This is a genomic window from Terrabacter sp. R4-6, from assembly GCF_057529065.1.
This window is the reverse complement of the sequence record NZ_CP197224.1, coordinates 2,883,623-3,111,459: the sequence shown is the minus strand read 5'-3', so window position 1 is coordinate 3,111,459 and position 227,837 is coordinate 2,883,623. Positions and strand designations below refer to the sequence as shown.

General features: G+C 70.7%; 207 protein-coding genes, 8 tRNA genes, 1 other RNA gene, 1 pseudogene and 1 riboswitch (2 of these 218 running past the window's edge). Of the genes and pseudogenes, 99 read left to right on the top strand and 118 right to left on the bottom strand.

All coding sequences use genetic code 11. From position 1 onward, the window contains the following. Nucleotides 1-948, bottom strand: partial view of an ABC transporter ATP-binding protein gene (locus tag ACSSS0_RS14565; RefSeq protein WP_487228552.1) — the 5' portion only. The gene continues 783 nt to the left of window position 1, outside the view; 948 of the gene's 1,731 nt are visible here — the first part of the coding sequence; the start codon lies at nucleotides 946-948; its stop codon lies off the left edge, out of view. 85 nt (nucleotides 949-1,033) lie between these two features. Next, the gene (locus ACSSS0_RS14560; RefSeq protein ID WP_435987225.1) at nucleotides 1,034-1,732 is read right to left on the bottom strand and encodes a TetR/AcrR family transcriptional regulator; all 699 of its coding nucleotides are present in this window, start codon (nucleotides 1,730-1,732) and stop codon (nucleotides 1,034-1,036) included. A gap of 218 nt (nucleotides 1,733-1,950) precedes the next feature. On the opposite strand from ACSSS0_RS14560, the gene ACSSS0_RS14555 reads away from it, so the two are divergent. Next, complete coding sequence (locus ACSSS0_RS14555; RefSeq protein ID WP_487228551.1) at nucleotides 1,951-3,516, top strand: OFA family MFS transporter; 1,566 nt, start codon at nucleotides 1,951-1,953, stop codon at nucleotides 3,514-3,516. A gap of 49 nt (nucleotides 3,517-3,565) precedes the next feature. Here the strand turns inward: ACSSS0_RS14555 and ACSSS0_RS14550 are convergent, their stop codons facing one another. Together ACSSS0_RS14550 and ACSSS0_RS14545 are read right to left on the bottom strand one after the other, a co-directional pair. Further along, nucleotides 3,566-5,152 carry a DUF7059 domain-containing protein gene (locus ACSSS0_RS14550; RefSeq protein WP_487231213.1) on the bottom strand — a complete coding sequence of 529 codons (1,587 nt, stop codon included), beginning with the start codon at nucleotides 5,150-5,152 and terminating at the stop codon, nucleotides 3,566-3,568. After that, nucleotides 5,149-5,520 (bottom strand): anti-sigma factor antagonist, encoded by a 372-nt coding sequence (locus ACSSS0_RS14545; protein WP_487231212.1) that lies wholly within the window; start codon nucleotides 5,518-5,520, stop codon nucleotides 5,149-5,151. The genes ACSSS0_RS14550 and ACSSS0_RS14545 overlap by 4 nt, the downstream gene beginning before the upstream one ends. Before the next feature lie 176 nt (nucleotides 5,521-5,696). On the opposite strand from ACSSS0_RS14545, the gene ACSSS0_RS14540 reads away from it, so the two are divergent. From ACSSS0_RS14540 to ACSSS0_RS14510, 7 genes are all read left to right on the top strand, one after another. Next, on the top strand, nucleotides 5,697-8,024 hold the full coding sequence (locus ACSSS0_RS14540; protein WP_487228550.1) for a DEAD/DEAH box helicase: 2,328 nt from the start codon (nucleotides 5,697-5,699) through the stop codon (nucleotides 8,022-8,024). 296 nt (nucleotides 8,025-8,320) lie between these two features. Beyond that, the gene (locus tag ACSSS0_RS14535; RefSeq protein ID WP_487228549.1) at nucleotides 8,321-8,506 is read left to right on the top strand and encodes a hypothetical protein; all 186 of its coding nucleotides are present in this window, start codon (nucleotides 8,321-8,323) and stop codon (nucleotides 8,504-8,506) included. A 228-nt stretch (nucleotides 8,507-8,734) separates the two neighbouring features. Then, nucleotides 8,735-9,772 (top strand): sulfate ABC transporter substrate-binding protein, encoded by a 1,038-nt coding sequence (locus tag ACSSS0_RS14530; protein ID WP_487228548.1) that lies wholly within the window; start codon nucleotides 8,735-8,737, stop codon nucleotides 9,770-9,772. Further along, complete coding sequence (gene cysT / locus ACSSS0_RS14525) at nucleotides 9,769-10,740, top strand: sulfate ABC transporter permease subunit CysT (protein WP_487228547.1); 972 nt, start codon at nucleotides 9,769-9,771, stop codon at nucleotides 10,738-10,740. The genes ACSSS0_RS14530 and cysT overlap by 4 nt, the downstream gene beginning before the upstream one ends. Next, the gene (gene cysW / locus ACSSS0_RS14520) at nucleotides 10,737-11,543 is read left to right on the top strand and encodes a sulfate ABC transporter permease subunit CysW (protein ID WP_487228546.1); all 807 of its coding nucleotides are present in this window, start codon (nucleotides 10,737-10,739) and stop codon (nucleotides 11,541-11,543) included. Before cysT ends, cysW begins: the two co-directional genes overlap by 4 nt. Next, nucleotides 11,540-12,550, top strand: coding sequence for a sulfate/molybdate ABC transporter ATP-binding protein (locus ACSSS0_RS14515; protein WP_487228545.1), 1,011 nt, complete (start codon nucleotides 11,540-11,542; stop codon nucleotides 12,548-12,550). The genes cysW and ACSSS0_RS14515 overlap by 4 nt, the downstream gene beginning before the upstream one ends. Nucleotides 12,551-12,949: 399 nt before the next feature. After that, entirely contained in the window at nucleotides 12,950-13,414 is a 465-nt protein-coding gene (locus ACSSS0_RS14510; protein WP_487228544.1) for an RrF2 family transcriptional regulator, read from the top strand. A gap of 10 nt (nucleotides 13,415-13,424) precedes the next feature. Here the strand turns inward: ACSSS0_RS14510 and ACSSS0_RS14505 are convergent, their stop codons facing one another. The 8 genes from ACSSS0_RS14505 to ACSSS0_RS14470 form a co-directional block, all read right to left on the bottom strand. Then, entirely contained in the window at nucleotides 13,425-13,919 is a 495-nt protein-coding gene (locus ACSSS0_RS14505) for an Rv3654c family TadE-like protein (RefSeq protein ID WP_487228543.1), read from the bottom strand. Next, a complete protein-coding gene (locus ACSSS0_RS14500; RefSeq protein WP_435987235.1) occupies nucleotides 13,916-14,239 on the bottom strand; it encodes a TadE family type IV pilus minor pilin in 324 nt (107 codons plus the stop codon). Before ACSSS0_RS14500 ends, ACSSS0_RS14505 begins: the two co-directional genes overlap by 4 nt. A gap of 41 nt (nucleotides 14,240-14,280) precedes the next feature. Then, the gene (locus ACSSS0_RS14495) at nucleotides 14,281-14,484 is read right to left on the bottom strand and encodes a DUF4244 domain-containing protein (RefSeq protein WP_435987236.1); all 204 of its coding nucleotides are present in this window, start codon (nucleotides 14,482-14,484) and stop codon (nucleotides 14,281-14,283) included. 74 nt (nucleotides 14,485-14,558) lie between these two features. Continuing rightward, nucleotides 14,559-15,230 carry a type II secretion system F family protein gene (locus ACSSS0_RS14490; protein WP_487228542.1) on the bottom strand — a complete coding sequence of 224 codons (672 nt, stop codon included), beginning with the start codon at nucleotides 15,228-15,230 and terminating at the stop codon, nucleotides 14,559-14,561. Further along, nucleotides 15,227-15,982, bottom strand: coding sequence for a type II secretion system F family protein (locus tag ACSSS0_RS14485; RefSeq protein ID WP_487228541.1), 756 nt, complete (start codon nucleotides 15,980-15,982; stop codon nucleotides 15,227-15,229). The genes ACSSS0_RS14490 and ACSSS0_RS14485 overlap by 4 nt, the downstream gene beginning before the upstream one ends. Before the next feature lie 275 nt (nucleotides 15,983-16,257). Beyond that, entirely contained in the window at nucleotides 16,258-17,592 is a 1,335-nt protein-coding gene (locus tag ACSSS0_RS14480; protein ID WP_487228540.1) for a TadA family conjugal transfer-associated ATPase, read from the bottom strand. Nucleotides 17,593-17,611: 19 nt separating this feature from the next. Beyond that, complete coding sequence (locus tag ACSSS0_RS14475) at nucleotides 17,612-18,400, bottom strand: CpaE-like family protein (RefSeq protein WP_487228539.1); 789 nt, start codon at nucleotides 18,398-18,400, stop codon at nucleotides 17,612-17,614. A 690-nt stretch (nucleotides 18,401-19,090) separates the two neighbouring features. Further along, on the bottom strand, nucleotides 19,091-19,990 hold the full coding sequence (locus ACSSS0_RS14470; RefSeq protein WP_487228538.1) for a Fic family protein: 900 nt from the start codon (nucleotides 19,988-19,990) through the stop codon (nucleotides 19,091-19,093). Between the two features lie 53 nt (nucleotides 19,991-20,043). Between ACSSS0_RS14470 and ACSSS0_RS14465 the strand changes: the two genes are divergently transcribed. Both ACSSS0_RS14465 and trpS read left to right on the top strand, forming a co-directional pair. Continuing rightward, nucleotides 20,044-20,973: a hypothetical protein gene (locus ACSSS0_RS14465; protein WP_487228537.1), complete on the top strand. Its 930-nt coding sequence runs from the start codon at nucleotides 20,044-20,046 to the stop codon at nucleotides 20,971-20,973. 159 nt (nucleotides 20,974-21,132) lie between these two features. After that, the gene (gene trpS / locus ACSSS0_RS14460) at nucleotides 21,133-22,320 is read left to right on the top strand and encodes a tryptophan--tRNA ligase (RefSeq protein ID WP_487228536.1); all 1,188 of its coding nucleotides are present in this window, start codon (nucleotides 21,133-21,135) and stop codon (nucleotides 22,318-22,320) included. A gap of 85 nt (nucleotides 22,321-22,405) precedes the next feature. Here trpS and ACSSS0_RS14455 read toward each other — a convergent pair whose 3' ends face one another. Both ACSSS0_RS14455 and ACSSS0_RS14450 read right to left on the bottom strand, forming a co-directional pair. Then, nucleotides 22,406-23,272, bottom strand: a complete 867-nt coding sequence (locus ACSSS0_RS14455; protein ID WP_487228535.1) for a lysophospholipid acyltransferase family protein — start codon at nucleotides 23,270-23,272, stop codon at nucleotides 22,406-22,408. A 190-nt stretch (nucleotides 23,273-23,462) separates the two neighbouring features. Next, nucleotides 23,463-25,127 carry an alkaline phosphatase D family protein gene (locus tag ACSSS0_RS14450; RefSeq protein WP_487228534.1) on the bottom strand — a complete coding sequence of 555 codons (1,665 nt, stop codon included), beginning with the start codon at nucleotides 25,125-25,127 and terminating at the stop codon, nucleotides 23,463-23,465. A gap of 280 nt (nucleotides 25,128-25,407) precedes the next feature. Here ACSSS0_RS14450 and acs point away from each other — a divergent pair, with 280 nt between their 5' ends. Continuing rightward, entirely contained in the window at nucleotides 25,408-27,402 is a 1,995-nt protein-coding gene (gene acs / locus ACSSS0_RS14445; RefSeq protein ID WP_487228533.1) for an acetate--CoA ligase, read from the top strand. A 127-nt stretch (nucleotides 27,403-27,529) separates the two neighbouring features. Here the strand turns inward: acs and ACSSS0_RS14440 are convergent, their stop codons facing one another. Next, a complete protein-coding gene (locus ACSSS0_RS14440) occupies nucleotides 27,530-27,820 on the bottom strand; it encodes a hypothetical protein (protein WP_487228532.1) in 291 nt (96 codons plus the stop codon). Between the two features lie 152 nt (nucleotides 27,821-27,972). Further along, nucleotides 27,973-29,508 (bottom strand): HNH endonuclease signature motif containing protein, encoded by a 1,536-nt coding sequence (locus ACSSS0_RS14435; protein WP_487228531.1) that lies wholly within the window; start codon nucleotides 29,506-29,508, stop codon nucleotides 27,973-27,975. Between the two features lie 61 nt (nucleotides 29,509-29,569). Here ACSSS0_RS14435 and ACSSS0_RS14430 point away from each other — a divergent pair, with 61 nt between their 5' ends. Both ACSSS0_RS14430 and ACSSS0_RS14425 read left to right on the top strand, forming a co-directional pair. Next, a complete protein-coding gene (locus ACSSS0_RS14430; RefSeq protein WP_487228530.1) occupies nucleotides 29,570-29,917 on the top strand; it encodes a hypothetical protein in 348 nt (115 codons plus the stop codon). A 111-nt stretch (nucleotides 29,918-30,028) separates the two neighbouring features. Further along, complete coding sequence (locus ACSSS0_RS14425) at nucleotides 30,029-30,574, top strand: NADPH-dependent FMN reductase (RefSeq protein WP_487228529.1); 546 nt, start codon at nucleotides 30,029-30,031, stop codon at nucleotides 30,572-30,574. Between the two features lie 85 nt (nucleotides 30,575-30,659). Here the strand turns inward: ACSSS0_RS14425 and ACSSS0_RS14420 are convergent, their stop codons facing one another. Further along, nucleotides 30,660-31,415, bottom strand: a complete 756-nt coding sequence (locus ACSSS0_RS14420; protein WP_487228528.1) for a caspase family protein — start codon at nucleotides 31,413-31,415, stop codon at nucleotides 30,660-30,662. Between the two features lie 3 nt (nucleotides 31,416-31,418). Continuing rightward, complete coding sequence (locus tag ACSSS0_RS14415) at nucleotides 31,419-32,165, bottom strand: hypothetical protein (RefSeq protein ID WP_487228527.1); 747 nt, start codon at nucleotides 32,163-32,165, stop codon at nucleotides 31,419-31,421. Nucleotides 32,166-32,494: 329 nt separating this feature from the next. On the opposite strand from ACSSS0_RS14415, the gene ACSSS0_RS14410 reads away from it, so the two are divergent. The 4 genes from ACSSS0_RS14410 (at nucleotide 32,495) to ACSSS0_RS14395 (ending at nucleotide 37,956) form a co-directional block, all read left to right on the top strand. Continuing rightward, the gene (locus ACSSS0_RS14410) at nucleotides 32,495-34,219 is read left to right on the top strand and encodes a DEAD/DEAH box helicase (protein ID WP_487231211.1); all 1,725 of its coding nucleotides are present in this window, start codon (nucleotides 32,495-32,497) and stop codon (nucleotides 34,217-34,219) included. 311 nt (nucleotides 34,220-34,530) lie between these two features. Continuing rightward, nucleotides 34,531-35,310, top strand: coding sequence for a LuxR C-terminal-related transcriptional regulator (locus tag ACSSS0_RS14405; RefSeq protein WP_487228526.1), 780 nt, complete (start codon nucleotides 34,531-34,533; stop codon nucleotides 35,308-35,310). A 169-nt stretch (nucleotides 35,311-35,479) separates the two neighbouring features. After that, nucleotides 35,480-36,562, top strand: a complete 1,083-nt coding sequence (locus ACSSS0_RS14400; protein WP_487228525.1) for an acyltransferase family protein — start codon at nucleotides 35,480-35,482, stop codon at nucleotides 36,560-36,562. Nucleotides 36,563-36,615: 53 nt separating this feature from the next. After that, nucleotides 36,616-37,956 carry a hypothetical protein gene (locus ACSSS0_RS14395; protein WP_487228524.1) on the top strand — a complete coding sequence of 447 codons (1,341 nt, stop codon included), beginning with the start codon at nucleotides 36,616-36,618 and terminating at the stop codon, nucleotides 37,954-37,956. A 12-nt stretch (nucleotides 37,957-37,968) separates the two neighbouring features. On the opposite strand, the gene ACSSS0_RS14390 is transcribed toward ACSSS0_RS14395, so the two are convergent. The 9 genes from ACSSS0_RS14390 to ACSSS0_RS14350 form a co-directional block, all read right to left on the bottom strand. Further along, complete coding sequence (locus ACSSS0_RS14390; RefSeq protein ID WP_487228523.1) at nucleotides 37,969-39,399, bottom strand: hypothetical protein; 1,431 nt, start codon at nucleotides 39,397-39,399, stop codon at nucleotides 37,969-37,971. Nucleotides 39,400-39,407: 8 nt separating this feature from the next. Next, nucleotides 39,408-40,325: a type II secretion system F family protein gene (locus tag ACSSS0_RS14385; RefSeq protein ID WP_487228522.1), complete on the bottom strand. Its 918-nt coding sequence runs from the start codon at nucleotides 40,323-40,325 to the stop codon at nucleotides 39,408-39,410. A 1-nt stretch (nucleotide 40,326) separates the two neighbouring features. After that, nucleotides 40,327-42,318 carry a type II secretion system F family protein gene (locus ACSSS0_RS14380; RefSeq protein ID WP_487228521.1) on the bottom strand — a complete coding sequence of 664 codons (1,992 nt, stop codon included), beginning with the start codon at nucleotides 42,316-42,318 and terminating at the stop codon, nucleotides 40,327-40,329. After that, nucleotides 42,315-43,712, bottom strand: a complete 1,398-nt coding sequence (locus tag ACSSS0_RS14375; RefSeq protein WP_487228520.1) for a TadA family conjugal transfer-associated ATPase — start codon at nucleotides 43,710-43,712, stop codon at nucleotides 42,315-42,317. The genes ACSSS0_RS14380 and ACSSS0_RS14375 overlap by 4 nt, the downstream gene beginning before the upstream one ends. Then, a complete protein-coding gene (locus ACSSS0_RS14370; RefSeq protein ID WP_487228519.1) occupies nucleotides 43,709-44,881 on the bottom strand; it encodes a CpaE/TadZ family protein in 1,173 nt (390 codons plus the stop codon). Before ACSSS0_RS14370 ends, ACSSS0_RS14375 begins: the two co-directional genes overlap by 4 nt. Then, entirely contained in the window at nucleotides 44,878-45,675 is a 798-nt protein-coding gene (cpaB, locus tag ACSSS0_RS14365; protein ID WP_487228518.1) for a Flp pilus assembly protein CpaB, read from the bottom strand. The genes ACSSS0_RS14370 and cpaB overlap by 4 nt, the downstream gene beginning before the upstream one ends. Before the next feature lie 45 nt (nucleotides 45,676-45,720). Beyond that, entirely contained in the window at nucleotides 45,721-46,986 is a 1,266-nt protein-coding gene (locus tag ACSSS0_RS14360; RefSeq protein WP_487228517.1) for a pilus assembly protein TadG-related protein, read from the bottom strand. Between the two features lie 5 nt (nucleotides 46,987-46,991). Further along, nucleotides 46,992-47,390, bottom strand: a complete 399-nt coding sequence (locus ACSSS0_RS14355) for a TadE/TadG family type IV pilus assembly protein (RefSeq protein WP_487228516.1) — start codon at nucleotides 47,388-47,390, stop codon at nucleotides 46,992-46,994. Nucleotides 47,391-47,553: 163 nt separating this feature from the next. Continuing rightward, a complete protein-coding gene (locus ACSSS0_RS14350) occupies nucleotides 47,554-47,724 on the bottom strand; it encodes a Flp family type IVb pilin (RefSeq protein ID WP_487228515.1) in 171 nt (56 codons plus the stop codon). 248 nt (nucleotides 47,725-47,972) lie between these two features. On the opposite strand from ACSSS0_RS14350, the gene ACSSS0_RS14345 reads away from it, so the two are divergent. Next, on the top strand, nucleotides 47,973-49,346 hold the full coding sequence (locus tag ACSSS0_RS14345; protein ID WP_487228514.1) for a hypothetical protein: 1,374 nt from the start codon (nucleotides 47,973-47,975) through the stop codon (nucleotides 49,344-49,346). Here ACSSS0_RS14345 and ACSSS0_RS14340 read toward each other — a convergent pair. Further along, nucleotides 49,306-50,430, bottom strand: coding sequence for an acyltransferase family protein (locus ACSSS0_RS14340; protein ID WP_487228513.1), 1,125 nt, complete (start codon nucleotides 50,428-50,430; stop codon nucleotides 49,306-49,308). The two genes, ACSSS0_RS14345 and ACSSS0_RS14340, sit on opposite strands and share 41 nt — an antisense overlap. A 291-nt stretch (nucleotides 50,431-50,721) precedes the next feature. Here ACSSS0_RS14340 and ACSSS0_RS14335 point away from each other — a divergent pair. After that, nucleotides 50,722-51,698, top strand: a pseudogene (locus ACSSS0_RS14335) (IS481 family transposase). 10 nt (nucleotides 51,699-51,708) lie between these two features. Here the strand turns inward: ACSSS0_RS14335 and ACSSS0_RS14330 are convergent. Further along, nucleotides 51,709-52,992, bottom strand: coding sequence for a hypothetical protein (locus tag ACSSS0_RS14330; protein WP_487228512.1), 1,284 nt, complete (start codon nucleotides 52,990-52,992; stop codon nucleotides 51,709-51,711). A 229-nt stretch (nucleotides 52,993-53,221) separates the two neighbouring features. Here ACSSS0_RS14330 and ACSSS0_RS14325 point away from each other — a divergent pair, with 229 nt between their 5' ends. Next, nucleotides 53,222-53,980 carry a glycosyltransferase family 2 protein gene (locus ACSSS0_RS14325; RefSeq protein ID WP_487228511.1) on the top strand — a complete coding sequence of 253 codons (759 nt, stop codon included), beginning with the start codon at nucleotides 53,222-53,224 and terminating at the stop codon, nucleotides 53,978-53,980. Continuing rightward, nucleotides 53,977-54,357, top strand: coding sequence for a DUF2304 domain-containing protein (locus ACSSS0_RS14320; protein WP_487228510.1), 381 nt, complete (start codon nucleotides 53,977-53,979; stop codon nucleotides 54,355-54,357). Before ACSSS0_RS14325 ends, ACSSS0_RS14320 begins: the two co-directional genes overlap by 4 nt. A gap of 44 nt (nucleotides 54,358-54,401) precedes the next feature. Here the strand turns inward: ACSSS0_RS14320 and ACSSS0_RS14315 are convergent, their stop codons facing one another. Genes ACSSS0_RS14315 through gmd form a run of 3 tightly spaced genes read right to left on the bottom strand, consistent with a single transcriptional unit; the run spans nucleotide 54,402 to nucleotide 57,161 of the window. Beyond that, nucleotides 54,402-55,364 (bottom strand): GDP-L-fucose synthase family protein, encoded by a 963-nt coding sequence (locus ACSSS0_RS14315; RefSeq protein ID WP_487228509.1) that lies wholly within the window; start codon nucleotides 55,362-55,364, stop codon nucleotides 54,402-54,404. Further along, complete coding sequence (locus tag ACSSS0_RS14310) at nucleotides 55,361-56,149, bottom strand: glycosyltransferase (RefSeq protein WP_487228508.1); 789 nt, start codon at nucleotides 56,147-56,149, stop codon at nucleotides 55,361-55,363. The genes ACSSS0_RS14315 and ACSSS0_RS14310 overlap by 4 nt, the downstream gene beginning before the upstream one ends. Continuing rightward, a complete protein-coding gene (gmd, locus tag ACSSS0_RS14305; protein WP_487228507.1) occupies nucleotides 56,142-57,161 on the bottom strand; it encodes a GDP-mannose 4,6-dehydratase in 1,020 nt (339 codons plus the stop codon). The genes ACSSS0_RS14310 and gmd overlap by 8 nt, the downstream gene beginning before the upstream one ends. Before the next feature lie 259 nt (nucleotides 57,162-57,420). Here gmd and ACSSS0_RS14300 point away from each other — a divergent pair, with 259 nt between their 5' ends. The 4 genes from ACSSS0_RS14300 to ACSSS0_RS14285 all read left to right on the top strand — a co-directional run bounded on the left by ACSSS0_RS14300 (nucleotide 57,421) and on the right by ACSSS0_RS14285 (nucleotide 61,590). Beyond that, nucleotides 57,421-58,422: a glycosyltransferase family 2 protein gene (locus ACSSS0_RS14300; RefSeq protein ID WP_487228506.1), complete on the top strand. Its 1,002-nt coding sequence runs from the start codon at nucleotides 57,421-57,423 to the stop codon at nucleotides 58,420-58,422. Next, nucleotides 58,419-59,723, top strand: coding sequence for a class I SAM-dependent methyltransferase (locus ACSSS0_RS14295; protein WP_487228505.1), 1,305 nt, complete (start codon nucleotides 58,419-58,421; stop codon nucleotides 59,721-59,723). Before ACSSS0_RS14300 ends, ACSSS0_RS14295 begins: the two co-directional genes overlap by 4 nt. Before the next feature lie 86 nt (nucleotides 59,724-59,809). Continuing rightward, a complete protein-coding gene (locus tag ACSSS0_RS14290; protein WP_487228504.1) occupies nucleotides 59,810-60,577 on the top strand; it encodes a class I SAM-dependent methyltransferase in 768 nt (255 codons plus the stop codon). Next, on the top strand, nucleotides 60,574-61,590 hold the full coding sequence (locus ACSSS0_RS14285) for a GDP-mannose 4,6-dehydratase (protein ID WP_487228503.1): 1,017 nt from the start codon (nucleotides 60,574-60,576) through the stop codon (nucleotides 61,588-61,590). The genes ACSSS0_RS14290 and ACSSS0_RS14285 overlap by 4 nt, the downstream gene beginning before the upstream one ends. A 1,373-nt stretch (nucleotides 61,591-62,963) precedes the next feature. Here the strand turns inward: ACSSS0_RS14285 and ACSSS0_RS14280 are convergent. Then, nucleotides 62,964-63,206 carry a hypothetical protein gene (locus ACSSS0_RS14280; protein WP_487228502.1) on the bottom strand — a complete coding sequence of 81 codons (243 nt, stop codon included), beginning with the start codon at nucleotides 63,204-63,206 and terminating at the stop codon, nucleotides 62,964-62,966. A gap of 326 nt (nucleotides 63,207-63,532) precedes the next feature. Between ACSSS0_RS14280 and nhaA the strand changes: the two genes are divergently transcribed. Next, nucleotides 63,533-64,888 (top strand): Na+/H+ antiporter NhaA, encoded by a 1,356-nt coding sequence (nhaA, locus tag ACSSS0_RS14275; protein ID WP_487228501.1) that lies wholly within the window; start codon nucleotides 63,533-63,535, stop codon nucleotides 64,886-64,888. Nucleotides 64,889-65,054: 166 nt separating this feature from the next. Further along, nucleotides 65,055-66,266: a hypothetical protein gene (locus ACSSS0_RS14270; RefSeq protein WP_487228500.1), complete on the top strand. Its 1,212-nt coding sequence runs from the start codon at nucleotides 65,055-65,057 to the stop codon at nucleotides 66,264-66,266. On the opposite strand, the gene ACSSS0_RS14265 is transcribed toward ACSSS0_RS14270, so the two are convergent. Beyond that, complete coding sequence (locus tag ACSSS0_RS14265) at nucleotides 66,189-67,097, bottom strand: glycosyltransferase family 87 protein (RefSeq protein ID WP_487228499.1); 909 nt, start codon at nucleotides 67,095-67,097, stop codon at nucleotides 66,189-66,191. The genes ACSSS0_RS14270 and ACSSS0_RS14265 overlap by 78 nt on opposite strands. A gap of 198 nt (nucleotides 67,098-67,295) precedes the next feature. Between ACSSS0_RS14265 and ACSSS0_RS14260 the strand changes: the two genes are divergently transcribed. The 5 genes from ACSSS0_RS14260 (at nucleotide 67,296) to ACSSS0_RS14240 (ending at nucleotide 75,215) form a co-directional block, all read left to right on the top strand. Then, entirely contained in the window at nucleotides 67,296-67,841 is a 546-nt protein-coding gene (locus ACSSS0_RS14260) for a phage holin family protein (RefSeq protein ID WP_487228498.1), read from the top strand. Between the two features lie 22 nt (nucleotides 67,842-67,863). Further along, the gene (locus ACSSS0_RS14255) at nucleotides 67,864-68,775 is read left to right on the top strand and encodes an alpha/beta fold hydrolase (RefSeq protein WP_487228497.1); all 912 of its coding nucleotides are present in this window, start codon (nucleotides 67,864-67,866) and stop codon (nucleotides 68,773-68,775) included. A 1-nt stretch (nucleotide 68,776) separates the two neighbouring features. Further along, entirely contained in the window at nucleotides 68,777-69,604 is an 828-nt protein-coding gene (locus ACSSS0_RS14250; protein ID WP_487228496.1) for a serine hydrolase, read from the top strand. A 139-nt stretch (nucleotides 69,605-69,743) separates the two neighbouring features. Then, nucleotides 69,744-70,922 carry a glycosyltransferase 87 family protein gene (locus tag ACSSS0_RS14245; protein WP_487231210.1) on the top strand — a complete coding sequence of 393 codons (1,179 nt, stop codon included), beginning with the start codon at nucleotides 69,744-69,746 and terminating at the stop codon, nucleotides 70,920-70,922. A gap of 225 nt (nucleotides 70,923-71,147) precedes the next feature. After that, a complete protein-coding gene (locus ACSSS0_RS14240) occupies nucleotides 71,148-75,215 on the top strand; it encodes an HYR domain-containing protein (protein WP_487228495.1) in 4,068 nt (1,355 codons plus the stop codon). 108 nt (nucleotides 75,216-75,323) lie between these two features. Here the strand turns inward: ACSSS0_RS14240 and ACSSS0_RS14235 are convergent, their stop codons facing one another. Both ACSSS0_RS14235 and ACSSS0_RS14230 read right to left on the bottom strand, forming a co-directional pair. Continuing rightward, nucleotides 75,324-76,508, bottom strand: coding sequence for a sensor histidine kinase (locus tag ACSSS0_RS14235; RefSeq protein ID WP_487228494.1), 1,185 nt, complete (start codon nucleotides 76,506-76,508; stop codon nucleotides 75,324-75,326). Between the two features lie 62 nt (nucleotides 76,509-76,570). Beyond that, the gene (locus ACSSS0_RS14230; protein WP_487228493.1) at nucleotides 76,571-77,242 is read right to left on the bottom strand and encodes a response regulator transcription factor; all 672 of its coding nucleotides are present in this window, start codon (nucleotides 77,240-77,242) and stop codon (nucleotides 76,571-76,573) included. Between the two features lie 61 nt (nucleotides 77,243-77,303). Between ACSSS0_RS14230 and ACSSS0_RS14225 the strand changes: the two genes are divergently transcribed. From ACSSS0_RS14225 to ACSSS0_RS14215, 3 genes are all read left to right on the top strand, one after another. Then, nucleotides 77,304-78,764: a ferredoxin reductase family protein gene (locus ACSSS0_RS14225; protein WP_487228492.1), complete on the top strand. Its 1,461-nt coding sequence runs from the start codon at nucleotides 77,304-77,306 to the stop codon at nucleotides 78,762-78,764. Further along, nucleotides 78,761-79,312 (top strand): FMN-binding protein, encoded by a 552-nt coding sequence (locus tag ACSSS0_RS14220; protein WP_487228491.1) that lies wholly within the window; start codon nucleotides 78,761-78,763, stop codon nucleotides 79,310-79,312. The genes ACSSS0_RS14225 and ACSSS0_RS14220 overlap by 4 nt, the downstream gene beginning before the upstream one ends. A gap of 269 nt (nucleotides 79,313-79,581) precedes the next feature. Beyond that, entirely contained in the window at nucleotides 79,582-83,193 is a 3,612-nt protein-coding gene (locus tag ACSSS0_RS14215; protein ID WP_487228490.1) for a S8 family serine peptidase, read from the top strand. 89 nt (nucleotides 83,194-83,282) lie between these two features. Here ACSSS0_RS14215 and ACSSS0_RS14210 read toward each other — a convergent pair whose 3' ends face one another. Further along, the gene (locus ACSSS0_RS14210) at nucleotides 83,283-83,954 is read right to left on the bottom strand and encodes a response regulator (protein WP_487228489.1); all 672 of its coding nucleotides are present in this window, start codon (nucleotides 83,952-83,954) and stop codon (nucleotides 83,283-83,285) included. Beyond that, entirely contained in the window at nucleotides 83,951-85,735 is a 1,785-nt protein-coding gene (locus ACSSS0_RS14205) for a sensor histidine kinase (protein ID WP_487228488.1), read from the bottom strand. The genes ACSSS0_RS14210 and ACSSS0_RS14205 overlap by 4 nt, the downstream gene beginning before the upstream one ends. An 83-nt stretch (nucleotides 85,736-85,818) precedes the next feature. Between ACSSS0_RS14205 and ACSSS0_RS14200 the strand changes: the two genes are divergently transcribed. Genes ACSSS0_RS14200 through ACSSS0_RS14185 form a run of 4 tightly spaced genes read left to right on the top strand, consistent with a single transcriptional unit; the run spans nucleotide 85,819 to nucleotide 89,373 of the window. Beyond that, the gene (locus tag ACSSS0_RS14200) at nucleotides 85,819-86,844 is read left to right on the top strand and encodes a Bug family tripartite tricarboxylate transporter substrate binding protein (RefSeq protein ID WP_487228487.1); all 1,026 of its coding nucleotides are present in this window, start codon (nucleotides 85,819-85,821) and stop codon (nucleotides 86,842-86,844) included. 2 nt (nucleotides 86,845-86,846) lie between these two features. Next, a complete protein-coding gene (locus ACSSS0_RS14195) occupies nucleotides 86,847-87,434 on the top strand; it encodes a tripartite tricarboxylate transporter TctB family protein (protein WP_487228486.1) in 588 nt (195 codons plus the stop codon). Then, the gene (locus tag ACSSS0_RS14190; RefSeq protein ID WP_487228485.1) at nucleotides 87,434-88,984 is read left to right on the top strand and encodes a tripartite tricarboxylate transporter permease; all 1,551 of its coding nucleotides are present in this window, start codon (nucleotides 87,434-87,436) and stop codon (nucleotides 88,982-88,984) included. The genes ACSSS0_RS14195 and ACSSS0_RS14190 overlap by 1 nt, the downstream gene beginning before the upstream one ends. After that, complete coding sequence (locus ACSSS0_RS14185) at nucleotides 88,981-89,373, top strand: universal stress protein (RefSeq protein ID WP_487228484.1); 393 nt, start codon at nucleotides 88,981-88,983, stop codon at nucleotides 89,371-89,373. The genes ACSSS0_RS14190 and ACSSS0_RS14185 overlap by 4 nt, the downstream gene beginning before the upstream one ends. 106 nt (nucleotides 89,374-89,479) lie before the next feature. On the opposite strand, the gene ACSSS0_RS14180 is transcribed toward ACSSS0_RS14185, so the two are convergent. The 4 genes from ACSSS0_RS14180 to nth form a co-directional block, all read right to left on the bottom strand. Next, nucleotides 89,480-90,265, bottom strand: coding sequence for a GNAT family N-acetyltransferase (locus ACSSS0_RS14180; RefSeq protein ID WP_487228483.1), 786 nt, complete (start codon nucleotides 90,263-90,265; stop codon nucleotides 89,480-89,482). A gap of 190 nt (nucleotides 90,266-90,455) precedes the next feature. After that, on the bottom strand, nucleotides 90,456-91,658 hold the full coding sequence (locus ACSSS0_RS14175; RefSeq protein WP_487228482.1) for a MarP family serine protease: 1,203 nt from the start codon (nucleotides 91,656-91,658) through the stop codon (nucleotides 90,456-90,458). Further along, a complete protein-coding gene (locus tag ACSSS0_RS14170) occupies nucleotides 91,655-92,398 on the bottom strand; it encodes an NUDIX hydrolase (RefSeq protein ID WP_435987303.1) in 744 nt (247 codons plus the stop codon). The genes ACSSS0_RS14175 and ACSSS0_RS14170 overlap by 4 nt, the downstream gene beginning before the upstream one ends. Further along, nucleotides 92,395-93,054 carry an endonuclease III gene (gene nth, locus ACSSS0_RS14165; protein ID WP_487231209.1) on the bottom strand — a complete coding sequence of 220 codons (660 nt, stop codon included), beginning with the start codon at nucleotides 93,052-93,054 and terminating at the stop codon, nucleotides 92,395-92,397. The genes ACSSS0_RS14170 and nth overlap by 4 nt, the downstream gene beginning before the upstream one ends. A gap of 234 nt (nucleotides 93,055-93,288) precedes the next feature. Here nth and gntA point away from each other — a divergent pair, with 234 nt between their 5' ends. From gntA to ACSSS0_RS14150, 3 genes are all read left to right on the top strand, one after another. Further along, nucleotides 93,289-94,158: a guanitoxin biosynthesis heme-dependent pre-guanitoxin N-hydroxylase GntA gene (gene gntA, locus ACSSS0_RS14160; RefSeq protein ID WP_487228481.1), complete on the top strand. Its 870-nt coding sequence runs from the start codon at nucleotides 93,289-93,291 to the stop codon at nucleotides 94,156-94,158. Next, nucleotides 94,155-94,838 carry a DUF1989 domain-containing protein gene (locus ACSSS0_RS14155; RefSeq protein ID WP_487228480.1) on the top strand — a complete coding sequence of 228 codons (684 nt, stop codon included), beginning with the start codon at nucleotides 94,155-94,157 and terminating at the stop codon, nucleotides 94,836-94,838. The genes gntA and ACSSS0_RS14155 overlap by 4 nt, the downstream gene beginning before the upstream one ends. Before the next feature lie 64 nt (nucleotides 94,839-94,902). Then, complete coding sequence (locus ACSSS0_RS14150) at nucleotides 94,903-95,580, top strand: Crp/Fnr family transcriptional regulator (protein ID WP_020145792.1); 678 nt, start codon at nucleotides 94,903-94,905, stop codon at nucleotides 95,578-95,580. Between the two features lie 98 nt (nucleotides 95,581-95,678). Here ACSSS0_RS14150 and ACSSS0_RS14145 read toward each other — a convergent pair whose 3' ends face one another. The 5 genes from ACSSS0_RS14145 to sp36 are packed head-to-tail and all read right to left on the bottom strand — an operon-like array spanning nucleotide 95,679 to nucleotide 98,725. Next, a complete protein-coding gene (locus ACSSS0_RS14145; protein ID WP_487228479.1) occupies nucleotides 95,679-96,341 on the bottom strand; it encodes a nucleoside/nucleotide kinase family protein in 663 nt (220 codons plus the stop codon). 20 nt (nucleotides 96,342-96,361) lie between these two features. After that, nucleotides 96,362-97,159 (bottom strand): MBL fold metallo-hydrolase, encoded by a 798-nt coding sequence (locus ACSSS0_RS14140; protein ID WP_487228478.1) that lies wholly within the window; start codon nucleotides 97,157-97,159, stop codon nucleotides 96,362-96,364. Between the two features lie 40 nt (nucleotides 97,160-97,199). Further along, the gene (locus ACSSS0_RS14135; protein WP_487228477.1) at nucleotides 97,200-98,072 is read right to left on the bottom strand and encodes an NUDIX hydrolase; all 873 of its coding nucleotides are present in this window, start codon (nucleotides 98,070-98,072) and stop codon (nucleotides 97,200-97,202) included. Nucleotides 98,073-98,090: 18 nt separating this feature from the next. After that, entirely contained in the window at nucleotides 98,091-98,555 is a 465-nt protein-coding gene (locus ACSSS0_RS14130; RefSeq protein ID WP_020145788.1) for a RidA family protein, read from the bottom strand. Between the two features lie 14 nt (nucleotides 98,556-98,569). Then, a complete protein-coding gene (sp36, locus tag ACSSS0_RS14125) occupies nucleotides 98,570-98,725 on the bottom strand; it encodes a Sp36 family protein (protein ID WP_142179199.1) in 156 nt (51 codons plus the stop codon). Between the two features lie 73 nt (nucleotides 98,726-98,798). Between sp36 and ACSSS0_RS14120 the strand changes: the two genes are divergently transcribed. The 3 genes from ACSSS0_RS14120 (at nucleotide 98,799) to bagB (ending at nucleotide 101,924) form a co-directional block, all read left to right on the top strand. Continuing rightward, a complete protein-coding gene (locus ACSSS0_RS14120) occupies nucleotides 98,799-99,569 on the top strand; it encodes an alpha/beta hydrolase family protein (RefSeq protein WP_487228476.1) in 771 nt (256 codons plus the stop codon). Between the two features lie 118 nt (nucleotides 99,570-99,687). Next, entirely contained in the window at nucleotides 99,688-100,752 is a 1,065-nt protein-coding gene (gene bagA, locus ACSSS0_RS14115; RefSeq protein ID WP_487228475.1) for an ATPase BagA, read from the top strand. Beyond that, complete coding sequence (bagB, locus tag ACSSS0_RS14110; protein WP_435987311.1) at nucleotides 100,749-101,924, top strand: ArsA family ATPase; 1,176 nt, start codon at nucleotides 100,749-100,751, stop codon at nucleotides 101,922-101,924. The genes bagA and bagB overlap by 4 nt, the downstream gene beginning before the upstream one ends. 71 nt (nucleotides 101,925-101,995) lie before the next feature. Here bagB and ACSSS0_RS14105 read toward each other — a convergent pair whose 3' ends face one another. Further along, a complete protein-coding gene (locus ACSSS0_RS14105; protein ID WP_056761538.1) occupies nucleotides 101,996-102,301 on the bottom strand; it encodes a WhiB family transcriptional regulator in 306 nt (101 codons plus the stop codon). 285 nt (nucleotides 102,302-102,586) lie between these two features. Between ACSSS0_RS14105 and ACSSS0_RS14100 the strand changes: the two genes are divergently transcribed. Next, entirely contained in the window at nucleotides 102,587-105,037 is a 2,451-nt protein-coding gene (locus ACSSS0_RS14100; RefSeq protein WP_487228474.1) for a transglycosylase domain-containing protein, read from the top strand. A gap of 80 nt (nucleotides 105,038-105,117) precedes the next feature. On the opposite strand, the gene ACSSS0_RS14095 is transcribed toward ACSSS0_RS14100, so the two are convergent. Then, nucleotides 105,118-105,573 (bottom strand): GatB/YqeY domain-containing protein, encoded by a 456-nt coding sequence (locus ACSSS0_RS14095; protein ID WP_487228473.1) that lies wholly within the window; start codon nucleotides 105,571-105,573, stop codon nucleotides 105,118-105,120. Nucleotides 105,574-105,653: 80 nt separating this feature from the next. On the opposite strand from ACSSS0_RS14095, the gene ACSSS0_RS14090 reads away from it, so the two are divergent. Continuing rightward, on the top strand, nucleotides 105,654-106,592 hold the full coding sequence (locus ACSSS0_RS14090; protein WP_487228472.1) for a metallophosphoesterase: 939 nt from the start codon (nucleotides 105,654-105,656) through the stop codon (nucleotides 106,590-106,592). Between the two features lie 113 nt (nucleotides 106,593-106,705). Beyond that, nucleotides 106,706-106,782 (top strand) — tRNA-Pro (locus ACSSS0_RS14085). Nucleotides 106,783-106,880: 98 nt separating this feature from the next. Here ACSSS0_RS14085 and ACSSS0_RS14080 read toward each other — a convergent pair. From ACSSS0_RS14080 to ACSSS0_RS14050, 7 genes are all read right to left on the bottom strand, one after another. Beyond that, nucleotides 106,881-107,231, bottom strand: coding sequence for a nuclear transport factor 2 family protein (locus ACSSS0_RS14080; RefSeq protein ID WP_487228471.1), 351 nt, complete (start codon nucleotides 107,229-107,231; stop codon nucleotides 106,881-106,883). Continuing rightward, nucleotides 107,228-108,109 (bottom strand): RNA polymerase sigma-70 factor, encoded by an 882-nt coding sequence (locus tag ACSSS0_RS14075; protein ID WP_435987316.1) that lies wholly within the window; start codon nucleotides 108,107-108,109, stop codon nucleotides 107,228-107,230. The genes ACSSS0_RS14080 and ACSSS0_RS14075 overlap by 4 nt, the downstream gene beginning before the upstream one ends. Before the next feature lie 50 nt (nucleotides 108,110-108,159). Further along, nucleotides 108,160-108,405, bottom strand: coding sequence for a hypothetical protein (locus ACSSS0_RS14070; RefSeq protein WP_487228470.1), 246 nt, complete (start codon nucleotides 108,403-108,405; stop codon nucleotides 108,160-108,162). Next, the gene (locus ACSSS0_RS14065; protein ID WP_487228469.1) at nucleotides 108,402-109,142 is read right to left on the bottom strand and encodes an SDR family oxidoreductase; all 741 of its coding nucleotides are present in this window, start codon (nucleotides 109,140-109,142) and stop codon (nucleotides 108,402-108,404) included. The genes ACSSS0_RS14070 and ACSSS0_RS14065 overlap by 4 nt, the downstream gene beginning before the upstream one ends. Nucleotides 109,143-109,256: 114 nt before the next feature. Further along, complete coding sequence (locus ACSSS0_RS14060; RefSeq protein ID WP_487228468.1) at nucleotides 109,257-109,433, bottom strand: mycothiol transferase; 177 nt, start codon at nucleotides 109,431-109,433, stop codon at nucleotides 109,257-109,259. After that, a complete protein-coding gene (locus tag ACSSS0_RS14055; RefSeq protein ID WP_487231231.1) occupies nucleotides 109,387-109,638 on the bottom strand; it encodes a hypothetical protein in 252 nt (83 codons plus the stop codon). The genes ACSSS0_RS14060 and ACSSS0_RS14055 overlap by 47 nt, the downstream gene beginning before the upstream one ends. Nucleotides 109,639-109,727: 89 nt before the next feature. Further along, a complete protein-coding gene (locus ACSSS0_RS14050) occupies nucleotides 109,728-110,243 on the bottom strand; it encodes a DinB family protein (RefSeq protein WP_435987320.1) in 516 nt (171 codons plus the stop codon). 146 nt (nucleotides 110,244-110,389) lie between these two features. Here ACSSS0_RS14050 and ACSSS0_RS14045 point away from each other — a divergent pair, with 146 nt between their 5' ends. Then, nucleotides 110,390-111,097 carry a hypothetical protein gene (locus tag ACSSS0_RS14045; protein WP_487228467.1) on the top strand — a complete coding sequence of 236 codons (708 nt, stop codon included), beginning with the start codon at nucleotides 110,390-110,392 and terminating at the stop codon, nucleotides 111,095-111,097. Between the two features lie 76 nt (nucleotides 111,098-111,173). Here ACSSS0_RS14045 and ACSSS0_RS14040 read toward each other — a convergent pair whose 3' ends face one another. Then, nucleotides 111,174-112,298, bottom strand: coding sequence for a glutamate--cysteine ligase (locus ACSSS0_RS14040; protein WP_487228466.1), 1,125 nt, complete (start codon nucleotides 112,296-112,298; stop codon nucleotides 111,174-111,176). Nucleotides 112,299-112,597: 299 nt separating this feature from the next. On the opposite strand from ACSSS0_RS14040, the gene ACSSS0_RS14035 reads away from it, so the two are divergent. Together ACSSS0_RS14035 and ACSSS0_RS14030 are read left to right on the top strand one after the other, a co-directional pair. Then, the gene (locus tag ACSSS0_RS14035) at nucleotides 112,598-114,007 is read left to right on the top strand and encodes an MDR family MFS transporter (protein WP_487231208.1); all 1,410 of its coding nucleotides are present in this window, start codon (nucleotides 112,598-112,600) and stop codon (nucleotides 114,005-114,007) included. A gap of 101 nt (nucleotides 114,008-114,108) precedes the next feature. Beyond that, nucleotides 114,109-114,597, top strand: a complete 489-nt coding sequence (locus ACSSS0_RS14030) for a pyridoxamine 5'-phosphate oxidase family protein (RefSeq protein ID WP_487228465.1) — start codon at nucleotides 114,109-114,111, stop codon at nucleotides 114,595-114,597. Between the two features lie 78 nt (nucleotides 114,598-114,675). On the opposite strand, the gene ACSSS0_RS14025 is transcribed toward ACSSS0_RS14030, so the two are convergent. Together ACSSS0_RS14025 and ACSSS0_RS14020 are read right to left on the bottom strand one after the other, a co-directional pair. Further along, nucleotides 114,676-115,689 carry a DNA topoisomerase IB gene (locus tag ACSSS0_RS14025; RefSeq protein WP_435987324.1) on the bottom strand — a complete coding sequence of 338 codons (1,014 nt, stop codon included), beginning with the start codon at nucleotides 115,687-115,689 and terminating at the stop codon, nucleotides 114,676-114,678. A gap of 146 nt (nucleotides 115,690-115,835) precedes the next feature. Next, nucleotides 115,836-116,048, bottom strand: coding sequence for a hypothetical protein (locus tag ACSSS0_RS14020; RefSeq protein WP_435987325.1), 213 nt, complete (start codon nucleotides 116,046-116,048; stop codon nucleotides 115,836-115,838). 157 nt (nucleotides 116,049-116,205) lie between these two features. Between ACSSS0_RS14020 and ACSSS0_RS14015 the strand changes: the two genes are divergently transcribed. Then, complete coding sequence (locus ACSSS0_RS14015; RefSeq protein ID WP_487228464.1) at nucleotides 116,206-117,537, top strand: FAD-dependent oxidoreductase; 1,332 nt, start codon at nucleotides 116,206-116,208, stop codon at nucleotides 117,535-117,537. Nucleotides 117,538-117,539: 2 nt separating this feature from the next. Here ACSSS0_RS14015 and ACSSS0_RS14010 read toward each other — a convergent pair whose 3' ends face one another. The 4 genes from ACSSS0_RS14010 to recR form a co-directional block, all read right to left on the bottom strand. Continuing rightward, a complete protein-coding gene (locus ACSSS0_RS14010) occupies nucleotides 117,540-118,643 on the bottom strand; it encodes a WD40/YVTN/BNR-like repeat-containing protein (protein ID WP_487228463.1) in 1,104 nt (367 codons plus the stop codon). A gap of 39 nt (nucleotides 118,644-118,682) precedes the next feature. Continuing rightward, nucleotides 118,683-119,954 carry an aspartate kinase gene (locus ACSSS0_RS14005; protein ID WP_435987327.1) on the bottom strand — a complete coding sequence of 424 codons (1,272 nt, stop codon included), beginning with the start codon at nucleotides 119,952-119,954 and terminating at the stop codon, nucleotides 118,683-118,685. A gap of 130 nt (nucleotides 119,955-120,084) precedes the next feature. Beyond that, nucleotides 120,085-120,672, bottom strand: coding sequence for a DUF5063 domain-containing protein (locus ACSSS0_RS14000; RefSeq protein WP_487228462.1), 588 nt, complete (start codon nucleotides 120,670-120,672; stop codon nucleotides 120,085-120,087). Between the two features lie 380 nt (nucleotides 120,673-121,052). Then, the gene (gene recR / locus ACSSS0_RS13995; RefSeq protein ID WP_020145767.1) at nucleotides 121,053-121,652 is read right to left on the bottom strand and encodes a recombination mediator RecR; all 600 of its coding nucleotides are present in this window, start codon (nucleotides 121,650-121,652) and stop codon (nucleotides 121,053-121,055) included. Nucleotides 121,653-121,777: 125 nt separating this feature from the next. Between recR and ACSSS0_RS13990 the strand changes: the two genes are divergently transcribed. After that, complete coding sequence (locus tag ACSSS0_RS13990; protein WP_487228461.1) at nucleotides 121,778-122,983, top strand: aminotransferase class I/II-fold pyridoxal phosphate-dependent enzyme; 1,206 nt, start codon at nucleotides 121,778-121,780, stop codon at nucleotides 122,981-122,983. 23 nt (nucleotides 122,984-123,006) lie between these two features. Here the strand turns inward: ACSSS0_RS13990 and nicT are convergent, their stop codons facing one another. The 4 genes from nicT to ACSSS0_RS13970 form a co-directional block, all read right to left on the bottom strand. Continuing rightward, entirely contained in the window at nucleotides 123,007-124,125 is a 1,119-nt protein-coding gene (gene nicT / locus ACSSS0_RS13985) for a Nickel transporter NicT (RefSeq protein WP_487228460.1), read from the bottom strand. A gap of 91 nt (nucleotides 124,126-124,216) precedes the next feature. Then, a complete protein-coding gene (locus ACSSS0_RS13980; RefSeq protein ID WP_435987331.1) occupies nucleotides 124,217-124,891 on the bottom strand; it encodes a lysophospholipid acyltransferase family protein in 675 nt (224 codons plus the stop codon). A gap of 115 nt (nucleotides 124,892-125,006) precedes the next feature. Further along, complete coding sequence (locus tag ACSSS0_RS13975) at nucleotides 125,007-128,345, bottom strand: S8 family serine peptidase (protein ID WP_487228459.1); 3,339 nt, start codon at nucleotides 128,343-128,345, stop codon at nucleotides 125,007-125,009. A 180-nt stretch (nucleotides 128,346-128,525) separates the two neighbouring features. Next, nucleotides 128,526-129,284, bottom strand: coding sequence for a class I SAM-dependent methyltransferase (locus tag ACSSS0_RS13970; protein WP_487228458.1), 759 nt, complete (start codon nucleotides 129,282-129,284; stop codon nucleotides 128,526-128,528). Between the two features lie 110 nt (nucleotides 129,285-129,394). On the opposite strand from ACSSS0_RS13970, the gene ACSSS0_RS13965 reads away from it, so the two are divergent. Then, complete coding sequence (locus ACSSS0_RS13965) at nucleotides 129,395-129,520, top strand: hypothetical protein (protein WP_487228457.1); 126 nt, start codon at nucleotides 129,395-129,397, stop codon at nucleotides 129,518-129,520. A 288-nt stretch (nucleotides 129,521-129,808) separates the two neighbouring features. Here ACSSS0_RS13965 and ACSSS0_RS13960 read toward each other — a convergent pair whose 3' ends face one another. Continuing rightward, nucleotides 129,809-132,436 (bottom strand): DNA polymerase III subunit gamma and tau, encoded by a 2,628-nt coding sequence (locus ACSSS0_RS13960; protein WP_487228456.1) that lies wholly within the window; start codon nucleotides 132,434-132,436, stop codon nucleotides 129,809-129,811. Nucleotides 132,437-132,635: 199 nt separating this feature from the next. Between ACSSS0_RS13960 and egtB the strand changes: the two genes are divergently transcribed. The 6 genes from egtB (at nucleotide 132,636) to ACSSS0_RS13930 (ending at nucleotide 139,073) form a co-directional block, all read left to right on the top strand. Then, nucleotides 132,636-133,925, top strand: a complete 1,290-nt coding sequence (gene egtB / locus ACSSS0_RS13955) for an ergothioneine biosynthesis protein EgtB (RefSeq protein ID WP_487228455.1) — start codon at nucleotides 132,636-132,638, stop codon at nucleotides 133,923-133,925. Next, nucleotides 133,922-134,902 carry an L-histidine N(alpha)-methyltransferase gene (gene egtD, locus ACSSS0_RS13950; RefSeq protein ID WP_487228454.1) on the top strand — a complete coding sequence of 327 codons (981 nt, stop codon included), beginning with the start codon at nucleotides 133,922-133,924 and terminating at the stop codon, nucleotides 134,900-134,902. The genes egtB and egtD overlap by 4 nt, the downstream gene beginning before the upstream one ends. Before the next feature lie 103 nt (nucleotides 134,903-135,005). Then, on the top strand, nucleotides 135,006-135,467 hold the full coding sequence (locus ACSSS0_RS13945) for a DUF3817 domain-containing protein (RefSeq protein WP_487228453.1): 462 nt from the start codon (nucleotides 135,006-135,008) through the stop codon (nucleotides 135,465-135,467). Between the two features lie 134 nt (nucleotides 135,468-135,601). Next, nucleotides 135,602-136,258, top strand: coding sequence for an ABC transporter ATP-binding protein (locus tag ACSSS0_RS13940; protein ID WP_487228452.1), 657 nt, complete (start codon nucleotides 135,602-135,604; stop codon nucleotides 136,256-136,258). 12 nt (nucleotides 136,259-136,270) lie between these two features. Next, nucleotides 136,271-137,797 carry a hypothetical protein gene (locus tag ACSSS0_RS13935; RefSeq protein WP_487228451.1) on the top strand — a complete coding sequence of 509 codons (1,527 nt, stop codon included), beginning with the start codon at nucleotides 136,271-136,273 and terminating at the stop codon, nucleotides 137,795-137,797. Between the two features lie 49 nt (nucleotides 137,798-137,846). Further along, nucleotides 137,847-139,073, top strand: coding sequence for a GNAT family N-acetyltransferase (locus ACSSS0_RS13930; protein WP_487228450.1), 1,227 nt, complete (start codon nucleotides 137,847-137,849; stop codon nucleotides 139,071-139,073). 394 nt (nucleotides 139,074-139,467) lie between these two features. On the opposite strand, the gene ACSSS0_RS13925 is transcribed toward ACSSS0_RS13930, so the two are convergent. Continuing rightward, a complete protein-coding gene (locus ACSSS0_RS13925; RefSeq protein WP_487228449.1) occupies nucleotides 139,468-140,712 on the bottom strand; it encodes an MFS transporter in 1,245 nt (414 codons plus the stop codon). Nucleotides 140,713-140,903: 191 nt separating this feature from the next. On the opposite strand from ACSSS0_RS13925, the gene ACSSS0_RS13920 reads away from it, so the two are divergent. Beyond that, entirely contained in the window at nucleotides 140,904-141,977 is a 1,074-nt protein-coding gene (locus tag ACSSS0_RS13920) for a substrate-binding domain-containing protein (protein WP_487228448.1), read from the top strand. A gap of 29 nt (nucleotides 141,978-142,006) precedes the next feature. Here the strand turns inward: ACSSS0_RS13920 and ffs are convergent. Together ffs and ACSSS0_RS13910 are read right to left on the bottom strand one after the other, a co-directional pair. After that, an RNA gene (ffs, locus tag ACSSS0_RS13915) (signal recognition particle sRNA small type) lies at nucleotides 142,007-142,103 on the bottom strand. A gap of 24 nt (nucleotides 142,104-142,127) precedes the next feature. Beyond that, the gene (locus ACSSS0_RS13910; protein WP_487228447.1) at nucleotides 142,128-143,450 is read right to left on the bottom strand and encodes an MFS transporter; all 1,323 of its coding nucleotides are present in this window, start codon (nucleotides 143,448-143,450) and stop codon (nucleotides 142,128-142,130) included. 111 nt (nucleotides 143,451-143,561) lie between these two features. Here ACSSS0_RS13910 and ACSSS0_RS13905 point away from each other — a divergent pair, with 111 nt between their 5' ends. Then, entirely contained in the window at nucleotides 143,562-144,035 is a 474-nt protein-coding gene (locus ACSSS0_RS13905; protein WP_487228446.1) for a hypothetical protein, read from the top strand. A gap of 288 nt (nucleotides 144,036-144,323) precedes the next feature. On the opposite strand, the gene ACSSS0_RS13900 is transcribed toward ACSSS0_RS13905, so the two are convergent. Continuing rightward, nucleotides 144,324-144,411, bottom strand: a tRNA-Ser gene (locus ACSSS0_RS13900). 176 nt (nucleotides 144,412-144,587) lie between these two features. Here ACSSS0_RS13900 and ACSSS0_RS13895 point away from each other — a divergent pair. Next, nucleotides 144,588-145,439, top strand: a complete 852-nt coding sequence (locus tag ACSSS0_RS13895; RefSeq protein WP_487228445.1) for an MBL fold metallo-hydrolase — start codon at nucleotides 144,588-144,590, stop codon at nucleotides 145,437-145,439. Nucleotides 145,440-145,475: 36 nt separating this feature from the next. Here the strand turns inward: ACSSS0_RS13895 and ACSSS0_RS13890 are convergent, their stop codons facing one another. Further along, entirely contained in the window at nucleotides 145,476-146,507 is a 1,032-nt protein-coding gene (locus tag ACSSS0_RS13890; protein ID WP_487228444.1) for a hypothetical protein, read from the bottom strand. A gap of 111 nt (nucleotides 146,508-146,618) precedes the next feature. Here ACSSS0_RS13890 and argF point away from each other — a divergent pair, with 111 nt between their 5' ends. Both argF and ACSSS0_RS13880 read left to right on the top strand, forming a co-directional pair. Beyond that, entirely contained in the window at nucleotides 146,619-147,626 is a 1,008-nt protein-coding gene (argF, locus tag ACSSS0_RS13885; RefSeq protein WP_487228443.1) for an ornithine carbamoyltransferase, read from the top strand. Nucleotides 147,627-147,720: 94 nt separating this feature from the next. Then, nucleotides 147,721-148,752 carry a metallophosphoesterase gene (locus ACSSS0_RS13880; RefSeq protein ID WP_487228442.1) on the top strand — a complete coding sequence of 344 codons (1,032 nt, stop codon included), beginning with the start codon at nucleotides 147,721-147,723 and terminating at the stop codon, nucleotides 148,750-148,752. Nucleotides 148,753-148,827: 75 nt separating this feature from the next. Here the strand turns inward: ACSSS0_RS13880 and ACSSS0_RS13875 are convergent, their stop codons facing one another. Together ACSSS0_RS13875 and ACSSS0_RS13870 are read right to left on the bottom strand one after the other, a co-directional pair. Next, a complete protein-coding gene (locus tag ACSSS0_RS13875; RefSeq protein WP_435987350.1) occupies nucleotides 148,828-149,364 on the bottom strand; it encodes a LytR C-terminal domain-containing protein in 537 nt (178 codons plus the stop codon). Nucleotides 149,365-149,409: 45 nt separating this feature from the next. Further along, nucleotides 149,410-149,706, bottom strand: coding sequence for a type II toxin-antitoxin system VapB family antitoxin (locus tag ACSSS0_RS13870; protein WP_020145941.1), 297 nt, complete (start codon nucleotides 149,704-149,706; stop codon nucleotides 149,410-149,412). 51 nt (nucleotides 149,707-149,757) lie between these two features. Here ACSSS0_RS13870 and ACSSS0_RS13865 point away from each other — a divergent pair, with 51 nt between their 5' ends. Further along, nucleotides 149,758-151,338, top strand: a complete 1,581-nt coding sequence (locus ACSSS0_RS13865; protein WP_487228441.1) for a helicase HerA-like domain-containing protein — start codon at nucleotides 149,758-149,760, stop codon at nucleotides 151,336-151,338. Nucleotides 151,339-151,399: 61 nt separating this feature from the next. Here the strand turns inward: ACSSS0_RS13865 and ACSSS0_RS13860 are convergent, their stop codons facing one another. Then, nucleotides 151,400-152,236, bottom strand: coding sequence for a helix-turn-helix transcriptional regulator (locus tag ACSSS0_RS13860; protein ID WP_487228440.1), 837 nt, complete (start codon nucleotides 152,234-152,236; stop codon nucleotides 151,400-151,402). A gap of 154 nt (nucleotides 152,237-152,390) precedes the next feature. Further along, nucleotides 152,391-153,263: a peptidase inhibitor family I36 protein gene (locus ACSSS0_RS13855; protein WP_487228439.1), complete on the bottom strand. Its 873-nt coding sequence runs from the start codon at nucleotides 153,261-153,263 to the stop codon at nucleotides 152,391-152,393. 208 nt (nucleotides 153,264-153,471) lie between these two features. On the opposite strand from ACSSS0_RS13855, the gene ACSSS0_RS13850 reads away from it, so the two are divergent. After that, nucleotides 153,472-154,788, top strand: coding sequence for a peptidase inhibitor family I36 protein (locus ACSSS0_RS13850; protein ID WP_487228438.1), 1,317 nt, complete (start codon nucleotides 153,472-153,474; stop codon nucleotides 154,786-154,788). A gap of 82 nt (nucleotides 154,789-154,870) precedes the next feature. After that, nucleotides 154,871-155,434 (top strand): hypothetical protein, encoded by a 564-nt coding sequence (locus ACSSS0_RS13845; protein WP_487228437.1) that lies wholly within the window; start codon nucleotides 154,871-154,873, stop codon nucleotides 155,432-155,434. Between the two features lie 140 nt (nucleotides 155,435-155,574). Here ACSSS0_RS13845 and ACSSS0_RS13840 read toward each other — a convergent pair whose 3' ends face one another. The 3 genes from ACSSS0_RS13840 to ACSSS0_RS13830 form a co-directional block, all read right to left on the bottom strand. Beyond that, entirely contained in the window at nucleotides 155,575-158,349 is a 2,775-nt protein-coding gene (locus tag ACSSS0_RS13840; RefSeq protein ID WP_487228436.1) for an AfsR/SARP family transcriptional regulator, read from the bottom strand. A gap of 273 nt (nucleotides 158,350-158,622) precedes the next feature. After that, a tRNA-Ser gene (locus tag ACSSS0_RS13835) sits at nucleotides 158,623-158,712 on the bottom strand. A gap of 174 nt (nucleotides 158,713-158,886) precedes the next feature. Beyond that, the gene (locus tag ACSSS0_RS13830) at nucleotides 158,887-159,345 is read right to left on the bottom strand and encodes a hypothetical protein (RefSeq protein WP_487228435.1); all 459 of its coding nucleotides are present in this window, start codon (nucleotides 159,343-159,345) and stop codon (nucleotides 158,887-158,889) included. A 245-nt stretch (nucleotides 159,346-159,590) separates the two neighbouring features. Between ACSSS0_RS13830 and ACSSS0_RS13825 the strand changes: the two genes are divergently transcribed. Beyond that, nucleotides 159,591-160,229 (top strand): hypothetical protein, encoded by a 639-nt coding sequence (locus ACSSS0_RS13825; RefSeq protein WP_487228434.1) that lies wholly within the window; start codon nucleotides 159,591-159,593, stop codon nucleotides 160,227-160,229. A 42-nt stretch (nucleotides 160,230-160,271) separates the two neighbouring features. Here the strand turns inward: ACSSS0_RS13825 and ACSSS0_RS13820 are convergent, their stop codons facing one another. Further along, a complete protein-coding gene (locus ACSSS0_RS13820) occupies nucleotides 160,272-160,778 on the bottom strand; it encodes a nucleoside deaminase (protein WP_487228433.1) in 507 nt (168 codons plus the stop codon). 17 nt (nucleotides 160,779-160,795) lie between these two features. On the opposite strand from ACSSS0_RS13820, the gene upp reads away from it, so the two are divergent. Continuing rightward, on the top strand, nucleotides 160,796-161,434 hold the full coding sequence (gene upp / locus ACSSS0_RS13815; RefSeq protein WP_487228432.1) for a uracil phosphoribosyltransferase: 639 nt from the start codon (nucleotides 160,796-160,798) through the stop codon (nucleotides 161,432-161,434). Nucleotides 161,435-161,465: 31 nt separating this feature from the next. Here upp and ACSSS0_RS13810 read toward each other — a convergent pair whose 3' ends face one another. Next, on the bottom strand, nucleotides 161,466-162,455 hold the full coding sequence (locus ACSSS0_RS13810; protein WP_487228431.1) for a small ribosomal subunit Rsm22 family protein: 990 nt from the start codon (nucleotides 162,453-162,455) through the stop codon (nucleotides 161,466-161,468). A gap of 150 nt (nucleotides 162,456-162,605) precedes the next feature. On the opposite strand from ACSSS0_RS13810, the gene ACSSS0_RS13805 reads away from it, so the two are divergent. From ACSSS0_RS13805 to ACSSS0_RS13790, 4 genes are all read left to right on the top strand, one after another. Next, nucleotides 162,606-162,776: a hypothetical protein gene (locus tag ACSSS0_RS13805; protein ID WP_435987360.1), complete on the top strand. Its 171-nt coding sequence runs from the start codon at nucleotides 162,606-162,608 to the stop codon at nucleotides 162,774-162,776. Between the two features lie 18 nt (nucleotides 162,777-162,794). Then, nucleotides 162,795-163,595, top strand: a complete 801-nt coding sequence (locus ACSSS0_RS13800; RefSeq protein WP_487228430.1) for a PH domain-containing protein — start codon at nucleotides 162,795-162,797, stop codon at nucleotides 163,593-163,595. Between the two features lie 177 nt (nucleotides 163,596-163,772). After that, entirely contained in the window at nucleotides 163,773-165,269 is a 1,497-nt protein-coding gene (locus tag ACSSS0_RS13795; protein ID WP_487228429.1) for an APC family permease, read from the top strand. Nucleotides 165,270-165,431: 162 nt separating this feature from the next. Further along, nucleotides 165,432-166,358, top strand: coding sequence for a type IV toxin-antitoxin system AbiEi family antitoxin domain-containing protein (locus ACSSS0_RS13790; protein WP_487228428.1), 927 nt, complete (start codon nucleotides 165,432-165,434; stop codon nucleotides 166,356-166,358). Nucleotides 166,359-166,490: 132 nt separating this feature from the next. Here ACSSS0_RS13790 and pntB read toward each other — a convergent pair whose 3' ends face one another. The 3 genes from pntB to ACSSS0_RS13775 all read right to left on the bottom strand — a co-directional run bounded on the left by pntB (nucleotide 166,491) and on the right by ACSSS0_RS13775 (nucleotide 170,544). Continuing rightward, nucleotides 166,491-167,879, bottom strand: a complete 1,389-nt coding sequence (gene pntB / locus ACSSS0_RS13785; RefSeq protein WP_487228427.1) for a Re/Si-specific NAD(P)(+) transhydrogenase subunit beta — start codon at nucleotides 167,877-167,879, stop codon at nucleotides 166,491-166,493. 6 nt (nucleotides 167,880-167,885) lie between these two features. Continuing rightward, entirely contained in the window at nucleotides 167,886-169,451 is a 1,566-nt protein-coding gene (locus ACSSS0_RS13780; RefSeq protein ID WP_487228426.1) for a Re/Si-specific NAD(P)(+) transhydrogenase subunit alpha, read from the bottom strand. A gap of 184 nt (nucleotides 169,452-169,635) precedes the next feature. Then, nucleotides 169,636-170,544, bottom strand: coding sequence for a helix-turn-helix domain-containing protein (locus tag ACSSS0_RS13775; protein WP_435987366.1), 909 nt, complete (start codon nucleotides 170,542-170,544; stop codon nucleotides 169,636-169,638). Nucleotides 170,545-170,892: 348 nt separating this feature from the next. On the opposite strand from ACSSS0_RS13775, the gene ACSSS0_RS13770 reads away from it, so the two are divergent. From ACSSS0_RS13770 to xylB, 6 genes are all read left to right on the top strand, one after another. Next, nucleotides 170,893-172,257, top strand: coding sequence for an ABC transporter substrate-binding protein (locus ACSSS0_RS13770; protein WP_487228425.1), 1,365 nt, complete (start codon nucleotides 170,893-170,895; stop codon nucleotides 172,255-172,257). A 100-nt stretch (nucleotides 172,258-172,357) separates the two neighbouring features. Beyond that, on the top strand, nucleotides 172,358-173,305 hold the full coding sequence (locus tag ACSSS0_RS13765) for a carbohydrate ABC transporter permease (RefSeq protein WP_435987368.1): 948 nt from the start codon (nucleotides 172,358-172,360) through the stop codon (nucleotides 173,303-173,305). Continuing rightward, nucleotides 173,302-174,144 (top strand): carbohydrate ABC transporter permease, encoded by an 843-nt coding sequence (locus ACSSS0_RS13760; RefSeq protein ID WP_435987369.1) that lies wholly within the window; start codon nucleotides 173,302-173,304, stop codon nucleotides 174,142-174,144. Before ACSSS0_RS13765 ends, ACSSS0_RS13760 begins: the two co-directional genes overlap by 4 nt. Beyond that, nucleotides 174,141-174,947, top strand: coding sequence for an SDR family oxidoreductase (locus ACSSS0_RS13755; protein WP_487228424.1), 807 nt, complete (start codon nucleotides 174,141-174,143; stop codon nucleotides 174,945-174,947). Before ACSSS0_RS13760 ends, ACSSS0_RS13755 begins: the two co-directional genes overlap by 4 nt. A 133-nt stretch (nucleotides 174,948-175,080) precedes the next feature. Next, nucleotides 175,081-176,607 (top strand): mannitol dehydrogenase family protein, encoded by a 1,527-nt coding sequence (locus tag ACSSS0_RS13750; RefSeq protein ID WP_487228423.1) that lies wholly within the window; start codon nucleotides 175,081-175,083, stop codon nucleotides 176,605-176,607. After that, nucleotides 176,580-178,025 carry a xylulokinase gene (xylB, locus tag ACSSS0_RS13745; protein WP_487228422.1) on the top strand — a complete coding sequence of 482 codons (1,446 nt, stop codon included), beginning with the start codon at nucleotides 176,580-176,582 and terminating at the stop codon, nucleotides 178,023-178,025. The genes ACSSS0_RS13750 and xylB overlap by 28 nt, the downstream gene beginning before the upstream one ends. Nucleotides 178,026-178,148: 123 nt before the next feature. On the opposite strand, the gene ACSSS0_RS13740 is transcribed toward xylB, so the two are convergent. From ACSSS0_RS13740 to ACSSS0_RS13705, 8 genes are all read right to left on the bottom strand, one after another. After that, nucleotides 178,149-178,532 carry an SHOCT domain-containing protein gene (locus ACSSS0_RS13740; RefSeq protein WP_487228421.1) on the bottom strand — a complete coding sequence of 128 codons (384 nt, stop codon included), beginning with the start codon at nucleotides 178,530-178,532 and terminating at the stop codon, nucleotides 178,149-178,151. Nucleotides 178,533-178,643: 111 nt separating this feature from the next. After that, nucleotides 178,644-179,354, bottom strand: a complete 711-nt coding sequence (locus tag ACSSS0_RS13735; protein WP_435987374.1) for a flavodoxin family protein — start codon at nucleotides 179,352-179,354, stop codon at nucleotides 178,644-178,646. A 117-nt stretch (nucleotides 179,355-179,471) separates the two neighbouring features. Then, nucleotides 179,472-180,332, bottom strand: a complete 861-nt coding sequence (locus ACSSS0_RS13730) for a DUF4328 domain-containing protein (RefSeq protein ID WP_487228420.1) — start codon at nucleotides 180,330-180,332, stop codon at nucleotides 179,472-179,474. A 150-nt stretch (nucleotides 180,333-180,482) separates the two neighbouring features. Then, nucleotides 180,483-182,243 (bottom strand): arginine--tRNA ligase, encoded by a 1,761-nt coding sequence (gene argS, locus ACSSS0_RS13725; RefSeq protein ID WP_435987376.1) that lies wholly within the window; start codon nucleotides 182,241-182,243, stop codon nucleotides 180,483-180,485. Nucleotides 182,244-182,434: 191 nt separating this feature from the next. Beyond that, nucleotides 182,435-184,474, bottom strand: coding sequence for a sunset domain-containing protein (locus ACSSS0_RS13720; protein ID WP_487228419.1), 2,040 nt, complete (start codon nucleotides 184,472-184,474; stop codon nucleotides 182,435-182,437). Between the two features lie 269 nt (nucleotides 184,475-184,743). Next, nucleotides 184,744-186,387, bottom strand: coding sequence for an AMP-binding protein (locus ACSSS0_RS13715; RefSeq protein ID WP_487228418.1), 1,644 nt, complete (start codon nucleotides 186,385-186,387; stop codon nucleotides 184,744-184,746). A gap of 112 nt (nucleotides 186,388-186,499) precedes the next feature. Beyond that, entirely contained in the window at nucleotides 186,500-187,183 is a 684-nt protein-coding gene (locus ACSSS0_RS13710) for a maleylpyruvate isomerase family mycothiol-dependent enzyme (RefSeq protein WP_487228417.1), read from the bottom strand. Nucleotides 187,184-187,268: 85 nt separating this feature from the next. Continuing rightward, nucleotides 187,269-187,898, bottom strand: coding sequence for a mycothiol-dependent nitroreductase Rv2466c family protein (locus ACSSS0_RS13705; RefSeq protein WP_487228416.1), 630 nt, complete (start codon nucleotides 187,896-187,898; stop codon nucleotides 187,269-187,271). 79 nt (nucleotides 187,899-187,977) lie between these two features. Between ACSSS0_RS13705 and ACSSS0_RS13700 the strand changes: the two genes are divergently transcribed. Together ACSSS0_RS13700 and ACSSS0_RS13695 are read left to right on the top strand one after the other, a co-directional pair. Beyond that, nucleotides 187,978-188,430, top strand: coding sequence for a MarR family winged helix-turn-helix transcriptional regulator (locus ACSSS0_RS13700; RefSeq protein ID WP_487228415.1), 453 nt, complete (start codon nucleotides 187,978-187,980; stop codon nucleotides 188,428-188,430). Nucleotides 188,431-188,572: 142 nt separating this feature from the next. Further along, nucleotides 188,573-188,716, top strand: coding sequence for a hypothetical protein (locus tag ACSSS0_RS13695; RefSeq protein ID WP_487228414.1), 144 nt, complete (start codon nucleotides 188,573-188,575; stop codon nucleotides 188,714-188,716). On the opposite strand, the gene ACSSS0_RS13690 is transcribed toward ACSSS0_RS13695, so the two are convergent. Continuing rightward, the gene (locus ACSSS0_RS13690) at nucleotides 188,692-188,868 is read right to left on the bottom strand and encodes a hypothetical protein (RefSeq protein ID WP_487228413.1); all 177 of its coding nucleotides are present in this window, start codon (nucleotides 188,866-188,868) and stop codon (nucleotides 188,692-188,694) included. The two genes, ACSSS0_RS13695 and ACSSS0_RS13690, sit on opposite strands and share 25 nt — an antisense overlap. A gap of 121 nt (nucleotides 188,869-188,989) precedes the next feature. Between ACSSS0_RS13690 and ACSSS0_RS13685 the strand changes: the two genes are divergently transcribed. After that, a complete protein-coding gene (locus tag ACSSS0_RS13685) occupies nucleotides 188,990-189,430 on the top strand; it encodes a hypothetical protein (RefSeq protein ID WP_487228412.1) in 441 nt (146 codons plus the stop codon). Nucleotide 189,431: 1 nt separating this feature from the next. Here the strand turns inward: ACSSS0_RS13685 and ACSSS0_RS13680 are convergent, their stop codons facing one another. After that, the gene (locus tag ACSSS0_RS13680) at nucleotides 189,432-190,304 is read right to left on the bottom strand and encodes an alpha/beta fold hydrolase (RefSeq protein ID WP_487228411.1); all 873 of its coding nucleotides are present in this window, start codon (nucleotides 190,302-190,304) and stop codon (nucleotides 189,432-189,434) included. 1 nt (nucleotide 190,305) lies between these two features. Continuing rightward, entirely contained in the window at nucleotides 190,306-192,024 is a 1,719-nt protein-coding gene (locus ACSSS0_RS13675) for an MFS transporter (protein ID WP_487228410.1), read from the bottom strand. Between the two features lie 210 nt (nucleotides 192,025-192,234). On the opposite strand from ACSSS0_RS13675, the gene ACSSS0_RS13670 reads away from it, so the two are divergent. Then, on the top strand, nucleotides 192,235-193,494 hold the full coding sequence (locus tag ACSSS0_RS13670; protein WP_487228409.1) for a threonine/serine exporter family protein: 1,260 nt from the start codon (nucleotides 192,235-192,237) through the stop codon (nucleotides 193,492-193,494). Between the two features lie 125 nt (nucleotides 193,495-193,619). Here ACSSS0_RS13670 and ACSSS0_RS13665 read toward each other — a convergent pair. Next, nucleotides 193,620-193,692, bottom strand: a tRNA-Arg gene (locus ACSSS0_RS13665). Between the two features lie 453 nt (nucleotides 193,693-194,145). Between ACSSS0_RS13665 and ACSSS0_RS13660 the strand changes: the two genes are divergently transcribed. After that, nucleotides 194,146-195,990 (top strand): phosphoenolpyruvate carboxykinase (GTP), encoded by a 1,845-nt coding sequence (locus ACSSS0_RS13660; protein ID WP_487228408.1) that lies wholly within the window; start codon nucleotides 194,146-194,148, stop codon nucleotides 195,988-195,990. A 203-nt stretch (nucleotides 195,991-196,193) separates the two neighbouring features. After that, complete coding sequence (locus ACSSS0_RS13655; RefSeq protein WP_487228407.1) at nucleotides 196,194-196,724, top strand: DUF6328 family protein; 531 nt, start codon at nucleotides 196,194-196,196, stop codon at nucleotides 196,722-196,724. 168 nt (nucleotides 196,725-196,892) lie between these two features. Here the strand turns inward: ACSSS0_RS13655 and ACSSS0_RS13650 are convergent. Continuing rightward, a tRNA-Ser gene (locus ACSSS0_RS13650) sits at nucleotides 196,893-196,982 on the bottom strand. A gap of 191 nt (nucleotides 196,983-197,173) precedes the next feature. Here ACSSS0_RS13650 and ACSSS0_RS13645 point away from each other — a divergent pair. Beyond that, nucleotides 197,174-198,703 carry an LCP family protein gene (locus ACSSS0_RS13645; RefSeq protein WP_487228406.1) on the top strand — a complete coding sequence of 510 codons (1,530 nt, stop codon included), beginning with the start codon at nucleotides 197,174-197,176 and terminating at the stop codon, nucleotides 198,701-198,703. Nucleotides 198,704-198,804: 101 nt separating this feature from the next. Here ACSSS0_RS13645 and ACSSS0_RS13640 read toward each other — a convergent pair whose 3' ends face one another. The 5 genes from ACSSS0_RS13640 to cysK form a co-directional block, all read right to left on the bottom strand. Continuing rightward, nucleotides 198,805-199,008: a cold-shock protein gene (locus tag ACSSS0_RS13640; protein WP_013491183.1), complete on the bottom strand. Its 204-nt coding sequence runs from the start codon at nucleotides 199,006-199,008 to the stop codon at nucleotides 198,805-198,807. A gap of 229 nt (nucleotides 199,009-199,237) precedes the next feature. After that, on the bottom strand, nucleotides 199,238-200,086 hold the full coding sequence (folP, locus tag ACSSS0_RS13635) for a dihydropteroate synthase (protein WP_487228405.1): 849 nt from the start codon (nucleotides 200,084-200,086) through the stop codon (nucleotides 199,238-199,240). Between the two features lie 645 nt (nucleotides 200,087-200,731). Beyond that, nucleotides 200,732-200,819, bottom strand: a tRNA-Ser gene (locus ACSSS0_RS13630). Nucleotides 200,820-200,987: 168 nt separating this feature from the next. Then, the gene (gene cysE / locus ACSSS0_RS13625) at nucleotides 200,988-201,737 is read right to left on the bottom strand and encodes a serine O-acetyltransferase (protein WP_487228404.1); all 750 of its coding nucleotides are present in this window, start codon (nucleotides 201,735-201,737) and stop codon (nucleotides 200,988-200,990) included. A 68-nt stretch (nucleotides 201,738-201,805) separates the two neighbouring features. After that, the gene (cysK, locus tag ACSSS0_RS13620) at nucleotides 201,806-202,735 is read right to left on the bottom strand and encodes a cysteine synthase A (RefSeq protein ID WP_487228403.1); all 930 of its coding nucleotides are present in this window, start codon (nucleotides 202,733-202,735) and stop codon (nucleotides 201,806-201,808) included. 277 nt (nucleotides 202,736-203,012) lie between these two features. Here cysK and ACSSS0_RS13615 point away from each other — a divergent pair, with 277 nt between their 5' ends. The 5 genes from ACSSS0_RS13615 to ACSSS0_RS13595 all read left to right on the top strand — a co-directional run bounded on the left by ACSSS0_RS13615 (nucleotide 203,013) and on the right by ACSSS0_RS13595 (nucleotide 208,498). After that, entirely contained in the window at nucleotides 203,013-205,349 is a 2,337-nt protein-coding gene (locus ACSSS0_RS13615; protein ID WP_435987393.1) for a (Fe-S)-binding protein, read from the top strand. Nucleotides 205,350-205,520: 171 nt separating this feature from the next. Beyond that, nucleotides 205,521-206,249: a hypothetical protein gene (locus ACSSS0_RS13610; RefSeq protein WP_487228402.1), complete on the top strand. Its 729-nt coding sequence runs from the start codon at nucleotides 205,521-205,523 to the stop codon at nucleotides 206,247-206,249. Nucleotides 206,250-206,258: 9 nt separating this feature from the next. Continuing rightward, complete coding sequence (locus ACSSS0_RS13605) at nucleotides 206,259-207,062, top strand: hypothetical protein (RefSeq protein ID WP_435987395.1); 804 nt, start codon at nucleotides 206,259-206,261, stop codon at nucleotides 207,060-207,062. 13 nt (nucleotides 207,063-207,075) lie between these two features. Beyond that, complete coding sequence (locus tag ACSSS0_RS13600) at nucleotides 207,076-207,768, top strand: cupredoxin domain-containing protein (RefSeq protein ID WP_487228401.1); 693 nt, start codon at nucleotides 207,076-207,078, stop codon at nucleotides 207,766-207,768. 4 nt (nucleotides 207,769-207,772) lie between these two features. Beyond that, on the top strand, nucleotides 207,773-208,498 hold the full coding sequence (locus tag ACSSS0_RS13595) for a transporter substrate-binding domain-containing protein (RefSeq protein WP_487228400.1): 726 nt from the start codon (nucleotides 207,773-207,775) through the stop codon (nucleotides 208,496-208,498). 125 nt (nucleotides 208,499-208,623) lie between these two features. Here ACSSS0_RS13595 and ACSSS0_RS13590 read toward each other — a convergent pair whose 3' ends face one another. The 3 genes from ACSSS0_RS13590 to ACSSS0_RS13580 all read right to left on the bottom strand — a co-directional run bounded on the left by ACSSS0_RS13590 (nucleotide 208,624) and on the right by ACSSS0_RS13580 (nucleotide 212,099). Then, nucleotides 208,624-209,073: a DUF779 domain-containing protein gene (locus ACSSS0_RS13590; RefSeq protein WP_487228399.1), complete on the bottom strand. Its 450-nt coding sequence runs from the start codon at nucleotides 209,071-209,073 to the stop codon at nucleotides 208,624-208,626. Nucleotides 209,074-209,087: 14 nt separating this feature from the next. Then, the gene (gene exaC, locus ACSSS0_RS13585) at nucleotides 209,088-210,611 is read right to left on the bottom strand and encodes an acetaldehyde dehydrogenase ExaC (RefSeq protein WP_435987399.1); all 1,524 of its coding nucleotides are present in this window, start codon (nucleotides 210,609-210,611) and stop codon (nucleotides 209,088-209,090) included. A gap of 252 nt (nucleotides 210,612-210,863) precedes the next feature. Beyond that, entirely contained in the window at nucleotides 210,864-212,099 is a 1,236-nt protein-coding gene (locus tag ACSSS0_RS13580) for a GAF domain-containing protein (RefSeq protein WP_435987400.1), read from the bottom strand. Between the two features lie 165 nt (nucleotides 212,100-212,264). On the opposite strand from ACSSS0_RS13580, the gene ACSSS0_RS13575 reads away from it, so the two are divergent. Next, nucleotides 212,265-212,990, top strand: coding sequence for a hypothetical protein (locus ACSSS0_RS13575; protein WP_435987401.1), 726 nt, complete (start codon nucleotides 212,265-212,267; stop codon nucleotides 212,988-212,990). Between the two features lie 25 nt (nucleotides 212,991-213,015). After that, nucleotides 213,016-213,987 (top strand): prolyl aminopeptidase, encoded by a 972-nt coding sequence (gene pip / locus ACSSS0_RS13570; protein ID WP_487228398.1) that lies wholly within the window; start codon nucleotides 213,016-213,018, stop codon nucleotides 213,985-213,987. A gap of 143 nt (nucleotides 213,988-214,130) precedes the next feature. Here pip and rpmG read toward each other — a convergent pair whose 3' ends face one another. From rpmG to dcd, 7 genes are all read right to left on the bottom strand, one after another. Then, a complete protein-coding gene (gene rpmG / locus ACSSS0_RS13565) occupies nucleotides 214,131-214,298 on the bottom strand; it encodes a 50S ribosomal protein L33 (protein WP_435987403.1) in 168 nt (55 codons plus the stop codon). A gap of 215 nt (nucleotides 214,299-214,513) precedes the next feature. Next, nucleotides 214,514-215,437, bottom strand: coding sequence for an ABC transporter substrate-binding protein (locus ACSSS0_RS13560; protein ID WP_435987404.1), 924 nt, complete (start codon nucleotides 215,435-215,437; stop codon nucleotides 214,514-214,516). Then, nucleotides 215,434-216,291: an ABC transporter permease gene (locus ACSSS0_RS13555; protein ID WP_487228397.1), complete on the bottom strand. Its 858-nt coding sequence runs from the start codon at nucleotides 216,289-216,291 to the stop codon at nucleotides 215,434-215,436. The genes ACSSS0_RS13560 and ACSSS0_RS13555 overlap by 4 nt, the downstream gene beginning before the upstream one ends. Beyond that, a complete protein-coding gene (locus tag ACSSS0_RS13550; RefSeq protein ID WP_435987406.1) occupies nucleotides 216,288-216,929 on the bottom strand; it encodes an ABC transporter permease in 642 nt (213 codons plus the stop codon). Before ACSSS0_RS13550 ends, ACSSS0_RS13555 begins: the two co-directional genes overlap by 4 nt. After that, on the bottom strand, nucleotides 216,926-218,077 hold the full coding sequence (locus ACSSS0_RS13545) for an ABC transporter ATP-binding protein (RefSeq protein ID WP_487228396.1): 1,152 nt from the start codon (nucleotides 218,075-218,077) through the stop codon (nucleotides 216,926-216,928). Before ACSSS0_RS13545 ends, ACSSS0_RS13550 begins: the two co-directional genes overlap by 4 nt. A gap of 51 nt (nucleotides 218,078-218,128) precedes the next feature. After that, nucleotides 218,129-218,878 (bottom strand): serine aminopeptidase domain-containing protein, encoded by a 750-nt coding sequence (locus ACSSS0_RS13540; protein WP_487228395.1) that lies wholly within the window; start codon nucleotides 218,876-218,878, stop codon nucleotides 218,129-218,131. Continuing rightward, nucleotides 218,875-219,453 carry a dCTP deaminase gene (dcd, locus tag ACSSS0_RS13535; RefSeq protein ID WP_435987409.1) on the bottom strand — a complete coding sequence of 193 codons (579 nt, stop codon included), beginning with the start codon at nucleotides 219,451-219,453 and terminating at the stop codon, nucleotides 218,875-218,877. The genes ACSSS0_RS13540 and dcd overlap by 4 nt, the downstream gene beginning before the upstream one ends. Before the next feature lie 170 nt (nucleotides 219,454-219,623). Between dcd and ACSSS0_RS13530 the strand changes: the two genes are divergently transcribed. Then, nucleotides 219,624-221,165, top strand: a complete 1,542-nt coding sequence (locus ACSSS0_RS13530; RefSeq protein ID WP_487228394.1) for an AAA family ATPase — start codon at nucleotides 219,624-219,626, stop codon at nucleotides 221,163-221,165. 82 nt (nucleotides 221,166-221,247) lie between these two features. Here ACSSS0_RS13530 and ACSSS0_RS13525 read toward each other — a convergent pair whose 3' ends face one another. Beyond that, a complete protein-coding gene (locus ACSSS0_RS13525) occupies nucleotides 221,248-222,117 on the bottom strand; it encodes an SMP-30/gluconolactonase/LRE family protein (RefSeq protein WP_487228393.1) in 870 nt (289 codons plus the stop codon). Continuing rightward, on the bottom strand, nucleotides 222,117-222,548 hold the full coding sequence (locus ACSSS0_RS13520; RefSeq protein ID WP_487228392.1) for a hypothetical protein: 432 nt from the start codon (nucleotides 222,546-222,548) through the stop codon (nucleotides 222,117-222,119). Before ACSSS0_RS13520 ends, ACSSS0_RS13525 begins: the two co-directional genes overlap by 1 nt. Nucleotides 222,549-222,657: 109 nt before the next feature. On the opposite strand from ACSSS0_RS13520, the gene ACSSS0_RS13515 reads away from it, so the two are divergent. Next, nucleotides 222,658-222,731, top strand: a tRNA-Gly gene (locus ACSSS0_RS13515). Nucleotides 222,732-222,813: 82 nt separating this feature from the next. Here the strand turns inward: ACSSS0_RS13515 and ACSSS0_RS13510 are convergent. Beyond that, nucleotides 222,814-223,257: a C40 family peptidase gene (locus ACSSS0_RS13510; protein WP_487228391.1), complete on the bottom strand. Its 444-nt coding sequence runs from the start codon at nucleotides 223,255-223,257 to the stop codon at nucleotides 222,814-222,816. A gap of 109 nt (nucleotides 223,258-223,366) precedes the next feature. Then, a riboswitch (cyclic di-AMP (ydaO/yuaA leader) is annotated at nucleotides 223,367-223,509 on the bottom strand. A gap of 418 nt (nucleotides 223,510-223,927) precedes the next feature. Between ACSSS0_RS13510 and ACSSS0_RS13505 the strand changes: the two genes are divergently transcribed. Together ACSSS0_RS13505 and ACSSS0_RS13500 are read left to right on the top strand one after the other, a co-directional pair. Continuing rightward, complete coding sequence (locus tag ACSSS0_RS13505; protein ID WP_487228390.1) at nucleotides 223,928-224,422, top strand: FBP domain-containing protein; 495 nt, start codon at nucleotides 223,928-223,930, stop codon at nucleotides 224,420-224,422. Between the two features lie 101 nt (nucleotides 224,423-224,523). Beyond that, nucleotides 224,524-224,597, top strand: a tRNA-Gly gene (locus ACSSS0_RS13500). Nucleotides 224,598-224,716: 119 nt separating this feature from the next. Here ACSSS0_RS13500 and ACSSS0_RS13495 read toward each other — a convergent pair. Then, nucleotides 224,717-224,932, bottom strand: coding sequence for a hypothetical protein (locus tag ACSSS0_RS13495; RefSeq protein WP_487228389.1), 216 nt, complete (start codon nucleotides 224,930-224,932; stop codon nucleotides 224,717-224,719). A 296-nt stretch (nucleotides 224,933-225,228) separates the two neighbouring features. Here ACSSS0_RS13495 and ACSSS0_RS13490 point away from each other — a divergent pair, with 296 nt between their 5' ends. Further along, nucleotides 225,229-227,091 (top strand): acyl-CoA dehydrogenase, encoded by a 1,863-nt coding sequence (locus ACSSS0_RS13490; protein ID WP_487228388.1) that lies wholly within the window; start codon nucleotides 225,229-225,231, stop codon nucleotides 227,089-227,091. 122 nt (nucleotides 227,092-227,213) lie between these two features. Here the strand turns inward: ACSSS0_RS13490 and ACSSS0_RS13485 are convergent, their stop codons facing one another. Further along, nucleotides 227,214-227,837, bottom strand: partial view of an ABATE domain-containing protein gene (locus tag ACSSS0_RS13485; protein WP_487228387.1) — the 3' portion only. The gene runs 3 nt beyond the window's last position; the window shows 624 of its 627 coding nt (coding positions 4-627); the start codon falls outside the window, past its right edge; its stop codon occupies nucleotides 227,214-227,216.

Below are 227,837 nucleotides of genomic sequence, written 5' to 3'. Positions count from 1 at the left end.
CGACTCGGTGTCGAGGACCTCCTGGATGCGGCCGGCCGAGACCGAGGCGCGCGGGATCATCGTGGCCATGAAGGTCGCCATCATGACGGCCATGAGGATCTGGACGAGGTAGGAGAGGAACGCCGTCAGCTCGCCGATCTGCATGTCGCCGGAGGCGATGCGGTGCCCGCCGAACCACATGACGGCCACGGTCGAGAGGTTGAAGATGACCATGACGATCGGGAAGACGAGGGCCATGAGTCGACCGACCTGCAACCCGGCGTTGGTCAGCCGGCCGTTGGCCTCGGCGAAGCGGGCCTCCTCGTGCTCCTCGCGGACGAAGGCGCGGACGACCCGGATGCCGGTGATCTGCTCGCGCATGACGCGGTTGACGCCGTCGAGCGAGGTCTGCATGCGGCCGAACCACGGCACCATCCGCGAGATGACGAGGCCGACGACGAGACCGAGCAGCGGCACGGCGACGGCGACGAGCCACGACAGGCCGACGTCCTCGCGCAGGGCCATGATGATGCCGCCGACCATCATGATCGGGGTCGTCACGAGCAGGGCGAAGCCCATGAAGACGACCATCTGCACCTGGGTGACGTCGTTGGTGCTGCGCGAGATGAGCGTCGGAGCTCCGAAGCGCGTCACCTCCTGCGCCGAGAAGTCGACGACCGTGCCGAAGACGTTGCCCCGGACGTCGCGACCCATGCCCATGGCGACGCGGGCCGCGAGGAAGGTGGCCGCGACGGACGCGGCGATCTGCACGAGGCTGACGGCGAGCATGATGCCGCCGTGGCTGATGATGAAGGCGGTGTCACCCTTGGCCACGCCCTGGTCGATGATCTCGCCGTTGAGGCTCGGCAGGTAGAGCGAGGCCATGGTGCTGACGAGCTGGGCCAGGCAGATGAGCACGATCTGGCCCGAGTAGGGACGCAGGTGACTGCGGAGCAGTCGGATCAGCATGTCGGTGCCTTTCGGTGCACGGGCGACGGTGGGGTGTCGCTGAGGAACGCTAGGGACTCACGTGGGGTGAGGGTCAACTGGTCTGTCACGGTCGCGGCTCCCCGTGCGGTGCGAGCATCCGCGGGTCTCCGCCGAGCTGCGCGTGGAGCTCGGCGATCGACAGGCCGCTCTCGGTGGGGGCGGACCGTCGCACGAGGCCGAAGAGGACGGTGTCGACGATCTCCTCGGGGGTCAGCACCTTCCCGTCGGCGATGCCGGGGTGGCTGCCCGAGAAGGTGAGCAGCCGGATCCGGTGGATGAGGTCGGGGCCGGGCACGACGAGGCAGTCCTCGTCGTGGACGAGCATCTGGTGGATCGTGTCGAGGAGCGGCTGGTGCGCGGCCACGTGCTCCTCCTCGTCGGCGTGTCCGCGCAGGTGCCGGCCGGCGTCGTAGCAGGCCTGGTGCGGCCCGCGGTTGGGCGGCTCGGTCAGGCCGAGGGCCCCCATGAGGCCGAAGACCTCGGTGAAGCGGTGCTGCATGATGCGCGTGAAGTCGACGAGCCGGTCGCGGAGGGACCCCTCCGGGTCGATGGCCGAGATGCGGCGCCGGACGGGGGCCGGGCAGAACGCCGCCTGCACGGCCTCCTTCTCGAGGACCTCCTTGGTCGGGAAGACCCGGAAGATCGTGCCCTCGGCCACGCCGGCCTCCTGCGCGATCTCGCTCGTCGTGGGCTTGCGCCCCTCGCGGTGGGCGAGACGGACGAAGACCTCGATGAGGGCGTCCCGGCGGTCATCGGGGCTCATCGGGGCCGCCCGTTGACCGGTTCGCTGACCTTCCACACGTGTCGACACGCTGACCATCATGAATGAGTGAGCGCTCACTCACAAGTGGTTTCGGGGCACCAGTGACACATTTCACCGCAAACCCGGGTATGCAGCCCTCCGGACCCCTCGACCGCGGCGGCTCGCGCCGCGCGCGGTCCCACGCCCACCTGTCCCTCTCCAGCCGATCCGAGGTCCGCATGACTGCAACGACGCAGCGCACCGCCACGACCACCAGCACCCCGGGATTCCTCGACCGTCGCCGCACGGTCGCCCCCCTCGGCTTCAACCGGTGGCTCATCCCACCGGCCGCCCTCGCCGTGCACCTGTGCATCGGTCAGGTCTACGCGACGAGCGTCTACAAGACCTCCCTCGTCGCGCACTTCGACACCTCCCAGACGGCGATCGGCATCATCTTCTCGATCGCCATCGTCATGCTCGGGCTCTCGGCCGCGGTCTTCGGCACGTGGGTCGACCGCAACGGCCCGCGCAAGGCGATGTTCGTCGCGACCGTCTGCTGGGGCACCGGGTTCCTCGTCGGCGCGGCCGGCATCGCCACGAGCCAGCTGTGGCTGCTCTATCTCGGCTACGGCGTCATCGGCGGCATCGGTCTCGGCATCGGCTACATCTCGCCCGTCTCGACGCTCATCAAGTGGTTCCCGGACCGCCCGGGCCTCGCCACCGGGCTCGCCATCATGGGCTTCGGCGGTGGCGCGATGGTCGCGAGCCCGCTCTCGCGCCAGCTGCTCGCCCGCTTCGACCCGGGCTACACGCCGTCGGACTCGACGTCGACGGCCGACGGGCACGCGCTGACGCTCCTCTTCGTCACGCTCGGGATCGTCTACGCCCTCGTCATGCTCATCGGCGTCTTCAACATCCGCGTCCCGCACCCCGAGTGGAAGCCCGAGGGCTGGACGCCGCCCGCCGACGCGAGCGACACCTCCGCGCTCGTCACGACGAAGTCGGTCTCGGCCGCGAGCTCGATCCGCACGCCGCAGTTCTGGCTGCTCTGGGTCGTCCTCTTCTGCAACGTCACCGCGGGCATCGGCATCCTGGAGCAGGCCAGCCCGATGATCCAGGACTTCTTCCGCGAGAACGGCTCGTCGGCCGTGACCGTTGCTGCCGCAGGCGGATTCGTCGGCCTGCTGTCGCTCTTCAACATGGCCGGGCGCTTCGTCTGGAGCTCGACGAGCGACGTCATCGGCCGCAAGCCGATGTACATGGTCTACCTCGGCGTCGGCATCCTCGCCTACATCGGTCTCGCGCTCGCCGGCCACGTCGCCATCGCGCTCTTCGTCCTCATCGCCGCCGTGCTCATCTCGTTCTACGGCGGCGGTTTCGCGACCGCGCCCGCCTACCTGCGCGACCTCTTCGGCACCTTCCAGGTCGGCGCCATCCACGGCCGACTGCTCACCGCCTGGTCGGCCGCCGGAGTCGCGGGGCCGCTCATCATCAACGGCTTCCTCGACGCCCAGGGCAAGCCGGGCACGCTGACGGCCGACGCCTACACGCCCGCGCTGCTGACCATGGTCGGCGTGCTCGCCGTCGGCTTCGTCGCCAACCTCCTCGTGCGCCCGGTCGCCGACCGCTTCCACGAGTCCGACGACGTCGTCGAGGCGGCCAAGCCGGCTCCGGTCGAGGAGGGCGAGGGCTCCTCGCGCCTGCCGGGGACCGCGCGCGTCGTCGCCCTGTGGGCGGTCATCGTCGTCATCCTCGCCTACGGCGTCTTCCAGACGGTCACGACGGCAGCCAAGCTCTTCGCCTGACCGGCACCACCCTCAAGCGCGAGATCGCTTGCGGCGGCGGCCTGCTCGTTCAGACGAGCAGGCCGTCTGCCACGAGGTCGCGCACCTGCGGGAGCACCTCGGCCCGCACGTCGGCGGGGTCGAGACCGAGCACCGTCGCGATGGCGTCGAGCGCGGCCCTCGCCGTCAGCTCGCCGTCGGCCACGCCGAGGTATGCCGCGAGCAGCGTCCCGGCGCGGACGACGCGTCCCAGCCCGCCGCCCTGCCGGACGAGGATGACGCTCGGGTCCTCGGCACCCGGGACGCCGTGCCGCTCCTCCGTCACGTCGGGCGCGCACGACCACGCGACGTCGAGCACGTCGCCGTCGGAGTGCTCGGCCAGCCACGTGCGGGCCCGCAGTCCCGCGTCGACCGCCGGTCCCATCGGCGCCGCGACGGGACCGTGCGCCTCGTCGAGGGAGCGCCACGGCGCGCGGTCGGTCGCCGGCCGCTGCAGCGTGACGACCCCGAACCCGACCTGCTCGACACCCCGCGAGGCGAAGTCGCGCAGCCACGCGGCATACATCAGCGAGTGGGCCTCACTGCCGGGCTGGGCGCCGCCGTCGCGCGCCCACAGCTCGGCGTACTCGGCGGGGTCCTGCGACTCGCGCTGGATGACCCAGGCGTCGAGGGCGACCCCGTCGCGGGCCTGCTCGTCGAGCCACTCGCCCCAGACCTCGCGCCACGTGCGTCCGGCCGGGACCTCCCAGTTGCCGAGGAACTGGGCGATGCCGCCAGGCTCGAGCACGCTGCCGACCTGGCGAACGAGCGAGCGGACGAGGGTGTCGCCGGCTCGGCCGCCGTCGCGGTACTCGTAGAGCGGCACCCCCTCGTCGCGGGGCGTGATGACGAAGGGTGGGTTGCTGACGACGAGCGAGAACTGTTGCCCCGCAACAGGATCGAGCAGGTCACCTGCCAGCAGCTTGACCTCCGGGACGGCGCCCACACCCTCGGAGGCCGCGAGCGCGACGTTGAAGGCGGCATACGCCAGCGCGCGCTCGGAGATGTCGGTCGCGACGATGGAGCCGACGTGGCCGGTCAGGTGCAGGGCCTGCACGCCGCAGCCGGTGCCGAGGTCGAGCGCGCGGTGCACGGGCCGGCGGACCGTCCACGAGGCGAGGGTCGTCGAGGCGCCGCCGATGCCGAGCACGTGGTCGGGCCGCAGTGGGCCGCCGACGGCGAGCTCCGACAGGTCGGAGGCGACCCACCAGTCGTGGGCGTCGTCGCCGTAGGGACGAAGGTCGCACGTCGCGAGGACGTCGCGGTCCGGCGGCGCCCCGCGGTCGGCGGCGAAACCGGCACGGCCTCCTTCGAGGCGCACGAGGCCGAGGCGTACGGCCCCGTCGACCCCGAGCGAGGGCAGGGCGGCGGCCAGGGCCGATGCACGCACTCGCCGGCCGAGGGTGAAGAGGCGCACGAGGACGCCGCACGCGTCGTCCACCGACGTGACCGACGACTCCGTCGCGAGGAGCGCCGGCAGCGGCTGCTCACGGTGCAGTGCGGCGGACGCCACCGGCCCGAGACGCTCGGCGACGCCGTCGACGGTGAAACCGGCCGCCGTGAGGTCCGCACGCAGCAGCGCGACGAGGGACCGGTCGACGACAGGGGTGTCGTTCAGGACTGCTCGCCCGGCGTGCTCGCCCCGGCCGCGCTCGAGGCGAGCGCCGCGTCGAGGGTCGGGTGGATCTCGAAGACCTTGTCGAGGCCCGTGATGGAGAAGACCTTGAGGACGCGGTCGTCGGTGCCGACGAGGAGCATCGACCCGCCGCGCGTGCGGGTCAGCTTGAGACGGCCGACGAGCACCCCGAGCCCGGTCGAGTCGAGGAAGGTCACGTCCGTGAGGTCGACGACGAGCTTGGTGCGGCCGCTCTGGATCTGCTCGTCGAGCTTCTCGCGCACGAGCGGCGCGGTGTAGACGTCGATCTCGCCGCCGAGGTGGACCACGGTCTGCTCGCCATGGTCGGCTCGGGTGATCGAGAGATCCACCTGTGCCCCTTCCTTGTGCCGACACGTACAAAGATTCTGGTCGCGGGTCCCGCCGGACCGGTCCTGACGTCGTGCTGACCGTTCCCCGCCCGGCTCGTTCCCCGCGCGTGACTGACTGCGCAGTAACATGCCCCGCTCGTCGGTTACCGTACCCCGACGGCATACGGTTGCTCCACATGAACGGGGAGTCAGCGCCCGCGGGACCCGTGCCGGAGGACCTCCTGCGCACGCTCGTCGGCGACCATCCCGAGCGGCTCGTGCACGTGCACGAGGTGCCCGCTCGCCGCGCCGTGCTCGGCGCGTGGCCGGAATGGGTCGACCCGACGCTCCTCGGCGCCCTGCTCGCCTCCGGCATCGAGGCCCCGTGGTCGCACCAGGTCGAGGTGGCACAGGCCGCTCACGCCGGCCGGCACGTCGTCGTCAGCACCGGGACGGCCTCCGGAAAGAGCCTCGGCTACCACCTGCCGATGCTCAGCGACATCATCACCGGAACCGGGGCGCCGAACGGACGCGGCGCCACCGCGCTCTACCTCTCCCCCACCAAGGCGCTCGCCGCCGACCAGCTGAGCCGCATCGACCGGCTCGCCCTGGCCGCGGTCCGTCCCGCGACGTACGACGGCGACACACCCACCGACGAGCGGCGCTGGATCCGCGACCACGCCAACCTCGTGCTGACCAACCCCGACCTGCTCCACCACTCCCTGCTGCCGGGCCATGAGCGGTGGAGCTCGTTCCTGCGGGCACTGCGCTACGTCGTCGTCGACGAGTGCCACGTCTACAAGGGCGTCTTCGGCGCCCACATGGCCGCGGTGCTGCGGCGGTTGCGGCGGGTCGCCGCGCGCTACCGCTCCGAGCCGACCTTCGTCTTCGCCTCTGCCACCGTGGCCGACCCGGAGGAGCACGCCTCACGCCTCCTCGGTATGCCGGTGACCCCGGTGACGCAGGACGGCTCGCCCCGCGCGTCGATGACCTTCGCCCTCTGGGAGCCACCGCTCCTCGTCGACGAGACCGGGCAGCCGTCGCGGGTCAGCACCATCACCGAGACGGGCGAGCTGCTCGCCGGGTGCGTGCGCGAGCACGTGCAGACGGTGGCCTTCGCCCGGTCGCGGGCCGGTGTCGAGGTCGTGGCGCGGATCGCGAAGGAACGGGTGCCCGTCACGGACGAGCACCGGGTCGCCGCCTACCGCGGCGGCTACCTCCCGGAGGAACGTCGGGAGCTCGAGCGGTCACTGCGTGCGAAGGAGCTGCTCGGGCTCGCGGCCACCAACGCCCTCGAGCTCGGCGTCGACGTCAGCGGCCTCGACGCCGTGCTGCTCGCGGGATGGCCGGGCACGCTGTCGTCGCTGTGGCAGCAGGCCGGCCGGGCCGGGCGTTCCGGAGAGCGGTCGCTCGCCGTGCTCGTCGCCGCCGACGACCCGCTCGACACGTTCGTCGTGCACCACCCGGAGGCCATCTTCGGCCGCGGCATCGAGGCGACCGTCGTCGACCCCGACAACCCGCACGTGCTCGCGCCCCACCTGGCCGCGGCGGCCGCCGAGCTGCCGGTGACCGAGGCCGACATCGAGATCTTCGGGCCGCAGACGCGCGTGCTGCTCGACGCGCTCGTCGCCCGCGGGATCCTCAAGAAGCGGCCCCGCGGCTGGTTCTGGGGGCGCGAGGACCGGCCCGCCGACCACCTGTCGCTGCGCGGCGCCGGTGAGCCCGTGCGCATCATCGAGACCCGCACCGGACGGGTCGTCGGCACCGTCGACGACTCGAGCGCGCACTCGCAGGTGCACACCGGCGCGGTGCACCTCCACCAGGGCCAGACGTGGGTCGTCACCGAGCTCGACCTCGACGACCACGCAGCCTTCGCGGTGCGCGGTGACCCCGGGTGGACGACGCAGGCGCAGTCGGTCAGCGACTTCCAGATCGTCCACGAGACGGAGCACGAGGAGTGGGGACCGCTCCGCTGCTCGTTCGGCCACGTCACGGTGCGCCACCAGGTCACCTCGTTCCTGCGCCGCCTGCCCGGCGGCGAGGTGCTCGGCGAGCACCCTCTCGACCTGCCACCGCGCTCGCTGGCGACGAAGGCCGTGTGGTGGGCGATGCCCGTCGAGGAGCTCGCGGCCGCCGGGGTGGACGAGGACGGCATACCCGGGGCGGCCCACGCGGCCGAGCACGCGGCCATCGGCATGCTCCCCCTCTTCGCCACGGCCGACCGGTGGGACATCGGCGGCGTCTCGACGGCGCTCCACCCGGACACGGGGCTGCCGACGATCCTCATCTACGACGGGCACCCCGGTGGCGCCGGCTTCGCCGAGCGCGGCTACCGACGGATCCGCCCGTGGCTCAACGCAACCCGCGACGCCATCGACTCGTGCGAGTGCCCGGAGGGCTGTCCGTCGTGCATCCAGTCGCCCAAGTGCGGCAACGGCAACGAGCCTCTCGACAAGCGCGGCGCCGTGGCCCTGCTCGACCTCGTCCTGCGCCACGCCGATCCCGGACCGAGGAGCATCACGTGAACCGACCAAGCCGCCGACCGCGCCCGTCGGGGCACTCGGGTCCGCCGCGCCCGCCGCGTCCGTCCGCGCCGCCCGGCCCGTCCGTGCCGTCGCAGCCTCCCCCGCCCACCGGACCACCGGAGCCGCCGACGCCGCGGGACCCGGCCACATCCGCGGGGTCGGCGGGATCGGCGGGCTCGTCGGAGAGGCCTCCCGACTCCGCCTCACGCCCGTGGCGCGGGATCACGGGCGGGACGGCCGGTGCGCCTGCGCCCTCCGTCATCGCGCGCGGGACGCTCCGCCGGGTCGAGGTGGAGATGCGGCCCCTCGTCCTCGACGCCGACGACGGGACGACGTGGGAGCTGCTGCTCCCGCCCGGCTGGGTGCTCGACGCCGAGCCCGGCGCGCGGGTGACCGTGAGCGGGGACGCCCCGACCGACGTGGCCACGGCGTCGATGCTCGGCCCCGTGCTGCGCGTGCGGTCGCTGTCGCGCGGCGACTGAGCACCCGCAGTCCGCGGTCCCGCCCTTCCGGCGGCCCACCCCCCTGGCCCTCGGGGCCCGACCACACTCTGAGACATAATGCCGAGTTATTTGACCGGTAACGCATCGCTATTCGAAACTCCCATGCAACGGATAGGAAAGCAGCCACCCGCCGACTGCCGACCGACCCGGCGCGCCGCAGCCCGCAGCGCGACCTCCGTCCGGACCGCACCCCCTCAGGAGCCCGACATGCGCCGCCCCTCGATCGCCCTCGCCGCCATCGCCGTCACCGCGACCCTCGGTCTGACCGCGTGCGCCGGTGGCGGGGCCAGCGACACCGCCGCAGCCCCGGGCACCGTCGCCGCGGACGACGCCGCGACGAGCACCATCAACCTCTACGCGTACGCCGTGCCCAAGGTCGGCTTCGACGTCGTCATCCCCGCCTTCCAGAAGACGAAGGCCGGCCAGGGCGTGCAGTTCCAGCAGAGCTACGGTGCCTCGGGAGACCAGAGCCGCAAGGTCGCCGCCGGCGCCGAGGCCGACTTCGTCAACTTCTCGGTGGAGCCCGACATCACCCGTCTCGTCGACGCCGGCCTCGTCGACTCGAACTGGAATGCCAACGAGCACAAGGGGATTCCGTTCGGCTCCGTGGTGACGATCGTCGTGCGCAAGGGCAACCCCAAGGGCATCAAGGACTGGGACGACCTGCTCAAGCCCGGGATCGAGGTCGTCACGCCCAACCCGTTCTCGTCGGGCTCGGCCAAGTGGAACCTCCTGGCCCCCTACGCCGCCAAGAGCAACGGCGGCGCCGACAAGGCCGCCGGCCTCGCCTACGTCTCGGCCCTCGTCAAGGACCACGTCAAGGTCCAGCCGAAGTCGGGCCGCGAGGCCACCGAGACCTTCCTGCAGGGCAGCGGCGACGTGCTCCTCAGCTACGAGAACGAGGCCCTCTTCGTCGAGAAGAACGGCGACCCCGTCGAGCACGTGACGCCGCCCACGACGTTCAAGATCGAGAACCCCGCCGCCGTGCTCAAGGGCAGCAGGAACCTCGCCACGGCCACGGCGTTCAACGACTACCTCTACACGCCGGCGGCGCAGAAGCTGCTCGCCCAAGCCGGGTTCCGCCCCGTCGACACGACCGTCGCCCAGGAGTACGCCTCGACGTTCCCGGCACCCGCGAAGCTCTGGACCATCGCCGACCTCGGTGGCTGGAAGACGGTCGACAGCACGCTCTTCAAGAAGGACGTCGGTGACATCGCCAAGATCTACGACCAGGCGACGCAGTGACGTCTGACACCGACCAGCAGCGCAGGGGCCCGCATCCGGAGACGGAGGCGGCGCCCCTGCCGCCACGTCCGGACGCGCCCGCACCGGACGGCATACGCCCTCGGGGCGGCGGCGCCGCACCCCCAGTCGCGCCGCCCGGTGGCGGCCCGCGACGCACGCACCACGGCAAGGGCCTGCGCGGGCTCCGCCGGCCGCTCGGCATCGGCATCGTCACGCTGTGGCTCAGCGTCATCGTCCTGCTGCCGCTCGCGGCCCTGACGGTCGCGGCCTTCGACGAGGGCCTGGCCGGGTTCTGGGAGGCCGTGACCGCGCCCGCCGCGCTCGCGTCCCTCTGGGTGACCGTGCTCGTCTCGGCCGTCGTGGCCCTCGTCAACGCCGTGCTCGGGACGCTCGTCGCGTGGGTGCTCGTGCGCGACGAGTTCCGCGGCAAGCGGTTCGTCAACGCCTTCATCGACCTGCCGTTCGCGCTGCCGACGATCGTCGCGAGCATCGTGCTGCTCTCGCTCTACGGGCCCAACAGCCCCATCGGGGTCGAGCTCAACGCGACGCGCTGGGGGCTCGTCGTCGCGCTCCTCTTCGTCACCCTGCCGTTCGTCGTGCGGTCGGTGCAGCCCGTGCTCATCGAGGCCGACCGCGAGGTCGAGGAGGCCGCGGCCTCGCTCGGCGCCACGACCTGGACGACCTTCCGCCGCATCGTGCTGCCGACCCTGGGGCCGGCGATCCTCAGCGGGACCGGGCTCGCCTTCGCGCGCGCCATCGGCGAGTACGGCTCGGTCGTGCTCATCGGCGGCAACATCCCCCGCGAGACCCAGGTGGCCTCGCAGTACATCCAGCAGCAGATCGAGATCGACCGCCCGCTCAACGCAGCAGCAGTCTCGGTCGCGCTGCTCGCCATCGCGTTCGTCACGCTGCTGCTGCTGCGCGTCGTGTCGAGCCGCAGCCAGCGACGCGAGGAGCGTGACGCATGAGGGTCTCCCGGCGCACCCGCCTGTCGCTGCGCGTCATCGCGCTCGGCTACCTCTTCGTCCTGCTCGCCGTGCCGATCGGCGTCATCCTCTGGCGCACGTTCGAGCCGGGGCTGTCGGTGTTCATCGCCTCGATCTCGACGCCCGCCGCGAAGTCGGCCTTCAACCTGTCGCTGCTCATCGTGGCCATCACGGTGCCGGTCAACGTCGTCTTCGGGGTCGCGACCGCGCTCGCCCTCGTGCGCGGTCGCTTCCGCGGACGTGGGCTGCTCCAGGCCGTCGTCGACCTGCCGTTCGCCGTGTCGCCGATCGTCGTCGGCGTCTCCCTCATCATGCTGTGGGGCGTCAACGGGTGGTTCGGTGCGCTCGACCGGTCCGGCTTCCAGGTGATCTTCGGGATCCCGGGCATGGTGCTCGCGACGATCTTCGTGACCTTGCCCTTCGTCGTGCGCGAGGTCGAGCCGGTGCTCCACGAGATCGGCCAGGAGCAGGAGCAGGCCGCCTCGACGCTCGGGGCCAACGGGTGGCAGACGTTCTGGCGCATCACGCTCCCGGCCATCCGCTGGGGCCTGACCTACGGCGTCGTGCTGACCGTCGCACGGGCCCTCGGCGAGTTCGGCGCCGTGATCATGGTGAGCTCCGGCTTCCCCGGCGTCTCCCAGACGCTGACGCTCCTCGTGCACTCCCGCTACATCGACGACCACAACACCTACGGCGCGTATGCCGCCGCCACCCTCCTCATGGGCATCGCGCTGCTCGTGCTGCTGCTCATGACCGTGCTCGACCGCAAGAGGAGCGAACGATGATCACCGTGACCAACGCCCGGAAGGACTACGGGTCGTTCACCGCCCTCGACGACGTGAGCCTCGACATCCCGAGTGGCTCGCTGACCGCCCTGCTCGGGCCGAGCGGTTCGGGCAAGTCCACGCTGCTGCGCGCGATCGCCGGCCTGGAGGAGCTCGACTCGGGCACCGTGACGATCGAGGGCCGCGACGTCACGGACGAGCCGCCGCAGCGACGCGGCATCGGCTTCGTCTTCCAGCACTACGCCGCCTTCAAGCACATGACGGTCCGCGACAACGTCGCCTTCGGCCTGACGATCCGCAAGCGGCCCAAGGCCGAGACGGCCAAGAAGGTCGACGAGCTGCTCGAGATCGTCGGGCTCGACGGCTTCCAGCACCGCTACCCCGCGCAGCTCTCCGGTGGGCAGCGCCAGCGGATGGCGCTCGCCCGGGCCCTCGCCGTCGACCCGCAGGTGCTGCTGCTCGACGAGCCGTTCGGGGCCCTCGACGCCAAGGTGCGCACCGACCTGCGCCAGTGGCTGCGTCGGCTGCACGACGAGGTACACGTGACGACGGTGCTCGTGACGCACGACCAGGAGGAGGCGCTCGACGTCGCCGACCGCATCGCCGTGCTCAACAAGGGACGCATCGAGCAGGTCGGCGACCCCGTCACGCTCTACGAGCGCCCCGCCAACGACTTCGTCATGGGCTTCCTCGGGTCGGTCGCGCACCTCGGTGGGCAGCTCGTGCGACCGCACGACATCGCCCTCGAGCGCGACCGCGCGACGGCACTCGCCCTCGACGCCAAGGTCGCCGACTCCCCCGGTGTCATCGACGCCGTCGTCGAGCGCGTCGTGCCCCTCGGCTTCGAGGTGCGGGTCGACCTGCGCGCTGACTCCGGAGAGCGGTTCGCCGCGCAGATCACGCGGCGTGACGCGGCGCAGCTGCAGCTGCGCGAGGGCGAGACGATCCACGCACGTGCCGTCGGTCGGTCGAGCATCGTCGAGCACGACCCCGCGCTCGCGATCTGACGCGCAGCGTCCAGCTGCGAAGGCCAAGGTGGGACAGGTCTCGCCCCGACACGGACGACGGCATAACGTATGCCGTGAAGCCCCTCTCGTCGCCGCGCGACGCGGGCGGGCAGCTCGGGTCACCGAGTGAACTGAGGCGGCGAGGGGACGACACCTCGCCGCCTCAGTCACACCCCCACCCACACCACCCCCTCGAGTGGTCACTCCGGAACAGGGGATCTCCGCGCAGAAACGACCACTCGACCACCCCACCCCCTCGAGTGGCCACTCCGGTACAGGGGATCTCCGCGCAGAAACGACCACTCGAGGGGTCTGGACCGTCGAGTGGTCGCCTCGGTACGGCCTGGTCAGGAGCGCTGATAGGCGCATGGGTCACCGCGGGTGCGGCAGACTGCACGGGTGGACATCTCGGCACGAGTCGACTACGCGGTCCGCGCGATGCTCATCCTCGCCGAGTCGGACGCGGAGGGCTCGGGCCCGATCAGCATCGACAGCCTCTCGACCCGGCAGGAACTGCCGCGCAAGTTCCTCGAGGCGATCTTCGCCGACCTGCGCCGCAGCAACCTCGTGCTGAGCCGTCGCGGCGCCCGCGGCGGCTACGTGCTGGGGCGGCCGCGCACCGAGATCAGCGTCGGCGACATCTTCCGCGCCGTGGACGGTCCGCTCGCCGAGGTGCGCGGGCTGCGACCGCACGAGACGGAGTACCACGGCGTCGCCACCCACCTGCCGAGCCTGTGGGTGGCCGTCCGCGCCAGCCTGCGCGAGGTGCTCGACGACACCTCCCTCGAGGACCTCCGCACCGGCGACCTGCCCGACCGGGTGCGACAGCTGCTCACCGCCCCGGACGCCTGGCAGAACCGCTGACGTCCGGTCGTCAGCGCTGGGGACCGGCACGGGAGCGAGCCGTCGCAGGGTCGGGCCACAGCCGGGCACGGACCGCCACGCGCAGCTCGACGTCTGCTCCCCTCGACGAACACGACTGTGTCGCAGCGCCGTTCGCGCGAACGACCCGTTGCGCCACAGCGCAGGCCTGAGCTGGGCTCGCGCCGTCCTGCATCGCCGAAGCGGCGGCCAGGGAGCCGAGGTCGGCGGCGACGCGCGCGCGGTGGCTGGCCACGACCACGGACGCCACCACGAGGCCGCCCATCGTGAGGACCAGCACGACGGCCACGACCGACAGGGCCAGGATGCTCGCCGCGCCCCGCTCGCCCGCCGGCCTCGTCGGCCGCGGTTGACACTCTCGATGTCGCGGTCGGCGCCGTGGTGCTGGCGGCCGGTGCAGCTGTGGGCGTGTGTAGCGCCGTGGCTGTCGGTGACGTTGCCGCCGTCGGTGTGACGGGGAGGCCGGTCGGAGGGCAGGGGTGGTCACGACGGCGACTCGACGGGAGTGACGGCGGAGGCGCTGAGCTCCCAGCCGGGCAGCACGCCCCAGCCACCCGTTCGGGCCGAGACGACGACCCGGACTCCCCCACCGACTCCGAAGACCTGCACACGAGCGCCCGCCGGGGCCGACTCGGCCGCGAGGGCAGTGACGCGGGCCGCGTCGTCACCACGGGCCGCGGCCCGGGCGGCGACACGAGCCGCGTCGACGCACCGGATCTGGTCGACGGCGGCGTTGACCGCGACGAGGCAGAAGCCGAGGACGAGCACGACCGACGGGATGGCGACGGCGAGCTCCGCCGTCACCATCCCGCGCTCCCGACCCGGAGCGGGCCGAGCGCGTCGCGACCTCACCCCGCGATCCCCAACGCGCTCTGGACGATGCCAGCCAGGGCGCCGCGCACGGCGTCGGACTTGACGACGCCGAGCAGCACGAGGGCGAACGTGCAGGCCGCCATGATGCCGACGGCGTACTCCGCGGTCGTCATCCCCCGGTCGCGAGGTCCGGATGTCCTGCGGTGACGCGTGAGTCGTCGGATGAGCTGATGGGTCATGGGTTCTCCTCTCCTCGCCCGGACCGGATGCCCGGGACGCTGTGCCCTCGTGACCGAGGGATGATCGGTGGCCCTCAGGCGGCGAGCAGGTCACCTGCGAGGGCGATGACGAGCGGTGCCACGGTGGTCATACAGAAGGCCGGAAGCAGCACGAGACCGAGTGGCGCGACGAGGCGGACGCCGACCTTGGCCGCCGAGACCTCGAGCCGCTCGAGCTCGGCCGCGTGCAGGTCGTCCGAGGCGGCAAGCAGCATCGCGCCGGGCGGCACTCCCGCCTGCTGCGCGATGGCGACCGCGCGCGCGGCCGGTGCCCACGTGGGTCCCACCGAGGCCCAGGCGTCGGCCTCCGTGGCTCCCCACCTCAGGGCGGCTGCCACCTGTCGCAGGTCCGAGGACGGACGTCCGGTCAACCCGGTGGCCACCGCCTCGAGCACGTCCCACGTCGGCAGGCCCGACCGGTAGGCCAGGGCCAGCAGGGCGAGGGCCGAGGACACCTCGGCCTCGGTCGCACGCCGCCCGTCGTCAGCGGCGTCGCCGCCGTGAGGAGGGCGAGGCGAGTCGCCGTCCGAGCCTGCGTCACGGGTCCAGCCGACGGCCTGGTGGGCGACTGTGTCATCCGTGGCGCCACCGGACCTGGCGCCGGGACCGCCGGACAGGACGAGGACGGCAGAGGAGGACAGTCCGGCCGCCACCAGACCCAGAAGCGGCGCGTCCCGGAACGCGTCGGCGATGGCGTCGGGTGTCACGGTCGCACCGCCCCCCGGACCATCCGGGAGCACCAGACCCTCCCGGCCCAGACGAGGAGGAGTCCGACGACGACGGAGGCCGTCGCGATCGGCGACCCGAGGTAGAGCGTCGCCGGGTCGATGCCGCAGGCCAGCCCGAAGAGCGGACCCGTCAGTGGGAGGAGGGTCAGGACGGTGACGGTGGCGCGTGGACCTGCCACTGCGACGGCGACCCTGCCCCGGCGGGCTCGGGCGTCGAGGAGCCCACGCACCGCACGCTCGACCGCGGAGGCGAGTGGAGCGCCGGTGGTCTCGGACAGGCGCCAGGCAGCAGCGACGAGCGCCAGCTCCGGCGAGGCGCTGCGCGCGGCCCACTCGCCCCAGACCGGCGAGGTCGGCTCGGCCCGGTCGCTCGCGTCGAGCAGGCCGCCGACGAGCCGGTCGATGTCGGCCCCGGTGGAGGCACGGCCCGCGCCGCCCGCGGTCCCTCCGGACGTCCACGGACGCCGAGGTGACGAGGTCGCGGCCGAGCGCCGGCTCGCGCGCACGCCAGCCCGTCGGTCCTGTCCGGCTCGGCCCTGTCGGGCCAGACGGACCCGCTCCGCACCGAGCGTCGAGGTGGCCGCGAGCTCGATGGCCCGGCTCGGCGTCAGGCCGGCGCCGAGCGCCGGACCGATGCCGCGCAGCAGGTCGAGGACGTCGTCGACGAGCGCACCCGGCCGTCGGCGCAGTCGCCACCTCCGGTAGAGGTCGACCGGGTCCTGCTGCCACACGCTCGGTCCAGCGCCGTCGCCACCCGTCGCGAACCCGTCACCGGCCAGGCCGCGACCGGCGCGCGGTCCGCCGGGGATCCCACCACTGAGCCCACCATCGATCCCGCCCCCTGGACCACCGGCAGCCCCACCCCTCAGTCCTGCACCGGGCTCGCGCCCGGCCCCGTCACCGCGCCATAGGTCGACCACGATCGTCCTGCGGGACACCCGGCGCGGCCACACGAGCACGGCCAGACCCAGCAGCACCGCCGCGAGCGCCCCCACCGCGCCGGCGTTCACGACGCCTCCTCGATCGGAGTCGGCGCCGGGGTCAAGGCCGAGGCCGAGGCCGAGGTCGGCGGCAGGACAGGAGCTGGGGATCGCATCGGGGTCGCCGTCGGGGCCGGGCTGTGGGTCGCGATCGGGGTCGAGGCCGTGGCCGTGGCCGTGGCCGTGGCCGTGGAGACGAGCTCCGCCTCCAGCCCGAGCCGACCCGCGAGCGCCGGCCACGCCGGCCCGGGTCGGGGCTCGTGACCGGGGCCGTCCCATTCGAGCGCGGGCACGATGCAGGGGTCGCCGTCGCGCCGGAAGAGCGCCGCGACCGAGGCGACCCGCCGCCCTCTCCGGTCACGGGTCACGTGGACGACGACGTCGATGGCCGCCGCCAGCTGGGCCCGGACGGCGTCAGGGGACAGGCCTGCCAAGGCCCCCAGCGCCTCGAACCGGGCCACGACGTCGGCAGGAGCGTTGGCATGGACCGTGCCGCACCCGCCCTCGTGGCCGGTGTTGAGGGCGGCCAGCAGCTCCCTGACCTCGGCCCCACGGACCTCGCCGACGACGATCCGGTCGGGGCGCATGCGCAGCGCCTGCCGCACGAGCGTCGTCAGGGTCACCTCACCGGCGCCCTCGACGTTGGCCGGGCGGGCCTCGAGCCGGACGAGGTGCGGGTGGTCGACCGTCAGCTCGCGCACGTCCTCGACGACGAGCAGCCGCTCGACCGGGTCGCTGCAGCCGAGCAGCGCCGCGAGCAGGGTGGTCTTGCCCGCGCCCGTGCCACCCGAGACGACGAACGCGAGCCGCCGCGCGACGAGCGCTCGCAGCACCGGCTCCCACTCCGGGGGCAGCATCGCGCGCCCCCGAAGCTCGGCCAGTGACACCGGCTCGCCGGGCGGCACCCGGATCGTGATGTGCGGGCCGCCGTCGACGAGCGGCGGCAGCATCGCGTGGAGGCGGGCCCCGGACGGCAGCTGCCCGTCGACCCAGGGGCTCGCCTCGTCGAGACGGCGGCCCGCGATGCCGGCGAGGCGGACGGCGAGGCTGCGCGCGTCGTCGGCGTCGAGCCGCTCGCCCACCCACTCCATGCCGTGGCCGCGGTCGACCCAGATGCGCCCGTCGCCGTTGACGGCGATGTCGGTGACGCCCGGCTCCGCGAGCCACGGGTCGAGCGGGCCGGCGCCGAGCACCCGAGAGGCCAGCGCCGAACGGGTCTCCGCGACGCGCTGGGCCCCGAGGGCGCCACGCTCCTGGGTCGCCACCTCGGCGACCGCGGCGCCGTCGGGACCGATGCCGTCGCGGACCCGCTGCCACACCGCCGGGGTGAGCGAACCGCCGGGCCGTGGCTGCGCGCTCATGCCGCGACCGTCTGGACGCTCATGCCGCGACCGCCTGGTCGGTGAGCCTCAGCAGCAGCTCGTCGGCGGCGCGCACGACCTCGCCACGCCCCCGCGCGCCCGGCGGCAGCCCTTCCGCGACCTCGGCGACGAGGCGCCGGTCGTCACCGACGGTCGCCACGAGCGGCACGTCGAGCCCGTCCATGACGAGGTCCTCGAGGTCGGGCTCGATGCGGCCGCCCCGCAGCACCACCCACGGCTCGATCGGCAGCAACGGCTGGGCCTCCCATGCCCGCTCGGCGTCACGCAGACGGTGCAGCAGTCCCCGCACGCCCGACACGACCGCGGAGGTGGCCGCCAGCTGCGGCACCTGCGTGCCGCACACGACGACGATCGCGTCGACGAGCAGTGCCACCCCGGCGAGCACGGAGGGGTCGCGCGGCAGGTCGAGGACCGTCAGGTCGTGCGCGTCGGCCAGCCCGGCCACGACGTCGGGGACGCTCTGGGCCCAGCCGTCATCCGGCGCGTCGGTCGGCCACACCCATCCCGAGCCGCCGCTTCCCGAGAGCACGGGCACCCCGCACGAGACCGGGAGCTCGTCGGCCAGCCCGAGCCCGTCCACGACGCCGGCCACCTCGGACAGCTCCGGCCATCTCCATCCCGGCTCCTGCTCGAGCCCGAAGACGACGTCGAGGCACCCCGACACGCGGTCGAGGTCGACGGCCACGACCGACCGTCCGGCTGCGGCGGCGCGGACGGCGACGGCGGCCGCGAGGGTCGAGGACCCGACCCCACCCGAGGCCGGCACGAAGGCGATGACGTTTCCCATGCGCCCACCGTCATGCACGCGGAGGAGCCCGCCCAGCGGCATACGCGAGCCGGTGGATGGCCGGCCCCGCACCCGAGGGGGTGTGGACAACCGGGCCGCACGCCGCCCACCGAGCGCAAGGCCCGGAAAATAGTGGTGGCCTTCGTCCGGGGGAAGACGAAGGCCACCTCACGAGACTGGCACCGGGGGGGAGGGGCCAGATCGCGTCGGTGCTCGACCCTTGAGGGGAGCACCACCAACAATGCTGGACGCTAGACCTTCGGATTGCAAACCGAGAAGTCACGACACGCGGTGATTTCTCGGGATTTGTCACGACACGACAGAAACGTTCAGTTCCAAGGGCGCCGACAGATCTTCCCACACAAGGCGGAGGCCCCCCGACCAACGGTCGGAGGGCCTCCAGAGAAGCTCCGGGCTACCAGGCGTGCATTCTCGTTAGTGTCGCCCCGGTTGTGCGCCCGGGGGTGGACTGTTCCAAGGGAACTGCTCTCGCGTGGGTACTCGGACTCTTCTCGAGACATCTGTTCTGCGTGGATCCGGATCTACGCCTCTCGGCGATGTGGTTCCTGACTCCGTTCTACTCCACGACGTCGGCGTGGCGACACCCCCCACCTCCTCACGACGACAAGAAACTGTCCACCCCGGTGGACATCCCGCACGAATCGTCGCGAACGGGCGTCCGGCCGAGGCTCAGGTGAGCCGTCCGGCCCGGACCGCGTCGCTGATCCGCTCCCCCTCCGCGGCGCCCCGGACCATCGCCTCCCCCGCCTGGGCGAGCCAGAGACCGACGCCTGCGGCGCCACCCTGGGCGTATGCCGTGAGCGCACCGAGGTAGGCCGGCCCACCGTTCGCGACGTGGCCGGCTTCGGGGACGGCGACCCCGGTCGGGTCGAGCCCGAGGGCCTGGACGAGCGCGCGCTCCATGGCGCGGGCGACGAGACCGTTGCCGTGGACGAAGGGGCGGATCGCGGCGATCTCGGCGTGGACGAGCGCGGCGACCACGGAGGCCGGGACGCGGTTGCTGCCGGCCGCGGCGACGATGACGTCGGAGAGGGAGGCGAGGCGCGCGGCGACGACGGCCGGCGCCGGGGCCGGACCGAGGTCGACGAGCTCGGTGCACCCCTCGTCGCCGATGCGAGGACGGCCGAGCGCGTCCCCGCTGACGACGGGCGAGGCCGCTGCGACGTGGAGCCGGGCCAGCGCCTGGAGCGGTGCGGTGCGCACGAGCGCGACGACGCGCTCGCTCTCGGCAGTGGCCGAGACGGCGCCCTTGAGGGTGCGCAGCCCGGGGTCGAGGTCGTCGGGCCAGTCGCGGGCGCCGCTCATCAGCTCGCGCACGACGTCGACGGGGAGCTCGGCACCGTCGAGGGCCGCGCTCGCCTGGGCACCCCGCACCCGGGACTCGGCCGAGGCCTCGGGGATGCGCCGGCGCAGGGCCTCGTGGAAGCGGAGCCTCGTGCAGGCCTCCCGGGCGGCGTCGGCGCGGGCGCGCACGTCGGGCAGGTCGGTCAGCGCGGCGAGCTGGTCGAGCAGCACGGACTGCTGTGACGACGGGCTCGGGTTCGGGCGGCTCGGGGTCGGGTCTGGCACGCCTGTCAGCCTAGGTCTGCCGATGGGTCGTCCCCGCCTGTCACGATGAGACGGTGGCCACTTCCACCGTCGTCGACTGGCTGCTCGCCGGGGACGTCGCCGTGGGCTACCTCACGACGCGCGACCTGCTCGGGCGCGACGACCCCGGCCTCCAGGCGCGCATCGCCACGGAGGGGGTCGGCGCTGCGCTGCTCGCGGCACGGGGTCCCGACGGGCACTGGGGCCGCGGCTTCTACCAGCCGAAGTGGACGTCGAGCCACTACACGCTGCTCCAGCTCAGCCAGATCGGTCTCTCCCCGCTCGAGCCGGCAGCACGGGAGACGGTGGGGCTCATCCTCGACGGCTGCAAGGCCGACGACGGCGGCGTCAGCCCATCCCCGCGCGCCAAGCCCAGTGATGCCTGCATCAACGGCATGGCGCTGGGCTACGCGAGCTGGTTCGGCGCCGCCGAGGAGCAGCTGCGCAGCGTCGTCGACCTCTTGCTCCGGGAGGTCGTGGCGGACGGCGGCTTCAACTGCCGGCACAACCGGCCCGGCGCCAGCGTCACGCACTCGTCGGTCCACACCACCGTGTGCGTCATCGAGGGCGTCACCGGCTACCTCCGCTCGGGTGCCCGGTGCCGCGCCGACGAGCTGGAGCGGGCCCGCTCGTCGGCCGCCGAGTTCCTCCTGCGCCACCGGCTCCTGCGGAGCGAACGCACCGGCGAAATCATCCGTGCCGAGTTCGCCGGGCTGCACTACCCGTCCCGCTGGCACTACGACATCCTGCGCGGTCTGGATTCCCTTGCAGCGGCGGGCATCCCGCGCGACGAGCGCATGGACGAGGCGCTCTCGATCCTCCGCGGTCGCCGTCGCGCCGACGGCCGCTGGACCCCCAACCGCGCCTACCCCGGCCTCACCCACGTGCCCAACGAACGGGTGGGTGTGCCGAGTCCGTGGGTCACCCTGATCGCCGAACGCGTGCTCCTCGCGTATCCTCACTGACATGAGTTCGACCGTCGCACCGACCCGCGCGTGGTGGCTGCCCAGCTGAGGCGGCCCGTCGAACCAACCCGAGATCCGGAGCCGCCCACGGGCGGCTCCTCGCACGTCCAGGACGTGCGGCGAGGTCTCTCCCGTGGGCACCCACGACCAGGAGAGACCATGACCAGCAGCACGACCAGCAGCACGACCAGCAGCACGACCACGAGCACGACCCACCGCGCCGCACCGTTCGCCCCCGCCGACACACGCGACGCCGACGAGAGCGCGACGTATGCCGTGGCGCTCGAGCGCAGCGCCGTCCTCGACGCGCTCATCGACCAGCACGCCACCGGCGACCCCGACGACAGCATCCAGGATGCCGCTCGTCTCCGGATGCTCACCGGCGACCGTCCCACAGGACCGCTCCACATCGGCCACTACCTCGCGAGCCTACGCAACCGGGTCCGGCTGCAGGACAAGGGAGTCGAGACCTTCGTCGTCATCGCCGACTACCAGGTGATCACCGACCGCGACTCGGTCGGCGAGGTGGGCGCCAACGTCCAGGGACTCGTGCTCGACTACCTCGCCGCCGGCCTCGACCCGGCTCGGACGACGATCTTCACCCACAGCGCGGTGCCGGCGCTCAACCAGCTCATGCTGCCGTTCCTGTCCCTCGTCACCGACGCAGAGCTGCGCCGCAACCCGACGGTCAAGGACGAGCTCGCGCTGTCCGACGGCCGGCCGCTGTCGGGTCTGCTGCTCACCTACCCGGTGCACCAGGCGGCCGACATCCTCTTCTGCCACAGCCGGATCGTGCCGGTCGGCCGCGACCAGCTGCCGCACCTCGAGCAGACACGCGCCATCGCGCGCCGTTTCAACCAGAGGTATGCCGCGGGGCACAGTGTGTTCGCCGAGCCCGAGGCCCTGCTCAGCGAGGTCCCCCTGCTCCTCGGCACGGACGGTACGAAGATGAGCAAGAGCAAGGGCAACGTCATCAACCTGCGCGACACCGCCGACGAGACGGCCGCCCGGGTCCGGGCCGCGCGGACCGACTCGGAGCGGCGGATCACCTTCGACCCCAAGGGGCGTCCCACCGTGGCGAACCTCCTGACCATCGCCGGGCTGTTCCTCGACGAGTCACCCGAGGTGGTGGCCGAGCGCGTCGGCGACGGCGGCGCCCAGGCCCTCAAGCGCGTCGTCACCGACGCGGTCAACGAGTCCCTCGCGGAGCACCGGGCGCGGCGGGCCGACCTCGCCCGCGACCCGGCATACCTCACCTCGGTGCTCCACGAGGGGAACGCACGCGCCAACGAGGTGGCCGAGCGGACCCTCGCGACCGTGCGGGCGGTGATGGGGATGAGCTACTGAGGGCCGCGGAAACGTCATCGCCTCGCCGGCGCGCCCGGCAGGGCGATGAGCCCAACGAGCACGACGCCGCCGAGGATCGGGCGGCTTATGAGGCAGTCTCACGCATCGCCGGCGACGGCTCCTGAGTCGGACCCGGCGCCACCCGACCGCGTCGAGGGCGACGTGGGCGGGCTGCCCTGTGGGAGCGCTGGATCCGCGCCTCGGCCGCGCGGTCCGCCCGGCGCATGCCCTCCTCGTCGAGGCGCAAGCCCTCCTCGGGACCGGGCGCGCTGCCCCCGCGCGAGGCGGGCAGCCACCAGCGGTCGGCGGCGTCGCGCGGCTGGTCGGGATACGCGTCCATCGCCTTGGTGAGCACGGCCTGCAGGCGGTCCCGCAGCTGCTCGGAGACGGCATACGGATCGGCGTCGGGGGCGGGAGTCAGCGGCTCGCCGACGACGATCGTGACGGCCGTGCCGCGGCGGAGGCTGAACCGTCCACCCACCGTGAGGATCCGCTGGCTGCCCCAGACGGCCACCGGGACGAGCGGCACCTGGCACCACGTCGCGACCGCGGCCGCGCCGGGACGAAAGGGCCTCAGCTCCCACGAGTGCGAGATCGTCGCCTCGGGGAAGAGCCCGACGACCTCACCGGCGCGGGCCTTGGCGACGGCATGGCGCAGCGCGACCTCCCCGTGCGCGCGGTCGACGGCCACGTGGCCCATCGCCCGCATCGCCCCGCCGACGACCGGCGGCGTGAAGACGCCCTGCTTGGCGAGGAACCGGACGAATCGGCCCTGCCGGCGTCCCACGAGCCCGACGAAGAGGAAGTCGAGGAAGCCGACGTGGTTGCCGGCGAGGACCGCGCCACCCTCGCGGGGCAGGTGCTCGGCGCCGCGCACGTCGATGCGCAGGCCGAGCCCCGAGAAGACGGCGAGCGCCGCACGGATGACGAGGCGATAGGTCCGGTCGGTCACAGCACATCTTCGTCACGGACGCCCAGGTCGGATGGACCCGACACCCCGCCGCCCGTCGAGCGGCCCGCCGCTCCGTGCCCGACCGCACGGTCAGGCCGGTGTGACTGCCGGGCCACTCGACGGCTGGATGGCTCCGACGGATGTGACGGCGGGGCCACTCGACGGCTGGATGGCTCCGGTGGGGTGGCGCTCAGGCGCTGCCGTGGGTCTCCTCGCGGATCGTGTCGGCGACGATCTGCTCGTCGCTCGGGGTCGACCGCCGCAGCGTCGTCGTGGGCAGCGGGTTGTCAGCGGTCTGTCGCAGGCCGCGCACGCCGTCGTCGATGACGAACTCGGCACGCGTGAACGCCTCGGCGCCGGGCGTCGTCACGACCGGCACACAGCGGAAGCGCGCCGTCAGCTCGGACGGGGTGATCGTCGTCGAGACGTAACCGCGCAGGTTGGTCCAGAAGCGCAGGTTGGGGTTCCACGCCGCCCACGGGTGCTGGCCGGTCGGGCTGTCGTAGCCGTTGCCGCCCGAGGTGATCGAGCTCGTGATGAGCTCGGAGCCGACGACCTCGCCGGGCTGGTCCCAGTCGAGGTAGAGGTCCGAGGCCCAGTGGGCGTGCACGTCGCCGGTCAGCACGACGGGGTTGCGCACCCCGGCGTCGACCCAGCCCTGGGTGACGCGTCGGCGGGACGCGCGGTAGCCGTCCCACGCGTCCATCGACACCGTCGTCCTCGCCGTCGCGTCGTTGTCGCGCCGGCCGAAGAAGACCTGCTGGCCGAGCAGGTCCCACCGTGCCTCAGACTGCCGGAAGCCGTCGAGCAGCCACTGCTCCTGCTCCATCCCGGGCAGCGAGCGCGTCGGGTCGTCCGCCGCGGGGCAGTCCTTGTAGCCGTCGCCGCAGGCCTGGTCGGAGCGGTACTGGCGCGTGTCGAGCATGTGGAAGTTGGCGAGCCGGCCCCAGCGGACGCGGCGGTAGAGGTCGAGGTTCGGACCGTCGGGCACCGAGGAGCGACGCAGCGGCATGTTCTCGTAGTAGGCGCGGTAGGCGGCGGCCCGCCGCTGGAGGAAGGTCGGCGTCTCCGCGACCTTCTCGGGGATGTCACCGGCGTAGTTGTTGTCGACCTCGTGGTCGTCCCAGACGGCGAGCCACGGCGCGGCGGCGTGCGCGGCCTGCAGTTCGGGGTCGCTCTTGTACTGCGCGTAGCGCTGCCGGTAGCCGGCGAGCGTCGTCGTCTCCGGACCGGCGTGGTTGCGGCCGATGCCGTTGCCGCCGCCCTCGTACTGGTAGTCCCCGAGGTGGAGGATGACGTCGGGCCGCTCCTCCGCGAGGCGGCCGTACGCCGTGAACCAGCCGGCAGGCAGGTTCGAGCACGACACGAACGCCATGGCGAGCGCCGACGGCGTCTCCCACGGGTTGGGTGCCGTGACCGCGCGACCCGCCTCTGAGAGGTGGCGGCCCAGGCGGAAGCGGTAGAAGTACTCGCGGCCCGGACGCAGGCCGTGCACCTCGACATGCACGGAGTGCGCCCAACCGGGCCGTGCCGCAACCGATCCCGCCTTGACGACGTCGGCGAAACGGTCGTCCGACGCGACCTGCCAGTTCAGCTGGTAGGTGGCGGACGGCATACCACCGAGCCCGTCGGCGGCGAGCGGGTCGAGGGCGAGGCGCGTCCAGAGGACGAAGCCGTCGGGCTCGGGGTCGCCGCTGGCGACGCCGAGGGTGAAGGGATTGGCAGCCGGGACGACGGCGGCCGCGCTGGGTCGGCTGTCGAGGACGACGCCGGCCCCCGCGAGGGCGACGGTCCCGGTGGCGAGGCCACCGCGGAGCAGGGTTCGGCGAGAGGGCAGCTGGTGAGTCGTGTCCATGTCGTCCACATTCGTCACTCTGCGGGCGGCGCGGCCCACCGCCGGGAGAACCTCAGGTGAAGCGTTGGGGCGAGATGGCGTATGCCGTCCGCTCGCGTCGGGTGCGCGCGTGGCCCGACCGCTCGTCCTCGGAGCGGGACCGCTCGGCGGGCTACTCGTCGGTAGCGGTGAGACCCGCCTCACTCGGCCCTTGAAGCGCGAACTAGCCTGCGTTTGAGTTGTGCATCAACCACGTCGCCCCGCCGACACGTGCGCGGGCGGCGCGACCGCACCATCGTCGATGCGAAAGGGTGACACCGTGAGCGAAGAGCCGCTCGAGAACCTCGTCCATGAGGGACTGACCTTCCCACCGCCGCCCGAGTTCGCCGCGCAGGCGAACGGCACGGCCGACCTCTACGACCAGGCGGACGCCGACCACGAGGGCTTCTGGGCCGAGCAGGCCCGCACCTACCTCACGTGGAGCACCCCGTTCACGCAGTCGCTCGACTGGAGCAACCCGCCCTTCGCGAAGTGGTTCGCCGACGGCGAGCTCAACGCGTGCGTCAACGCCGTCGACCGCCACGTCGAGGCCGGGCGCGGCGACAAGGTCGCCATCCACTTCGTCGGTGAGCCCGAGGGCGACACCCGCGACATCACCTACGCCGACCTCCACGCCGAGGTGCAGCGTGCGGCCAACGCCCTCGCCGACCTCGGCGTCGGCAAGGGCGACACCGTCGCGATCTACCTGCCGATGATCCCCGAGGCCGCCGTGGCGATGCTCGCCTGCGCCCGTCTCGGCGCCCCGCACTCGGTCGTCTTCGGCGGCTTCTCGGCCGAGGCGCTGCACTCGCGCATCGACGACGCGAAGGCCAAGGTCGTCATCACGTCCGACGGTGGCTACCGTCGCGGTGCCCCGTCGGCCCTCAAGCCGGCCGTAGACGCGGCCCTCGACCACGACGACACGTCGGTCGAGCACGTGCTCGTCGTCAAGCGCACCGGCCAGGACACCGCGTGGAACGACCGCGACGTCTGGTGGCACGAGGCGCTCGAGAAGGCCGACCCGACGCACGAGGCGCAGCCGTTCGAGGCCGAGCACCCGCTCTTCATCCTCTACACCTCAGGCACGACCGGGAAGCCGAAGGGCATCTTCCACACGACCGGCGGCTACCTGACGCAGGCGGCCTACACCAACGCCGTCGTCCACGACGTGCACCGTGACACCGACGTCTACTGGTGCACCGCTGACATCGGCTGGGTCACCGGGCACTCCTACATCGTCTACGGGCCGCTCACGAACGGTGTCACGCAGGTGATGTACGAGGGCACGCCCGACACCCCGCACCAGGGCCGCTGGTGGGAGATCATCCAGGACTACAAGGTCACGATCCTCTACACCGCCCCGACCGCCGTACGCACCTTCATGAAGTGGGGCGCCGACATCCCGGCGAAGTTCGACATGAGCTCGCTGCGCCTGCTCGGGTCGGTCGGCGAGCCGATCAACCCGGAGGCGTGGCTCTGGTACCACAAGCACATCGGCGGCGGCCGCGCCCCGATCGTCGACACGTGGTGGCAGACCGAGACCGGCGCCATCATGATCAGCCCGCTGCCCGGCGTCACGACGCTCGAGCCCGGCTCGGCGCAGAAGCCGATCCCCGGCATCAGCGCCGAGATCCTCGACGACGAGGGCAAGCCGTTCACGACGCCCGAGCAGGTGGGCTACCTCGTGCTGACGAAGCCGTGGCCGTCGATGCTGCGCGGCATCTGGGGCGACCCGGAGCGCTACAAGGAGACGTACTGGTCGCGGTTCGGCGAGAAGTACTACTTCGCCGGCGACGGCGCGAAGTACGACGCCGACGGCAACATCTGGCTGCTCGGCCGCGTCGACGACGTCATGAACGTCTCGGGCCACCGCCTGTCGACGGCCGAGATCGAGTCGGCGCTCGTGTCGCACCCGAAGGTCGCCGAGGCCGCGGTCGTCGGCGCCAACGACGAGACGACGGGCCAGGCCGTGTGCGCGTTCGTCATCCTCCGCCAGGAGTTCGTCGAGGAGGCCGACGAGCCCGGTGAGGGCAAGGACCTCGTCCAGGAGCTGCGCAACCACGTGGCCAAGGAGATCGGCCCGATCGCGAAGCCGCGCTCGATCATGATCGTCAGCGAGCTGCCCAAGACCCGCTCCGGCAAGATCATGCGCCGTCTGCTGCGCGACGTGGCCGAGGGCCGCGAGGTCGGCGACGTGACGACCCTCGCCGACAGCTCGGTCATGGAACTCATCAAGACCGGCATGACGAAGGACTGACCCCACCCGGGCCGTCCTGCCGGCCCCGAGCACGTATGCCGCCCGCCTCGCCACCCGGCGAGGCGGGCGGTGTGCGTGGACCCTTGCGTCGCGACTCGACGGTGGCCGCCTGCGACGACGCACGACGTCACGGCTGGTCATAGGTCCAGTGGACGCACCGGCCCTCGGTGTTGCAGTCTCCACCGTCATCCGGCAGGGACGAGATGACTGCGGTGAGAACGACGGCGAAGACCGCACACGCGATGAGGAGCCAGCGCCCGCGGCGACGTGCGCGCGGGGTCGGTGGGGGCCCGTACAGACGACGGGCGCGCTCCGCGGGCGACTCGCCGGGCTCGAAGACGTCTTCGGGGTGCTTCACCCGGTACCAGGACGCGACCACGACAACGAGGACGATGATGACGGCGATGGCTACGGACACGACTACCTCTCTTGTCTGGTGCGCTGCTGAGGGCTGTCCTGTCAGAAAGGCAGAGCACCAGCGCTGATACATGGCACTCCCAACGCAGAGCCCGCCGGCCCGTAGGCACGCCACGGTCCCCGCGCTCCGTGGCGGGGTGTGGGGCGGGGCAGCTAGAGGTGCCAGGTGACGCCGGTGGGGCTGACGGTGGCCGTGAGTCCGCGCCGGTGGACGAGGGTGTGGTGGCGACCGCAGAGCAGAGCCCCGTTGCACACATCGGTGGGTCCGCCGTGGAGCCAGTGGGTGACGTGGTGGGCCTCGCACCACATCGGCGGGACGGTGCAGCCGGGATAGCTGCAGCCGCCGTCACGGACGGCCAGGGCCCGACGCTGCGCGGGGCTGAACAGTCGTCGCGTGTAGCCGAGGTCGAGCACCTCGGACGGGCCTCCCAGGACCATGGGAACGATCCCGGCCTCGCAGGCGAGCCTCCGCACCGCGCCGGGCGAGAGGGCGGCGTCGGTGTCGAGCAGACCGACGCCCCTCAGGTCATCCATGAGCGCGTCGAGGGACATCGTGACGACCAGCGTCGTCCGCGGGGACCGGGTCACGCCCTCGGGAGAAGCGACGCCGCGGCCGATGATCTCGAGCAGCGCATCGGCCCGACGTGCCGCCGGGGTGCGCGGGTCGACGTCGGCCGTGCCTGCGCAGTCGCGGCGCCCCTGCCCTCGCGCAGGATGGGCGTCGAGATCCGGGTACAGGCCGAGCGCAGGATGGGCGGCGCGGTCGGGGTACAGCCCGAGCGCGGGATGGGCGTCGAGGTCCGGGTTCAGTCCGAGCGTCGGATGGGGGGCGAGGTGCGTGCTGGAGACGAGCTCTGGCCGAGGTCTGGACAGCCGGTCGATGGCGGCCTCGACGATCGCGGCACCTTCGGGGTCCAGGCGCAGCTCGAAGACGGTGAACCCGGCACACGAGCGGACCTTGCGGAACGCGCGCCCGAGCCGGAGCCCTTCCTCCTCGGCCTCGAGCTCGGCCGGTGGCTTCAGCGTGGCGCGGGCGTGGGCGATGAGCCGGCCCAGCTCGCGCCCGGTGAGCGCGTCGCCGGCCTCGACCATCGAGTCGAGGATGCCGGCGAGGTGGTCGGGGTCGGCGATCCGGGCGACGTCGTCGTGGAAGCGGACGATGGCTGCCGCGTGCGCGACGGGGATCTCGGCGGCCGCGACCCGCTCGGCGAGGCGGGCCCAGCGGGGCTCGTTCATCGCCGCACCGACGCGGGTCACCGCCGCCGCGCCCTGCCCGTCGAGCACCCCGCCGCCCACGCCGGCACCGGCCTGTGCGCGCAGCCAGTCGGCGCGGCTCAGCCCGTCGTCGGACCCGAGGCCCCGGGAGTCGGCCTCACGAGCCAGAACGGCCGTCAGGGTCTGGCTCAGCTCGCGCACGGCCTGGGCGTGGCCGACGGCCTCACCGACCTGCGACTCGGGCAGCGACCACGTCGGGAAGTCCAGGGTCAACGCCCGCAAGGTCTCCGCCATCGACGACAGCACGCCGACCAGGCCCAGCTCCTCGACCGACCCGGCAGCGTCATCGAGCCGTCCGGCCTCCTCGGAGCCCTCAGCAGCACCCGAGCCGACGGCCCACAGGCGGGCGCGAGCCGCAGCGCCGTGCTGCGCCGGCGCCGGCGGGCGGGGCCCGTGGGTGGCTGCTGTGCTCATGTCCTCACTGTAGAGTCGACCACTGACAATGCATGACATCGTCACCACGCAAGGAGCCACCATGCCCAGCCCGACCACGGGAACCGACCGCGCCAAGGTCCTCTCGGTCCGCCTCACCGCCGAGGAGCTCGAGGCCCTCATCGCGCGGGCCACGGAGATCGGCGTCGGCCCCTCCACCCTGGCGCGCACGTACGTGCGCCACGGCCTCTCCCGCAGCCCGGCAGGCGCCGGCGCCACGACGGCGCCAGCCGCCGCCCCGGCTGCATCGGGCTCATCGGCCGCGCCGAGCTCACTGGGTGCAGGGGGCTCGGCACTCGAGACCCGCCTCTCAGCCATGCTCGCCGAGCACTCCAAGGCCGACCTCGAGTCCCGCGTCGCCGCGCTCGAGAAGTGGGTGGCGGAGCACTGAGCCGACGGCTCCACGAAGCGGACGGCATACGCCATCTGGGTGTGACCCCAGCCACACGACCAGCACGGGCCCTCCCGGAATGCCCAGCCGGCTGTGATAGTTGGTTGAAACGTGAAGCAACTTCGAATCGTCGTGTCCTCCACCCGTCCCGGCCGCATCGGCCCGAAGGTCGCCGAGTGGGTCGCCTCGCAGGCGCCCGCGAGCGAGTGGGAGGTCGGGCTGCTCGACCTGTCGTCGCTGCCCTTCTTCGACGAGGAGGACATGCCGCGCAACGGCAACTACGCCAAGCCGCACACGAAGGACTGGGCCTCCAAGGTCTTCGAGTCCGATGCCATCGTGGTCGTGACGCCGCAGTACAACCGCAGCTTCCCGGCCCCGATCAAGAACGCCATCGACTACCTCTTCGCCGAGTGGGACGCCAAGCCCATCGCGCTCGTCGGCTACGGCTGGAGCGGCGCGAGCGACGCCACCGCCGACCTCGCGAAGGTCCTCGCCCACGTCAAGGCCGACGTCGTCGGCTCGACCGGTCTCGTCTTCACCCAGGACGTCTCCCCCGCCGGTGAGCTCGACGTCACCGACGAGCGCCGCGCCGAGCTCGGCGCCCTCCTCGACGCGCTGGCCGCCAAGGTCGACGAGCCCGTCGGCGCCACCGCCTGAGCGCCGCAGACTGTCGACGAGAATCCAGCCCGTCAGACGCCGACAGTTGCTACAGCGCCTCGGGTGGGGCAACCACGAGTGCGGCTCACCAATCGAGGGCTGCGAACGCGGGTGAGTCGAGCAACATGGAATCCGTCGCGCTGTGGCGCAGCAGGGGCATAGGGACCTTGAGGTTGCCGACAGAGAGGTCGCGCGCGGCGCCCTCGACCGCGTTCCAGAGTGAGCGGTACGTATCACCCGGACGCTCGGACAGCCGGCGCAACAGCTGCACGGTCATCCACGCCATGGCGTTGCCGAACCCCTCCGACTCGTTGGTCAGCTGGAGTGCCTCCTCGTCGTCCGGAGCGGCCGCCAGGTCGATCCGCCAGCTCCCGTGCCGTGGCTCCGGCCGACGGATCGGCACTGGTGGCAGCTCGGCTCCCAGGCCGCGAACGACCGACGCGCTGAAGCAGCAGTCCACGCACGTGACCCACTTGGTGTCCGGATGGGTGAATGGCCAGTAGTCGCTGTGCCACCAGTCGTCTCGAAGCAGTCCATCGCTGAGCACGAGGCACTGGTCCCAGCCGGTCTCCCAGTCGTCACCATCATCGTCGGGCAGGCGGTAGCCGTGACCGCTGAAGTAGAGGATGGCCAGGTCGCCGGGGCGCGTCACCTCGCGCAGCTTGACTGCCTCCTCGGCGAAGTCGGCGAGGTAGAGGCCGTGGGGGTGCGCGCTGACGTCGACTCCGTTGCTGCGCAGCCGTCGCGCTACCTCGCAGGCGTCGCCTGAGACGGTGCTGAGGGCCGGCAGCCGCTTGACCGACGTCTCCGGGACGCCGACGACGAGCGCGCGGGCCGCCATGACTCAGGTCGTCGTAGTGGTGGCAGACGGCGTCGCAGGGTCCGCGCCCGTGGTGGAGCTCGTCATCCAGGCGACGCTCAGCAGGATGGCCACGCCGGAGAGCAGCACGAGGGTCGCGCCGCGCAGTTTGCCGAGGGCCGTGACAACGGTCCCGATGTCGGGCAGCCCCTTCTTCTTGGGCGCATCATCGCCTCCCGCAGCCTTCTCCTTGAACCGCCCCCGCCACTCGACCATGACCATCCAGACCCCTATCAGGGTGACGGTGACGCCGACCAGCGCGACCGGCCCGATGACAGCGGCACCGACGACCCCCCGCCCGTCGAGCTTGGCGTATGCCGTGGCGTCCAGTCCAAGCGCCGCCTTGGTAACCGAGGTGTAGAGGACGAAGGCGACGAGTAGTCCGATCGTCACGGCTGCAGCCACAAGGGCGAACTCGAGGTGCCAGACCGCAGGCGGTTCGGCCGCTGGGTCTCCGTCGCCGGACGGCTGCTCTGCAGTCGGCGCCTTGCTGATCGTCAGCTCGTCGGTTGCGGTGCTCTGGTCCTGGAAGGTCGCCGTGACTCGGACGTGCTGCCCTTCGAGCGCGGCGGGGTCGACCTCGAAGGTCGTGCTCGTCGCGTTCGGGACGAGGCTCCACGTGTGACCGTCGGGCGACGTGGACCACGTCACCGACATCGGTTCCGACGACGTGGCCTGGATGTCCTTCTTGCCTCGGAACGGGCCCCTGAAGTCGATCTTGACTGTCCCCATCCACCGATGGTGGCACCAGGACGTCATCGAGGTGGTCGGTTTGGGACAGCTCGCCCGGGTTCGGCACGCCGGGCGGCCGATCCTGGCGCTCGGGGGCGGTGGCAGCAGGTCCGAGGAGCGCTCGTCCGCGTCAAGCGTCATCGCGGCCATTTCACGCTCCTCGATCACCTGACCTGTGCGCGCAATCGCAGACCCACTACCGTCAAGGGGTGAGCGAGCCGAGCGTCGAGTCCCCCGTCAACGAGTCCCCTGAGGACGGGCCGCAGGTCGCGGACGCCACTCCTGGGCCCGAGCGCGTCTCGTTCGCCGACCTCGGCCTCGACGACAAGGTGCTCAAGGCGTTGCGCGACGTCGGCTACGAGTACCCGTCTCCGATCCAGGAGGCGACGATCCCGGCCCTGCTCGACGGCCGCCACGTCGTCGGGCTCGCCCAGACCGGCACGGGCAAGACGGCGGCGTTCGCGCTGCCGATCCTCAGCCGGCTCGACCTCAAGCAGAAGAAGCCGCAGGCGCTGATCCTCGCGCCGACGCGTGAGCTCGCCCTGCAGGTCTGCGAGGCCTTCGAGCGGTATGCCGCCCACCTCCGGGGCGTGCACGTGCTGCCCGTCTACGGCGGGCAGGCCTACGGCGTCCAGCTGAGCGCGCTGCGCCGCGGCGTCCACATCGTCGTCGGCACCCCGGGCCGCATCATGGACCACCTCGAGAAGGGCACGCTGGACCTCAGCGAGCTGCGCTTCCTCGTGCTCGACGAGGCGGACGAGATGCTCAAGATGGGCTTCGCCGACGACGTCGAGACGATCCTGGCCGACACCCCGAACGACAAGCACGTCGCGCTCTTCTCCGCGACGATGCCGGCGCAGATCCGACGCATCTCGAAGAAGTACCTCCAGGACCCGGTCGAGATCACCGTCAAGACGACGACCTCGACCGCGCCGAACATCACGCAGCGCTACCTCACGGTGAGCTACCCGCAGAAGGTCGACGCGCTGACCCGCATCCTCGAGGTCGAGAACTTCGAGGGGATGATCGTCTTCGTCCGCACCAAGAACGAGACCGAGACGCTCGCGGAGAAGCTCCGGGCCCGAGGCTTCTCAGCCATGGCGATTAACGGCGACATCGCGCAGAACCAGCGCGAGCGCACCGTCGACCAGCTGAAGTCGGGCAAGCTCGACATCCTCGTCGCCACCGACGTCGCCGCCCGCGGGCTCGACGTCGAGCGCATCAGCCACGTCGTCAACTACGACATCCCGACCGACACCGAGTCCTACGTCCACCGCATCGGCCGCACCGGTCGTGCCGGTCGCAGCGGCGACGCGATCTCGTTCGTCACGCCGCGTGAGCGCCACCTGCTCAAGGCCATCGAGAAGGCGACCCGCCAGTCGCTCACGCCGATGACCATGCCCAGCGTCGACGACATCAACGCGACGCGTCTGACCCGCTTCGACGACGCCATCACCGAGGCACTGGCGACCGACAAGGTCGACTTCTTCCGCGACGTCATCGCGCACTACGTCGGCGAGCACAACGTGCCCGAGGCCGACGTCGCGGCTGCCCTGGCCGTCGTGCTCCAGGGCGACGAGCCGATGCTCCTCGACCCCGAGCCGGTCCGTCCCGCACGGACGTTCGACGACCGCGGGTCACGCGACCGTCGTGACGACCGCGGCGACCGCGGAGGCCGACCGGTTCGCGGCGACCGCGGCGACCGCGGCGACCGCGGCGACCGCGGGGACCGGGCCGACCGAGGTCCGCGCCGCGGCACGTCCGGCCCGATGGCGACGTACCGGATCGCCGTCGGACGCCGCCACAAGGTCGAGCCGCGACAGATCGTCGGCGCCCTCGCCAACGAGGGCGGCCTCGGCCGGCAGGACTTCGGGCACATCGACATCCGCGCCGACCACTCCCTCGTCGAGCTGCCGGCCACCCTGCCGCCCGGCACGTGGGACAAGCTGCGCTCGACGCGCATCTCGGGTCAGCTCATCGAGCTGAGCGAGTCGCAGGAGCGGGGCAGCCGGCCGACCCAGTCCAAGCCCTACCGCAAGGGCCCGCGCGACTGACCCGGCTCGTCCTCGAGGCACTCCCGACGGCGCACGGTGTGCTCCCCCCTGTCGGTCAGCACACCCTGCCGTTCCGTCGGCTCCTGGCCGGCGCGCCACGTCCTCCCTGACGACGGCGAACCTCCACGAACTCGTCCAACCCCCACTCCTGTCGTGCCATTCTGAAGGCCGACGTGTTCGCGCGTCGAGTGTCGTTTCGGACACCTTGACCGCGGCCTCGGTCGGCTCTTCGCAGGGCTTCGGGAGAAGGCTGTCACGGGACCGTCCCCGTTGGAGGAGGAGACGTGTCGCAGAGTCGTGAGGTGGCAGCCATGAGCGCGGCGCGAGACCTCGCGGTCGCCGCCGCGCGAGGCGAGCCTCTGGGGCCGTTGCTGCCCAGCGTCGTCGAGGTCCTTCGGGCCGACACGGGCGTGGGGCTCACACGTCTCCGTCGGACCGCGCAGGGTGTCGACGTGACGGTGCAGGTCGCCGGTTCGGCCCCGATCACCGCCGAGATGGGCCGCCTCGCGGCGGAGGTCGCCGACCAGCACCCGGCGATCCCCCTGCTGTCGACCTCCGGCGCGGTCCGGGTGAGCGACCTCGTGCCGATCAGGGACTTCTGGCACACGGAGGTCTACGCGCGGATGCACGGGCACGTCGGCGGGCGGTATCCCGTGGCGGTCATGCTGCACAGCTCCCCGACCGACGTCGTGTTCCTCGGGGCCCACCGGGCCGCCGTCGACTTCAGGACGGAGGACCTGCAGCTGCTGGAGGCGATCCAGCGCCCGCTAGGGACGGCACTGGCCTTCCGGGCCGCGCTCGACGAGACGACGGCGACGCTGCGCGGTGAGCGGCCGTCGCTGACCTCCGGTCCGGTCGATCCGGTCCTGGAGCCCGTTTCGGCCCTGTGCGCCGCGTACCGTCCCACCCGACGTGAGGGCGAGGTGCTGGCCCTCGCCGCCGCCGGGTGGACCAACCTGCGCATCGCGCGCAGGCTCGGCATCACCGAGCGCACGGTGCGCAAGCACCTCAGCTCCGTCTACGAGCAGTCGGGGCGCCGCGGCCGCGCCGCTGCCGCCGCGTGGTGGGTCGCCATGCAGGACCTCGACTGAGCGATGGCGTATGCCGTCCGCTCCCGGCCTGCGCGGCGTCGCCTCAACGTCACTTCAGGTACGAAGAATCCTGCTGGCCGTACTTCCATTCAAACGTCCAGTCTCAATGTCCAGAGGCGATGTGCCGGAAACCGGGGACGAGCCCGACTTCAGTGCCCAGAATGGGCGCATGATCCCCGCCGACCGTGACGTAGCCCTTGACGGGCTCCGGGGTGCGGCTGCGGTCATGGTGGTGTACTTCCACTTCGTCTCGACAACAGGAGCGCTCGGTTCGCCGGGTGCCGGCCAACTAGGCGTCGTCGTCTTTTTTGTTCTCTCGGGCTTCCTCATCACTCGCATTCTTTGGAGTCGGCCACAGCAGAGCTTACGATTTGCGTGGACGGACTTCGTGGCTAGGCGCGCAAAGCGCCTCTACCCACCTCTGCTCGTAGCGATCGCGATCTGCAGCCCCCTCATGGCGATCACGGATGCTGCCAGCGCGAGACAGCATCTGGCCGCTGCAGGCATCGTGGCCACCCAGCTGGCCTCCCCCATGCAAGCGGCGAATGCAATGCCCGTTGAGTCCTGGGGTCACGCTTGGAGCCTCAGCATCGAGTGGTGCTTCTATCTGATGTGGCCCGTGGTGATTTGGATGATGCGGAACAAGGGCCTCTCGAGCAGGCAGGCGAAGAGTGCCGCCGCACTAACCGCTTTGGCTCTGTTTCTCGGCTCCCTTGCCCTGTCGCCTCGCTCCTTCTATTTCCTACCACCTGCCAACATCGCCGTGATGCTCGTTGGCGCGTCCCTTGCCCTGCATGAGGCCACGCCTTCTCCGAGTTGGGCCGGCGGGCGGCTGGCAGATGTGGCGGTCGTTGGCCTCCTCGTGGTTGTGTTCATGCCCAGCAACATGACTGGCCTGTGGGCTTACCGGGCTACTCACTTTCCGTTTGCCGTACTTGTGGCCGCTCTGCTGATCACCACTCGCCATGCCACTGACTCGTGGTCACAGCGTGTGCTGCGTTCGCGGGTGCTGACATCGATAGGACGATCCAGCTACAGCCTCTATCTGTGGCACCTCCCACTTTTGGCAATCATCTGGTTCGCGCTACCAACGTCAGGGACCGGAACACGAGTCATGCTGTCGGCCTGCCTCCTGCCACTGCCCGTTTGGCTGTCCTATCGATACATCGAGAGGCCGCAGGCCGGCGTTCGCGGTCGGCTTTTGGGCCCGGCACTCACCGCACACATCGATGGAAGCCGCGCCGCGTCATGATGCAAGACAGCCTTGCCGCGACCCGAGGCATGCAAACGTCACAGGGCTCCAGCGTGGACGACACCACACGACGACTCGTCCTCTTCACGCGCATGTGGGCAATGGCTCACCTCATTCACTTGGCCGCAGCTACCCAGGGCCGGTTGGACACCCCTTGGAACGCGGGGGCGTTCGCGTTCGCCATTGCCGTGATCCTCAGGCCCACAAACGGACGGCTACTGGCGGGCCTTGCGCTCGCCCAGCTGGCCGACATGGTCGTGGAAATGCCCGTGAGCCCAGACCACTGGATGCTCATCTCGTTCGTGAACCTCGCGGTCCTTGGCGCGATGGTCTCGCGAAGGTCGTTCAGCGTCACGGCCATCTCCGACGCGCTGCCCGCTGCCCGCGTCATCGTATTGATCGCCTACAGTGCTGCGGCTTTGGCCAAGTACAACTACAACTTCATCAACGCGGAGACGAGCTGCGCGTCGGCGATCGCGGAGCAGTCCTCCTATGGACTATCGCGACAGTTCCCCTTACCAGGCCTTTGGTTTGCTGTATCCCTCGCCATCGAGACATCGATTCCGATCCTTCTCATCTGGCGGCGGACTCGGCCTTACGGCGTGAGGCTTGGCCTTGCCTTCCACTTCATGCTCAGCATCAGCCCAGCCTTTGCAGTTGTGGATTTCACGGCGACGCTCTATGCACTGTTCATGCTCTTTCTGGCCACGGAGGACCAAGATCGAATCCGTCTTCGGATCCGGTCCATGTCGGCGCGATCGGACCTAGCCAAACGCGCATCCAGCCACCCAAGAGTCGCGGCGTGCACCGCATTTCTGGTCTTCGGCCTCTCCGGCTACGCCAACGCTCGCGTGAGCACCGCGATCATCTTTGTTGCCAGCCAGATCTACCTGGCCTCCGTCCTCGTCGCCGCCCTACCCACGCGCCCGGCACGTGAGGAACGACAGTCCCTGGGTCCGGTTCGTGCCCTCTTGGTGCCTTTCGTGATCATCGCCATGCTGTGGGCAGCCAATCCGTATCTCGGGCTGCGCACAGCAGGGGTGTTCACCATGTTCTCGGGGCTGCGCACAGAAGGTACCGCCCCTAACCATCTGTTTCTGCCCGTGGTGCATCTGACGTCCTGGCAACACGACTTCGTCACCATCGAATCCTCGAACGACCCGAAGATGGCAGACGCGGGAGCTGGCCGTGCGGGGATCCCGCTCCTTGCCTTGAGGCGGGAGGCGCAGTCGAAGCCTGACCTTGTTGTCACCGGCACCATGAACGGGCAGCGGTACACGTTTGGTCCCGGGCGAGAGCAGGCGCACCTCGAGCCACTGGGGGCATTCGAGGACAAGTTCGCGATGCTGCGGCCCGTAGCGGTTGGATCAGCGAGGTACTGCAACAACACCTGATGGGGCAGGTCCTCAACGCGTGGACCTCAGCAACAGGTAGTCCCCCGCCTGCTCGACCATCTCCCAGTCGTCGCTGGCGCGCATCGCCGGGACGACGGCCGCGTCGGCCGGGAGGACGGCATACGTGCAGCCGACCTCGTCGGCGTAGTTCTGCCAACCCGATTCGGCGGCGACGAAGCCGAGGTAGGCCCTGATGCGCTCCACGGTGTAGAGCTCCACGCGTGTGTCCATCGTGGGGCGCAGGCCAGGGTGCTGGAGCATGAGCCAGCCGCCGTCAGCCTGGTCGTTGCACACGACCGTGCCGGCCGGGACCTGGGCGAGCGCGGCGTCGAGGCTGTTGGGCCCGATGCCCGGAGAAGCCGCGGCAACCGGCGCGAGCACTGCCGCCAGTGCGAGGCTCACGACGCCCGCCACCAGCACCGCCAGCCGCTCGCGGCGTGGCGGACCGGAGACCGTCTGCCGGGTCACGCGCTGGATCGCGGCGGCGGCCATAGGCGCCAGCACGACCGCGGCCAGACCCGTGGTTCGGGACCACGTGACGGCAAAGACCAGCGCCAGGACAGTGAGGAGCGCGACCGTCCACTCCCCGCCCCCGCGCACGACCTGGTCGGCGACCACCACGGCGACGAGGAGCAGCGCGGCAATGAGGCCCGGGTCCGTCAGGCCTGGCGGCTGCCACTCGCTGATCATCCCCGTCACACCACTCACCTGGAGGGGCGACGTGAAGAGACGCGGCCCGACCGGAGTCAGGGCGGCGACGGCCACCGAGAGCGCCGGCACCGCGGCGAGCCGTGCCGCCTCACGCACGGATACGCGTCCCTCGAGGAGCATCCCGACCACGACGAGGCCACCGACGACGGGACCGACGAACCACATGCCGTGACTGCAGGCCCAGAGCCACGTGAGCGGCACGAGCCACCAGCGGGCACGGCGGTCCTCGCGGGTCAGGAGCCAGGTGCTCGTGGTGACCGCGGCAAGCGCGAACGTCACGAGCTGCGGTCTGGGCGAGAGGCTGCCGCTGAGGGCGACGAAGGTCATCGCGAGCATCAGCGCCGCCACGAGGGCTGACGCCCGACGTCGGCACGCGGCGTACACCGCGACCCCGACGAGCAACGAGGCGAGGCAGAGCAACCACGCCACACCGGGGAGTCCGTATGCCGCGTGCGCCCAGTGCATGAGCACCTCGGGCAGCCACTGGTTGAGGATCCACACTTGCTCGGTCGCTGCCCCAAGGGGGTCGTCGAGCACGAACTGCCCTGTCTGCACGAGGTGCTCGCCAGTCACGACGTGCCAGTACCCGTCAGGGTCCGTGAGCGGACCGAGAGGCTTGAGGGCGAAGAGGGCCAGGACCAGCGCAGGCAGCAGCCAGCCCAGCCGCGTCGCCGGCGAGCTCGACCCGAGGTCTTGCACAGCGCGGGCCTTGGAGTCCGTGACGACGGCCACGGCGCGGATCAGCCGCCGAAGGCCTGCATCATGCGGATGCCGCCGGGGCCGATGATGACGATGAAGAGAGCCGGCAGGATGCAGAACATCAGCGGGAAGAGGATCTTGATGGTGACCTTCTGGGCCTTCTCCTCCGCCTTCTGTCGACGGACGAGGCGCATGTTGACGGTCTGCTCGCGCAGCACGCCGGCGATCGGCAGGCCGAGGCGGTCCGCCTGCACCAGGGCGGTGATGAAGTTTCTGACCTCAGGCAGCGTGACCCGCTCGCCCATCGAGCTGAAGGCCTCGCCACGTGACTTGCCGATCTGGATCTCAGAGAGCACGCGGGCAAACTCTCCCGAGATCGGTCCTTCGACGTTGCGGGCGACCTGGAGGAGAGCTGAGTCGAAACCCTGGCCGGCCTCGACGCAGACGCTCAGCATGTCGAGCGCGTCGGCGAGGCTCTTGCTCGTCTGCTCCTGTCGTCTCAAGGCGACGTTCTTCATGAGTAGGTCGGGCAGAAAGAAGAGTGCTGCTCCGAGACCGAACGCAAAGAGGAGGCTGTTGGGCAGCTGGAACTTGCCGTAGAAGGCACCGAGCACGATGCCGAGCAGCAGACCCACGCCCTTGAGCCCGAGGATGCGCTCGACCGTCCAGCCGGCAGGGTTGCCGGCCTGGTCGAGAAGCTTCGTGTAGCGGTCATCGGCTCCACCCGGTGAGAGGGCTCGCGCGAGACCCTTGGTGCGCTCGAGGATCGGCGCGATGAGGCGGTCCTTGGCTGCGAGATCCGTGGTGACGACGGTACGACGATCGACGGAGTTCTCGATAAGCATCAAGGACTTGGCCACGCCACGAGGTTCGCCACTGCTGAAGCCGGCGCTGAGCACCGCGATGAGGAGGCCAACGGCGAATAGGCCGGCAGCGACGTAGACGGGGTTCAGGTTCACGTCACACCTCGATCTTGACGACTTGTCGCATCCACACGATGCCGATCCCCAACGCGACCAAGCCGCCCACGCTCATGAAGAGTCCGGCCGTGGTTGTCCAGAGCAGGCTGACGTACTCATAGTTGACCTTGGTCATGTACACGAAGATGAAGATGGGGAGGGCCACGAGGATGTAGGCGGAGAGGCGACCTTCGGCCGAGAGCGTTGCCACCTGCCGGTGGAGCGACTCACGCTCACGTAGCGTCCCTGCGGTCGTACGAAGGGTGTCAGCTAGGTTGCCACCGACCTCCCGTTGGATGCGGATGGCCATGACGGTCCAGTGCATGGACTTGCTCTCCATGCGCACGGCCACCCGCTCGAGCGCATCCGAGATGTCGGTGCCGATCCGCGTCTCGGCGAGCGCGCGACTGAACTCCTTACCGGCGGGCTCGGCGGCATCCCGAGCCACCGCGTCGAGGGCTTGCGGGAGACCAAAACCACTGCGGAGGCTCGTCGAGATGAGGAGCAGGATCTGGGGCAGCTGGGCCTCGAACTTGCGGGCTCGTCGGGAGGCGGCGAAGCGCAACCCTGCCGGCATCAGGATCAGGCCCAGGGCGGCGCCGAAGATAACCCCGACCACCTTGGACTGGCCCACAAGCACCAGACCTACAGCGATACCCACGATGACAGCTATTACGCGGAGCACGAGCCATTCCCCCGCCCGGAACGGCAGGTCGGCTCGCTCGATCAGGGCCATGGTCTTGCTCGTCGACTTGCGGTCCTTCATGACCCGGTCGCCCATGTCGAGCAGCTGCGCCGTGATGGTGCTCTGCGCGACTTTCATCTCCTGGCGCGAGAGCGCGACCGCATCTCCGACGACATAGGAGTCGATCGAGGCGACCCGACGCTCGCGCTTGGTCTGGAGCGTCGGCATCAGCGACGTCGACAGGACGACGAAGAGGGCGAGCGCGAGTAGCCCGCCCGCGATGTAGGGGGTGCGGTCCGTGAAGGCGACGGGACCGAGGCCGACACCCGCCGCCTGGGGTGATGCGGCAACTACGGGAGCCGGCGACGGTGAGGGGGAAGGTGCAGGCGTCAGCGTGGGCGCTCCGAAGGAGGCCTGTCGGCTGAACCCAAACGCGGTGCCGCCCGCGACGCCCGCGAGGTCGTAACGGTGGTTCCCCGAGAGTGGCTTGGGGATCGCGACCGAGAACTGCACCTGGCGGTTGAGCGCCTGTGCTGACGCCGCGAAAGCTGCGCTGACCCCCGCAGTGTTGTCGGCCCCCACGACGGTGCCGTCGTTGGTCTCGGCGAAGGCCTTGAGCGCCCCGGTCGCATCCGGGTCGTTCGTCTTGAAGCGCACGACGTCGACGCGGATGCCCCCGGCCTTGAGCTTCCCGACAGCGTTCTTGAGGGCGAGTGCTTTGTTGTCGGCAACGGTGTCCGCGCCGTCGCTCAGGAGCACGATGCTGCGGTCACCGGGGCCGCTGAGCACGGCAGCGGCACTTTGCATGGCGGCATACAGGCTCGTGTCGCCGCGCGCGTCCAGACCGTTGATGACGCGCTGCGCTGCCGCGCGGTCGACCGTCGGGGCGAGGTCGACTCCGGCGGTGTTCGCGAAGGAGGCGACGCCGACCTTGACGTCAGCCGGCACGGTCTTGAGGTAGGTGGCCGACGCCTTGCGGACGGTCGACATGCCCTGCGCCCCCATCGAGCCGCTCGTGTCGATGACGAGCATGGCCTTGCGGTCGAGCTTTGCGGCCTGTTTGACCGTGGACGGGAATTCCTCACCGTCAATCTTCACCTTGAGCGACGCCGGGTCGACCTGCACGTCGACGACGCTGCGGAGGGTGATCACTCCAGTGAGGTTCGATGTCGAACCGGTGGTGGTCCCCCTAACGCTGCTGAGGCCCACCGACACGTCGGCCGCGCGAGCAACTCCAGCGGGCAGGACCACGCAGCCAATCGCGAGAGCCGTCAGTCCGGTGACCAGGCGACGGGTCAGGCCGCTCACAGCACCGACCTGGCGAAGAGCGAGACGGGCAGCTCGATGCCCACGTCAGCGAGGTCCGCCGTGAACTTCGGGCGGATTCCGGTCGGCTTGAGGCCGCCGAGGAAGCGGCCGTTCTCGTCGCGGCCGGCGCCGTAGTTGAAGGTGAAGATGTCTTGGAGCGTGATGACGTCGGACTCCATGCCGACGACCTCAGAGATAGCGACGATGCGGCGGGTGCCGTCCTTGAGGCGCGACTGCTGCACGATGAGGTCGACGGCGCCGGCCACCTGCTCGCGGATGGCGCGGACCGGCAGGTCGACGCCCGCCATCAGCACCATGGTCTCGAGACGAGCAAGGCTGTCGCGCGGGGTGTTGGCGTGCACCGTGGTGATCGACCCGTCGTGACCGGTGTTCATCGCCTGGAGCATGTCGAGCGCCGCACCGTCACGGATCTCGCCGACGATGATGCGGTCGGGACGCATACGCAGGGTGTTCTTGACGAGCTCACGGATGGAGACCAGACCGCGGCCTTCGATGTTGGCCGGACGGGCCTCGAGGCGAAGCACGTGCTGCTGCTGGAGCTGGAGCTCGGCGGCGTCCTCGATGGTGACGATGCGCTCGTCATGAGGCAGGAAGGAGCTGATGACGTTGAGCGTCGTCGTCTTGCCCGAGCCGGTGCCGCCGCTGATGATGATGTTGCGGCGGCCCTTGACGCAGGCGCTGAGGAAGTCGCGGACGTTCTCGGTCATCGTGCCGAACGAGATGAGGTCGCGGTCGGTGAACGGGTCCGCAGAGAACTTTCGGATCGTCAGCATCGAGCCGTCGAGGGCGATCGGCGGCACGACGGCGTTGACACGGGAGCCGTCGGGCAGGCGAGCGTCCACCATGGGGCTCGACTCGTCGACGCGACGACCGACGCGACCCACGATCTTGTCGATCGTCCGGCGCAGGTGCGTCTCGTCGGAGAAGCGCGCGTCGACGGGGTAGATCTTGCCCGCGCGCTCGATGTAGATGTCCTCGGCGCCGTTGACCATGATCTCGGAGACCTCTGCGTCGCGCAGGTAGGGCTCGAGCGGACCATGACCGAGGATGTCGTCGGAGACGTCCTGGGCGATGCGCGTGCGGTCGGAGTGCGAGAGCGGGGTCTGCTCGGAGTCGATGACCTCCTGCAGCGTGGTCCGCACCTGCGAGGCGAGCTCGCTCTCGCTGAGGTTGGGGTCATAGAGACGCGGGCCCAGCGACGCGACGAGGGCCTGATGCACGCGCTCCTTGACGCCCGCGAAGGGGTCGACGCCGCGGCGGCGCACGGGAGCAGAGCCGTTCGTGATGCGGACCTGGCCATTGTTGGGCGGCGCGGGCTCGTTGATCTGGCTGGATTGGCGGGCCCGTTCGAGTCGGTCAGCGAGGTTGCTCATCGCTTGCCTCCGAAGAGTCCGAAGCTGCGCTTGGCGCCGTTCTGCAGATCCTCGCCGAAGCGGCGACGAATCTCGTGGTCCGCGAGGTCGCGGATCGCCAGCGACACCGGGTTGCGCGGGTCGTCGAGGACGAGCGCGACGCCACGGTTGACCGATGCCGGCACCGTAAGGCTGTTGGGCACGTTGGCGGAGATCGGCGCCTTGAGGGCCGCCTCGACGTCGTCGGGCTTGAGCCCAACCTTGGCGTCGGAGCGGTTGAGCACGATGGTCCGGGCCTCCCTCGAGGCGCCGAGCGTATCGAGCGTGTTGATCGCGATCCGGAGGTTCTTGACGGCCGGGATGTCGAGCGTGGCGATGAGGATGGTCAGGTCGCTGACATCGAAGGCCGCGAGCACGTGCTCGGTAAACGACGGCGGCGTGTCGACGATGACGTAGTCGTACTGTCCACGGGCGACCCGGAGCAGCTCGATGACGACGTGAGACGGGACGCGGTCGGCGTCGGCGGGGTCGGCGGGCGCCGCGATGACGTCGAGACCGCTCTCCTCGTGACGGGTGACGACGGACTGCACACCCTGGTCGTCGAGGTGGCCGCTCATGGCGACGACGTCTCGCACGGATCCGTGCGGCTGGAGCTGGAGGCTGATGGCCACATCGCCGAACATGAGATCGAGGTCCACCAGCAGGGTCTTTGCCCCCACCGACGATAGGTAGACGGCGAGGTTGGTCGACATCGTCGTCTTGCCGACACCACCCTTGGCGCTGAAGACGGTGATGATCTTGCCGTCACGACCGCCGACAGTCGTGCCATGACCGCTGAGCTGCTGGGTCAGTGCTACCGACCGGCGGACAGCGTCGGCGAGCGCCGTCTGGTCGTCGGCCTGGACGACCTCGCGGACGCCGCTGCGCAGGGCCTGCGCGAGAGCCGTCACGTCGAGTCGGTGACGAAGCAGGATGACGCCCAGCTCCGGGCGGTCGATGCGCTCGCGCTCGGCGAGCTCGCACGCCGAGTCGAGGTCGATGTCGGGGCCGATGACGACGAGCGACTGGTTGCGGTCCTCCTCGAGGGCGCGGCTGACGCGTGGCGCCGAGTTGAGGTGGACTGCGTCACCACCCAGGGCGAAGCGATACGTGTCGACCGAGGCCGGGTCGTAGTCCCACAGGATCGTCATTGGCCGGTCACCGCATCTCGCAGGATGAGGTCATTCACCTCGAGTGACGGGTCAAGCTTGACGTCGGAACCACGAAGTCCGGCGTACAGCGTCCTGTTGTTGATGCCGTGGATGAGGACCGTAGCGTCAGACGGTTTCACCGCAACGGTGACCAGAAATCCGCCGCTGGCGCCTTGGGCCGTCGGCGACTCCCCTTCGGCCGGAGCCTGAGCCGCTGCCCCCGCCAAGGGCGCGTCGCCCATCGCGATCACCGTCACGTCTCCCAAAAGCAAGCTGGTGCCGTGGACATCATTTTCATTGATGAGCTTCGCCTCTGGCGTGTCCCGGAGATCCTTGATTTGGTAAGACTGAAAGATTGCGATGTGCGACCCGGGCGTCACGAACTTGCCCACTCTGGCGGGATCGGACAATGAAACTGAGACGGCAAGCATTCCGCTCGGGACCTCGATGGCCTTTGTCCCCGCAGGAACGGTGCCGAATCGAGCTGCCAAGAGATACTCCCCTGCTGCGATGTCAGAGGTGGCAAGCAAGGAGTTGTTGTCGGCATTGATCTCCTGCAGCGCACCCACCGGTACGGCCTTCGAGCTGACCGACGTCTGAAGGATGAGCCCGGTCCGCTGCGCGTCTTTCAGCGTCGTGCCTGCCGGGACTGGCTTGGCTGCAACCCAAACCGGCGCTGGTGACGCGGCAGCAACAGCCCGAGCGTCGGCATTGCGCGCATAGATGATAACTAGGGCGCCGCCGCCGATCGCAAGGACAAGGGCCAACACGATGGCAAGGATTCGACGATTCATGCGGGGGTCCCCCTAGAGAAAGTGTTCGTCTTACGGCCAAATGGCTCAGCCAGCTGGCTTAACGATGGTGATGCCGTAGTTGGGGTCAGTCGTAGATCCCCATGTGAAATCGCCCTCTGGAATGAGGCCGCGCGTGAACCACCCGAACAGACACCGCTGACTACCGCTGCATAGATATCTACCCGCCGGGGGACGGATGCTCTCCATCTTTGAATCGGCATTATTTCCAAAGAACCAACCCGAAAGATAGAAAGCGGCAAATCCGGAAATGTGGTAGTAGGTGTTGGAGCCGTTAGATTTATTGCAGAAGTCTGTAGGCGTGGAGGGAATCGGATTCGTAGGCGTCAGCGCTCGACAGTCGAATACCGGAATATAGATGACCTTTCCACGCAAGTTGGTAAGCGCCGCCTGATCGCATTCCTGGTTCGCTCCCGGGTCCGTCTTGACCCAACCCTCGGTTATGGTCGACTGGCAACCATTCCCAGCTAGCCAAGCAAATCCGCCCGGGGCCGTGCCGCCCGGACTGGAGGTGTCACAACCCGGAACCGGGTTGTCTTTTGACCACACACCTCGCTCTACGGTCGGCCAATCTGGCCTATCATCGGTGTTCGAATAGCCTGGGTAAGCGCCTGATGGCGCTTCCGCATAATTGGCGCTCGCTGGAAATCCGGTCTGGTACGACCAGTCGCATTCGGACATGGTCAGAGAGACGACATTCTTACTCGAAGGGGCACCTGGCCCCCAGACGGCGCGGGCACACGCCGTTTGACGCACACCATCTACACCGGCAGCGGCTTTGGCGAAGAAGCTGGGCAGAATGGTGTTGTCCGCCGCCGAAGACTTCGTTTGCACATATGTCTCGACGTAGGCGAGCTTCGCACCATTCACCGTCTTGTAGTCAGCCGGCAAGGGGGGGCACTCACTCAGATCTGCAACGTTCGCATCGCTTGATGCAGAAGCACACATGGGCATATTGGGCATAACGAGTGGCGGTGTGGAGTTTCGCGCACACTGCCCCTGTGTCCCCCGCGCTGGATTTAGCTGCGACATCTTGTCCAGCGCATTAGAACTCGCAAGCACGTTCAGCGCAGCCTTGGTTTTGTTGGGGTCGCAGCTACTTGGGTCGAGAGCACACGTCTGAGCCAGGGCCATTGACGCGGCATCAGTCCCATTCTGGAGCTGGCGCCTCTCGAACTCAATGTTCCCCATGTCAACACTGAATGCGAGCATCGCGAGGGCGACCGTGGCCGTGAAGACAGCGGTGACCACGGCGACTGCCCCACGATCCGCGAGTCGTTTGTTGATGCGCAAGTCGTTCACCCTCCGCATTTCATCACCGCCGACGAGCTCAGAGTGTTGCCTCGCCCCCAGGAACCGCCAATCATCGACATGGCGGGTCCCAGTACGATCCAGCTGAACGGCGCGCCCACCTCGACCGTTGCGTTTCCAGTTCCGGAGGGGCAGCGGATTAGGACGGGATACGTCAGCTCCGCTGGCTTCATGCCGGGCACCGCGGCTGCCGTCCGGGCCTTGATTTCGGCCTCTGTCAGCGTGCTCACGCTTGCCGCCCTCGCTCCCTCACGGGCGGCATTCGTCAGTTGTACCTGGTAGAAGTAGGCACGCCCGAAGTCGATGATCGCCGCCAGCACCAAAAAGAGGACTGGAAAGACTATGGCGAACTCGACCGCCGAAGCGCCGCGGTCTCGTCTGAACATCCCTCCCCCACCCTCCGGTCAAGTTCCATCAGCGGACGCGCCCCCCGGCGAACCGTGACACTCCGACGATAGGCCGTTCATTGTGGCCTGTCTAAGAAGTGATCCTGCTGTTGGTTTCGCGCGAGCGGCCCGAGGCGGACGCCCCGGGCCACTCAGTCAGCCATCAGACGGACGTCGCGACGTTGTCGAAGGTCGTCGACAGGTTCTGGCCGAGGAGCGTGACGGCGGCGATGATCACGACAGCGATCAGGGCGACCATCAGGCCGTACTCCACAGCGGTCGCGCCGCGCTCCTTGTTGAGCAGCGTCTGGACCTTGGCAGCAATCTTGGTCATGGTTCTGGGTTCCTCCCGGTGATGCAGGGCCACCCGATGTGCCCCCCGCTGAGGGAAGAGTAGGCGGGCTCAGGCTACGTGTCTCGAAAATGCTTGAAGTTGCCAACACCTTCCCAAAGTGCGCGTTTCCGGCCCCCCAAGATGGGACCGTAGGCCATCAGGAGCGCCTGCCCCGACGGTCAGGGCGAGCGGCGTCGGCTCACGCGGGAGACCTGGAGCGACCTTTGGAGACAGCAGATCGGGCACGCGTGCAGAAGAGCACCATGCCCGTGCTCGTGGTGCTCACACTTGGACTGGTCACCGTGGCCTCGAGTGCTATGACCGTCATCGGCTCGGATGCCTTGTGGTTACCCGCTATCGGTGACCACATCCGCGCAACCGGTTCGGTACCAGTTGGAATCCCTTTCGCCGCAGCGTCGTCCGCCGAGTGGATCAACACCACCGTCGCAGGACAGCTCGTTCTTTCAATCGCCCACTCGCTCGGCAGCCTTGGGATTGTGGTCACGCAGGTACTGGCCGTGACCATCACGCTCACCATGCTTGCCTTCGAAGCAACTGCTCGCCGCTCAAGGCCCGTAGGCACCGCCTTGGTGATCTTGGCCGTCACCATCGGCGCGGCCACTCCGCTGCTGATCGCTCGGGCTCAGTTGCTGTCGCTCGTACCGTTCGCCTTGCTTCTCGTTCTTCTCAGCCGTCAGCAACTGCATCCATCGAAGGCCATCTGGTGGGCGGTGCCCCTCGTCGCAGTGTGGGGCAATCTCCATGGGGCCGTCCTCGCTGGTGTGGCCGTGCTCGCCTGCTACCTGCTTCTGTCGCGACTGCGCCTTGCGCCCGTAACCGCAGTTGGAGTCGGCATCGCCTCACTCGCCGCAACCTGCCTCAATCCGGGTCTGCTACGCGCACCGCTCTACTACACCGGAGTCCTAAGCGGCGAGGCTACGAGCGACGACTCGGGTATGTGGAGCCGTCTCAGCTTGACGAACCCCTTCGACGTATTCCTGATGATCGCTGCGGTGGGACTCATCGCCTCGGCCCTGCGCCGACCTCGACCTCTCTGGGAGTACGCCGCCGGTCTTGGCCTTCTCCTCGCTACCGTTTCCGCCGCACGCCACGGGGTATGGCTCCTGCTCTTCCTTGTCGTTCCGGCGGCAACAGCTAGCCACACTTGGGCAGCCAACGCACCGCAATCCAGATCGAGGAAGGTGGCAGGAGCGATAGCCGTCTTGTCCGTTCTCGGCGCCGCGAGCACGCTTGCCTTGAGGGCGCCGACGTTCATGGATACAGACGTGACATCTGCCAGGATCGTCGAGGCAGCCCGTGGACGGGTCATCCTCGCGCCAGAACCTCTCGCGGAGTCCCTCGCGGTTGCCGGCGGCACAGTCTGGGCAAGCAATCCGCTAGACGCCTTCTCGCCAGAGGATCAGACGGCATATCTGGCGTTCTTGAACGGCAACGCGACAGGCGCACAGACGGCCATCAGGTCCGCCGAAATCGTAGTGGCGCACCCCCAAACGACCCAAGCGCAGCTGGCCCGCGATGCCGGGATGTCACAAGTAGCAACACTTGGGGACTACGGCCTCTTCACGCGCTCGACCGAGGCGCAGGCCGCCTCCGACCCGTGAGTGCGGAGCCAGGAGCTGCCGACGCAGGGCGTTCGGTGGCTTCAGCACGAGAGCTAGATCTGGCCAGTCGAAGCCGCAGTCTCGATTCGATGGGGTGCTCGTAGAGCGTGTAAAGCAGCCAAGAAAGCGATACTGCGAGCACCACCACGGCGACGCCCACGACCACTGCCGACGCACCCCGCAGACCTCGCACATGTGATTGCAGAGCCGCAAGCACCACTCCGTGACTGAGGTAGAGGGCGAAGGACCATTTTCCTGCCAGAACGGCAGCCGGCGATCCGAGTGGACAAACTCGTCCGTCAATCTCACGCCCTGCGAGCGCGGATATCAGACCTCCCACCGGCAATACCATCACTAGGGAGTAGAGCCACAGACGGTCGACACCCATATGGGCAAACGTCTGTGCGAGCACAATCGCGAGGTAACAAGTAGCTACCAAGGCCGCCGCCGACAGCGGCCCGATCGATATGCGCCAGCCACGCTTGACGGCCAGACACAGCAGGATGCCGACCATGAAGTCGACCAGCCGGAAGATCGGAAAGTGATAGAGGTATTCAGCGACAGTGGACGAGGTCGATGCCAAGCCTGAACCAACGAACAACGCACCGATCACGAGTGAAACGGCCCACCTGATCTGGTGAACGATCCCGCCCAGCATGACGACAAGTAGCGGGAAGCAACCATAGAAAAAGACTTCACAAGAGAGAGACCACGCCGCTCCGACGAACGAGAGATAGATACCGGGCTCTGGAGACCACGCCTGCAGCAAGCTGACATTGACGATCAGAATGCGCCAGTCGAACCCCGGTTGAAGCAGCATGCAAGCGACCGCCAAGGCCATGACGACGTGAAGCGGGTAGATGCGCGCCGCGCGCTTTAGATAGAAGTGAGCCCTGGAAGTTGATGGGGTCCAACCATGCGCCAGAACGAATCCGCTCAGGACGAAGAAGAAGGTCACCCCCAGGTAGCCGGCTTGAGCTAGGTACAGAGGGGCGACAAGCCCTGGCATGGCGAAGACAAGGTGGTGGAGAAGCACGACGGCCGCCGCAACGAAGCGCAGACCGCTCAGTGCCCGCAACTGCACGGGCGCTACTTGATTCACGGGTCCACCCCCCAGCCGCTGGATCAGCCCGCTTGAGTGCGGCCCCCCGGTGGCAACGTAACGGCACGGAATCGTTGCCGCTCACGATTTCGCGGAGAAGGACGGGGCGAAACCCTTTCAGAGACAAAACAATTCGGACATACAGCCCAAATGGAGCCCGAGGAGGGCTAGGTGTACTCGGCCTGGACGTTGGTGACGGGTAGGCGTTGACGATGAGGAGAACCTCCGGGTGAGGTGTGGAGTGTCTAAGTCCCGCACCGCCCGGAGGTTCTCGTGTCACACGCTAACGCCCGTCTCAACATTCATGGTCGACGACTGCTGGTCGACCGGGTCCGCCGCCAGGGGTGGGCGGCGGCGCATGCCGCGAAGGCGATGGGCATCTCCCGGCAGTGCGCGCACCGGTGGGTCGCGCGGTTCGACGCCGAGGGCGAGGCCGGACTGAGTGACCGGTCCTCGCGACCGCACTCGAGCCCGCGCCGCACCCCTACGGCGGTGGAGGCCGCGGTCATCGCGGCCCGACACGAGCATCTGCGCGGGCAGGACTGGCTCGGACCGAGCTGGGCGTGCCAGCGCGCACCGTCAGTAGGGTCCTACGCCGCCACCACACGCCGTACCTGCGGACGCTGGACCCGCTGACCGGTGAGGTGATCCGCTCCAGCAAGACCACCGCGGTCCGCTACGAACGCGACCGCCCCGGCGAGCCGGTCCACGTCGACGTCAAGAAGATCGGGCGCATCCCCGACGGCGGCGGCTGGAAAGCCCACGGCCGCTCGATGGGCTCGACCTCCGCGAAGAAGAAGGCCCGGATCGGCTACGACTACGTGCACTCCATGGTCGATGACCACTCACGCCTGGCCTACAGCGTGATCCTGCCCGACGAGAAAGGCGCCACCTGCGCCGCGTTCATCCTGCGCGCCGCGGAGCACTTCGCCGGCCACGGCATCACCACCATCGAGCGGGTCATCACCGACAACTACTTCAGCTACCGGCACAGCACCGACGTCAGGAACGCGATGACCGCGCTCGGCGCCACCCACAAGTTCCTCAAGCCGCACTGCCCGTGGCAGAACGGGAAGATTGAACGGTTCAACCGGGCCCTGGCCAGCGAGTGGGCCTACCGACAGGTCTTCACCAGCAACAACGAGCGAGCCGCAGCCCTTGCCCCCTGGCTGCACGAGTACAACACTCGACGACGCCACACCGCCCTGCAAGGGCTCCCGCCCGTCAGCCGACTGTCACCAACGTCATGACCGGGTACAGCTAGGGAGCGGGGCGCGAGGCGTCGGTCCACACGGTGATGATGCTGCTGATGTACCAGCGCTGGCAGAGGACCAGAGCGATCAGCACGAAGCTGACCCACGCCAAAGTGCGCTTCGATGCGCGCGCCGGGGTGCCGGCAAGCATCACCGGAAACGTGGGCGCGAGCAGCAGATAGCGAAACACCGCAGGCAGCATGGGTGTCAGCGCCAGCAGATAGCAGGGATATGCGAAAGACCATGCGCGGAGCTCGGGGGCCCATACGCGGGCACGCGGGACGAGCATTGCGATCGCCAGCAACATTACGACGAGCCCGATCAGGGCGGGGCCGCCGGGACCAAAAAGCCGGTAGGTGTCGCCGAACCAGCTGACCTGGAGATTCCGCTGCCCCGCGCTCCGCTCCATACCTGCGCTCGCTCCGATAAAGGCAGATGCCATCAACATCCAAGAGACAACCCCGAATACCGCGCTGCAGGCGACGAGGAGGATACCCGCGGCCTGCCCGGGCCGGTTCTTCCAGAAGGCCCCCTCTCGCCTGTAGCGCAACCACGCATGGACGACCACCGCGAGGAGCAAAGGCAGTGTGACGATCCGTGTCATCGATAGGCCGAGGACTGCGACGGCGGCCCAGCCATACTTACGGTCCACGAGCAGATTGAGTGACGCCATGAGGAACAAGAGCGCTAGCGACTCGCTGTAGCCGATCTGCAACAGGGGCGCCGCGACCCAGAATGACGAGAACAACACGGTCACGGACGCCAAGAACGCACCTCCTGTGCGTTGCACGAGGCGGTACATGAGCACCATGGCGGCCGCGCCCGCCAGACAACTCACGATCGTCGCCGCCACGGGGAACGACAGCGACGTCACGATCATCACGAGCCGCACGATCATGGGGTAGGCGGGCGGGAACGCCCACGTCCACAGGGTGTTACGTGTGTCAGTTGGGCTCCCGCCTGGGGCGGGCAGCTCATAGCCGTCCGTCGCGATCCGCCGGTACCACTGGGCGTCCCAGTTGGAGACAATGCCCGAGTAGCCGGGGTCGGACGGGGTCGGCTCGTACACGTAGTAGTCGAGGCGGGTCCGGGTGAGCGCCACCTGGTCCTCGGCCGCCATGGCCAAGAGCACGGCGTCAACGATCCGAGATGTCGCGAAGATGGCCAGCGGCACCCACCAACGCCCGAGCCAGGCGAGCACCCCATCGACGAGGCGTCTCGCCGGTGCAGAGGCCTCCGCACGGGTCGGATCCTCGGGTCGCGTCAGCTGCGACTGCCGTTCATCGCGCATGTGGTCCCCTCCGACGAGCGCGTACTCGAGCCTCGCGATGGCCATGGCTCGGTGCCAGCCGGAGACGCCGTGAGCCTAGGCGATACAGGTCACATCGGCCGGTCTTTGGACATCCCCGACCCATGCGTGTCACGGATATGTCCGTTTGCCGGACACGGGGTAGAGGACCGGTGCACCATGAGGGCGGACGGATCCGCCGGGGGCGGCGCACACGACCAACGGGGTAGCGATGACACAGCAGACGCAGGGAAGCGGCGGGCCGACGGCCGAGCCGCGAGTCCTCGTCGTCATGCCCGCCTTCAACGAGGCCGAATGCATCGCGGCGGTGCTGACCGAGGTCCTCGACGCCCTCCCGGCAGCGGACGTCCTCGTCGTTGACGACGGCTCGGCGGATGCCACGGCCGCCATCGCTCGACGCTTCCCCGTGAAGGTAGCGCGCCACCCCTTCAACATGGGCGTCGGGGGCGCCATGCGCACCGGCTTCCGGTACGCCTCCGCGAACGCCTACGACGTCGTCGTCCAGATCGACGCGGACGGTCAGCACGTCGCATCCCAGGCACAAGAACTCATTGATGCCACGTCTCAGGTCGACATCGTCATCGGCAGCCGCTTCAGTTCAGGTGCCGGCTACGACGTCCACCGGATGCGGGGCACCTCGATGCGCCTCGTCGCCGGGCTCATGAGCCTCGTCGTCGGCAACACGCTCACCGACTCGACGTCGGGCTTCCGTGCTTTCTCCAGGGCCGCTGTCGAGCTGTTCGCCCACCACTACCCATGCGAGTACCTCGGCGACACAGTCGAGTCCCTCGTCCTCGCACGTCGGTCGGGCCTTCGGGTCGGAGAGGTCGGCGTCGTCATGCGTCAGCGCGCCGGCGGTCGACCGAGCCAGGGAACGGTCTCTTCGATCGGCTACGCCGGCCGCGCGGTGGCGACCGTCTTCCTCGGCATGGTTCGCGCCAAGCCGGTCACGGGCGGCGTGCTGCAGTGACAGGCGGATTCGGTCTCGCGCTCGCGGGGGCAGCACTGGTCGTCCTCACCATCTTCGAGATGGTCAGGCGTCGCTACATCCGAGGACGTTTCGCGGTGACCTGGACGATCGTCGGCGTCATCACGGCGCTGATGGCGCTCGCCCCCGGTGCTCTCGACTGGGCGGCCCAGGTGACCGGGGTCGCCGTGCCCCTCAACCTGCTCTTCTTCATCGGCTTCCTCGGCCTGCTGCTCATCCTCATCCAGCTCACCGCAGAGATGGGGCGCCTCGAGAAGCGGTTGCTCCGCGTCGCCGAGGAGGCCGCTCTGCTGCGCCTCGACACCGAGACTCGGGGTGTGTCGAATCAGACCGAGGCGAAGACGTTGAAGAGCGACTGAGGCGAATCGACTGGCCCACCAAGCCTGTCGAATGGTCGAGATGATCAGCGGCGCGCGGAGTCCCGGTGATCGGCATACCAGTCGTAGGCCCGCTCCACGCCGGCGCGCAGCTCGACGCCAGGTCGCCACCCCAGCGCCTGCAGTCGAGACACGTCGAGCAGCTTGCGAGGGGTGCCGTCCGGCTTGGAGGCATCCCATTCGACTGCGCCTGTATACCCGGCAACCTGTGCGACCAGGTCGGACAGCTCGCGGATCGTGAGGTCCTTCCCGGTGCCGATGTTGATCGGGGCTGGGTCGTCATAGTTCTCGAGGAGGTGCAGCACGGCCGACGCGAGGTCATCCACATGGAGGAACTCACGACGAGGGGCCCCCGTACCCCAGTTGGTCACGGTCGAGGCACCTGTGCGGACGGCATCGTCGAAGCGACGGATCAGGGCAGCGAGCACATGGGACGAGTCGACGTCGAAGTTGTCGCCCGGACCGTAGAGGTTCGTGGGCATGGCACTGATCCAGCGTCTGGCGTACTGGCGTCGCATCGCCTGGACGTGCATGACACCGGCGATCTTCGCGATGGCGTAGGCATCGTTGGTCGGCTCGAGGATCCCGGTCAGGAGCGAGGACTCCTTGATCGGCTGCTCGGCAAACTTCGGATAGATGCACGAGGAGCCAAGCAGGAGAAGGCGATCCACGTCGTATGCGTGAGCGGCATCGAGCACGTTGACCTGGATGCGGACGTTGTCGGAGAGGAATTCGACCGGCCGGGTGCTGTTGGCCAGGATGCCACCGACGCGCGCGGCCGCCATGACCACATAGCGGGGCCGCTCCTTGTCGAAGAAGGCGAACACCTCGTCGCGTTCGCGAAGGTCCAGGTCCGACGAGGGACGCCCGACGAGGTTCGTGAAGCCCGCGCCGTCGAGGTGACGCCAGACCGCACCGCCAGCGAGGCCGCGATGTCCTGCAACGTAGAAGGGGGCGCTCCTGTCGAGAGAGGTCAGAGCCGACGTCACGTGCGCCGCATCTTTCGGGCGCGGCGTGAAAGCTGGTCGGACACGACGTTGATGGCGACTCGAACAGGCCGCTCCCACAGCACTGCCAACGGCCTGACCGCGGACGGCAGGTGCCGCCGTCGGACGCTGTCGCCCTCGGTGATGGACAGATCACGGTTCGCGACAGTGAGTGCGTCCGGATGCCATCGATACTTCGCGATCCGGCTTCGCGTCGTGACGTAGCGGCCCTGTCCGCGCAGTCGAAGGAACATGTCGAGGTCCATGACGAACCTCAGGCTCTCGTCGTATGGCCCGACGACGTTCATGGCAGACAGCCTGGTGAGGGATGCCGGCTGCGGGATGAGGTCCGGGCCCCACGCGAGCACGCGACGCGCCCATTTGCCGGCGCTGCTCACAGCAAAGACCTCGCCGCGATCGTCCATGTAGTCGCACGCACCGAACGAGACGACTGCGCCGTGATCTGCCTCCAAGAGGTCGACAAGCTCCCGCAACCCATCAGGATGCAACTCGTCGTCGTCACCGATCCATGAGAAGTACGCCTCGCCGTCCGCCTGGGCGATGCCGACGTTGACCGCTGCTGACAAGCCTCGCTTCGGATCGTCAACGACGACAGCGCCATGCTCCTCTGCGATGCGACGTGCATCCTGAGCCCCAGGGGGCACGACGACGACCAGGCGTACGTCGACTCCCTCTTGTTTGCGGATGCTCGCGAGAGCAGGTCCGAGGGTGTCGATGCGCTCACCGAGGGTCGGAACCACCGCGAGCACGGCGCCGCGATCAGTCATGAGTCCAAGCCCGGTGCACCCATGGGGAGCCTTCGCTCTCGAGGGACTTGACGTCGGCATCGACCATGATCCGGGCAAGATCCGGTGTATGGACCTCGGCCTGCCAGCCCAAGACTGACTTGGCGAGGGAGGAGTCGCCGATGAGTGCATCCACCTCCGTGGGCCGGAGGTATCGCTCGTCGAACCGAACGTACTTCTGCCAGTCGAGGCCGGCGTGATCGAAGGCGAACTGGACGAAGTCGCGCACCGAGTAGGCGCTCCCCGTGGCGACGACGTAGTCGCGCGGATCGTCCTGTTGGAGCATCAACCACATCGCCTCGACGAACTCCGGCGCGTAACCCCAGTCGCGGACGGCGTCGAGGTTGCCGAGGTAGAGCTCACTCTCGATGCCCGCCTTGATGCGAGCCACCGACCGGGTGATCTTGCGGGTCACGAAGGTCTCGCCCCGACGCGGGCTCTCGTGGTTGAAGAGGATGCCGTTGACGGCGAATAGGCCGTAGGCCTCTCGGTAGTTGCGAGCGACCCAGTAGCTGTACACCTTGGCGGCACCGTAGGGGCTACGCGGGTAGAAGGGAGTCTCCTCGTTCTGCGGCGGCACCGCCGCCCCGAACATCTCAGAGCTCGACGCCTGGTAGAAGCGGCACTGCAGACCGATCATGCGGATCGCCTCGAGCAGCCGGATCGTGCCCAGCCCAGTGGTGTCCCCGGTGTACTCGGGCTCGTCGAAACTGACCCGCACGTGCGACTGGGCTGCGAGGTGGTAGACCTCGTCCGGCCGCACCTGAGCAAGCAGCGTCACAAGCCGAGAACCATCCGTGATGTCCCCGTAGTGGAGGAATAGCTTGGCCTCGGACTCGTGCGGGTCGACGTAGAGATGGTCGATGCGGGTCGTGTTGAAGGTGGATGCTCGCCTGATCAGGCCGTGGACCTCGTAGCCCTTGGCCAGCAGGAACTCCGCGAGGTACGAGCCGTCCTGCCCCGTGATGCCGGTGATCAGGGCACGTTTCGTCACGACACTTCCTTCGTCTGGATGGCACGCAGCCCGCCCACGTAGAACTGGTGCGGGCGCCCGGTCATGCTACTCACGAGCGGCACGGGCGCGTGGCGCAAAACAGGCACTCGTCACAAGTTCACCTCCGGGCTGAGAGCCATGCGCGGGCCGGCGCCCACTCGCTCGGCGGAAACAGTCCTCGGCCGCTGCAACGGGAAAGGCCGCGTGAATGCTCCCGGTTTGGCCGCTGGCACGACAGGCCGGCCCTAGCATGGCCCGCGTGAAACTGTCCCTGATGGTGCCCACCTTCAACAGTGGGGAGACGATCGAGCGCACGCTGCGTGCCGTAGTCGCGCAGCGCCACCGGCCGCTCCAGGTCTTGGTCTACGACGAGGCAAGCGGGGACGACACACGTGAGATCGTGAAGGCAGTCCTCGCCGAGGCGCCCCACGATGTCGAAACGCGCCTGATGACCTCGGAATCGAACTCGGGACCGGTCCGGGCGTGGCGAGTTCCGCTGCACGCCATCGACGGAGACTGGTGCGCGTTCGTGTGGGCCGACGACGTCCTGGCCCCGGACTACAGCGAAAAGATGATGGCCGGTGCGGATCGCGCGGCTGCTGCCGGACGAAAGATCGTCTCGTGCTCGGGTCAGGTGGAGACTCGTCAGGCCACGACCCCCTACTACTCGGACGAGCGCGGCGTCGTATCGGCTACGGACTTCTCCGAGGCGATCTTCATGCGCCGGCTCCCGCTGACACAGATATGCGCCGTGTATGAGACGAACACGGCTCGCGAGGTGTTCGAGCGCCACATCGAGATCGAGAACCCCCGTGGTCTTGACTACAACCGGTTTCCCTACGGCAACGATGTCGGCTTCCTGTCCGAACTGGCCGCCGCCGGCGGCGGGGTAGAGCTGCTGGGCGAGCGGCTTGTCACGCTTGTCGACTCGACGTCGAGCATGACCCGGCGCGGCGGACGTGAACACCTTTGGCAGATGCGCTGGCAGTACACGTACAACCAGCTCCGGGTCTGGTCCTGGTGGGCCGACCGCGGCATGCCGGGGGCATCTCGGTTGCGGCAGCTCGGGCGCAACCGTCTCGCCCTGTGCTCTCTCATGCTCGGGGGCCAAGGTGCGAGGCTTAAGCCGACCACCTACGTGGCAGCCGCCCGTGGCTACTTGGACTTCCACAGGCTGGACTACCAGAAGCACCACCACACGCTTGACCAGCATCGTGAACTGACAGCCCCAAGACCAACTCGAGGGAAGAACCACCAATGACGCCTGCACCCAGCCACGACATCGTTGAGCGCACGGCGTGCCGCGTGTGCGGATCGACCGCGCTCGAGTCCGTGATGGACTTCGGCGAGCAAGCCATTGCCGGTGTGTTCCCGCCTCGAGGCTCAGCATCACCACGTCGCTATCCTCTTGAGCTTGTACGCTGCGCAGCCGACCGCGATGCCGAAGCGTGCGGCCTGGTTCAGCTCAGACACTCTGTGAGCAGCCACCTTCTGTATGACTCCTACTGGTACAGGAGCGGCATCAATCGAACGATGACCGACAATCTGCACCAGATCGCCCAGCAGGCTGCAGAGATCGTCGGCGGCCTGCGCTCGGGCGACCTGGTCCTCGACATCGGCTGCAACGACGGCACGCTTCTCGATGGCTACCAGGCGCTGACTCCCGAGGGCGTCGAGTTCCTCGGGATCGATCCATCCGACGTCACGCGGTATGCCGTCGAGAAGGGCTACAGCGTCGTCAACGACCTGTTCACCCGGGACGCCTTCGAGGCTCGGGTTGGCGAGCGCCGAGCAAAGGTCATCACGAGCATTGCGATGTTCTACGACCTTGAGTCCCCCTGCGCCTTCGCCAAAGACATCGCAGCATGTCTCGCCAGCGACGGCGTCTGGGTGACGGAGTTCTCCTACATGCCGACCATGCTGGCAATGAACAGCTTTGACACCGTCTGCCACGAGCACCTCGAGTACTACTCGTTAGCTGTCATCGAGAGGGTTTTGGCGAGCGCTGACCTTGAGGCCGTCCGCGTCGAGCTGAACGACGTGAACGGCGGCAGCATTCGCATCTTCGCCGGGCATCGTGGAAAGCACACTGTGGCGCCAGACCAACTGGAGCGTATGGCGCAGATGCGTGAGGAGGAGCAGCGCTTGGGACTCTCTACGGCCAAGCCCTACCTCGCATTCAAAGAACAGTCGGAGCGTGTGCGCGGCCAGCTCAGTGCCCTGCTTCATCAGTTGCGCGACGAGGGGAAGCTAGTCCACATCTACGGCGCGTCCACGAAGGGCAACACCACGCTGCAGTACTGCGGCATCGATGCCGACCTCATCCCGATGGCGGCCGACCGCAACCCAGACAAGTGGTCGTCGGAAACGATCGGCACCGGCATCCCGATCGCGTCGGAGGCTGACTCCCGCGCCGCGCACCCTGACTACTACTTGGTCCTCCCCTGGCACTTCTTGGACGAGATGGTCGAACGCGAGACGGAGTTCTTCGCCCGTGGTGGTCAGTTCATCATCCCGCTGCCGCACGTGAGGCTGGTTGACGGCTCGAGCGCCGGGTCGTGACCTCCAGCGCTGGCCGGAGGCTGACGCTCGGCGACGGCTGGCGTCGGCTGTGGAGGCACAGCTACCGAGTCGGGGCTCGTTGGGTGGTGCGCGACGCGAAGTCGGGCTGGAAGGCAGGCCGCATCGGATGGGTGCGATTTCTCGTCCCACTGGATCCATGGCGCTACTTCGAGCTCGGTCGAGTGGCCGAACAGCATTTCGACGGCAGCTGCCTGGACGTGTCCAGCCCCAAGCTGCTCACGTCACTCCTTCAGCACGAAGGTCGGGGGACATGGGTGGGTACCGACCTGTTCAGTCGTGAGATCGACGGCTGGCGCAGGCTGGACCCGGCGGTGCGTCTCGAAGTGGAGGACGCCACAGCTCTGTCCTACGCCGATGAGTCCTTCGACTACGTCGTCTGCGTCTCGGTGCTCGAACATGTCGGAGACGAGAAGGACGCCATCGCACTGGCAGAGATGTGGCGCGTACTCCGACCCGGAGGAGTCCTTCATCTGACGACGGACGTAGCCACCGAGCCGAAGGTCGTCCACGTCGACGACCTGATCTACGGAGAGGCCAGCAGCCAGCACGAGGGGCGGGTCTTCTTCAAGAAGGACTACGGCGTCGCAGAACTTGACGAGCTGCTCGGCCTGCGTCCGTGGACCGAGAGGCTCCGTGAGTACGCGGTGCAACGGCGCCCTGGTATCGAGACAACTTTCTACGCGCGGGCACCTTGGTCCTACGCGTACGGGCCGCTCCTCCGCTGGGTGTGCCCGCGGAACTTCGTCGGCTCCGAGTCTCCCGACGTTCTGGAGGGGGCAGACCACGGTGTCGTCTACGTGCAGCTCGAGAAGACTTCCGGGACCCACGCGTGAGCCTCGGCGAGGCAGCAGGCCGCCGAGCGCTCGTCATCGGCTGCGCAGGGCAGGACGGCTCGTACATGTGCGAGCTCCTCGTCGCCAAGGGATATGAGGTTCTAGGGGTCACGCGGCCCTCGAGCGATCCCGCCCTGACCAACCTGTCGTCGGTCCTCGACCGCATGCGAGTGCTGCGTGCCGACCTCATGGACACGCCTGCGCTTGCTCGGGCACTCCAAAGCCACCAACCCGACGAGATCTACAACTTCGCTTCCGTGTCCTTTGGCCCGGACGCCTGGACCGAACCTGCACGAACCACCGAGCTCGGCACTGTGGCCCTTGCCCGCCTGCTCGAAGAGGTAATACGTCACGTGCCGTCGGCAGGCTACTTTCAAGCGTCGTCGGCTTGGGTGTTTGGCAGGCCGACCTATGCACCCCAAGACGAGTCGACACCCATCGCGCCGCTCGAGCCTTACGGCGCTGCGAAGGCGTTCGGGAACCACCTCCTGCATGCCTACCGTGACCGCTACGGGCTGCGCGCCTCCTCCGGGATCTTCTTCAACCACGAGTCCCCCAGGCGACCGCTTCATTTCGTGACGCGGAAGATCACTCACGGGGCGGTCCTCATCAGCTTGGGGAGGCAAGACGTCCTGACCTTGGGATCGTTGGACGCCCGCCGAGACTGGGGATACGCCGCCGACTACGTCGACGCGGCCTGGCGGATGCTCCAAGCGGACGTTGCTCAGGACTACGTCGTTGCGACGGGACACACCCACACGGTCCAGGAGTTCGCGGAACGGGCCTTCTCACGCGTGGGGCTCGAGTGGCGTGAACACGTCCGGCACGACGACGCGCTGCTCAGACCATCATCTGGATCAGTAGCCGATCTGGTCGGAGACTCTAGCCGAGCGCGACAGGACCTGAGATGGTCGCCGAGCACGTCCTTCGAGGACCTGGTCGACCTGATGGTGGATGCCGACCTTCGACGTCTGTCCGTAGCGGATGGGTCTGATGCAGACTCGTTGAATTAGTCCCTCCGAGACCACACTGCTCCAACAAGTGGCACGACAGAGGCAACTATGGGCGCCCAGAACAACGCTCCAACGTCGACCGGCAGGAACAGTGCTGCGGCAAGCATGGCTACTGCACCCGCCGCCCAAGCCACCACCGCATGCCACGGCCTTCCTGCGGCAAGGAGCCCGGTCGCTTGCGCGGCAGCCGCTACGGCGAGCACCGTGGAGCTCGCCAATGCCAGGCCCGTCCGAGTCTCGAGCCCCAAGGGACCTCCATATAGCAGTGGGAGAAGGAAGGGCGCCGCTGCCAAAGCGGCCAAGGAGGCGCACGCGGCCAAGACCACCGAGCGGACGGTGACCCGGCGCAGGGCACTGTCGAATCCCTTTCGGTCCCCTCGTCCCCAGATCAGGCTCAAGTTCGTGAGCGCATGGACGAGCACGCCTCCCACCACGATCAAGGCCGCCCGGAAGTAGCTGTTCGCAACGACGAACGCGCCGGTCATCTCACCCGCCCGCCACTCGAGCACGAGAGGTAAGGCGTTGACACACGCCTGGTACCCCAGGGCGTACATCACGAAGGCCGTATGCTCGCCATCCTCCACGCGTGCCGGCGCTAGTTGGACTGCTCGATGCTGATGGACAAGCGCCCACAACCCGCCCGCGAAAAGGGGCACACCCACAGCAGCGGCGAGCGCGGCCGGGACCCACGGCGACTCCCCTCCCACCACAGCGGCGGCGAGAAGCAAGATGCGACACAGCCCCTCGACTGCTTGTGACTGGCCGTAGGCGCGCATGTCACCAGCACCGAGTAGGCGCCCTCGACTCAGGGCGCAAAGAGACCACCCGAGCACCGCAAGACAGGCACCGGGGACCAGCCACGGAAATCGCTGCTGCGCGTCAGACCAGCCGAGCATCAGGGCAACAAGGACACACCCGGTGATGGCCGCGAACCAGAGACGGCGAGTAGCCGCAGCAGTTGACCAGCCCGGCTCGACGTTCAACCTCCGGTTCACCAGTTGCTCTGTAGGGGCCGCAACCCCGAGTCCGAAGATGGTCGAGATCGTCCATTGCAGCGCAAGCCCGCCGAAGACGGCCTCCCCGAGCAATCGCGGTCCAACTGCCAGCAGAGCCGCCCCTGACGTCGCTACCACCGCCAGTGCCACGGTCACGCCGAGCGCTCCCCCCTGCCTTTGGGCCTGAGGACGCCACCGCGCACCAGCAATCGCCGGCCCCGCAGGAAAGGGACGGCTCACGAGCGAGGCGCGCGTTCATCGAAGGCCATGCGGTCAGGCTAGTGACACACGGCTCTGCCGGCGCAGGTTGTCGCGGTTTGGCGCTCAGGTGGCTCGAACGCAGCCGCGAAGGCAAGATCTGGGCGTGGCGGCTAGGCCCTAGTGGCGCGCTCGGCGCCGTCCGAACAGCGTGGATACACGGGAGCCACGGTGGGCGGCAGCCATAGATCGAGCGGCCTCTTCCTCACGCAGCTGCTGGAGCATCGTCTTGGGCGGCGGCGGCGGCCAGTCCTGCGCGCGCGGGTCCTTGGTGTCCATGTAGTACTCGGTCCACCCGTAGTCGTCGCGGTAGCGCAGCGTGCCGTCGCCGACGTAGTACCAACCTGCTGGCTTGTCGTTCATGGTCAAAACCCCCAAAGATCACGCACCCATGTGGGAGCCCCCCTCCCGAGCCACAATCTACGGCTGCCAACCGGCCGGAATCCACTGATGTCTAATTAGTCCGATTTGACCGAGGCGCAAGGTGTTCCGGCCCGTTACATCGCCCCGACGGCGCTCTTCGAGCCCCACACACGGCCCGCGCCCGGTCCGGCTCCCGGGACGCCTCGGAGGCTGGGGCCGCCCTCTCGCTAGAATCAAGGCGGCTCACGGCGACGATGCGAGTGGCCATGGTGTGCCGGGAAGACTGGTCGGCGGCCCATGACCCATCCCCTGAAGGGACCCCCAAGGTGAGCGACCCGCACCCCAACGCGACCCCGCCGACAGCGGCCCGAGACAGCGCCGGCAACCGGCTCCTCGGCCGCGGCAGCTGGCGCGAGGCTCGCTTCGTGGCCGACGCGCTTCGGGCCGAGACGGTCGGCGGGGCGATCCTCCTCGCCGCCGCCGTCGCCGCACTCGTCTGGGCCAACTCCCCCTGGCGCGACGGCTATGCGGCCCTGCGCGACACCGTCATCGGCCCGCACGCCTTGCACCTCGACCTGTCGCTCGGGACGTGGGCGGCCGACGGGCTGCTCGCCGTCTTCTTCCTCGTCGCCGGCATCGAGCTCAAGCGCGAGTTCGTCGCGGGTGACCTCTCCGACCGACGCAAGGCGGCGCTGCCCATCGCGGCGGCGGTCTGCGGCGTCGCGCTGCCCGCGATCCTGTTCGTCGTCACGGCGACGCTGATGAGCCGAGGCGAGAGCGCGAGCGAGCTCAGCGGCATACTCCGTGGCTGGGCCATCCCGACGGCCACCGACATCGCCTTCGCCCTGGCGGTGCTGGCCGTCATCGGCACGCACCTGCCGAGCGCGCTGCGTTCGTTCCTGCTGACCCTCGCCGTCGTCGACGACCTCATCGCGATCACGATCATCGCCGTCTTCTACACGGACACGGTCAGCCTCCTTTGGCTGCTCGCGGCCGTGGTCCCCCTCGCCGCGTGGCGCCTGCTGCTCAAGCGGAAGATCACCAACCCGTTCATCCTCGCCGTCCCAGCCCTGCTCGCCTGGGTCTTCGTCCACTCGAGCGGCGTGCACGCGACGGTCGCGGGTGTGCTGCTCGGCCTGCTCGTCCCCGTCAACCGCGAGGTCGAGGACGACCCGGACCGGCACTCGCTGGCCGAGCGCATCGAGCACAAGATCAGGCCCTTCTCCGCCGGCTTCGCGGTGCCGGTCTTCGCGTTCTTCGCCGCCGGTGTCACGGTCGTCGGCGGCGGCTTCGGCGCTGCCCTGCGCGACCCCGCCGCGATCGGCGTCGTCGTCGGACTCGTCGTCGGCAAGGCCGTCGGCATCCTCGGTGGCACGTGGGCGGTCGCCCGCTTCACCCGCGCCGAGCTGGACGAAGATCTGGCCTGGACTGATGTCCTGGGACTCTCCCTGCTCGCCGGTGTCGGCTTCACGGTGAGCCTGCTCGTCGGCGAGCTCGCCTTCGGCAACGGGTCCGAGCGAGACGACCACGTCAAGCTCGCGGTGCTCTGCGGCAGTCTCATCGCCGCACTGCTCTCGAGCGTCGTGCTACGAGCGCGCAACCGCCACTACCGAGCGGTCGAGGCGCGGGAGACGGCAGACGATGACCATGACGGCGTTCCGGACCTCTACCAGGCGAACTGACATCGCTCTCCGCGCTGCCGGGGATGCGCCGCCCACCGACGATCTGCTCGAAGTGCGCCACACGCCACCCGCTGGCCGATATCTTGCCCAGATGCCAGGGGGTACGAGAACGCTGCAGCGCTCCGCAGATGCCGCCACGCCTGCACGGCGACGTTGGGCACCCCTCGTGCTGCTTGCGCTCGGCTACCTCTGCCTCCGTGCCTTCAACATGGCAGAACTGTGGGTTGGCGCGAGCTCGCAGGCGGCCACCGGGCCGAAGGATCCCTCTGGCACGCCGGCCACCTACTACGTGAACACGCCCACTCCGGCCGCCCCCGGTCTTGGAGGCGTGCTCGCCAACTGGGACGGGCAGTGGTACGAGCGCATCTCGACAGACGGCTATCCGAGTGCCGCCGAGGCGCGGTCCGCCAACGACCGCTGGACCTGGGCTTTCCCGCCGCTCTTTCCGATGCTCGTCCGCAGTGTCATGAGCCTGACAGGACTCGGGTTCCCGGTGGCAGCCGTTCTGGTGAACCTTGTCCTGGGCGCGCTGGCGACCCTGCTGCTCTACCAGCTGCTGAACCGAGCCGTTACGCCCACCCTGGCCGTTGTCGGGGCGCTCAGCCTCAGTGTTTTCATGTCGGCGCCGCTCTTCGGCATTGCCTACAGCGAGCCGGCCGCTCTGGTGTTCCTCCTCGTCGCGCTCCGCGCCACCATCGCGCATCGCTATTGGCTGGTCCTGGTCGCGGTGGTGCTGCTCGCCTTTACTCGCCCTGTCGCCGCGCCGCTTGCTGCGGTGTTCGTCATCCACTGGTGGGTGCGCGGAAGACGACCGGGGGTCCTCGGATGGAGCGACCACGCCATGCTGGCGCTCTGCACCGTGGCCGCCGTGGCCTCACCATTCATGTGGAACAACATCGCAGCAGTGCTGTTTGGTGCGTCAGGCAGCAGCGGCCCGGCGGGCGGATCGCCGTCAGGCGTGTCCAGAACCGCGTCGCTGATCAGCTCTTTCGACTTCGGATGGTTTGCGCGTGCAAACGACGAGGCGGGGCCTGTCGGTGTGCTGGTGCTGATTCTCGTGGTCGTGGGCGGACTCGCCGTTCCGGTCGCGGCCGCCAGACGCATCGGATTGCCGGTTGAACTCCAGGTCTGGGGGGTGGCCTACATCGGGTTCGTGCTGCTCGTCACGCCCGTGACGCCTGGCTTCCTGCGGTATCTCCTGCTGGCCGCCCCGCTGCTCGTGGCCGTTCCGATGTGGACGCTCACGTGGACCCACCGCGGAGTTGGGGCGGTGGCCTTCAGTCTGATCATGGCCGCGGGTCTAGGGGGCCAATGGTTTTGGATCCGCTACGTCTACATCCTCGACCCTGGACCTGCGCTCGTCCCGTGGAGCCCGTAGTCGGGCAGGACCCGCGAGATCGTGCGCCTTCTGCCAGCTCCGCAGTCGCGGTATTGCCGCCAGGACGGCGAACACGGCGTATCCCTCGAGGTTCGGTGACGCGATCAGCACCGCGGGCGCCAGCAGCCACGCCTTGGAACGGCGCGCGGCGAATGCCGTCACCAGCGCGCCCGCGATGACCCGAAGAGGAGTGCCCGTCCCCCGCGCTCCGGCAGAGTCCCTGAGGAAGTCGAGCCAACGCACCCACGCGTCCCGGGCCGCGGCGTACGACACGGCGACGACCGCGACGGTGGATCCCACGGCCCACAGACATGCACGCCACTCTCGCCGCACGACGAACCACAGGAGCACGACACCGGGAGAGATCTTGGTGACGAACGGGAAGGCAATGACACCCGGCCATCCCCCGAGCATGAGTACGAGGACGACCGCCAACATCACGTAGACGTTCCCAATGAGCACATCCGGCAACAGGAATAGACCGACGACCACGCCCTTCAGCGCACCGAGAGGGACGAGAAGCCACACCAGCCCAGCCACGCCAGCCGCGGCCCACAAAGCCTGAAAGACGGGCCACGGGACGTGCGCGAAGGGACTCAGCACCTGCGCCAGCACGGGAGAGTAGAGATAGGCGTCCCGGTAGCCGACCGGGCGCGTGTACCAGCTCGCGGGGTCGGTGGCCGCGAGCCAGTAGGCGTGCGAGTCAAGACCCAAGGTTCCTGTCGACGAGTAGCCCCGTACCTGCATCACGACGAAGAGCACTGCGCCGGGCAGCAGGGCCAGCCAGACGGCGGTGGACGGTCGGCGAAGCTCCGCGGGGAAGTGCGCCATCAGGCCTTCCCCCGTTCGTCCTGACCGACGTCGACGGTCAACTCAACACAACGCTTGGACGATATCTGCACAGCCGTCGAGGCGGTGCACAATCTGTCGTGTCGCCTGCGGTGCACGTTCGGGTAGGGACTGCGCAGTAGGGTTGCATCTGGTAGGCGCGACCGCGCAGTCACCGACGATCACCGAGGAAGTGAGCCGATGAGCACGGATCCCCGGCAGGAGCGGACACTCGGCCAGCTGGTCGCGTCCGCGACACAGGACATCTCGACGCTAGTCCGCAGCGAGATCGCCCTGGCCAAGGCTGAGGTCTCGGTGCAGGTCAAGAAGGCGGGTGTGGGCGGTGGCCTGCTCGCCGGAGCGGCCGTCATCGTCTTCTACTCCGTCTACTTCCTCTTCACGACGATCGCCGAGGGCATCCAGGCGCTGGGTCTGCCGCGCTGGGCCAGCTTCCTCATCGTGACCGTCTTCATGCTGCTCGTCGCGGCCGTCCTCGGCCTGCTCGGCGTGAAGAAGATGAAGACCGTCGACCCCACCCCGGCGAAGACGATCGCCGAGGCGCAGGAGACGGTCGACGCGATCAAGTCGGCCGTCGAGCACCCGGGCACGACCGTTCCGGCTCCGCGTCCCGAGTGGGACCGCCCGAACCTGCCGGCGGTGCCTGCCGACGCACCCGTCGCGCCCGCGACCTCGGTGTCGAGCAACGGGAGCACGTCTGGCACGCCCGACCCGTCCCGCGACGCCTGACCAGAGACGCCCTACCGCACCCATGTCCGTCGACGCTGCCTTCGTCAACATCGACGGTCCGTGGGAGCACCGCTACGTCTCCGCCAACGGCGCCCGCTTCCACGTCGCGGAGCTGGGCGACGGGCCGCTCGTCCTCATGCTGCACGGCTTCCCACAGTTCTGGTACGCGTGGCGCCACCAGATGGTCGCGCTGGCCGACGCCGGCTTCCGGGTCGCTGCCATGGACCTCCGCGGCTACGGCGGGTCCGACAAGCCCCCGCGCGGCTATGACACCTACATGGCGACCCTCGACGCCGCGAGCGTCATCCGTGCCCTCGGGGAGAAGGACGCCGTCGTCATGGGCCAGGGCCTCGGCGGCTGGATCGCCTGGTGCATGCCCATCCTGCGACCCGACGTCACCCGCGCCATCGCGTCCCTGTCGATGCCACACCCGCGGATCCTGCGCCACGCGATGTGGTCCAACGCCAAGCAGCGTCGCGCGTCGTCGTGGATCGCCGGCCTCCAGAAGCCCTTCGCGCCCGAGCGCGAGATGGCGAAGTCGCACGACTACGTCGAGGACCTCCTCCGCTCGTGGTCCTCACCCTTCGGCAGCTTCCCGACGCCCGAGGACGTCTGCCGCTACGGCGACGCGATGATGATCCCCTTCGTGGCCCACTCCGCCGCTGAGCACTACCGCTGGCTCGGCCGGTCGGCGGTGCGGCCGGACGGCCCGATCTTCATGCGCCGCATCCGTCACGCGATCCGCGTCCCGGTGCTCCAGCTCCAGGGCAGCGACGACGGCTGCGTCATCGCCGCCGCCACCCACGGGTCGGGCGCCTTCGTGCCCGGCGACTACCGCCACGTCAAGGTCCCCGGCGCGGGCCACTTCCTCACCGAGGAAGCGCCCGACCAGGTCAACGCCGCCCTCGTCACGTGGCTCGGATCCCTTGCCTGACATGGAGCTCGACCTTCCCGACGCTGGCGGCGTCACGTGGTCGGTGTGTATTCGCGACGGCGTTGGTATGCCGTTGGCGGCTTCGGCTGCCGACGTGCCGTTGCGCACGGCCTCCGTCGGCAAGGTGCTGCTCCTCGTCGAGACGGCTCGACTCATCGCCGCCGGCGACCTCTCACCCGACGAGCCGCTGACCCGCTCCGTCGACCTCTGGGTCGGCGACTCCGGTCTCTGGCACACACTGTCGGTCGAGACCCTCCCCCTCATCGACGTCGCGGCTCTGGTCGGCGCCGTCTCCGACAACCTCGCGACCAACGTCCTGCTCCGGCGGGTCGGGCTCGCCGAGGTCGCTGCCCGCGCCACGTCCCTCGGCCTGCGTGCAACCGCCCTGCACGACCGCGTCCGGGACGTCCGTGGCGCCGACCACCCCGCCACGTTGTCGACCGGCAGCGCGGCCGAGCTGAGCCAGCTCATGGCGCGCCTCGCCTCCGGCACGGCGGCGGGTCCCGACGCGGACCGCCTCGTGCGGCAGTGGCTCTCGGCCAACGTCGACCAGTCGATGGTGGGTTCCGCGCTCGTCGAGCAGGGCGGACTCGACCCGATCGCCCACCACTCGTCGCTGGACCTGCCCACGACGTTCTGGAACAAGACCGGGACGGACTCCGGGGTACGAGCCGACGTCGGCGCGGTCACCTCAGGCGATCGGACGATCACCTGGGCCGCCGTCGCCAACTGGGACCCCACCCCAGGCACGACGCTGGACCACCTCACGGTCTGGGCGGTCCTGCGCGGGATGCGCCACATCGGCGAACAGGTCCTCGCCCAGCTGTAGCGCGACCGAATTCGCACGAATCGCGGACTTCTCGACTGGTCTCGCGGACAATGACCGAGGCGCATCCCTCAGCCCGCGCCGCCCTCGTCGCTGACCTCGGGAAGTCATGACTACGCCAACAACACGCCCCTTGGCCACGGTGTCGCCACCGGTCGCGCTTGTCGCGACAGCCCTGCTGGCCTGGCTGCAGTGGCGAGGCGTCACCAGCGGCATCTGGGTGGACAGCGATGTCTACGTCATGGGGGCTCGCACACTGCTCGATGGCAGCGACCTCTATGCCGACGCCACCTCCGTTGACCTCCGCTTCACCTACTCGCCGTTCGCGGCCGCGATCTTCGTGCCACTGGCACTCCTGCCCGTGGAGGTCGCCCGGTGGAGTCTGACGGCACTGTCCGTCATCGGCCTCCTGACCACCGTCCTCGTGCTCGGACGGCGTCTCCACCTGAAGCCTTGGGTCATCGCATGGCTGGTTCTCGCGACCGCAGCGCTGGAGCCAGTCCTCCGCAACCTGCTCCTCGGTCAGATCAACCTCATCCTCATGGCGCTTGTCGTCATCGACCTCCTGGTCATGCCGCGGCGATATCGCGGCTTCCTCGTGGGCGTCGCCGCCGGGATCAAGCTGACACCCGCCGTATTCGTCATCTATTTCCTCTTGCAGAGAGACTGGCGCTCCGCGGGACGAGCCGGGATCGGTTTCGTCGCGTCAGTTGTCCTCGGAATGCTCGCGGCGCCGTCCAGCACCGCGGCCTTCTGGGGCGGCGGGTTCCTCGGACTGGGGCGGTTCGGCGCCGACGCGGTCGTTGGCACCGATAACCAGTCGCTACTGGCAGCATTGCTGCGGCTCCTCGGCCGTCCGGATGTGCCACTCATCGTGCAAGCGTTCCTCGCATGCGTGGGCCTTACCCTCGGAGCCCTCGCTGCCCGTCGAAGCCTTGCCTTGGGCGGCCCAACCGCTCAGGTCGCGGCCATCGCCTGGATCGCTATAGGGGGCCTTTTGGCTTCCCCGGTGTCGTGGACTCACCACTGGGTGTGGGTCGTCGTGGTTCTGGCGGTTCTTGTTGCTCGACGCGAGTACATCAAGGCGACACTCGTCCTCTTCGCTTTCTGGTTCCCGCTCATCTGGATGCTCTACACCGAGGTCGCCTTCGCAGAGCTGACCTTTCCTTGGTGGAAGTCTCTGCTCTCTGTCGTTTATGTCGCGGCGGGTCTGGCCCTCCTCGTCTCCGAGGCCACCCGTCGCGGGCTCGTCGAAGCCCCATCCCCGATCTGGCCACCGGCAGACCCTGCGGAGTCGGCCAGCGAGCCTGCTTCGGCCTGAGGCCTACCGACTCCCTGCCGCTCGACAGTTTGGCGACGACTGCCATGAGCTGTGGAATTCGGGGACATTGGGCACAAATAGGGCATTACGGAATCCTTTACGTGCCAATCGAACCCAACTGTGCGGATTCCGAAGACGGCTGGGGCTTTGCCGTTCTAGTTTGTGCCGCACGTCGAATCGCGGGGGCGAAGGTGTCGACGTCTGACAGGGGAGGAACCCATTCCAATGCCCGTACGCCGGATTCTTGCGGCCCTCGCGACAGCCGTCACCGTGCTCGCTGCGTCGGCATCGATCGCCCATGCCGACACGATTACCACCAATGTGACAGTTGGCGGAAACGACACCACCACCGTAGGCAGTTCCACGACGGTTGGTTACACGCTGAACGCGGCCAAGGACTCGACCTCAAATGGATGCAATGCGAGAGGTAACGCGCCGGTCACGGTGACTGTGGCGGTGACCGTGCCTGTCGGAACAGTCGCGACCGTGTCACCGTCAATACTCAGCTTCGTCGACTGCACCACGACGAAGAACGTCTCTCTCGGCGTCAACAAGGCCGGCAACTACCCCGTTACGGTGACGACCTCCGCGCCCGACGTCGACACGTCCGGTGCGAGTTTCACGCTGCACGTCAACGCCGTGAACACCACGCCACCCGTCCTGACGCTTCCAGGCAACCTCACTGCCGAGGCAACGAGCAGCGCGGGCGCAGTTGCCAACTTCACCGCGACGGCGTTCGACGTACAGGACAATGCGGCGACCACCGTAACCTGCGGCCCGGCCTCCGGCACCACCTTCCCCCTCGGCGCCACGACCGTGAACTGCTCCTCGAAGGACAGCGCAGGCAACACCGCCACCGGCGCCTTCACCGTGGTGGTTCGGGACACTACCGGCCCGGCGCTGACGCTGTCTGACACCTCCGCAGAGGCGACCAGCGGCTCAGGCGCGCAGGTCGGCTACTCCGCAACCGCAACCGACACCGTCGACGGCCCCGTCTCGGTGAGCTGCGCTCCCGCGTCAGGCAGCACATTCGCGTTGGGGACCAGCACGGTCACCTGCTCCGCAAAGGACAGCCACAACAACACGACCAACGGCACCCTGAAGATCACGGTGAAGGACACGACGGCTCCCGCACTGACCCTGCCGACCACCACGGTGGCCGAGGCCACCTCAGGCGCAGGCACCGCCGTCATGTACACGGCCACCGCTACCGACCTGGTCGACGGCGCTCGCGCCGTGACCTGTGACCACGCGTCCGGCTCGACGTTCGCGCTCGGCACCACCACGGTCACCTGCAGCTCGGCCGACAAGGCCGGCAACACCGCGAGCGGCACCTTCGCCGTCACGGTGGGCGACACCACCGCACCCACGCTCAACCTCACGAGCACCACGGTCGAAGCCACCGGACCCGACGGTGCGACCGCCTCCTACCAAGCCGGCGCGACCGACGCCGTCGACGGGACGCGACCGATCGACTGCACCCCCGGCTCGAGCACTCAGTTCGCCCTTGGCACCACCACCGTCAACTGCTCCGCAAGCGACACCCGCGGCAACACGGCCATGGGCAAGCTCACCGTGACCGTCAAGGACAGCACCGCACCGACGTTCACGCTCCCCGACCAGACGGTCGAGGCCACCTCGGGCGACGGCGCCGCCGTCAACTTCGCAGCCTCCGCGACGGACCTCGTCGACGGCGCGGTCGCCACGACCTGCAGCAAGAGCTCCGGCGCGACCTTCGCGCTCGGCACCACCATGGTCGCCTGCACCGCCACTGACAACGCCGGGAACAAGGCGAGCGGCTCCTTCAACGTCACTGTCCAGGACAGCACCGCACCGACGCTGCAGCTCACCGACCAGTCGCAGGAAGCCACCGGTCCCAACGGCGCGAAGGTGACCTTCAGCCCCGACCCAAGCGCGACGGATGTGGTGGACGGAACCGACGACGTCGTCTGCGTGCCGGCGTCGGGATCCACCTTTGCCGTCGGCCTCACCACGGTGACCTGCACCGCCTTCGACAAGGCCGGCAACAAGGGCGAATCGACCCTCGCTGTGAGGGTTCTCGACACCACGCCACCCAGCATCAGCGCACCCAGCGTGACCAAGGAGGCCACGGGTCCCGGCGGCGCGAAGGTCTCTTTCGCTCCGACAGCCTCCGACCTCGTTGACGGTGCAGTGACCGTCACGTGCAACAGCGCCTCGGGTGAGGTGTATCCACTCGGCGACACCACCGTCACCTGCTCGGCGAAGGACTCGCACGACAACTTCAGCCACGTCCAGATGACCATCACCGTGACCGACAGCACCCCGCCTGAGATCACCACCACCGACGCCACTGCAGAGGCAACCGGCCCAGACGGCGCCATCGTGGCCTACTCCGCCAGTGCCACGGATCTCGTCGACGGCACCGTTCCGGTCACATGCACGCCCGACTCGAAGTCCACCTTCCCCCTGGGCAGCACGACTGTCAGCTGCACTGCGACGGACGCTCACGGCAACCCGGCGAAAGCCACGGCCACGGTGACCGTCCAGGACACCATCGGCCCGGTGCTGTCGCTGGCCAACCAGACGATCGAGGCGACAGGCCCGGACGGGGCCCCGGCCACGTTCAGCCCGACCGCTCACGACGTGGTGTCCGGCGACGTCCCCGTCGCCTGTGAGCAAAACACAGGGGCGACCTTCCCGATCGGCACGACGACCGTGAAGTGTGCAGCCAAGGACGGGGCCGGCAACACATCCGACGGCTCGTTCACGGTGACTGTCGGTGACCACACGGCTCCCAAGCTCACCCTCAAGGATGCTGACGCGGAGGCGACCGGTCCTCAGGGAGCCGTCGTGAACTATGAAGCGGGAGCTGTGGACATCGTCGACGGCCCGCGAGCGGTTGACTGCTCGCCCGCGTCGGGCGGGACGTTCCCCATCGCCGTCACGACCGTCAGCTGCTCGTCCTCCGACACCCGCGGCAACACCGCCGAGGGCGCCCTGAAGGTCACCGTGCACGACAACACACCGCCTGCGGTGACCGTCACCGACCAGCAGGCGGAGGCCACCGGTCCCACCGGCGCCGCAGTGACGTACTCGGCGACCGCCACCGACCTCGTCGACGGCACCGTCGCGGTCAGCTGTGACCGCGAGTCCGACTCGACCTTCCCTGTCGGGACCACCACCGTGCACTGCACGTCGACCGACGCCCATGGGAACAAGGGCGGAGCCAACTTCACGGTGACGGTCAAGGACACCACCGCCCCCGCGCTGAAGCTCCCGGTGAACCAGACGATCGAGGCGACCAGCAGCGCCGGCGCCAAGGCGACGTTCACCGCCACGGCGACGGACCTGGTCGACGGCCCCACGACCGTGACGTGTGACCCGGCGTCGGGAGCCACCTTCCCGCTCGGCACCACCACGGTCAGCTGCGCGACTGCCGACAACGTCGGCAACCCGACCAGCGGCTCGTTCACGGTCACCGTCCAGGACACCACCGCGCCGAAGCTGTCTGTTCCGGCAAGCACTACGGTCGAGGCAACGGGGCCGAACGGCGCCAAGGTGGACTACACCGCCACCGCCATCGACGCCGTCGACGGCATTCGGGACGTGACGTGCACCCCGACTTCCGGGTCCACGTTCGCGCTGGGTGACACGGTGGTCAGCTGCAACAGCTCTGACAAGGCTGGAAACAACGCCACGGCGCAGTTCACGGTCACGGTTCAGGACAAGACAGCACCCACACTGCCGTCGCTGCCTAACATCGTCCTGACCGCGTCCTCGGCCGCAGGTGCAGTGGCGACGTACAGCCCGACCGCGGCCGACGCGGTCTCGGGGACGGTGGCGGCTGTCTGCACTCCGAAGTCAGGGAGCACCTTCGCGCTCGGCACCACCACGGTCTCCTGCACCGCGACGGACGCAGCCGGCAACACCAGCCCGGCTCAGACGTTCACCGTGAACGTCTCGGCGCCGTGGACCGGCGTCCTGGCCCCGTTGAACGCGAACGGCAGCTCGGTCTACAAGATCGGCAGCACGATCCCGGTCAAGTTCCAGCTCACGGGCTCCGCCGCCGGCATCAACAACCTGGTCGCGAAGATCTACTACGCCAAGGTCAGCAACAACCTGCCCGGCACCGAGGTCGAGGCTACCTCGACCTCCGGGGCTGACACCGGCAACCAGTTCCGCTACGACACGTCAGGCAACCAGTACATCTTCAACCTCAGCACCAAGGGGTTCACCGAAGGTACCTACCAGCTGCGCATCGACCTCGGTGACGGCGTGAGCCACACGGTGAACATCACCAGCAGGAAGTAAGAACCACCACTGCCGAGACCTCGGCACGGGTCTGGCCACGAGGCCCTATCCGGCGGACGGGCGCACCACGATGACGTGGTGCGCCCGTTCTGCGTCCGCAGCAGGCGCTCAGTCGTCGGCCGCGGAGGGGATGAGCAGGCTGAAGGTCGCTCCCCCACCGGGCGTCTCGGCGACTTCGAGCCGGCCGCCGTGGGAGCGGACGATCTGGGTGACGAGGGCGAGGCCGAGACCGACGCGTCGGCCGCCCGACACGCCGTTGCCGCGGGAGAAGCGGCGCGACAGGTTCTCGACGTCGGCGGCGTCGACACCGTCACCGTGGTCGACGACGTCGACGCGCACCTGACCGTCCACGACGCCCGACCGCACCTCGACCTGGGTCCCCCTCTCTGAGTGGGCGATCGCGTTGTCGACGAGCGCCAGCACCGAGCGGCGGAGACTCGGCCGCACTCCCTCTACGACGCCGTCGCCGACCCCGGACGCCTCGTCGACGAGCGTCACCCCGTGGTCCGCGGCATACGGCAGCAGCGAGGTGACGACCTCCGATGCGAGCGCGCCCAGGTCGACCCGCTCGGCCACCTCGTCGACGTGCTCGAGCTGCGCCGAGAGCAGCAGGTCGGACACGACGTCGGCCATGGCCTGGGTGTCGTGGACGAGCTGGTCGACCTCGGCCAGCCGGCGCGCCGACGCCGGGTCACCCTCTGCCGCAGCCACATCCGCGGCGACGTGTCGACGCAGCATCTGCGCCCGCGTGCTGATGACGGCCAGAGGCGTGCGCAGCTCGTGCGACGCGTCGGCGACGAACTGGCGCTGCAGCTCCATCGCCTCGCCGAGCGGCCGCACCGCGCGCCGGCCCGCCAACAGACCGGTCAGCGCAGCCAAGAGCACCCCGAACACCCCGGCCGCAGCGGTCGACACGAGCAGCCGCTGCTCCTCGCCGGTGTGCAGGCGGATGTCGTAGACCGCGACGTAGCGCCCGCCCTCGCGCTGGTCGACCCACGCGGGCCACGACCGCCCGTCGGCGGTGAGGCTCGTCGCACCCGACACGTCCGACCCGACGGCCGAGGCCGCAGCGGCCAGCTCCGCAGGCATCGACCGCGTCGCCTCCTGCCCCGACTCGGTCAGCTTGACGAGCCACGTGCCCGGCGGGGCGTCGACGACGTCGTCGGCCGTCCGGGCGGCCGTCTCGGTGCGCCCGCGGATCTCGGCGAGCTGCTGCCGGTCGAAGAGCAGGGCCGTGCCGATGATGGCGAGCAGCACCACGAGCGCGGTCGTCGCGCCGACGCGCAGCGCCACCGAGCGCGAAGCCCGCCGCAGCGGATCGCTTTCCCCCACAGACCCTTTCGAGCGCCGGCCCATCAGGACGCCCCGAGCCGGTAGCCGACGCCGTGCACGGTCTCGATGACGGACTTCCCGAGCTTGCGGCGCAGGTAGTAGACGTAGGTGTCGACGGCCCCGAGGGTGTCGGCGTTGTCGAAGGCCGCGACGAGCAGCTCGTCGCGGGTGAAGACCCGCGTGGGCCGCCGCGCCAGCGTCTCGAGCAGTCGGGCCTCGCGCCCCGACAGCATGACCTCGCCGTCACCGCCGACGAGACGCTGCTCGCCGACCACGAGCCGCCGGGCCCCGACGGTCAGCTCGCCCGCCGCCCCACCCATCGGGCGCAGCAGGGCGCGCAGCCGCGCGAGCACCTCGTCGACGTCGAAGGGCTTGACGACGTAGTCCTGCGCGCCGGCGTCGAGACCCTCGACGCGGTCGGCGACCGTGCCCCGCGCGGTGAGGAAGAGGACGGGCGCCGTCAGCCCCCGCGAGCGCAGCCGCGTCACGAGGTCGACCCCCTCGATGCCCGGCAGCCCACGGTCGACGACGAGCACGTCCCAGTCGTCGACGAGGCCACGGTGGAGGCCCGCCTGTCCGTCACGAACGGCCGTGACGGCATACCCCTCCTCGCCGAGCAGCTCGGTGAGCATCTGCGAGAGGTCGGGGTCGTCCTCGACGAGCAGCAGTCGTGGGCGGATCGGCGACGTGGTCATGGACCGACCCTCCCCTTCCCGTCTCATAACTTTCTGAGATCACGTGACCACCATCGTCTACGTGAGCACCACCATCGCACCACACCGCGGGACCCCGAGCCGGGTCCGTCGCGCCCTGCGTGCCGGCACGGACTTCCGCCGCTGGCAGGCCCGCACGGGCGACCTCCTCGAGACTCTCGCCATCGCGAGCCTGCTCGCCGTCGTGGCGCAGTTCCTCCTCGGCAGGGGCAGCCACGACCTCGTCGCCGGCCCGGGCAGCACCACCCTCATCGCCGTCGGGCGCCTCACCGGCCTCGTCGCGATGGACCTGCTCCTCATCCAGCTGCTCCTCGCCGCCCGCGTGCCGTGGATCGACCGCGTCTACGGGATGGACCGGGCGCTCAAGGCGCACCGCGTCCTCGGCCGCGTCACCGTCCCGCTCGTGCTCGTCCACGTCGGCGCCATCGTCGTCGGCCACGCCGCGCGCGACGACCTGCACGGCCCGTTCGCGCCGGTCGTCGAGTCGTTCCGGCTGCTCACCGGCGGCAGCGACCTCCTCTTCGCCTTCCTCGCGACCGCCCTGCTCGTCGTCATCGCCGTGACGTCGGTCAGCATCGCGCGCCGTCGCCTCTCCTACGAGTGGTGGCACGTCGTGCACCTGACGTCGTATGCCGCCGTCGTCCTCGCCGTGCCGCACGAGCTGTCGATCGGCTCGGACTTCACCGCCTCGCCGTGGGTGCGCACCTACTGGTGGACCCTCTTCGTCCTCGTCGCGGCCAGCGTCCTCTGGTGGCGCCTGCTCGTCCCCGTCGCCCGCAGCCTGCGTCACCAGCTGCGCGTCACCGACGTCGTCGAGGAGGCAGCCGGCGTGTGGTCGGTGTGGATGAAGGGACGCCACCTCGACACGCTCCCGGTCCGCGCCGGCCAGTACCTCAACTGGCGCTTCGTCAGCCCCCGCCTGCTCAGGACCGCCCACCCGTGGTCGATCTCGAGCGCCCCCGACGGCCGCCACCTCCGCATCACGGTGCGCGAGCTCGGCGACCACTCGAGCCGCCTGGCCCACCTGCGACCCGGCACGCGCGTCCTCTTCGAGGGCCCGTACGGCGCCTTCACCGCCCGCCGGCGCGTGCGCCGTCGCGTCCTGCTCCTCGCCGCCGGCATCGGCGTCACGCCTGTCCGCTCGATCCTCGAGGAGCTCGTGCGCCACGGCCACGCCGGGCCCGGCGACGTCACCGTCGTCTACCGCGCCAACGACGAGTCACAGCTCGCCCTGCGCCACGAGCTCGAGCACCTCACCGCCGTCGGCGGCCACCAGCTGCTCCTCCTCGTCGGCCCCCCGGTGAACGGCTCGTGGCTGCCACCCGACCACTCCGGCGGCCGGCCGGTCCCCGACGCCGAGCGGCTCGCCGAGCTCGTCCCCGACCTGCGCCGCCACGAGGCCTACCTGTGCGGCCCCGGCGGCTGGATGAACCTCGTCCACCGCAGCCTCCTCGAGGGCGGCATCCCCAAGGCCCACATCCACGACGAAAGGTTCTCCTGGTGAGGAAGGCAACGACCGCCCTCGTCGGCCTGGCCGGCATCGTCACGCTGAGCGCGTCCTGGGCCACCGGGCTCGCGCCGAAGCACGCCGCCGTCACGGGCGTCCACATCCTCTCGTCGGCCAAGGCCGGCACGCCCGTCGCCGCCGCACCGCCGAGGCCCTCCGGCAGCGCGAAGACCTCCGGCGCCACCAGGGCGTCGGGCAGCTCGAAGACGTCGAGCGGCTCGAAGACGTCGGGCGCGGCCCCCAAGGCAGCCGCCGCCGCACCCCGCTCCGGCACCGTCGACGGCGCCGTCGTCGGGACGCAGTACGGCTCCGTCCAGGTGCGCGTCAGCTTCACGGGCACGAGGATCACCAACGTCCACGCCCTCCAGCTCACCGACAGCTCCCGCACGTCGGTGTCCATCAGCGCCGGCGCCGCCCCGACGCTGAGGCAGGAGGCCCTGGCCGCGCAGTCGGCCCAGATCGACGTCGTCAGCGGCGCCACCTACACGAGCGAGGCCTACCAGCAGAGCCTCCAGTCGGCGATCGACGCCGCCCACCTGGGCTGACGAGCCCCCACGAACCGCACCCGACAGGGTGCCCGCGACGCGGCCCGCCGATCTTCCCCTGTGGTCGGCGGGCCGCACCTCTCCCCCCGAGCCCAGCACCCGGCATACGCCCTCCGCCCGATGGCGTATGCCGTGTGCCCGGGTGCTCGGGGCCACGTACGCTCCGCCGTGGGTGCACATCCGTGCAGAAGTCAGGTCGTTCCTGACATCCGGGACCACGTGCTCTGCCATGATGCGCTCGCATCTTCACTTCTCACAGGGGCTCCTCCATGCTCGGTCGCCGGCCTTTCGCCGCGGTCCTGACGCTTGCGCTCATCGCGCCCGTCACGGTCCTCACCACGTCCACCACCGCTTCGGCGGCACCCACCCCGTCGGCGAAGAAGGTCGCGGCCAAGCACCTGCCTCACCCCGCGCGCAACGCCAAGAACGCGACGGAGCACGACCCGCACACGGTGCTCGTCAAGTTCAAGAAGTCAGCCGGCCTGGCCACCCGTGACACGGCCGTGCAGAGCCGCGGCGGCCGGGGCGCGCAGGCGCTCGCCGGCACGGACTTCGTCAAGGTCACGACGACCGGCCGCGCCGACGAGCTCGCCAGCCGCCTCAGCGCCGACCCGTCGGTCGCCGAGGTCACGCTCGACTACGTCCGCGAGGCCAGCGCCACCCCCAACGACTACTTCTACGCCACGACGCGCGAGCAGGAGTACCTCAAGACGGTGCGGATGCCCACCGCGTGGGACCGCTCGAAGGGCTCGCTCTCGCAGGTCGTCGCAGTCCTCGACACCGGCGTCAACGGCAAGCACCCCGACCTCACCGGTCGCACCGTCGCCGGCTTCAACGCGATCACCGACGTCGGCATCGCGGCCGGGGCGGCGAGCGACGACAGGGGACACGGCTCGATGGTCGCGGGCATCATCGCCGCCGAGACCAACAACGCCGAGGGCATCGCCGGCGTCGCGTGGAACGCGAAGGTCATGCCGGTCAAGGTGCTCAACTCGCAGGGCAAGGGCACCGACTCCGACATCGTCCAGGGCATCAGGTGGGCGGCCGACCACGGCGCCCGGATCATCAACATGTCGCTCGGCGGTCCCGACGACAGTCCCGCACTGCACGACGCCGTGAAGTACGCCGTCGGCAAGGGCGCCGTCGTCATCGTCGCGGCGGGCAACTCCGGCGGCGACCGTCCGGAGTACCCCGCGGCCTACGCCGAGGCCATCGCCGTCGCCGCGACGGACGACGCCGGCACGCTCACCTACTTCAGCACCCACGGCTCGTGGGTCGACGTCGCGGCTCCCGGCTGGGGCATCCTCTCGACCGAGCGCAACAGCGACTACTACTTCGGCGACGGCACGTCGTTCTCCGCACCCATCGTGGCGGGCATCGCCGTGCTGCTGCGCAGCCAGACCCCGTCGATGACCCCGGCGCAGATCGCGGCCCGGCTGCGCACGACCGCTCGCGACGCGGGCCCGCGCGGCATCGACCCCTACTACGGCGCCGGCATCGTCGACGCGACCAACGCCCTCGGCGGCGGCTGGGCGGCCGACGTCGCCCAGCCGTCCAACGGCGTCAACGAGCCCAACGACGTCCCCTCCCGCGCCCTCGGCCGCGAGTCCGCGGGGCTCACCTACGGCTCGCTGTCCACCGAGGGCGACGTCGACTGGTGGCGCTTCGACGTGCCGAGCCAGCGCCAGGTGACCTTCACCCTGACGCCGCCGTGGTTCGACAGCAACGCCGCCCAGAACGTCGACCCGGTCCTCGCGGTCTACGACGAGAACCTCAGGCTCGTCGCCGAGGTCGACCAGACGGCCGAGGGCGAGGCCGAGACCGCGACGGTCCGCCTCACCGGCGGCCCGCACTACGTCACCGTCCGCAACTTCAACGGCGCCCGGGACGACCGCGACTACTCGCTGTCCATCGAGCCCGGCGGCGCCGGCATCCTCAACCCCGCGACGCAGGTCGTGCCCGGGGCTGCCTACGGACCCCTCGCCTACGGCGACGTCACCGGCGACTCCAGGGGCGACGTCGTCGCCGGCGTGGTCCCGGGCAGCAGCACGGGCCAGCTCCACGTCCTGCGCCAGCAGTCGACCGGCGGACTCCTGGCCCCCGTCGCCTACGAGACGTCCGGCGCCTCCGTCGTCCGGAACGTCGTGACCACGCAGCTCGACGGTGACACCAACCGCGACGTCGTCGTCTCGACCGACCTCGGCATCCAGATCTTCCGCCAGACCGACACCCACGTGCTGGCCACGCCGCAGGTCGTCCCCGACACGACGGGCACGACGTTCGTCGCGGCCGGTGACCTCGACGGCGACGGTCGCACCGACCTCGTCCAGTCGACAGACACCGAGATCGCCGTCCTCCTGGCACAGACGGACGGGTCGTGGGTCCGCACCGTCGTCGACGCCGCCGGTGCCAGGAAGCTCGTCATCGGGGACCTCGACGGCGACGGTCGCCCCGACGTCGCCGGCAGCCGCGGCGACACCGTGGTGGTCCTCCACAACACGACCGCCGGCTGGATCCCGACGTCGCAGACGGTGCCCGGGGACTCGGGCACCAACGCCATCGCGGTCGCCGACGCCAACGGTGACGGGCGCACCGACCTCGTCGCCGCCACCGGGGGCAACCGCCCGTCCAGCCGCCTGCTCGTCTGGCACCAGGCGGCCGACCACACCCTCGCCGCGACGCCGACGAGCATGGTCGTCCCCGACATCCCGGAGGCCCTCGAGGCCGCCGACGTCACCGGCGACGGCCGCACCGACTTCGTCATGGCCCACGGCGGCTGGTCCACCGTCAGCGTCGTCGAGCAGCGTGCCGACGGCACGCTCCTGGCGGCCAGCGGCAGCTTCGCCAACTCCCCGTCGAGCTACGACCTCACCGGTCTGGCCGTCGGGGACCTCACGGGTGACGGCAGGATCGATGCCGTCGCGGCGTCCTACAACGGTCTCGACCTGCTCTCCAACGCCGGCGCACCCACGCCGACCGGAGCGCAGCACCTCGTCCGGAGCACCTGGCCGGCCGACTTCGGCAGCGGTCTGCCGGTCACGACGACGCCGACGGTGACCTTCGCCCGCGACGTCAACGCCTCGACGGTGACCACCTCGACCGTGCGCGTCGTCAACGGCCGCACCGGCAGCGTCGTCCCGGCCACCGTGGCCTACGACGCCGCCAAGCGCACCGCGACGATCAGGCCTACGGCCGCACTCTACGACTACGCGCCCTACCGCCTGCTCGTCTCGGGCGTGAAGGACTCGTCCGGGGCGACCATGGCCGAGGTCAGCTCGTCGACCTTCCGCACCGTCGACCTCGCCCCGGCAGCGGTCGGCTCGTTCAAGGCGACCGGAGCACTGCGCGCCGCGACGCTGACGTGGAAGGCTCCGGCGGTCAACGACCTCGACCGCTACATCGTCCGGATGGCAACGGGATCCACGCCTCCGGCCAACGTCACCGCCGGCACGGGGGTCTACTCGGGCACCGCGACGAGCGCCACGGTCACCCTCGCGCAGGGCACGACCTACAGCTTCAAGATCTGGGCCAAGGACCGGTCGGGCAAGTACAGCCCGTCCGCCTGGGGCAAGCTCGTCGGCACCGCGGAGACCATCGGCTCCAGCACGACCTCGCTGACGAAGGGACGCTCGGTCACCCTGACGAGCAAGCTGACCCGACGCGACACCGGTGGCGCCATCGCCGGCGTCCCGGTCCAGCTCTACTGGCGCAAGGTCGGTTCGACGACGTGGAACCTCACGGTGACGCGCACGTCGACCTCGACGGGCACGGTCTCCTACGCGCACGCACCCAGCGCGTCGGTCGACTACATGTGGGTCTACCGCGGGTCGAGCGCCTTCGTCGGCTCGAGCAGCGCGCTGCGTCGGGTCACCGTCCGCTGACGGGCGGGCGCCGGCCCACCTCCGAGCACGTATGCCGCAGGGCCCCGTCCACCCGGACGGGGCCCTGCGTGCGTGGTGGGCTCGGGCGGTCAGACCCAGCGGTAGCGACGCTCGGGGCGACCGGTCGCGCCGTAGCGCAGGGTCACCTCGGCCTGACCGAACGAGACGAAGTGCTCGAGGTAGCGTCGGGCGCTGACCCGCGAGATGCCCACGGCCTCAGCGCATTCCGTCGCCGACAGGGTCTCGCCCGACTCGCGGAGCGCCTTCTCGACCGCCTCCGCCGTCTCGGCGCTGAGACCCTTCGGCAGCGCGGCCACCGGGCCCCGGCCGACCGGCTGCGTGGAGAACGCCGCGTCGATCTCCTCCTGCGTCAGGTCGTCGCTGAGATCGCGCGCCCGCTCGGCGGCATACGTCTTGAGTCGCTGCTCGAGGTCGGCGAAGGCGAAGGGCTTGAGGAGGTAGCCGACGACGCCCTGGCGCACCGCGGCCCGCACCGCGTCGGCCTCCTTGGCCGCGGTGATGACGAGCACGTCGCACGTGTGCCCGGCCGCGCGCAGGCGCGTGACGACGTCGAGCCCGAACGCGTCGGGGAGGTAGAGGTCGAGCAGCACGAGGTCGGGCCGGAGGTCGGCCACCATCGACAGCGCCTCGTCGCCCGTCCGGGCGGTGCCGACGACCTCGAAGCCGTCGACGCGCTCGACGAAGCCACGGTGGATGCGGGCCACCATGAAGTCGTCGTCGACGACGAGCACCGTGATCATCGCTTCTCCTCCGCGTGCCCGGTGGCGGCCTCGACGGTGAGGCGGGCGACGAACTTCGCGCCCGTCGGGGTGCTCTCGACCTCGACCTCGCCGCCCCGACGTTGGCAGATCAGCCGCGTCAGCGCCAGCCCGATGCCACGCTCCCCCGCCCGGGCCGCCTTCGTCGTGTAGCCGTGGGTGAAGACCTCGGTCACGACCTCGGGCGCGATGCCGGGCCCCGAGTCGACGACGCTGACCTCGAGCGAGCTCGCGTCCTGCCGGATCGTCAGCTCGACCCACTTGTCGGGGCCCTCGGACGACGCGGCGGCGTCGATCGCGTTGTCGACGAGGTTGCCGACGACGGCGGCGACGTCCGCCGAGTCCCGCTGGCCGATGCGGCCGAGCGACGTGTCGTCCGAGACCCGGAGCTCGACCCGGCGCTCGGTCGCCTGCGCGGCCTTGGCCATGACGAGCGCCGTCACGGCCGTGTCGCGGATGCGGCGCGACACCGTCAGGTCGAGCTGGGCCCGGTGCTCGCTCACCGCGTCGACGTAGCCGACGACCTCGTCGTACTCCCCGAGCTGGATGAGCCCCGAGATCGTGTGGAGCTGGTTGGCGAACTCGTGCGCCTGCGCCCGGAGCAGCTCGGTCGTGCTGCGGAACGAGCCGATCTCGCGCTCGAGGTCGGCGAGCTCGGTGCGGTCGCGCAGCGTCGTCACCGACCCGAGCGGCCGGCCGTCCTTGCTGACCTCCATGCGGTTCATGACGAGCACCCGTCCACGCCGCAGCACCACCTGGTCGCGCGGCGCCTGACGCACTCCGGCGCCGCTCGCGCCACCCGCGGCGTCGCTCGCCACGTCCTCCGTCCCGCGCGACCCGTCCTCGTCGGTCTCGTCGATCTCGTCGGTCTCGTCGGTCACGCCGCGCAGCACGTCCCGCAGTCGTGGACCGATCGGCAGGTCGTCGAGACGCATCCCCACGGCGTGCTCCGGGAGGTCGAGCAGGCGCTGGGCGACGTTGTTGACCAAGGTGATCCGCTCGTTCGTGTCGAGCGCGACGACCCCCTCGGCCAGACCGAAGAGCATGGCCTCGCGGCTCTCGGCGAGGCCCGTGATCTCGGCCGGCTCGAGACCGAGCGTCTGCCGCTTGATGCGTCGCGCGAGCAGCCACGAGCCCACTCCACCGAGCACGAGGGCGATGCCGAGGTAGGTCGGCAGGTACGACGACGCACCTTGCAGGCGGTCGAGAGCGGACGGCATACGCACGGCGACCATGACGGTGCCCAGCTGGGCGCCGACGGGCAGCGGCGCCGACTCCGACGACGACGTCGGGGTGTAGAGCAGCGGGCTCTGCGCGACGAGCATCCGCTCACCGCGCACGTCCATGACGCCCGTCCAGCTCGCTCCCTCGCCGACGGCCGGCGCGCCGAGCGGGATCCGGGTCTTGTCGATCGTCGGGTCCGACGACACCCGCGCGATCTCGTCGGCGTCCGCGATCGTCACCGACGTGACGTTGTACTGCGTCACGACCGACTGCACGACGGCCGGGAGCACGTTGACGATCCCGCCGGGACCCATCTCGGTGCGCACGATCGGAGTGCTCGCGAGCTGCTCGGCGACGGCCGACACCCGACGGCCCTCGGTGCGCGTGAACGTCGACTCCGACTGCGCGAGGGACACCAGCGCGACCGTCACGAGCACCCCGAGGAGGATGACCATCTGCACGACGAGCAGCTGCCCGGCGAGGGAGAGGCGACCGAAGCGGCCCGGTCTCTGCGTGACCAAAACGAACTCAACCTTCATTGCTGACACAAGGGCGACACGGCGTCGTGACGCAGGCCACGATCATGCCGTTCCAGCCACAGAACGCGAAAGAGACCTCAACGATGAGCACTCGCACTCCCGCCCGCAGGTCCGTCCTGCTCGGCGTCACCGTCGGCGTCACCGCCCTGGCCCTCTCGGCCTGCGGCGCCACCGCCAAGAAGGACGACGCCGCCACCGGCGCGGCCGGCGGCTCCCCCGCCAGCAACCTCCAGATCATGGTCCCCAACGCGCCCGGCGGCGGCTACGACACGACCGCCCGCACCGCGGCCAAGGTCATGGAGGCCGCCAAGATCACCAGCGCGATCCAGGTCTTCAACCTCCCGGGCGCCGGCGGCACCGTCGGCCTGCAGCGCACGGTCAACGAGAAGGGCAACGGCAAGCTCGCCATGCAGATGGGCCTCGGCGTCGTCGGCGCCGCCTACACGCAGAAGAGCCAGGCCACCCTCAACGACACCACCCCCATCGCCAAGCTCATCGAGGAGGCCGGCGCGATCGTCGTGCCGAAGGACTCGCCCTACACGGACGTCAAGGCGCTCGTCGCGGCGTGGAAGGCCGACCCGAAGAAGGTCAACGTCGGTGGCGGCTCGTCCCCGGGCGGACCCGACCACCTGCTCCCGATGCAGCTGGCCAAGGCCGTCGGCATCGATCCCAAGACCGTCAGCTACATCGGCTTCGACGGCGGCGGCGAGCTGCTCCCGGCCCTCATCGGCAACAAGATCTCCTTCGGTGCCAGCGGCTTCGGCGAGTTCCTCGACCAGGTCAAGGCCGGCCAGGTCAAGGTCCTCGCGGTGACGAGCGACAAGCGCATCGACGCCCTGCCCGACGTGCCGACCCTCAAGGAGTCCGGCATCGACCTCGTCTTCACCAACTGGCGCGGCATCGTGGCCCCTCCCGGCATCTCCGACGCCGACAAGGCCACGTGGATCGACGCGCTGACGAAGATGCACGCCTCGCAGGGCTGGAAGGACGAGATGGCGAAGCGCGGCTGGACCGACGCCTTCGTGACCGGTGACGCGTTCGGCACCTTCCTCAAGGAGCAGGACGCCTCGGTCGCCGAGATCCTCACCACCCTCGGACTGGCCAGCTGACCATGTCGGACCACACCCCCGACCCCACGCGCGACGCGCCTGCCGGTGGGCCGAGCAGCCCCACCGCCGCGTCCGTCGACACGTCCGACGGGGTGCCCACGCAGGCCCGCGGGGACCGCGCACAGTACGGCATGTGCGCGTTCCTCGCGGTCCTCGGCGGGCTGCTGCTCTTCGACGCGGCCCGCATCGGTCACGCGACGAGCAGCAACGACCCCGTGGGTCCCCGTCCCGTGCCGATCATCCTCGGCATCCTGCTGCTCGTGACCGCAGTGCTGTATGCCGTCGACGTCTACCGCGGCGGCGTCGGCAGCGCCGAGGAGGGCGAGGACGTCGACCTCTCGACCGGCTCGGACTGGAAGACCCTCGGCATGCTCGCCGGCTTCTTCATCCTCAACGCGCTGCTCATCGAGCCGCTCGGCTGGGTCATCAGCGGCACCATCCTCTTCGCCGGCTCGGCCTTCGCCCTCGGCAACCGCCACCACGTGCGCGGTCTGCTCTTCGGCCTGGGCCTCGCGCTCGCCACCTTCTACGCCTTCGCCATCGGGCTCGACGTCAACCTGCCCGCCGGCGTGCTGCAAGGAATCCTCTGATGGACAACTTCGCCAACCTCATCGACGGGTTCGGGCACGTCCTGACCCCGATGAACCTCCTCTTCGCCCTCATCGGCGTCACCATCGGCACGGCCGTCGGCGTCCTCCCGGGCATCGGGCCGGCCATGACCGTCGCCCTGCTGCTCCCGGTCACGTACGGCCTCGAGCCGACGCAGGCCCTCATCATGTTCGCCGGCATCTTCTACGGCGGCATGTACGGCGGCTCGACGACCTCGATCCTGCTCAACACCCCCGGTGAGTCCTCCTCGGTCGTGACGGCCATCGAGGGCAACAAGATGGCCAAGGCGGGTCGGGCCGCCCAGGCGCTCGCCACCGCGGCCATCGGCTCCTTCGTCGCCGGCACGATCGGCACGCTGCTGCTCGCACTGGTCATGCCGCAGGTCGTGAAGTTCGCCGTCAGCCTCGGCGCCCCTGAGTACTTCGCGATCATGCTGCTGGCCTTCGCCGGCGCGAGCGCGGTGCTCGGCAGCTCGCGCATCCGCGGCTTCGCGGCCCTGCTCATCGGCCTCGCCATCGGGCTCATCGGCATCGACAAGGTGACCGGCCAGCAGCGCATGACCTTCGGGACCGCGCAGCTCGCCGACGGCATCGACGTCGTCGTCGTCGCGGTCGGCATCTTCGCCGTCGGCGAGGCACTCTGGGTCGCGGCCCACCTGCGGCGCAAGGCTGCCGGTGTCATCCCGGTCGGCCGCCCGTGGATGGGGCGCGACGACTGGGGCCGCTCGTGGAAGCCGTGGCTGCGCGGCACCGCGTTCGGCTTCCCCTTCGGAGCGCTCCCCGCCGGTGGCGCCGAGATCCCGACCTTCCTGTCGTACATGACGGAGCGCAAGCTCTCGAAGCGACCGGAGGAGTTCGGCAAGGGCGCCATCGAGGGCGTCGCCGGACCCGAGGCGGCCAACAACGCCTCGGCCGCCGGCACCCTGGTCCCGATGCTCGCGCTCGGGCTGCCCACCAACGCGACGGCCGCGATCATGCTGGCCGCCCTGCAGGGCTGGGGCCTCGAGCCCGGGCCGCTGCTCATGGAGAAGCAGCCGGTGCTCGTCTGGACGCTCATCGCGAGCCTCTTCGTCGGCAACACGATGCTGCTGCTGCTCAACCTGCCACTCGCCCCGGCCTGGGCCAAGCTGCTCCAGATCCCGCGTCCCTACCTCTACGCCGGCATCCTCTTCTTCGCCTCCATGGGGGCGTATGCCGTCAACGCCCAGCCGTTCGACCTGCTCCTCCTGCTCGTGCTGGGCATGGTCGGCTTCGCGCTGCGCCGCTTCGGGTTGCCGGTGCTGCCGCTCATCATCGGCGTCATCCTCGGCCCGCTCGCCGAGCTGCAGGGGCGACGCTCGCTCCAGCTCTCGGGCGGCGACCTCAGCGGCCTCGTCGGCGGCCCCGTCGCCTGGGTCTGCTACGCGATCATCGCACTCGTGCTGCTGTGGCCGGTCGTCGGCAGGCTGATCGGCCGGGGTCGTGGACACGGCCGGGACGGCGACGGTGGCCCGGGCTCGAGCACCACGGCGACGACGGAGGTCATGGCATGACGATCCTCGTCGGCTACATCCCCACCCCGCAGGGCGAGGCGGCCCTCGCCGCCGCCATCGCCGAGGCGAAGGCGCACGACGAGTCGGTGCTCGTCATCAACATGTCCCGCGACGACAAGCTCGTCGACGCCCACCGCGCCGAGGGCTCGGACCTCGACCGGCTGGACGCCGACCTGGCGGAGTCCGGGGTGATGCACGAGGTGCGCCGCATCGAGCACGGCACCGACCCCGCCGACCAGCTGCTCGACGTCGTCGAGCGGGAGCAGCCACGGATGCTCGTCATCGGCATCCGGCACCGCAGCGCGGTCGGCAAGCTGCTGCTCGGCTCGACCGCGCAGCGCCTGCTGCTCGACGCCACCTGCCCGGTCCTCGCCGTCAAGGCCGACTGAGCGACCCGGCATACGCCCCCACCACCACCCGTCCACCCACTCGAGTGGTCACTCCCGTACACGCCCCAGCCCGTACGGAAGTGACCACTCGACGGGGTTTCGTGGGTCAGGTGGGCGACGGGGCGCGGGAGACGCCGACGTGGCGGGCGACCTCGGCGAAGCCGGCCCGCTGGTAGAGCCCGATCGCGGGCCCGCCGTCCTCGGCGACGATGACGAGCCGCCCGACGGCAGGGTCCTCGAGCGCCCACTCCCCCGCGGCCCGCACGAGCGCGCCCGCGATGCCCCGTCGCCGGTGGCTCTCGAGCGTGACGACGTCCTGGTAGCGCGCGAGGTCACCGAGCCGCACGATGCCGAGGTTCGCGACGAGCCGGTCGCCACCGAACGCCCCGAACCACCGCGCCCGCCCCGACTCGACGAGCGCGCGCTGCGCCGCCGCCCGCCGCCGCTCGAAGACGAGACGCCCGTCGCGCCGGTCCTCGGGGGTATCGCTCCCGCCGACGTGCGCCGACTGCTCCCAGTCGTCGTCGGACTCGAGCGCACGGAGCAGTATGCCGTCCGCTGCGGCCGCGGGAGCCGGCACCGACGTCGTGGCGAGGTCGACGTCGACCTCGACGTCCCAGCCGTGGGCGGCCCAGGCCTCGGTGTCGCCGCCCGGCTGCGTGAAGGCGATCGCCCGGTGATGGGCGTCCGGCAGCTCGGCCTCGAAACGCGAGGTCCACCGCTCGACCTCGTCCGAGCGGGCCGCGGTCGGCACGAGCAGGAAGTTGCCCCACCAGAAGGTCGGGTTGGCCGGGGTCCGCACGACGAGGTGGTCGCCGTGGTCGGTCACGGTGGAGCCCTGCAGCCGCAGCAGGTCGAGATCGGTGGTCAGCCCGGGACTGTCGATGCGCACCCCCCGATCCTTCCACCGTCGAAAGGCCACAAACCGGCCCGTCCCCACCGTCGAAAGGCCAGACTCGGCCCGTCCCCCACCGTCGAGAGGCCACAAACCGGGGTCGCGACGGAGGAGCGACCCCGGTTTGTGGCCTCTCGACGGTTGAAAGAAGTGGGCGAGGTGGGTCGGAGTCGACGGGCTCGGAGGGTCAGCCGGCGACGCACGAGCCGGTGTCGACCGCCGCCCCGGCCGACGTGGCCTGGTCGAGCACCGGCCGTGCCTCGGCGAGGGTCAGGGCGTAGCCGGTCGAGTCGTCCTCGAGCGACTTGGCGAAGATGACCCCGACGACGCGCCCCTCGGTGTCGAGCAGGGGCCCGCCCGAGTTGCCCGGCTGGACGGTCGCGGCGAGCGAGTAGATCTCGCGGATCACGCGCTCGCGGCCGTAGATGTCGAGCCCTCGGGCCTCGAGCTGGGCCCGGACACGGGCCGAGACGACGCGGTAGGGGCCGTCGAGCGGGTAGCCCGGGACCGCGGCCGAGTCTCCGCGCTTCAGCTCGCCGCCGAGCGGGAGCGCCGGCAGCGAGAGCCCCGGCACGCTGAGCACGGCGAGGTCGCGGCGCGCGTCGAAGACGACGACTCGGGCCCGCAGCGTCTGGTCGCCGCCCTCCACCCGCACCTCGTCGGCGCCGGCGACGACGTGGGCGTTGGTGACGATCCGGCCCGGCGAGAGCACCCAGCCGGTGCCCTCCTGGCCGCGCTGGCACGACTGGGACTGGGTCGTCACCTTGACGACGGACCGGCCGGCCTCGCGGATGGCCGGCGACTGCGCGACCTCGGGGTCGGGGTCCTGCACCGGCGTGATCGGCTCGGGAGCGAGATCGCCGAACACCTGGGGGAAGCCCTGGCTCGACAGGAAACCGCGGAAGCTCGCGAAGACCTGCCCGGTCTGCTCGGGGACGACGGAGTTGACGACCTGCAGCACCTTCGACTCGGCCATCGCCTTGGACAGCGACGGGTTGCCCGCCGTGCGCAGCGCGCCGCCGATGAACCAGATGATGAGGCTGGCGGCGAGCATGACGACGACGGCGCCCAGGGCCGAGTCGACCCGGCGCAGCGACGTCTGGCCGACCTGGCGCCGGATCCGTGATCCGAGGAGGCTGCCGAGGTACTGGCCGAGCCACCCGAAGGCCACGACGCCGAGGATGAGCACGAGCACGCGCGTGCGGTCGTTGTCGGCGACCGCCTCCCAGCGGGCGAGCATCTCGGGCAGCTGCCACACCGCGAACATGGCGAACACGAAGAAGCCGACGAGCGAGAAGACGCTCTGGATGAGGCCCTGCCGGTAGCCGGAGTAGGCGTAGGCCAGCAGGAGCAGGACCAGGGCGATGTCGAGCACGACGCTGCCGGTCATGGACGCCTCCCTCCCAGGTAGCGCTCGGGGAGCTCGCGCCTGATCTCAGGATCCCACGGCCGTGACAGGCCGCCGAGCTCGAGGACGCTGCTGATGAGCCCGGCGGTGAAGCCCCAGAGGAGCAGGTGGTCGAGGTCGAAGCCGGGGCCGACGTAGCCGGACGGGTGCGTCACCGAGAAGCGGGTGGCCGGGTCGACGAGGTGCGAGACCGGCACCGAGAGCACGTCGTGCACCTCGGCCGGGTCGCGGACCCCGATGGGCGAGGGCTGGGCCCACCAGCCGAGCACCGGCGCGACGACGAACTGCGCCGGCGCGAGGAAGAGCGAGGGCAGCTGGGCCACGACGTCGACACCCGCGGGGTCGACGCCCGTCTCCTCCTCGGCCTCGCGCAGCGCCGTCGCGACGAGGTCGTCGTCCTCGGGGTCGCGGGAGCCACCGGGGAAGGCGATCTGGGCCGGCTGGGTGCGCATGGTGTGCGAGCGCTCGATGAGCACGACGTGCTCGCTGTCGTCGTCGGCCCCGGCAGGTGGGGGGCCGAAGAGGATGAGCACCGCCGACTCGCGGCCGCCCTCCTCCGGGGGCAGGAAGCGCGAGAACCACTCGGGTGCGACCTCCTCGAGGCGCACCGCGAGCTCGTCCATCCACGCGGGGCGCGGCACGGCCCCCGCCCCGAGCGCCGGGGAGGGCTCGATGGAACCCGACCTGCCGGCATACGCGATCCGGCTGACGGTGCTCGTCACTTCGGGGCCAGCTCGTACTTCAGGAGCTTCGCCGCCTTGTCGGGGTCTGTCTCGCCGGCGCCGTAGCTCGGGCACCAGCGCGCCACCGGGCACGCCCCGCAGGCCGGCTTCTTGGCGTGGCAGGTGCGGCGGCCGTGGAAGATGACGACGTGGCTGAGCATCGTCCAGTCCTTGCGCATGAAGAGCCGGCCGATCTCGTGCTCGACCTTGACCGGGTCCTCCTCCTCGGTCCAGCCGAAGCGGCGCACGAGGCGCCCGAAGTGCGTGTCGACGGTGATGCCCGGGATGTCGAACGCGTTGCCGAGCACGACGTTGGCGGTCTTGCGGCCGACACCGGGCAGGGTCACGAGGTCCTTGAGCCGCGGGGGCACCTCGCCGTCGAAGCGCTCGACGAGGGCGATGCCGAGCTTGATGAGCGAGTCGGTCTTGGCGCGGTAGAAGCCGGTCGGCTGGATGATCGTCTCGAGCTCGGCGCGGTCGGCGTTCGCGTAGTCGGCAGCCGTCTGGTACTTCGCGAAGACGATGGGCGTCACCTTGTTGACCCCGACGTCGGTGGTCTGCGCCGACAGGATCGTCGCGACGAGCAGCTCGAGGGGCGTGCTGAAGTCGAGCTCGCAGTGGGCGTAGGGGTAGCGCTCGTGGAGGGCGCGGTACATCTTCCGGGCGCGCCGGGTCCGCGCCACAGGGGTCTCGTCGTCGATCACGAGGGCTCGGGGGGACACGGACGACACTGTATGCCGCCGCGCTGTCACCCGCTGTCCGCCTCCGTCGGGCGGTCCGCCGGCTCGCGCCGTCCAGGGTTCGGTGCGGGTCCGTCCGGGGCGCGTCCAAGGTTGCGCGTGAAGCGAACCCGAGGTGGGTACGTCCTGCCTGCACGGGAGGAGTCCGACATGTCAACGGATACGCGCACCGAAGCCCCCACGCCGACCACGGCGCCCGGGCTGCAGGCCCCCGACGAGCGGCACGGGCTCGAGACGACCCTGGCCATGCTCGCCGACATGGACCTTGCCCACGCCTCCGACGACGACGTGGTCCGGGCCCTCGAGCTCATGGTCACCCACGCCGAGTTCCCCTGCCTCGGGGCCAAGTCCGTCTTCCGCCGCGGCAGCGTCGCGCACGCCGTGCTCGACGACATGGACGACCCGGACGTGCCCGCGCAGCTGCTCGAGCGGCTGGCCGCCTTCGCCCGGTCCATCGAGGGCGAGAGCGGCTTCCACTCCTTCATCGCCACCTTCCGCGGGCCCCTGCCCACCGACGAGGCCGGCTTCGAGTCCGCCCTCTTCGAGCTGCTCCAGCGGATCCACGACGCCGACGACCGCTCGTGGGCCGACGGGGTGGGCTCGGACCCCAACGACCCGCACTTCGCGTTCTCCGCCGGTGGCACGGCGTACTTCATCGTCGGACTGCACCCTGCCGCCTCGCGCGTGGCCCGCCGCGCGCCGCTGCCGACGCTCGTCTTCAACCCGCACGACCAGTTCGAGGAGCTGCGGGCCGAGGGACGCTTCGAGGGCATGCGCACGACGATCCGCCGGCGCGACGAAGACCTCCAGGGCTTCGTCAACCCGATGGTCGCCGACCACGGCGACAGCAGCGAGGCCATGCAGTACTCCGGGCGCCGGCACGCCGCGGGGTGGGAGCCACCCCTCGACGTCCGCGACGCCGACCAGGCGCGCACGACCCGACGCACGACCGACCCGACGCACGACCGACCCGACGCACGACCGACCCGACGCACGACCGACACCGGGGAGCAAGGATGACGATCTCGCAGGACGCACGGCTCACGACCGACCGTCTCTTCGGCCCCGGCGGCCCTGTGCTGCAACCGGCCGGCAGCTACCGTGACGGCATGGACCTGACCCGGCTCGCCCCTCAGACCGGCACCGCCTTCGTGCTCCGCGCAGGGCAGCGCCTCACCGTCGTCGACCCGACCGGCGAGCAGGTCAGCGACTTCTTCGCCGTCATGGACGACGACCGCGACGAGTGGTTCAGCTCCGGCCGCACCATCGACTACGCGAACTCGACCGCCGTGACCACCGGCTCGGTCCTCTACAGCAACCGCAGCCGGCCGATGGCGACCGTCGTCGAGGACACGTGCGGGCACCACGACATCCTGTTGACGCCCTGCTCGCAGCAGACCTTCGACCTGCTCTACCCCGAGTTCGAGGGCGCCTACCACCCGAGCTGCTTCGAGAACCTCGCGACGAACATGGCGACCTTCGGCGTCGACCCGGACCGCATCTCGACGACGCTCAACATCTTCATGAACGTGTGGAACGAGCGCGGCGGCGAGCTGCACATCGACCCCCCGACGTCCCGGGCGGGCGACCGCTTCGTGCTGCGGGCCGAGGCCGACCTCGTCGTCGGCCTCACCGCCTGCTCGGCCGAGAAGTCCAACAACGGCGTCTGCAAGCCGATCGACTACCGCATCGACGACTGAGACCGACGCCTGAAACGCCTGCAGTGGCAGGGCGCGGGCGGGGACGACGTGGCACACTGACCCCGTGGATCTCGACGTGGTGAGGCGTGCGCCCCTGTTCAAGGCTCTGGACGACGAGGCGGCCTCCGCGCTGCAGTCCGAGATGAGCCGGTCGCACATGGAGCGCGGCGACGTCCTGTTCCACGAGGGCGACCGGGGTGACACGCTCTACGTCATCGCCGAGGGCAAGATCAAGCTCGGCCGCACGAGCCCCGACGGCCGCGAGAACCTCGTCGCGATCCTCGGCCCCGGCGAGATGTTCGGCGAGCTCAGCCTCTTCGACCCGGGCCCGCGCACCATGACCGCCACCGCCGTCGCCGAGACACAGCTGCTCGGCCTCGGCAACGACTCCCTCACGGCGATCCTCACCGGTCGTCCCGAGGTCTCCAAGGCCCTGCTCGCGGCTCTCGCGCAGCGCCTGCGCCGCACCAACGCGCACCTCGCCGACCTCGTCTTCACCGACGTCCCGGGCCGTGTCGCCAAGGCGCTGCTCGACCTGTCCGAGCGCTTCGGCCGGCCCGTCGAGGGCGGCATCATGGTGTCCCACGACCTCACGCAGGAGGAGCTCGCGCAGCTCGTCGGCGCCTCCCGCGAGACGGTCAACAAGGCCCTCGCCGACTTCGCGACGCGCGGCTGGCTGCGTCTCGAGGCCCGCGCCGTGCTCCTGCAGGACGTCGAGCGGCTCAAGCGCCGCGCCCGCTGACAGACGCGAGATCGGCTGCGCTGCAAGGCAGCTCAGCTAGGCAGCTCAGCTCGGCAGCTCAGATCCCGAGAACACGCCGGGACCCGCCGCCGGTCACCTCACCCCGAGAAGGCCCAGCCCGCTGGTCCGTTCGTGACGACACGGTCGGCCCGGCCGGCCGCCGTGGCGACGAGTGCCGCGTTGAGGTCGTCGTTGCCGGCCACCCACGCCTCGGCCGCGGCCGGCTCCTTGCCGAAGCGGACGTGCCGGTCGACGAGCCGCGACCGGCGCACCTCCTCGTAACCGCTGACGAACCACACCTCGGCGAGAGAGGCCCGAGCCCGCTCCCACCGCTCCTCGGGCAGCAGCAGGTAGTTGCCCTCCGTCACGACGAGGCGGGCGGCCGGCGGCACGACCATGGCCGCGGCGAGGGGCTGCTCGAGCGTGCGGTCGAAGCCCGGCACGTAGACCCACGCGTCGGGCTCGGCCACGACGCGGCGCAGCAGGGCGGCGTACCCGTCGGCGTCGAACGTGTCGGGCGCACCCTTGCGCAAGCGCAGGCCGAGCCGGTCGAGCTGGGCGTCGGCGAGGTGGAAGCCGTCCATCGGCACGTGCCCGACCCACTCGCGCCCCTCGCGCGCGGCGACGGCCTCGACGAGCGCCTCGGCCAGGGTCGACTTGCCCGCCCCGGGAGCGCCGGCGATGCCGAGCACGACGCGGCGGCCGTCACCGACGAGCGCCACCGCCGCTGCCGCCAGCTCGTCGATCCCCTGATGCTGCACGGCCCGAGTCTCCCACCTGCTCACGGATGGGTGCGGAGGTACTCCAGCTGGGCCTGCACCGAGAGCTCGGCCGCCGGCCAGACGCTCCGCGGCACGTCGGCGTAGACCTCCTCGACGACGGCGTATGCCGTCTGCGCACCTCGGGCGACCGCGTCGCGCACCTGGTCGAGACGTTCGGCGCGGTGCGTGAGGTAGAAGGTCACGGTGGCGGCCGCGTCGGCGACGAACGGCCCGTGGCCGGGGAGCAGGCTCGTGACGTCACCGGCCCGGGTCAGGGCCTCGATGCGGTCGAGCGAGGCGAGGTAGGCCTCGAGGCTGCCGTCGGGCCACGCCACGACCGTGGTCCCGCGGCCGAGGATGGTGTCGCCGGTGAGGAGCGTGTTGTCGGCGGGCAGGACGAACGAGAACGAGTCGCTCGTGTGCCCGGGCGTCTCGACGGCGACGATCTCGAGTCCGCCGACGGTGATGGTCTCGCCCGCCCGCAGGTCGTCGTGTCCTCGTCCGAAGGCGCGCACCGGCGCACCGGTCAGCTCGTGGAAGCGGTCGGCGCTCTCGGCGTGGTCGTCGTGTCCGTGGGTGAGCAGGGTCAGGGCGACCCGCCGGCCGGTGTCGGCGACGCGCCGCAGGACACCCTGCAGATGGCCCTCGTCGAGCGGGCCCGGGTCGACGACGACGACCTCGTCGGACCCGGGCTCGGCGAGCAGCCACGTGTTCGTGCCGTCGAGAGTCATCGGCGACGGGTTGGGGCACAGCACGCACTCGGCGCGCTCGCTCGTGACGCCGCCGTGCCAGCCGCGGTCGGCCGCGGTCCCGATCACCGCGCCACCTCCCGGGGCCGGCCCGACGGCGCCATCGGGCTCATCGTTCGACGATCTCCATCGCCGGCCCGCCCGGGCCGGCGACGACCTCCGGCATGATGAGCGGAAGGTGGTCGCTGTGCACGACGACGTCTGCGGCAGAAGGCGCGTCGCGGATCTCCTCCACGCACACGACCGTCGGGGGCAGCATGAGAGCCGACCCGGCGGCATACGCCCTCAGCAGCTCGGAGGGCACCACCCACGTGGCCTGGTCGGCCTCGGTGGTCTCGCCGTCGGCCACCTGGAAGGGCGGCATGAGAGCGGCGAAGAACCACGTGTCGTAGCGGCGCGGCTCGAAGACCGGGGTCAGCCAGTGCGCCTTGGCGACGATGAGGTCCGAGCGCAGGACGAGACCCTTGTCGCGGAGCACATCGGCCAGCGAGAGTCGGCGGTCGACGAGGGCGAGACGGATGTCGAGCCACTCGGGACCGTCGACCGTCGCGAGCGGTCCGCTCGCCGACGGGCTCGCGAGGAGCACGCCGCACTCCTCGAAGACCTCACGGATCGCGGCCGCGACGTACATCTGCGCCTCGGCCGGCGAGCAGCCGAGCCGGTCGGCCCACTCGGACGGCGAGGGACCGGCCCACGGCAGGCCGATCTCGCCGTCCCGCTCGTCGACGGAGCCGCCGGGGAAGACCATCGTGCTCGGCGCGAAATCCATCCCGGAGACGCGCCGGAGCATGAAGACCTCCGGTTCGGAGACGCCGCCGACGCCGTCGCGCACGAGCATCACGGTGCTCGCGCGTCGGGGCTCGGCCTCGTCCCAGCGCTCGCCGGCGAGCCAGCGGCTGGCGGCGTCGGAGATGCCGGGTGTCGTGGTCAGGGGGAACTGGCGACCCATGGAGCCGGTCACCTGGCGCTCACCTGCCGTCATCGTGCCCTCACCCTGCCTTCACCGGGCGACGGAGACGATGACCTCGACCTCGACGGGTGCGTCCAAGGGGAGCGCAGCGACACCGACGGCCGAACGAGCATGGATTCCCTTGTCACCAAAGGCTTTGACGAGCAGCTCGCTCGCGCCGTTGATGACCCCGGGCTGGCCGGTGAAGCCCGGGTCGGAGGCGACGAAACCGACGACCTTGACGACACGGGTCACCGTGTCGAGGTCGCCGATCTCGGACTTGATGGCCGCGATCGCGTTGAGGGCACACGTCTCGGCGAGGGACTTGGCGGTCTCGGCGTCGACCTCGGCGCCGACCTTGCCGGTCGCGGCGAGGGAGCCGTCGACCATGGGCAGCTGACCCGAGGTGAACACGAGGTCGCCCTCACGGACGACGGGGACGTAGGCGGCGACGGGCGGCACGACCTCGGGCACGGTGAGGCCGAGCTCGGACAGACGGTCTTCGACTGCAGACATGGTGCGGTGACTCCTCAGGACTTCGGACGCTTAAAGTAGGCGACGAGGCTCGTGCCGTCGGGACCGTTGACGATCTGGACGAGCTCCCACCCGTCCGCCCCGAAGTTGTCGAGGATCTGCTTGGTGTTGTGGATCAGAAGCGGTGCGGTGAGGTATTCCCACTGGGTCATGGCCATCACCCTACTCAGTGTCACCACCGCTCTCTCGGGGTGCGTCGGTGACGCGGGTGGCACCATGACGCCCATGACGCCCATGACGAGCAGCCCCTCGACGTCGTCCGCCGCGAGCGCCTCGACGCGCGCCTACGGCAGCGACCCCGCACAGGTCTACGACGTCATCCCGCCGGCTCCGGGCGCTCCTGCGGCGACGGGCACGGTCGTCGTCGTCCACGGCGGCTTCTGGCGGGCGCAGTACGACCGGGAGCACGCGGTCCCCGAGGCCCACGCCTTCGCGGGGGCGGGCTACCACGTCGTGCTGGCGGAGTACCGCCGAGTCGGTATGCCGGGTGGCGGCGTCCCCGGGACCCTCGACGACGTGCGAGACCTCGTCGCGTCGATCGCGTCGCAGCCGGACCTGCCCGAGCCGCTCGTCCTCGTCGGGCACTCCGCCGGCGGGCACCTCGTCGCGTGGGCGGCCGGCCAGCCCTGGGCCCGAGAGCGCGGCATCGCCGGCGTCGTGTCGCTGGCCGGGGTCGTCGACCTCGGCGCGGCGGACCGACTGCACCTCGGGTCCGACGCGACGCGTGACTTCGTCGGGTCTGGGCCCGGCACGGCCGCGTGGACGTCGGCCGACCCGATGTCGACCCTGCCGCCGAAGGTGCCGGTGCGGCTCGTGAACGGCGCGGACGACGACACCGTGCCCCCGGCCGTGGCCGACGACTACGTGGCCACGGCGAAGGCGGCCGGCGGCGACGTGACCGAGCAGGTCGTGCCCGACGCCGACCACTTCGCCGTCATCGACCCGCAGACGGAAGCCTTCACCGCAGTCCTGGCCGCCGTCCGCTCCCTCACCTGACGGTCCCGGACGCGCGGCTCCACGTCACTGCCCCGCCAGGCGGGGCAGTGACGGAGGCGACGTCCCCCGGAGGCCCGCGGCGGGGGGTGTCCCGTGCGGCGCGCCCTAAGGTGGAGGGGTGACGACCGGCCCCACCGACCCCTCCTGGGCGCGAGCGCGGCTGCACGTCGTCACCGGCAAGGGCGGCACGGGCAAGACCACCGTCGCCTCCGCGATCGCCCTGGCCCTCGCGTCGACGCCGGCCCACGTGCTGCTGACCGAGGTCGAGGGGCGACAGGGCATCAGCCAGACCTTCGACGTGCCCCCGCTCGGCACCGACGAGACCCGCATCGTGCGTCTCCCGGGTGGCGGCGAGGTCGTCGGCCTGTCGATCGAGCCCAAGGCCGCCCTCCTCGAGTACCTCCAGCTCTTCTACAAGCTCGGCCGCGCCGGCAAGCTCCTCGAGAAGTTCGGCGCCATCGACTTCGCGACGACCATCGCGCCAGGCGTCCGTGACGTCCTGCTCATCGGCAAGATCTACGAGGCGAACCGGCGGCGCAGGGACGGCAGGCACAAGGGCGACGCCGCCCCCGTCTACGACGGCATCGTCCTCGACGCCCCGCCGACGGGCCGCATCGGCCGGTTCCTCTCGGTCAACTCCGAGGTCGCCGACCTCGCCCGCGTCGGCCCGATCGCCTCGCAGGCCGGCTCGATCACCCGCCTGCTCGAGTCCGAGCAGACCGTCGTGCACCTCGTGACCCTCCTCGAGGAGATGCCCGTGCAGGAGACGCTCGAGGCCATCGACGACCTCCGCGCCAAGGGCCTGCACCCGGGCGCGATCATCGTCAACATGGTGCGCGAGCCCCTCCTCGACGACACGGCGCTCGCGCAGGCCCGCGAGGGTCGGCTGCACAAGGCCTCGATCCGCACCCAGCTCGGCGAGGCCGGCGTCCGGGCCACGCCAGAGCTCGTCGACGGCCTGCTCGAGGAGGCCCGCGACCACGCCCAGCGCATCGACCTCGAGCGCGAGCAGCTCGCCCTCCTCGAGGCCACGGGCCTGCCGATCACCGAGCTGCCCGCCCTGCCCGGCGGGGTCGACTCGGGCTCGGTCCGCGAGCTCGCCGACCTCCTCGTCCCGCTCTTCGCCCGACACGCCGCGCCGCCCGCCGGCCCGCACGGCGACACCGACCGGATCGACGCATGAGCCCCGGCCCGGTCTCGACCAAGGCTCCCGCCCTCGACGTCGACGCCCTCATCGACGACCCGGCGACACAGATCGTCGTCTGCTGCGGCTCCGGCGGCGTCGGCAAGACCACGACCGCCGCGGCCCTCGGTCTGCGCGCCGCCGAGTCGGGCCGCAAGGTCGTCGTCCTGACCATCGACCCGGCGCGTCGCCTGGCCCAGTCGCTCGGGCTCACCGAGCTCGACAACACGCCGCGCCCCGTCACCGACATCGACACGTCGGCGGGTGGCAGCCTCCACGCGATGATGCTCGACATGAAGCGGACCTTCGACGAGGTCGTCATCGCCCACTCCGAGCCGGGCAAGGCCGAGCAGATCCTCGCCAACCCCTTCTACCAGGCCGTGAGCAGCTCGTTCGCGGGCACGCAGGAGTACATGGCGATGGAGAAGCTCGGCCAGCTCAAGGCGAGCGCCGGCACCGAGGACGCCCCGTGGGACCTCATCGTCGTCGACACCCCGCCGTCGCGCTCGGCCCTCGACTTCCTCGACGCCCCCAACCGGCTGGGCAGCTTCCTCGACGGACGCTTCATCCGCCTGCTCACCGCGCCGGCCAAGGCAGGCGGCCGCGCCGGCCTCAAGGTCTTCGGCGTCGGCGTGCAGATCGTGACCTCGACCATGACGAAGATCCTCGGCGGGCAGATGCTCAGCGACGTGCAGACGTTCGTCAACGCGCTCGACACGATGTTCGGCGGCTTCCGCGAGCGCGCCGACGAGACGTACCGCCTGCTCTCCGAGGACGGCACGGCCTTCCTCGTCGTCGCCGCACCCGAGCGCGACGCGCTCCGTGAGGCGTCCTACTTCGTCGACCGCCTGGAAGCGGACGGTATGCCGCTCGCCGGGCTCGTCGTCAACCGGATCGGTCGTGTCTCGGCGACGGGGGTCACCCCGTCGCGCGCGCTCGCGGCCGCGGAGTCGCTCGAGGAGAGCGGCGGCCCGAAGTCGGCGTCGAACGCCGCCGGACTGCTGCGGCTGCACGCGTCCCTCGTGCGCACGGCCGAGCGACAGCGTGAGCTCGCGGACCGCTTCTCACGGTCACACCCCGGCATACCCGTGGTGCAGGTGCCGGCGCTGGGACGCGACGTCCACGACCTCGACGGCCTGCGCGAGATCGGGCATGCGTTAGCGGGGTCGTGACCCACCCTCGGGTGGCGACCCCGCTCACGTATGACGTGGGCCGACCGGTGACCGGTCGGTGTGGAGCCGGCTCAGTCGTGCTTGACCTGTGAGGCCATGCCCGCACGGAGCGCCGACTTCCAGGACGTGATGTCCGGACGCTTGCGGAGCAGGGCCCGGCGCTCGCGCTCGGTCATGCCTCCCCAGACGCCGAACTCGGTCCGGTTGTCGAGAGCCTCGGCCAGGCACTGCGCGAGCACAGGACACGTCTTGCAGACGGCCTTCGCGTCGTGCTGGGCCTTGCCTCGGACGAACAGAGCATCCGGGTCCGTGCCTGAACAGCTGGCCTGACTGGCCCACTCGTCCACCCACGGATCCACGATTGCGACAGCACTCATTGTTTACCCCTCCCCGCCCGGCGCCTCCCATGACATCCGGACTGACCGCGGACCGTCCCACCGATCCTGATCATGTGGACCCCCCTAAGGCCCAAACGAGACATTACGAGCACCGGGCCCGGCCCGACATAGGCTCTATGGACCATTTAGTTGAGACGGTGACTAGTCACCTGGACACCGGAGCCATGGTCATCCAGGCGCGGGAGCGGGCCGTTCGGGACACCTGCAGACCCGGGTGGCCGCTGAGATCCGGTGGCCATAGGGTGAGCGGTTACCCTTGGGCCCATGTCTTCACGCACTACCTCGATCGGTGGCGTCATCAGCCTGCTCGGCGCGTTTCTCGCGTCCGCGCTCGTGCTCGGACTGCTCGCCGCCGGCCTGGTGATGCCCGCGGTGGGCGCCACCGGCGCGCTCGCACGCAGCGGCGTCGACGTCTTCAACGAGCTCCCGAGCGAGTTCACGACCGACCCGCTGGCCCAGACGTCACGCATCCTCGCCGCCGACGGCACCGTCATCGCGACGCCACAGGAGCAGAACCGCACCATCGTGCCGCTCGAGAAGATCGCGCCGATCATGCGTGAGGCCCAGATCGCGATCGAGGACCACCGCTTCTACGACCACGGCGGCATCGACATCCAGGGCACCGCCCGCGCGGTCATCTCCAACCTGCGCAACGGCTCCTCGGTCGGTGCCTCGTCGCTCACCCAGCAGTACGTCAAGATCTCGCTCCAGTACTCCGCCCTCAGCTCCGGCAACGAGGAGGCGGCCGCCGAGGCCGTCAAGAAGGACTACATGCGCAAGCTCAAGGAGCTGAAGTACGCCATCACGCTGGAGAAGAAGCTGACGAAGGACCAGATCCTCGAGGGCTACCTCAACCTCGTCTACTACGGCGACCGCGCCTACGGCGTCGAGGCCGCGGCCCAGCACTACTTCAGCGTCTCGGCGAGCAAGCTCTCCCTGTCGCAGGCCGCGCTCCTCGCCGGCCTGACGCAGAACCCCGGCACCACCGACCCGGTGAACTTCCCGAAGAAGGCCCTGGCCCGACGCAACGTCGTGCTCGACCGCATGCACGAGCTCGGCCGCATCACCGACAAGCAGTGGCAGGCCGCCAAGAAGCGCACGCTCAAGCAGGACATGCGCGTCACGCAGCCGAAGAGCACGTGCCTCGCCTCGCCGTACCCCTACTGGTGCGACTTCATCGTCAACTACGCCCTCTCGATGCCGCAGCTCGGCAAGACGGTCGAGGAGCGCAAGCGCACCCTCTACCGCGGCGGCGTCACCATCACGACGACCCTCGACCCGCGCATCCAGCGGATCGCCCAGCGCGAGGTCACCAAGAACGTCCCGATCGGCGACAAGTCCAAGGTGGGCGCGGCCGCCTACGTCACCGAGCCCGGCACCGGCAAGGTCCTGGCCTTCGCCCAGAACACCGAGTACACCGTCGGCAAGCAGACCCTCGGCAAGACCGGCGTCAACTGGGCGCTCGACAAGAAGTACGGCGGTTCGAGCGGCTTCCAGTTCGGCTCGACGGCCAAGGCGTTCGCGCTCGTGACGGCCATGGAGTCCGGCATGAACACCACGTCCTCCGTCAACGCGAAGGGCGCCGGCGGCAACCAGCAGGCCACCTACAAACCCTCCGAGTGGCCCGGCGGCATCAAGAAGGGCTGCGGTCCCGGCGGCACGTGGAAGGTCTACAACGACAGCCCCTTCGGCGGCGGCAAGATCTCGCTCATGGAGGCGACCGCGAAGTCGACCAACACCGCGTTCATCGCCCTCGCCGAGCAGCTCGGCGGCTGCAAGGTCCGTGACACCGTCATGCGCCTCGGCCTGCACCGCGCCGACGGTGGAGAGATCCCGCCGTACGCCCCCGCCTACGTCCTCGGCGCCACCGAGGTCTCCCCGCAGGGCGTCGCCCAGGCCTACGCCACCCTCGCCGCCGACGGCAAGAAGTGCCCGGTCGTCGCGATCACGAAGATCACGCAGGGGGGCAAGAACATCGCCCTCCCGGCCACGAAGTGCGAGCAGGTCGTCGACCCCGACGCCGTGCGCGCCACCGACAAGTTCCTCGAGTACAACATGACCCACGGCTCGGGCATCCTCAACCAGCTCGACGACGGCAAGCGCGAGTCCGCCGGCAAGACCGGCACGGCCAACGGCAACAACGAGTCCTGGTTCGCCGGCTACGTGCCGCAGCTCGCGACGGCGGTATGGGTGGGCACGCCCGACGACGGCAACAAGCGCGTCATGAAGGACCTCCAGATCGGCGACCGTTTCGTCGACGTCATGCACGGCGCCAAGATCGCGGCACCGATCTGGAAGGGCATCATGAACAAGGCCCTCGACGGTGAGCCCGAGATCAAGTTCAAGGACCCGTCGGACAAGCTGCTCAAGGGCGACCAGGTCGACATCCCGAGCGTCACCGGCATGTCGGTGAGCGACGCCATCTCCACGCTCCAGGCCGCCGGCTTCTCCGCCGGCGTCGGCGGCACGATGAGCTCGTCCGTGCCGAACGGTCTCGTCGCGGGCACCTCGCCCTACGGCCGAGCGGCCAGTGGCAGCTTCGTGACGATCTACACCTCACGCGGCGGGGACCGACAGCAGCTCCCCCAGCCGCAGACGACCGTCATCAGTCCGGGTGGCGGCGGTGGCGGCGGTGGCGGTGGTGGCGGTGGTGGCGGTGGCACCGGTCCGGGCAAACCCGGCGGCAAACCGACCAAGCCGCCAGGACGCGGCTGACCCAGCCATGACGAAGGCCCGACGCGATCCGCGTCGGGCCTTCGTCGTGGACGCCACGACCCACGCGTGAGGCGCGTCGGTCAGCCCGCGAGGACCCGGCGCACGATGGCGGCGACGCGCCCACCCTCGGCGCGACCCGCCACGGCAGCGTTCGCGGCCTTCATCGCGAGGCCCATCTGCGGCATACCGCTGGCGCCGGAGGCGGTGACGGCTTCGCGCACGATCGACTCGAGCTCGTCGTCGCCGAGCTGCTTCGGGAGGTAGGCCTCGAGCACGGCGAGCTCGGCCTCCTCCTTGGCGGCGAGCTCCGGACGACCCGCGCCGACGTATGCCGTCGCGGCCTCACGACGCTTCTTGGCCTCCTTGGTGAGGACCTTGAGCACGTCGTCGTCGGTCAGCTCGCGGTGCTCGGTGCCGGCGACCTCCTCGTTGGTGACGGCGGTGAGGGCCATCCGCAGCGAGCCGGCCCGGACCTGGTCGCGCTCGCGCATCGCGGACGTGAGGTCGGACTTCAGCTGCTCCTTGAGGGTGCTCATGGGGCCAGTCTGTCAGGTCGGGGACGCGGGCCCCGACCGGTTTGTCGGGGGTCGTGCCGACGGGTGCGAGGATGGGCCCCATGCGTGCCGTGACCAAGACCGTCCTGGGCCTGGGGATCGCCGGCGCCGGGGTGCTCGGCTGGGCCTCGCTCGTCGAGCGCAACGCCTTCGTGCTGCGTCGCTTCGACGTGCCGGTGCTGCCGGACGGCGCCGAGCCGCTGCGGGTGCTGCACCTGTCCGACCTGCACCTGCTGCCGCGCCAGCGCGCGAAGCGGACGTGGGTGCACAGCCTCGCCTCGCTCGACCCCGACCTCGTCATCACGACCGGCGACAACATCGCGGCGCCCGACGCGGTGCCCTCGCTGCTCGACGCGTACGACCTGCTCCTCGGCGTCCCGGGCGTCTTCGTCCTCGGGTCCAACGACTACTTCGCGCCGAAGCTGAAGAACCCCCTCGGCTACCTGACGCGCAACTTCGCCAGGGGCATCGGCACGACGCAGCGTCTGCCCACAGCCGACCTCGTTCGCGGGCTCGGCTCCTGTGGCTGGGTCGACCTGACGAACCGACGTGACTCGCTCACGGTGCGCGGCCTGCGCATCGACGTCCGCGGTGTAGACGACCCGCACCTCGGCTACGACCGCCTCGACCTCGTGCGCGGTCCCGCCTCGCCCGACGCCGACGTGACCCTCGGCGTGACGCACGCGCCCTACCAGCGGGTGCTCGACGCGTACGCGAGCGACGGCGCCGACCTCATCGTCGCCGGGCACACCCACGGCGGCCAGGTCTGCGTGCCCGGCTACGGCGCCCTCGTGACGAACTGCGACCTCGACACCGGCCGTGTCAAGGGCCTGTCGCGCTGGTGGCCGGGCGCCGGCTCGACGCCGTCGTCCGAGGCTCCTGAGGGCGCCGCGTGGCTCGAGGTGTCCGCCGGTCTGGGCACGGCGCCCACCGCTCCCGTACGCCTGGCCTGCCGTCCCGAGGCGACCCTCCTGACGCTCGTCCCCCGCTCCCAGGGCTGACGCGGTTGCGGGTCTCGCGGCGGTCGACGAGCCCGATTCGGAGATGGGCGGGGGCCTGCGCTAGCATCTCTGCTTGCTGCCTCCGGTCCACGGATCAGGGGTAGCTGCAGCACCGGGGTGTGGCGCAGCTTGGTAGCGCGCTTCGTTCGGGACGAAGAGGTCGCAGGTTCAAATCCTGTCACCCCGACCATCGCGAAGGGCCTGCTGGAGACGACGATGTCGCTCCAGCAGGCCCTTCGTCGTGCCGGGGGCGGCGCGACGGCGTCCAGCCACCCCGACCGTCCGACCTCATCGAGGCGCGTGCCAGCGGACCAGCTTGTCCGGGTTGAGCACGAGCCACACCCGGACGACGAGTGCCCCGTCGACCTCGGCGACGACGACGGCGCACGCTCGCCCCGACCGGCGCACGACCACGGCCGGCCGTCCGTTCACCTGCTCGACCGTGAGGGCGCGACCCGGTGCGTCCCCGACCGCCGTCGACACCATCCGCGCCACGGATGCGGCGCCTCGGACCGGACGCAGGGGCGTCACCACCCGGCCGCCGCCGTCACTGACGAGCACGACGTCCCGGTGCATCGTGGCCGCCAGCGCGTCGAGATCACCACCGGCGAGCGCGTCGGCCCAGCGGCCGGTGCTCACGCCAGCGCTACGAGCTTGTGCGGGTTCATCACCCAGCTGATCCGGTCGATCCCCTCCTCCGACGCGTCGACGACGAGGACGACCTCGAGCACGCCGTCGCGGCGCAACAACGCGGCCGGCCGGCCGTTCGCCGTCGCGACCTCGACGTCGATGCCGACCCAGAAGCGGTCGTGGAAGGCGCGGACGTACCTCGCCACCCGCGTCGCCCCCTGCACGGCGAAGCGCGAGGCGCGCACGACGCCCCCACCGTCGGACGTGCTCGTCACGTCGGCGGCGAGGAGATCCTCGAGGGCGGCGAGGTCGCCCGACCTCGCCGCGTCGACGAAGGCGACGAGCAGCTGCTGCTGGTCCCTGCGGCTCACGCTCGCGCGGCGCTCGCCCGCGATGCGTCGGCGTGCCCGGCTGACGAGCTGGCGCACCGCGGGCTCCTTGAGCTGGAGCACGTCCGCGATCTGGGCATAGGGGTAGTCGAACGCCTCCCGCAGCACGTACGCCGCCCGCTCGTTCGCCGTGAGGCGCTCGAGCAGCGTCAGCACGGCGAACTCCAGGGCCTCCCCCCGCTCGGCGCCGAGGTAGGGATCGGCGCTCGTGTCGACCGGTTCGGGCAGCCACGGGCCGACGTACGTCTCCCGCCGGGCCCGCGCGGACTGGAGCGCGTTGATGGCGAGCCGGGTCGTGGCCGTGGCGAGGTAGGCGGCCGGGTTGTCGACCTCCTCGCGCGGCGCCGTCTGCCAGCGCACCCAGACGTCCTGGACGAGGTCCTCGGCCTCCGTCGCGCTGCCGAGCATGCGGTAGGCGATGCCGAAGAGACGCGGACGCACCGCGGCGAAGGTCCGCACGGCGTCGTCGAGCCCGGGCTCCGGCAGCTCCGTCGTCACCGCCGCCTCCTCACGTCGTGGACCACACCCGCTCGCACCCACCCGAACCCTCACCGCGGGTCCCGGCCCGCCTCCAGGGCCTGGACGGCACCGAGCAGGCTGCGCAGCCCAGTCTGCTCGGTCTGGACCTCGGCCGGGTCGACGAGCCACTCGCTCTCGGGCGAGGAGAACGCTCCGAGGGCCGGGCTCGCGTCCGCCACGGCCAGCTCGACCCGGACCTCCGCCTCGAGCGCGACGAGCCGGTCGAGACCGTCCCGGTCGTCGCCACGCCCGCCGTCCCCGAGCAGCCCGGTCACGAGCGGTGCCAGTCGGCGTAGTGGACACGCCCGAGCTGGGCCGGGCCCACGGGCACGAGGCTGTCGGTCTCGAGCACGGACCCGAAGTAGGGCGCGAGCGGGTCGGTGACGACCGGCCGCGGGTCGCCCAGCGCAACGAGCGCCTCGCGGAAGAAGGCGTCCATCGGCGCCCGGTCGGGGCCGGCGATCTCGAGTCGCCCGCCCAGCGGCGCACCCACCGCGACGCGGGCCAGCGCATCGGCCACGTCGTCACCGGCGATGGGCTGGAACGCGGCGGACGGCATACGCACCTGTCCGTCGACCTCCGCAGTGTCGGCGATGGCGGGCACGAACTCGAAGAACTGGGTCGCGTGCACGATCGACCACGGGATGCCCGAGCTCTCGATGAGCCGTTCCTGGGCGATCTTGGCGCGGAAGTAGTCGTTCCCGGGCAGCCGGTCCGTGCCGACGATCGAGAGGCCGACGTGGTGGGCGACGCCGGCCGCCTTCTCCGCCTCGAGCACGTTGCCGGTCGACGTCTCGAAGAAGTCGAGCACGGCGTCCCGCTCGAACGACGGCGAGTTCGCCATGTCGACGACGACCGACGCCCCGACGAGGGCGGCGGCCAGCCCCTCACCGGTCAGCGTGTTGACGCCGGTCGCGGGCGATGCCGCCAGCGCCTCGTGCCCGTGCGCCTCGAACCTGCGCACGAGCTTCGAGCCGATGAGTCCGGTGCCGCCGATGACCACGATCTTCATGGGAGTCCTCCTGTCGGGCGCCCGGGTGGCGCCTCCGACAGACAAGACCGGACAGCCCCCCGATCTGTGACAGGCCCAGGTGAACCGGGTCCGCTCCGGGCCGTCGTCGAGCCCCTACCGGTGCGTCCGGCCGTCGATGCACTCGCGCAGCAGGTCGGCGTGCCCGCTGTGCTGGGCGTGCTCCGAGATCATGTGGCCCACGACGGCCCGCACGGACCTGCGCCCGTGCAGCAGATGTGGGGTCTCAGTGTTCGACGACGTGGTCGCCGTGCTGGTAGTGGCGGTGCCCATCGTGCAGGTGATCCACGTGGTTGCCGTGCTGGACCGTCTCGCACCCGTCACCCTCGGCGTGGACGTGGCCGTGGTCGGTGTGGACCGCCCGCTCCGCGTGACGTTCGGAGCCATGGACGTGGTCGAGGTGGTCGCCATGCTCGACCGTCTCGCAGCCGTCGTCAGGAACGTGCTCGTGGTCGGACGCGATCGTGTGATCGGACATTCTTCCTCCAGGGACCAGACGGTTCACCTGAATCCTCCTCCAGCCGTCCGGGGGTGCGTCAAGGGTGAGTCGCGAACGGCTTCGACCCCTTACCTGTGCGTCCGGCCGTCGATGCACTCGCGCAGCAGGTCGGCGTGCCCGCTGTGCTGGGCGTACTCCGAGATCATGTGGCCCACGACGGCCCGCACCGACCACGTCCCACCCTCGGTGGTGATGACGTCGTCCAGGGAGACCGTCGCGAGCGCCGCCTCGGCGAGCCGGCACTCCGCCACCAGCCGCTCGTAGTCGGTCTGCGCCCGTGCGGGGTCGAGGTCCTCGAAGTCGGCGTCGGGCCCGAGGGCGGGGTCGTACATCGGCTCGAGGTCCTCACCGCCGACGAACTCGCGGAACCACCCGCGCTCGACCTTGGCCATGTGCCTGACGAGCCCGAGCAGCGACAGGTCGGACGGCGGGACGGAGCGCTGCGCCAGCTGCTCGCCGGTCAGCCCGGCGCACGTGTCGAGCAGCACCGCCCGCCGCCAGCCGAGCCGGGCCTCGAGCAGCGTCCGCTCGTCTCCCACGGGCTCGAACTGCGGCAGGGACACCTCCGGCGCGATCCACGTCATCGCGCCATCCTGACAGCCGAGCGGGGGGACGCCGGCGTGACCTGCCGCCACCGGCCGAAAACTGCGTGTGTCGTGCCCGACCCGGCGCGACACTGGTGCGGAGGTGCCGGCCCGGCGTCCGGCCCCTTCCACGGACGGAGACCGCGATGAGCGACGAGCCGCCTTCGGCAGGCCAGCCCGCCGACCCCGAGGGACCCGGCACCCCACCGCGCCTGAGCGACTCGACGTCGCCCGGTCTGCCGGTCTTTCTCTCGACGGAGCACTGGAGCCTGCTCGGCACGCGCTCCATGACGTGGTCGGAGATCATGAGCCGGATCACGATCTACCTCACCGTCGTGTCGGCCTTCCTCGTCGTCCTCGCGCTGACCGCACAGGCCACCGGCTTCGGCACGCCGTTCCGGGTCATGGCCATCGGCTTCGCGTCGGCGGCCCTCGTCATGGGCTCGCTCACCGCGATCCGGGTCAACCTCGCGAGCCGGGAGGACGCCGACCTGGTCCGGGCCATGAACCGCCTGCGCCACGCCTACGTCGAGCTCGCCCCGGAGATCGCGCCCTACCTCACGGCCTCGATCCACGACGACGAGCGCGGGCTCATGCAGACGTACTCGCTGGGCTACCGGCGCAACCTCGTGCTGCACATCGTCGGCAGCACCGCGTTCTTCCTCATGGTCGTCAACGGCCTCGTGGCCGGCACCCTGGGCGCCCTCGTCGCCGACATCGCCGGTGCGGGCACCGCCGTCGTCGCCGTCGTGGGGACCCTGTCGGGCGTCGCCTACGTCGTCGGCCACATGGAGATCGCGCGTCGGGTCTTCGCCGGCCCGAACGACGACGAGCGCTTCCCGACCCATGGCTGACACCACTGGCTGACACCACTGGCTGACACCCCTGGCTGACACCCCTGGCTGACACCACTGACCGACGCGCGGGACGTCAGGCCTGCCGCCCGCCGTGCGCCGCGGTCGTGCGCACCGACTCGGCGACGACGTCGACGAGCTGCCCGGTCCGCGCCAGCATCCTGCGTTGCCGCACGGCCCCGTTGCCCTCCTCGCGCACCCGCGCGAGCCCGTCCTGCACGACGGCGAGGTCGCCCGCCGCCTCCAGTGCCGGGCCGACGTGGTCGAGGAGGGAGTCGAGCACCGACCAGCTCGGCACGGGCAGACCGGTCCGCCAGTCGAGCAGCCGGCCCTCCATGCCATCGCGCCCGGCCTGCCACGTCGCGAGGCGGACCATCGTCGTCGACACGTCAGGGGGCGCCTGGCCCTGTGCCCACTCCTGCGCGGCCGTCTCGACGAGGCCGCGGCACAGGGCGGCGACGACGACGGCCTCCTCGACGGTGAAGCACACGTCGGCGGCCCGGACCTCGACGGTGGGGTAGTGCTGCGCGAGCCGGGCGACGAAGTAGACCATCCCCTCGTCGAGGATCACCGACGACAGCACCATGCCGCGCACGAGCCGGTGGTAGGCGTCGGCCGACCCGAAACAGCTCGTCGGACCCCAGGACGGCCACCTCGCGAGCATCTGGCTCCGGTAGCTCGCGTAGCCGGAGTCCTCGCCGTTCCAGTAGGGCGAGTTCGCACTGAGGGCGAGCAGCGTCGGCAGCCACACGCGGATGCGGTCGAGGACGCCGACCCCCTCCTCGTCGCCGTCGACGGACACGTGGACGTGGCAGCCACAGATCAGGTGCTCGCGGGCGGTCAGCCGGTAGCGCTCCTCCAGCCACGCGTATCGCGGTGACGTCACGGCGATGGGGCGCACGGGCAGCGGCGAGGTGGCGAGGGCAGCGACGCTCGACCCGGTCCCCCGGGCCGCCGCGACGGCCTCCGCCCGCCAGTGCCGCACCTCCGCGCGCAGCGTGTCGAGGTCGCCGGCGGGCGGCGTGTGCGTCTCGATCTGCTGCTGCTGGAACTCCTCCTCGAGGGCTCCGTTCACCCCCGTGCCCGGGAGCTCCGGGTGCCGGCGCGCGGCACGCACGAGCAGCTGCCCCGAGACCGACCGTGGCCGTCCGTCGTGGACGTCGACGAGCAGCATCTCCTCCTCGACACCGAGGGTCCGCACCGTGGCGCTCCTTCCGGGAGCACGACCGAGGACGTGTGCCGTGTGGCTCGCTGCCCGCCGGCGGCGCCGGGTGACACCGACCGCACCGGACGGCATACGCCCGTTGCTCCGCGTCACCAGTGTGGCGTGCGGCCCGCACCCACGGACAGGATCGAAGGTCCCGGATGTCGGAGCGGCGGGAATGAACGACGCCCACGTGCGTTGTCCCTCTTTGTCGCCCCAACGCCAGCAGGAGGATCGTGTCGACCTCGTCCACCTTGGGATTCCGCTCCGAACGCGGGCCGATCCTCATCGCGCTCATGCTGTCGACGTCGCTCATCGCGCTCGACTCGACGATCCTCGCCACGGCGGTCCCCTCCATCGTCGCGGACCTCGGCGGGCTGACCCAGTTCCCGTGGCTCTTCTCGGTCTACCTTCTCGCGCAGGCGGTGTCGGTCCCCGTCTACGCCAAGCTCGCCGACACGGTCGGACGCAAGCCGGTCATCCTCGTCGGCATCGGCCTCTTCCTCATCGGCAGCATCCTCTGCGGGTTCGCCTGGGACATGGGCTCACTCATCGTCATGCGGGCGCTGCAGGGGCTCGGCGCCGGGGCGGTCCTGCCCATGACGACGACCATCGCCGCTGACATCTACACGGTGGCCGAGCGCGCCAAGACCCAGGGCTACATCGCGAGCGTCTGGGCCGTCTCGTCCGTCGTCGGCCCGACGCTCGGCGGCGTCTTCTCCCAGTTCGCCTCGTGGCGCTGGATCTTCTTCGTCAACATCCCGTTCTGCCTGCTCGCCGCCGGCATGATCTGGCGCACGTACGACGAGTCCGTCGAGCGCCGTCGGCACCGCATCGACTACGCCGGGGCGACCGTGCTGACGGTGGCCCTGACGCTGCTCATCCTCGCCGTCCTCGAGGGCGGCCAGGCGTGGGCGTGGGGCTCGTGGCAGAGCATCGGCTCCTTCGCCGTCGGCGGCGTGCTCCTCGTCGTCTTCGGGTTCATCGAGCGTCGGGCGGCCGAACCGATCCTGCCGCTCGAGGTGCTGACCCGACGGCTCATCGTCGCGACGTGCCTCATCGGCATCGGCGTCGGCGCGGTGCTCGTCGGGCTCACCTCCTACGTGCCGACCTTCCTCGAGCGGTCGACGGGTGCCACCCCCATCGTGGCGGGGCTCGCGGTCGCCGCTCTCACCATCGGCTGGCCCATCTCGGCCTCGCAGTCGGGACGGCTCTACATGCGCATCGGGTTCCGCCCGACGGCGCTCATCGGCCTCGTCATCGCGACCCTGGGCGCCCTGGCCCTGTGGCTCACCTCGGCCACCCCGAACGTCTGGGCCACGGCCGCCTCGTGCCTCGTCGTGGGCTTCGGCCTCGGCCTCGTCGCCACGCCGACGCTCATCGCGGCGCAGGCGTCCGTGCCGTGGAACGAGCGCGCCGTCGTCACGGGCACGAACATGTTCATGCGCTCGGTGGGCAGCGCCGTCGGCGTCGCGATCTTCGGCGCCATCGCCAACGCCGTCATCGCCTCCCAGGGCGGCGCAGCCTCGAGCGAGGCGGTGCAGGCCGGGTCGACGGCGGTCTTCCTCGCCGTGCTCGTGGCCGCCGTGCTCACGATCGCCGCGGGGCTGCTCATGCCGCACACCCGCGCCGAGGACGTCGCCCACGGCGGCTCGTCCGACGCCGACTCGAGCGTCGTCACCGAGGCCGAGGCCTCCACGGCCTGAGCCGCAGCCCGGCCAACCCTCGACAGGAGCGAGTAGCGCCCGAGGGCATCGGGTACGTCGCGAGGGACAGAGTCACCGACCCCGACGACGAGGAGAACGCGATGAGCGAGCACGACGACGGCACCCGGAAGGTCGCCGACCTGATCAAGGACATCCGGATCGCGATGCTGACGCACGAGGACTCCAACGGCGTCCTCGTCAGCCACCCGATGGCCACGCAGGAGGTCGAGTTCGACGGCGACGTGCTCTTCGTCGCCGAGCGCGACAGCCACAAGGCCCGCGACATCGCCGCCCAGTCACCCGCGCGGGTCAACGTCGCCTACAGCTCGCAGAGCTCGTGGGTGTCGCTGTCCGGCACGGCGACCATCGTCGACGACAACGCCAAGCTCGCCGAGCTGTGGAACACCTTCACGGGTGCCTGGCTCGAGGGCGGCCCGGAGAACCCCAACAACATCATCATCAAGGTGAGCGCGGACTCGGCAGAGTACTGGGACTCCCCCGGCGCCAAGGTCACGCAGATCGCCAACTTCGTCAAGGCGAAGGTGACGGGCGAGCGGCTCGAGGGCGACAACGAGGTCGTCGACCTCTGACCGCCTGAAGCCGCGTATGCCGCTGGGTCCCCTTCGCGTTGAAGGGGACCCAGCGGCATACGTGCCATTGGACCTCGGTCAGGCAGCACCCTTGACGAGCCGCATGACGGCCCGCTCGAGCGCGTCTCGGTCGCGCACCCGGACGAGCTCACCGAGCTCCAGGCGCGTGCGGTCGGCCTTGGTGAGGCGCGACAGGCTGCGCGCGATGGTGCGGCCGACGGCATACTCGTCGAGGACGCGGGGGTCGACGTAGGAGCTGCGGGCGACCGCAGGTGTGTTGCCGAGGTGCTCGGAGACGACCTTCATCGCGTCCTTCTCGGCGCGCTTGAGCTCGCGCTCGGAGTCGACGGGGCCGGTCCGCGCGAGCGCGACGGCCGCCGTCACGGTGGCCGCCCAGGTGCGGAGGTCCTTGACGGTGTACTCCTCGCCGACGAGCTCCTTGAACGCGACGTTGAGGTCGCTCGAGCGCAGCTCGTGCCAGCCGCTCGTGTCGCGGTAGGCCAGGAGCCGCTCGCCCGGATAGCCACTTCGCTTGAGGGACAGCACGATCCGCGCCAGGAGCTGGTCGGTCATGACGGCCTCGCGGGTGACTCCGGACTTCGCCGGGAACTCGAAGGTGACGTCCTCGCCGCTCACCGTGACGTGCGAGCGCAGCAGCGTCGCGACGCCGTGGGAGCCGTGCTCGGCCTCGTACTCCTCGCCGCCGCTGCGGAAGAGCCCGGCGTCGAGCATCCGCAGACCGGCGGCCGTGACCCGCTTCTTCGTCAGGCCGTTGGTCCGCAGGTCGGCTGCGATCTGCTTGCGCGAGGCCGGCAGCTTGCGCGCCAGCACGAGCACGCGGTCGTGCTTCTCGCGGCCCCGCGCCTCGTGCCACGCCTCGTGGTAGAGGTACTGGCGCCGCCCGGCGTCGTCGGTGCCGACGGCCTGGATGTGGCCGTTGGGGTGCGGGCTGATCCAGACGTCCTGCCAGGCCGGCGGGATGACGAGGGCAGTGACCCGCTCACGCGTCTCGGCGTCGACGGCCTTCCCGTCGGCGTCGACGTAGCTGAAGCCCTTGCCCCGTCGCACGCGACGGATCCCGGGCTTGTCCATGGTGCTCCGGCGCAGTCTCACACCGAGGAGATACCCGCACCGGGTCGTGGGTCAACCGCGCCGGACCGAACCGCACCGAACCGCACCGGACCGCACCGCACCGCACCGGGCCGCGGCGCCGGGCGATGCGCCGGGCCGACGGCTTGTCAGCCGGCGGGGTCGGGACGCACGCCCGCGACCTCGGAGGTCGCATCGGTGGTCTCGCGCGTCGACACCTCGGTGTCGGGACCGTCGGGCGAGGCGACCGGCACCATGTCGGGCACCTTGATCTCCGCCTGACCGGGCGGCAGAGGAGGGTCGGGCGTGACGGGAGGGAAGACCGACCCGTCGCTCTGCAGATGTGATTCGTGAGGGGTCACGTGTCTCATTACCTATCGCCCCGAGTAGGTGGTTGCCGTGCTTCCTCTTCGACCATACCCACCGTTTCCCGAGGCGAACCTGTGTCTTTCGGCGCCAAACCGCTTGACGACGACCGACCCGCCTCCCACTGTGGAGAGGGCGGAGGGGGTGGTGGTCGTGAAGGTCGCGGTCATCGGCGGTGGCCCCACGGGCCTCGTCACGGGGATGGGTCTCGCGCGCCGCGGGCACCAGGTCGTCGCGGTCGACCGTGACCCCGGGCCGCCGGGCGACGGCGGTCACTGGGCCCGGCGCGGGGTCATGCAGTTCCACCACGCGCACGCCTTCCGTCCCCAGGTCGGCGAGGTGCTCCGCGCCGAGTCCCCCGCTGTGTGGGACGCCTGGATGGCGCAGGGTGGCGAACCCGTCGAGCTGCCGCTCGGTGACGGCCGCACGGTGCCCGGCGGGGTGCGCTCGCGCCGCGAGACCTTCGAGCGCGCCGTCCGCGCCGCCGCGCTCGAGCAGGCGGGCCTCGAGGTGCGCATCGGGCACGTCGACGGCGTCACGACGAGCCGGGGCCGCGCCCAGGGCGTCCGCGTCGACGGCGTCGACCTCGAGGCCGACCTCGTCGTCGACGCCTCCGGCCGCTCCGGCCGGGTCAACCGTCACCTCCGCGCCCCGGGGGTCGGCGGTGAGTGCGGCATCGCCTACGTCGACCGGGTCTACCGCCTGCGGCCAGGCGTCGCCCTCCCGCCGATGACGAACGCCATCGCCTGGCAGGGCACCTACGTCGGCTACCTCGTCATCGTCTTCCTCCACGAGAAGGGGATCTTCTCCGCGCTCATCATCCGCTCGACCGGCGACCGCGAGCTCGTGGCGCTGCGCCACACCCGGGCGTTCGAGGCTGCGGCCACCGCGATCCCGGGGCTCCGGGCATGGACCGACCCCGACGTCTCCGAGCCGGTGACCGACGTGCTGCCCGGTGGCCCGCTGCTCAACGTCTACCGCGGTCAGCGCGGCCCTTCAGGCACGCTCGCCCTGCCCGGGCTCGTCTTCGTCGGTGACTCGGTGTGCACGACGACCCCGAACTTCGGCCGGGGCCTGGCCACGTCGCTGACGCAGGTGGGCGAGCTGCTGCGCCTCGTCGACGAGCACGGCGACGACGTCGGGGCGATCGGCGACGAGCTCGACGCGTGGGACGAGGCCCGGATGCGGCCTTGGGTCGAGGACCACATCACGATGGACCACGCCCTCGCCCGCCGCTGGGCCGGTGACGACATCGACCTGTCCGCCCGGCTGCCGTCCGACGTCATCATGATGGCCGCAGCGCAGGACCCGTCGATCGGTGCGGGCATCGGGCCCTACGTCTCGATGCAGGCTCTCCCGTCCTCGCTCGATGCCGTCGAGGACCGGGCCCGCGCCGTCTACCGCACCGGCTGGCGCCCGCCGCCCGACCCCGGCCCCTCCCGCGACGAGCTCGCCGAGGTCGTGGCTGCCGCCGCCCCCGCCTGAGCTCAGCGGGTGAGGACGCCGACGCGGCCCTGCTCGCCGGACGCCCAGCAGGCGCCGTCGTGCGTGCACTCGACCGAGTCGAAGCTGCCGGCGTCGAACGTCGACCACGTGCGGCCGCCGTCGGTCGAGACGTCCGAGCCCGAGGGTCCCACCGCCAGAACGGTGCGCGCCGTGCGCGCCACCCACGCCGACCCGGACCGGTATCCCGACGGGTTGGTCGTCGACTTCGTCCAGGTGCGCCCGCCGTCGGTGGTCCAGGCCGCGTTGTCGACCGCGGCCGTCGGAGCGGCGAAGTCACCACCGACGACGACGCCGCGTCGGGCGTCGCGGAAGCTGACCGAGAAGATGCCGGCCGACCCACCGCCCGCGACGGGGCTGTCGGCGACCGTCCACGTGCGGCCGTGGTCGGCCGAGGTGAAGACGCGCGCCGGGTCGACGCCGCCGCTCACGAGGTACGCGCGACCGCCGACACCCGCGGAGAGACAGGTCCCCGACGCCGCGAAGGCGAACTCGCCCGCATGGGCCGCCGGCATCCCGGCCGGGTCGACGAGCGACCACGAGCGGCCACCGTCGGAGGTCTCGACGAGCCGGAACCTCCCGTCGACGGGGTCGCTCATCGCCAGACCGCGTCGCGGCGAGCTGAACGCCATGCAGTCGTAGAACGCGGCCGGGTCGCTGTTGCGGAAGCTCTCGGTCCAGCTCGCACCACCGTCGTCGGTGACGAGGATGCGGGAGTCCTCCCCCTCCCCGATCGACAGGATGACGGCGTGCTGCGCGTCGACCGCTTCGATGTCGCGGAACTGCAGCGCCTCGGTGTCGAGCCCCTGGGGGCTGACGTCGCCCCACGTCCTGCCACCGTCGGTGGTGCGCAGCACGGTGCCGTTGGTGCCGCTCACCCACGCCACGCGTCGCGAGACGGGCGCGAGCCCGCGGAAGCGCTCGGTCGTGCCGGTCGGAGTCACGGTCCAGCCGTATGCCGTCACCCCGGCCCCCGCGGGAGCGTCACGTCCCACGGCACCGGGCGACACGGCATACGCAGTGGTCGCGGAGGCGACGAGCGCGGTGGTGGCGGCTGCGAGCAGGACGGATCGCGTCGGGAGTCTCATGCCTCCCGAAACTAGACCCGATCGGGCCGGTCGGCGCGCTCAGCGGCCGGTGCCGCCGTAGACGATGGCGTCCTCGGTCGAGTCGAGGCCGAAGGCGGTGTGCACGGCGCGGACGGCCTCGTCGAGGTCCTCGGCGCGGGTCACGGCCGAGACGCGGATCTCGGAGGTCGAGATCATCTCGATGTTGATGCCGGCCTCGGCGAGCGCACCGAAGAACTTCGCCGAGACGCCGGGGTGGCTCTTCATGCCCGCGCCGACGAGCGCGATCTTGCCGACGCCGTCGTCGAAGCGGAGGTCGGCGTACTCGACCTCGTGCTTGATCGACTGGAGCACCGACATCGCCTTGGGCCCGTCGGCCTTGGGCAGCGTGAAGGAGATGTCGGTCTTGGCCGTCTCGGCCGCCGACACGTTCTGCACGATCATGTCGATGTTGAGGCCGGCCTCGGCGATGGCCCCGAAGATCTTGGCCGCGATGCCGACCCGGTCGGGCACGCCGACGATCGTGATCTTGGCCTCGCTGCGGTCGTGGGCGATGCCGGCGATGATCGGTGCCTCCACGGCGCCTTCTCCTTCGTAGGGGTTGTCCTTGATCCACGTGCCGGGCTTCCGCGACCACGACGAGCGCACGTGGATCGGGATGCCGTAGCGGCGGGCGTACTCGACGCAGCGCAGGTGCAGGATCTTGCTGCCGTTGGCGGCGAGGTCGAGCATCTCCTCCATCGAGAGCACGTCGAGCTTGCGGGCGTTGGGCAGCACGCGCGGGTCGGCCGTGAAGACGCCGTCGACGTCGGTGTAGATCTCGCAGACCTCGGCCCCGAGGGCCGCGGCGAGCGCCACGGCCGTCGTGTCGGAGCCGCCGCGACCGAGGGTCGTGATGTCCTTCGTCGTCTGGCTGACGCCCTGGAAGCCGGCGACGATGGCGATGTGGCCGGCGTCGAGCGCGCTCTGGATGCGGCCGGGGGTCACGTCGATGATGCGGGCGGCGCCGTGAGCGTCGTCGGTGATGACGCCCGCCTGGCTGCCGGTGAAGGAGCGTGCCTCGGCGCCGAGCTGGGCGATGGCCATCGCGACGAGCGCCATCGAGATGCGCTCGCCCGACGTCAGCAGCATGTCGAGCTCGCGCGCGGGCGGGGCCGGCGTGACCTGCTCGGCGAGGTCCATCAGCTCGTCGGTCGTGTCGCCCATCGCGGAGACGACGACGCAGACGGAGTGTCCGGCGCGCTGCGTCTCGACGATGCGCCGGGCCACGCGCTTGATGGCCTCGGCGTCGGCAACGGACGACCCGCCGTACTTCTGGACGACGATGCTCACACTGGCTCCGGATCTCCTCGGTGGTCTGGGGCGGGTCCGAGTCTAGGCTCGCCCGCGGAACGTCCACCGGGGCGTCGCGATGGTGAGATGTGCGCCGATTCGTCCCGTGCGCCGCACGTTCTTGCGCGGACTAGGGGTGCAGCGCGTCGAACTCCGCCTCGCCCACGGCCTCCTCGTCGGCGTCGAGGCGCAGGTGGGCGAGGATCGAGTGGAGGGAGCGGAGGGCCATCATCCCGCGGTCGCCCCAGTGGGACAGGTAGCCGAACTGCCACCACCACAGCGCCTCGAGCCTCCGGCCCGCTGCGTAGTGCTTGAGACCATGGCTCAGCGAGACCGCCACGTCGACGAGGTCGTTGGTGATCGAGCCGTCGGCCCGGTCCGACGAGGTGATGGGGTCGATGACGTAGACGTAGTCGTCGATCCCGGCGAAGACGTTGGCGAGGCCCGTGCGCAGCGGGTCCGAGTCGTCGTCGGTCGCGTCGGGCTCGAAGCGCTCCTCCGGCACGACGTCCTGGATCGCGCCGAGCCGCGCACCGGCGACGAGCACCTGGGAGAGGGCCAGCGTCAGCAGCGGTAGCGCCGTCTCGGGCGAGCTGCCCGAGGCGACCTCCGTGACCGAGGTGAGGAAGGCGCTCGCCTCCGCAGCGGTCAGGTCGGCGAGACCCGACAGGTCGTCGATCTCGCTCGTGCGGCCCTCGTCCAGCGGCTCGTCAGTCATGTCCCCCAGCATGCCGTATGCCGTGTCGCCCGGATCCCCCCGGAGCCCCCCGGAACCGCCGGAACCGCCCGGACGCCAGCGCCACCCCCTCGTGCACTCGAGTGAGCGCCCAGCGCCACACGAGTGGCCCCGTCGTCCCACCAGCCTCACGCCCCCCGGCGCCCGACCCGTCGAGTGGCCTCCCCGCCCCACCAGCCCCACGCCCCCCGGCGCCCACCCCGTCGAGTGGCCTCCCCGCCCCACCAGCCCCACGATCGGGCGTGTGACGACGGGGCCACTCGACCGGGGGTGGTGGCTCGGGGACGGGACGACGGGGCCACTCGACGGGTGAGAGTGGCCGGACGGCATACGTCCTCGGTGGTTGACCGCCGTCGGGTGGGTCAGGCGTCGACGCGGCGGCGGCCCTCGAAGGCCCGCCCGAGGGTCACCTCGTCGGCGTACTCGAGGTCGCCGCCGACGGGCAGACCCGACGCGAGGCGGGTCACGGTGAGGCCGACGTCGCGCAGGAGGCGGCTGAGGTAGGTCGCCGTGGCCTCGCCCTCGAGGTTGGGGTCGGTCGCGATGATGACCTCCTGCACCTCACCGGAGGCGAGGCGCACCATCAGCTCGCGCACGCGCAGGTCGTCGGGACCGATGCCGTCGATGGGGCTGATCGCGCCGCCGAGCACGTGGTAGGTGCCCCGGAACTCACGGGTGCGCTCGATGGCGACGACGTCCTTGGGCTCCTCGACGACGCAGATGGCCGTCTGGTCGCGCCGGGGATCGGCGCAGATGCGGCACCTCTCGGCCTCGGCGACGTTGCCGCACTGCTCGCAGAAGCGGACCCGGGCCTTGACCTCGGTCAGCGCCGTGACGAGCCGCGTCACGTCGTCGGAGTCGGTCTGGAGCAGGTGGAAGGCGATGCGCTGGGCGCTCTTGGGACCGACCCCGGGGAGTCGTCCGAGCTCGTCGATCAGGTCCTGCACCGCGCCTTCGTACACACCGCAACACTAAGCCCCGCAATCGCCTGCTGCGGACCGCCGCTCCGGTCTAGCGTGACGAAGGACCGTCAGGGGACGACGTGACGAGCGGGGTGGCGGAGTGGGTGTAGCAGTGGGGTGTCGGAGTGGCTGACCAGGAGCACGACCGGACGGTGTCCCGTCGCAGCGAGCGGATCCAGGGCGCCGCGCCCTTCCGGATGATGTTCGGCTTCCGGATGCACTCCGGGTATGCGGAGCGCCGGCTCGAGCCCGGGGTCCTCGACTTCACGTTCGGCGACCCGCACGAGCTGCAGATGCCGGCCTACGTCGACGCCCTGCGCGAGGCGGCGCTGCCGCGGGACGAGTTGTGGTTCGCCTACAAGCAGAGCGAGGTCGCGGCCCAGGCAGCGGCCGCCGCCTCGCTCGAGCGGGTCGTCGCCCTCGGCTGGGGCGCCGACGACGTCCGCATGACGACCGGTGGCTTCGGCGCGATCACGGTCGCGATGAAGGTGCTCGCCGACCCCGGCGAGGAGGTCGTCTACACCCTGCCGCCGTGGTTCCTCTACGAGCCGCTCGCCCTCGAGGCCGGGCTCGTGCCGGTCAAGGTCCCGGCGCTCCAGCCGAGCTTCGACCTCGACCTCGACGCCATCGCCGCGGCCATCACGCCGCGCACGCGCATCGTCGTCGTCAACACCCCGAACAACCCGTCGGGGCGCATCTACCCACCCGACCTGTTGCGCCGCCTCGCCACCCTGCTCGAGGAGGAATCGTCTCGACACGGGCGGCGCATTTGGATCGTCTCGGACGAGCCGTACAACCGGATCGTCTTCTCCGGCAGCGAGTTCCACAGCCCGGCCGAGTTCTACCCGCACACGCTCATCTGCTACTCCTACGGCAAGACGTTGCTCGCTCCCGGTCAGCGACTCGGCTACCTCGCCGTCCCACCGGCCGTCGAGGACCGCTCGGCGCTGCTCGAGGCGATCGAGATGATGCAGATCGCGGCCGGGTGGCTCTTCCCCAACGCCGTCATGCAGCATGCGACGCCCCGGCTCGAGGAGCTCTCGCTCGACCTCGCGCAGCTCGAGGTGAAGCGCGACCGGCTCGTCGACGCCCTGCTGGGGATGGGCTACGAGCTGACGCCTCCGGACGGCACGTTCTACCTCTGGCCGCGCTCGCCGGTCCCCGACGACGAGGCGTTCGTCGACGACCTGTCGCGGCGCGGCGTGCTCGTCATGCCGGGGGCGCTGTTCGAGACGCCCGGCTGGTTCCGGATCTGCCTCACGGCGACGGCCGAGTCCGTCGAGGCATCGCTGCCGCACTTCCGTGACGCCTTCGAGGCCACCCGCCCCTGAGGCGCCGCGCGCATCGGCTCGGGTCAGTCGGCGAGCGTCGCCGACCAACGCTCCTCGATGCGCCCGAGGCGCCAGACGGCGAGCGCCACGACCCACGTGAGGACGAAGAGCCCGACGATCCAGAAGCCGACGTCGCCGAGGTCGATCGAGCCGACCCACGCGACCGGTCCCGTCGTGACCTCGAGCTTCTCGGCGAGCAGCCCGACGAGCTCGATGACGCCGATGAGCAGGGCGACGGCCACCGACAGCGACGTGACGGTGATGTTGTAGAAGATCTTGCGCACCGGACGGTTGAACGCCCAGCCGTAGGCGACGGTCATGAAGGACCCGTCGAGGCTGTCGAGGAGGGACATGCCCGCGGCGAAGAGCACAGGAAGGGTGAGGACGGCATACCAGGGCAGGTCGGCCGCGGCGGCGCCGCCGGCGATGACGAGCAGCCCCACCTCGGTCACCGTGTCGAAGCCGAGGCCGAAGAGCAGCCCGACCGGGTACATGTGCCACGGCTTGCGCACGGCCCGCGTGACGCGGCCGAGGACGCGGGTGAGGAAGCCGCGCTTGTCGAGCTGCCGTTCGAGCTCGGCCTCGTCGTAGTGGCCCGAGCGCATCCGCCGGAAGACCTTGAGGATGCCGACGAGCGCCGCGAGGTTGATGAGGCCGATGAGGACGAGGAAGACACCCGAGACCGTGGTGCCCCAGACGCCCGTCACCTGCTGGAGCGCCGAGCCGTCGTCCTCGAGCGCGCCGGCGAGGGCCCGGATGCCGAGGGCCACGAGCATGACCATGGCGAAGACGACCGACGAGTGGCCGAGGCTGAACCAGAAGCCCACGCTCATCGCCTGCCGTCCGTCGGCGAGCAGCTTGCGCGTCGTGTTGTCGATGGCGGCGATGTGGTCGGCGTCGAAGGCGTGACGCATCCCGAGGGTGTAGGCCGTGACGCCGATACCGACGCCGAAGAGCTGGCCGCCGACGCGGTACTCCGCGGGGGCCACGACGAGGACGAGCAGCCCCCAGCCGACGACGTGGAGCAGCGTCACGAAGGCTGCCATCCCGACGAGGCTGCGCCGCTCGTCCCGGGAGAGCCGTCGACGCACCGCCGACCGCGGGCGCGCGCCCGAGCTCGGGCGCGAGGACGTCAGGGTCACGGGCCCACGCTAGATGCGACTAGGTCGCATCTGCAACGCCGACCTCATCCGGGCGAGCCGGGCCGGCGGGCGGCGGGCTCAGACGGCGGGCTCACAGGGCGGGCTCGCCGCCCGGCACCTCGTTGTACGTCTCGACCCGCTCCTGGCCGCTCAGCCCGGCGATGGCCTCCATGACGCGGTCGGTCAGCTGCCGCCGCGCCTTGCCTGCGGGCACCCCGGCATACTCCTCGACGCCGATCGGCTCACCGAAGCGCACCGTCACCTTCGCGAGCCGCGGGAAGCGCGCCCCGACCGGCTGGATGTCCTCGGTCCCGATGAGCCCGACCGGTACGACGGGGACCTGGGCGGTGAGCGCGAGCCACGCCACGCCCGTACGCCCGCGGTAGAGGCGGCCGTCCCGGGAACGCGTGCCCTCGGGGTAGATGCCGAACGCGTCGCCCGCCTTGAGCACCTCGAGGGCCGCGTCCAGGCTCTCCTGCGCTGCGGTCGGCGAGTGCCGGTTCACGGGCACCATCCCGACCGCGCTGAAGAAGCCCTTGCGCACGAAGCCGCCGACGCCGGTGCCCGTCCAGTACTCCTCCTTGGCGAGGAAGCGCACCTGCCTCGGCGAGGCGAGCGGGATCGCGAAGGAGTCGATGAACGACAGGTGGTTGCTCGCGACGACGACGCCACCCTCGCGCGGGATGTTCTCCTTGCCCTCGATCGTGGGCCGGTACAGCGCATGGGACAGCGGGTACAGGAGGTTGCGCCCGAGGCTGTAGAACATGGGCCACAGCCTAGGGCCGGTGTGAGTGCGTCGGGGTGGCGCGCCCACGCCACCCCGACGGTCTCTCACCCCTTGGTATGCGTTCGGCTCGCCCCGAGCCGAGCGGCCCGGGAGGTCACGGGGTGACCGTCCCGCTCGTGCACCGGACGCTCGTCCCGTCGAAGGACGGGCTCGTCGTCTCGGCGCAGTTGGTCCACGGCCCGGCACTGAGCGCCTTCGCGTCGAACGCGACCGTGTGGGCGCCACTGACGCCGGCCGTGCTCCCGATGACGAGCTGGGTCCCCTCGGAGGGCAGCGTCCCGACGCCGTTGACGTAGGCGTTCTGGCCGCGTGAGCCGGAGTTGTTCTCCGCGCCGACGGAGAGGAACCCGCCGTCACCGTTGCCCTGGATCGTGCCGAACGCGTACGACACGTCCGTGGCCGGGTGGGCGTCCCCGTCGACGCCGATCCAGATCTCGAAGCTGGCCAGACGTGGCTGGCTGAACTCCCGGACGCCCGCCCAGTCGACGACGATCCACGTGTCGGAGCCGTCGGTCAGGGTGCCGATGCGGACGGCGCCTGCAGCCGCCGGGTTGAGGTCGGTCCAGAACGCCGCCAGGACGTTGTTCGGCACGGTCGGGTCGGGGAAGGTCTGGTTGTTGATCGAGTTGTCGGCTCCCCCAGCGCCACCGACGACGACGTAGCCGTTGCTCGATACCCCGAGGCTGGTGTAGGTGACCCCGCCGAAGGTGAAGCCGGGCACGTTGAAGTTGGTGATGGTGTCGTCACCGACGCCGGCGATCGGGGAGATGCCGAAAACCGACAGCGGGAGGTAGCCCCCGGCGGGGGATGATCCCGGCGAGACCGTGACGTTCGGTGGCGAGGTGGCCGGAACGGTCCCGGCGAAGGTCACCGTGTTGCCCGACAGGGTCCCGCCCGTCACCGAGGCGTCTACGACGTCGAGGCGCGACGGCACCTTGTCGACGATGGTGACAGGAGCGTCGACGAAGGTCGGGTTGGTCGCCGTGATCGTGCACGCGGTGCTTGCGCCCACGGCCAGCGTCTGCGGGGTGCAGGTCTTCGCGACGGGCATCGGCGCCTGCCCGCGCACGACGGTGACCGGGAAGACGATGCGGTGACCTGGGGTGTCCGACAGCGTGACCTGCGCATGACGGACGGCACCGTCGGCGAGGCCCACGCCGTCGACCGCGATCGAGAAGGACGCGTCGCCGTTGGCCGGGAGCGTGAGCGACGAGGGCACCGTGACCTTGAGGTCGGACGGCGCCGAGACGCTCAGCTTCCACTTCGCCGCCTTGCCCGTCTCGTTGTGCAGGGAGCGCTGGACGGTGATCCGACCCGGCATCGACGGGACGTAGAGGCTGGGATAGTTGGCTTTCCACAGTTGCGTGCTCAACGCGATGTAGTCGGCCCCGCTCTCGTCGAACGTGGCTCCCGGGTCACCGGCCTTGTTGAGGCGAACGCGGCCGGAGCCACGGTCGAACGGCGTCGTCGGTGAGACGCCGTCGTTGTTGACGACGTCGGTGGTCGCGGTCGTCATGAGCGCCGACTTGATCTGTCCAGGCGTCCACGCGGGGTGCAGCGCCGCGAGCAGCGCGCCGCTGCCGGCCACGTGAGGGCTCGACATCGACGTGCCGGCGATGCTCTGGAAGAGCTGTCCGGGAGGCCCGCCGGCCGCTGTCGCCGCCGCCGGGGTGTTGGCCGCGAGGATCTGGAGGCCGGGCGCGGTCACGTCGGGCTTGCTGACGCCGAGCGACTGGCCGGCACCTCCACGGGAGCTGAAGGCCGTCATCTCGTCGCCCTGCACGGTGCGCGAGGTCGGGTCGGCCCACTGCGCGGTGACCCCCGGGTGCGCGGCGAGGAACGCGAGCAGCGTCGCCCCGGCCGTGTTCTCGAGGTGCACGGTCGGCACCCAGTGGTTGTCGGTGAACTGGTTGAGCCGGGTGCCGTTGTAGAGCAGCATGCCGGCACCGCCACCGTCCGCCACCACCTTGCTCTTGAGGATCCGGCCCGGACCGCGCTGGCACACGACGATCTTGCCGGTCGCGGCGCCGGCAGGGATGGGTGTCGTGCAGAGGGCGTCGGAGCCGACGGACGTCGCGAGCACGACGGGGGTCGGGCTGCCGATGCCCGGTGTCACCGAGGAGCCCACGAGGGACGCCGTGGCGCCGTCGGTCGAGGCGAGCACGACGGTCGACTGGAAGTGCCGACTGGACGTGCTGGCGCCCACGGTGGTCACCCAGGGCCCGCGGTGGTCGACGGTGTCGGCCCCGGGTCCGGAGTTGCCGGCGGAGGCCGAGACGAAGATGCCCGCGTTGTAGGCGTCGAGGAAGGCGAGCTCGACCGCGTCGGCGTAGGGGTTGCCGCCACCGCTGATGGAGAAGTTGATGACGTCGACGTTGTCGGTGACGGCCTTCTGGACCGCCGCGACCGAGTCGCTCTGGTAGCAGCCCTGGTCACCGCAGACCTTGTAGGCCATGACCTGCGACCGCGGCGCGATGCCGCTCACGACACCGCGCGCCAATCCGAAGATGCTCGCGGCCACGCTGCGGTTGCCGGCCGAGGTGCTCGCCGTGTGCGAGCCGTGCCCGTTGTCGTCGCGGGCCGTCGTGAACTCCGACGGCAGCAGCCCGACCAGGGCGTCGTACGTGGCCATGAAGCGGTCTCCGCCGATGAGCTTGTTGTTGCACGAGAAGGCCGGTCCGGGGTTGGCACCGCCGGAGAACTCGCAGGCACGGGTCCCCGACAGCGTGGGCTTCGGGGCGGCATACGCCTTGCCGGCGGGGTCGGGGTCCGAGAAGGACGGGTGCTCGGGCCACACGCCGCTGTCGAGGACGCCGACGATGACACCCTCCCCGGCCTTCGACTGCCCACCCAGGCTCGACCACAGGGCGCCGGCGCCGATGAAGCCCGGCGACACGTCGGTCTGGACCTGCTCGAGCCGGTCCGGGAGCACGGAGGCGACCCCCGGGGTCGTGCTGAGGGCCGCGACCTCGTCGGGACGCACGAGCATCGAGACGCCTCCGAAGACGAGGTCGTAGCGGCTGACGACGCGCCCGCTCGGTGCGGCGGCGCGAGCGGCGCGCTCGAAGCTCGCCTGCTGCTGCCTGAGGTGAGCCCGGTACCGCGCACTCGCGCCCGACGTCGGGTTGAACGGCCGGCCGGTCGCCTTCGCGCTCGTGGCCGGGAAGCCGGGCAGGTGCCCGTCGTAGCTGACGACCGGCTGGTCGTCGAGCTTGACGAGCACCGACACGAGGCCGGCGGCGGTCGCCCCCGGCTTCGCCGCCTTGCTCAGGTCGGACGAGATGGTCGAGGTCGGATGGAGGGCCTCGGCGGTGAACCGGCCCGGGTCGGGCTGGTTCTCGCCGGCCGAGGTCGGTCCCCCGGCGCTCAGGGCGGCGAGCACGACGGCCGCCGTCGATCCGACAACAGCAAAGGAACGGGAGATGTGGGTCATGGTGGCTCTTCGGCGACGACGGACTCCCTTGCCCCCGACGAACCAACGGTAGGGACGGCGAGGGCGGCTGTCCTCGGTTTCGACGAGGTCTCCGCGCGACCGGCTCGAACGTCACCGATGAGTCATGACTTGAGCCGAAAAGGTATGCCGTGTCGTCCCATTCGCTGAACTGGCCCAGCGTCAGGCGCGGGCGCGCACCGCCCAGGCGGTGGCCATGACGTAGAAGGGCGGGTCGGGCAGGAGCTCGCGGCAGTGCTCGCGCAGGCGAATCCGGCCGACCTCGTCAAGGCTCTGCACGTGCGCACCGGCCGGACCGACGCCGAGCGTGTAGGGGTCCCACCAGTCCTCGAAGGTGGGGTGTCGCACCGTGATCGTGAGGGCGGTGTCCTCGATCTGGTTGAGGCCGGCCACGTCGCAGAGCTCGGCCAGCTCGCCCTCGCGGACCCCACTCATCCCCGACTCGTCGTCGACGTCCGGGTCGAGGTCGCGGGCTGCCCGCCAGAACGCGGCGAGCGGGGCACCGCCGCCGGCGAGGTCCCAGACGCAGGCCGAGACCGTCCCGCCCGGGCGCGTGACCCGCGCCATCTCGTGCAGCCCGAGGACCGGGTCGGTCATGAAGCTGACGACGAGCTGGGCGAGCGCGTGGTCGAAGAGGTCGTCGGGGTAGGGCAGCTGCTCGGCAGTCCCCGTCTGCACGTCGAGGGTCGGGAACGACTGGCGCAGGGCGGCGAGCAGCTGCTGCGACGGGTCGACGGCCGAGACGCCCTCGACGCCCAGCCGGTCGATGAGCACCCGCGTCAGGGCGCCCGTCCCGCAGCCCACGTCGATCGCCCGGCCCGGTCCGGCAACACCGGACCAGTCGGCGAATCGTGTGGCGAGCGGCCCCGAGTAACGCCCCATGAAGCGGTTGTAGGCGTCCGCCGCAACCTCGAAGGTCACGTCCCGACGCTACCCCCGGAGGCGGGCGGCCCACGCCTGAATGGAGATTGTCCTAGCCGGGTGATGGGGATTGGCCCAGACGCCAGCGGCCGAAGCGACCGGCGGCGGCCATGGCCTCGCGGGTCGACCTCCCGGTGCGCCTGCCGGTCATCGTGCGGGCCGAGCTCGACCCGGTCCTCGTCGCCGCCCTCCCGGCCCTGGCCCGAGCCCTCGGCCTGCGCCGCCGCACCCCGTGACCCCACCCCCTCGAGTGAGCACCCGACCCCACTCGAGTGGCCCCGCAGTCACACCTGTCACTGATGTGGGCAGCACGCCTGGTTCGACTGGCCCCGTCTTCACAGCCGACCGTGTGACGACGGGGGCCACTCGACGGACTGGGTGGCCGGCGTCGTGGTGCGCGTGGGACGGCGAGGCCACTCGAGTGGTGGGAGTGCACCTGCCGACGGGGCCGGCCAGCTGGGTCCGGAGCTGCGCGAGAGCGCGTGCTGCGTCAGTTCTCGAGCTGCGCGCAAGCGCGTGCTACGTCAGTTCTCCAGCTCCTGGACGACTCGACCGCCGAGCACCTTCTCGATGACGGAGCGGCCGACGTCTCCGGACTGCTCGATGTCCTCGTCGTCGTCGCTCACCGCCGAGTCGTCGGTGACCGGTTGCCGCGGCTGCTCGTCGTCGGTGGGGCGTGAGCCTCCGGCGCGCGAGCGAGCCTGGGCGAACGACTGCCGCACGGCACTCGCTCCCCGCACGGCTGAGTCGGTGGGCACCTCTCCCCCGGCGGACGCACCGGCGGCTTCCGGTGCCGCGGCCCCTGCAGCGGCCGCTCCCGTCCCACCGGACGCGCCGGGCGTCGGCGACTCCCCGGCGGGCGCGGTGGCCCAGTCCGGGGCCGGCCCGGTGGCCGAGCCCCAGCCGGCGTTGTCCTCAAGGGACCGCCCGGAGACCGGGCTCAGGCCGGCATCGGCGAGGGCTGTCGTGCCCCGCGAGCCCGAGGTCGACGAGCCACCGCCGCCCGTCGGGGACGATCCGCCGAAGCCGCCGGCCCCGCTCGCGGCGCTGTCTCGGGAGCCGGCGGACTCATGCCCCGCGCCGGCATCACCCCACGACTGGCGAGGCGCGCCGCCGTCACCGTGCTGGCCCGCGGGCGGACCACCGTCCGGACCGCCTGGAGCGCCCTTGCTCGGAGGGTCGGGAAGGCCGGGCGGCACCACGCCAGGCGGCGGCGCGACCGGGGCCTGCTGCGAGACCGCGTCGACATGGATGCCGTCGACGATGGCGTCGACACCGAGCTCGTCGATGAGGGCCTGCCGGACGATGTCGGCGTGGTTGCCGGCGCGGAAGGTCTGCGTCAGGCCCGCCGTCGCGATGCCGAGGGTCAGCTTCTTGCCGTCGAAGGCCGTGACCTGGGCGTTCTGGGACACGAAGGTCCACGTGATGCGCCGCATCGTGAAGATACGACCGAGCACGTTGGGCCAGGCCCGGCGGATGGCATCGGTGTCCATGCCTCCGGCCGGAGCGCTCTCGGCGCCCGCGCTCGTGGGCGCAGCACTCCCCGCTCCCGGCGCCGAGGCGTTCCCCGACCGTGCCTCGTCGGAGGCACCGGCGAGGTGCTGGTCACCGGCGTGCGACGGGTCGACGGCCGACGGGCCCCCGACGGACTCGTCCGGCGTCATGACGGGCGGCGAGCCGACCTCGGCGCGCACGGCGTCGACGCGACCCGCGTCGCCCGGACCCGCGGGCGGACCGGCCGACCCGGGAGCCCCGGCCGCCTCGGTCTCGACGCCGGAGCTGCGCCCACCCCCGCCCATGCCACCAGCGGCGTGCGAGGCGCCAGCGCCCCCACCGCTCGACGGGGGCGTGTAGTCGGAGACGGTGCGCGGCGGGGCAGACACGGCCGACGGGCCGGACGAGGCCGGGGTGGGAGCGGTCGGCGGGGCCGTGGGCGCGCTCGTCGGCACCCCCACGGGCGGGGCGTCCGCGCGGGCGGCGGTCGGGACCCCGCCGACGTCGAGGCGACGCTCGAGACGATCGAGGCGGGCGGCATACCCCTGCTCGCCGGAGGCGGCCGGGAGGAGGATGCGGGCACAGATGAGCTCGAGCTGGAGGCGGGGCGCGGTGGCGCCGGTCATCTCGGTCAGCCCGGTGTTGACGATGTCGGCCGCACGCGACAGCGCACCCGGGCCGAACGCCGCCTGCTGCACCCGCATGCGCTCGAGCTGGTCCTCGGGCACGCCACGCAGCACCTGGGAGACGCCCTCGGGGATGGCGGCGACGATGATGAGGTCGCGCAGCCGCTCGAGGAGGTCCTCGACGAAGCGACGCGGGTCGTGGCCCGACTCGATGACGCGGTCGATCTGGCGGAAGGTCGCCGCTCCGTCACCGGCAGCCATCGCGTCGACGGTGCTGTCGAGCAGCTCGCCGTCGGTGAAGCCGAGTAGCGACACGGCGCCGTCGTAGGTGAGCCCCTCGGGACCGGAGCCCGCGATGAGCTGGTCGAGGACCGACAGGGAGTCACGGACCGACCCGCCGCCCGCACGCGTGACGAAGCTGAGCACGCCCGGCTGGACGGCCACGTGCTCGGACTCGAGCAGCCGCTCCATGTACGTCGAGAGCTTGGCCGGCGGGACGAGGCGGAACGGGTAGTGGTGCGTGCGCGAGCGGATGGTGCCGATGACCTTCTCGGGCTCGGTCGTCGCGAAGACGAACTTCACGTGCTCCGGGGGCTCCTCGACGATCTTGAGCAGCGCGTTGAAGCCCTGCGGCGTCACCATGTGCGCCTCGTCGATGATGTAGATCTTGAAGCGGCTCTGGGCCGGGCCGTAGCTGGCCCGCTCGCGGAGGTCACGGGCGTCGTCGACGCCACCGTGGCTCGCGGCGTCGATCTCGATGACGTCGACCGAGCCGGAGCCGCCCCGCGCGAGCGCCACGCACGAGTCGCACGTGCCGCACGGGATCGGCGTCGGACCCTGCTCGCAGTTGAGGCAGCGCGCGAGGATGCGCGCGCTCGTCGTCTTGCCACAGCCGCGAGGGCCACTGAAGAGGTAGGCGTGGTTGACCCGACCCGTGCGCAGCGCCTGCATGAGCGGCTCCGTCACGTGCTCCTGGCCGATGACGTCGGCGAAGCTCTCGGGCCGGTAGCGGCGGTACAGGGCGGTGGCCATGCCCGAAACCCTAACGGCCACGACCGACGCCGGGAACGCCGACCGAGCGGCCGTCTCCGGCGGGCGCTCCGGCGCTCGAAAGCGTGAACACCTCCTCACGGACGGCCGGTCGGACGAGCGGGTGTCACCGGGTATGCCTAGGGTCGATTCACCGGTCACGGCGCACGGGGCGCCACGGGCCGGACGGAGGAGGTCACCCATGCCCGACCCGACCTGGGACGCCGACACGATCGTCGCCCGCTACGACGAGGTGCGAGCGCACACCGAGACGCTCGCGTCCCCGCTGTCCCCCGAGGACCAGACCGTCCAGTCGATGCCCGACGTGTCGCCGACGAAGTGGCACCGTGCGCACGTGACGTGGTTCTTCGAGACGTTCGTGCTCGCCGACCACGAGCCGTCGTTCAAGCCCTACCAGGACCAGTACTGGTTCCTCTTCAACAGCTACTACGAGGGTGTGGGGCCGCGCTACGCCCGCGCCGAGCGTGGGTTCATCACCCGCCCGGGCGCCCACGACGTCGGGCTCTACCGCGCCGACGTCGACGCGCGCATGCGCGACCTCGTCACGACCCTCGACGGCGGCTCGCTCGAGAAGCTCACGTCGACGATCGAGCTCGGCTTCCACCACGAGCAGCAGCACCAGGAGCTGCTCCTCATGGACATCAAGCACGTCCTCTCGGTCAACCCTCTCAAGCCGACGTATGCCGGCAGCCCCCTCGCGCCGTCGGCTCCCGACCCGTTGGGCTGGGTCGACGTCGAGGGCGGCCTCGTCGAGGTGGGTCACCGAGGCGGCGGGTTCAGCTTCGACAACGAGCTGCCGCTGCACCAGCAGTGGCTCGAGCCCTACCGCCTCGCCGACCGCCTCGTCACCAACGGCGAGTGGCTCGAGTTCATGGCCGACGGCGGCTACGAGCGCCACGAGCTCTGGCTCTCCGACGGCTGGGGAAAGGTGCGCGCCGAGGGCTGGCGCGCGCCGTTCTACTGGACCGAGGTCGACGGCGCGTGGTTCGAGCACACCCTCAGCGGCACCCGCCCCGTCGACCCGGGCCTCCCGGTGAGCCACGTCAGCCACTACGAGGCCGACGCGTACGCCACGTGGGCCGGCAAGCGGCTGCCCACCGAAGGCGAGTGGGAGCACGCCGTCGTCGCCGACGGCCAGGCGGACGCGACCGCGATCGGCGGCAACCTCGCCGACACCGAGACGTTCCACCCGCGCGCGGCCGGTCCGAGCACCGGGCACCTGCGCCAGGTCTACGGCGACTGCTGGGAGTGGACGACCTCGGCCTACCTCGCCTACCCGGGCTACCACCCGCCGGCCGGCGCCATCGGCGAGTACAACGGCAAGTTCATGTCGGGCCAGATGGTTCTCCGCGGCGGCTGCGCCCTGACCCCTCCCGGTCACGCCCGCGCCACCTACCGCAACTTCTTCCCACCGGGCTCGCGGTGGGCTCTGTCCGGGGTCCGCCTCGCCGACGGGGGTGAGCGCCGATGAGCGCGCGTGAGCCGGTCGTCACCGTCGCGCTCGACCCCGACTGGGCGTCCGGCGCGCTCGTCGACGACGTACGCCGTGGGCTCGGCTCGCAGCCGCGCACCCTGCCACCGAAGTGGCTCTACGACGACGTCGGCTCCGACCTCTTCGACGAGATCACCCGGCTGCCGGAGTACTACCCCACCGAGCGCGAGCGGGCGATCCTGCGCGACCACGCCGCCGACATCGTGGCCGCGTGCGACGCGACGACCGTCGTCGAGCTCGGCAGCGGCACGAGCGACAAGACGCGCACCCTGCTCGACGCCTTCACGACGACCGGGAGCCTCGAGCGCTTCGTCCCGGTCGACGTGTCCGAGCAGACCCTGCGCGACGCGGCGACCATGCTGTCCGAGCGCTACCCGTCGCTGCGCGTCGAGGCCCTCGTCGGCGACTTCACGCTGCACCTCGGGCACCTGCCACGGGGCGGGCGGCGGCTCGTCGCCTTCCTCGGCGGGACCATCGGCAACTTCTACGTCGAGGAGCGGGCCGCCTTCCTCGGTGCCCTCCACGACAGCCTCGAGCCCGGCGACTGGTTCCTGCTCGGCACCGACCTCGTCAAGAGCACCGACCGGCTCATCTCGGCCTACGACGACAGCCGGGGCGTCACGGCGAGCTTCGTGACGAACTGCCTCCGGGTGCTCAACCGCGAGCTCGGCGCCGACTTCGACATCGACGCCTTCTCCTACGTCCCGTTCTGGGACCCCCGGCAGGAGCGGATGGACCTCCGGCTGCGTGCCGACATGCCCCAGCGGGTCACCATCCCGGGCGCCGACCTGACGTTCGACCTGGCGCACGGCGAGGAGATCCGCGTCGAGATCTCGACGAAGTTCCGCCGGGAGAGCCTGCGCGACGAGCTGGGCGCCGCCGGCTTCACGGTCGAGCGCACGTGGACCGACGACGACGGCGACTTCGCCCTGACCCTGGCTCGCCGCGACGACTGAACGAGTGGGTCCGCAGTCGGTCGGCGGCGGGGTCGCGGAGGGGGCCCTCCCGTCGTTTGGCACACTGGGCGCTCCAGTACGACACGACGTAGGAGATCTCCGCATGACCCCTCGCACCCTCTACCGCCGGATCGCCCTCGCGGAGGTCGTGACGTGGGCCCTCCTCCTGATCGGGATGGCGCTCAAGTACGTCACCCGCACGACCGAGCTCGGCGTGAAGGTCTTCGGACTCGTGCACGGCGTCGTCTTCATCGCCTTCTGCCTCGTCACCGTCCTGCTCTGGGTCAACCAGCGCTGGACCGCCCGCGACGGTCTGCTCGGCCTGCTCAGCGCCGTCCCGCCCTTCCTCACCGTCTGGTGGGAGCGGCGCCTCGAGCGGCGCGGCCTCCTCGACGGTGGCTGGCGCCTCGGCCGTGGCGGCGACACCCCGACCACCCCGGCCGAGCGCGTCGTCGCCGCCCTGCTCGCCCGGCCGATGGTCGCCGTCGGCGTCGGCGTCGTCGCGGTGCTCGCCCTGACCGGCGTCGCGCTCGCCGTCGGCCCGCCCGTCGGCTCACAGGGCTGACCCTCGCGACGAGGTGCCCACTCGACCTCGTGGGTCCGTCGGGTGGGCCGGTTCTCCCGATCACGGGATTCGCAGCCGGGCGGCATACGGTGGCTTCCGACAGCTCGGCAGGGTCGACGAAGGGATGGGCACAGATGGGTGTGGTCGCAGTGCTGGCCGGCGAGGTCCGTGCGGAGGGCGTCGGCAAGACGATCGACGAGACGACTCTGCTGCTGCCCACCGACGTCAGCGCCGATCCGGGCGAGTGCATCGTCCTGCGGGGACCCAACGGCTCCGGCAAGACGACCCTGCTGCGCATCATCGGCGGCCTGCTCGCGCCCAGCACGGGCACCGCGACGATCGGCGGACGCGAGGCGGACGAGCGCGACCGGGCGGTGCGTGCCGCCGTCGCGGCCCTGCTCGGCGCCCCGACGACCTACCGCGACCTGACGCTCGTCGACCACCTCGTCCTCATCGACTCGACGTGGGGCGGCGACCCCGCCACGTCGGACGACCGCAGCCTCGCCCTGCTCGACCGGCTCGGCATCGCCCACCTCGACGACCGCTTCCCGCACGAGCTGTCGTCCGGTCAGGAGCAGCTCTTCCGGCTCGCACTGACCTTCTCGCGGCCGGCCAGTGTCGTGCTCCTCGACGAGCCCGAGCAGCGGCTGGACACCGGCAAGCGCCAGGTCGTCGCCGAGCTGATCCGTGAGCGCACCGAGTCCGGCGGCACGGTCGTCATGGCCTGCCACGACCCGGAGCTGACGGCCAGCCTGGCGACCCGCGTCGTCGACATCGTGCCGGCGCGCTGACGCGGACCGACGATGAGCAAGCGCAAGCGGCCCGCCCGCGTCGAGCCCGCACCCGAACCCACGGCTCCGCCCGTGCCCGAGCCGACCAGTGACTCGACGGCCTCCCCGGCACCCGACCCGACGGCATACGACCGGATTGGACACGACGCGACGCACGACGTGCCGGGACCGGCCGAGGTCGACTACGACGACCACGACCTCCTCGGCCAGGCCGACTGGGTCATCGGCGGCGAGGCCGCGCGCAAGGCCCGCCAGCAGGGGCTCTATGCCGGCTACGTCCTCTTCCTCGGGGCGCTCGTCTACGGATTGCCGATCGTCCAGGCGGTCTTCCGCACGTCGGACGCGACCTCCCTCGGTGACCAGCTGCGCTCCCCGGTGGCGATCGCGCTGCTCGTCGCGTCCATCGCGGCACTGCTCGGTGCCGTCGTCTTCGCCGGCCGCTTCCGCGGAGCGGTCGTGCCGCCGATGCCGTGGATCGACCTCGTGCTCCCGGTGCCCGTCGACCGCGCCCTCGCACTACGACGGTGGTGGCGCTACGCCGCGGTCGGCGGTGTGTTCGTCGGCGCGCTCAGCGGCCTCACCATCGGGGCCGGCCTCGCCTTCGCCCACCTCGCCGGGGTCGGGACGCTCATCGTCACGACGCTCGTCGGCACAGCGCTCGGCGTCCTCGCCACGCGGCTCTGGCTCTGGTCGCAGGTGCGCTCCTGGCCGGGCCCGGGCCGCGGCCTCAGCCTGCTCTGGCGGGTGCCCGACGCCCTCCGCGAGCTGCACGCCGAGTCGCTACGGGCCCACTCCGCCAACACCTCGACGATGGCCGGGTCCGCCCTGACGGGCAACCTCCGCACGGCACGGCTCGCCCTGACCCGACCGGTCCGGCACGGCAGGTCGGCCCGCCTCCGTCCCGGCCGCCCGTTCGGGGTGCTCGTGCGCCGCGACGTCCTCGGCCTGCGGCGCACCCCCGGGGCGTTCCTCTCCGGCCTGGGCCTCACGCTGCTCGGCGGCGCGGTCGTCACGTGGGCGTTCACGCAGCCCGCGGCCCCGAGCATCGCGGCGACGATCGGCCTGCTACCGCTCTACCTCGGCTTCGGGTCCTGGGCCGAGGGCCTGCGGCTGCAGGCCGACAACGCCGGCACCCCATCCCTCCTCGGCACCGGCGAGCTGACCGAGGCCGTGGCGCACGTGACCGTCCCGACCGCGCTGACGGTCCTCGTGCTCGGCGGCTGGGTGGGCGTCGCCGGGGCCTTCGGGTCGCTGCCGGTGGGCGCGCCGCTGTCGCTGTGGCTCGTCCTCGTGCTCGTCGTCGCGGGCAACGTGCTGGCGGCGTTCCGCGGCGCCCCCACCTTCATGTTGCGTCCCCAGATGGTGGTCGCCTGGTATGCCGTGCCGGCCCTCTCCGTCGTCGTGCTCGGCTCGCTCGTCGCGGTGCTCACCAAGGCCGCGAACTACACGTGGCTCTCGGTCGTGAGCTGGCTCGTCTACGCCGTGCTCGCGTGGGCGGTCTCGAAGGTCCGGCGCCTGACCTACCTGCACCGGGCCTGAGCGACAACCCGTTCGCCGTCGACGGCGACCACTCGTTAGGTTCGGGGCCATGAGCGAGCTGCGCACGCGTGACGTCGTCGACCCCGACCTCCCCGCCGTCCTGGCCATCCGCAACCGGTCGTTCGGTCCGCTCGGCATGGGCGGCGACGCGTGGTGGCAGCGCGTGTCCGCCGAGACCCTCGGTGGCCGGATGATCGCGGTCGTCGACGAGTCCGACACGGTCCTCGGCGCCGGCCGCATCCGACCCTACGAGCAGGCGTGGGGTGGGCGGCACCTGCAGATGGGCGGCGTGGCCGGCGTCTACGTCGAGCCGAGCGCCCGTGGCCGTGGCGTCGCCACGACCCTGACCCGCGCGCTCATCGCGCGGATGGGCGAGCTGGGCGACGTCGTCTCGTGCCTCTTCCCGACCACCGCGACCCTCTACCGCCGCTCGGGCTACGAGATCGGGGGCGTGCAGACGCGGATGACGTATGCCGCCCACCACCTCCGCGAGCTCGGCCCCTCGCGTGCCGTGCGGGCTGCGACGACCGGCCTGCGCCCCGCGGTGCCGGGCGACGCACAGCAGATGCACGACCTCGCCCGCGCGTCGAGCGCCCGGCACGGGGTCAGCGGACCGATGGTGCGGTCGGTGGAGGCGCTCACGGGGATGCTCGAGCGCGACGAGCTCATCGCGTACGTCGTCGACGGCGGCTTCGTCGTCTACGACCTGTCCGAGCAGGCAGTCACGGTCGAGGAGCTCGTCGCGACGACGCCCGAGGCCGCGGCGACGCTGTGGGGTGTCGTGGGGTCGGGGTCGTCCGCCGCTCCGACCGTGCACACCTTCCTCGACCCGCGCGATCCCGTGACCCTCGCGCTCGGCGGGCTGCCGGCGGTAGAGGTCCAGCAGATCCCGTGGATGGCCCGGGTCGTCGACCTCGAGGCGGCGTTCGGGGCGCGGGGGTTCGGCCGGCACACCTCGGTCGAGGTCGACCTCCTCGTCGAGGACCCCGACGCGCCCGCCAACGCCGGCCGGTGGAGCCTGTCGGTCCGCGACGGCCGGGGCGCTGCGACGCGCACCGACGACGCCCCGGTTCGCGGTGATGCCGACACCCACGTGGCGGACGGGATCACCTCGAACGCGCTGCGGGTCGAGGCGCGAGGGCTGGCGGCGCTGTGGTGCGGCTGGTCCGTGTCCCGCCTGCGCCAGACCGGCCTCGCCTCCGGGGGCAGCCCCGACGGCGACGCCGCACTCGACGCCGTCTTCGCCGGCCAGCCGTTCATCACCGAGTACTTCTGACACCCGGCCCACCCCGTCGAGTGGCCCCGTCGTCACACCCGTCGCTGTGACGGGTGCGAGCTCTGGGACCACGCGGCCACTCGAGTGAACGCTTCGCACCAGTCGAGCGAGCGCGAGGTCCCGAGCGCGTGTGACGGTTGGGACGGCGCGGCCACTCGAGTGGGGCTGCGCGCTCACTCGAGCGAGCGCCCGACACAGTCGAGTGGCCCCGTCGTCACACCCGTCGCTGTGACGGGTGCGAGCTCTGGGACCACGCGGCCACTCGAGTGAACGCTTCGCACCAGTCGAGCGAGCGCGAGGTCCCGAGCGCGTGTGACGGTTGGGACGGCGCGGCCACTCGAGTGGGGCTGCGCGCTCACTCGAGCGGGTGGGCGGGGTCAGTCGGTGGGCGGGGTCAGTCGGTGGTCGAGGTGGTCGCGGTGGTGGCGGGGCTGGCGGTGGTGGCGGCGCGGTCGGGCTCGCGGACGGCGGGGAGGGCGAGCAGGGCGACGACCGCCATGGCCCCGACGACGAGCAGCGAGTGCAGCACGCCGACGTGGTCACCGAGGAAGCCGAGCAGCGGCGGTCCGGCGAGGAAGGCGGTGTAGCCGATCGTCGAGACGACGCTCATCCGGGCGGCGGCCCGCTTGGGGTCGTCCGCCGCGGCGCTCATGCCGACCGGGAAGCCGAGGCTCGCGCCGACGCCCCAGATCGCAGCACCGACGAAGGCCAGCACCGGGCCGCCGTACACGACGAGGAGGCAGCCGACGACGGCGGAGACGAAGAGGACCCGGAGCACCGGGACGCGCCCCCGCTCGTCGAGCACCCGGGTGCCGAGCAGGCGGCCGGCCGTCATCGCCGTGAGGAAGACGGCGAAACCGACGACGCCGACCCACCGCTCGAGGCCGTAGCCGTCGGAGAGGGCGACGGCGACCCAGTCGTTCGCGGTGCCCTCGGTGAAGGCCGCTGCGAGCACGACGACGCCGATGAGCAGCGTCCGCGGCTCGCGCCAGGCCGCGCCGATCCCTGCTCCCGAGCGCACCTCGGCTCCGGACTCGTCCGTCTCGACCGACCGGGGCAGGAAGGCCCGCAGGAACCAGGGGGTCACGACGAGCAGCAGCACGACGATGCCGGCGAGGTGAACGGCGACCGGCACGTGGAGGAACGACAGCCCCGCACCGACGAGGGCACTCACGACCGTGCCACCGCTGAAGGCCGCGTGGAAGTGCGGCATGATCGCGCGGCCGAGGAATCGCTCGACCTCGGCGCCCTCGAGGTTCATCGCGACGTCGAAGACCCCGGTGCCGATGCCGACGAACACGAGACCGGCCATGACGACACCGCGGTTGTGGGCGACGTCGACGCCGAGGCCGACGCCGAGCAGCCCGACGCTCTGGACGACGGCGGCACCCAGCACGGTGCGGGCGGCGCCGAGGCGATGGACGATCCAGCCCGACAGCGGCAGCCCGATGACGGAGCCGAGCGACGCGGCGAGCAGCGTCAGGCCGAGCTGTCCGGCCGAGAGCCCGAGCTCGTGCTTGATGTCCGGGACGCGCGAGGCGAACGCCGCGAAGGCGGCTCCGTTGATCGCGAAGGCCGTGAAGACGGCGGTTCGGGCCGTGCGGACGACGGCGGCCGGCGGGGCACTGACGGCGGACATGACAGCAAGCCTCTCAAGGACGACGGCCGTCGGGGGGTGGTGCTGCGGGCAGGCCGTCCGGCGGCCGGCCGCCTCGACGGCGGTGTGACGATGGGTTCAACGGTGGATCACGGCGCGGGCCGAGGGGTGAGGTCGGGCCTGCCTCGCCTTCGAATCGATTCGACTCGAAACGTTTCGATAGCATGCCTCCCATGGTCACCCGAGGTCAAGCCCGCCCGACGCTGCGCGATGTCGCCGAGCGCGCCGGGGTGTCGGTGTCGACGGCCTCCCTCGTCTTCAGCGGCAAGGGTCCGGTCGCGGAGGCCACGGGCGACCGCGTCCGCGCCGCCGCGGCCGAGCTCGGCTTCACCGGCCCCAACCCCCTCGCCTCGTCGCTGCGCCAGGGCCGCTCCGGCGCGATCGGCGTCCTCGTCGAGGGCCGCCTGCGAATGGCCTTCCGCGACCCCTTCGCCATCGCCGTCCTCGACGGCCTCGCCGAGGTGCTCGAGACCGTGCCCACGGGGATGCTGCTCATCGGGCAGCCCACGGGCGCAGGCGAGTCCGTCGTCCCACAGCTCGCACCGCTCGCGCTCGACGCCGTCGTCTTCTCACTGTGCGGGCCGGGCGAGAACCCGGCCGTCGAGCACCTCGCGGCGCGCGGCATCCCCATGTTCAGCACCGGCGTGCCGGGCGACGGGCGCATCACCCAGGTGCGGGTCGACGAGCGGGCCGCGGGCGTGGCCATCGCCGAGCACGTGCGCTCGCTCGGGCACCGCCGCGTCGCCCACGTCGCCATGCCGATGCTCCCGACGAGCGAGGCCGGACCGGTCCCCGACTCCGAGGTGCGCCCGGGCGAGGCCAACGTCCCGAGCGTGGGCCGGCTGCTCGGCTTCCGTGACGTCTTCGGGGCGAACGCCCCCGCGGTCCAGACCGGGGACGGCTCGTCGTTCGAGGGCGGCCGGATCGCCGGTCGGGCGCTGCTCGACGTGCCCGAGGACGAGCGACCCACCGCGATCGTCACCCAGTCCGACGTCATCGCCGCCGGCGTCATCGTCGCCGCGGAGGAGCTCGGCCTGCGCGTGCCCGACGACCTCAGCGTCACCGGCTTCGACGGCGTCGACCTCCCCTGGCTGCCGCACCGGATCACGACGATGGACCAGCGGGGTCGCGAGAAGGGCCGCATCCTCGGCACGCTCGTGCGCAAGCGCCTCGACGGCACGCGCCCCCGGAGCGTGACCCAGCCGGTCGACCTGCGGGTCGGCACGACCACCGCTCCCCCGGCCTGACCGAGCACCAGGGCCACGGGCGCGGAGGGAAAAGGGACACCCCGCGTACCTGGAAGAGCTCTCCTACCCTTGCTGCATTCCTGCCCTGGGGGAGTTCGGAGAGGTACCACCACGCGGGGTGCCGACGGCCAGTGTATGCCGCCCCCGACGTCAGCCGGAAATCGCCCCTCCCGCGGTGGCCGGGCTCGCGGTCGACACCTGCTCGACCTCGCGGACACCGTTGACGTGCGGCGGCAGCCGCCGCTCGACGACGAGCGAGATGACGGCGAGCAGGACGCATCCGCCGACGAGGAAGCCGATGTAGACGAGGCCCAGGTCGCGCCCGATGAGGAAGCTCGCGACGACCGGTCCGACGACGAAGGCGATCGAGAACATGAGCGAGCTGAGCGCGTTGTAGCGGCCCCGCAGGTGGTCCGGGGCGAGGTCGTTGACCATGGCGGCGCTCGTCGGCTGCAGCATCGTCTCGCCGAGACCGAAGACCCCGGCGCACGCGCACAGCAGCACCGTGGCCGTGACCGTGCCCGGCACGAGCGACGTCGCCCCGAGCAGGGTCCAGGCCACCATCCACGTGAACGCCATGACGACGGTGACCCGCGTGCGACGCCGCCCCTCGATGCGTTGGAGCACGAAGAGCTGGAGCAGCACGATGACGACGGTGTTGGCCGCGAACGCGTAGCCGAGCCCCTCGGTCGAGACCTCTCCCACGGCCCGCGCGAAGGCCGGCATACCGGCGTTGAGCTGTGGGTAGCTGACGAGCGCGGCGACCCCGACGAGGAGCAGCAGGGCCCGCAGCCGGGGGTCGCGCAGCAGCGCGACATAGGAGACCGCCTCGGACCCGTCGTCAGCCGGCCGGGCGACCCGGTCGCGGGCGTGGCGCAGCGGGACGAGGAGGATGACGAGCCCCGGCACGTAGCTGAGGGCGTCGAGCAGGTAGACCGCGACGAACGTGCCCGGCCGCGACACGTCGACGAAGCGCCCACCGACGATGCCACCGATGCCGATGCCGAGGTTGAGCAGCGTGAAGTTGATGCCGAAGTAGCGCTGCCGCTGCCCGCTCGGGATGAGACTGCCGATGAGCGCGCTCGACGCCGGCCACACGATGCCGAAGCCGTAGCCCATGAGCACGAGCGCGACGGCGGCCTGCCCCGTCGTCGTGGCGAGCGCCAGCACGACGTCGGCGAGCAGCAGCGCGACGAGGCTGCTCGCGTAGACGCGCCGCGGACCGATGCGGTCGATGAGCGCGCCCGCCGGAGCGACGAGCACGATGCCGACGCCGGCCTGCAGCGCGAGCAGCAGGCCCACGGTCTCGAGCGGGATGCCGCGCACCTCGTGGAGGTAGACGACCATGAACGGCAGGACGAGACCCGTGCCGATCGACTGGAAGACGACGGTCGAGATGAGCAGCTTGCCCTCGCGCGGCAGGTCGTGCCAGAACGAGGACAGCGGCGGTCGGGCGGCACTGGTCGAGCTCACCGGGGCAGTCTGCCGTGCCCCACCGACAGCCGTCGCACGCTTTTCGGGGACCTTCGACTCTGGCGCGCACCCCCGCCCGCGGCGAGCGTGGAAGCACCGAAGGAGGTCGCCATGTCGACCCTGCAGCAGCACCCCCAGACCTCGTCCCCGCACCCGGCCCGAGGCCCCGTGAGCCCGTGGGCCCTCGGGCTCGGGATCGGCGGGCTCCTCGTCGCGGCGGCCACGTTCGTCGTCGCGAACCCGGACGCCGCGGGCGTCTGCTGGACGGCCGGCTTCGCCCTGCTCTTCGCCGCCCTCGTCGTGGTCGTCGTCGGCCTCGTCCACGCCCGCGGCGACCGCCTCAGCGTCCTGCCGACGAGCACCGCGGGCTGGGTCGCACTGACCTGCTTCGTCGCCGGCGCCGCCCTGATCTTCACGCCCCTCGCCGAGATCAGCCTCGCCCTCGGCCTCTTCGCCGCGGCCGCCGGCGTCAGCGCCGTGTCCATATCGCGGGAACGCTCGCTGCCGGTGATCATGCTGCCGCTCCTCGGCGGCACGTTCGTGCTGGCCTTCCTGCTGGGCGAGCTGCTCATCGGGCACGAGTGAGACGACACGGCTCGCGTATGCGTGCAGCTCGCTGACGGGGCCTCTCGGCCCTTCGTCCGGGCTGGGTGACCCGCCCGTCGGGTCGGTCTCCTGCCCCTCGGGTCTGGTTTCGTGCCCGCTCGGCCGGGGACACCACCGCCCGCGGGGACGGGGGAACCGTCGCCGCGGCGCCGGCGGGCCGCTCGTTCCTCGCGGGGTCGCGGCCCCGCGGCTCCTCCCGAATCCGAAGGACTCCGTCACATGACAGCGGCCCCCATCGCGCTGGGCGCGATGGGGGCCGCTGTCATGTGGCGGAGGATGGGGGATTTGAACCCCCGAGGGTTTTATCCCAACACGATTTCCAATCGTGCGCACTAGGCCACTATGCGAATCCTCCGTCGCGCAGGCTACCGGAGGCGGACCCCGCACAAGAAATCGGGCTCCCCCGGCGCCCTGCGCGACCCCGGAGCACAATCACCCCATGGCCCTCCCGCGCCGGTCCCGCTCGACACCGACGTCGCCTGGATCCACGGCGCACCGTCCCGGCGACGGCGGCACGACCCCCCGCTCCAGGTGCACCACCTCGCCCCCGGCACCGTCCTGATCCGGCAGAGCAAGGACCTCACCTTCGAGGCCCCGTTCATCCTGCTGCTCCTCGGCGAGCGCCGCGCCCTGCTCCTCGACACCGGCGCGGTCGACGGGACGACCCTGCGCCACGCCGTCGACGGTCTCGTCGCGGACCACCTGGCCGCGCAGACGGAGCAGGCCCCGCCGAACGCGTACGAGCTCGTCGTCGCCCACACGCACGACCACGGCGACCACGTCGCCGGCGACGCAGCCTTCGCCGACCGGCCGCACACGACCGTCATCGGCCACGACCTCGCGAGCGTGTGCGGCTTCTTCGGCATCAGCGACTGGCCGACCCAGGTCGTGACCCTCGACCTCGGCGGGCGCCCGCTCGAGGTCCTCGGCATCCCCGGACACCAGGCCGCCTCGATCGCGCTCCACGACCCGACCACCGGGCTGCTCCACACGGGCGACACGGTCTACCCCGGCCGCATCTACGTCGAGGACTCCGCCGCCCTGCTCGACACCCTCGACCGCCTCGTCGCCCTCGCCGAGGACCGCCGCGTCGGCCACGTCCTTGGCTGCCACGTCGAGATGACGCGGAGCCCCGGTCGCGACTACCCGCTCGGCGCGCGATACCAGCCCGACGAACCGTCCCCCTTCATGACCGTCGCGCAGCTGCGCGCCGCGCGCGACGCCTTCCGCACCGTGGCGCACCGTCCCGGCATCCACCGTTTCGACGACGTCGTCTTCTGCATCGGCGAGGGCCCCCGTGTCCTCGTCCCGCTCCAGGCCCGGGCCCTCCTCGAGCAGGTCCGCTGGCGGCTCGGGCTGCGCCGCCGCCGAACGACTCCCTGAGACCGGATTGCGGGCGGGGACCCAAGCGTCTGACGCTCACATGATCGCCGTGGACCGACTCGCCCGATGCGTGCCCCCTGCGACGAGTGAAAAAACCGATCGCCACACGTAGGCCGCAATGAGCACGACCACGAGAATCGCCATGGCCCCCAGACCGAGTCGGAGTCCACTGGAGACGCCCGACCGGCCTAGCAGCAACACAACGGACACGATCTGCCCGAGCGCCGCCCAGAGAGACAGCAGGCCGCCGAGCATGAGGCCACCGATGGTGCCCTCGTTCCCGTCCTTGAAGGTGAGGTAGGCGACGGGCGCCAGCAGTACGAGGAAGCCGAGGAACAGGTTCACCCCGACCAGCTGCGCAGCGGGGAACTGTGGCAGGAGCTGAGATAGCTGCCCGCTGGCACCAGCTACTGCCGCGACCAGCGCGCCCGCCGCTCCGATATTGGACGCCCAGCTCTCGTTGAACTTCCAGTCGCTTCCGGCCCTGAGGTGCCTTCCCATGCGGACGTCGTTGTGTTGGGCACGCAAGACGGCGAACAACAACGCGAAAATGATGAGGGCGGCCGCGAGGCCGCCCCAGATCGGCTTCAAGAGCACCCACAGCGCCACGCTTCGACGAATGCCGAATGTCGTCTTGGCCACCGGATCCGCAGTTGCCGCATCCTCAACCACGAGCAACCCTGACGCAGGATCAGACGGCCTCACCTCCATGGTGAGCGGCACCGCGAGGACCTGCCCCATGACAACTCGATGAGTCGGAGGGTTCGTTACTACCGGTCTCTCTGTTCCGTCGGGCATGAATGCGCGTACGCGGACTTGCTGCGCGTCTAGTCCGCTGTTGCTGAGCACGATGGAAGCGGTAGCGGTGGCGACCGGGTTGCCGTACTCCAAGAAGTCTGAGCTCTTCACCTTGAACGTGACCCCGTCGGAGTCCAAGATGACCAGCTGCGGCGTGGTGGGGGCATCGGCAGCGGCCGCTCCGTCGATGACGGCCGGAGCGATGAGACCGATGCCGACCGCGGCCAAGAAAAGGAAAACTTGTCGCCGTCGCCCGAACCTTCGCGCCATGCAACGACGTTAGGACCCCCTCACCTCCTCCGGGTTGAGTTCGCAAATGATCCGTCCGACGTCCTGAGACCGGATTGCCCCGCGCCGACGACGCCTGAAACCATCACGTCCATGTCCCTCGCCGCACTCCACCGCCGCAACCTGCTCAAGGAGATCGACCTGACGCCCGACGAGTTCCGGGCGCTGCTCGACCTCGCCGCCGAGCTCAAGGCCGCCAAGCGCGAGGGCCGCGAGGAGCGACACCTCACCGGCAAGAACATCGCGCTGCTCTTCGCGAAGACCTCGACCCGCACCCGGTGCGCCTTCGAGGTGGCCGCGGCCGACCAGGGCGCCAGCACGACCTACCTCGACCCGATCGGCTCGCAGATGGGCCACAAGGAGTCGGCCAAGGACACCGCCCGCGTGCTCGGCCGCTTCTACGACGGCATCGAGTACCGGGGTGCGGGCCACGACGTCATCGAGACGCTCGGCGCCTTCGCCGGCGTCCCCGTGTGGAACGGCCTCACCGACGACTGGCACCCGACGCAGTCCCTCTGCGACGCCCTGACGATGCGCGAGCACGCGGGCAAGCCCGACGAGCAGATCGCGTACGCCTACGTCGGGGACGCCCGCTTCAACATGGGCAACTCGCTCCTCGTCACCGGGGCCCTGCTCGGCATGGACGTACGCATCGTGGCGCCGCAGTCGCTGTGGCCGTCCGACGCCGTCATCGCCGTCGCGAGGAGGTATGCCGCCGAGACCGGTGCGCGGCTCACCCTCACCGAGGACGTGGCCGAGGGGGTGCGCGGCGTCGACTTCGTCCACACCGACGTGTGGGTGTCGATGGGTGAGCCCAAGGAGGTGTGGGCCGACCGCATCGAGATGCTCACGCCTTACCAGGTCAACGCGGAGCTCCTTGCGCTGACAGGGAATCCGGCTGTGAAGTTCATGCACTGCCTTCCCGCCTTCCACGACCTCGAGACGCAGGTCGGGATGGACGTCCACGAGCAGTTCGGGCTCAAGGAGCTCGAGGTCACCGACGACGTCTTCGAGTCCGACGCCTCGGTCGTCTTCGACCAGGCCGAGAACCGCATGCACACGATCAAGGCCCTCATGGTCGCGACGCTGGTGCAGCTCTGACGGCGAGGGTCCCAGCGGCCTCCCAGCCTCCCGTCGCCTGACGTTCACCGGTTCGAGGTGGTGCCGTTCGGTCGCGGCGCGGGAGAACTCGGTCATGAACCTCTCTCGCACCCCAGCCCTCGCGGCCGTCGCCGCCGCGCTTGTCGTCCTTTCCGCTGCCACGGCCGCCACCGCCGCGGACGTGCCCGGCCAGGACAAGGACGGCCACTACCGCTTCGCCGTCATCGGTGACGTGCCCTACGGCGACGCCCAGGTCGCGGCCTTCCCGACGTGGGTCGACCAGATCAACGCGACCCCCGACCTCTCCTTCACCATCCACGTCGGCGACATCAAGAACGGCTCGTCGGCGTGCACCAACGAGTACTTCTCGATGGTCCGCACGCAGTTCGACCGCTTCACCATGCCGCTCGTCTACACGCCCGGCGACAACGAGTGGACCGACTGCCACCGCACCAACAACGGCACCTACGACCCCCTCGAGCGCCTCGCCGCCGTCCGGTCGACCTTCTTCCCCCGCGCGGGCCACACGCTCGGCGCCGACCTGACCGTCGCGTCGCAGGCGGCCGCCGGCTTCCCCGAGAACGTCTCGTTCCGGCGTCAGGGCGTCGACATCGCGACCCTGCACGTCGTCGGCAGCAACAACGGCCTGCTCCCCTGGCCCGAGCTGGGCTTCACCGCACCCACGGCGCAGCAGGTCGCCGAGGAGCAGGCGCGCATGGACAACGCCGTGGCACAGGTCCGCTCGGCCTTCGCCGGAGCCCGCCAGCGCCACGACCGGGCCGTCGCGCTCTTCCTCCAGGCCGACATGTTCGACCCGACGTACGCGGTGACGTGGTCGGACAACTCCGCCTTTCAACCGCTCGTGCGCGAGCTCGTCGCCCAGTCGGACGCCTTCGACGGCGAGGTCTACCTCTTCAACGGCGACAGCCACGTCTACAACTCCGACCGACCGCTCGCGTCAGGGTCGCGGTGGCTCGACTTCTACGGCGTCGAGGGCTCGGCCGACAACCTCACCCGCGTCACGGTCGACGGCTCGAGCAACAACACGGACTTCCTCGAGGTCACCGTCAACCGCCCGGGCGCCGAGCACGTGCTGTCCTGGCAGCGCATCCCCTACGCGCCCTGACCGGGCGGGACACCAGCCACGGCGTGAGTATGCCGTCCGGCGCAGACCGCGCCGGACGGCATACTCACGCTCGGGTCACTGCTGGACGGTGATCGTCGGGCACTGGCGCAGCGTCTGGGTGGGCGTCGCGACGACCGGCACCGGGCCGAAGCTCTTCCACGCCGCACCCACGACGAGGTCGACCGTGTCACCCTTGCGCTTGTCGTTGACGTAGACGGCCTTCGGCACGTGCGTCTTGACGAGGCGGGCCGAGGCCGCACCCTCGGGTCCGAAGCGGATCTGCGCGACCTGCTTGACGCCCGCGTCCTTCGGGTCGTTGCCGACGGCCTTGACCGAGAAACCGCGGTCGGCCGCAGCCTTGGCGACCGCCGCGGCCAGTCCCTTGCGCGCCGTCGAGTTGTAGACGTTGAGGCTCACGTCGGCCGGACGCAGCGGGGCGACCGGCACCTCCGTCGTGCACGGCCCCGGCGTCGGGGTCGTGTCGCGGAAGTAGGTCGAGGCGTAGTAGAACGCGCCCGCCAGGCTCAGCAGGACGACCGCGATGACGATCGTCGACCGGCGCTGGCGCCGCACCCGGTAGGTGCGGTCGTCCTCGTCAACGACCTCCGACATCACCGCTCCTTCGTCCGTCGGCCCGCGTGGTCGGGCAGCCCTGTGTCAGGAGAGTACGAGGACTCGGGCATGAAGGACAGGACGCTGCTGCAGCGCGGCGCGCAGTGCCCGGTGCAGCCCGTCCTCGAGGTAGAGCTCGCCCTCCCACTCGACACAGTGCGGGAAGAGGTCACCGTAGAAGGTGGAGTCGTCGGCGAGCAGGCCGCGCAGGTCGAGCGTGCTCTTGGTGGTGATGAGCTCGCCGAGCTGCACCACCCGAGGCGGGACGTTCGACCAGTCCTTGGTCGTCTCGAGTCCATGGTCTGGGTACGGGCGCGAGTCGCCGACGGCCTTGAAAATCACCGGGTCAGCATAGGCGTCGAACGTGGACGACCGGCCACTAGAGTTCGAAGCGTGACCGAGACTGCAGCCTCAGGAGCCCAGGGAGCCGGCGACACGGGCCAGATCGACGAGATCCGGGCCGGCTACGCGTTCGAGGGAGGCGTGCTCAAGCTCGGCGCCGCGGTCGTCGGCGGGCAGGCCCACGCCGACGCCCCCGTGCAGATCCCGCTCAGCGTCCTCAACCGTCACGGGCTCGTCGCGGGCGCGACCGGCACGGGCAAGACGAAGACGCTCCAGCTCATGGCGGAGCAGCTGTCCGACCAGGGCGTCCCCGTCTTCCTCGCGGACATGAAGGGTGACCTCTCGGGTCTCGCGACGCCCGGCGAGGGCGGCGACAAGATCACCAGCCGCGCGGCCGACGTCGGCATGCCGTGGACGGCGACGGCATACCCCACGGAGTTCTACTCGCTCGGCGGCAAGGGCGACGGCATCGCGATCCGCGCCACGATCACGAGCTTCGGCCCGACCCTGCTGAGCAAGGTCCTCGGCCTCAACGACACCCAGGAGAGCAGCCTCGGGCTGATCTTCCACTACGCCGACAAGAACGGCCTCGCGCTCCTCGACCTCAAGGACCTCCGCGCCGTCATCAGCCACCTGACGTCCGACGAGGGCAAGGCCGACCTCAAGGACCTCGGCGGCCTCTCGAGCGCGACGGCCGGCGTCATCCTGCGCAACCTCATCACCTTCGAGGACCAGGGCGCCGGCGCCTTCTTCGGCGAGCCCGAGTTCGAGACGAGCGACCTGCTGCGCACCGCCGCCGACGGCAAGGGGATCATCTCCTGCCTCGAGCTGCCCCAGGTGCAGGACCGCCCGCAGCTCTTCTCGACGTTCCTCATGTGGATGCTCGCCGACCTCTTCCACGACCTTCCGGAGGAGGGCGACGTCGACAAGCCGAAGCTCGTCTTCTTCTTCGACGAGGCGCACCTGCTCTTCAACGACGCGAGCAAGGCGTTCCTGCAGGCCATCGAGCAGACGGTCCGGCTCATCCGCTCCAAGGGCGTCGGCGTCTTCTTCGTCACGCAGTCGCCCAAGGACGTCCCGTCGGGCGTCCTCGCCCAGCTCGGCAACCGCGTCCAGCACGCGCTGCGCGCCTTCACCCCCGACGACGCCAAGGCGCTCAAGCAGGCCATCGCCACCTACCCGCACACGGCGTACGACATGGAGAAGCTTCTCACGAGCCTCGGCATCGGCGAGGCCGTCGTCACGGTGCTGTCGGACAAGGGCGTGCCCACGCCCGTCGCGTGGACCCGGATGAAGGCCCCCAACTCCCTCATGGACCCCTCGTCGCCCGCGACGATGGACGCCGTCATCGCCGCGTCGCAGCTCAAGACGAAGTATGCCGACGTCGTCGACCGCGAGTCCGCCTACGAGAAGCTGACGGCGAGGTTGCAGGCGGCTCCCGCGGCGCCGGCCGCGCCCACCCCTGCACCGGCCCCGGCTCCCGCTCCCGCGGCGAAGCGCGCCCCCAAGGAGGAGCCGGGCCTCATCGCGCAGGTCGCCGGCAGCTCGGCGTTCAAGTCGATGCTGCGGTCGGCCGGCACCGTCATCGGCCGCGAGATCACCCGCAGCATCTTCGGCACGCGCAAACGCTGACCCCACCGGCTCCCAGCCCGGGGCGCCTCGACCGTTCGTGGGTCGGGGCGCCCTGTCGCTCCTACGCGTCGAACTCGACGTCGTCGAGGTCACCGTCGACGTCGGCGAAGTAGCTGATGATGCGGATGTCCGGCTCGTCGAGCACCTGCAGGACGAGCTGGCGCAGCTGGATGACCTGACCGGTGTCGAGACGGATCCGCTTGGTGCGGCCCCGGGTCGGGTCGCTGTCGTGCCGCTCCCACCACTCGACGGTGTCCGGGTTCGTCTTGAAGATCTCGTCGAGGATCCGCTTGAACGACGGGTCGTCGGGGTGCCGTGCGTACGCCTCGCGGAAGAGCGCGAGCTGGTCGGCCGCCTCCTGCTCCCAGTCGACGAAGAGGCTCCGGGCCGCCGGGTCGCAGCAGTAGAACCACAGCAGGTTGCGCTCGCGCTTGTTGCGCTTGCTCTCCCAGTCCGTGAAGAGCTGGCAGGCCGTGTGGTTCGCGCCCAGCACGTCCCAGCGGGCACCGACGACGTAGGCCGGGTTCGGGTCGATCGAGTCGAGCAGCTCCTCGAGCTCCTCGGTCAGCTCCTCCGGCGCCTGCGGCCGGCGCGACGGGGTGCCCGTCGCGAGCGCGTGCAGGTGGGAGCGTCCGTCGGCGTTGAGCTTGAGGGCGCGGGCGAGGCCGTCGATGACGCTCTTGCTCGGACGCAGGTCGCGGCCGCGCTCGATGATGTCGTAGTAGGCCACGGAGATGTTGGCGAGCTCGGCCACCTCGGTGCGGCTGAGGCCCACCCGGCGCCGACCCTTGGCCCGCTTGATGCCGACCTCCTCCGGGGCCAGCTCGTGCCGGCGCGCGCGAAGGAACTCGCCCAGGGGGGAGGGGGTGCGCACGCTGAGGGGGACGTCCGTGGTCATGGCGCACATCCTGCCAGTGGCCGGGCCCACCGATGACGTATGCCGTCCGCCGCGAGCGGTGCGGACGGCATACGTGGGTGCCGGGTGGCGAAGGGGCGTGCCCGGTCCGGGCACGCCCCTGCCTCGGTGACCCGACGGGTCACGTCTGGTCCGGTCAGTGGTTGGCCATGAAGTACGGCTGCGCCCAGCCGAGGTAGTTCTGGCCCCATCGGCTCTCGATGGTGGCGATGGTGGTCTTGTCGATGCGCCCGTTGACGTCGATGTCGTTGGACATGAAGTAGCCACCACCGATGGAGATCATCACGTGGCCGGCTCCGCCGTTGCTGAAGAACGCGAGGCCTCCGGCCGGGACGCTGCGGTCACCGCCGTGGCGGTAGGTGGACGGGATCTGGGTCCAGTGGTTGTAGGCCGTCGTCGACCCGCTGTGGCTCCAGCCGTACGCGTTGGCGACGAACCGGTCGCAGAGGCCCGAGTACGTCGAGGCGTCGTTGAGGGCCGAGTCGTACTTCCCGTCCATGCCGATGGCCCACGTGACGGCCGCCGAGCACGACCGCGGGTTGCCGAAGCTGTTCTTGCAGGACTCGGCCGAGACGAACGCCTCCACGTCGTGGGACGCGTTGTTGTTCTTCAGCGTGGCGTTGAGGTCGGCCTCGGCGCCGGCGGCGAACTGCTGGTAGGTGCCGCCGAAGTCGGAGTTGTAGTGGACCCGGACGGCCTTGCCGGTGCGGTTCCACACCGAGGCCGCGTTGTTCTTGATGCACTGCCCGTAGCCGTTGCGACCCGAGGTGCGGAACGTGTAGCAGCTGGCCGGGTCGGTACCGTAGTCACCGAGGTCGGTCGCGGCGTGGTCGGAGATCGAGCCGACGTTGCCGCTGTTGTAGTAGAAGCAGAACTCGCCCGACTCGCAGACGCCGTTGCGGGCGGTCGCGGCCTGGGCGGGCGATGCCGTGAGCAGCGTCGCGACGACGCTGCACAGCAGGGCCAGCACCGCGCCGGCGGCCCTGGCGGGACGTGTTGTCGTGGTCATGCACTCTTTCCCTTGTGATGGCGCAGGATCTCCCTGACGCATGCCTGACGTACGACGAGCAGCGTCCAGCGGGCTCCTACATCCGATCTACACCGCGTCCCGCGGCGGCCAGGGTTGCCCGATGTAGGCCGGGCTTAGACGGGCCCCGGAGGCTGTCAGGGTGCCGGCCCACCAGGGCGCGCACCCCACTGCACAGCTCGGAGGAGACATGCCACAGCACCCCGGACGCCTCGGCTCGGCCGGAGCCGCCTTGGCGTTGGCGATCAGCGGACTGACCTCGCTCGCCGGCGCCACCCCCGCGCACGCCGCCGACCGCAACGGCGTCTGCGAGACCGGCGAGTTCTGCTACTACTACAACAGCGACCACGCGGGCTCCGTCTCCGACTTCACCTCGTCCGTCGCCGACTACGGCACCGACCAGCCGGGCTGCTACGACTTCAAGACCTCGGGCCTGGCGGGCTACGGCCAGTGCATCAAGAACAACGCCGCGTCCGTGTGGAACCGCAGCAGCGACAAGGTGCAGGTCTTCTACAACTCCGACTACGGCGGCGCTGTCCAGGAGATCGCCGCCGGAGCCAAGGTCAACCTCAGCTCGGCCTTGAAGAACCAGAACGCCTCACACCGCTTCGTCTCAGGCACACCGGTCCCGTCGTCGGCGCCCAGCTACTACGTCTCCAACCAGGACACGGCGTGGGCCAACGCCAAGGGCTGTGCCATGGGCGACGCCGACGAGGCGCAGGCCGGCACCCAGACGAGGGTCGTCGTGCTCGACTTCGGCCGGCTCAACCACGACGCCGACGGCGTCTGGCGCCTGTCCTACTTCAGCGGCACCGACCGCACGCCCGCCTCCGCGGGCGCCCTCGCGGTGGCGATGGGCAAGGGCTACGACAGCTGCGTCGGGGCCGACACGTCGTCACTGCTGCGGATCGGCCTCGGCACGAACAACTCGTCGGGCACCATCACGTCGGCCGCCGGCAAGGTCATGGCGCAGGCTGCGCTCGACGCCGATGCCGGCCTTGCCGCCTTCCCGCAGGCGACCGTCTGGGGCGCCAACGACTTCGAGGCTTGGGGCGCCGACTCGACCGCGAACGCCAAGGCCCGCAGCTGGGTCGACGGCTACAACAGTGTCGCCGGCGCCCGGCCCCTCGTGAACTACGGCAGCGCCGACGGCTGCCCGAGCTCGTCCATCCCGACGGACGGCAGCTGCAACGCCGGGCTCAACGCGTACACGATCTGGTACGTCTCCACCCAGGGCGCCGCCCGGCCGCTCCCGGAGATCTACACGCCGACGGGCACGCAGGCCAAGCAGTGGAAGTACCTCTCGCTCTACTCCGTCGTCAACAAGGGCTTCAAGCTCACCTTCCCCGGAGTGATGTCCCAGGCGGGTGCGTGCGCGCAGTCCGGCGGCTGCCCCGGCACGGACAACTCGCCGTCCGCGTCGTGGTCCCAGCTCGACGACCAGGTGGACTCGGACAGCCGCACGGCGACGAACCCCGGCAACCCGACGAACATCTACTGGCAGTGACCGGGCCGTGACGGGACCTGTGACGAGACCTGTGACGAGCACTGGGACGAGGACGTCGATGGACGCCACGAGAGGACCTCTGGTGGGACGCACCGCGACGTCCCGTCCGGTCGCGGTGCGGCGCACGGCCGTCGGCGCGGCACTGGCCGTGACGCTGGGACTGGTCGTCGTGGGCGGGTGGGCCGCGGTCGCCCGCTCCGCGTCGGTCGCCGACCGGACGGTCCACGCGGAGGTCGCGGCGGTGGCGGAGGTCGCGGCGGACGGGGAGCTGCGGGCCGATGCCCCGGCCGGTATGCCGTCCGCTGACGACGGCGCCGAGGGTGCGGCTGCCTGGCCGACGGGCATCTTCGAGGACCCGGAGGCACCCGCCCGCGCCTCGGAGTTCGTCGGCACGAACCGCTGGGTGGGGCAGGGAGGTCCGGGCACGCTGGCCGTCTGGGCCGGGCGCTCGGGCGAGGACGTCACCCGGGGCAGGGTCCTGGTGGGCACGTTCGACGGACAGCAGCAGGTCGTCTCGCGCGACACGGTCGACCTGCCCGCCACCGGCCCGCTGCGGATCGTCTCGGCCCACGGCGTCGTCCTGCGTCTCGTCGACGCGGCCGGTCGGCCGCACCGGTTCGACGCAGCCACCGGCGCCTTCCTCTGACCGGTGCCCACCCACCGGCCACGGGGGTGCGTCACGTGCGGCACACGCACGCGGCGCACCCTCCGGCGCCGGGGGTCAGTCCGGCAGGCTCACTCATCCGGCAGCCTCAGGACGGCACGGTCGCGTGCCGGGGACGGCCGTCAGGCGACCGGGACGGTGGTCAGGTCCGCGGCCTGGTGGAGCAACGCCTGGCACAGCTGCTCGCTCGTCGCGACGTGGTTGCGGCGGAAGATGCGCGCCGCGCGGACCAGGGTCGTGGTGGCGCGGTCGCGGTCGAGGAGGTCGACATGGATCCGGCCGAGCTGGAGCAGGGTGTAGGCGATGCACCGCTCGTCCCGCAGCTCGGTGAAGGTGGCGAGGGCGTGCTCGAGGTCTCGCAGCGCCTCGCCCGTCTGGCCCAGACGATGGTGCAGCTCGCCGAGGTCGCGCAGGACGACTCCCTCCCGGTGGACGTCGCCGATCGCGCGGGCGAGCCGCAGGGCCGCCGCGAACCACGGCCGTGCCTCCTCGAGCCGGTTCTGCGCGACGAGGATGCGGCCCAGCGACCCGCGCAGCAGCGCCTCCTTGGGGGCGTCACCCGACTCGAGGACGGCAGGCAGGGCTGCCCGGAGACAGCTCTCCGAGAGGTCGAGACGGCCCTGGTGACGGTGCACGGTCGCCAGCCCGGCCAGGGTGAGGGCGGCCCCGAGGTCGTGACCCTCTTGTCGGAAGAGGTCGAGGGCCCGCTGGAGGTGCTGGCGTGCCCGCGTCAGCTCGTCGGAGTAGATCAGCGACTGGGCCAGGCCGCGCCACAGGGAGGCTCGGGCGAGGGGGCTGTGCCCCTCACAGGCCAGCGCGACCTCGTGGGACGCCGTCCAGTCGTCGTAGAGGGCCTGCTCGTCGTAGAGCGGGCTCAGCGACGTGGCGAGGTCGTGGGACTCCTCGTCCAGTCCCCAGTCCCGCGCCAGGCCGAGGGCGTCGAGGAGGGCACGCCGTTCGGCGAGCAGCCATGCCGGGGTGTCCTCGACGAGACCGCGGGCCTCGGAGACCGGGAGTCGCCACGCGTCGCCTGCCCCGGCCAGCGGCTCGAGGAAGGGGTCGAACAGGCTGGGCGGTCTTGCGCTGCGGGCCTCGTCGACGAGGGCGGTCCACCCGCTCAGCAGTCGACGCACGGCCGCGCGGCAGACGTCCTCGCCGCGAGCCGTGGCGCGCTGCTTCGCATAGGACCGGAGCAGGTCGTGCATCCGGTAGCGGGGCTGCCCGACCGAGTCGTAGGACACGAGCTGGACGAGGTTCGCGTCGACGAGCCGTTCCATGACGTCGTCCTGCGCAGGCTGGCCGAGCAGGGCGCTCAGCACCCAGCCGGGCTGGTCGCAGGAGCCGAGCAGGCCGAGCAGGTCGTGGCCGCGCACGACGTCGTCGGGCAGGGACCGCAGCGACAGGTCGACGCTGGCACGGACGTCGAGGTCGCCGAGGCTGAGCTCGGCGAGCCGACGGGACTCGTCCGCGAGGCGCTGGCGCATGGCCCTGAGCGGCCAGGTGGGCCGGCCCAGCAGCTTGCCGCTCGCGATGCGGATCGACAGGGGCAGGTAGCCGCACAGCTCGACGATCGTGCGGGACTCGTGCGGCTCGAGCGCGGTGCGGGCCCCTCCGACGATCCGGCACATCATCTCCTCGGCGTCCCGTGGGTCGAGCAGGCCGAGGTGGACGTGGTGCGCGCCCGGGAGGTCGGTGAGGAGGTGGCGGCTCGTGACGATGACCGCGGAGTGGCCGTGCGGCGGCAGGAGTGCCTGCACCTGCTGGGCGCTCGCGGCGTCGTCGAGCACGACGAGGGTCCGCCGCTCGCCGAGGTGCGAGCGCATGAGCGCCGCGCGCGCCTCCACGGTGTCGGGCAGGGGCCGGCCGAGCTGCCCGAGGGCGTGCAGCATCGCCGCGAGCAGCTCGGCGGGGTCGCGGGGCTGGGTCGCGGTCCCGGCCAGGTCGAGGTGGAACTGCGCGTCGGGGAAGCGCTCGCGCACCCGGCGGGCCACGTGCAGCGCCAGGGTCGACTTTCCCGTGCCCGGCGCGCCGTGGACGACGACGACCGTGGGCGCGTCGACGTCGGTCGCGGAGAAGAGGTCGAGCATCTCCTCGACCTCCCGCGCGCGTCCGGTGAAGTCGGGGATCCCCGGTGGCAGCTGCCGGATGGGCAGCTCCTTCTGGTCGTCCTCGAGCGGGCTCTCGGCTCGGGCGGTGGCACGCGGGCCGACCCGGTGGGCAGCCGTGCCCGGGGGCAGGGTCCCGCCGAGGATCTGCTGGTGGACGGCTTGGGTCTCCGCGCTGGGGTCGGTGCCCAGCTCCTCGGCGAGGGTGCGGCGCAGCCTGTCGTACTCGTGGAGCGCCTCGGCGAGGCGCCCGCTCCGGTAGAGGGAGACGAGCAGCTGACGCCGGAGGTGCTCGCGCAGCGGGTGCCGGGCGACGAGGTCCTGGACGTGCTCGACGACGGCCTCGTGGCGCCCGGCGTCGATCTCGATCTGCAGCCGGCATTCCGTGGCGGTCATCCAGCGACCGGTGAGGCGGTCGGCGAGCATCCGCGCCTGCTCGCCGGTCGCGCCCGGCAGCGGCTCGCCCCGCCACAGCGCGAGGGCCGAGTCCAGCGCGGCCGCGGCCTCGTCGTGCGACCCGGCGCGGAAGGCGGCCAGGCCCTCGTCGACACGGGCGCCGAAGAGCGCCGCGTCGACGTCGCCGGGACCCGTCACGAGCCGGTAGCCGTCCCCACAGGTGCGGATGAGGGCACCGTGGGTGTCGCCGAGTCGGGTCCGCAGCCCCCGGACGTAGCCGTAGACCTGGGTCGGTGCCGAGCTCGTGGGACTCTCGCCCCACACCTCGTCGATGATCCCCGGGACGGTCACGACGTGCGGCGCGCGAGCGATGAGACACTCCAGCACGGCGCTCATGCGGCCGGTCGTGACCGGTGTCCAGCTGGTGCCGTCAGACACGGCCAGCGGTCCGAGAATCCTGATGCGCATCGGTGCCGTCCCCTTCCGGGGAAAACGCTAGCGGGATCCGGCGAAGGCGCCACCGGAGAGCGATCGCATCCCGCCGGGGCCGCTCGGCCGGGGTCGCTGGTCGTCCTGGCGGTGGCGGTGGGAGCCGTCGCAGATCACGCGTGCTCCCCGCCGAACGACGAAGGACCCCGACGGTGGAACTGTCGGGGTCCTTCGTGATTCTGGCGGTGGCGGTGGGATTTGAACCCACGGTGGAGTTACCCCCACACACGCTTTCGAGGCGTGCTCCTTAGGCCGCTCGGACACGCCACCGAGAGGAGACCTTACCCGAGGCGACGGCCACCCAAGAAATCGACCGGTGGCGTCCCGAGCAGCCCCCGACATCGCCAATCTCCCACGCGTGGCCCTGCCTGCGGGTCACGATCAGAGGGGCACGGAAATCACGACTGAGACCGCAGAAGGCTGGAGACCATGGCTGACTCCTCGTCACTCACGCCGAGCCCGGCGCCGGTCGCCGTGCAGGAGGCCTTCGACCGGTACCACGCGGACCTCGTCGGCGAGCTCACCGCGGTCTGCGGGAGCGCGGGAGCCGCCGAGGCGGCGGTCGACGAGGCCTTCCGCCGGGCCGCCGCACTGCCCGACTTCGCCGAGATCGGGCGCCCGCTCGACTGGCTGCGCGTGACTGCCCGCAACCAGGTCGTGCGGCGTTCCTTCCGCCGCGACGACCTCGACGGCGGTCGACACCTCCCGGCCGCGGCGAGCTTCGAGCGGCCGTCGCTCGCGGGCAGCCTGAGCCGGGCCGCGCGCGCACACCGACGGCTCGTGGCGCGCCGGGCGGGCCTGGGCGCGGCCGGCACCGTGCTTGCCGTGGTCGCCCTGTTCGCCGCCACGCCGTCTCACCATGGGCGCCGACGAGCGCGCCACCGACGGCGTCCCCCACCTCATCGCCGATCCGCAGCTCGCCGCCCCTCATCCCGACCTACGACATACCGTCACCCTCGACGTCGGCGGCTGAACCGTGGCCGCCCGTGACCCCTCAAGCGGTCGTCGGCCACCCCGACGCGCGGCAGGCCTATGTGGTGACCTCACCACAGGTCTCGTCGCGACGGGCGATCGTCTGGCAACGCTGCCGCCCCGGTTCCTTTCGTGCCTCGTGTGACCAGGACAGTTCAGCGCTGGCCGTCGAGGTGGTGGACGACGAGGGCCACCGCCTGACTCACCTGCTGCAGAGCGAGCAGGTGGTGAGGCCGGGCTTCGCGGGGAACTTCGCCATCATCGCCGCGTGGGAGGGCGACGACTATGCCCTGATCTCCCCGACCATGAAAGAACCACAGCCGTTCGCGGTCAAGACCGGTGCGCGACCCCGACCGGGCCAGCGGTTCAGCACCTGCGCCTCCGGCCCCTGTCTCGTCGACCTCCACGGGACGGTGCACATCCTCGATCTCCCGCGCGACGTCCAGTGGGACACGAACACGACCAAGGGCTGGGTGGGCACCCAGGAGCTCGACAGCTCCACCGGGTCCGCGCGCATCTTCATCCAGCAGGACGACGAGACGTTCGCCACCGTCGACGTCACCGCCAGATCCCCGAGCCAGGACAGCGCCCTTCCGTTCGGCGCGAACGGGCAGGACGGCACGGTCGCGATCTGGTTGTCGAGCCAGTGGGGCTTCGCCCAGGTTGCCGTCTCGACCGACCGGGGACGCTCGTGGACGATCCACTGGGCCAACCCGGCTGACGGCTGGGGACCCTCGTCGTACGCCTCACTGCCGGTCGCCAGTCCACCTGGCATGACCGTGAAGGCGCTCAGGAAGTGGTCCCCGGGACGGTGACGACACGCGGTCGCTCCACGAGCACCGCTCGCCTCAGTCGCCTCACTCGCCGAGCCTCCGGCCCTCGAAGAAGTCGACGAGCAGGGCCGCCGACTCCTCCGCCCGGACACCTCCGACGACGTCCACGGTGTGCGTCGCGAGCGGGTCCCGCGTCAGGTCCCAGACCGATCCGCAGGCTCCAGCCTTGGGGTCCCAGGCGCCGAAGACGACCCGTTCGACCCGCGCCGCCATCGCCGCCCCGGCGCACATGACGCAAGGCTCGAGGGTGACGACGAGCGTGCACCCGTCCAGGCGCCACGAGCCGAGCGCCTGCGCGGCCTCGCGCAGCGCGACGACCTCCGCGTGTCCCGTCGGGTCGCCCAGCTCCTCACGCACGTTGCGACCACGGCCGACGACGCCACCCTCGGTGTCGACGACGAGCGCACCGACGGGCACGTCCTGCGAGCCGGCGGTCGCCGCCGCGAGGTCGAGCGCCTGACCCAGCCAGGCGGCATACGTCTCCGGCGTCGGGACGGAGCTCTTGCCGGGGGTCTCGGATCTCTTCGCCACGCGATAAGTTTCCACCCATGGACGTCCATGTCGCAGACCACCCGCTCATCGCGCACAAGCTGACCTACCTGCGCGACAAGCGGACCGACAGCCCGACCTTCCGGCGCCTCGCCGAGGAGCTCGTCACGCTGCTCGCCTACGAGGCCACGCGCGACGTCCGGGTCGAGCCGTTCGAGATCGAGACGCCGGTCGCCCCGACCACCGGCATCAAGCTCTCCAACCCCAAGCCGATCATCGTGCCGATCCTGCGCGCCGGTCTCGGCATGCTCGACGGCATGGTCAAGCTCCTCCCGAGCGCCGAGGTCGGCTTCCTCGGCATGATCCGCAACGAGGAGACCCTCGAGGTCTCCACCTACGCGAACCGCCTGCCCGACGACCTCACCGGGCGGCAGGTCTTCATCCTCGACCCGATGCTCGCCACCGGTGGCACGCTCGTCATGGCCATCGACTACCTCACGGCCAAGGGCGCCCGCGACATCACGGCCGTCTGCCTGCTCGCCGCCCCCGAGGGCATCCAGCACCTCGAGGACGAGCTCGCCGACAGCGACATCCCCGTCAAGGTCGTGCTCGGCACCATCGACGAGAGGCTCAACGAGAAGGGCTACATCGTCCCCGGTCTCGGCGACGCCGGCGACCGCCTCTACGGCGTCGTCTGAGCCCACCGCGCTCCCTGCGTATGCCGCGGGGTCAGGGCAGCGCGTCGCCCCACTCGGCGTCGCGCGCCCTGCGATAGCGCTCCCGCGCCTTCTTCGACACGACCTCGCGCCCGGCGGTCCCGTCGGGCCGGCAGACCTGGAACTCGACGAATCCCTTGCGCTTCAGAGGATGCCGGAGGATGCGGCCCGAACGCTCCTCTGCTAGCGGGGGTTCGGGGACGCCCGGCGCGGCAGCGGCGACCCACGAGTACTTCTCGTCCTCGTAGGACAGCTCAGCCCCCTTGAGACGACGGTGCTCCGCGGAGCGGCTCACGCGGGCTGCGAAGTGGCACCAGTCACGATGTGCGAGAGGGCATTCCGCGGAGTGTGGACACGGGCCCAGGAGTGTCCAGCCGGCCGCGAGCAGGGCTGCTCGGACGCGGAGCACCCGTGCGTAACCGTCGGGCGTCCCCGGCTCGGCGACGACGACGGCACGGCCCCGACGCATCGCATCGGCGACGAGCGCGTCCTGCTGGGCCTCGTCGAGCTCGCTCAGCACGTACGAGACCGTGACGAGATCCGCTTCCACCGCGGGCCACGCGCCGGCGACGGCCCGCCGGAACGTCGCGCCCCTCAGTGCGGGCGACGACGCGTCGTCGACGAGCTCGCGCCCGAGGGCCAGGGCGTCCTCGACCTGGTCGAGCACCGTGACCGACTCCAGCGACTCGAACGCACCTGCCGCCGCCCACGCCGCGGCGCCGGTCCCGCCGCCGAGGTCGAGCAGCGACCGGGGCGCCAGACCACGAGCCGCGACGTCGGCGAGGACCCGCGACAGCGCCGCGTGCGTGGCCGGCATCCGGTAGGCGGCATAGGCCGCCACGTGCACCCTCGACGCGAGGATCGGAGCCGACGCGGGGGCCACGGACCGGTAGCGCGACACGAGCGCCTCGGTCGCCCGGGTCAGCTCGCGCTCGTCGACCCGACGCACGGCGCGGCTCAGAGCGGCACGCAGCTCGGCGGCATACGCTGGCGTTCGCGACACTCGTGGAGGATAGCGGCGGCCCGCAGGTCAAGCCGACACGCGGGCTCCGATGCCGCACCCCACCAGCCACGTACGGCACACTGGTCCCACCCCTGTGCCGTGGGGCTGTCAGGGCAGCGCCAGCACCTTCCCTCCAAGGAGCGACACACCATGGGCCCCAAGGCCAAGAAGATCATCCTGATCATCGTGCTCGCGTTCTTCGTCTACGCCGTGTTCACGTCCCCCGACAAGGCTGCCGACATCGTCAGCAACATCTGGGGTGTCCTCGTCGACGGCTTCAACGCGATCCTCGAGTTCTTCGGGTCCCTGCTCAACCGATGATGCGAGCACACTGAGCCCATGGCCTTGATGAGGAGCACGGAGGTGCCGGCGGGACTGGCGCCGATCCTGCTCCCGGGCGAGAGACTCGTCACCGCGGTGCGGGCGCACTGGGGCAAGCTCGCCGAGCCCGTCGCGACGATGCTCCTCGGGCTCACCGCCGCCGTGTGGATCGACTCCAACGTCACCAAGGCCACCCAGGCGCTCGGCACCATCTTCTGGTGGCTCTTCTTCGGGCTGCTCGCCCGCCTCATCTGGTGCCTGCTCGACTGGAGCCACAACTGGTTCGTGGCCACCGACAAGCGGCTGCTCCTGCGCTACGGCCTCATCTCCCACAAGGTCGCGATGATGCCGCTGCTCAAGGTCACCGACATGAGCTACGTCCGCTCCATCCCCGGCCAGTTCCTCGGCTACGGCAAGTTCGTCCTCGAGAGCGCCGGCCAGGACCAGGCGCTCCGCGAGGTCAAGTGGGTGCCCAACCCCGACCAGACCTACCGCGACATCTGCGCCGAGATCTTCCACATCGTCCCACCCCCCGGTGACGAGGACTTCGAGGAGTTCGACGGCGAGTTCCCTGATGACACAGGGCAGCCCGGCGGTCCGGTACCGCCCGTGAGCCCGATCGTCCCCGGTGGGGGCGCTGCCTACCCCGACGTGCACCGCACACACAACCCGATCCAGGACCGCCTCGACTCCTACTCCCGGGCCGTCCCGATCCAGCGGCCGTCCGACCGGCCCGAGACCGTCTACGAGAGCGACGACCTCAAGCGCCGCCGCCGCGGCGCCGACACCGGGCCGATCTGGCCGCGCTCCGACGACTGACTGCCGTCATCGAGCTGCAGCGCCGGGTGACACAGATGGTGCCCGGGCGGGTACCACTGGGTAGTCGCGGCACCCCCCGCGGCGCGCGGCCGACGATGCCCGAGCAGGACTCGCAGGCGGTCGCGCTCCCCGCTAGTTTGTGATGATCCGCCCGTCACCGACCGCTCGGAGGCCAGCATGAGCGTGTTCCGCACCAAGTCGGTCGAGGCCTCGATGGCCTCGTCCGAAGAGGCCGACCACAAGCTGAAGAGGACACTCAGCGCCCTTGACCTCACGGTCTTCGGCATCGGTGTCATCATCGGCGCCGGCATCTTCACGCTGACCGGCAGAGCCGCCAAGGACTACGCCGGTCCGTCCATCGCGCTGTCCTTCGTCATCGGTGCGATCGTCTGCGGCCTCGCCGCGCTCTGCTACGCCGAGTTCGCGTCGACGGTCCCCGTCTCCGGATCGGCCTACACCTTCTCGTACGCGACGCTCGGCGAGCTCGTCGCGTGGATCATCGGCTGGGACCTGCTCCTCGAGCTCATGCTCGGCGCGAGCGTGGTCGCCCAGGGGTGGTCGCAGTACTTCGTCACCTTCCTCGACCAGCTGGGAGTGACCTGGCCAGAGTCGGTCGGGCCGGGGTCGCACGTCGACCTGCCGGCCTTCCTGCTCATCGCCGCCCTGACGCTGCTCATCGCCAAGGGCATCAAGGAGTCCCTGCGCGTCAACCTCGTGCTCGTCGGCGTCAAGCTCTTCATCGTGCTCTTCGTGATCTTCGCGGGCATCCAGTTCATCAACCGGGACAACTGGTCGCCGTTCATCCCGCCGTCGCAGCCGGGCAAGGCCGCCGAGGGTCTGACGACCCCGCTGCTGCAGGTCATCACCGGGATGACGCCCGCCACGTTCGGCATCATGGGCATCATGGCCGGGGCGGCCATCGTCTTCTTCGCCTACATCGGCTTCGACGTCGTCGCGACCACGGCGGAGGAGGCGAAGAACCCGCAGCGCGACCTCCCCCGCGGCATCCTCGGCTCGCTGGCCATCTGCACCCTGCTCTACGTCGCCGTGACGCTCGTCATCACGGGCATGCAGAACTACAAGGACATCGACCCCGACGCCGCCCTCGCGACGGCGTTCAAGAACGTCGGCAAGGACGGCTTCGCGACCCTCATCTCGGCCGGCGCCGTCGCCGGCCTCACGACGGTCGTCATGACCCTCATCATCGGCGCCACCCGCGTGACGTTCGCGATGAGCCGCGACCACCTCATCCCGCCGAGCCTCGGCCGCACGAACGACCGGACCGGCACCCCGGTCAAGCTGACGCTCATCATCGGCACCGTCGTCGCCCTCATCGCCTCGCTGACGCCGATCGGCAAGCTCGAGGAGATGGTCAACATCGGCACGCTGACGGCCTTCATGCTCGTCTCGCTCGCCGTGCCGATCCTGCGCAAGCGTCGCCCGGACCTCAAGCGCTCGTTCAAGGTCCCCGGCAACCCGGTCGTGCCGTGGCTGTCCGCGGCCGCCTGCTTCTACCTCGTGCTCAACCTCTCGGTCGAGACGTGGATCCGGTTCATCGTGTGGATGGCGCTCGGCTTCCTCATCTACTTCCTCTACTCGCGCCAGCACAGCAAGCTGGCGACGGGCGAGGAGGAAGGCAGCCGCGAGGCCCCCGAGGTCCTCAGCGAACGCTGACCTCAACCCGGCCAGCCTCGACTGCTCTCTCTTCGGACGACTCCCACGGCATGCCGTGGGAGTCGTCCCATGTGAGGGCAGTCGCGCGGTCGGCGGGCAGCGAACAGGCGGGTGTCCACAGGCCTGCTGCACGGCCCGGGGCTCCGAGGCCACGATGGACCGATGGACCCGTCCACCATCGCCCGCGACGGCGTCTTCTCCAGCGCCACCGCCTCACGCTTCGGGCTCGATTCGGCAGCGCTCCGTCGTCTGCTGCGGGCCGGCGAGTGCACGCGCCTTCGGCCTGGTTGGTACGCGCCGGGACGGCCGGCCGACGACCACGAGCTCTGGCGTCTGCGCGTTGCTGCCGCCGCCCAGGAGTATGCGGGGCGCGCCGTACTCAGCCACGACGCGGCCCTGCTCGCCCTCGGCCTGCCGACCTTCCGTCCGGTCACCTCTCGCGTCGACCTCACGTGGACCGAGCCCGGCATCCCGGCACACCTCGGTCGGTGGGTGCGGCTGCACCAGTGCCCGACGGCCCACGCACTCGACCCTGAACGCCCCGTGACGCCGGCTCTTGCGATCGCCCAGACGGGGCTGCGCAGCCGCCGAGCCCTCCTCGTCGCCGGCGACGCCGCGATGAGGTCGCGAACCGCCACTCGCGCGCAGGTCGACGACGCCCTGGCCCTGCTCGACGGGCACCGTGGGATCGTGGCCGCGCGTGCGGTGGCGCCCCGCATCGAGCCCCTGCACGAGTCTCCGGGCGAGACCCTCACGGCATGGCTCCTGCACCAGCTCGGGTATCGGCTCGTCCCGCAGTACCAGGTGCCCGGCACGGAGCAGCTGACCGCGAGCGGGTGGCCGGACCGCGTCGACTTCCTCGTCGAGGGCACCCGAGTCGTCGTGGAGTTCGACGGCAAGGTCAAGTACGACGGCCGCGACGTGCTCTTCGCCGAGAAGCAGCGCGAGGACCGCATCCGCTCGCTCGGCTACGAGGTCGTCCGCCTGGTGTGGGCTGACCTGTCACACCCGGAGCACGTCCGGACCCTGCTGCAGGCCGCGGTCGCGCGCTCAACCCGGCGCGACGTCCGTCGACCCCGCAGCGCCTGATCAGTAACTGCTCCACGCGCGCTCGACTGCCCCGCGACTGACCGAACGACACGGCATACCAAGGCATTCGGTCAGTCGGGGGGCACTCGGTCAGGCTGGAGGCAGTCGGTCAGGCCGGGGGCACTCGGTCGGTCAGAGGGCCTTGATGATGTCCTCGACGCGCTCCTTGGCGTCGCCGAAGAGCATCGCGGAGTTGTCGCGGAAGAAGAGCGGGTTCTGGACCCCCGCGTAGCCGGCGTTCATCGAGCGCTTGAAGACGACGACGTCCTTGGCGTTCCACACCTGAAGGACCGGCATCCCGGCGATCGGCGACGTCGGGTCCTCCGCGGCGGCCGGGTTGACGGTGTCGTTGGCGCCGATGACGAGCACGACGTCGGTGTCGGGGAAGTCGTCGTTGACCTCGTCCATCTCGAGGACGATGTCGTAGGGCACCTTGGCCTCGGCGAGCAGGACGTTCATGTGGCCCGGCAGGCGACCGGCGACCGGGTGGATGCCGAAGCGGACGTCGACGCCGCGCTCGCGCAGCTTCGACGTGAGGTCGGCCACGGGGTACTGCGCCTGCGCGACCGCCATGCCGTAGCCGGGGGTGATGACGACCGTCGACGCGCTCTTGAGCAGGTCGGCGACCTCGGCCGCGTTCGTCTCGCGGTGGTCGCCGTAGTCGACGTCGGAGTTGGACACGGCCCCGTCGGAGCCGAACCCGCCGGCGATGACCGAGACGAACGACCGGTTCATGGCCTTGCACATGATGTACGAGAGGTAGGCACCCGAGGAGCCGACGAGCGCCCCGGTGACGATGAGCAGGTCGTTGCCGAGCATGAAGCCCGCAGCGGCGGCGGCCCAGCCCGAGTAGCTGTTGAGCATCGACACGACGACGGGCATGTCGCCGCCACCGATCGAGGCGACGAGGTGCCAGCCGAACGCGAGAGCGATCGCCGTCATGACGAGGAGTGGCACGATCGAGTGCGCGGCCACGAACCACACGAGCAGCCCAGCCGACACGACGCACGCAGCGAGGTTGAGCCAGTGGCGGGCGGGCAGCATCAGCGGCTTGCTCGAGATGCGCGCCGACAGCTTGAGGAACGCGACGATCGAGCCCGTGAACGTCACGGCTCCGATGAAGACGCCGAGGAAGATCTCGACCAGGTGGACGGCCTCACCCTCGACGCCGACGAGGTCGGACGTCGCGATGAACGTGTTGATGCCGACGAGCACCGCCGCGGCCCCGACGAACGAGTGCAGCATCGCGATGAGCTCGGGCATGCCGGTCATCTCGACCTTGCGTGCCCGGGCGATGCCGATCGCCGCACCGATGACCATCGCGACGCCGATGAGCAGCCAGGCCGACCAGGCCGCACCGCGCAGTGAGAGCCAGAGCGTGGCGACGAGGGCGATGCCCATGCCGACCATGCCGAGGACGTTGCCGTCGCGGGCGGTCTCGTGCCTCGAGAGCCCCGCGAGCGACATGATGAAGAGCAGCGCCGCGACGATGTATGCCGCCTGGATGAGTGCGATGTCCATGTGCGGTCAGCCCTTCCGGAACATCGTCAGCATGCGGCGGGTCACGGTGAAGCCACCGAAGATGTTGATGCTCGCCAGGAGCGCGGCCACGAAGCCGAGCACCATGATCACGACGCCCTTCGTGCCGCCCACCGACCCGGCCGAGCCGAGCTGGAGCAGCGCACCGACGACGATGATGCCGCTGATCGCGTTGGTGACCGACATGAGCGGCGTGTGCAGCGCGTGGTGGACGTTGCCGATGACGTAGTAGCCGATGACGACGGCGAGCGCGAAGACCGTGAAGTGCCCGAGGAAGCTCGGCGGTGAGACGGCCGCGACCGCGGCGAAGACGATGGCGCCGATCGCCATCCCGGCATACCTGCGCCGTGGGTCCTTCGGTGGCTCAGGCTCTTTCACGACCTTCGTGCCGGATGCCGTCTGCGCGACCGGGGCCGCGCTCACCTGGATCGCGGGTGGGGGCCAGAGCAGCTCGCCGTCGCGGGCGACCGTCATGTTGCGCTGGACGACGTCGTCGAAGTCGAGGACGAGCTGCCCGTCCTTGCCCGGCGTCAGGAGCTTCATGAGGTTGACGAGGTTCGTGCCGTAGAGCTGCGACGCCTGCGTGGGCAACCGGGCCGCGAGGTCGGTGTAGCCGATGATCGTCACGCCGTTGTCGGTGACGACCATCTCGTCGGCGACCGCGCCCTCGACGTTGCCGCCGTTGGCCGCCGCCATGTCGACGATGACCGAGCCGGGCTTCATCGAGGCCACCATCTCGCCGGTGATGAGCCGCGGCGCGGGACGCCCGGGGATGAGCGCCGTCGTCACGATGATGTCGACGTCAGGCGCCTGTTCGGCATACAGCTCGGCGGCCCGCCGGTTGTACTCCTCGCCCATCTCCTTGGCGTAGCCGTCGCTCGACGCCGCAGCGGCGTCGACCTCGGGCATCTGGACGGCGAGGAAGTCGGCGCCCATCGACTCGACCTGCTCGGCCACTTCGGCCCGGGCGTCGGTCGCACGCACGATCGCCCCGAGGGAGCGCGCCGTGCCGATCGCGGCGAGGCCCGCCACGCCGGCACCGGCCACGAGCACCTTGGCGGGCGGCACCTTGCCCGCCGCCGTGACCTGGCCGGTGAAGAAGGAGCCGAACTCGTGGGCGGCCTCGACGACGGCGCGGTAGCCGGCGATGTTGGCCATCGACGACAGGACGTCGAGCGACTGGGCCCGGCTGATGCGGGGGACGGCATCCATCGCCATCGCGGTGACGCCCGCGGCGCGCAGCCTCTCGACGAGGTCAGGGCTGATGGCCGGCGCGAGGAGCGAGACGAGGACCGTGCCCGCTCGCAGCCGGGCGATCTCGTCGTCGGAGGGCGCGTTGACCTTGTGCACGATCGGCGAGCCCCACGCCTCCTCGGCCGTGACCACGCGAGCGCCCGCGGCGGCATACGCCTCGTCGGAGAAGCTCGCCCGCTCCCCCGCCCCGCTCTCGACGGCGACGTCGTAGCCGAGTCCGACGAGCTGTTCGACGGTCTTGGGCGTCGCTGCGACACGTGTCTCGCGGGCGCGGGTCTCACGGGGGACACCGATCTGCACGCTGGGCTCCTTCGCGCGGAGGGCTGGGCACTGGTTCACGAACCTAGAGCACGACCCCCGGGTAACGGCAGGTCTGCCGGGCACGTCACACAAATGACACGCGACCGGACCCGAACGTCTCTGATCGTGGGCAGCCACCGGCTCCGGGGCGGGCGTTCCCGTGGCCCCGGTGGGCCCGGGTCGGTCAGTGCGAGGGCGCCCGCCGGCCCAGGCTGAACACCTCGGGTGGCGGCTTCTGGTCCGACTCCAGCCGGCGGTAGGCGCTCGGCGTCGTCCCCACCTCGGCGAGGAACTGTCGGTTGAAGTTGGCCATGTTGTGGTAGCCACTCATCTCGGCGACCTGGGCCACGGAGTGCTCGGTCGTGTCGAGGAGCCGTCGGGCGTAGGCGATCCGCAGCTTCTTGACCATGCTCGAGAACGTCATGCCGGTCGCCGTCTTGAAGTACTTCGAGAACGTCGGCTCCGACATGTACGCGAGTCGTGCCGCCGTCGACAGGCGGATGTCACCCGTGAGGTTGTCGAAGATGTAGCTGAGCCCGGCCTCGCCGGCGTCGCGCGACGCGGCATCGGTCGGCCGCCCCATCCACTCGCTCGCCACGAGGTCGTACTCCTCGGGCGGGGCGTGCGCGAAGAGCGCCAGGAGCTTGAAGAGGTGGCCGAGCTGCTCGACGCCCTGGCTGTGCACGCAGGCGAGGATCGTCTCGGCAGCCCGCCAGGCCGTCGCACCGGAGAAGACGATGCCGCGGGTCGAGCGCTGGAGCACCTCGGTCACCTCGGCCAGCTCGGGCAGGTGCTCCATCGCCGCATGGATCCACTCGTCGCTGAACTGGATGACCGCGTCCCGGTCGACCGCCACCTGCCCCTCGGCGAGGTCGCTGACCCAGTCGTGCGGCAGGTTGGGACCGATCAGGCTGACGTGACCCGGCGCGAAGGTGCCGATGTGGTCACCGGCGATGAAGCTGCCACGCGTCTTGGTGATGAGGTGGATCTCGTACTCGGGATGGAAGCCCCAACCGCAGATCTCGCTCGGGAAGTCGTGCGTCAGCACCCGCGCCGAGGCCTGGGGGTGGTGCGGGATGTACTCGCGACGCACTGGCTGCCCCAGTATCTGGCCCGCCTGTACGGAACGCACCGAGTCGCCGTCGGTCGTGCGGGAGTCGCCATCAGAAGACTGGCCGGATCGATACGAAATCTTCGCTCCCCTCGCCGGGTGGGACCACCGTGTCTCCACATCGTGCGGGCCGCTGTCCGGAATGTCGAGTCCAGCACCAGGCCCCTCGCAAAATCGTATCAATGACAGGGGTCTCATGGTGCTTGTTGGGCCCACCCGCACGTCAATACCGTTCCGGCAAGTTCCCGTCAAGAACGACAGCGGAGATCGCCGCAAGGTCCGGTGGGTCCGGGCCGACGGAACGAGGAATGCCTACCAAAGGAGTTAGGAATGCTTGCGAACAAGCGCATGCTCGCGCTGGGGACGGGCGCGGTGGCGGTCGCCATGACGGTGGCTGCCTGTTCGTCCGGGGCCGTGCAGTCCGGCAACGGGTCCACGGGCGCCGCCGGAGGCGCCGTCACCCTCAAGGTGGCCACCGTGAACAACGGCCAGATGAAGGACATGGAGAAGCTCAAGACCGAGTACGAGAAGGCGAACCCCGGCGTCACGGTCAACTTCCAGGTCATGGAGGAGGGCGACCTCCGCGCCGCCGTGACGGCAGACGTCGCGAGCGGCGCCGGCCAGTACGACATCGTCACCATCGGCGCCTACGAGACGCCCCAGTGGGGCGCCAACGGGTGGCTCGTCGACCTCACCCCGGAGCTGCAGTCGGACGCGTCGTACGACGTGAACGACCTGCTCCCCCCGGTGCGCGACGTCAACACCTTCGACAACAAGCTCTTCGCCGTCCCGTTCTACGGCGAGTCCTCGATCCTCATGTACAACAAGGGGGTCATGGACAAGGCCGGGGTCACGATCCCGCAGAACCCCACGTGGCAGCAGGTCGCCGACGCGGCCAAGAAGGTCAACACCGCTGACATGGCGGGGATCTGCATGCGCGGCAAGCCCGGCTGGGGAGACCTCTTCGCCCCGCTCACCACGGTCGTGCAGACCTTCGGGGGCAACTGGTACGACAGCAGCTGGAAGGCCACCGTCAACACGCCGGAGTGGAAGGAAGCCGTCACCTTCTACAAGACGATGCTCGACGAGTCCGGTGAGAAGGACCCCGTCTCCTACAGCTTCAACGAGTGCCTCACGGCGCTCAAGGAGGGCAAGGCCGCGATGTGGGCCGACGCCTCCGTCGCAGCCTCGATGCTCGAGGCGGCCGACTCGCCCGTCAAGGGCAAGATGGGCTACGCGCACATGCCGGTCACCAAGACGAAGGAGTCCGGCTGGCTCTGGAGCTGGAACCTCGCCATCCCGACGTCGACGAAGCAGAAGGACGCGGCGGTCAAGTTCGTCAAGTGGGCCACGAGCAAGGACTACATCAAGCTCGTCGGCACGAAGATCGGCTGGTCCAACGTCCCGCCGGGCTCGCGCACCTCGACGTACGACATCCCGGAGTACAAGGAGGCCGCGAAGGCGTATGCGCCGATCACCCTCGACGTCATGAGCTCGGTCAACCCGAAGCAGCCGGGCGTCAACCCGCAGGGCTGGGTCGGCATCCAGTACGTCTCGATCCCCGAGTTCCAGGACGTCGGCAACCAGTGCGCCCAGCTCGTGGCGGACTACCTGGCCAACCGCGGCACGATCGACGACGCACTCAGCAAGTGCCAGTCCATCGCCCAGGCAGCCGGCGACAAGCACAAGAAGTGACGTCCGCCTACTGACTCGTGGTGCCGGGCCCGGCACGCCCCGGGCCCGGCACCACACCTCCTCCAACCCAGTCGCACGAGCCGCACGAGGGAGTGCCGACATGACGACGACCACCACACCACCAACCGAGCTCGAGGACGTCAGCGCCACCACCGCCACCGACAAGCGGCGCGTGCAGCGGACGGAGCTCTGGCGCAACCGGGGACTGCTGCTCCCGGCCGTCATCTTCCTCGTCCTGCTGACGCAGATCCCGTTCCTGACGACGATCGGCTTCTCGCTGACGAAGTGGAACCTGCTCTACCCCAACGACCGTGCGTTCGCCGGCTTCGACAACTACACGAGCGCCCTGACCTCCGGCGACCTGTGGCCCTCGATCCGCGCCACGGTGCTCATCACGGCCTTCTCGGTCACCCTCGCTGTCCTCTTCGGCCTGCTCTTCGCCGTCCTGCTGGACCGCCCGTTCCGCGGTCGCGCCCTGGCCCGGACCCTGATGATCACGCCATTCCTCATCATGCCGGCGGCCGCCTCGCTCATCTGGAAGTACTCGATGTTCGACACGAACATCGGGATGCTCAACTGGGTCTTCCGGTCCCTGCACCTGCCGGTCGTCGCCTGGAGCACCGAGCACCCGATGGCCACGGTCGTCATCGTGCTCACGTGGCAGTTCACGCCGTTCATGATGCTCATCCTCCTGGCCGGGCTGCAGGGCCAGGACAAGGGCATCCTCGAGGCCGCCCAGGTCGACGGGGCCGGCACGTGGCGCACCTTCACGTGGATCACGCTGCCCCACCTGCGGATGTACATCGAGATCGGGGTGCTCCTCGGCTCCGTCATCATCCTCCAGGTCTTCGACCCGATCGCGATCCTCACCAAGGGGACCGGCGGCACGAAGACCCTCGCCTACCTCCTCTACGAGCGGGCCTTCATCGGGCTCGACGTCGGGCAGGCAGCGGCATACGGCGTCGTGACCGTCGTCCTCACGATCATCGTCGCGACCATCGCGCTCAAGAGCGTGTTCAAGGTCTTCATGGCAGGAGGAAGCCGATGAACAGCACAGACAGCCCGACGCGGTCGAGGCGATCGGCGAGGGGGGCCCTCACGACGCTCGTCACGTGGATCCTCGTGCTCGTCTTCTTCTTCCCGGTCTTCTGGATGGTCCTCAACGGGTTCAAGCCGGAGTCGCTCGCGTCGTCCGTCAACCCGACGTTCATCTTCAAGCCCGTCACGGAGGGCTACCAGCTCGCGATGGACCGCGGGATGGCCGGCTACCTCCAGAACTCGTTGACCGCCGCGGTCATCGCGACGATCATCTCGGTCGTCCTCGCGATCCCCGCCGCGTACGCGCTGTCGATCCGGCGGGTCAAGAACGTCGAGAACTCGCTCTCGTTCTTCATCTCGACCAGGTTCATGCCGCTCGCCGCGATCGTCCTGCCGCTCTTCATGATCTTCAAGACCGTCGGGCTGCTCGACAACATCTACATGCTCGCGATCGTCTACGGCGCGATGAACCTGCCCGTGACGGTCTGGATGATGCGCTCGTTCTTCCTCGAGGTGCCCTTCGAGATCATCGAGGCCGCCCGGGTCGACGGGGCCGGGATGTTCCGCGAGATCGTGCGGATCGTCCTGCCGCTCGTCCTCCCCGGGGTGGCGGCCGCGGCGCTCATCAGCTTCATCTTCGCCTGGAACGAGTACTTCCTCGCCCTGCTGCTGACGAGCTCGGCCGCTCGCACGACGCCGCCCTTCCTCGGCAGCTTCGTCGACGGTCGCGGCCAGTTCCTCGCCGTCCTGTCCGCCGCGGCGACCATCGCAGCCCTTCCCGTCATCATCGCGGGCTGGGCCGCACAGAAGCAGCTCGTCCGCGGCCTGTCGATGGGAGCCATCAAGTGACCGCCACGGCTCCCACAGCGGGCCCGGCCGCCGGCCCGGCCACCGGGCCCACGGGGCGCGCCGTCGAGCGTGGACGGAGCCTCGAGGACACGGTCGTCGTCGTCACCGGTGCCGGCGGGGGCATCGGTGGCGCGATCGCCAGGCTCGTCCTCGAGGCGGGTGGGCGCGTCGTCGCCGGTGACCTCCGGCCCGACGCCCTCACCTCGCTGCGCGACGCGTGGGGAGAGGACCGCCTGGCCGTCGACCTCGGCGACGTCAGGGACGAGGCCACGGCCGAGGCGCTCGTCGCCGCGGGCGTGCAGGCCTTCGGCCGGGTCGACTCCGTCGTCGCCAACGCCGCCGTCGGCTTCTACGGCGGGATCCTCGACTACTCGGCCGACGAGGTCGCGCTCATGGTCGACGTCAACGTCAAGGGAACCGTGTGGCTCGCCCGGGCCGCCGTGCGGCAGTTCCGCGCCCAGGGAGACGGTGGCGACCTCGTCATCATCGGCTCGGTCGCAGGGCTCCTCATCGGGGGCGGCAAGGAGGCGGTCTACTCCGCGACCAAGGCCGCCCAGATCAACCTCGGCTACGCCCTCGACCGTGAGCTGCGCTCCGAGGGGATCCGCACGACGACCATCGCACCGGCCGGCGTCAACACCCCCTTCGCCGCCGCCGACGGACGCTTCGGCGACCGCGACCCCTCCGAGGGCGACTTCATGGAACCGGAGGACATCGCCCAGGCCGTCGCCTACACGCTGCGGCAGCCACGACGGATGCGGACCGAGCTGTGGACGATGTGGAGCCTGTCCGAGACGCACTGACGACCGTCAGCCGCGCGTCGAGGACGACCGGCTCCGCCCCGTGGCCGGCCATCCCGCCGCCGACGCCTCCGACGCCTCCGACACCTCCGACACCTCCGACGCCTCCGACACCTCCGAGAGGAACCAGACCACCATGACCACCACGCCCGCCCCCTCGCCCCCGCGGCCCACGGCTCTCGCCAGCACGACGCTCGAGGCCCTCCCCGCCACCGTCGCCCGGCCCACCTACGACCGGGCGGCCGTCACCGCGGGCATCGTCCACTTCGGCGTCGGCGGATTCCACCGCGCCCACCAGGCGATGTACGTCGACCGGCTGATGGAGCAGGGCGTCGACGGCGCGCTCGACTGGGGTATCTGCGGGGTCGGGGCCCTCCCCCACGACCGTCGGATCATCGACACGCTGACGGCGCAGGACGGCCTCTACACCCTCGTGGTCAAGCACCCCGACGGCCATCGGGAGCCGCGCGTCATCGGCAGCATCGTGGAGCTGGTGTTCGCCCCGGACGACCCCCAGTCCGTCGTCGACCGGCTGGCCGACCCGCGCACGCGGATCGTGTCGCTGACGATCACCGAGGGCGGCTACCTCGTCAACCAGGTCACCGGTGCGTTCGACGCGGACGACCCGTCGATCCGGGCCGACCTCGAGGACGGCGCGGTCCCGCGCACCGTCTTCGGGTACGTCGTCGCGGGCCTCGCGGCCCGCCGGGACGCCGGCGAGGCCCCCTTCACCGTCATGTCGTGCGACAACCTCCCCGGGAACGGTGACGTCGCGCGGACGATGATGACGGCATACGCCCGCCTCAAGGACCCCGGGCTCGCCGACTGGATGGACGAGCACGTCTCCTTCCCCAACGGCATGGTCGACCGCATCACGCCCGTCACGGTGCCGGACGACATCGACCGCCTCGTCGAGGAGTTCGGGGTCCAGGACGGGTGGCCCGTCGTGTGCGAGCCGTTCACCCAGTGGGTCCTCGAGGACCACTTCACGCAGGGCCGGCCACCCTTCGAGGAGGCCGGAGTACAGCTCGTCGAGGACGTTGTGCCCTACGAGCTGATGAAGCTGCGCCTGCTCAACGCGAGCCACCAGGCGCTCTGCTACCTCGGCTACCTCTCCGGCTACCGCTACGCCCACGAGGTCTGCCAGGACCCCCTCTTCGTCGACTTCCTGCTCGGCTACATGGAGCACGAGGGCAGCCCGACCCTCCCGGAGGTGCCGGGGGTCGACCTCGACGCCTACCGCCACGAGCTCATCGCGCGCTTCGCCAACCCGGAGGTGCGCGACACCCTCGCGCGGCTCTGCGCCGAGAGCTCGGACCGCATCCCGAAGTGGCTCGTGCCCGTCATCAAGCGCAATCTCGAGACGGGTGGGGAGATCGACCGTTCGGCGCTGGTTGTCGCGTCGTGGGCGCGCTACGCGGAGGGCGTCGACGAGCAGGGTGAGCCGATCGAGGTCGTCGACCGCGTCAGGGACCGTGTCATGGCCGCGGCCGCCCAGCAGGGCACCGACCCGCTCGCCTTTCTTCGCGACCGAGACCTCTTCGGTGACCTCGTGGACGACGAAAGGTTCACCGTGGTGTTCACGCGCGCACTCTCGGCCTTGCACACCAAGGGCGCTCGGGAGACCCTGCAGTCATGGACCGGGCGGAGCAGCACGACGTGACCGATGGACGCACCCTCGTCGCGGGGGTCGACAGCTCGACCCAGTCGACGAAGATCGTCGTCTGCGACGCCGAGACGGGCCAGGTCGTGCGCACGGCGCGCGCCCCGCACCCCGACGGCACCGAGGTGCACCCGGACCGCTGGTGGGAGGCCTACGAGCGGGCCGGCGCCGACGGCGTCCTCGACGGCGTGGCCGCGGTCGCGGTCGGCGGCCAGCAGCACGGCATGGTGACGCTCGACGAGAACGACACCGTCGTGCGGGACGCCTTGCTGTGGAACGACACTCGCAGCGCGGGAGCCGCGCGTGACCTCACGGACGAGCTCGGCGGGGTCGCTGCGTGGGTCGACGCCGTGGGCCTCGTCCCGGTCGCGAGCTTCACCGTGACGAAGCTGCGCTGGCTCGCCGAGCACGAGCCCGACCTCGCCGCCCGCGTCGCGCGGGTGGTCCTCCCCCACGACTGGCTCACGGGCCGGATCCTCCAGCAGGGCAGGGGGTTCGAGCGCTGGAGCACTGACCGCGGCGACGCGTCGGGCACCGGCTACTGGTCGGCCGGCGACGGCGACTACCGGCTCGACCTGCTCGAGCGGGCCTTCGGACGGGCGATCGAGGTCCCCGAGGTGCTCTCTCCGGCCCAGGCTGCCGGCCGCACCGCCGACGGCCTGCTCGTCGCCGCCGGCACGGGTGACAACATGGGCGCCGCGCTCGGCCTGACCCTCCACCCGGGTGACGTCGTCGTCTCGCTCGGCACGAGCGGCACGGTCTTCACACCCCACGGCACCGCGATCCGCGACGAGACCGGCGCCATCGCCGGCTTCGCCGATGCGACCGGCCACCACCTCCCGCTCATGTGCACGCTCAACGCGGCCCGCGTGCTGTCGGCGGCCGCCTCGATGCTCGGTGTCGACCTCACGGAGCTCGACCGGCTTGCGCTGCAGGCGAGCCCGGGCGCCGGCGGTCTGACCCTGCTGCCCTACCTTGACGGCGAGCGCACCCCGGACCTCCCCGATGCCACCGGCACGCTGAGCGGCCTCACCCGCTCGAACGCGACGCCCGAGAACCTCGCCCGGGCCGCGGTCGAGGGGATGCTGTGCAACCTCGTGGCCGGCGTCGACGCCCTGCGCGACCACGACGTCGACGTCGCCCGGGTGCTGCTCATCGGCGGAGCAGCCGCCTCACGCGCGGTCCGCGAGATCGCACCGGGCCTCTTCCGCGCCCCCGTCGTCGTGCCCGCTCCGGCCGAGTACGTCGGCGTCGGCGCCGCACGCCAGGCCGCGTGGGCCCTTTCGGGAGAGGCGGACCCACCGACGTGGGCCCTCGCGATCGACTCGGAGTATGCCGTCCGGCCGGGTGACGAGCAGGCGCACTCGGACGTCGTGGCGCGCTACCGGGGCCTCGTGTCGCTCACCCACGGGTTCTGAGCGGCCGCGCCTCGGGATGCGGGCGGCATACACCCTCACGCCTCCTGGAGGTTCGGCGCGTGTGGCCGAGCCTCCAGGAGGGCGCCTACGAGTGGTGCCGTGGCGGGACGGAGAGGCCGGTGCTCAGGCGAGGGCCTTCGCCTTGAGGGCGGTGAACTCGTCGGGGGTGATGGCGCCCGAGTCGAGCAGCTCCTTCGCCTTGGCGATCTGCTCCGGCGCCGAGGTGCTCGAGGCGCCCGCGACCGAGCGGACGTACTCCTCCTGCGCCTGACGGGCCTCGGCGTACTTCTGAGCCGAGCGCTCGTTCATGCCTCGACCGCGGACGATGAGGTAGACGATCGCCGTGATGAACGTGAAGAAGATGAGGCACACGACCCACAGCGCCTTCATCCCACCGGAGACCTCGGGGTCGCGGAACAGGTCGGCCACGATCGAGAAGAGCACCATGAGGTAGGACGCGAACGCGAAGAAGATGATGATGAACCAGACGATGTCCCAGAACGACATGGGGCGACCTTTCTCGGAGGGCAGCACCCAACCGGTGCTCACTCCCATGGTCGTGAGCCGCCGGCGCCCTCGGCATCATCCACACGGGGTGACTGCGCGGCGCGGGGTCACTCAGCGGTACTCCGGGTTGTGCCAGCCGAAGTGCTCCCCCGCGTTCCAGGCGGACCGGAGGTTGCCGTATGCCGGCACTCCCCCAGCGTCGTGGAGCATCCTCCCGAGGTGCATGAGGTTCCACGTCATGAAGGTCGTGTTGCGGTTCGTGAAGTCGTTCTCGGGGCCGCCGCTGCCGGCGTCGAGGTAGCTCGGCCCCGGCCCGGCCTCGCCGATCCAGCCGGCGTCGGCGTTGGGCGGGATCGTGTAGCCGACGTGCTGGAGGCTGTAGAGGACGTTCTGCGCGCAGTGCTTGATGCCGTCCTCGTTGCCGGTGATGAGGCAGCCGGCGACCCTGCCGTAGAAGAGGTACTGCCCCTGGTCGTTGAGCATCCCGCTCAGCGAGTAGATGCGCTCGATGAGGCGTTTCGTGACGCTCGAGTTGTCGCCGAGCCAGATCGGGCCGGCGACGACGAGGATCTGGCTCTCGAGGATGCCGGGGTAGAGGTCGGGCCAGGCGTCGGTCTCCCAGCCGTGCTCGCGCATGTCGGGGTAGACGCCCGTGGCGACGTCGTGGTCGACGAGGCGGATCTCGTCGACGGTCACCCCGTGGTCGCGCATGATGGCGGCGCTCGCGTCGACGAGGCCCTGCGTGTGGCTCGTCTCGGGGCTCTTCTTCAGCGTGCAGTTGACGTAGGTGGCCTTGAGGCCGGTGAAGTCCCAGTCGGTCATGGAGCCGACTGTCCTCCGTCGCGGCTCGCCGCCGCAATGCTCTGGATGTGACGAGGTGCTGACGTCCGACGGACGTCAGCACCTCGTCGGCCTGCCGTGGCCGCGGCGTGGGACCGGTCAGCGGCGCGTGTGGGCCATCACCCGACGGATGTAGAGGATTCCGATGACGGCTCCGGCGGCGCCGGCGAGGCCGCCGACCGCTTCGAAGGTCAGGCTCGACTGGACCGCGTCCATCAACTCGGACAGCGAGTCGGCCTGCTTGACCTTGGTGTCGGCGGAGCGCCCCGCCATGACGAGCAGGACGTTGAGGAAGATGAGGACCCACAACGCGATGACGAGCCGCGGCGTCCCGTTCGGACGACCGGGCTTCGCCGTGGGGCTGGCGTGCTCGGTGCCCCACATCAGGTCCCGCAGGGCCAGCGGTCCGAGGACGATGTTGGCGATCGGGATGAACCAGCCACCGATCGCGAGCCCGGTGCCACGGGTGTAGAGGCTGTGGTCCGAGCGGTCGGAGGTCCACACGCGGTGGAACCAGACGAGGAGGAAGACCGCCGCCAGCGCGCCGACCCCGAGAATGAGCCAGTAGAGGCTCTGTGCTCCTTCGGCCTCTCGCTCCATCGCGGCGAAGTCGCGGTCGCTGAGCAGGCCCTTGACCTTGACGTCGAGCGAGGTGAGGTAGAGGTTGGCGAGCGCCGCGAGGACGAAGAGCGCCTGCGCGATGATCGCGACGACGGCCGTGGACTGCCGCCACGGGCGGACGTTGATGTTCTTGAAGTTCGCCGTGACGCCCGGCTGGCTGACGCCCGGCTGCCCCGCCGCGACGGGCTGGCCGGTCGGCGCGGGCAGCTGAGCGGTGGCGGCGGGCGGGGCGACGGGAACGGGCGGACCGGCGGGAACGGGCGGACCGGCGGGTGCCGGCGGGACGGTGGCGGCCTCGGGCACGGCCGTGGGTTCGTGAGGTGCGGCGGGCTGGGTCATGAGTCTTCTCCCCTGTCGATGACGTCGAGCGCCCGAAACCTACAGCAGCAGGCGTGGTGACAGGGGCGCACGGAGCGCGACCCGCCGCGAGGCGGGCCGACGCCGGCCGGCGCCGGCAGGCACCGGGCCCGCACCGGGCCGCCCGTGCGGTCACATCTGCTCGGGGGACTCCAGGCCGAGCAGGTCGAGACCGGTCGTCATGACCCGGAAGACGAGGGCGCACAGCGTCAGTCGCGACTCCCTGACCTCGTCGAGCTCGGCCTTGAGCACGGGGCAGTTCTCGTAGAACGCCGAGAACGCCTGGGCCAGCTCGAAGAGGTAGCCGGCGAGCCGGTGCGGCTCGTAGGTGTCACCGACCTCGGCGACGACGTCACCGAAGCCGAGCAGGTGCATGGCGAGGGCGCGCTCGTGCGGCTCGCCGAGCAGGATCGGGGCGTGCTGCGCTGCGGGGTCGAGGCCGATCTGGCGGAAGATCGACCGGATGCGGGCGACGACGTACTGGAGGTACGGCCCGGTGTTGCCGGTGAGCGCGACCATGCGGTCGAGGTCGAAGACGTACTCGCTGTCGTGCGCGACGGACAGGTCGGCGTACTTCACGGCGCCGATGCCGATCTGGCGGGCGATCGTGGCGCGCACGGTCTCGTCGAGGTCGGGGCGCGTGCCGTCGATGACGGTGCGGGCCTTCTCGACGGCCTCGTCGAGCAGGGCCATGAGCCGCAGCGGCTTGCCGGAGCGGGTCTTGAGGATCTTGCGGTCGTCACCCAGCACGTTGCCGATCTGGACGTGCACGGGCACGACGTCGTCGGGCAGCCAGCCGGCCTTGCGCGCGGTGTCCCACACCATGTTGAGGTGCAGGGCCTGCGGTGCGCCGATGACGTAGAGCACCCGGTGCGCCTTGAGGTCCTCGACGCGGTGCTTGATCGTCGCGAGGTCGGTCGTGCCGTAGTTGTAGCCGCCGTCGCTCTTGCGGATGATGAGCGGCACCGGCTTGCCCTCGCGACCGGTGTAGCCGTCGAGGAAGACGCACAGGGCGCCGTCGGAGACCGTCGCGATGCCCTTGGCCTCGAGCTCGGCGCACAGGTCGGCGAGCACCTCGTTGTAGGTGGACTCGCCGGCGAGGTCGTCGTCGGTCAGGGTGATGCCGAGCGTCGAGTAGATCTTGTTGAAGTAGATCTTCGACAGGTCGACGAGCTCGCGCCACAGGGCGAGCGTCTCGGGGTCGCCCGCCTGGAGCTTGACGACCCGGGTGCGGGCCCGCACGTTGAAGTCGCCCTCGCTGCCGGCCGGCTCCGCCTTGTCGGCACGGTCGAACTTGACCCGGGCCGCCTGGTAGAAGGCGTTGGGGTCGGTGACGAGCAGGTCGGCCTCCTCGGAGTCACGACCGACGTCGAGGAGGTGCTCGATGAGCATGCCGAAGGGCGTGCCCCAGTCACCGATGTGGTTCTGGCGGATGACGTGGTGGCCGAGGTGCTCGAGCGTGCGGGCCAGCGAGTCGCCGACGACGGTCGTGCGCAGGTGCCCGACGTGCATCTCCTTGGCGACGTTGGGCGCGGAGTAGTCGATCGGGATGTTCTGCGTCGCCTGGAGCGCGACACCGCTCCGCTCGTCGGCCTCGACGTCCTGCAGCAGGCCGGCGATCCACGAGCTCGAGAAGGTGAGGTTGATGAAGCCGGGGCCGCTCACCTCGACGGAGTCGCACACGCCGTCGAGGTCGAGGGCGTCGACGATCTTGGCCGCGACCTCGCGCGGCGGCATCCCGACCTTCTTGGCGAGCGCGAGCGCGGCGTTGACCTGCACGTCGGCGAACTGCGACGGACGCAGCACCGGGTCGGCCTCGCGGAAGTCGTCACCGAGGGCGGCGGCGATCGCGGACTGGACCTTGGGCGTGAGCGCGACGAGCGGGGAAACCATGCCGGCAAGTCTATTTGCGCCGACCGGGTGCCCGCGCCACCGTTTCGGCCGGGCCCTCCGAGGGCGTATGCCGTGTCGCCCGGACCGCCCGCGGGCGCGGTCCCGTGGCGGGGACCGGCCCGGACGCCGGCGTGGCCACGTGCACACCGTGGTGCACGTGGCCACCGACCCGGCGGGGCGTCAGGGAGAGGTCACTCGCCCTGGCGACGGAAGCCCGCTCGACGGGCCGCGTCCTCGCTGTAGAACCACACGTCGGGCTCGACGTCGTCGTAGCCGGCGTCGTCGGGTCCGACGAAGGTCGTGCCCTCGCGGGTGCCCTTGACGGCGTGGCCGAGCGGCTGGGCGCCGTCCGCGAGCGGGGCGGCCGAGCCGAGGCCGAAGCCGCCGTCGACGACCTCGTCGAAGCCGGAGACGCGGCGGCCGGGAGCGGAGTCGCCCTGCGCCGGCTGCTCGCTCGACGCCTCGTCCGACGCCTCGGCCGGCTCCTGCGCCGGCTCGTGGACGTCGGTGGAGCCCGTACCGCCGGCAGGCTCGTCGGTGGACCCGACGGTGGAGTCGTCGGTGGAGTCGTCGGTCGAGTCGCTGGGGGTCCCGGTGTTCGCGGGCTCGGCGAGCTCGTCGTCCGCGTCGCTCTCGTGCGAGTGCGGCGCCATGTCCACGTCGAGCCCGTCCGCGGCGTCGTCGTCGGTGCCCTCGTCGAGACCGCGCTCGCCCGGGGTCGTCGCCCACGGCTGGCCGCGGTGGTCGCCGGGGTCGTCGGTCGGGGTGCCACCGTCGGTCACGACGTCGTCGCGCTCGTCCAGGGCCGGGATCACGACCTCGTGCGGCTCCTCGGCATCGGCAACGGGAGGCGTGAAGTCCACGTCCGTGGCGTCCGTGGCGTCGGTGGCGTCAGTGGCGTCGGTTGCGTCGGTGGGGCCGGTTGCGTCGGTGGGGCCGGACTGCGTGTCGCTCACGGTCGTGGACCTTTCGTCTGAGGGCTGCTCCGTCGCAGTCCCAGTACCCGCTGCGCCCTCCGAGGACGCGTCCGGCGCGTCCGGCGCGTCGTCGGCCGCGGCGGGTGCCGTGCCGGAGACGGCGTCGTCGGTGGTGGCGACCTCCGTGACGGTGCCCGATCCGTCGACGTCGTCACGGTCGTCGTCATGGTCGTCGTCATGGTCGTCGTCATGGTCGTCGTGGCTCGCTTGCGCCACCCCCACGGCGGCGGCGCCGACGGCAGCACCGCCGAGTGCAGACGTTCCCGGGTCGTCCGTGCCGTCGTGCGTCGCGTGCGCGTGGTCGTCGGGCTCGTTCTCGTCGGCACCTGCATCGGCACCCGCATCGGCAGCGCCGGTCTCGGTCGGTGCCCAGCTCGTCGAGGCGGGAGCGGTGCCGTCGGTGTCGTCGGCCCCGTCGCCCTCGTCGGTGCGGCCCGTGACCTCGGGCTCGTCCGAGGCGTAGGAGGACTCGTCCCCCACCCGCTCGTCGGCGAGGTCCGCGTCGCTCGCGAGGTCGGTGCTCCTCTCGGACGAGACGTCCTCGGAGGGAGCCCAGGCGGGCTCGTCCGCGTCCCGGGTGTCAGCGGTCTCGTCGTCCACGGGTGCGACCGCGGCCGACTCGATCGGCTCGGACGCCATGCTCGGCTCGTCCTGCTCGTCGGTCACCGCGGCGTCCGACGGAGCGAAGGGGTTCTCGGCGTCGGCGAGGTCGTCGTCGTCGTCGTGCGTGAACGCCGCGGCCCCGACCGCTGCAGCACCGGCAGCACCGGCAGCACCGGCAGCACCTGCCGCACCAGCCGCACCGGCACCACGCGGCGGCTCCTGACCCGGAAGGCGGTTGCCGGCGTCGTCGACGCGGAAGCCCTCGTCGTCGGTGGGGACGTCGGGGTCGACGCGGTCGGCCTCACGCTCGAGTCCCGCGTGCTCGACGCGGGCGGACTCGGCGGATGCGCGGTGCGCCTCGGCCTGCTCCTCGAGGCGCCTCGCCTCGGCCGCCTTCTGCTCGGCCTCGGCGGCCTTGCGCTCGGCCTCGGCGCGCGCGTCGGCGGCCATCGCCGCGGTCACGGAGGCGCGGTCCTCGGTGTCCTGCACCTCGGGCAGTCGCTCCTCGACCTTGGCTCGCAGCTCGCCGGCCTCGAAGCGGCGCGCCTCGACCTCACGACGCCGCCCTGCCGAGACGAACAACCAGATGATCACTGCAATGACGACGATCGCCACCACGATCCACAGAATCGTCTTGCCTGTGTCGGACATGCCATCCCCTTACGGATTTCGGGCCCTCACGACCACTTCCCCCGAAACCTACTGTGCTGAGGGACCTCGGTGGCGCCCAGCGCGCCGCCGTCGTCGTGGACGTACCCCGAACCGTGGGCGCGACCGCCCGGTTCCCACACGACTGTCCGCGCGTATGCCGTCCGGCCGGCCGCACGGCATACGTCATCGGTGCACGCGGTGCTGCCTCGCGCAACGCGCGCGCGAATCCTGTTGCTTCGCGGACCAGCCCGTCACCGGGCCGGGGAGGGTCAGCCGAGACCGAGCCGCTTGGCCGTGGTCTCGCGCATCTCGACCTTGCGTATCTTGCCCGTCACGGTCATCGGGAACTCGTCGACGATCTCGACGTAGCGCGGGATCTTGTAGTGGGCGAGCTGCCCGGTGCAGAACTCGCGCAGGGACTCCGCGGTCAGCGGGGTGGCGCCCTCCTTCATCCGGACCCAGGCGCACAGCTCCTCGCCGTACTTCTCGTCCGGGACGCCGATGACCTGCGCGTCGAGGATGTCGGGGTGGGTGTAGAGGAACTCCTCGATCTCGCGGGGGTAGACGTTCTCGCCACCGCGGATGACCATGTCCTTGATGCGACCGGTGATCTCGACGTAGCCGTCGTCGTGCATGACGCCGATGTCGCCGGTGTGCATCCAGCCGTCCTCGATGGCCTCGGCCGTCTTGTCGGGCTGCTCCCAGTAGCCGAGCATCACGGAGTAGCCCTTCGTCATGAACTCGCCGGCCGTCCCCCGAGGCAGCGTCTCGCCCGTCACCGGGTCGACGATCTTGATCTCGAGGTGCGGGCCGACCCGGCCGACGGTGCCGACCTTCTGCTCGAACGTGTCGTTCGTGCGGTTCTGCGTCGACACCGGTGACGTCTCCGTCATGCCGTAGCAGATGGTCATCTCCTCGATGCCGGCCGCGATGAGCTTCTTCATCAACTCTGCGGGACAAGGGGATCCGGCCATGATGCCGGTGCGCACCGTGGACAGGTCGTAGTCGGCGAAGGACGGGAGGTTCCACTCGGCGATGAACATCGTCGGCACGCCGTAGAGGGAGGTGACCTTCTCGTCCTGGGTGGCCTGGAGGGTCAGCGCGGGGTCGAAGCCGGGTGCGGGGATCACCATGCACGCGCCGTGGGTCGTGCACGCGAGGTTGCCCATGACCATGCCGAAGCAGTGGTAGAAGGGCACCGGGATGCAGACGCGATCGGCCTCGGTGTAGTCGCACAGCTCGCCGACGAAGTAGCCGTTGTTGAGGATGTTGCGATGGCTGAGCGTTGCACCCTTGGGGAATCCCGTTGTGCCCGAGGTGTACTGGATGTTGATCGGGTCGGTGTTGGAGAGACCCGCCTGGACTCGCGCGAGCTCCTCGGGGGTCACCTCGTCGGCGCGGGCGACGAGCTCGGCCCAGTCCGACGTGCCGATGTAGACGACCCGCTCGAGGCCAGCGACCTCGCCGCGCACCTCGTCGACCATCTGCCGGTAGTTGCTCGACCTGAAGGACTCCGCCGCGATGAGCGTCGAGATCCCTGCCTGGCCGAGGACGTACTGCAGCTCGTGGGCGCGGTAGGCCGGGTTGATGTTGACGAGGATGGCGCCGATCTTTGCCGTCGCGTACTGCACCAGCGTCCACTCGGAGCAGTTCGGCGCCCAGATGCCGACGCGATCGCCCGTCCCGACACCCACGGCGAGCAGCGATCGGGCCAGCCGGTCCACGTCGGCCCGCAGCTCGGCATACGTCCACCGTCGACCCTGGGTGACGTCGACGAGGGCCTCCCGCTCGCCGAAGCGCTCCACCGTGGCGTCGAAGCTGTCGCCGATCGTCGTCTCGAGCAGCGGGGTGTCGGTCTCTCCCCGCGTGTGCGCGAGGTGCGGGTCGAGCGTGGCGGGCGGTGCGGCGGTCATCGGTGGCCTCCCGGCGTGCAGCGGTGAACGGTCCTCACCACACCCAACCCCGGCGCGACCCGGCGCACAAGAGATGTCCGCCGTGGCCGTCGCCACCTTCGCAGGTATGCCGTCAGGCGAGCTGCAGGTGCATCTTCAGCTGGGCGGCCCCGTCGCCCTCGAGCCGGTTCAGCGCGATCCGCCGTCCGGTGACGAGGAGCAGCAGGGCCGAGGCGGGGCCGGCGACGACGGGCCCGCTGCCGGCCGACCAGTCCGTGTCGGTCGCCACGAGCCGGTAGCCGTCGAGCGGCAGCTGCCTGAAGACCGAGCCCGTCCACCCGTGGCGCGTGGACCAGATGTGATCGACCGCGATGGCTGCCGCCCGGGGCCGCATCTCGAGGTCGATCCCCAGCGGCTGGGCGATGTCCTGGGCGTGCACGAGGGTGTCGGAGAGACTGCCTGCCGGGGCGATGAACGAGTTGCGCCGTCGCGACCCGATGCCGGCACGGATGCCGGCGATGATCTCATCGGTGGGCAGCGCCGCCTGCAGCCGGGCCGTGCGGTCGATCATCCGGTTGAGGGAGAGCGCGCCGAGCAGGCTCGGGTGGGCGGTCAGGAAGCGAAGGATGTCCGGGAGGTGCTGCCGCTGGAGCGTGAGGTGAGCCGCGACGTGCCGCACCGTCCAGCCGTCGCAGAGCGAGGGGTGGTCCCACTGCTCCTCGGTGAGCGCCTCCAGCATCGCCGCGGTGCGCCGGCGCTGGTCGTCGACCTCGGACCAGATGACGTCGAGGTCTGGTGTCGCTGCTGTCGTTCCCACGTCGATCCCCTTCTCTCTCGGATTCTCTCGCTCGACACGCGGCTGGGGAACCGCGTCGCTCAGGTGTCGTCCCAGGCGTCGTCGCTCAGGTGAAGACAGGTGGCCGCTGCCTCGTGCGCTTCAGCTCGAAGAACTCGGGGTAGCCCGCGAGCAGCCGGGTGCCGTCGAACACCTTCACTGCGTCGTCCCCGCGCGGGATCGCGTTGAGGACCGGCCCGAAGAAGGCGACCCCGTCGATGTGGGTGGTCGGGGTGCCTGCGTCACCGCCGACGGGGGCCACCCCGGCGTCGTGGCTGCGCCGGAGCTCCACGTCGGCGTCAGGGTCGTCGAACGCCAGGGCGAGGTCCGCGGGCAGCCCGGTCAGCACGAGGGCGATCTCGATCGCATGACGCAGCTCCATCGTCGTGTGGTAGCGCCAGCGGTCGAACAGCTCCGCACCGAACGCGGAGTACAGCGAGGGGAGGGCGTCCTCGCCGCAGCGCGCGCCTGCTGCGGCCATGACGCGCGACGGGCCCCTCGTGGCCTCGACGTTCGCGCGATAGCCAGGTGCGACGTCTGTCCGATGCTCGTTGAGCAGGTACAGGCTCATCACGTGGAAGCGCAGGTCGAGGGGGATCTCGCTCGCGACCTCGTGGAGCCAGCGTGACGCCGTCCACGAGTAGGGGCACACCGGGTCGAACCAGAAGTCCACCACCACGGCCGGCCTGCTGCTCATCGCCCTCACCCCTCGCTATCATCTAGTTCGATTAGCTGACCACTATAGTTCGACTGGCTGACTATTTTCAAGAGGTGCGATGTCGTCCCAACGTCCCGAACCCTTCGTCGGCCTGCTCATGTTCATCGCCGCGCGCGACGTCGAGAACCGTGTCGTCACGGCGATGCGGCGTGCGGGCATAGACGACATCACGCTGGCCCAGGCGCGGGTGGCCGCCCGGATCGGGGAGCACGGCACCCGCCTGACCGACCTCGCCGAGCAGGCCCAGGTGACGAAGCAGACGGCGACGGCCCTCGTCGACAGGCTCGAGGCAGCCGGCTACGTCGAGCGCGTGCCGGACCCCACCGACGGACGGGCCCGCCTCGTCCGGCTCACCGACAAGGCCGCGACCCTCCTGCCGATCGCCCGCGCCGAGGAGGCGCAGATCGAGCGCGAGTGGGAGGCCCACCTGGGGCCGCGGCGCATGCGCGAGCTCCGCGAGGCACTGGTCCTCCTGCGCGAGATCACCGACCCGTACCGCGACGACGACTGAGCGGACCTCGGCGTCGTGACGGCGTCAGAAAGGCGAGCCCGCAACCCCCACCGCGACCCCTGACGGGCGTACGTTTCCGACCACCGATCAAGCAGGGGTCGGACGGAACCGCCCGAACGGGCACCGAGCAGGGGAGCCCCTCTTGCTGCGCACACTCACATCCGCACTCGGTCTCGCGCTCGTCGCGGCGGTCACGCTGGCCGCCCCGGCCCACGCCGCCCCGGCCGCGGGCACCGTCAGCATCCAGGGGGACGCCGGCGACTACATCACCCAGGGACTGTCGTAGGCGTACGCCACCCCGGGCGACCGCATCTCGCTCTCCGGGGACGCCCAGCGCCTCGCGATCTCCATCGCGGGAGCCAACGGCGACGACTGGACCATCGACGCCGCCGCACCGACGGGCCAGTCGCTGACGTCCGGCACGACGTACACGGCCACCCGCTACCCGTTCAACGACGTCGGGGTCGCCGGGTTCGACTACAGCGGGGAGGGACGCGGCTGCAACACCTCGTCGTCGACGTTCACGGTCCAGACCATCACCACCGACACCTCCGGCGCGGTGACGCGGTTCGCGGCCACCTTCGAGCAGCACTGCGACGACCAGACGCCGGCGGCCCGCGGCCAGATCGACGTCGGTCTGGCCCCTGCGGCGCCGCCGCTGCAGCTCACCCTCGCCAACACCGGCGCCACGCTCACCCAGGAGGGCGGTGTCATCGTCACCGGCACGCTGACGTGCTCCTCCGACGCACCGACCGTCGTCAGCGGGATCGTCTCGCAGACCGTCCGCAAGACGACCGTCGCCGGCTCCGGCTCGGTCTACGTCGACTGCTGGGTGGGGCGGACCTACACGTGGAACTTCGCCACCTACCTCGGCGCCGAGCAGTTCCAGGCCGGCAGCGTCACGGTGAGCACGACGGCGACGGCCAACGACGCCTTCACCGGTCAGCAGGTCCAGGCGACCGACGCGGACGCGTTCCGCCTCCGCAGGCCGCGCGCCTGAGTCACGCCCCGCCGTCGTCCACCTGCCCGTCCTTCGGGCCGGGGAGGTGGACACCGCGGTGGATCTCGTAGACGCGGGCCTGGCCCGGTGAGTCAGGGTCGTCGACGATCGGCTGGTCGGACATGAACTGCCGGATGACGTTGGCCAGCTCACCCGGGTGGCTGAAGTTGATGGCGTGGGCGGCGCCGTGGATGACGACGAGCAGGACCGAGTTGTCGATCTGGCCGGCCACCTCCTTGACCCGCGGCGGCGCGGGCATGAGCGGGTCGGCGCTCCCGAGCACGACGAGGGTCGGGATGTGCAGCTCCAGCAGGCGGTCGAGGGCCGGGTAGCGGGTCAGCGCGCGGAACATGCGCAGCGTGCTCGGCACCCCGAACCTCAGGTAGTCCGGCACCGCCACCTGCATGAGACCCAACGGCTCGCGTATGCCGTCCCGCGCGAGCTGTTGCAACGCCCGGCGCAGCGGCTGGTTGTGGAGACCCCCCGCGGGTGCGACGAGCACGGCCCGCTCGAGGCGTTCGGGGTAGAGGTGGGCGAACTCGCAGATGACGGCACAGCCCATCGAGTTGCCGACGAGCGTCACCTTCTCGATGCCGCGGTCGTCGAGGAACGCCGCTGCCGCCTCGGCGAGCTCGGGCACGTCGAGCGGCTGACGGGGCCGTCCGCTGCGCCCGAAGCCGGGGAGGTCGGGCACGAGCGTCCGGAACTCGCCCGCGAGCAGCTCGGCCGTCGGGAGCAGGTAGCGGCCCGAGAGCCCGAACCCGTGCAGGTGCATCATCGGTGCCGCGTCCGGCGGTCCCGACGACTCGCGGTAGAAGACCTTGACGCCGTCGTTCGACGTCCATCGCTCGGCCAGCCCCGGTGTGGTCACCACGTCACGCCTCCCCGCGCCCGGACCCGCGCGCGGAGCCGGTCACCTCGGTGTCGGGCTCCATGGCGCCGTCCTCGCCGTCCTCGTCGTCCTCGCCGTCCCCGTCGTCCTCGTCTCCCTCGGGCGGCCCGTCGTCGCCCGGGGCCCGACGCGGGATGCGCCCGGTGAAGAAGAGGGCACCCGCCGTCAGCAGGGCGGTCACCCCAAAGGCCTCCTGGAGCGCGTCCAGACGAGCGCTCGCGTTGACCTCGAGGATCGCGGCGGCCTGCGCCTCGTCGACCCCGGCCTGCTCGAGGGCCGCCGTCAGCTGCTTGTCGGAGATGAACGGCACCCCGCCGGCGAGCTGGGTCGTGGCCTGGGACTTCACCTCGGTCGGGACGTCCGGGTTGGTCTGGACGCCGGCGATGACCGAGGTCGTCAGCGTCGCGAGCAGCACCGACCCCACGAGGGCGGTGCCCAGGGACGCACCGAGGTTCGTGCCGGTGTTCTGGAGTCCGCCGACCTCGGCGCTCTCCGAGTCGGGCACCGACGAGACGGTGACGCTGCCGAGCTGCGACGACAGGGCACCGAGGCCCAGCCCGATGAGGAGCATCGGGATGGCGACGACCCCGGCGTTGGCGCCGGGGTCCATCCCGCCGACGAGCACGAGGACCCCGGCGAGCACCGACAACAGGCCGACGCGCACGACGCGTCGGGGGTTGGCCCTGGGCCAGATCTTGGGGATGCCCGCTGCCGACACGAGCAGCGCGAACGAGAGCGGCAGGATGCGCAGCCCCGTCTGCAGCGCGTCCAGCTCGAGCACCACCGAGAGGAAGAGCGGCACGGCGAAGAAGATGCCGGCCTGGACGAGGTACTGCGAGAAGAACATCGTCAGCCCACCGACGAGGCCACGGTTGCGCAGCAGCACGGGCCGCAGGAGGGGTTCGGAGCCGATCCGCACGAGGTGGTTCTCCCACCGCATGAAGCCGAAGACCACGAGCATGCCGAGGACGATGAGCCAGATCGACGGCGACGCCCCGAGGACCTCGGGAGCGCCGGGCTTGGACGCGACCCAGCCCCAGTCGCTCGTGCGCAGCACGCCGTAGACGATCGATCCCAGCCCGACCACGGACAGCAGCGACCCGACGTAGTCGATCCTGGCCGGCGTCGCCGGCACGTCGGCCATCTTGCGCAGGAAGACGAGGATGACGAGGACGATGACGACCTCACCGGCGAACACGTAGCGCCACGACGCGAAGGTGGTCACGGCGCCACCGATGAGCGGCCCGGCGGCGACGGCCATGGCGCCCGCGGCGGCCACGAGACCGTAGGCGGCGGCCCGTCGCTCGGCGGGGAAGTTGGCGGCGACGAGCGCCACGATCGCGGGCATGATGAGCGACGCGCCGAGTCCCTCGAGCAGCGACCAGCCGAAGAGCAGCACCGGCAGGTTCGGCGCGAGCGCCGTCGTCAGCGACCCTGCCGCGTAGATGACGAGGCCGATGCCGAACGCGCGCCGCCGGCCGATGATCGTGCCGATCTTGCCGCCGGTGATCATCATCGTGGCCATGACGAGCGTGTAGAGCGTGATGGCGGTCTGGATGCCGCTGATCGTCGTGCCGAGGTCGCTCGCGACGACGGCCATCGAGACGTTCATGACCGAGCTGTCCAGCGTCATGACGAACTGCCCGGACGCCAGGAGCCCGAGAACCATGCCGGCACCGGTCCGGGCGGGTGAGGTCGACACGGGAACAGCGTCCGCCCACACCGGGTCCGTCCGCGTCACCCCCACAGGATGAACGCGGGCCACCGAGGGCCCGGTGAGCCGTGCCGGGGCAGCACGCCCCCTCGGCCGGAGCCGGCCGGCGCGTGGCGTCCTGTCTCATTCCACTTCTCGTTCCGCGTCTCATTCCGCGCGAGTGACGACGTCCGTGGCGTGGCGCCCGAGGCTGGCCGCGTGGACCAGGCCGGTGCGGACCCGTTCGGCGTCACGGTGAGGATCGCGGCGCTGCTCCTGCGCTCGAGCGGCGAGGGCGTCGTCATGCTCGAGCGTGCAGTGGGCCGTGTCTCCCGCGCGTTCGGCGTGGACGTCGAGATGCTCGTGCTCCCCGAGCAGGTGCTGCTCACGGACGTCGGCACGGGCGACTCCGCCCGCGTCGCGGTCGTGAGGTCCACGCCCGGCCTGTCACGACTGGACCAGGTCGTGGAGCTCGAGGCCCTCGTCTCGGACGTCGAGCAGGGCCTGACGCTCCCCGAGGCCTCCCGCCGTCTCGACACGGTCGAGCGCAGCGCACCTCGGTGGCCGTGGTGGCTGCGGGTCGTCGGCGTCGTGCTCTTCACGGTCGGCTTCGCACCCAGCGTCGTGGCCACCACGGGTGAGGTCGCGGCGACCGTCGTCCTGGGCACCGTCATGGGGGTGCTGCTCGTGTCACTGGAAGGGCGTCGCCTCGAGGCGCTGACCCCCTTCATCGGCGCCTTCGTCCTGACGCTGATCGCCGCGCTCCTGCTGACCGGCCTCGCGACGAGGACCGGGGTCGTGCTCGTCGTCGTCCCGGCGCTCTTCATCGTCGTCCCGGGCGACTACCTCTCGGCTGCCGCCGCGGAGCTCATCGCCGGCCGCATCACGTCCGGCGCCACGCGGCTCGTCTACGCCGCGCTCGTCCTCGCCCTGATCGTCGTCGGCATCGCAGCGGCCGCCGAGATCACGGGCAACGACCGTCTCCTGACGGAGACCCCGGTCGAGCCCACCCTCCCGTTCATCGCCGTCGTGCTGGCGTGGGTGCCGTTCTCGGTGGGTCTCGTCCTCGCGTTCAACGCCCCGCTCGCGGCCCTGCCGTGGCTCGTCCCGACCGTCATCGGCACCTTCCTCGTCCAGCAGGGCGCCACGCGGCTCGTGGGTGACATCACCGGCACCCTCCTGGCCGGCATCGCCCTCGGCGCCTTCGCGGGGATCGCCTCCAGGCCGCCGGGTCGCCCGCCGCGGCTCGTGCTCCTCCTCGGCGGGTTCTTCGTCCTCACGGTCGGGGGCCTGGGCCTGCGCGGCGCCACGGCCCTCCTCGGCGACGACATCATCTCCGGGTTCGCGGACCTCCGAGACTTCCTCGTCCAGATGCCCTCCGTCGCGATCGCGCTCGCCATCGGCGTGCTCGCGACCGAGCGCCTCCCCTCGACCACCGGCCGTGCTCACCCGTCCGCCGCGCCGACGGCCCGCGGCTGACTCGGGTCGGTCGGGAGACCGCCTGGTCGGCCGAGCACGACGCGACCGGGTCGGGGCGGACACGACAAAGGGCCCCGATCCGCATTGCTGCGGGTCAGGGCCCAAGGTTCTGTCTCAACACAGAGTGCACCCGTAGGGATTCGAACCCCAAACCTTCTGATCCGTAGTCAGATGCTCTATCCGTTGAGCTACGGGTGCGTCGTTCCGTCACTCGGAGGAACGAAAAGTTACCTTAGCGCCTCGGGTCCGCATCCACGAAATCGGCCCCGGCCCGAGCCTGCGGGAGCGGCCGGACAGCCCGCCCGCACCCGGCCCGCACCGGCGCGCAGGGCGCAGCGGACGGCATACGTCCGCGGCTCCGGAGGAGGCCGCGACGACACCTGGCCCGGTACTGGGGAGTACTGAAATTCCTGCAAGAAACCGACAGCGGGTCGTCGTATTTCTTGCGGCACCGAGGTCATGTGAGGCGTCTCACCGCTCCGGCGCCCGCATGCGGTCAACGGTGGCCACGGCGGCGCGTACCTTGAAGTCATCACGTCATCTGTTCAGCATGTGGACACCTGCGGCCCGATCCGGGCTCGCCCAGGATCCACCTGCGGAGCAGCTTCACACCGGCACGACGTGGTGCCGGGCGGCACCGCGCGCGAAGGGATGGGCCCCGAGTTGACCACGACCCACGAGAAACAGACACACACGACGCACGCGGGACTTGCCGCGTGGGTCGAGCAGGTCGCCGAGCTGACGCAGCCCCGCGACATCCGCTGGATCACCGGCTCCGCCGAGGAGTGGACCGAGCTGACCGACCAGCTCGTCGAGGCCGGCACGTTCGTGCGGCTCAACGAGAGCAAGAAGCCGAACTCCTTCTACTGCGCCTCCGACCCCAGTGACGTCGCGCGCGTCGAGGGGCAGACCTACATCTGCTCCGTCGACGAGAAGGACTCCGGGCCCACCAACAACTGGATGGCGCCCGACGAGATGAAGGCTCGGATGACCGAGCTGTACCGCGGCAGCATGCAGGGCCGCACCATGTACGTCATCCCGTTCGTCATGGGTCACCTCGACGCCAAGGTCCCGATGTTCGGTGTCGAGATCACCGACTCCGCCTACGTCGTCGTCTCGATGCTCGTCATGGCCCGCTGCGGCGACAAGGTGCTCCACAAGATCGAGGAGACGAACGCCGACTACGTGCCGGCGCTCCACTCGGTCGGTGCCCCGCTCGCCGAGGGCCAGGCCGACGTGAAGTGGCCGTGCTCCGACACGAAGTACATCGTCCACTTCCCCGAGGAGCGCACGATCTGGAGCTACGGCTCCGGCTACGGCGGCAACGCCCTCCTCGGCAAGAAGTGCTACTCGCTGCGCATCGCCTCCGCGATCGCCCGCGACGAGGGCTGGATGGCCGAGCACATGCTCATCCTCAAGCTCACCTCGCCCAAGGGGTCCGTCCACTACATCGCGGCCGCCTTCCCGTCCGCCTGTGGCAAGACGAACCTCGCGATGATCACACCCACCGTTCCCGGCTGGAAGGCCGAGATGGTCGGCGACGACATCGCCTGGATGCGCTTCGGTGAGGACGGCCGCCTCTACGCCGTGAACCCGGAGTTCGGGCTCTTCGGCGTCGCCCCCGGCACGGGCGAGTCGACCAACCCCAACGCGATGGCCACCATCGAGAAGGGCAACTCGGTCTTCACCAACGTCGCCCTGACCGACGACGGCGACGTGTGGTGGGAGGGCATGACCGACGAGCCGCCGGCACACCTCACCGACTGGCACGGCAACAGCTGGACGCCCGAGGACGGCAAGGCGGGGACGCTCTCGAGCCACCCCAACAGCCGCTTCTGCACCCCGGCGTCGCAGTGCCCGATGATCGCCCCGGAGTACGACAACCCCGACGGCGTCCCGATCGACGCGATCCTCTTCGGCGGCCGCCGCAAGACGACCGTGCCGCTCGTCTACGAGTCGCGCGACTGGCAGCACGGCACCTTCATCGGCGCGACGCTCTCCTCGGAGACCACCGCTGCCGCGACCGGCGCCGTCGGCGTCGTGCGCCGCGACCCGATGGCGATGCTCCCCTTCATCGGCTACCACGCCGGCGACTACATGAACCACTGGCTCGAGATCGGCAAGAGCGCGGACGCCTCCAAGCTCCCCCGCATCTTCGGCGTCAACTGGTTCCGTCGCGACGAGGAGGACGGCTCCTTCCTCTGGCCCGGGTTCGGCGAGAACAGCCGGGTCCTCAAGTGGGTCATCGAGCGCCTCGAGGGCGACGCCGATGCCGTGGAGACCCCGATCGGGTTCGTGCCGACCGAGGGCGCCATCGACATCGACGGGCTCGACATGACGCCCGAGCAGGTCGCCAAGGCCGTCAAGGTCAACGCGGCCGACTGGGAGAAGGAGCTGCCCCTCATCAAGGAGTGGTTCGACACGTTCGGCGACCAGCTCCCCGCGGAGCTGTGGTCCGAGTTCGACGCCCTCAAGGCCCGCGTCAGCGAGCGCTGAGAGGTCGGTCCACCGCCTGCTGGCCGGCGGGCGGCGGACGACGTGATGCAGGGCCCGGCACCTCACGGTGCCGGGCCCTCCGTCATGCCGGGGGTCCCTGACGTCGTGGAGCCCACCCGGCACCGAGGGTGTATGCCGTGTCGCCGAGCACGCGGCATACGGCCCCCTGTCGTCAGGTGGCCTTCGTGGGGTACTGGTTGGCCATGAGCGACTCACACCCCTACACCCGCGACGAGACCGAGGCCGAGCGGATCGATCGCAACTTCGGTGAGCAGCTGCAGGAGCTGCGCATCGCCCAGGCCGGCGTCCAGATCCTCTTCGCCTTCCTGCTGACCATCCCGTTCCAGCAGCGCTTCACGACCCTGAGCGACCTGCAGCGGGGCATCTACGTCTTCACCCTCATGGCCGCCGCCGTGAGCGTCATCGTCTTCACGGCTCCCGTCGCGCTGCACCGCACCCTCTTCCGCGACGGGCTCAAGGACTTCATCGTCACCTACACCGACCGCCTCATGAGCGTGGGCCTGTTCACGCTCGGGCTCGGCATCATCGGGGGCGTCGTGCTCGTGCTCGACGTGCTGATGTCGCACACGGCCGCGTTCTGGTTCGGCGGCGCGCTGGGCGTGCTCGGGCTGGCCCTGTGGGTCGGCGTGCCGCTCTCGAAGAAGGGCAGCGCGCGCGAGCACCTGAAGGGCGAGGACGGCGCGGGCACGGACGGGAGCCCCTCCTCCTCCTGAACCGTCGAGAGGCCACGTTCTGCCGCCTCCCAACCGTCGAGAGGCCACGTTCTGTGGACACGCTCGGGGCGGAGGCGGCGGGACGCCGTCGCGGCTCCTCCCACATCCCACGCGTTCGACAACGAAGAAGGACCCCCGACGACAAGCGTGTCGGGGGTCCTTCTTCGTTGGCGGAGGCGGCGGGATTTGAACCCGCGAGAGGTTTTATCCTCAACCCGCTTAGCAGGCGGGCGCACTAGGCCACTATGCGACGCCTCCGTGCCCGCGACGAGGCCGCCGAGGCGACGTCGGATGCACGGGCGAGCACAGGCTACCGGCACGGGTGGGCCCGACCCAAACCGGGGGTGGACGCCGCCGGGCGCCTTACCCAACTCGATGCGGCACATATCAGGTTGGCAGGGCACAATGTGCATCGGCTCGTGCGCACGGGCCGATGCAGAGAGGACTCCATGACCTACCCGAACACGCGAGGTCCGGCTGCGCCCCCGACCCGCGAGGCGCTGCGACGCGAGCTCAAGTCAGGCTTCCGTCGCGCCGTCGGGCTCACCGCCCTCGGCACCGTCGTCCCCGGAGCAGGCCTGACCCAGACCCGCAGCCGCACGTTCGGCTGGCTGCTGCTCGTGCTGGCCGTCGTCAGCCTCGGCGTCGGCGCGTACTACGTGATGCGAAGCGGTGTGACGAACGCCGCGCTGTCGATCGTCGCGCGCCCCACGGTGCTCCAGACGCTCGCCGTCGTGTTCGTCATCGGCGGCGTCCTCTGGTGCGGCTCGATCATCCTCACTGCCGTCCAGTCGCGCCCGACGCGGCTCGACCGCGCCCGCACGCGCCTCCTCGCCGGTTTCACCACCCTGATGGTCTTCCTCGTCGCCGGCTCGTCGTTCAAGTTCGCCGAGTACGCCACGATCACGCAGAGCACCGTGGCGCAGGTCTTCGGCAAGACCCCCACGACCCCCGGAGCCGGCGCCCAGGTCTCCGAGGGCGAGGACCCGTGGGCCGACCAGGCCCGCGTCAACATCCTGCTGCTCGGCTCCGACGCCGGCGCCGACCGCATCGGCATCCGCACCGACTCGATGATCCTCGCGAGCGTCGACACCAAGACCGGGCGCACGGCTCTCATCTCGATGCCCCGCAACCTGCTCAAGGCGCCCCTCGCGCCGAAGAGCCCGCTGCGCGCCATCTACCCGTCGGGCCAGTTCGGCTCGCCCGACAGCGCCTGCGACCAGGGCGCCGGCCAGTGCATGCTGACCAACCTCTACGTCGACGCCGAGAACTACGCGAAGGCCCACCCGGGCGCCTACCCGGCCGGCGAGCAGCCGGGCCGCGTCGAGCTGCGCGGAGCCGTCCAGGAGATCACCGGGCTCGAGGTCGACCAGATGGTCGTCATCGACCTCAAGGGCTTCTCGCGCCTCATCGACGCCATGGGCGGACTCGACATCAACGTCAAGCTGAGCGGCTACGGCACGAAGCTGACGATCGGCGGCGAGCACGCCGCTGACGGCAGCATCTTCGGCGTCAAGGGCTACTTCGAGCCCGGACGCCAGCACCTCGACGGCTACCACTCCCTCTGGTACGCCCGCACCCGCGCCGCCGACAGCGACACCTTCCGCCAGATGCGCCAGCGCTGTGTCGTCCAGGCAATCGTCCAGCAGGTCAACCCGGCCCAGATGGTCACGAAGTACCCCGAGGTCGCGAGCATCCTCAAGGACAACATCTACACCGACATCCCGGTGCAGAACCTCCCGGCCTTCGTCGAGCTCGTCGAGCGCGTGCAGAAGTCGAAGATCACGAGCGTGGCCCTGACGCAGAAGCAGAAGGTCTACTCCAACGACCCCGACTACGACCTCATCCGCGAGCTCGTCCAGAAGGGCATCGCGCCGCCGAAGCCGGCCACGCCCAAGCCCTCCTCGACGTCGACGAGCACGCCGACGAAGACGAAGACCCCGACGACGTCGAGCACCGAGTCCTACGAGACCTGCTGACCCGCGGGACCGCCGACCCACAACAAAGCCCCCGGCCGATGGCCGGGGGCTTTGTCACAAACGACTGAGGTTGGTGTCGCTCGTTGCTGTTGCTCGAGTGATCAGAGCGGACGAACTGCGTCGGCCTGCGGGCCCTTGGGACCCTGCGTGACCTCGAACTCGACTCGCTGCGCCTCGTCCAGCGAACGGTAACCGTTCGACTGAATGGCCGAGTAGTGGACGAAAACGTCGGGGCCGCCGCCGTCCTGGGCGATGAAGCCGAAGCCCTTTTCAGCGTTGAACCACTTGACGGTGCCCTGTGCCATACGGGTAACTCTTCCTTCTTTAGCGTGTGGGACAACGCACCTCGCGCATCCCAAGCTGCCGCTTTGACTCCACTCGACGGGCGCGAACCCACCGATGCCGAAAAGAAATCCCGTCACCGTTGCGGATGACGGGCACCTGCTCGACTACGAGGAACTGCAACTGCAACCGCGACGAACCTAGCAGAATACCGGCCGTTCGGCCCGTCGGACGGGACCAGATTTTGTGCGTTCAGGAACCGTTCGTCGCGCCGTCACGCGGCGTGCCGCGGAGCGCAAGCCGTGGGGGTCGGTCGCCACGGATCGTGGCCACCATGTCGACGACGCGACGGGTCGCCCTGACGTCGTGCGCGCGGAAGACCGTGGCCCCGAGCCAGGCCGCGACCGCCGTGGCCGCGAGCGAGCCCTCGAGGCGCTCCTCGGCCGGCAGGTCGAGCGACTCCCCGACGAAGTCCTTGCGCGACATCGCTTGCAGCACAGGGTAGTTCAGGTCTGCGATGTCAGCCGTGTGCCGCAGCACCTCGAGCGAGTGGGCGGTGGTCTTGCCGAAGTCGAGCGTCGGGTCGACGAGGATACGCTCACGAGGTATGCCGGCCCGCTCGGCCGCGCGGGCACCGTCGGCCAGGGTGCGCACGACGTCCCGCACGACGTCGAGGGGGTCGTCGCCGTAGGTGACGTCGACCGGATCCGTCCGGGGCGGAAGGCCGCCGGTATGTGAGATGACGTAGCCGGCGCCGATGTCCGACGCGACGTGGACGAGGTCCCGGTCGTGCCCGGCCCACGTGTCGTTGACGAGGTCGACGACGCCGGCCGCCTCGCGGGCCACCTCCGACCTCCACGTGTCGAGGCTCAGGAGGACCTCCGGGTGCACGGTCCGTGCCCACTGCAGGAACGGCACGACGCGCCGGATCTCCTCGTCGGCGTCGACCACCTCGCCCTCCTGCCCGGCGCGCACACCACCGACGTCGACGAGGTCGGCGCCGCGCTCGACCGCCTCTTCGAGGGCCGCCTTCGCGGACTCGAGGTCGGCGTGGCGGTTGCCGCTGAAGAAGGAGTCAGGGGTCCGGTTGACGATGGCCATGACGGCAGGCGACGCGGCGTCGAAGCGCCGGCCCCGTAGGACGAGAGGACTCGCGGACGGGAGCTGGAGCGGGGCCAGCCGGCTCAGGATCTCGGCAGTGTCGGGCGCGGGATCCGAGCCGGAATGTCTGGTCACACTGTCGTATCTCATGGGGTCGCGCAAAGGTCAACGAGTGTCGAGAGCATGGTTGCGGAACTGTTACCATTGTGGAGCAGACATCGCCCACGGCCCGGCCACGCTCCCGGCCGGGTCGCGGGTGGTCTGCCGGTCCTGATCGTCCCGCAATGACGGTCGACCAACCGGGTTCGCGACGACGCGTCAGCGGGCCCAGTCACCAAGGAAACTGAATACAGAGATGTCGTACATCGTGTCGTTCTTCGCGGCCATGAACCGTCCGTCCACGTCCATGCCGGTCGGTCAGTACAACTCCAGCACGACGTTCGAGGAGAGGCTCGGCCTGCTCTGAGAGCGCGTGCAACCGCTGGGCTCACCGTCGAGGCCAGTGCATGAGAACAAAAGGGACTCCGGATCTCCGGAGGCCCTTTTTTCATGCCCGGATCCGGTCAGGGCCCAGCAGTCCCCTTCATCCGTCGTCCTGCCGCCGAGAGCTCTCGGCGGTCGCAGGCTCCCGACGGAGCTCTTCGGCGGAGGGCGTGGGATTCGAACCCACGATGGGCTGTGAACCCATAGCGGTTTTCAAGACCGCCGCACTCGGCCACTATGCGAGCCCTCCAGTGTCCGCGGAAGTCTAGCCGCGGCCTCCCCACCCGTCCGAATCATCCCGGCGACGGCTTTCGCGCGTCGTGATGCGCGGCATGGTGCTGCCTCTGGTGGGGTCCTCACGCCGCCGGACGCGGGACCATGTGCAGCACCAGTCGGCAGCCCTCACCGAGCGGATGGGTCAGATGTACATCGCCGGGTCGAGCCACTGGTTGGTGGCGTCGCGCTTCGGGAACCGGATGACCGCCGGGATGCCCGTCGCCACGGCCCCCGCGGGGACGTCCTTGACGACGACGGAGTTCGCGCCGATCTGGACGTCGTCACCGACGCGGATCGGCCCGAGGACGCGAGCGCCGGCGCCGATCGTCACGCGGTTGCCGACCGTCGGGTGACGCTTGACGTGCTCCATGGACCGGCCGCCGAGGGTGACGCCGTGGTAGATCATGACGTCGTCGCCCACCTCGGCGGTCTCGCCGATGACGACGCCCATGCCGTGGTCGATGAAGAAGCGCCGCCCGAGCCGGGCCGCCGGGTGGATCTCGACGCCCGTGATCGAGCGCGCCACCGTCGCGAGCACCCGCGCCGGAAGCCGCCCACCCGGGCGCTTCCACAGCTCGTGCAGCCCGCGGTGCGCCCAGATGGCGTGCAGGCCGGGCGACGTCAGGACCATCTCGAGGCGCGAGCCGGCCGCGGGGTCGCGCTCGATCGCGCCGTCGACGTCCTCGAGGACGCGGTCGGTGAGCTTCCGCACGCGGCCGAGCGGGCCGGCATACGACCGCTCGCCCGGGACGACGGCGGCTGCGTGGGAGGTCGCAGTCGCCGCCGGCTCCCCGGTCACCCCGACCGCCTGGGCCGCGCCATCACCGCGCACGAGCGTCAGCGGCTTCTCGGCCGGCCTGGGCTCGTGGTCGATCTGTGGTGCGGTGCTCATGCACGACTCCTCGGTGGCGGTGCGGGTGGGGCGGGCGGACCGGGTGGACCCGGGCTGACGGGACGACGTCAGTCGACGAGACCCTCGAAGAGGATCGTCGACAGGTAGCGCTCGCCGAACGACGGGATGATGACGACGATCGTCTTGCCGGCGTTCTCGGGGCGCTGGGCGACCTGGACGGCGGCGGCGATGGCGGCGCCGGACGAGAGGCCGACGAGCAGTCCCTCCTCGGTCGCGGCGCGACGGGCCCACTTCACGGAGGTCTCGGCGTTGACGTCGATGACCTCGTCGTAGACCTCGGTGTCGAGGATCTCGGGGACGAAGTTGGCGCCGATGCCCTGGATCTTGTGCGGACCGGGCTGGCCGCCGTTGAGGATCGGGGACTCCTCGGGCTCGACGGCGATGATCTGGACACTCGGCTTGCGGGCCTTGAGCACCTGGCCGACACCGGTGATGGTGCCGCCCGTGCCGATGCCGGCGACGACGATGTCGACCTCGCCGTCCGTGTCCTTCCAGATCTCCTCCGCGGTGGTCTTGCGGTGGATCTCCGGGTTGGCCTCGTTGGCGAACTGGCGGGCGAGCACGCCGCCGCGCTCGGCGGCGATCTCGTCGGCCTTGGCGACCGCACCCTTCATGCCGGTCGACGGGTCGGTGAGGACGAGCTCGGCGCCGAAGGCACGCAGCAGCGCGCGGCGCTCCTTGCTCATCGACTCGGGCATCGTCAGCACGACCTTGTAGCCGCGGGCCGCGCCGACCATGGCGAGAGCGATGCCGGTGTTGCCCGACGTGGCCTCGACGATGGTGCCGCCGGGCTTGAGCTGCCCGCTCGCCTCGGCCGCGTCGATGATCGCGACGCCGATGCGGTCCTTGACGGAGTTGGCAGGATTGTAGAACTCGAGCTTGGCGGCGACGGTCGCCTGCGCCCCGTCGGTGACCTTGTTGAGGCGCACGAGCGGCGTGTTGCCGATCAGCTTGGTCACGTCGTCGTAGATCGGCATTGCTGGAGCCCTTTCGGCTGGGTACGGCGGAGCGGTCTGTCGCCTCGATTGTCTCCGACAACCGAGTTCTCGTTATGCATATTCCAACACGTCGTTATCCGTTGCCAAGCCCGCGCCCATGATCCGGGCGTCCCTCGAACCGGCCACACGGCATACGGCCTCCCTCCCTACCCCGCCGGCGCACGCCGCCCACCGCGGGACGAAGGGGACGAGCGTCACGCCGCGACGGCCGTCACAATCACTAAGCGCTTGCTCACGCGTCAGTAGACTCCCCGGCATGAGTGCGCTCCAGATCGTCGCCGTCGTCGTGTGCCTCGGCGTCACCGCCGTCGCCGTCGCCCTGCTCGTCAAGACGGTCAACCACTTCCTCGCGACCTTCCGCCTCGGCCAGCCCGAGGACCGCGGCGACGACAAGGGAGCCCGCACCCGCACGCTGCTGCGCGAGTTCCTCGGCCACACGCGCATGTCGCGGCTGCCGGTCGTCGCGATCGCGCACTGGTTCACGATGGTCAGCTTCGGCGTCCTCTTCTTCACCCTGCTCAACGCGTTCGGCCAGCTCTTCGCGCCGGAGTTCGTGCTGCCGGTCATCGGCCACTTCTTCCCCTACGAGTGGATCACCGACTTCTTCGCCTTCGCGGGCTTCATCAGCATCCTCGTGCTCATGGCGATCCGCCAGAAGAACCACCCGCGCTCCGCCGCCGGTGAGGACGGGCGCCGCAGCCGCTTCTTCGGCTCCACGTGGTGGCAGGCCTACTACGTCGAGCTGACGATCCTCGGCGTCACGCTCTGCATCGGCCTGCTCCGCGCGCTCGAGTGGACCCTCGCCCGCAAGACCGGCACCGGCATGGACACCGCGCTCCACTTCCCGCTGACGGGCTGGATCGGCAACTTCTTCACCGGCCTGTCGGTCGGCGCCATCGAGAACCTCATCGTCGTCATCGCCGCGATCAAGATCCTCATCTCCTTCGCGTGGATGATCACCATCGCGCTCCAGCCGACGATGGGTGTCGCCTGGCACCGCTTCCTCGCCTTCTTCAACATCTTCTTCAAGCGCCACGCCGACGGCCGCACGAGCCTCGGCGAGCTCCAGCCGATCAAGGTCGACGGCAAGCCGCTCGACTTCGAGAACGTCGACGAGCTCGACGAGGACGCCGCGCTCGGCGTCGGCAAGGTCGAGGACTTCACGTGGAAGGGCCTGCTCGACTTCACGACGTGCACCGAGTGCGGGCGCTGCCAGAGCCAGTGCCCGGCCTGGAACACCGACAAGCCCCTCTCCCCCAAGCTGCTCGTCATGACGCTGCGCGACCACGCGCACGCCAAGTCCCCGTGGCTGCTCGCCTCCGAGGAGGTGCGCGCGGGCGGCATCGAGTCGGCCGAGGGCTTCAGCGACGCCACCAAGGGTGCCGTCGCGACCGAGCAGCTCGTCGGTGAGACCGGCTACGACATCCGCCACCCGCTCCAGGCCTACAACCCGCACGGGCCCGACGCCGTCATCGACGAGGACGTGCTCTGGTCGTGCACGACGTGCGGCGCCTGCGTCGAACAGTGCCCTGTCGACATCGAGCACGTCGACGCCATCGTCGACATGCGTCGCTACAAGAACCTCATCGAGTCGGCCTTCCCCGCCGAGCTCAACGGCCTCTTCAAGAACCTCGAGAAGAACTCCAACCCGTGGGGACTCGCGCCGCGCCTGCGGATGGACTGGGCCAAGGACCTCCCCTTCGAGGTCAAGCAGGTCGGGCAGGACGTCGAGGACCTCTCCGAGGTCGACTACCTCTTCTGGGTCGGCTGCGCCGGCGCCTACGAGGACCGCGCCAAGAAGACGACCCGCGCCGTCGCCGAGCTGCTCGACACCGCGGGCGTCTCCTTCGCCGTCCTCGGTGACGGCGAGGCCTGCACCGGCGACTCGGCCCGCCGCGCCGGCAACGAGTTCCTCTTCCAGATGCTCGCCCAGCAGAACGTCGAGACCCTCAACGAGGTCGGCGCGACGAAGATCGTCGTCACGTGCGCGCACTGCTTCAACACCATCAAGAACGAGTACCCGCAGCTCGGCGGACAGTACGAGGTGCTGCACCACACGCAGCTGCTCAACCGCCTCGTCCGCGAGAAGCGCCTGACCCCCGTCGCCCGCCCGGGTGACGCCGTGGCCACCGGTGCGGCGTCGACCGGCGCCAAGGTCACCTACCACGACCCCTGCTACCTCGGCCGCCACAACCAGGTCTACGCGCCGCCGCGCGAGCTGCTCCAGATCCTGCCCGGCGTCGAGTACGCCGAGATGGAGCGCAGCAAGGAGAAGTCCTTCTGCTGCGGCGCCGGTGGCGCGCGCATGTGGATGGAGGAGAAGCTCGGCACGCGGATCAACACCAACCGCACCGAGGAGGCCCTCGCGACGGGCGCCGAGCGCATCGCCGTCGGCTGCCCGTTCTGCAAGGTCATGCTCTCCGACGGACTCAACGCCGCGATCCAGGACGGCAAGGCCACCGACGCCGTCGAGGTCGTCGACGTCGCCCAGATGCTGCTCGCCGCCGTGCGTCGCGGCGACGGCGGCGGGGAGCCGGACGAGGCGGAAACGCCTGAGCCCCAGCCGGACCCGGAGCCCGCACCGGTCGCCTGACCGCGCCGGACGGCATACGCCCGCTGCCTGACTAAGGCCCCCTCCGCACCCGCGGAGGGGGCCTTCGCGTATGCCGTCCGGCGGCGTCGGCGTGTATCAGCGGGTCGCGCCGGCACCACTGACTCCCTGCAGCCGGCGCACCGCAGCCGGCCCGAGCACCGGGGGGAACCCATGAGCCTGACCGACACCTCCGAGGTCTTCGTCTCCGCCGAGGAGTCAGCCCTCAACGACCTCGTGAGGGCGCTGTGCACCGCCAGACCACACCTGCTGTCGTACGGGTCGCCGGCCTTCGTGCCGGTCTCGGACGTCAACGACACGCAGATGCCACCGATCCTCTTCCCCGGCACCGGAGGGATCCAGTGGCACGTGCGCTTCGCCGTGCCCCACCTCGACCTCTACGACGAGGACACGCCGCTCCCGCCCGAGCTGACCCTCGGGCCGGGGCAGTTCAGCGTGTCGACGAAGGTCCGGATCTGCGTCGACTGCCCGAAGGACCGGCACGACCCGAAGGACGACCCGCACGACCCCCAGGATCCGCACGGGGACCATGGCGGGGACCACCCGAACGAGCCGGACGACCCGCGCTGGGACGACAAGCCGGGCAAGGCGCAGAACCCCGTGTGCACGTCCGTCGAGCTGTATGCCGTCGGGCACCTCGTCGGGACGACGCTCGACGGGCAGCCGGCACTCGGCTTCGCCGTCGACGCGGTCGAGCTCGTCGACGTCGCGCCGGACGACCTCGAGTCGGTGCTCGAGTGCCTCATCGGCCAGATGCTCCGCGCCGTCCTCACGACGATCCGCGTCCCGGTCTCGGCCCTGCGCGTCGGCGCCTTCACGCTGACCCCGACGGTCGGCCCGCTCATCGACATCGACCGCGTGCTCGCCCGCGGCAACCTCTAGGAGACCACCATGTCCGAGATCATCGCCGCCATCGACGAGGGTGCGGCCAACGACTTCCTCGACACCGTCGTCGCCGGGCTCGGCCCGCAGTCGACGAGCGGCTCGTCCAGCCTCGGGCCGTTCGCGGTCAGCTACTCCGTGAGCGGCACCCTGAGCAACGGCTCCGTCGACCTCATCCCGCCGGGCACCATCCGGGTCGCCGACCTGCGCCTCGACTGGAGCGCGAGCGCCACGCTGTCGCTCGACCTCGGCGACTTCCTCCCCGAGATCCACATCCCCCAGGTGTGCATCGACATCCCGTGCGTCGGTACGGTCTGCACGCCGCGGATCGACATCACGTGGCCCACCGTCTCGGTGCCCGTGTCGTTCGGCGACTTCGTGCGGGCCACCGTCGACCTCGGGCTGTCCGTGGCGCTCGTCGGCGGCCTGTGGAAGGTCGAGGGAATCGTCCAGGGCGTGCCGAGCCTCGCCTTCGGCCCGGGGACCGCGGCGATCGTCGCCGGCATCGGGCTCGCCGTCGCGGCCGCCGTCGCGTGGGTGCCGCTCATCGGACCGTTCCTCGCCGGTCTCGCCATCGCCGTCACCGCGGCCATCGGGATCGCCGGTCTCACCGGCTGGCTCGGGCCGATCATCACGCCGTTCATCTCGGGCACCCGCTTCCCGATCTACGAGCAGCCCGAGTGGTTCGAGGTGCTGCCGGCGACGTCGGCGATCGACCCGGCCGTCTCGGTCCACATCGACGCCATCGGCGCCGAGGTCCAGCACAACGCGCCCGAGGACGAGCTCGTCCTCAGCGCCGACATCAGCGCCTGAGGAGGGCGGAACCATGAGCGACCACTTCGACAGCAGGGCGCTGAGGCAGACCGACTGCTACGGGCAGCGGTTCATGAGGCCCGGCACCTACGCCTACGCGATCGGCCACGCCGGCACCGCCGCCATGGCCCAGGACCACCCGTACGTCGTCGTCGTCGAGGGTGACTCACCCAAGCGCGGCGAGATGGCCCAGACGCTCGTCACCGTGCGGGCCGAGGGCAAGGCCTTCGTGCCGGACGCCCCGAAGGTGACCGTCAACGCCGGCGACATGGTCATGTGGCACTGCCCCGACCCGCACGCCCGACCCTTCGCCGTCTCGGGCGAGAAGGACTTCTTCTCGAGCGACCGCCTCGTCAACGAGTCGGGCTACTCCCACGCCTTCACGTGCACCGGGACCTACGAATGGGCCGACGCCCACGGCTCCGGCGCCACGGGCGTCGTGCGCGTCTCGGCGCCGGACTCGAGCTCGGACAAGGGCATCCGGGCCTGGCAGAGCCAGCAACGACAGGGCGTCCTCGTCATGGTCAAGGACGGCCAGGCGGAGCCCGCCGAGGTCGACGTCATGCTCGGCCAGACGGTCTTCTTCGCCGTCGTCGCCGGTCCCGGCATCTCGGTCACCGACACGGCCGTCATCGAGGCCGAGCGGCCCGTGCCCGGGATCGCCTTCTACCGCAAGCCCACCCGTGGGAAGGACGCCGTAGCCTGACCAGGTGAACGCGACCCCGACGCCCGCCATCGCCCAGGACCTCGCGCCGACGGGCGTCCTGCGCGCCTCGATCAACCTCGGCAACCCCGTGCTCGCCCAGGGCACGCCGGAGGCACCCAGCGGGGTGACCGTCGACATCGCGCAGGCCGTCGGGGAGCGGCTCGGCGTGCCCGTCGAGCTGGTCTGCTTCGACGCGGCGCGACGATCGTTCGAGGCCATGGCGACGGGCGCGGCCGACCTGTGCTTCCTCGCCGTCGACCCGGCCCGGGCGACCGAGGTCGCCTTCACGGCGCCCTACGTCGTCATCGAGGGCGTCTACGTCGTGCCCGTCGGCTCCCCCGTGCGGTCGGCTGCCGACGTCGACCGCGACGGCATCCGGGTCGGGGTCAAGCAGGGCTCGGCCTACGACCTCTTCCTCACGCGCACGCTGGCGCACGCGACCGTCGTGCGGGGCGACGAGGGCGTCGACGTCTTCGTCACCGAGGGGCTCGAGGTCGGTGCCGGCATCCGGGAGCCGGTCACGGCCTTCGCCGCGGGCCGCGACGACGTGCGGGTCGTCGACGAGGCGTTCATGCAGATCGAGCAGGCCGTCGGCACGACGCGGACCCGCACGTCCGAGACCGTCGCCTTCCTGCGCGACCTCGTCGAGGAGCTCAAGGCGAGCGGCTTCGTCGCCGATGCGTTGGCGCGGTCGGGGCACTCCGGCGCCGCGGCCGCCCCGCCCGCCTGACGGCATACGCCCTCCTGACGCCACACGCCCGCCTGACGGCACTCGGCACCGCCGGCAGACGGGCCGCGACGACGTGGAGGTCCGCACCCCCGCACAGGGGTGCGAACCTCCACGGCGGCGTCGGCTCAGCCGACCCGGCCCACGGTCGGAGCGGTGATGCCGAAGGCGTCCAGCTCCTCGCCGGTCAGCAGTCGCGAGCGGATGAGGAAGCGCACCCCCTCGGGCGCCTCGACGGAGAAGCCGCTCCCCCGGCCCTTCACGACGTCGACGGTGAGGTGCGTGTGCTTCCAGTACTCGTACTGCGAGACCGACATCCAGAAGCCGATGGGCGCCTCGACCCCGTCGACGGCGAGGTCGGCCAGGTGCACGTCGGCCTCGCTCGTGATGAAGTCACCGGCCGGGAAGCACATGGGAGAGCTGCCGTCGCAGCAGCCACCCGACTGGTGGAACATCAGCGGACCGTGGATCCCGGTGAGGCGACGGAGCAGGTCCGCCGCCTCACCGGTGAGGTCGACCCGGCTGGGGGAAGCCGATGGCTCGCCGGGTGCGACCGTCCCTGGGGGCGTGGTGGCCACGGTGGCCGACCCGCTCAGAAGAACCCGAGCGCGTCGGGCGAGTAGGAGACGAGGAGGTTCTTCGTCTGCTGGTAGTGGTCGAGCATCATCTTGTGGTTCTCGCGGCCGATGCCCGACTGCTTGTAGCCACCGAACGCGGCGTGCGCCGGGTACTGGTGGTAGCAGTTCGTCCAGACGCGACCGGCCTTGATGCCACGACCCATCCGGTACGCGCGCGAGCCGTCGCGGGTCCACACGCCGGCGCCGAGGCCGTAGAGCGTGTCGTTGGCGATCGAGAGCGCGTCGGCCTCGTCGTCGAAGCTCGTGAGCGAGACGACCGGACCGAAGATCTCCTCCTGGAAGATCCGCATCGAGTTGTCGCCCTCGAAGATCGTCGGCGCGACGTAGTAGCCCTCGGCGAGGTCGCCGTCGAGCACGTTGCGGTCGCCGCCGGTGAGGATCTTGGCCCCTTCCTGACGGCCGATGTCCATGTAGGAGAGGATCTTCTCGAGCTGGTCGTTGCTCGCCTGGGCGCCCATCGTCGTCTCGGTGTCGAGCGGGTTGCCCTGCTTGATCTTCTCGACGCGGGCCACGGCGTCGGGCACGAAGTCGCTGTAGATCGAGCTCTGCACGAGGGCGCGCGACGGGCACGTGCACACCTCGCCCTGGTTGAGGGCGAACATCGTGAAGCCCTCGAGTGCCTTGTCGTAGAAGGCGTCCCGCTCCTGCGCGACGTCGTCGAAGAAGACGTTGGGGCTCTTGCCGCCGAGCTCGAGGGTGACGGGGATGATGTTCTGGCTGGCGTACTGCATGATGAGGCGGCCCGTCGTCGTCTCGCCGGTGAAGGCGATCTTGGCGATGCGGGGGCTCGAGGCGAGCGGCTTGCCGGCCTCGACGCCGAAGCCGTTGACGACGTTGAGCGTGCCCGGGGGCAGCAGGTCGCCGATGAGCTCGACGACCTTGAGGATCGACCACGGGGTCTGCTCGGCCGGCTTCAGCACGACGCAGTTGCCGGCGGCGAGGGCGGGGGCGAGCTTCCACACGGCCATGAGGATCGGGAAGTTCCACGGGATGATCTGTCCGACGACGCCGAGCGGCTCGTGGAAGTGGTAGGCGACGGTGTTCTCGTCGATCTCGCTGCTCGAACCCTCTTGTCCCCGAAGGACGCCCGCGAAGTAGCGGAAGTGGTCGACGGCCAGCGGGAGGTCTGCGGCGAGGGTCTCGCGGACGGCCTTGCCGTTCTCCCACGTCTCGGCGACGGCGAGCGACTCGAGGTTGGCCTCGATGCGGTCGGCGATCCGGTTGAGGATGAGCGAGCGCTCGCCGAGGCTCGTCCGGCCCCAGGCGGGTGCGGCGGCGTGGGCGGCGTCGAGAGCGGCCTCGATGTCCTCCTCGGTGCCGCGGGCGACCTCGCAGAACGGCTTGCCGTTGACCGGCGAGATGTTCTCGAACCAGAGGCCCTTCTTCGGGTCGACCCAGTTGCCGCCGATGAAGTGGCCGTAGCGGTCGAGGACGGTGACGAGCGAGTCCGGTGAGCCGGGCGGTGCGTAGACGGTCATGGTTGATCTCCCAACATCCTTGGTGGTTCCCCTCCCAGGGGTTGGCGTGACCGTAGGCAGCGCAACGTTGCAACGACGTTGCGTGGCGTATGCCGGGTGGCGGAGTGACGGCATACGCCCGGTTTGTGGCCCTTCGACGGTTGGGAAGGCGGCCACTCGTGGCCCCTCGACGGTAGAAAGGCGGCCACTCGTGGCCACTCGTGGCCTCTCGACGGGTGACTTGAGACGTCGAGAGGCCACGAACCGGGCGGGTCAGGCGGGGCCGAGCTCGCGGTCGAGGCGGTGGATCTGGTTCTGGACGAGGGGCATGAGCGGGGATCCGGGGCCGAGCACGCGTGCCTGCGCCCGCCACATCTCGTAGTCGTCGGCCCCCGAGGCCGAGCGGGTCCACGCGGACATGAGGTCGGCCCGCCCGCTGCCGAGGACCGCGCGCCGCAGGTCGCCCTCGACGCTCACGCGCAGCCGGACCACTCCGGGGGCCGTCGACCGCGGCAGCAGGGGACCCCGGTAGGCCCGCATCGCACTCGCGACGTCCCCCGCGGCGAGGTGGGCCTCGACGCCGAGCCAGTCGCCCGACAGCTCGGCGACGAGCCGGTACGGCCGCGAGGCGAGGAGGTCCTCCCCGAGCAGGCTGCGCAGCCGACCCATCTCGACCCGGAGCGTCGAGGCGCTGCTGTCCTCCTCGTAGAGCAGGACGGCGAGCTCGTCACCCGAGAGCCCACGGGGCGCCGAGGCGAGCAGGAGCAGGATCTCGCTGTGCCGTGGGCTGAGGCGCACCGTCCGGCGGTGGCCACGGCCGTCGTCGACGGTCAGCAGGGCGTCGTTGCGGCCGAGCGACTCCATGAGCACCGAGAGCCCGCGCGCCGTCGCCTCCGGCTGGGCACCGCGGCCGCTGACGAGCATCTCCCGGGCCAGCTCGGACTCGGCCATCCGCGCCGCGGCGCGCACCATGGCCATCGTCTGCGGCACGACGATGTCGTCGCCGCCGGTGATGTCGAGGACCCCGAGGACGCTCTGGTCGGACGGGTCGTGGATCGTCGTGGCCGCGCAGCTCCAGCGCTGGACGGAGTGCCGGAAGTGCTCGGCGCCGATGACGTTGACCGACTGGTCGAGGCGTAGGGCCATGCCGGGGGCGTTGGTGCCCGCGAGGCGCTCGTCCCAGTTGCTGCCCTCGACGAAGCCGATGGACTCGGCGCGGCGCAGCACGCTCGGGGTGCCACACACCCAGAGCAGCTGGCCGGACGCGTCGGAGACGGCCATGACGGCGTCGCAGTCGCGGGCCGCCTGCCCGAGCACGTCGTCGAGCAGCGGGAACACGCGCGCCAGGGGGTGCGCCTCGCGGTGGTCGCGCAGGGCGTCCGCCGGGAGCGTGATCGGGGCGTCGACGGTGTCGACCTGCACCCCGGCCGCGGCAGAGCGCAGCCACGAGTCGGCGACGTGGGCGCGGACCCCGCTGCTCTCGGACTCGGCGTGCGCGTCGACGGGCATGGGCCGATTGTGCACGCACCACGACGCCCGGCAACAGGACTGCGGGCAATCCCACAGCGACCACCCCGCGCCGGGTTGGACAGAAGGGGTGGTCAAGCAGCCGATTGAGGCGCACCATGAAGGAACCCGCGCAGGATCCTTCATGGGAAAGTCCGAGGAGCGACGATGTCACGACGAGCCCCCTTCGTGCCCGACGGCGTGCCGGTGCTGTCGCGCGGCCGCCACCGCAGCTCGCGCAAGGGCGCGTGCTTCATGGAGATGGCCTCGTTCCTGGCCGGCGAGCGGTGGAGCGACCACCCGGAGTGCACGCACCCGGTGCTCGCGACCCTCGCACGCTGCGTCAACGACATGCTCGACGAGACCCACCGCCAGCGCCTCGTGACGATGATCCCCGAGGTGGTCGGCCTCAACCCGGACGACCCGAGGGTCACGACCGCGCTCGTGCTGACCACCGCCCGGGCCGCGCTCCCCGTCGCTGCAGAGGAGCGCCAGAACGTCATGGCGCTCGCCATCCTCAACGCCGAGGGCATCCTCGCCGAGCAGGACGGCCGCAGTCCGGGGCAGCTCTCCGCGGCCTCGCGCGCCGCCCTGACCACCGCGCCCGCAGCAGAGCGCTGGGCGCGGATCCACCTGGCACGGATGGGGTTCAACACCGCCGCCGTGCGCCCGGCCAACGCCGCCAAGGTCGTCGCCCTCGCCGTGGACGGCATCGCCCGTGCCTGTGTCGACGACCCCGAGGAGCGTCTCGTCACGCTCCTGCGCGACGGCATCGACGTCGTGGCCGCCTTCGCGCCGCTGGCGCCGGAGCCGGTGCGCGTCACCTGGGCCGTGCCCGAGTCGACGCCCGCGACCCCCGAGCCCGCCCGGCAGGCCAGGACGTTCGCGCGCTGACCCCCCGGGTGGCATCCTGACCTCTGTGTTCGCCGCCCATGAGCCGTTCGAGACCGGCACCCTCGTCACGGGTGACGGGCACGAGGTCCACTGGGAGCAGTCCGGTCGCCCGGACGGCACCCCGCTCCTCGTCGTGCACGGCGGTCCCGGGTCGGGTGCGTCACCGTGGTGGACCGAGTTCTGCGACCCCGATCGCTACCGCGTCGTGCTCGTCGACCAGCGGGGCGCAGGACGCAGCCGACCGCATGCCGGCGACACCCGGGATGCCCTACGGCACAACACGACCGCCCATCTGATCGGCGACTTCGAGCGGCTCCGCGAGCAGCTCGGCATCGACGCCTGGGTGCTCTTCGGCGGGTCGTGGGGCTCGACCCTCTCGCTCGCGTATGCAGTCGCGCACCCCGAGCGAGTCAGTGCGCTCGTGCTGTGGGCCGTTGTCACGACCCGGCGGCACGAGGTCGAGTGGCTGACCCGGACGATGGGCGAGGTCTACCCCGCGGAGTTCGACGCGCTGCTCGCGTCACTGCCGGCGGATGCCGACCGAGGCAACGTGCCGTTGGCCGTGAACCGGCTGCTCCTGCACGACGACCCCCTCGTGTCGGACGCGGCCGCCCGGGCGTGGTGCGCCTGGGAGGACCGCATCGCGACACTCTCGGGGCCGGTGATATCGAGTGCCCGCTTCGAGGACCCCCGCTTCCGGCTGGGCTTCGCGCGCCTCGTCACGCACTACTTCGGGCACCACGCCTTCCTGCCCGACGACGCCATCACGGGACGTCTCGACCGGATCGCTGACGTCCCGGCCGTGCTCGTGCGCGGCCGACTCGACATCGCCTCCCCGCTGCGGGTCGCGCACGAGCTGGCACAGGCGCTGCCCCTGGCCGAGCTGCACGTCGTCGAGGACGACCTGCACGGCCCGGGCAGCGAGGGCGAGCGGATCCTCGTCGAGGCGCTCGACCGCTTCGCCGACCCCGCAGGATCACCCCACCCTCGCCCCTGACCCACGCCTGCCCCCGGCCCCGACCACGAAGGCACTGCCGGAGCCCAGGTGACGGTGCCGGACGGCATACGACGGTGGCCACGTCCGAGGTCGGACGTGGCCACCGGGTCGTGCGCCGCTGGTCTCGCGGCGGGCACCTGACGTCAGCGGGTCTCGCGGAAGTCGACGTGCTCGCGGGCGACGGGGTCGAACTTGCGCAGCACCATGCGGTCGGGGTCGGTGCGGCGGTTCTTGCGCGTCACGTAGCTGTAGCCGGTGCCGGCGGTCGAACGCAGGGTGACGACGGGACGCAGGTCGGTGCGCTTGGCCATATGGGTGCTCCTCGGGTCTCGGGGTCGCGGATCTTCGCGACTGTAATGAGAACCATTCTCGGTGGTGCTACATTCCCGGTACGGCCGAGTCAGCCCGGCCGGGTCCCGTCGGGGCACGACCGAGGCCCCCGCATCCGACGCGGGGGCCTCTGTCGTGTCCGGTCGACCGCAGAGGTATGCCGTCAGCCGTCCGGTAGCTGCCGAGAGTCGGCCTCTCAGGCCAGACCGGCGCTCGCGAGCCAGGTCTTGGCGACCTCGCTCGCGTCCTTCTTGTCGACGACGACCTGCTTGACCATGTCGGCGAGCGACGTCGTGTCGAGCTTGGCCGAGACCGCGTTGAGAGCTGCCTTGAGCGAGTCGGCCTTGTCGGAGCGGACGAGCGGCACGACGTTGTCGGAGCCGAAGAGGCTCTGCGGGTCATCGAGCACGACGAAGCCGTTGGCAGCGATCGACGGGTCGGTGCTGAAGATGTTGGCGGCCTTGACCTGGCCGTTCTTCAGCGCCTCGACCGTGGCCTGGCTCTGCAGCGGACGGAACTCCTTGGGCGTCACCTTGTAGACGGACTCGAGGCCGACGAGACCGCGCTGGCGGGTCTTGAACTCCGGCGGGGCGCCGAGGGTCAGCTCGTCCTGGTGCGCCGCGAGGTCGGGGATGGCCTTGAGCGACCACTCGTCGGCCGTCTGCTTCGTGACGGCGATCGAGTCCTTGTCCTCGGCCACCGACTTGTCGAGGACCGTGAGGCCCTGCGGCACCGCCTTCTGGAGGCTGGCGTAGACCTCGTCGGGCTGCGTGGCCTTGGCGGCCTTGTCGTAGTAGGTGAGCAGCGAGCCGGTGTACTCGGGGAGCACGTCGACCTCGCCGCCGGAGATCGCCTTGAGGTAGGTCTCACGGCTGCCGATGTTGAACTGGCGGGCGGCCGTCATGCCCTTGGCCTCGAGCGCCTGGGCGTAGATCTCGGCGAGCAGGGCGCTCTCGGGGAAGTCGGCGGAGCCGACCTTGACCGAGCCGGCGGCGCCGGTCGATCCGCCGGCAGCGGGGCTCGAGGCGGGGGCGAGGGGGTCACCACCGCCACCGCAGGCGGCGAGCGGCACCACGGCGGCGAGGAGCAGGCCCGCGGCGAGGAAGCGCGTGCGTGTCATGGTCGGTCCCTTTCGGATGGGGTGCCCATGGCGGCGGTCGCCTCCACGGGGCCGGTGCTGCCGGAGCCCACGAGCGCGGCCTGCCGCGGGTCGGGGTCCGAGCGGTCTGCACCGTCGGGGTCTGGTTCGGAGTGGGGATCGGAGTTTCGTGCGCGTGAACGGGCAACACGCGCAGCCCGCCCGGAGATTCCCGGTGAGACGGCTCTCTTCTCGAGCAGGGCCAGGAGGCCGTCGGCGACGAGGGCGAGGACGGCGACGAGGATCGAGCCGCAGACCATCTGGACGTAGTCGCGCGAGGCGAGCCCGTCGATGAGGTAGCGGCCGAGGCCGCCGAGGCTGACCGACGCGGCGATGGTGGCGGTGGCGATGACCTGGAGGGTCGCGCTGCGCAGCCCGCTGAGGAAGAGCGGCAGCGCGCACGGCGCCTCGACCTTGGTCAGCACCTGCCAGCCCGTCATGCCCATGCCGCGCGCCGCGTCGCGCGCGGCGGGGTCGACGCTCTCGATGCCGGCGTAGGTGCCGGAGAGCAGCGGGGGGATCGCGAGCAGGACGAGCACGGTGATGCTCGGGATGACGAACGCGAGGTCGCTCTGGATGAGCGGCCCGACGAACATCGACACGGCGAAGAGCAGCCCGAGGGTCGGGACGGCGCGAGCGGCGTTGGCGCCGGTGACGAGCCAGCGCAGGCGTCCGGAGTGACCGACCCAGGCCCCGAGCGGCACGGCGACGACGAGCGCGATGAGCAGCGTCAGGACGGTGTAGAGCAGGTGCTCGAGGAGGCGGTTGGGCACGCCGTCGGTGCCCTGCCAGTTGGCCGGGTCGGTGAACCAGGCCCAGATCGTCGCGAGGCTCATGCGGCCACCGCCCGGGTCCACGGCGTCAGGACGCGCGACACGACCTGGATGACGAGGTCGAAGACGAGCGCGAGGAGCAGGCACGCGACGATGCCGACCCACACCTCGGTCGGGAACGAGCGGGCGTAGCCGTCGGTGAGGAAGTAGCCGAGCTGCGAGATGCCGATGAGCGAGGCGACGCTGACGATGCTGACGTTGCTCACGGCCGCCACGCGCAGGCCGGCCGCGATGACCGGCACCGCGAGCGGCAGGTCGACGGCGCGGAACCGGGCGAACGAGCCGTAGCCCATCGCGATGGCCGCCTGCTGCGTCGACCCGTCGACCGAGGAGAGCCCGTCGGCGACGGTGCGGGTCAGCAGCGCCACCGTGTAGACGGTCATCGCGACGATGACGTTGACGGGGTCGAGGATCTTCGTGCCGAGCAGCGGCGGCAGGAGGATGAAGAGGGCGAGCGACGGGATCGTGTAGAGCAGGCCGGTCGTCGTGAGGAGCACCGCGCGCAGCCGCGGACGGCGCGCAGCGAGCCAGCCGAGCGGCATGGCGATGACGAGACCGAGCACGAGCGGCAGCCCCGCGAGCCAGGCGTGCTGGCCGGCGCGGGACATGATCTCGCCGATGTGGTCGAGGGCCCAGGTCACCGGGCGGTCGCCTCCTCGGCCGGGGTCGACGAGGCGGCTGCGTCGCGCCGGGCCTCGATCGCGGGGATCACCTCGGCGGCGCGGATCGTGCCGACGAGCCGGCCGTCGTCGTCGGCCACGACGCCGCGCCCGCTCGGCGAGGACAGGGCCGCGTCGAGCAGGGCCCGCAGCGACCCGCTGGTCGAGGCCACGGTGCCGCCGCGGTGCAGGACCGTGCGCGTCACCTCGGACTCGACGGCAGCCGCCCGGACCCAGCCCAGCGGCTCACCCGCGTCGCCCACGCACAGCACCCACGGCGTACCGATGGCCCTGACCTCGTCGGCGGTGGCGCCGAGGGCCACCGTCGGCTCGTCGGTGAGCGACAGCTCTGGGGCCGCGGCGAAGGACAGCGCGCGGTAGCCGCGGTCGCGGCCGACGAAGCCGGCGACGAAGTCGTCGACGGGGTCGGCGAGGAGCGTGGCCGGCGAGTCGAGCTGGGCGAGAACGCCGCCCACGCGCAGGACCGCCACCTGGTCGCCGAGCTTGACGGCCTCGTCGATGTCGTGGGTGACGAAGAGGATCGTCTTGCCGAGGTCGGACTGGAGCCGCAGGAACTCGTTCTGGAGCTGCTCGCGCACGACGGGGTCGACGGCCGAGAACGGCTCGTCCATGAGCATGACGGGCGGGTCTGCCGCGAGCGCCCGGGCCACGCCGACGCGCTGCTGCTGGCCGCCGGAGAGCTGGGCGGGGTAGCGCCTGGCCATCGCCGGGTCGAGGCCGACGCGCTCGATGAGCTCCATGGCCCGCGACCGCGCCGTGCGCTTGTCGGTGCCGAGCAGCCGCGGGACGGTCGTGACGTTGTCGAGGACCGTGCGGTGCGGGAAGAGACCCGCGTGCTGGATGACGTAGCCGATGCCGCGGCGCAGCTCGGCGACGTCGAGCGAGGCGGTGTCACGGCCGTCGATGGAGATCGTCCCGGACGTCGGGGTGATCATGCGGTTGACCATGCGCAGGGTCGTCGTCTTGCCGCAGCCCGAGGGCCCCACCAGGACGGTGATCTTGCCGGTCGGGGCCTCGAGGGTCAGGTCGTCGACGGCGACCGACCCTGCTCCCCCGTCGGTGCCGGACGCGTCGGCGTATCGCTTGGTCACGCCCTCGAAGCGGATCATGCCCCACAACGTACCCGTCTGCGCCGACCGCGCCGCGATCGTCGTCGAGGGTCAGATGTCGACCGTGACGCCTCCGGCGTGCACGACCCGGGCCACGACGGCCCCGATGGGGCCCGAGCGCGGCTCCCCGCTGCCGCCCAGCTCGCGCGCGAAGGTGGCCTCGACGACCTCGGTGACGAGGGCGGTCCAGAGTCGGGCTCGCACGAGCATCGCGTGGTCGGCCCGGGCGACACGCACGAGGGAGGCGTCGAGCCCCTCGGCCTGCATCTGCTCGACGGCCCGGCGGGTGCGGGCGAGGGAGCAGATGACGTCGCGGTCGCCGTGGATGAGCACGGTGCGCCGACCGGCCCCCGGCTGCGGGTCGCCCGGCTCGACCCACGGCGCGAGCCCGACGACGAGGCGCACGTCGGGCTCGTCGCCGACGAACATCGCGACACGTCCGCCCATCGAGTGGCCCACGAGGGCTATCGGCACGCCGGGGTATGCCGCCCGCACCTGTGCCAGCGCCCACCGCGCGTCCTCGACGGGCATCGCGTCGCCGTTCCAGCCACGGACCCGGAAGCGGAGCCGGGCGACGGCCATCGGACCGGGCACCCTCTTGAGGGACCGGGCGAAGGGCACGAGGCGCGCGACGTTGTGCGACCACGGCCGGTTGGGCTCGTGGCCGTCGACGGCGCCGCCGTGCATGACGAGGGCGACGACGGTGGCGCCCGTGGGCCGGGCGTCCCAGACGAGCGAAGCGAACGGCATACCTTCGCCGTCGGCCGCAGCAGGCGCAGCGGGCGCGAGGTCGGCGCTCACACCTGGGTGCGGTGGAAGCTCGCGAACGACCGGCTCGCCGTGGGACCGCGCTGGCCCTGGTAGTGCGAGCCGTAGGCCGCTGAGCCGTAAGGGTTCTCGGCCGGCGAGCTGAGGCGGATGAAGCAGAGCTGGCCGATCTTCATGCCCGGGTAGAGCATGATCGGAAGCGTCGCGACGTTGGACAGCTCGAGGGTGACGTGGCCGGAGAAACCGGGGTCGACGAAGCCGGCGGTCGCGTGGGTCAGCAGGCCCAGGCGCCCGAGCGAGCTCTTGCCCTCGACGCGCGCAGCGAGGTCGTCGGGCAGCGTCACGGTCTCGAGCGTCGAGCCGAGGACGAACTCGCCCGGGTGCAGCACGAAGCTGTCCTCCTCGGGACCGACCTCGACGAGGCGCGTCAGCTCGGGCTGCTCGGCGGCCGGGTCGATGTAGGGGTACTTGTGGTTGTCGAAGAGCCGGAAGAACTTGTCCAGCCGGACGTCGACGCTCGACGGTTGGACCATCGCGGGGTCCCACGGGTCGAGCACGACCCGCTCGGCGGCGATCTCGGCCCGGATGTCCTTATCGGAGAGCAGCACGGGACGAGGCTATAACGCCGCACCGGTTTCGCCCCGACAGTCCCGCCGACAGCCCCCGACAGTCCCCCGACAGCCCCCCGACAGCCCCCCGACAGTCCCCCGACAGTCCCGCGCGACTCTCCCGCCCCGTGGACGCCCCACGGACGCCGCCGGCGACCTATCGTCACGTCATGGACCCCTCGGACCCCTCCGCCGCCTCTGGCACCGGCGCCCGGCGCGCCGACGACGCCCTGCTCGCCGACTTCCACTCCGTCCTCCGCCGGATCCTCGAGTCGCTGCCGGCCGACGACGCCGGACAGCGCCTGTCGGACGCCCTGCGCGAGCACCTCGGGACCCCGCCGCACCTGCTCGCCGTCGTCTCGTCGACCGTGCCACCCCACCGGCTCGTCGACGCGGACATCGCCCTCTCCGAGGTCGCGGGCGCCGACCCGGACGCCACGGTCATCGGGATCGCCGGCGACGCGCGCCACCACATGTCGCTCGGCGACCTCGTGCAGCGCATCCACGGTCCCGGCATGTCGGTGGGCCAGGTCGACTACGACCGGATGCCGACCGGCCCCGGCAAGGACGACCAGCGACAGGTCGTGACGTCCGGGATCCGCCTCTTCCACTTCGACGGCCACCCGGTCGCGGTCCGGCAGCAGGGCATGAACCGGCAGTTCGGGCGCGAGTCCGGGACCATCGAGGTCGTCGCTCGCGACCGCGACGTGTCCGACGCGCTCATGGCCCGTATCCAGGAGCTCATGGACGAGCGGAGCGTCATCCGCGGACAGGTCGTGACCTTCGGCTCTGACCCCTACGGGCCGGGCATGGCCGGCGTGACGTTCATCGAGCGTCCGACGGTCGACGCGGCGGCCGTCGTGCTGCCCGACGGCGTCCTCGACCGGGTGGCCCACCACGTCATCGGGATGGGTGAGCACCGCGAGCGGCTCGTCGCGCACGGTCAGCACCTCAAGCGCGGCGTCCTGCTCTACGGCCCGCCCGGCACCGGCAAGACCCACACCGTCCGCTACCTGCTCTCGGCGACGCCGGGCACGACGGCCGTGCTCCTCAGCGCCGGCTCGCTGCGCTTCATCCACGACGCCGCCAAGGTCGCCCGCGCCCACCAGCCGGCGATCGTCGTCCTCGAGGACTGCGACCTCGTCGCCGAGGACCGGTCGTTCGCCCCGATGGGGGCCTCTCCCCTGCTCTTCGAGGTGCTCGACGCCCTCGACGGCCTCGACTCCGACTCGGACGTCGCCTTCGTGCTCACGACGAACCGCGTCGAGGACCTCGAGGTCGCCCTGTCGCAGCGGCCCGGCCGGGTCGACCTGGCCGCCGAGATCCCGCTGCCCGACGCCGAGGGCCGACGCGAGCTGCTCCGCCTCTACGGCGGGCACCTCTTCGGCGCCGAGGCCATCTCGGCCGCGGCCTCGCGGGCCGAGGGCACGACGGCGTCCTTCGCCAAGGAGCTCGTGCGCCGCGCCGTCCTCGCGGCGGCCGTCGCCGACGAGCCGCCCGGGGACGACCACCTCGGCCACGCTCTCGACGAGCTCCTGTCCGACGCGCAGGCCCTGACGCGCAGCCTCCTGGGCGTCGGCGCCCCGGACGAGGACGGCGTCGCCGTCGACCCCGGTGGTATGCCGTCCGGCCGGCTGCGGTCGCGTCGCCCCGTCATGCTCCTCGGCCCGTCCACCGACGGAGGGATGACCCGCCCGGGACCACCGCCGTGAGGTGACGCAGACGAGCGGGGCCGGGGCCGCTCGCGCGACCCGGGCACACGGCATACGCCCCCGGTGGCGTGCAGGCCGCCGCTCAGCCGGCGAAGGCGCGCACCGGCTGACCCGGCACCGCGACGCGCACGCGGAAGACGGCACCGGCCTCGGGCTCGGGGTCGTCGAGGTTCTCGCGGGACGTCGTGACGTAGAGGTCGCGCAGGTCGTCGCCACCGAACGTGCACGCCGTCGTGAGGCGCGCGGGGACGATGACCTCGGCGAGCACCTCGCCCCCGGGCGAGTGGCAGCGGACGCGGCCCGCACCGTTGAGGGCGACCCAGACGTTGCCGGCGCTGTCGACCGTGAGCCCGTCCGGATGGCCGACGTCGTGGGTGACGAAGGGCCGCCGGTCGGTGAGCTCGCCGTCGACGACCGTGAAGACGTCGGTGCGACCGGTCGGGGTGTCGTCGTAGTAGGCCAGCCGGCCGTCGGGCGAGAGGTCGATGCCGTTGGAGATCGTCACGTCGGGCAGCAGGGTCGTGACCTCGCCGGTGGCGTCGACGCGGAAGAGGGTGGCGCTGCCGGGCACGCGGTCGTAGCCCATCGTCCCCGCCCAGAGGCGGCCGAGGCCGTCGACCCCGCCCTCGTTCATCCGGACGGACGGGTCGTCCCAGAGGTCGAACCACGGGGTGGGTGCGCCGTCCGGCTCGTCCGCGCGCGCCAGCCCGCGCTCGGTCGCGACCACCCATCCGCCGGGCCGGCGGGGCCGCACGAACGCTGCGACGTCGCCGACGTGCAGGCGGTCGACGGAGCCGTCGGCACGCAGGGTCAGCACGTCACCGGCGAGGAGGTCGACCCAGCGCAGACCGCCCCACGTCGGCGACCAGACAGGTCCCTCGCCGTGGTAGCAGAGGGCATCGGTGACCTGCTCGAGCTCGCCCGTGACGACCGGGCCGCGGTCGGCGGCCATCAGTCCCACCACACGCCGACGTAGTGGTGGCCCTCGGGGACGACCGGTCCGTCGACGAGCCACTCCGCGCTCGCGGCGGGGCCCCCGCTCGACTCGGTGTCGGCGTCGATCGTCATGGCGTCGACCTCCTCGGGCAGCAGCGTCGTGATGACGGCCACCCCACTGGCATACGGCCACTCGTCGTCGGGGAAGTCCTGGAACTCGAGCACGTCGAGCTCGACCCGGACGTCGTGGACCTCCGGGTGGTCGCGCAGCTCGAAGAGCACCCGGCGCACCGTGTCGAGCGGCATGTCCTCGGGACGGTTCGGCGCGATGCACCACTCGCAGTCGTTGCCCTCGAAGAACTGCTCGAGGGTGACGGCCACCTGGGCACTCGCCCCACCGCGCTCGCGGACGTAGTCGACGAAGGCGGTCTGCTTGGCGAGATCCATGACGGTTTCGGCCCCTGGGGTCGCGTTCCTGGCACTGGCGCGGTGTCGGCTACACTGACGCCGCGTGCCGCCTTGCGGACCCTTCGCGGGGCACCTCCGGGCGGCCCGTGCGAGCGTAGCTCAATGGTAGAGCGCCAGCTTCCCAAGCTGGATACGCGGGTTCGATTCCCGTCGCTCGCTCCACACGGCACGAGGGCCCCGACCGTATGCCGGTCGGGGCCCTCGTGCGTCACGGCCGTCGGGGCCGTCGGTGCGATCGATGGGGTCAGGGCATGCGGCCCGCGACCCAGCTCGTCGTCCAGATCCTCGAGAGCTGGACGCGCTGGCCGGGCTTGGGCGAGTGCCAGACCTTCCCGTAGCCGGCGTAGATGCCGACGTGGTAGGCCCGACCTCCGGACATGAAGAAGATGAGGTCGCCCTGCTGGAGGTTCGACTTGCTGATGCGGACGCTGGCGAGCCTCTGGGCGTTGGCCGTGCGGGGGACGCCGACGCCGAGACGGGTGCGGTAGGTGTAGTAGACGAGGCCGGAGCAGTCGAACGCCGACGGCCCCGCCGCGCCGTAGCGGTACGGGTCGCCCTGCTGGGCGGCCGCGACCTTGACGGCCGTCCGTCCTCGCGCGGCTCGCACGGCGGCCGAGACGTAGGCGACCGGTTTGGCCTTGATCGTGACGGGCGCGGTGCCCGCGCTGGGGGCCGCCTGGTGCGTCACCGACGATGTCGGGGCGCTACCCGTCCCGACGAGGAGGGCGGCTGCGAGAAGTGGCGTGATCGCCAGGGACTGCAAGGGAATTCGGCGTGCAAGGGTAGAAGTGGGCATGGTGGATTCCTTCCCACGCCTGTGAGGTGAGCTGTCGGGTTCGGGCGGAAGATGCCCGGCCGCTGATGCGGCTTCACCCCAAGGACCGGCTGGCCGGCCCGAAAGTGGGTCCCCCACTCCTGTCCGTTATTGCGTGGCTGCCCCACCGGTGGACAGGACTCGGCGTCCGGTGGGCCGCTCGGGGGAGACCCCGGGCGATGAGCATCCATCGACGGTGACAGACAGGTCACGAAAAGGTCGCGAAACAGCAGATTATGGCAATAGTTGACAGGTCAAATGCCGCCTCGGCGGACATTCGACACATCAGCGGAGGCTGGAGGGGCACCCCCGGGCGGCCCACTGCATACGCCCTGGGGGCCGGGCGGCCGGATATTCGGTGGACCATGGGTACGCCGTGACGCACCATGGACGCTGCTCCGTCGGAGCACGTCAGTCGTCAGCGGGGAGGCCCGCGGAGAGGTGGGTGGCCGTCATGGCCTGCTCAGCGGTCACGGTCCCGCTCCACCTCCCCCACCCCGGCTGACCGGGTCACCCGGTCCTGCCCGACTGACAGGAACAGACCGTGAAACCATTGACGGACAACGAGATCCGCGCCTCCTTCGTCAACGCCTCCCGGCGTGAGGCGAAGCAGGCCACCCTTCCCGCCGACCTCGACCTCGGCGCCCGATGGGAGTCGCTCGACTACTTCGGCTGGGTCGACCGCAGCAACCCGCAACGGGCGTATGCCGTCGTCCCCGTCGACGACGAACCCGTCGGCTTCCTCCTCCGGACCGCAGAGCGGACGCGCAAGGCGAGCGCGATGTGCGCGTGGTGCGAGGACGTCTTCGCGACGAGCGAGGTGGCGCTCTTCGTGGCCCGCCGGGCCGGGGCGTCCGGCCGCGAGGGCAACAGCCTCGGCACCCTCGTGCACGCCGACTTCAGCTGCTCGACGCACGTCCGGCGCCTGCCGAACGGCATGGAGGGCGGCCTCGACCCGCTCGCCCTCGTCGAGCGACGCGTCGAGGAGCTGCGGGCTCGGTCGTCGGCCTTCGCCCGCCGGCTGCGCGACGGCTCGTGACTGCCGGCTGATCTGGAGCGGACCTGAACAGCCCGGCGACGCGCCGCCGCACGTCCGTTTGGACGACGCACCCCGAGTCTTGCTACGGTTGGCGACGCCTCGCAGGCGTAGTTCAGTAGCAGAACAGCCTTCTTCCAGAAGGAAGACGTACGTGCAATTCGTGCCGCCTGCTCCAGTCCAGAAGGGCCCGGTCACCGCGACCGGGCCCTTCTGCTGTCCGAGCACAGGTGCCGTCCGGGCAGGCATGCCGTCCAGCCCGGACCCGCGCGCCGCGTCGGCAGCCGCTCAGCGCGGTCAGCGCTCGTTGCCGCGCCGGTAGTTGCCGGTCGCCCGGGCCAGGGCGTGCTGGACGGCGTCCTCGTCGTCGCCGTCGAGCACCCGGTCGAGCCGGCGGGCCGCGGCGCCGGCGATGACGGCGACGAGCCGTCCCCCGCGGGTCACCCGCACCTGGCCCGAGGCGGTGCGCTGCCAGCCGAAGGGGTCGTCGACGAGGCGGTGGCGGGCGTCCATGGCCCCATCCCAGCGGGTCCCGGCCCGCGGCGCACCTCGTGTGCGCCCCGCCGCCTCGGGGACGGTGGTGTGGCACTCGCACGGGCCCGGCGGCATACGCCCTCAGAGCCGCTCGTGCCGGTCGTGCCGGTCGTGCCGCTCGTGGCGCTCGTGGCGCTCGTGGCGGAACCGTGACCTCTTCCCCTTGCGATCGTTACCCGTCAGTAGCATCATGGAAGTGACCGGCCAGTAACTTGGCGCGCCCGCCGACGACAGTGCGGACGCACGACGAGCGACAGAACGCGGAGGGTCCCCGGATGGGCCACTACAAGAGCAATGTGCGTGACCTCGAGTTCAACCTCTTCGAGGTCTTCAACCGTCAGGACGTCCTCGGCACCGGCATCTACGCAGACGTCGACGTCGACGCGGCCAAGGACATCCTCCGCGAGGTCTCGCGCCTCGCCGAGCACGAGCTGGCCGACAGCCTGCTCGAGAGCGACCGCAACCCGCCCGCCTACGACCCGGTCAGCCAGTCGGTGACGATGCCCGAGTCGTTCAAGAAGTCGTTCCAGGCCTACGTCGACGGCGACTGGGGCAACCTCGACGTCCCCGCCGAGCTCGGCGGCATGGTCGTGCCGGCCTCGCTGCGCTGGTCGGTCGCCGAGATGGTCTGCGGCGCCAACCCGGCCATCCACATGTTCACGGCGAGCTACTCGTTCGCCAACCTCCTCTGGCACCTCGGCACCGACGACCAGAAGAAGCTCGCCAAGCACATCGTCGACCGCGCGTGGCACACGACGATGGTGCTCACCGAGCCCGACGCCGGCTCCGACGTCGGCGCCGGCCGCACCAAGGCCGTGCAGCAGCCCGACGGCACGTGGCACATCACCGGCGTCAAGCGCTTCATCACCTCGGCCGAGAGCGACATGGTCGACAACGTCGTCCACTTCGTCCTCGCCCGCCCCGAGGGTGCCGGCCCGGGCACGAAGGGCCTCAGCCTCTTCATCGTCCCGAAGTTCCACGTCGACCTCGAGACCGGTGAGCTCGGCGAGCGCAACGGCGCCCACGTCACCAACGTCGAGCACAAGATGGGCCTCAAGGTCTCCACGACGTGCGAGGTCACCTTCGGTGAGCACGAGCCGGCGGTCGGCACTCTGCTCGGCGACGTCCACGACGGCATCGCTCAGATGTTCAAGGTCATCGAGAACGCCCGGATGTTCGTCGGCACCAAGGCGATCGCGACGCTCTCGACCGGCTACCTCAACGCGCTCGAGTACGCCAAGGAGCGCGTCCAGGGCGCCGACCTCACGCAGATGACCGACAAGGCGGCGCCGCGCGTCACCATCACGCACCACCCCGACGTCCGCCGCTCGCTCATGCTGCAGAAGGCGTACGCCGAGGGCCTGCGCGCGCTCGTCATCTACACCGCGAGCCAGCAGGACGCCGTCAACCAGGCGCAGGCCGGCAACCCGACCGTGCCACTCGAGAAGGGCTCGGCGGCCGAGGTCGCCAACCGGATCAGCGACCTCATGCTGCCCCTCGTCAAGGGCCTCGGCTCCGAGCGCGCCTGGGTGCTGCTTGGCACCGAGTCGCTCCAGACCTACGGCGGCTCGGGCTTCCTGCAGGACTACCCCGTCGAGCAGTACGTCCGCGACGCCAAGATCGACACCCTCTACGAGGGCACGACCGCCATCCAGGGCCTCGACTTCTTCTTCCGCAAGATCGTCCGCGACAAGGGCCAGGCCCTGCAGCACGTCGCTGGGCAGATCCAGGAGTTCGCCAAGGACCTCGGTGGGTCGCTCGACACCGAGCGCGAGCTGCTCGGCCGGGCGCTCGAGGACGTCCAGGGCATCGTCGGCCACATGATCGGCGACGCCATGAAGAGCGACCCGCGGATGGGCGGCGACACGGCCAACCTCTACAAGGTCGGCCAGAACACGACCCGCCTGCTCCTCGCGGCCGGTGACCTCGTCGTCGGCTGGCTGCTGCTCCGTCAGGCCGAGGTCGCGCAGGCGGCCCTGGACGGCGGTGCGTCCGGCAAGGACGCCGACTTCTACCGCGGCAAGGTCGCGGCGGCCTCCTTCTACGCCAAGAACGTCCTGCCGAAGCTCGCCGCCGAGCGCGCCATCGCCGAGGCCGTCGACAACGACCTCATGGACGTCCCCGAGTCCGCGTTCTGACGCGCACCACCCCTCACCTCGAGGCGCCCCTCCCCACGTGGGAGCGGGCGCCTCGTCGTTCCCGGGCCGTGTGCGCTTGCCGTCCGGCCCGGCATGCGCGGGGCTGACCGGTCGTCGGCGGCTCAGGAGAGAGCCGGGTCGCGCGACGCCTGCTGCCGCGCCGCCCAGGCCCGGGCCTTGGCACGGTTGCCGCAGACGGACATGAGGCACCAGCGCCGGCGGCCCGACGGGTTGAGGAACACCCAGCCGCACCCGTCTCCCGGGCAGGCCGAGACGTGCCCGCCCGCCTCGGACGTCAGCAGGGCAGCGGCGGCCAGCGCGACGGCATACAGCGGCTCGTGCAGGCCGGCGTCGCGCGTGAAGTGCCAGTGGACCAATCCGCCTGTCGCCATGAGCGTCTGGGCCTGTCGGGCCTCGACGGCGAGGGTCGACACGCGCGTGAGGGCCGCGCGCCTGCCGACGCCGACCACGAGGTCGTGGACGTCGCGGCGCAGCCTGCGGACCTCCCGGAGCACCGCGTCGGCCGTCACCCGGTCGCGTCGGGCCGAGCGTCGGAGACGGGCCGCCGCGACCTCGTCGACGAGGCCGCACTCCCGGGCCCAGACGACGAGGTCGTCGTAGTCGTGGAGGTGGTCGACCTGGTCGGTCGCGGCCGCCGCCCAGCCGGCAAGGGTGTTGACGAGCTCGAGGGCGGGGTCGCCGGCGATCCGGAGAGGGAGCTCGCGTCCGTCGACGTCGTACGTGTG

Bases quoted from the DNA above. Each gene is read 5' to 3' on its own strand.
- ACSSS0_RS14560 (WP_435987225.1), bottom strand. From the start codon at position 1,732: ATGAGCCCCGATGACCGCCGGGACGCCCTCATCGAGGTCTTCGTCCGT.
- ACSSS0_RS14555 (WP_487228551.1), top strand. From the start codon at position 1,951: ATGACTGCAACGACGCAGCGCACCGCCACGACCACCAGCACCCCGGGA.
- ACSSS0_RS14540 (WP_487228550.1), top strand. From the start codon at position 5,697: ATGAACGGGGAGTCAGCGCCCGCGGGACCCGTGCCGGAGGACCTCCTG.
- ACSSS0_RS14535 (WP_487228549.1), top strand. From the start codon at position 8,321: ATGCGGCCCCTCGTCCTCGACGCCGACGACGGGACGACGTGGGAGCTG.
- ACSSS0_RS14530 (WP_487228548.1), top strand. From the start codon at position 8,735: ATGCGCCGCCCCTCGATCGCCCTCGCCGCCATCGCCGTCACCGCGACC.
- cysW (WP_487228546.1), top strand. From the start codon at position 10,737: ATGAGGGTCTCCCGGCGCACCCGCCTGTCGCTGCGCGTCATCGCGCTC.
- ACSSS0_RS14515 (WP_487228545.1), top strand. From the start codon at position 11,540: ATGATCACCGTGACCAACGCCCGGAAGGACTACGGGTCGTTCACCGCC.
- ACSSS0_RS14500 (WP_435987235.1), bottom strand. From the start codon at position 14,239: ATGGTGACGGCGGAGCTCGCCGTCGCCATCCCGTCGGTCGTGCTCGTC.
- ACSSS0_RS14495 (WP_435987236.1), bottom strand. From the start codon at position 14,484: ATGACCCATCAGCTCATCCGACGACTCACGCGTCACCGCAGGACATCC.
- ACSSS0_RS14480 (WP_487228540.1), bottom strand. From the start codon at position 17,592: ATGAGCGCGCAGCCACGGCCCGGCGGTTCGCTCACCCCGGCGGTGTGG.
- ACSSS0_RS14475 (WP_487228539.1), bottom strand. From the start codon at position 18,400: ATGGGAAACGTCATCGCCTTCGTGCCGGCCTCGGGTGGGGTCGGGTCC.
- trpS (WP_487228536.1), top strand. From the start codon at position 21,133: ATGACCAGCAGCACGACCAGCAGCACGACCAGCAGCACGACCACGAGC.
- ACSSS0_RS14450 (WP_487228534.1), bottom strand. From the start codon at position 25,127: ATGGACACGACTCACCAGCTGCCCTCTCGCCGAACCCTGCTCCGCGGT.
- acs (WP_487228533.1), top strand. From the start codon at position 25,408: ATGCGAAAGGGTGACACCGTGAGCGAAGAGCCGCTCGAGAACCTCGTC.
- ACSSS0_RS14435 (WP_487228531.1), bottom strand. From the start codon at position 29,508: ATGAGCACAGCAGCCACCCACGGGCCCCGCCCGCCGGCGCCGGCGCAG.
- ACSSS0_RS14430 (WP_487228530.1), top strand. From the start codon at position 29,570: ATGCCCAGCCCGACCACGGGAACCGACCGCGCCAAGGTCCTCTCGGTC.
- ACSSS0_RS14420 (WP_487228528.1), bottom strand. From the start codon at position 31,415: ATGGCGGCCCGCGCGCTCGTCGTCGGCGTCCCGGAGACGTCGGTCAAG.
- ACSSS0_RS14415 (WP_487228527.1), bottom strand. From the start codon at position 32,165: ATGGGGACAGTCAAGATCGACTTCAGGGGCCCGTTCCGAGGCAAGAAG.
- ACSSS0_RS14405 (WP_487228526.1), top strand. From the start codon at position 34,531: ATGAGCGCGGCGCGAGACCTCGCGGTCGCCGCCGCGCGAGGCGAGCCT.
- ACSSS0_RS14400 (WP_487228525.1), top strand. From the start codon at position 35,480: ATGATCCCCGCCGACCGTGACGTAGCCCTTGACGGGCTCCGGGGTGCG.
- ACSSS0_RS14375 (WP_487228520.1), bottom strand. From the start codon at position 43,712: ATGAGCAACCTCGCTGACCGACTCGAACGGGCCCGCCAATCCAGCCAG.
- ACSSS0_RS14370 (WP_487228519.1), bottom strand. From the start codon at position 44,881: ATGACGATCCTGTGGGACTACGACCCGGCCTCGGTCGACACGTATCGC.
- cpaB (WP_487228518.1), bottom strand. From the start codon at position 45,675: ATGAATCGTCGAATCCTTGCCATCGTGTTGGCCCTTGTCCTTGCGATC.
- ACSSS0_RS14355 (WP_487228516.1), bottom strand. From the start codon at position 47,390: ATGTTCAGACGAGACCGCGGCGCTTCGGCGGTCGAGTTCGCCATAGTC.
- ACSSS0_RS14350 (WP_487228515.1), bottom strand. From the start codon at position 47,724: ATGACCAAGATTGCTGCCAAGGTCCAGACGCTGCTCAACAAGGAGCGC.
- ACSSS0_RS14330 (WP_487228512.1), bottom strand. From the start codon at position 52,992: ATGCGCGATGAACGGCAGTCGCAGCTGACGCGACCCGAGGATCCGACC.
- ACSSS0_RS14325 (WP_487228511.1), top strand. From the start codon at position 53,222: ATGACACAGCAGACGCAGGGAAGCGGCGGGCCGACGGCCGAGCCGCGA.
- ACSSS0_RS14310 (WP_487228508.1), bottom strand. From the start codon at position 56,149: ATGACTGATCGCGGCGCCGTGCTCGCGGTGGTTCCGACCCTCGGTGAG.
- ACSSS0_RS14295 (WP_487228505.1), top strand. From the start codon at position 58,419: ATGACGCCTGCACCCAGCCACGACATCGTTGAGCGCACGGCGTGCCGC.
- ACSSS0_RS14280 (WP_487228502.1), bottom strand. From the start codon at position 63,206: ATGAACGACAAGCCAGCAGGTTGGTACTACGTCGGCGACGGCACGCTG.
- ACSSS0_RS14265 (WP_487228499.1), bottom strand. From the start codon at position 67,097: ATGGCGCACTTCCCCGCGGAGCTTCGCCGACCGTCCACCGCCGTCTGG.
- ACSSS0_RS14260 (WP_487228498.1), top strand. From the start codon at position 67,296: ATGAGCACGGATCCCCGGCAGGAGCGGACACTCGGCCAGCTGGTCGCG.
- ACSSS0_RS14255 (WP_487228497.1), top strand. From the start codon at position 67,864: ATGTCCGTCGACGCTGCCTTCGTCAACATCGACGGTCCGTGGGAGCAC.
- ACSSS0_RS14250 (WP_487228496.1), top strand. From the start codon at position 68,777: ATGGAGCTCGACCTTCCCGACGCTGGCGGCGTCACGTGGTCGGTGTGT.
- ACSSS0_RS14240 (WP_487228495.1), top strand. From the start codon at position 71,148: ATGCCCGTACGCCGGATTCTTGCGGCCCTCGCGACAGCCGTCACCGTG.
- ACSSS0_RS14230 (WP_487228493.1), bottom strand. From the start codon at position 77,242: ATGACCACGTCGCCGATCCGCCCACGACTGCTGCTCGTCGAGGACGAC.
- ACSSS0_RS14215 (WP_487228490.1), top strand. From the start codon at position 79,582: ATGCTCGGTCGCCGGCCTTTCGCCGCGGTCCTGACGCTTGCGCTCATC.
- ACSSS0_RS14210 (WP_487228489.1), bottom strand. From the start codon at position 83,954: ATGATCACGGTGCTCGTCGTCGACGACGACTTCATGGTGGCCCGCATC.
- ACSSS0_RS14205 (WP_487228488.1), bottom strand. From the start codon at position 85,735: ATGAAGGTTGAGTTCGTTTTGGTCACGCAGAGACCGGGCCGCTTCGGT.
- ACSSS0_RS14200 (WP_487228487.1), top strand. From the start codon at position 85,819: ATGAGCACTCGCACTCCCGCCCGCAGGTCCGTCCTGCTCGGCGTCACC.
- ACSSS0_RS14195 (WP_487228486.1), top strand. From the start codon at position 86,847: ATGTCGGACCACACCCCCGACCCCACGCGCGACGCGCCTGCCGGTGGG.
- ACSSS0_RS14190 (WP_487228485.1), top strand. From the start codon at position 87,434: ATGGACAACTTCGCCAACCTCATCGACGGGTTCGGGCACGTCCTGACC.
- ACSSS0_RS14185 (WP_487228484.1), top strand. From the start codon at position 88,981: ATGACGATCCTCGTCGGCTACATCCCCACCCCGCAGGGCGAGGCGGCC.
- ACSSS0_RS14175 (WP_487228482.1), bottom strand. From the start codon at position 91,658: ATGACCGGCAGCGTCGTGCTCGACATCGCCCTGGTCCTGCTCCTGCTG.
- nth (WP_487231209.1), bottom strand. From the start codon at position 93,054: ATGTACCGCGCCCTCCACGAGCGCTACCCCTACGCCCACTGCGAGCTC.
- gntA (WP_487228481.1), top strand. From the start codon at position 93,289: ATGTCAACGGATACGCGCACCGAAGCCCCCACGCCGACCACGGCGCCC.
- ACSSS0_RS14155 (WP_487228480.1), top strand. From the start codon at position 94,155: ATGACGATCTCGCAGGACGCACGGCTCACGACCGACCGTCTCTTCGGC.
- ACSSS0_RS14135 (WP_487228477.1), bottom strand. From the start codon at position 98,072: ATGACGGCAGGTGAGCGCCAGGTGACCGGCTCCATGGGTCGCCAGTTC.
- ACSSS0_RS14130 (WP_020145788.1), bottom strand. From the start codon at position 98,555: ATGTCTGCAGTCGAAGACCGTCTGTCCGAGCTCGGCCTCACCGTGCCC.
- sp36 (WP_142179199.1), bottom strand. From the start codon at position 98,725: ATGACCCAGTGGGAATACCTCACCGCACCGCTTCTGATCCACAACACC.
- ACSSS0_RS14120 (WP_487228476.1), top strand. From the start codon at position 98,799: ATGACGCCCATGACGAGCAGCCCCTCGACGTCGTCCGCCGCGAGCGCC.
- bagB (WP_435987311.1), top strand. From the start codon at position 100,749: ATGAGCCCCGGCCCGGTCTCGACCAAGGCTCCCGCCCTCGACGTCGAC.
- ACSSS0_RS14105 (WP_056761538.1), bottom strand. From the start codon at position 102,301: ATGAGTGCTGTCGCAATCGTGGATCCGTGGGTGGACGAGTGGGCCAGT.
- ACSSS0_RS14100 (WP_487228474.1), top strand. From the start codon at position 102,587: ATGTCTTCACGCACTACCTCGATCGGTGGCGTCATCAGCCTGCTCGGC.
- ACSSS0_RS14095 (WP_487228473.1), bottom strand. From the start codon at position 105,573: ATGAGCACCCTCAAGGAGCAGCTGAAGTCCGACCTCACGTCCGCGATG.
- ACSSS0_RS14090 (WP_487228472.1), top strand. From the start codon at position 105,654: ATGCGTGCCGTGACCAAGACCGTCCTGGGCCTGGGGATCGCCGGCGCC.
- ACSSS0_RS14065 (WP_487228469.1), bottom strand. From the start codon at position 109,142: ATGAAGATCGTGGTCATCGGCGGCACCGGACTCATCGGCTCGAAGCTC.
- ACSSS0_RS14060 (WP_487228468.1), bottom strand. From the start codon at position 109,433: ATGGGCACCGCCACTACCAGCACGGCGACCACGTCGTCGAACACTGAG.
- ACSSS0_RS14055 (WP_487231231.1), bottom strand. From the start codon at position 109,638: ATGTCCGATCACACGATCGCGTCCGACCACGAGCACGTTCCTGACGAC.
- ACSSS0_RS14050 (WP_435987320.1), bottom strand. From the start codon at position 110,243: ATGACGTGGATCGCGCCGGAGGTGTCCCTGCCGCAGTTCGAGCCCGTG.
- ACSSS0_RS14045 (WP_487228467.1), top strand. From the start codon at position 110,390: ATGAGCGACGAGCCGCCTTCGGCAGGCCAGCCCGCCGACCCCGAGGGA.
- ACSSS0_RS14035 (WP_487231208.1), top strand. From the start codon at position 112,598: ATGCTGTCGACGTCGCTCATCGCGCTCGACTCGACGATCCTCGCCACG.
- ACSSS0_RS14030 (WP_487228465.1), top strand. From the start codon at position 114,109: ATGAGCGAGCACGACGACGGCACCCGGAAGGTCGCCGACCTGATCAAG.
- ACSSS0_RS14025 (WP_435987324.1), bottom strand. From the start codon at position 115,689: ATGGACAAGCCCGGGATCCGTCGCGTGCGACGGGGCAAGGGCTTCAGC.
- ACSSS0_RS14010 (WP_487228463.1), bottom strand. From the start codon at position 118,643: ATGAGACTCCCGACGCGATCCGTCCTGCTCGCAGCCGCCACCACCGCG.
- ACSSS0_RS14000 (WP_487228462.1), bottom strand. From the start codon at position 120,672: ATGACTGACGAGCCGCTGGACGAGGGCCGCACGAGCGAGATCGACGAC.
- ACSSS0_RS13980 (WP_435987331.1), bottom strand. From the start codon at position 124,891: ATGTTCTACAGCCTCGGGCGCAACCTCCTGTACCCGCTGTCCCATGCG.
- ACSSS0_RS13975 (WP_487228459.1), bottom strand. From the start codon at position 128,345: ATGACCCACATCTCCCGTTCCTTTGCTGTTGTCGGATCGACGGCGGCC.
- ACSSS0_RS13965 (WP_487228457.1), top strand. From the start codon at position 129,395: ATGGCCTCGCGGGTCGACCTCCCGGTGCGCCTGCCGGTCATCGTGCGG.
- ACSSS0_RS13960 (WP_487228456.1), bottom strand. From the start codon at position 132,436: ATGGCCACCGCCCTGTACCGCCGCTACCGGCCCGAGAGCTTCGCCGAC.
- egtB (WP_487228455.1), top strand. From the start codon at position 132,636: ATGCCCGACCCGACCTGGGACGCCGACACGATCGTCGCCCGCTACGAC.
- egtD (WP_487228454.1), top strand. From the start codon at position 133,922: ATGAGCGCGCGTGAGCCGGTCGTCACCGTCGCGCTCGACCCCGACTGG.
- ACSSS0_RS13945 (WP_487228453.1), top strand. From the start codon at position 135,006: ATGACCCCTCGCACCCTCTACCGCCGGATCGCCCTCGCGGAGGTCGTG.
- ACSSS0_RS13940 (WP_487228452.1), top strand. From the start codon at position 135,602: ATGGGTGTGGTCGCAGTGCTGGCCGGCGAGGTCCGTGCGGAGGGCGTC.
- ACSSS0_RS13935 (WP_487228451.1), top strand. From the start codon at position 136,271: ATGAGCAAGCGCAAGCGGCCCGCCCGCGTCGAGCCCGCACCCGAACCC.
- ACSSS0_RS13930 (WP_487228450.1), top strand. From the start codon at position 137,847: ATGAGCGAGCTGCGCACGCGTGACGTCGTCGACCCCGACCTCCCCGCC.
- ACSSS0_RS13925 (WP_487228449.1), bottom strand. From the start codon at position 140,712: ATGTCCGCCGTCAGTGCCCCGCCGGCCGCCGTCGTCCGCACGGCCCGA.
- ACSSS0_RS13920 (WP_487228448.1), top strand. From the start codon at position 140,904: ATGGTCACCCGAGGTCAAGCCCGCCCGACGCTGCGCGATGTCGCCGAG.
- ACSSS0_RS13905 (WP_487228446.1), top strand. From the start codon at position 143,562: ATGTCGACCCTGCAGCAGCACCCCCAGACCTCGTCCCCGCACCCGGCC.
- ACSSS0_RS13890 (WP_487228444.1), bottom strand. From the start codon at position 146,507: ATGGCGCGAAGGTTCGGGCGACGGCGACAAGTTTTCCTTTTCTTGGCC.
- argF (WP_487228443.1), top strand. From the start codon at position 146,619: ATGTCCCTCGCCGCACTCCACCGCCGCAACCTGCTCAAGGAGATCGAC.
- ACSSS0_RS13880 (WP_487228442.1), top strand. From the start codon at position 147,721: ATGAACCTCTCTCGCACCCCAGCCCTCGCGGCCGTCGCCGCCGCGCTT.
- ACSSS0_RS13875 (WP_435987350.1), bottom strand. From the start codon at position 149,364: ATGTCGGAGGTCGTTGACGAGGACGACCGCACCTACCGGGTGCGGCGC.
- ACSSS0_RS13860 (WP_487228440.1), bottom strand. From the start codon at position 152,236: ATGACCACGGACGTCCCCCTCAGCGTGCGCACCCCCTCCCCCCTGGGC.
- ACSSS0_RS13855 (WP_487228439.1), bottom strand. From the start codon at position 153,263: ATGACCACGACAACACGTCCCGCCAGGGCCGCCGGCGCGGTGCTGGCC.
- ACSSS0_RS13850 (WP_487228438.1), top strand. From the start codon at position 153,472: ATGCCACAGCACCCCGGACGCCTCGGCTCGGCCGGAGCCGCCTTGGCG.
- ACSSS0_RS13840 (WP_487228436.1), bottom strand. From the start codon at position 158,349: ATGAGCGCCGTGCTGGAGTGTCTCATCGCTCGCGCGCCGCACGTCGTG.
- ACSSS0_RS13830 (WP_487228435.1), bottom strand. From the start codon at position 159,345: ATGAGGTGGGGGACGCCGTCGGTGGCGCGCTCGTCGGCGCCCATGGTG.
- upp (WP_487228432.1), top strand. From the start codon at position 160,796: ATGGACGTCCATGTCGCAGACCACCCGCTCATCGCGCACAAGCTGACC.
- ACSSS0_RS13805 (WP_435987360.1), top strand. From the start codon at position 162,606: ATGGGCCCCAAGGCCAAGAAGATCATCCTGATCATCGTGCTCGCGTTC.
- ACSSS0_RS13800 (WP_487228430.1), top strand. From the start codon at position 162,795: ATGGCCTTGATGAGGAGCACGGAGGTGCCGGCGGGACTGGCGCCGATC.
- ACSSS0_RS13795 (WP_487228429.1), top strand. From the start codon at position 163,773: ATGAGCGTGTTCCGCACCAAGTCGGTCGAGGCCTCGATGGCCTCGTCC.
- ACSSS0_RS13790 (WP_487228428.1), top strand. From the start codon at position 165,432: ATGGACCCGTCCACCATCGCCCGCGACGGCGTCTTCTCCAGCGCCACC.
- pntB (WP_487228427.1), bottom strand. From the start codon at position 167,879: ATGGACATCGCACTCATCCAGGCGGCATACATCGTCGCGGCGCTGCTC.
- ACSSS0_RS13770 (WP_487228425.1), top strand. From the start codon at position 170,893: ATGCTTGCGAACAAGCGCATGCTCGCGCTGGGGACGGGCGCGGTGGCG.
- ACSSS0_RS13765 (WP_435987368.1), top strand. From the start codon at position 172,358: ATGACGACGACCACCACACCACCAACCGAGCTCGAGGACGTCAGCGCC.
- ACSSS0_RS13760 (WP_435987369.1), top strand. From the start codon at position 173,302: ATGAACAGCACAGACAGCCCGACGCGGTCGAGGCGATCGGCGAGGGGG.
- ACSSS0_RS13750 (WP_487228423.1), top strand. From the start codon at position 175,081: ATGACCACCACGCCCGCCCCCTCGCCCCCGCGGCCCACGGCTCTCGCC.
- xylB (WP_487228422.1), top strand. From the start codon at position 176,580: ATGGACCGGGCGGAGCAGCACGACGTGACCGATGGACGCACCCTCGTC.
- ACSSS0_RS13740 (WP_487228421.1), bottom strand. From the start codon at position 178,532: ATGTCGTTCTGGGACATCGTCTGGTTCATCATCATCTTCTTCGCGTTC.
- ACSSS0_RS13735 (WP_435987374.1), bottom strand. From the start codon at position 179,354: ATGACCGACTGGGACTTCACCGGCCTCAAGGCCACCTACGTCAACTGC.
- ACSSS0_RS13730 (WP_487228420.1), bottom strand. From the start codon at position 180,332: ATGACCCAGCCCGCCGCACCTCACGAACCCACGGCCGTGCCCGAGGCC.
- argS (WP_435987376.1), bottom strand. From the start codon at position 182,243: ATGGTTTCCCCGCTCGTCGCGCTCACGCCCAAGGTCCAGTCCGCGATC.
- ACSSS0_RS13720 (WP_487228419.1), bottom strand. From the start codon at position 184,474: ATGTCCGACACAGGCAAGACGATTCTGTGGATCGTGGTGGCGATCGTC.
- ACSSS0_RS13715 (WP_487228418.1), bottom strand. From the start codon at position 186,387: ATGACCGCCGCACCGCCCGCCACGCTCGACCCGCACCTCGCGCACACG.
- ACSSS0_RS13705 (WP_487228416.1), bottom strand. From the start codon at position 187,898: ATGAGCAGCAGGCCGGCCGTGGTGGTGGACTTCTGGTTCGACCCGGTG.
- ACSSS0_RS13700 (WP_487228415.1), top strand. From the start codon at position 187,978: ATGTCGTCCCAACGTCCCGAACCCTTCGTCGGCCTGCTCATGTTCATC.
- ACSSS0_RS13660 (WP_487228408.1), top strand. From the start codon at position 194,146: ATGGGCCCCGAGTTGACCACGACCCACGAGAAACAGACACACACGACG.
- ACSSS0_RS13655 (WP_487228407.1), top strand. From the start codon at position 196,194: ATGAGCGACTCACACCCCTACACCCGCGACGAGACCGAGGCCGAGCGG.
- ACSSS0_RS13645 (WP_487228406.1), top strand. From the start codon at position 197,174: ATGACCTACCCGAACACGCGAGGTCCGGCTGCGCCCCCGACCCGCGAG.
- ACSSS0_RS13640 (WP_013491183.1), bottom strand. From the start codon at position 199,008: ATGGCACAGGGCACCGTCAAGTGGTTCAACGCTGAAAAGGGCTTCGGC.
- folP (WP_487228405.1), bottom strand. From the start codon at position 200,086: ATGGCCATCGTCAACCGGACCCCTGACTCCTTCTTCAGCGGCAACCGC.
- cysE (WP_487228404.1), bottom strand. From the start codon at position 201,737: ATGAGCACCGCACCACAGATCGACCACGAGCCCAGGCCGGCCGAGAAG.
- cysK (WP_487228403.1), bottom strand. From the start codon at position 202,735: ATGCCGATCTACGACGACGTGACCAAGCTGATCGGCAACACGCCGCTC.
- ACSSS0_RS13615 (WP_435987393.1), top strand. From the start codon at position 203,013: ATGAGTGCGCTCCAGATCGTCGCCGTCGTCGTGTGCCTCGGCGTCACC.
- ACSSS0_RS13610 (WP_487228402.1), top strand. From the start codon at position 205,521: ATGAGCCTGACCGACACCTCCGAGGTCTTCGTCTCCGCCGAGGAGTCA.
- ACSSS0_RS13605 (WP_435987395.1), top strand. From the start codon at position 206,259: ATGTCCGAGATCATCGCCGCCATCGACGAGGGTGCGGCCAACGACTTC.
- ACSSS0_RS13600 (WP_487228401.1), top strand. From the start codon at position 207,076: ATGAGCGACCACTTCGACAGCAGGGCGCTGAGGCAGACCGACTGCTAC.
- exaC (WP_435987399.1), bottom strand. From the start codon at position 210,611: ATGACCGTCTACGCACCGCCCGGCTCACCGGACTCGCTCGTCACCGTC.
- ACSSS0_RS13580 (WP_435987400.1), bottom strand. From the start codon at position 212,099: ATGCCCGTCGACGCGCACGCCGAGTCCGAGAGCAGCGGGGTCCGCGCC.
- ACSSS0_RS13575 (WP_435987401.1), top strand. From the start codon at position 212,265: ATGTCACGACGAGCCCCCTTCGTGCCCGACGGCGTGCCGGTGCTGTCG.
- rpmG (WP_435987403.1), bottom strand. From the start codon at position 214,298: ATGGCCAAGCGCACCGACCTGCGTCCCGTCGTCACCCTGCGTTCGACC.
- ACSSS0_RS13560 (WP_435987404.1), bottom strand. From the start codon at position 215,437: ATGACACGCACGCGCTTCCTCGCCGCGGGCCTGCTCCTCGCCGCCGTG.
- ACSSS0_RS13555 (WP_487228397.1), bottom strand. From the start codon at position 216,291: ATGAGCCTCGCGACGATCTGGGCCTGGTTCACCGACCCGGCCAACTGG.
- ACSSS0_RS13545 (WP_487228396.1), bottom strand. From the start codon at position 218,077: ATGATCCGCTTCGAGGGCGTGACCAAGCGATACGCCGACGCGTCCGGC.
- ACSSS0_RS13530 (WP_487228394.1), top strand. From the start codon at position 219,624: ATGGACCCCTCGGACCCCTCCGCCGCCTCTGGCACCGGCGCCCGGCGC.
- ACSSS0_RS13525 (WP_487228393.1), bottom strand. From the start codon at position 222,117: ATGGCCGCCGACCGCGGCCCGGTCGTCACGGGCGAGCTCGAGCAGGTC.
- ACSSS0_RS13520 (WP_487228392.1), bottom strand. From the start codon at position 222,548: ATGGATCTCGCCAAGCAGACCGCCTTCGTCGACTACGTCCGCGAGCGC.
- ACSSS0_RS13495 (WP_487228389.1), bottom strand. From the start codon at position 224,932: ATGGACGCCCGCCACCGCCTCGTCGACGACCCCTTCGGCTGGCAGCGC.
- ACSSS0_RS13490 (WP_487228388.1), top strand. From the start codon at position 225,229: ATGGGCCACTACAAGAGCAATGTGCGTGACCTCGAGTTCAACCTCTTC.